Genomic DNA, 173737 nt, shown 5'->3' with positions numbered 1-173737 from the left:
TTCACTAGCTAAGCTAGCTATTAAAAACTTTATTGATTACGTTTTGCTTGTTCAGTTTTCAAAGTTCATTATTATCTCAGTCGTTTTCAGCGACTTCATTATGATAACTCGTTTATAACAAGAAGTCAACAACTTTTTTGTTTTTTATTTCTAAAGTGTTTCGTCTTGTTAAGGACAAGTAATAATATATAATATAGCATTTTAAAAATCAAGTATTTTTTAAAAAAAAGTTAAAAATCTTTTTTTATATCAATAACAAACAATAGAGCACTCTCTTCTAAAACAATAAATAGTAATACTAACAAGTTTCAGCCATAGTCAAAAAAACAAGTAAACAAAGTATGGCCAAATAAATTAAGTACTAACACTATTAATAAAAACCTACCCCATCCCTTATAAGGTCACCTTGATCTTCTTTAAAATTATGGATCAATTAATTGATGGTACTCTCTACATCATCAGCGATTATCCAACGATCATCGCATACGTATATTGAGTCCTATTATATAATAAGATGTAACAAGTGCACAGGTAACAAGTGCATCCCATTTTTCTCAACACTTATTCTGTTGTCGAAACTTCAAATGAACATGTTGATTGAACAAATATTCTATTATTTTCTTCAATCGGGATTTGGGAATATCTATATATAGAAAGCAGGCGTCCAATGTAATCCAAAGTGCTTCTCGCATGCCATGTATCCTATAGACATTTAGAATTGTACTTATTTCCAATTAATTTGAGTAATTTAACAATGCATGTTATAATTTTTCATGAAGATGGATATAAAAAAAGGACCACTTGGTGTGTCACCACCAAATGGTCATGTAACAGACGAATCGCTTCAAAGGCGATTTGCATAATGAAGGAGTAAACCACTCACATGCTTGGAGGGCAGGGGCGGTTTACTTTTTTTTCTGAGAAAAAGTAAATGACAGAACGATTACCGAAACAATCAATCCACTAAAACTGATCATTAAGGACATTGCCTCGTAAGTTGTCATTAGCAACACCTCCTTCCCCTCCAGAAACCTGAACAACGGGTGAAGAATGTATGCTTACCGCCCATGAAACCTCTATCTAGTTACCTCTTTATTATACCATTTTATGTGAATGAAATATAGTTTTTGGAAATTTAATTAGGATATAAATCTGGTCAACCTCTCGTCAATTTTTGTTACAAGCTCGCCGTTTGCTTCATCTCCCCTTAACATTTTTAGTATGATCTAGGCCTGGTGCCGCCACTAGGTTCCCGAATCCGATCAGCATTCTTTATTGAAAATGTGATTAAAAGCTTTCCTTATCATTAATCTTTTATTTCTCCCTATTAGTAGAGATGAGCTCTAGTCTCATTCCCTAATATCAATAACCCTTTGTCCATTCCCCTAAAAACAGAGTCGCCATCATTAAATTAGAAAAGAGCACACTGGAAAATACTATGCTATTCGCTTACGTAGATGCTTGTTTTACATAAATAACCTACCTAGAACCAAAGTGATATTAATTACGAAATGGATGTATAGATGAATTTTAGATCCCTATAAAATAAAACACATATATTTCCTTACTTCCATGTTGTACAATACAAAAAAGTAATACACATATAATAATGACTGGTTGCATATCTCTTAGCAATGCGAAATATCTATGGAGGGTCGTGTATGGGAACATTATTGGAAAATATGATTACATATGAAGTTGGCATAAAATTAGTTTTAGCAGCCACATTAAGTTTAGTAATCGGAATTGAAAGGGAATTAAAGAAGAAACCAGTTGGATTAAAGACAAGTTTGGTCATAGCAACATTCAGCTGTTTGCTAACCATTATTTCCATTGAAACAGCTTACTCCACCCCTTCTAGAGAAGATATAAATATTACAATGGATCCCCTTCGCTTAGCAGCCCAAATTGTCAGTGGGATTGGATTTCTAGGAGCAGGCGTAATTTTAAGACGCGGCAATGATAGCATCTCTGGTTTAACGACTGCAGCCATGATATGGGGAGCTGCCGGCATCGGAATCGCTGTAGGCGCTGGTTTTTATATGGATGCAACATTAGCTGTCATTATCATCGTTTTCGGAATTGAAATCCTCTCTCCTTTCCTAATGAAAATTGGACCAAAACGTATTCGCATGAGAGAGATTTTACTAAAGGTTCAAATAGATGATGACAAACATACGGAATCCTTTCTATTATTCCTTAAGAACAACAATATCATCATCGAAAATATCCGTATTAAAGATGTACCTTTAAAAAATGATAATGTTTTACATGAGTTGGATTTACGTTTGTCCTTAATTGTTTCTGATAATTTACTATCGTTTTACCGTTCATTAAGAACATTATCATATATTGAAAAAATCGAAATGGAAATTTTAAACTAGTTGGAGGATTTTTATGGCAGAATTATTTAAACTACTAAAGGATGGTAACAAACCTTCCCTGATGGCGGCTTGTGTCAATGCCTTTTTAGGTATTATTAAAGGCATTGCCTTTTTCTTAACAGGTAATGTGGCTATGTTCGCAGAAATGATGCATTCACTTGGAGATGCAGCTAACCAATTGTTCGTGTATATAGGCTCCGCTCTATCGAAAAAAGCACCTACAAAGAAATTCCCTAGCGGCTTCGGTCGTATTGTCAATTTAGTATGCTTATTTGCAGTTATTATCGTAGCAATTCTTTCTTATGAAACAATTAAAGAAGGATGGCATCATTTTATCCACCCTACTGGTGAATCAAGTGGGGTACTCATCGCACTCGGAGTTTTATTTATAGGTATTGTTTTAGAGGGTACAGTACTTGCTAAAGCAGCAGTAGAAGTATTACATGAAGCTGGGCAGGAAAAAGCAGGTATGACATCCATCCCAAAAGCTTTCAATTATTTAAACCGTGCCAAGCCTGCAACTAAATTAGTGTTTATGGAAGATTTAGTCGCTACAAGCGGAAATATTTTAGCTTTCATTGCTATTGTTATCGCTCATTTTACAGGGTGGACTAGAATAGAAGGTCTTGTTTCCATGATTATTGGGGCAATGATGTTTTATGTTGTTGGTAAAGTATTCTTAGACAATGCTCGAGGTGTAATCGGTGAGACAGATGAAGAAATGTTAAATCATATCGCCCATCTTGTGATGGATGACCCAAATATTAAAGATATTGTACGTCTTGAAGTCATTAAAGAAGGGGAATTTTTACATGTTGAGTTAGTGGCAGAAGCTGACCCTAAACTATCCTTAGCTTTTTTAGATGATGTTCGGGATCATTTGACAGAAGTTATTTTAAGTCAGAAAGGTGTGTCGAAGGTCGCCATTTTATTTGATGAAGATGACGGAAAGGCTAGCTGGATACATCTTGGCGACAGACCTAATCATGAATTGTAGAAGCTAAAAAGCCAATTGCCTTGTTTGAACGGCCCGTAAAAGTTAGATTGATGTCTAACTTTTTTTGGGTCAGATCAGTTTCAGGCAGTTGGCTTTTTGTTAAACTGATATTAATTGATCCCGATCAAAATTTGTTTCCCTTAGATTATCAGGGATGGACTCGTAGCTTACAAAGACTTGATTGGTTATCATAAATGTTAGGAATTGATTACTAACAACGGTCTTTTTAGTACCATTTTGTTGAATGACTATTTCTGAAAACATTAAAGTGGCTTGTCGATTGGCTAAAGCATATTCTTGGGCATTTAGAATATCCCTACCATCCACATGACAGCCTAAAACAAAATGACCAGCATAAGAATCTTTTAATACGTTAGGATGCATGGATCGGTAATGCACTTCAGAAATTGAATCTTCACGATTCATGAATTGATGGGCTACCAAATAATGCTTTAAAGCACCTTTTAAATCAATTGCGATAATTGTATCTGCTAATATTGTTCGAAAATAAACCGGAACAATTTCAGCATCTCCTAAATAAGGTTTTACCTCTACCACAATTTCCCCAGAAGGACGGACAAATAAATGTCCACTTGCCTTATTTACACCATTCGAAAAAGTAATGTTCGTTTGCCCAAAACGTAAACTCTTAAAGAAAATACTTTGATCAACCATGTAACCCGTAACAATGTTATCATTTTCAATTTGTATCGACTTTGTTTCAATCCCCAAAACTTCTACACAATTTTGTATTTTGTAAACATGCTGCTGAAATGGTATCTCTTTACAACTTAATGTAACCACACGATCCTTAAGCAATTGCTTCAACATTTGATCCCTCTCCTCTTTGTTTAAGTCATTATTTTAATAAAGGTGGATAAACAGTTTCTGAACAACCCTACATTAATGGAGCTAGTGCGACAAATACCATCACTCTCTAGCAATCACAAAGTCTAATATGTATTAAAATATCCAATTTAAGTTAAATATTCTGATTAAAATCATGACTTTTTTCACTTCTCTTAATAAAATTAACCATTACACCCCTTTGAATATCTAACTATTTCATTATATTGTAGGTCTTAAGAAACTTCTACGACAAAATTCAACAAGATTCGTTAATTTTTCTTAACCTTCAATAAAAAAAGTGTGAGGCTAACTGCATAGCCTCACACTTTTTTATTATTTTAAAGAGAATTTTGTAAGATAGTACGTACATCTTTTTCTTGTAACTGATGGAAGTTTCCAAATGGACCATTATGCATTGCATGCTCTACAATCTGCTGGAATTTCGAATCATCAATATTATAATCGGCTAAACGATTTGGTGCCCCTAATGATGACCAAAATGCTGATAAGCGATCGATCCCTTCATAAGCAACCTCTTCTACCGTTTTGTCTGTTGCATCCACCCCGAATACTCGTGTTGCTATACCTGCAAAGCGCTCAGGATTCACCGGCACACTTAAACGCATCCAATGAGGCTGAAGAATAGCTAAACCACCTGCATGCGGAATATCATATACTGCCGATACAGCATGCTCAATATTATGAGATGCCCAATCTCCACGAGATCCGATTGATAAGAAACCATTTAATCCAATCGTTCCTGCTAATAGAATTGTTTCACGTAACTGTGTATTCTCTAGATCCTCTAATAATTGAGGTGCTGTCGTAATAACCGTACGTAATACACCTTCACACATTTCATCAGTGATTGGTGTATTCGTTGTATTATGGAAATACTGTTCGAATACATGTGACATCATATCAACGATTCCATAAACGGTATGATTTTTAGGTACAGACACCGTATACGCAGGATTTAAGATTGAGAATTTCGGGAATGCCGCAGGGCTACCCCAGCCTAATTTTTCTTCTGTAGCGGCATTAGTAATAACTGACCCAGAGTTCATTTCAGAGCCTGTAGCGGCCAAGGTTAAGACAGTTCCTAATGGTAAAGCTTGTTCTACAAATACCTTGCGTTTAACGATATCCCAAGCATCCCCATCATATTTTGCACCAGCAACAATTAGTTTGGAGCAATCAATAACAGAACCGCCACCAACTGCAAGAACTAAGTCAATTCCCTCTGTTTTACAAATTTCAATACCACGTCTAGCTGTTTCCACACGCGGATTTGGTTCTACACCACTTAATTCAAAAATTGTTTTATCTGCTTGCTGTAATTTGTCAATAACAGCGTCGTAGACACCATTCGTCTTGATGCTACCGCCACCATATACAACCAATACTTTTTTTCCATACTGCTCTAATTCCTTCGGTAACTTTTCCAGTGCATCTTCACCAAAATGAAGTTTCACTGGGTTAAAAAATGTAAATGAATCCATTTAATTCGCCCCTTTCTAGTTGGATTTTCTCATATTTCTGTTCAAGAAAGCAAAGATAAACGTTCGGCATAACTGTTTAAATTGATTCCATTTGGACGATTAATTAAAGGGTTTTGTAAGGGAGATTCATTCAAACATTTCTTCAAATTAGTAAAGAGACGAAAAAAACGAGTCCTCCCATAAAAATAGGAGAAACTCGTTGTAAATTGAACTTATTCTTAAACCCATCCGCGGAAGCGTGAAGCTTCTGCAGTGCGGCGAACACCAACCATATAAGCTGCTAAGCGCATGTTAATGTTACGTGTTGTAGCTGTTGTATAAACATTATCAAATGCTTCAACCATTTTTTTGTATAGACGTTCTTCAACTTCTTCTTCTGTCCAATAATAACCTTGGTTATTTTGTACCCATTCAAAGTAAGAAACTGTAACTCCACCAGCAGATGCTAATACGTCTGGTACAAGTAAAATGCCACGTTCTGTCAAAATTTTAGTTGCTTCAGCAGTTGTTGGACCATTTGCTGCTTCTACTACGATATTAGCTTTAATATTGTGTGCATTGTCAGCAGTAATTTGGTTCTCAATCGCAGCAGGTACTAAAATATCACAATCAAGTTCTAATAATTCTTTATTTGAAATCGTGTTTTCAAATAAAGTTGTTACAGTACCAAAGCTATCACGACGATCTAATAAGTAGTCGATATCTAAACCTTCTGGATCATGAAGTGCACCATAAGCATCCGAAATACCGATTACCTTTGCACCTAAATCATGCATAAATTTCGCAAGGAAGCTACCTGCGTTACCAAATCCTTGAATAACAACGCGCGCACCTTTAATATCAATACCGCGTTTTTTCGCTGCTTCTTCGATTACAATTGTAACACCTTGTGCAGTCGCACGGTCGCGACCTTGTGAACCACCAAGAACTAGTGGCTTACCTGTGATAAAGCCTGGAGAGTTGAATTCATCCATACGGCTATATTCATCCATCATCCATGCCATAATTTGTGCATTTGTAAATACGTCTGGCGCAGGAATATCTTTTGTTGGTCCTACGATTTGACTTACAGCACGGACATAACCACGGCTTAAGCGCTCGATTTCGCCCATAGACATTTGACGAGGATCACAGATGACACCGCCTTTACCACCACCATATGGTAGATCGACAATACCACATTTCAATGTCATCCACATTGAAAGCGCTTTAACTTCCTCTTCAGACACTTGTGGGTGGAAACGAACCCCACCTTTAGTTGGTCCTACAGCATCGTTATGTTGTGCACGGTAACCAGTAAATACTTTTGTTGTACCATCATCCATTTTCACTGGGATACGTACTTGTAGCATGCGAAGCGGTTCTTTTAGTAATTCATACATTGCTTCATCATAGCCAAGTTTGTTTAGAGCATCTTGAATGACATCTTGTGTTGATGTGAAAAGATTTAAGTTTTCAGACATTATTAAATCGCCTCTTTGTTTTATTTAATGATAGTATATCGGCATCATTGTAACATACTTCCGAATTAAAATGTGAACATTTTGTTAAAGATTAAATACTTTTTCAATTTGTTCGATTGACCAATCTAAATCCTCTTGTGAAATAACAAGTGGTGGCGCAAAACGAATAACTGTATCATGTGTTTCTTTACATAATAAACCTAATTCTTTTAGTTTTTCACAGTATGGACGAGCTGCCTCTGTTAATTCCATACCAATAAATAAACCACGACCACGTACTTCTTTAATAACTGGGTTATTAATTTCTCTTAACTTACCTTTGAAGTATTCACCAAGTTCATGTGAACGTTCAGCTAATTTTTCATCTAATAATACTTTAATAGATGCAATTGAAACTGCACAAGCTAAAGGATTTCCGCCGAAAGTTGATCCGTGTGAACCAGGGTTGAATACACCTAGAATATTACGGTTTGCAGCTACACAAGAAATTGGGAATACACCGCCACCTAATGCTTTACCTAAGATGTACATATCTGGTTCTACTTCTTCCCAATCACAAGCAAACATTTTACCAGTACGTGCTAAACCTGCTTGGATTTCGTCAGCAATGAATAATACGTTGTTTTCACGGCAAAGTTCGCGAGCTGCTTTTAGGAAGCCCTCTGTTGGGATAACAATACCAGCTTCACCTTGAATTGGTTCAATTAAGAATGCTGCTGTGTTTGGTGTAATAGCTGCTTTTAATGCTTCAAGATTACCGTAGTCTACTAATTTAACGTTTGGTAACATTGGACCGAATCCACGACGGTATTCCTCATCAGAAGAAAGAGATACAGCAAGCATTGTACGACCATGGAAGTTACCATTACATGCAATCACTTCTGCCTTGCCTTCTTCTACGCCTTTTACATCATATGCCCAACGACGAGCTGCTTTAAACGCAGTCTCTACTGCTTCAGCACCTGTATTCATTGGTAATACCATTTCTTTATTTGTTAACTTTCCTACTAGCTCATACCATTCACCAAGGTTTTCGCTGTAGAATGCACGTGAAGTTAATGTTACTTTATCAGCTTGCTCTTTTAAAGCAGCGATAATTTTTGGGTGACGATGTCCTTGGTTTACAGCTGAATAAGCTGATAACATATCTAAATATTTGTTACCTTCTGGATCTTTAACCCAAGCACCCTCAGCCTCTGAAATTACGATTGGCAGTGGATGATAGTTTGCTGCACCATAATTTTGTGTTTGTTCAATAACTTGTTGAGTTTTTGTCATATTCTATTCTCTCCTTACTAAATGATGATAAAAAATCGATGCAAGAAAGGACTATGTATTTCTGTAAGTAGAATAATTAAGAATTTAGCAACAACAATCGATCAATTTGCAAACTCTCCCCAAGTAAACTACATAAGTGGCTACGGTATTAGCCAACGGTTGTATTACTTGGAGAAGTTCCACAAATTCTGTCACAATGCTTCATTTACTACTTATTAAAATAGCCCTAACGTCAATGTAAAATTAAAGCATTTCTGAAGTTGTTTTTGCTTGCATGTGAAGTTGTAGGTAGTCTGGGCCACCAGCTTTTGAGTCTGTACCTGACATGTTGAAACCACCGAATGGTTGGTAGCCAACAATCGCACCTGTACAGCCACGGTTGAAGTAAAGGTTTCCAACATGGAATTCTTCACGTGCTTTTTCTAAGTTTACGCGGTTTGTCGTAATGACAGCACCTGTTAAGCCGTATTCTGTATCGTTAGCAATTTCAATCGCTTGATCGAAATCTTTTGCTTTTGCGATCGCCACTACTGGTCCGAAGATTTCTTCTTTCATAATACGTGCAGAAGGCTCTACGTCAGCGAATACTGTTGGTTGTACGAAATAACCTACTGAATCATCCGCTGTACCACCAGCTACTAAACGACCTTCGCCTTTACCGATTTCGATGTATTCCGTAATTTTATTGAATGCAGCTTGGTCAATAACTGTTGCCATGAAGTTGCTGAAATCTGTTGGATCTCCAACTGTTAAAGCATTTGTTAACTCTTCTACACGGTTCACCACTTGGTCATATACATCTTCTACGATGACAGCACGAGAACATGCTGAACATTTTTGACCAGAGAAACCAAATGCTGATTTCACGATCGATTGTGCAGCTAATTCAAGATCTGCTTCTTTATCGACAACGATTGTATCTTTACCGCCCATTTCAGCGATTACGCGTTTGATCCAAATTTGACCATCATTTAGGACAGAGGCACGTTGGTTAATACGTAAGCCAACATCACGTGAACCTGTGAAGCTGATGAAACGAGTTTTTGGATGATCAACTAAATAATCGCCCACTTCAGCACCAGAACCTGGTACAAAGTTTACAGCTCCTGCTGGAAGACCTGCTTCTTCTAATACTTCGATAAATTTATACGCCACTACTGGTGTTGTAGAAGCTGGTTTTAGTAATACTGTATTACCTGTTACTAAAGCAGCTACTGTTGTACCAGCCATGATCGCAAATGGGAAGTTCCAAGGTGAGATGACGATACCAATTCCTAGTGGAATATAGTCATAACGGTTGTATTCACCTGGACGGCTTTCTACTGGTTGGCCGTTTTTAATACGTAGCATTTGGCGACCATAGTATTCTAAGAAGTCGATTGCTTCTGCTGTATCCGCATCAGCCTCAGCCCATGGTTTCCCTGCTTCTTTTGTTAATAATGCTGAGAATTCGTGTTTACGACGACGAATAATAGCGGCTGCTTTGAAAAGAACGTCAGCACGAATAGCTGGATCAACTTTTTTCCAAGTTTTGAATGTTTCATCTGCTGCTTGCATCGCTTTTTCAGCTAAATCTTTGCTCGCTTTTGACACACGGCCAATAACTTCTGTTTTCTTTGCAGGATTGTACGAAACGATTTTATCTTCAGTTGTAATACGCTCGCCACCGATAATAAGTGGGTAGTCTTGCCCTAAGTAACCTTCAACTTTATTTAAAGCCTCTACATAAGCATTGTAGTTTGCCTCTTGTGAAAAATCTGTGAATGGTTCGTGTTTGTATGGAATCATACTTAATCCTCCCTTGTGAGATATATTTGGGTATGCAAAAAACATTGACGCAAAATATCTTTGCGTATAAAATATTCTTACACTTATTATAATGCAAAATTTCGTTGCATATTTCAAGTAAAAAATTTTTGAGGTGCACATTTTTATGAAAAATTCTGAACCTTTACTACCTTTTTATGAGTTTATTGCAACAAATGTATCCGTTGGTATTCATGCAGTAGACCTATCCGGCAAGACGATTATTTATAATACAAAAATGAAAGAAATTGAAGGATTCCATTTTGATGAGCTAGCGGATCGTTCGATTATTGAAATGTTTTCCTTCCGTCAGCACGAAAGTACCTTAATGCGTGTATTACAAACTGGAAAGAAAGAAATTAATGTCAAACAATCCTATTGGAATAAAAATGGGCATGAAATTACAACCATTAATGATACTTTTCCACTTATTGTAGATGGAAAACTGATTGGGGCAATAGAATTTGCGCGTGATATTACATCATTAGAAAAGCTTGTTTATCAACCCCTTCGTCGATATGATGAGCCTTTGACGTTCGACATGATAAAAGCTGAATCTGAAGCCATGAAGCAGGTCATCGAAAATGCTAAAAAAGCAGCGGCTGTAAAATTACCAGTATTATTAATTGGGGAATCTGGGACAGGCAAGGATTTAGTGGCTGAAGGTATTCACCACGCGGCTTCACCAGATCCTGAAGCCTTTATGACACTTGTTAGTCGTCGTTCTGCTCAATCAGTGCTTGATAAATTAAATCAGCTTTTAGAAGAAGATAAAGACTATACCTTTTTCTTTGAGCGCATTGATTTTTTGAGCTTAGACATTCAAGAGCAATTGTTAGATATACTCCAGTCCCTACCGCAGTCCAAGTACATGTTAATTGGCAGTGTAGGTAGCGACCCGATTACATTAATTGCTGAAAAAAAGCTGTCCAAATCACTTTATTATTTCTTTGCAACGATGGCTATTACTATTCCCCATTTAACTGATCGAAAAGAAGATATTCTCCCATTTGTGGATGATTATTTTAGCCGACATCGAGAACGATTTGCTTCACAGGTTACAGAGCTAGCACCAGATGTACAGGAATTATTCTTACAATATGATTGGCCTGGCAATTTAAAGGAACTCGAGTTACTATTGGATGAAATTGTTTCATTTATGACGATAGAGTCTACGGTAACCTCAGATTTATTGCCGTTGCATTTCCGCTTCAAGGTACAGCAACAAGATACCAACAATCGTGAACCTGAATTCTTTATGTTCCATCAAAATCATGATGTCATGCCATTAGATGCTTATTTGCGCGAAGCCGAATCATATTATGTGCAAAATGTCTTGAATTTATATGAGGGCAATATTACAAAAGCCGCGAATGCACTTGGGATGAGTAGACAAAACCTTCAATACCGAATCCGAAAAATAAAAAAGCAATAACATAAAAACAAGGATACCTTCACGTTGAAAGTATCCTCGTTTTTTATTGTCCAGATTGTTCAATCCAGTCCTGTAATTTGTCTTTTAAGGAATTAAAACCATTCGCATCCGATTCATCTACACGGTCCTGCAATGATTTGCGTGGTGGTGCTTCTTTTTTTCTAACTGTTGCCGGGCGTTCCTGTAGCGCTCTCATCGATAAACTAATTTTTTCGGCCTCTTCATCGATTTCAAGTATCTTGACCTCTACTTCTTGCCCAACAGCTAAAAATTCACTAACATCCTTCACAAAGCCGTATGTTATTTCCGAAATATGCACAAGGCCTTGCGTATTGTCATCTAATGCAACAAATGCACCGTATGGTTGAATACCTGTAACTTTTCCGGTCAACACGTCTCCTAATTCATATTTTTTTACCATAACCTTTGCCCACTTTCTTTTGGTTTGCTACGTATATATCGGTTAAATTATAACATACGTGTAAAATCGGGGCAAAAAATCTCCTTACTCAGAAATGGCTGTAATGATGCAACGTTTTTCACCTTTTCCTATAGTCTCTGTACCTAATTGGAAGGTTAAGCGTTGGCCAATCAATTGAATTGATTCTGATTTCACGTCTACTTTAATCGTTGTTTGGGATGCATCAGTTGCATAAAGAACTGTAAAATGTTCCATACCATCAAATTGAACTACTTTATTCATATCTACATCTTGAGAAACTAACTGTTTAATGGTTTCTTGATCGCCTTTTCCTTGTGCATATAAGAATAGGCTAACGATGTTCATTGGATTTAATGAATCTAGGATGGTATCGTCTTTGCTTGATGTATAAGCATTGTATAAAGCTTCAGTTTGGTAAATCCAACGAAAATCAATTTGTAAACTCGTCGAACCATCTGATGATTCTATATAGACTTCATTACTTAAATATGAAAGCTCCATTCCAATATCATGTCTTGTAAGACTATCAATTGTTTTGGATGTCCCTTTTTCTTTAAATTCTTCATGGATAATTTGTGCAGTTAATCGCATCGATTCTCCATACTTTCCATTTGCAGTGGCATTTAAAAACTCGATATGTTCGGGCGAATATCTACTCATGTCATCCATACCTTTTAGAAGTAAAAGCCACGTATTTTCGAATTCTTTCTTTAAATCCCGTAATAGGAAATCAAGTCCTCCTACTGATAGGTCTGTGACTAATGTTCTTTCATATAATTTTAAAATTCGAGCAGTTTCTTCTGTAGAAAACCGTAAATTTTCACCTTCCAATAAAGAGCCAGTAGCCCAATATTTAAATAGACCTAATATGTCAGAGTGAAGACGATCAGTATATGCTGGTGCATTTTGCTGAAAAATGGGATCTGCTCTAAAGCTAAAGTTTTTCCCATCATTAGACAACTCAAAATACTGTTTTTTAGCCGTAGCAATTAATTGTTCTAGTTCTTTAGGATAATTTCCCTCTTTTTGTGATAGTACATTCTTATAGGGAGAAAGTTGATTAGTATAATATTGTAAAACATCTTTCGTTGAATAAAAATAATTGCTAAAAAAATATCGAGATTCCTCATATGACATAGAGTTTTCAAATGTGTTGATTTGCTCTATTAACTCCCGAGGTGTTTGCAAATTATCTAGTATTTCTTGCTCCAACTCCGCTAAATATTTTGGATTATCCATCATTCTATTAACTACTATATTTTTATTTCTAGCTTTATCATTGTATTTATTATCAGCGATTGCAATAAACGATAGTTTCCTAAAGTCTTGTTCGGGTATATGGAGCTCCTGGCGTGTTTTTTCGCGCTTTTCTTGATACTTTTTTTGTAAGCTTGAAAACCATTCTTCATAGCTACTCTCTATCTTTTCTTCATTTGAATGCACAGATGTTGACGGATGGAACATATATGACGACATTAAGATTCCAACTAATAACACACTGGCGATGCTAGCAATCCAAACAGCAGGCTTTTGCCATTTTGTTGAAGGCTTTGGAACCGTTTTATTAATTTCTTGAAATTGCCTTTTGGCATCCTCATTTTCAATTTGCTGAAGAACATGCAGTGGTTCTAGCTTTGATTCCATTCGCTCATAGGATTTTTTCAGTAGTGCCATACGTTGATTAAATTGTTGATCATCCATTTTCAACACTCCCCTCTTGCATTAATGCTGCCTTCAACTTTTCTTTCGCACGTAATAACCGTACCTTAACCGTTGATAATGAAATATTTAAAACCTCTGCGATTTCTTCATATTTTAGCTCGTGGAAATAATACAGTACGATAGGGTACCGATATTTTTCATCTAAGGCTTGAATAGCATTGTGTAAGATTTTATCTTCTTCAAATAATAGAACATCGTCTTCAGCAGAGAGGAAAATGGTTTGCCTTTGAGCATTAAGCTTGTCCTCTTTTGCCAGCTCTCTCTGTTCCTTACGATAATAATCACGTGTAGCATTCAATGTAATTTTATAAAGCCACGTCGTAAATCGATCCTGTTTAAATTGATGTAAAAAGCGATACAGTTTAACAAATACCTCCTGTGAAACATCTGCTAAATCATTGCTATGTACGCCACACTGAAAGGCAAACTTTTCAACTGTTTGTTGATGAATTTGAATAAGTTCGATATAGGCTTCTTTGTCTCCTTGCTGTGCCCTCGCTATTAATTCAGCTTCCTCCAAGGCGATCCCCTCCTTTTGTTTATGGAACGAAAGAATCTACCTAATTGTTACATATTAAGGATGTTATTTACTCTAAAAGGAGGAACCTTACTAAAACGCCCTCACACGCTCTATAAATTGGCTCTTAATGGAGAAATCCCCTCAATCAATATTCAGATATTTGCTTGTGTTATGAAAATATTGCGGTAAAATAAAACTTTAGTACAAGGAGGCTAACCGAAAAGCGAAAAAAGTTGCCTGGATTGGTGGCATCATTATCTTTATTGTTGGTATTCCTAGTGCGCTGTCATTTGGTATACTATCAGATATGAAGATGTTAGACCGTTCTATTTTTGATTTTGTTGATTTTATGACCAACAATATCGGAATGCCTATTGGCGCTCTGCTAATCTCAATTTTTGCAGGTTATTATTATACAAAAGATATTTCTCGTAAAGAGCTAGCCGCATCTAATTGGATGTTTACAATTTGGTACAAGTTAATTCGCTATGTGTCCCCAATTGCTATATTAATTATTTTCATTCAAGGTATTTTACCAATATTTAAATAAGGATTTAGAGCCTCTATCATGTCAATGCAAAAAGAGGTTGTCGTAGGACAACCCCTTTTTTTATAGGAAATATGCAAAATATTTTAAATAATACATTTTGCTTCAAATTTAATAGCAATCAGTTTGTAAGAGATGGCTACACAATCCTCAAAAGGAATCCATTGCTCAAACGAATGCTCATATGTTTCTTGAATTACTTTTGCAAGCGTAGATGGATCATCGATTCCTTGCAATGCCGCTACAACATCTGCTGTTTCCGTATCATAATGGTCTGGACCTAAGTGGAATGGATCCCACTCCTCTAGCAGATGGACAGCTGCTTGATTCATTTTTACATTTTCCAAAATACTCACCTATTATCCTTTGATCATAATCGTATGATACCATAGTAAATAAAAAAGAAAAGAGTGATTTGCTTGTCTATTTTTGATCAAACTATCAAACGTCGTTGTACAAACTCCGTCAAATGGGACGCAATGAAAATGGTTTATGGACTAAACGATGCGTCCGATATCTTGCCAATGTGGGTAGCTGATATGGATTTTGCTGCTCCACCAGCCGTTTCAAAAGCATTGCAGGAACATGCTGAACGCACTATTTTTGGTTATAGCTTTATTAGTGAGGAAGCGATACAGTCAATCGTGGACTGGCAAAATACTCGTCATGATTGGCAAATTGATAAGGATTCCATCGTATTCTGTAATGGTGTTGTGGCTGCCTTAGCAAATAGCATTGTTGCCTTTACTAATCCGGGAGATAAAGTCCTTATTTCCACACCTGTTTATCCACCATTTTTTAACATCCCAAAAAGCAATGGGCGCGAAGTGGTAAGCTGCCAACTAGTTGAAAAAAATGATGGCAAATTTATCGTTGATTTTGAAGCTTTTGAACAGGCACTAGCTCAAAATGTGAAAGCCTACATATTATGCAATCCTCACAATCCTGGCGGTTATGTATGGGATGAAGCTACTTTAAAGGAAATTGTACGACTCTGTGCTCAATACGACGTCCTTATTATTTCAGATGAAATTCATGCTGATTTAATGATAAATGGAGAAAAACATATTCCTATTGCCAAAGTAGCAGGCGATGAAATCAATCGTATTGTAACGTGTATGGCTCCTACTAAAACATTTAATTTAGCAGGTATTCAGGTTTCCTATATGATTGTGCCAGATAAGAACAAACGTCTACAGCTTGAAGCTGTGAATATGGCAAGTGGACAAGGCTCATTAAATACTTTCGCCTCTGTAGCATTACAGGCTGCGTATACGGAAGGCTCCCCTTGGCTAGATGAATTGTTGCCGTATGTTTCAGCAAATATGGATTATGTCAAAGCAGAGTTAGAGCAGATTCCAGGCATTCGCATCATTAAACCACAATCCACTTATTTAATATGGATTGATTATAGAGAGCTTAACCTTGAAGAAAAAGATATTATGAACCGACTATTAGAAATTGGTAAACTGGCGTTAGAGCCAGGGACAAAATACGGTGAAGAGGGTCAAGGCTTCTTACGTATGAATGTAGCTTGTTCATTTGAAACAGTACGAGACGGCGTAGAGCGCTTTAAAAAAGCGTTTGAACAATAAAAGTAAGAGAAGGAATCCCCGATTATTTAGGATTCCTTCTTTTTAGATGTTTAAAATCCTTCCTATGTGGAAAAGTTTCTTAACAATCGGATGGAAAAAGGGGTGTTTTCAATGGACTTAGTTCCTTTAATAATTCAGCGTGCCTATATGACATTCTTGTTTCCCTTCGCCTACCAAACAAAAGATCGGCAAAAGATTGGTAATATCCTTTTAGAAGAAGGGTTTTCTTTTTTTGAATTGAACAATATGACTCTTGAAAATGCCTTTTATGGAGACATAACAATCATACATGAAGAGCTTGCCCAGTTTTTTTATCCCTTTCTTGAAGACAAATTATTCCCAAACAAAATGGATAGCCCAGACTTTCTTCGTTTCTCAAAAGCATTTTATACACAAGGGGCCTTACACCATCAAGAAAATTGTATAAACTATGAGCTTATGAGCATCGATGTAACGCTATGCCCTTTCGGCAATGGCATCGTCACTGTACGAACAAGCATAGACAATCCTTATGACATTAGCGATATTTTAAATTTCATTAATTACTTTAGGGTGCTGGAGGCAAAATTGCGAGAGGAAAAGGGCGCAAGTCACCATTTCTCGTTCGGTCATTGTGATTCTACGAGTGAGCTATTATTTAACTATTTTATTCCCTTCCTAAAGCCTTTTTTACAGCACCGGCAAGATCATAGCTATGAAGGATTGCCCTTTTTTGAAGATGAACGAATGTTTTCCTCAGCCTATTTAATATGTGATGAACAAGCAGAACTTTTACCTGAGCATCTTTTTCGATTAGGGCAAGTAGATGGAAGAACACCTGATGGCAAACCCTTTATTTCAAGCACAAATTCTCAATATATTTCAAACTATGTAGAGGAACACGCCCATACACGCTGGGCACCCAATAGTTATATTATCTCTTCAGCACAGGCACAAATGACACTTACAAATAAGCCATTTAAACATTGTTCACATAGCATTCAGGAGTTTATGGGTACTCACTATTATAATTTGTTCATTCATTATTTTTATAAAATGATGCTCTTAAAACTATCCTACGAATACAGTGAAATAAAGTGGGGAAAAGATAAACAAATTGTCAATGAATTAATCGAACTAATCACAAAGTTCTCTGCACGTTATTATTTCGAAGAAGTCGTTGTTCGGACTGAAGGTCGGGAAATTTCTCAAATACTACGAAAGCATTTCCGTATTAATGAACATTATGTAGAAACAAAAGCGACATTGAACAGTTTATATCGAACACAAGAAGATCAGTCTGATAATCGAAGTAATAATTTACTATTTATTTTAACTGTATTTACGGTTATATCCGGTATATACGGAATGAATTTAGTCATTGAAGAATGGAAGGACAGTAGTGATTTAGATAGTGTTTGGAGCTATACGCTGTTCGAATGGGTTGCCTTTATTACCGCCATGAGCGGGATTGGCCTATCCATTGTACTCGTTTGCTTCAATGCCTTTAAAACACTACAAAACATCGTTCGTCGTTCTAAAAGAAAAATGTAAATAAAAAAATCTGTCTCCATTGGAGGCAGATTCTTTTTAATTAGACATTTTGTTGGTTGTTTGTACTTTTCTTTTCTGCTAGTATACGTGCTTCAATTTCTTTTGATTTAATTTCCTGTTTCTTAGAAATTTTACGGAAAAGCGTAAACACGACTACACACAAAATAAGCATGATTAAAAATTCAAATGCTGCTGGAATATATCCTGATTTATCTTCAGGGAAATATAAAAATTGATACATTAAGTTTTCCATGCTCTACACGTCCTTATAATTATTATTCAAAGACTGTAATTGACTCAATTTTCACATCTTCTAATGGTTTATCACGGGGATCTTTTTCTACATCCGCAATTTTATCCACAATATCCATTCCTTCTACAACATGACCGAATACAGTATGTTTATGGTCTAACCAAGGTGTACCGCCATTTTTTGCATAAGCTTCAATAATTTCCTCTGGGAAGCCTGCTCCTTGTAATTGACGAAGCATATCGCTTGGAAGATGTTTCATTTGAACGATAAAGAATTGAGAACCATTTGTGTTTGGACCAGCATTAGCCATTGATAGCGCACCGCGTAGGTTAAACAATTTATCTGAGAATTCATCTTCAAAAGAATCTCCCCAAATCGATTCACCGCCCATACCTGTTCCAGTTGGGTCCCCACCTTGAATCATAAAGTCTTGAATAACTCGGTGGAAAATGATGCCGTTATAATAACCTGATTTAGCATGACCCAAAAAGTTTTCAACAGTTTTTGGTGCAAACTCTGGGAACAATTTAATTTTAACTGCCCCTAATGTTGTGTTCATTTCTACAAGCACTTCGCCTGCTTGTACGTCTGTTGTTAATTGTGGAAACATGGAAGTCTCTCCTTTAATGATAATTTTCAGTTTCAATGAAAAAGATGACAATTCATCCTTCTTGACCTCATTTTAGTCTAACATACTTCCGATTGGTTTTCTTCATCAAAGTATTGACGATTTATGCACTTTTAACTTCCTCTCTCAAAACAAAGGAAATAGGTCTGACCGAGTATTTGGAATCAATCCAAAATATGTTATTCTGTTGAAGGATTCATAGAAAGAGTGGAGGCACACATGAAAAAGGCTTTTGGTTTTTTTATTATACTTCTTTCCTTACCTGTTCTATGGTGGATTAGCACAAACATACGAACAGAAATCAATACCGCACAAGCACATGAGGAACAAATTACACAGGCTATTCATTTACCGGAAGTACAACCTCAGCTTCCTGTAACACTTAAGGACCAAAATGGGCAAACATTTAGTGAGGAATATGTCGAATGGCGGCAGCCACTAACATTACAAGAAATTCCACAAATTGCCCAGGAAATATTCATTGCAAGTGAGGATGCCGACTTTTACGAACACATCGGCTTTGATTTAAGTGCTATTATGCGTGCAGTAGTCGCCAATTCAAATACGAGTACTAGCTCACAGGGTGGCAGTACGATTACACAGCAGCTTGTTCGAATGCGTTATTTATCTGATGAAAAAACATATGAACGAAAATTAACCGAACTTTTTTATGCTTATGAATTAGAAAAAGAATTCGATAAAGAAGCAATTTTAACGATGTATCTTAACGAGTCCTATTTTAGCAATCAAGTTTACGGAATTGGTGGAGCAGCCACTTATTATTTTCAAAAGCCACTCCAGCAATTATCAATAGCTGAAATTGCTTTTATTGCAGCAATTCCTAACAACCCGTCACTTTATAACCCTTTAAAAAACTTTGATCAAACTAAAGCACGTCAAGAACGTTTATTAGATACACTTGCCGTGAAAGGTAGCATTACTAAGGAAGATGCGACGACTTATAAGGCAGAACCTATTACATTGCATATTAAGGATAAAATACAAAGCTATCCTATGTATGGCACTTACGTTCTTCAAGAATTAAAATGGTTAGTTGCAGAAAAAGAAGGCTATGCGGATCGGCTTAACAATACAGACAATGAGGAAGAAAAGAAAAAAATTAAGACACAATTAGACAATCGACTTGATACATTATTTCAAAATGGACTCATAATTAACACTGCATTGGATCCCCAAAAACAGCAGCATGATGAGCAACAAATGACCGCTACTTTGGGTGCCGGTTCATTGCAAGCAGCAGGTGCTGTTATTCACAACCAATCCAGAGAGATCGTTAGCTTATACGCAGGGAAAAACTATGAAAAGTTTGATTATCATCGCGCATTTCAAGGAACACGTCAGCCAGGTTCCGCCTTTAAGCCACTGGCCGTTTATGCTCCTTTCTTTGAAACAACCACACATACACCGGATTCAATTGTAAATGGTGGTAGTTATTGTGTCGGATCCTTCTGCCCTCAAAACTATGGGGGATACAAGTATGGGGATGTGTCGCTACGCACTGCGTTTCGACATAGCTATAATACATCGGCACTGCGACTCTTCCAGACAGTTGGCGTTGATACAGCATTTCAATATTTAGATCGCTTCCATTTCCGCTCCATTGTAGAAAAGGACCATAATTATGCCGCTTCCTTGGGCGGGCTTACTTATGGTGTAACAGCATTAGAACTAGCAGATGCCTATACAAGCTTTATTGATGGATCTTATGTTCTAGCCCATAGCATTCGTAAAGTTACAGCTTTAGATGGAACAGAGCTCTATAGTTGGGATACACAGCGTGATCAAATTTGGTCTCCTAAAACAGTAAAATACATGCGTGAGCTACTTGCCGATGTTGTGATGAACGGTACGGGACAGGGAGTCTACAGTAATAGCAGCTATGTTGGTGCCAAAACAGGGACAACAAATGACTATCGAGACTATTGGCTTGCCGGACTTAATGATACCTATACAGCTGCCGTATGGATTGGATATGATAAGCCTCAATCCATGCAAAAATTAGAAGAATACAAAATTCATCATCAATTATTTAATGTTTTACTTGAGTAAGATAAGTGGTTTGGATGTAATGATCACAAAAGGGAGCAGAAAGAGATTTTCTGCTCCCTTCAGACTGTAGACAAACTCGAAAAATTGGAGAGTTTGCCTACAATCCTTTTTTCTTTTTCCTTTTCCATTCGAATAAAAGAAAGCCTTTGATTTCCACTACGGATGGGGTCCCCGCTTCCTACGCTTTCGCACAGAAAACATCTGCTCACTCCAGAATCTCGCCTTTCCCCTATTCCCCTCAGAAGTCACGGCCCTTCATTCCCACCAACTTCTACATAAAAGCACTTCATTGCACCCATTAATGTAAAGCTTGGACGTGACAGGAAAAATAAGAAGTTACCTACGCTCGAACAACATGTAGTCATTCACCAAATAGTCACTTGAACATAAGAAAAACCATCGAGATTGAGCCTCTCGATAGTTTTTGCCTACAGTATGCATTTATTGGGCAAATGGTAGACTTGCTAAAATACCATTATATAGTTTCAATACAACATACACAATGAATGTTAATAGAATTGTCCACATAAAAAGTTCAAAGATTAATAGACCGATTGTGCCGCCCATTGACATAAAATGACTCATTTTGTAAATAAGATAAATGAAATATGTAAAAACAGTGAGGACAAAAATTCCTATTAACACATAAATGAATTGGATTGCAAATGCTGAACACATAGCACCAATAAACAAAATGATATAGCCGCCTCGCGCTTGGCTAACAGTTGCACCATCGTTGTCTTTTGAAAAAAAGAGCATTCCTAACTCATGAATGGTTTCTCCTACTAGTTTGAGTGCTGAAAATAGCATAAAAAAAACAACAGCAAACACTATGAGTAAGAATACACGTAATTCAACATCAGATAAAAACTCTCGCATTCCTGAATATACACCGATCGCTCGAAAAATCTGTAAAGATTCTCCAACTGCATACATACCAAATGTCAAACTAAACAATAAAATTGTAATTAATGGTAAATAACCGTAGATATATGGATTCTTCATAAAAATTTTTTTCCTCTATTTTTCTTGATAACTTCCTATTTATAATATAACGAAAATTCTTCCACTACCGCAAGCTAAATCCCAATAGTACGTATGCATTCCCAATTAAAGTACGTTATAATTGATTTACTTACCTGCATAAAGGAGGGTTTTTTTGTTACAAGTACTTTATATTTTCATTCCAATGCTTGCTGCAATCTTCGTACCATTTTTATATAAAAGCATAAAAAATATTCATACTGGCTGGTTTGTTCTCGCTGTTCCAGCTACGCTCGTAGTTATTTATGCATCCTATATTGCACAAGTGGCTAAAGGTGGAGTATTTACCGCTAAACTTCCTTGGATTCCATCGCTTGATATTTCCTTCGTCTCCTATTTGGATGGCCTTAGCTTATTATTCTCGCTATTAATTACTGGAATCGGATCTTTAGTTGTCCTCTACTCCATTTTTTATTTAGATAAACATAAAGAAAAATTACATAATTTTTATGTTTACTTACTGTTATTTATGTCTGCAATGCTTGGAGTAGTACAGTCAGATCATTTAATTACACTGTATTTCTTTTGGGAATTAACGTCCATTTCCTCATTCCTGCTCATTGGTTATTGGTATAACCGTGATGCATCACGCCTTGGCGCACTGAAATCAATGATGATAACAGTCGGCGGCGGCTTAATGATGCTAGGCGGATTTGTACTTCTCTATTTAATGGGAGGAACTTATTCCATTCGAGAGCTAATTATTATGGCACCGAATTTAGTTGATCAACCTTTATTTACATGGTCGCTTGTTTTATTACTTCTAGGAGCATTTACAAAATCTGCACAATTCCCATTCTACATTTGGCTACCAGATGCAATGGAAGCACCTACACCAGTCAGTGCATACCTACATTCTGCCACGATGGTCAAAGCAGGTATTTATTTAGTAGCACGCTTTACCCCAATATTTGCAGCCTCTGAGCTCTGGGTATGGCTTGTAACAGGTATAGGTATTTTAACTTTATTCTGGGGTTCCTTCTTTGCAGTCAAGCAAACGGACTTAAAAGGAATTCTAGCCTTCTCGACAGTTAGTCAACTTGGACTTATTATGTCACTACTTGGGGCAAGCGCAGTGGCGTTTCATGCGAATGAATCAGTAGATACTATTAAATTCGCGGCATTTGCTGCTATCTTCCATCTCATTAATCACGCAACATTTAAAGGTAGCCTATTCATGATTGCTGGGATTATCGATCATGAAACAGGATCGCGTGATATTCGAAAATTGGGTGGGTTAATGAGTATTATGCCTATCAGTTTTACAGTTGCGGCGATAGGAAGCTTATCAATGGCTGGTCTTCCACCATTTAATGGCTTCTTAAGTAAAGAAATGTTTTTAACAGCCATGCTCTCCCTTCAAAAGTTTGAGCTCTTTGGCTTTGATACATGGGGAGTGCTCTTCCCAATCATCGCTTGGATTGCTAGTATTTTTACATTTATTTATAGCTTTTATTTTGTTTTCCGAACATTTAATGGCAACTACAAACCAGAGCAATTACCTCATAAACCACATGAGGCACCTATTGGAATGCTAGTTTCTCCAATGCTTTTAGCGGGATTAGTTGTGTTCATATTTTTTATCCCGAATTTTATTGGCGATACATTTGTCAAACCGGCTGTTCTATCGATTCAGCCATTTCTATACGAAACACCACAAGATATTGACATACATGTAGCAGCATGGCATGGGGTCAACCCTGAACTTCTGATGACGATAGGAATTATCATTATTGGAGTACTACTATTTGTTTCACTACCAAAATGGCAAGGAATGTATCAGCGATTCCCAAAGGCTTTCACTTTGAATAATGCCTATGACAAAATTATGCAGGGATTAGATGTTGGCTTAAATCGCCTCTCTCGACTCTATATGACGGGCTCAATGCGTCATTATTTACTCTACATGTTTAGTGGTATTGCTGTTATCGTCATTGGTTCGCTTTTTGTGAAAAATGCCTTTAGTCTTTCATTCCAAGGGACCGCTCCGATAAGACCATATGAAATTATTTTAGTCGTGGTTTTATTAATTGGAACAGCTATCACCATACTAGCTAAATCGCGGTTAACGGCCATTATAGGTCTTGGCTCTGTTGGATATACGGTAGCATTATTCTTTGTTATTTTTAATGCGCCAGATTTAGCCTTAACACAGCTTGTTATTGAGACTATATCTGTCGCCCTCTTTTTATTGGCATTCTACCATTTGCCAAAGCTTGGTAAACGAGAAGAGCGTATGAGATTTCAATTAAATCGAGCTGTTATATCCATTGCAGTAGGTGTCATGGTAACACTTGTCGCACTATCTGCTCATTCGCAAAAACTCATTCCTACTATTTCTAAGTACTATGAGGAAACCGTTTACTCTTTAGCGGGCGGAGGAAATATTGTCAACGTAATTTTAGTAGATTATCGTGGCTTTGATACATTGTTTGAAATTACAGTACTCGCTATTGCTGGAATGGCTATCTTTGCAATGATTAAATTGCGTATGAATAGAAAGGAGAAAACACATGAAAACAAATGATGTGATAATACAATTTACGGCTAAAATTGTATTCTTCATTATTTTCTTCTTCTCCATTCATATTTTTTTAGCAGGTCATTACACGCCGGGTGGTGGCTTTGTTGGAGGGCTTTTAACCTCCAGTGCCATCGTGCTATTAGTATTAGCGTTTGATATCCGTACTGTACGCCATATTTTACCTATTAATTACACGTATTTAACGGCTATTGGTTTATTATTAGCCCTTGCTACTGCGGCATTCCCTATGTTTGTGGGCGAACCTTTTTTTACTCATTTCTTTGATTATTTCGATTTACCGCTTCTAGGCAAACAGTCTTTACACACGGCTATGCTTTTTGATAGCGGTGTCTATCTGGTTGTTGTCGGTGTTACGATGACCATTATTCAAACGATTGGAGAGGATGAATAATGGAAATAATTATGGCCTTTGTCATTGGCTTCCTCTTTATGGCAGCTGTCTATTTAATTTTATCAAAAAGTTTATTACGTATTATTATTGGTACAGGACTTTTAAGTCATGGTGCTCATCTACTTATATTAACGATGGGTGGTCTTGGTGGTGAGGCTCCACCCGTGTTAAACGAAGGAGCCAAAACTTTTGCAGATCCATTACCTCAGGCACTTATCTTAACTGCTATTGTCATTAGCTTTGGTGTCACAGCGTTTTTCCTAGTGCTGGCATATCGTTCCTATCAGGAGCTGCAAACTGATGATATTAGCTTAATGAGAGGAAGTGATGAGGATGAATAACTTCCTACTACTGCCTATCATCATTCCATTTTTCTTCGGTATGATTTTAATGTTTGGGCAAAAAAACTTAATGTATCAACGAACATTTTCATTACTTGGAATCGGGATTTCCTTGATCACTGCCATTTCACTTCTAATGAAAGTGAAACATGATGGTATCCAAAAGGTCACTTTCGGAGATTGGCCAGTTCCTTACGGGATTACAATGGTTTCTGATATGGTATCCGCATTGCTCGTGACAACGACATTGTTAATTGCCTTTTTTGTTGTTTGGTATGGCTTTGGTTCTATTACGAAGGAACGTGAACGATTCTTTTATTACCCTGGAATCATGTTTATTTTAACTGGGGTTAATGGGGCCTTTACTACAGGTGATATTTTTAACTTATTCGTTTTCTTCGAAGTATTATTAATGGCTTCTTATTTACTGATCGTCCTCGGTGGCGAGAAAGGGCAACTGAAAGGATCGATTAAATATATTCTAATTAATGTTATTTCGTCTGCCCTATTTGTCATTACTGTAGCCTTTTTATATTCGGTTGTAGGAACATTGAATATGGCTGATATTGCCGTTAAAATAGCTGAAATCAATCAACCAGGTATCATTACCGTTATAGCTGTACTCTTTTTAATGGTATTTGGATTAAAAGCAGCCATTTTCCCATTGTATTTTTGGCTTCCTACTTCGTATGCAGCGGCTCCTATACCTGTACTAACATTATTCGGTGCACTGCTCACAAAGGTAGGTGTCTATGCGATTACACGTACCTATACATTATTCTTTGTACACGATTTATCCTATACTCATGATCTATTGATGGTACTTGCCATTGCTACAATTGTGGCTGGATGCATCGGGGCACTCGCTTACTTTGATGTCAAACTTATTATTATCTACAATATTGTCATCGCCGTAGGGGTTATTTTATTTGGTGTCTCACAAATGAATGAAGCTTCCTTAAAGGGAGCAATGTTTTATTTAGTACACGATATGCTCATAAAGGCAGCACTCTTTATGTTAATCGGTATGATCATCTACATTACAGGTACATCTGATTTGCGTAAAATGGGTGGTCTGATGAAAAAATACCCGGCACTTGGTTGGTGTTATTTAATTGCAGCATTTGGCTTAGCCGGAATTCCACCGCTTAGCGGATTTGTTGGCAAACTATTGATTGTACAAGGTGGCTTTGAAGCGGGTAATATGTGGAGTAGTATTTTCATATTAGCGTCCTCACTGCTCGTACTACTATCCGTAATTCGTATCTTCATCTACGCCTTTTGGGGCGAGGAAAAAGAAACGAAGGGCATCGTTGACAAATCTATCTACAAAATGCTGTTTATGCCTTCAGCCCTTTTAGTACTTATTTCTGTCGCATATGGTGTTGGTTCCGAATGGATGACGCCATTTATGGACGATGCAGCAAAACTTTTAAATGATCCATCTATCTATATAGATGCTGTGATGAAGGGGGATTAACGCTGTGGCATTTCAAATGATTTTAAACTTTGTACTTGCCTTCGTATGGATGTTCCTATCCTCTAATTACACAGCAACCGGCTTTATTATTGGGTTCATAATGGGCATCATTTTACTCATAATAATGCGAAGATTTTTTAAATCTCGTCTTTATGTCTACCGCCTATGGGCCCTTATAAAATTAACTTTGCTGTTCTTTAAAGAGTTAGTATTAGCGAATGTGCAAGTCCTGAAGGTAGTATTAAAGCCTAAATTGGACATGCAGCCTGCCTTTTTTGCTTATCCTACTGTATTAACGGAGGATTGGGAAATTACATTATTATCCAGTCTTATCACTTTAACGCCAGGAACTGTAGTCGTACATGTATCGGATGATGCTAAAACACTATATGTACATGCTATTGATATTAGTGATGTGGATGAGGCTGTTGCTTCCATTCGAGATTCATTTGAGAAAGCGATTTTGGAGGTGAGTAAATCATGACAACATTTATTATAACGGTTATTGTAGTGATTTGCTTATCGATGATTGCGGTCATTTATCGAATGATCAAAGGACCTTCTGCATCTGACCGTGTAGTCGCTTTAGATTCACTGGGTGTCTCTCTTATTTCCTTAATTGGACTATTTTCGATTTTAGTGGAAACAAGCTTCTTCCTTGAGATTATTTTATTGCTAGCGATTTTATCATTTATCGGTACAGTTGCTTTCTCTAAATTCATAGAGAAAGGAGATATCATTAAACGTGACAATTCTCGCTAATAGTTTAGTTATCTTTTTCATTTCTGTTGGAGTACTTTTTATTGTCGTCACAGCTATTGGGCTTATCCGCCTACCTGATTTATATACACGAGCACATGCTGCCTCAAAAAGTGCTACACTTGGTGTCATGTGTGTTCTAATTGGTGTATTCTTTCATTTTTGGCTAATCGAAGATCATTTTAATCCACGTATATTACTAGGAATACTATTCCTCTTCATCACTGGCCCTGTTGGAGGACATATTATGACTCGCTCCTCTTATATTGCTGGTGTCAAGCCTTGGAAAGGGACAGTACGTGATGAATTAGGTCCGGAAATTGACAGAATGAAAAAAGAACAAGACGCACAATAAGACATATAAAAAATCTGCTCAATCGTTCTGAACGAGCAGATTTTTTTATTGGTTTATTATATATATCCTTTGGAAGTTAAAATACTAGTCAACTGTTTCACACATTCTTCTATCGTATGATGTTCAGAATCTAAAATAATTTCAGGGTTTTCTGGTTCCTCATAAGGGGCGCTAACACCAGTGAAATTAGCAATTTCTGCTTTTCTCGCTTTTTTATATAGACCCTTGGGATCCCGTTTTTCACATATTTCTATTGAACACTTTACAAAAACCTCGATAAATTCACCATCTTCAACAAGCGCACGGACCACTTGACGATCTTCCCGATAAGGAGAAATAAATGCCGTTAATACAATTTGACCACTTTCTATAAAAAGCTTCGAAACTTCCCCTATACGACGAATATTTTCTTTTCGTCCTGCCTCATCAAAACCTAAATCCTTGTTTAGACCGTGACGGACATTATCGCCATCCAACACAAAGGCTTGATTGCCCCTTTCATATAAATGGCGGGCAAACGCATTGGCTATAGATGATTTTCCAGAAGCAGACAAGCCCGTAAACCATAAAATAAAGCTTTGATGTTTATTTTGGGATCGACGCTCCTCTTTTGTAACGGAGGCTTGATGCCAAACAATATTCGAACTCATTTGACTACCTCCTTTTGCATGCCTTTTATTAATACATCTACTACCTCTTTACGGCTAAATGTACTTGGTGGTACTTCCCCATTACGTAGCATCTCTCGTACTTTTGTTCCTGATAAAATAATATGGGCAGAGCTATCGTGTGGACAAGTTTTTGTAGTAGCCATTCCTTCACATTGCTGACAATAAAAACTATGCTCGAACTTTAATGGAACAATCCCTAATTCATCTTCCGTAAACTGTTCAAAGATTTTTTGTGCATCGTACGTGCCATAGTAATCCCCTACACCTGCATGATCTCGACCGACGATAAAATGTGTACAGCCATAATTTTTCCTTACAAGTGCATGGAAAATGGCCTCCCTTGGTCCTGCGTAACGCATAGCAGCCGGAAACACTCCTAATTGCACACGATTTTCAGGATAGTATTTTTTTAATAGAATCTCATAGCTCTCCATACGGATAGCCGCAGACACATCATCCGACTTTGTTTCTCCAACAAGAGGGTTTAAAAATAAACCATCAATCGTTTCAAGTGCTGCCTTTTGGATATATTCATGCGCTCGATGCACCGGGTTACGCGTTTGAAAGCCAACAATGGTTTGCCAACCCTTTGAAGCAAATAGTTGACGGGTTTCCACCGGATCAAATGAATACGTAGGAAACTTTTGTGCCAGACGTTTGATTAAAGTAATTTTTCCTCCGACATATATGGCAGGACGTTCATGTAGCTTGTGGACGCCAGGATGTGCGAGATCCTCAGTACCATATACAAGTAATGCCTCTGTTCGCTTATTCGGCTCAAAAATATCAGCCACCTGAATAACGCCATAAGTTTCACCTTGGTAGACTAATTTTACCTCTTCGCCAGGCTGTAATGTTGCTGCCTTCTCTTTCGTCACAGGGAGGGTAATTGGAATACTCCATACTATACCTGATGCTAATCGACTTTTTTCCACTACTGATTCATAATCTACTTGTGTTAAAAAGCCTTCGATAGGGCTGTAGCCACCTATAGCAATTAACTCTAAATCACTCAAAGAAATGGCATCCAGCTCAATCTCCTTATGAATAGATGTGATTTCCTTTTCGGGATGAAAAGCTTGCACAAGAAACCCTCCATGTGGTTGTAAACTCATATAATCTCCTCCTAATTCTAGTTAAATACTAAGTTTAATAGTTGAAATGTATGAAAGATCAACATCAATGATGTGTTGTAACACTAGTGAAATTAAATACCCTCTCCTGCATCATATATGGATTGCTCTTCTTCTCGCATTGTACGCATTAAACTAATAACTCCAAGCGTTCCAACGATAATGCTGCCATTCAAAATAATCGCATAAAGATCTTTTTCTAAAAACAACTGCACTAAAAAATAAGAAATGGCTAATGAAAAAATTGGCGATACAACCCAAATACGAATAATCTTTTTCACAATATGCTTATGGAGAATTTGTTTTCCGTTCTTCGCCATGCCCATTCCGATAATAGAGGAAGACGTTACTTGCGTTAGGGGCACTGGAAGTCCAAAAATGGAGCTTATACCGACAAGGAGTGCACCCGTACTTGAAATTAAAATACCCTCTGCCTTTTGAAATCGCATAATTTTTTTTCCGTTTGTTTCAAGAACTCGTTTTCCAAGTAGGATGGCTCCTATAGCTACAAATGCACCCCCTAGCATAATGCCGATAGTAACATCCATCATGCCAGCACCTACTAGCGGTCCAACTGCATTCGCAACATTATTCATACCTGCCGAAAATGCTTCAAAAAATCCTGCTAATACGAGTAGGACGGTTAAAATTGGATGATCTTTTAGTAGCCCCCTATGCTGTACTTTATATAACAGCTTGCCACATATAAGGGCTATAACAAAAGCTATAAGTGGGACAATAACCCAAAAGGACATGATGACAAGTAAAGATTGAACGAATAGCACTTTATAAGCCATGCCCACACCAACGACTGCACCGACGGTCACCTCACTCGTAGATAAGGGGATGCCTAGAAGGTTGGCAAAAAATAAACTGCTCGTTGCAGAAATTAAAATAATGATGACAATTTTCACCGTAATATATTCCTGAGGCATAATGCCTGAGCTAATCGTTTTGACTACTTCTCCTCCACCTAAAACCGCCCCACTATAAACGCCTATGGCACATAACAATAATGCTTGCCAAGCCTTTTTAATAGCACCGGCCCCATATGCAACTCCCATTGAAGCCGCTGCTCCACTTGCACCTATATTCATTGCAAAAAATAAACTAATAGCTATGGCGAAATATTCTAGCATGGCATTACTCCTTTATTCATGTAACCCACATTCCGTTTTGCCAGAGCCTTGCCATCTACCAGAACGTAAATCATCCATCGTAAACGCCGGCTTCGTACAATGCTCACAGCCAATACTTGGATAGCCTTGATCGTGCAAGGGATTGTATGGCAAATTATGTTTTGAGACATATCGCCAAACATCCTTCCATGTCCAATGGATAAGTGGGCAAACTTTAATCGACTTAAATTTATCATCACGATTAAGAAAATTTGTCTGTTGACGTGATGGCGATTGTTCACGACGTAAGCCAGATATCCAAGCCTTTGTACCTGAAAGGGCTTCATGTAAAGGCTTAATCTTGCGTATAGCACAGCATTGATTTGGATCTGACTTCCATAGTTCATCACCATATTGGGCCGCTTGTTGTTCAAGTGTAAGTGCAGGCTTTTTCATTACAATGTTTAATAGTGGATATTTTTCCTTTACTCGCTGGATCGTTTCATAGGTCTCTTTAAAATGGACATCTGTATCTAAAAAGACAATGGTTGCATCTGGCTTTACCTTTGAAATGAGATCAATTAAAACTATGCCCTCTATCCCAAAGCTACAGGCATAGACAATTTCATTCCCATACTCTTGATAGCTCCACTGTAAAACCTCTAATGCTCCCTTATACGTTTCATCAACCTGAAAATTAATGTTTGGTTCTTGCCAATTTGCATGTGTTAACATTGAATCCCCCTCATAGCGAAAAAAGGCGTTCTAACAAAAGACACCTAAAAACATGTCTTTGCTAAAACGCCTCTAGTTTGACTAGCCAGCTCATTATTCAACGATTTTTCACTAGTAATTGCTACCTCGTTCTATAATCGTTTTTTCTTATTACCAAATATATACTAAAGTACACCAAGCAGTCAACTAGGTTTTTGAAATATCTTATGCAATAAACCCATTTTTGACACTCTTAGTTGCATAAAATAAATGATAGCTAGGTAAATCACCTTTATTTTCAATATTCTATAATTCCTTGTTGACTAATAGGAAATATATGTTTAATGTATTATCTACAAATACTAAAATGCTGATCAGAGGATCTGAAGGCCATCTACCAATGACGAATTATCGTTATGGGGGATGGCTTTTTGCATTCTTTAGCCAGAAAGGGAGCGAAATGGAATGAAGAAAAGGAAGAATGTCTTTCAATCTTTGGCACTGCTTGCTGTATTAACTTTATCTGTAACAGGATGTAGTAGTGCTAACTCAAATGAAGATACAGGTGGCCAAGAATCAGTAGAGCTATTAAATGTATCCTATGATCCAACACGCGAGCTTTACGATGAGTTCAATCAAGATTTTATAAAAAAATGGAAGGATGAAACAGGGCAGGATGTCACGATTAAACAATCTCATGGAGGCTCAGGAAAACAAGGTAGAGCAGTGATTGATGGCCTCGAGGCAGACGTTGTCACGCTTGCTCTCGCCTATGATATTGATGAAATTGCCCAAACTCGTGAACTGCTAAATAAAGATTGGCAAACAGAATTTGACCATAACTCTACTCCCTATACATCCACTATTGTCTTTTTAGTACGCAAGGGTAACCCGAAAAATATACAAGATTGGGATGATCTCATCAAAAAAGACGTATCCGTCATTACCCCTAACCCTAAAACATCTGGTGGTGCACGGTGGAACTACCTAGCTGCTTGGGGATATGCTGGAAAGTTATATAACAACGATGAAACAAAGATAAAAGAATTTATGAAATCACTATACAGCAATGTTGAAGTACTAGATTCTGGTGCCCGAGGTGCTACCACAACTTTTGTGGAACGAAAAATTGGGGATGTTTTAATTGCATGGGAAAATGAAGCTTACTTATCACTTCATGAATTAGGGAAGGATGAATTCGAGATTATTACTCCATCATTAAGTATTTTAGCGGAGCCACCAGTGGCGGTTGTTGACAAAATCGTCGATAAAAAAGGAACACGTGAAGTGGCAGAGGCATACTTACAGCATTTATATAGCGATACAGGTCAAGAAATTGCTGCCAAAAACTATTACCGACCTCGCAATGAAGCCGTTCTAGCTAAATATAAAGACCAATTCCCTCAGCTTGAGCTTGTTTCTATCGATGATTTTGGTGGCTGGACAAAAGCACAAGCAACTCACTTTAAAGACGGTGGTACCTTTGATGAAATCTACTTGCCACAATAAGGAGTGTTCTGATGAGTAGTGTAACCCTGACGAAAAAATCACGTCGTATTATTCCAGGCTTTTACCTATCTCTTGGATATACGATGTTATATGTTAGTTTACTAGTGTTATTACCACTTTCTATGATCTTTTTCCATACGATGTCCTTAAGCTGGACTGCGTTTTTCGATATTATCACTGATCCTCGTGCTGTTGCTTCCTATAAAGTGAGCTTCAGCACAGCCCTCATTGCAGGTCTATTAAATGTACTTTTCGGTACAATTATCGCTTGGGTTCTGGTTCGCTACCAGTTTCCTTTTAAAAGAATAATTGATGGGTTAGTAGATTTACCCTTTGCTTTACCTACTGCTGTAGCGGGGATTGCTTTAACATCACTCTATGCCCCCAATGGTTGGATTGGCCAATTTTTTGATTTTAAAATTGCCTTTACGCCCCTTGGTATTATAATTGCCTTAACTTTTATTGGTCTCCCTTTCGTTGTCCGGACAGTACAGCCAGTATTGCAAAATATTAGTGCTGAAATCGAGGAGGCTTCAGCTAGCCTTGGAGCCAATCGTTTACAAACCTTTCGTAAAGTGATTTTACCAGAGTTGCTACCAGCCATTTTAACAGGCTTTTCATTAGCCTTTGCCCGTGCTCTTGGAGAGTATGGCTCGGTTGTTTTCATCGCTGGAAATATGCCGATGAAAACCGAAATTACCCCTTTAATTATTATGACTAAACTTGAGCAATACGATTATGCTGGTGCCACTGCAATTGCAGTAGTAATGCTTGTTACTTCATTTATTTTATTATTAACCATTAACGTCATACAATGGCTAGCCAATCGTCGGTTTGTACATTAGGAGGAACTATATGGAACAATCAACATTTATTCAACAGGCTAGTACTGAAAAAAATAAGGTGTCTAAGTCTGCCGCCTTACAGGAGCCTCGTGTTATTCGCTATACGCTTACATTTATTGCATTAGCCTTTTTAGCTTTTTTTATCGTCCTACCATTAGCTTCAATTTTTATTACAGCCTTTCAAAAAGGTGTGGATGTTTACTTGGCAGCTATCACACATCCAGATGCATTAGCTGCTATTAAACTCACTTTAACAGTTGTAGCGATTGCTGTACCTCTAAATGCAATCTTTGGCGTAATGGCTGCATGGACCCTTACAAAATTTAATTTTAAGGGGAAAAATCTTTTACTAACCATTGTTGATTTACCTTTTGCGGTCTCCCCTGTTATCGCAGGTTTGGTATTTATTTTACTATTTGGATCGCAGGGATTATTTGGTGATTGGTTATTCACCAATGATATTAAAATTGTCTTTGCCCTACCTGGCATTGTCCTTGCGACTATATTTGTCACACTGCCCTTTGTTGCTCGTGAGCTAATACCTCTAATGCAAGCACAGGGTACGTCTGAGGAAGAGGCGTCGATTTCGCTTGGTGCAAGTGGCTTTAAGACATTTTGGTATGTCACCTTACCCAATATTAAATGGGGTTTATTTTATGGTCTAATCTTGTGTAATGCACGAGCAATAGGAGAATTTGGTGCAGTTTCAGTTGTATCTGGCCATATACGAGGCATGACGAATACAATGCCCCTTCATATTGAAATTCTTTATAATGAATATCAATTTTCAGCCGCCTTTGCTGTTGCATCCTTAATGAGTGTTATAGCTATCTTTACATTAATTTTAAAAGACATCATTGCATGGAAGTCCAAATCTAGTTAATAGGAGATGATCAGCATGAGTATTCAAATTCAAAATGTCTCGAAAATATACGGATCTTTTCAAGCACTAGAGGATATTTCTATTCATATTCAGTCAGGGGAGCTTGTTGCATTGCTTGGCCCCTCTGGATCAGGAAAAACCTCTCTATTACGTGTCATTGCAGGGCTGGAGACCGCCGATACGGGTGATATTTTTTTTGATGGACATTCCATGACGGATCGGCATCCAAAGGAACGTAATGTAGGCTTTGTGTTTCAGCATTATGCCCTATTTCGTCATATGACAGTCTTTGAAAATGTCGCCTATGGCCTAAAGGTTCGCCCTCGGAAAACTAGACCTACTAAGCAAGAAATACGAGACAAAGTGATGGAATTGCTACAATTAGTTAAACTCGAAAATTTCTCTGACCGCTATCCTACACAGCTTTCAGGTGGTCAAAGACAGCGTGTGGCACTTGCAAGAGCACTTGCAGTAGAGCCGAAAGTTCTTCTGCTAGATGAGCCATTTGGGGCACTTGATGCAAAAGTGCGCAAGGAGTTGCGTCGCTGGCTACGAAAGTTACATGATGAATTTCATATTACAAGTATTTTTGTTACGCATGATCAAGAGGAAGCATTGGATGTGGCAGATCGTATTGTTGTCATGAACAATGGCAAAATCGAGCAAATTGGGAGTCCAGATGAAGTGTATACACATCCCAAAAGTCCATTTGTCTATGATTTTTTAGGGAACGTTAATATTTTTAAAGGACGCTTACATAACGGTAAGCTGATGCATGGAGAAGTTGCACTGGATGTGCCTGATGTACAATCACATACAAAAGATAATGTGATTGGTTATGTTCGCCCCCATGATATACAAATAGAAAAGGTAAGTATTCCAGGTACGGTCCCCGTCAAAATCAATCATATCCATCTGTTGGGGCCTATTGTCCAAATTGAGCTACGCCGAGAAGATTTAGATGAATTTTTAGAGGCAGAATTATCAAAAGAACAGTTCCTTCACCTTCAGCTTGAAGTAGGCGATCATGTATTTGTTAGGCCAAAGCAATTAAAGGTTTTTATCCCCGAAGATTACTCCATTTAAAAAACCATGTAGCAAAGCAATTTGCTACATGGTTTTTTATTTATTATATGTGAAATTCTTTACCATCGTATACAGCCGTCACATATCCAGCACGAATGACAAAATCACCAAAATGTTCACCGTCTAAACGTTCCTTCGCATAATGTACAAGAATTGGTCGTAGCTCCGCCAGTATCTCTTCCTCACCTATATTTTCACGATAGATTTTATTCAATCGATTACCAGTAAAACTTGCCCCAAGATATAAATTGTATTTTCCAGGACCTTTACCGATAAAGCCTATTTCAGCCATCGCTGCACGGGAGCAACCATTTGGACAGCCTGACATCCGAATAACAATCTCTGTATCATTTAATCCTGTTTCATCAATGATTGTTTCTATTTTTGTAATAAGAGATGGCAAATAACGTTCCGCCTCCGCCATGGCTAAACCACAGGTTGGTAAGGAGACGCAGGCAATGGAATTACGGCGTAATGCGGAATAATGCGCACCATCCGTCAGCTTATATTGCTCTATAATAGCATCAATCTTTTTCTTTTTCTGTGGTGTTACATTACTAATCATTAAATTTTGGTTAGGAGTTAAACGGAAATCGCCTGTATGCACCTTAGCTATTTCACGTAACCCTGTTAACAGCTCATAATCTTGAAAATCTTTAATGCGGCCGTTTTGAATAAATAGCGTATAATGCCAATTACCCTCTGCCCCTTTAATCCAACCGAACTCATCTCCTGTACGTTCAAATGTATAAGGACGCGCTTCTTGAATACTCCAACCCAAACGTCGCGTTAATTCTTCGTTAAACCATTCTAGTCCTCTTGCATCAATCGTATATTTGAAACGTGCATTTTTACGAACTGAGCGATTCCCATAATCCCGCTGAATTGTTATAATCTTTTCTGCTGTTTCCAGTAGTTTATCCGGAGTAATAAAGCCAATTTCACGCGCAAGCTGTGGATAGGTAGCATGATCACCATGCGTCATCCCCATTCCTCCTCCAACAGCTACATTAAAGCCAATCAGCTTTTGATCTTCTACTATCGCGATTAGTCCGATATCTTGTGAAAACACATCGACGTCATTACTTGGCGGAATCGCAATGCCAATTTTAAATTTACGCGGCAAATATTGTTCTCCATAAATCGGTTCAATTTCTTCATCCTGACTGTCTACTACCTTTTCTCCATCTAACCATAATTCATGGTATGCACGTGTACGAGGTAGTAAATGCTCACTTAGTTTAGCAGACCAATTATAAACTTCTCCATGTAATGCTGATTGATTTGGGTTTACATTACACATAACATTACGGTTTACATCCCCACAGGCGGCAAGAGAGTCCAATAACACGTCATTAATTTCTTGCATATATTTTTTGACATTCCATTTTAAAATACCGTGCACTTGAAACGCTTGACGTGTAGTTAGTTTTAAGGAGCCATTGCCATACTTTCTAGCCATTTCATCCATTACAAGCCATTGTGCTGGCGTAGCCGCTCCTCCAGGAGTTCGTACGCGTACCATGAATTGATAGGCAGGCTCTAGTTTTTGTCGTTGTCTTTCATTGCGAAGGTCTCGGTCATCCTGTAGGTAACTACCATGGAATTTCATTAAACGATTGTCATCCTCAGGAATACCAGAACTTAATGGGTCATTCATAGTCCGTTCGAGTGTCCCACGAAGATAATTACTTTCCGTCTTAATACGCTCTACATCACTTGGTTTCCCTGACTGTGGAGGCAAAACAATTTTCTCTGTCATTCTTTATCGCTCCTTTAATCCATTACACCTCTCCAGAGGCTTTGCTTGCTAGCAAATAGTCATCTTCCTACGAGGAAGAGTTTTTTCTTAATATACATCCCGCTGGTATCGTTTTTGTTGCTTTAGTTCTTGCACAAAGGCTTTTGCTTGCTCAGACGTTTTCTGCCCCTGCTGCTCTATAATACGGTGAATGGTTGCATCCACATCAGCTGCCATTGATTTCTCATCACCACATACATAAATGACAGCACCTTGCTCAAGCCATTCATAAAAATTAGCTGCATTCTCTTCCAATTTGTGTTGAACATAGACTTTTTTATCGGTATCACGTGAAAAGGCTATGTGCATTTGGCTTAATGTGCCAGAAGCTAGCCACCGTTGCCAATCTGTTTGATAGAGGAAGTCAGTAACAAAATGCTGATCGCCAAAAATGAGCCAAGCTTTCCCCTCTACCCCTAACTCTTCTCTTTCCTCTAGGAAAGCTCGATAAGGTGCTATACCTGTGCCCGCGCCAATCATAATTATGGGTGTTTCCTTCTGCTCAGGTAATCTGAAATTTGGATTTTTATGAACATAGATGGGTAATGTAGCGCCAATTTGAAGTTCTGCCACACTACCTGAACATACTCCCAGACGTTGTCGACCGTTCGTCTCATAGCTTACCTTGCTAATCGTTAAATGCACCTCATCATGATTCGCCAATTGGCTACTTGCAATGGAGTACAGTCGTGATGGAATTTTTCGCAAAATGTCCACGAATTGTTGCGCACTCCAAGTGAAAGGAGCAAAATCCTCTACTACATCAAGTAAATCCCTTCCCTTGGCATACTCCTTCCATGCATTAGGTTCTTCTAATAACGATGAAAACTCATGATGTTCTGTGTAAGCTTTAATTTTTTCAAGAACTGGCTTAGATAACACTGTAATTTCCAATTTTTTTTGTAAGGCATTCTTTAAGGATACTGTTTCATCCAACACAGTCACCTCAGTAGCTGGATCAAATTGTAGTACTCCCAGTAATGCATCGACTAATGGCTCACTGTTTTCCGGTTGAATCCCAATACTGTCTCCTGGCTCAAATTGAAAATTAGCACCTTCAATGGATAACTCTAGATGACGTGTCTCTTTCTTGGAGCCGCGACCATTTAGATTAATATTTTCTAACACTTCAGCGTAGAATGGATTTTTTCTTGAATATGTAGTAGCTCCTTGTATTTCATCGCTTTGTGTTGAAGTAACCGATATTGTAGTAGCTTGTTTGAGAAATTCTTGTTGAACAGCTGAGAACCATTGAGCAGCAGCGTCATCATAATCCACATCACAATCAGTACGAGGAACAATTCTTGTTGCACCTAGTTTGGCAAATTGCTCATCCAAGTCTTTACCTGTTTTACAGAAAAATTCATAGGAGCTATCCCCTAATGCAAGTACCGAATATTGAAGATGCTCCAGTTTTGGTGCTCGTTTACTATGCAAAAATTCATAGAACTGGATCGCCTGATCAGGTGGATCACCCTCACCATGTGTACTCACAATAAGTAATAGATTGGAGATTTTCTTTAAGTTACTTGCTTTAAATTTCCCTAATGATGAGACAGTAACATCTACGTTTTGAGCCTTTAATAGAGAGGCATATTTTTCAGCTAGCCCTTGACTATTACCTGTTTGGGAACCATATAAAATCGTTATGGTTTTCGTAATAGGGTCTGCTACTGGGAGCGTCTCAACTACGGCCTCCTGAGTAGCTTGTGGTGCACTTAAATAACCGTTTAACCAAATTTTTTGCTCCAATGTTAATTGAGGTAAAAGTTCGTTTAATAATTTTACCTGCTCTTCCTTAAATGGACTGTTTATAACTTGCAGTTTCAATCTTTGCCACCTCGCGAATCGTCATCATTTCATCCTCTAAAAAGAATTATCGAAGTCTTATTTTTTCTTTCTTTTCGATTTGAACCACATAAGAGTTTTGAACAATCAATGTAATCGAACCATGGTTCACAGTATTTAGCATTTGGCGGACATTATCTAATGCTAGATTTACATTTTCAAGCCTTTTATCTGCCATTATGAAACACCTTCCTCTTTGAAATGTAGTAATTCATCAATACGTTCCACTAACACTTTTTTTACATTGACGTCATAACCTAAGCTTTCACATAACATCATGTTGTTGTTGGATAGTCCTTGTAATCGCTTTGTAATGCTTTGCCGTAAAATACCTGTAAATAAGAGATACGGCACAATAAAAACTTGATGCTGCCTCTCTTTTTCTTGCTGGAGCCAGTCATCAAAACTCGGACCCATCCCATATAAGAAGCAAGTATCTACTGTTTGATAGTTGTATTTCATTCGCAATCTTGTTGCAATTTCAGCTAAATCTCTCTTTACGGTTGGATCACTACTGCCACGTCCTATTAGTAAAACACTTGCTTCGCAGTTAGGCTGCTGCTTTTCTACAATCCTAGCCTGCAACGTGTCAATGATTCGTTCATGAATGCCTAATGGTTCACCATAGGAAAATTGGATATGCGGATAGAGCTTTTGAGCTTCGGCAATTTCTCTTGGAATATCTTGCTTCGCATGCTGTGCAGCTAGCAATAGAATGGGCATAACAGCAATCATAGTTGCCCCTTGTCTAACACAGTTGGCAATCCCCTCTGCAATGGTGGGTGTTGCAAGCTCCAAAAAGCATATTTCCTGAATAGATACATGAACCTCTTGTTGAACGCCTTTTAGAAAAGCTATAGCTTGATCTGTTCCTGCCTTAACACGACTACCATGAGCAATATATAAAATAGCCTGCATAACGTCACTTCCTTACCCCGTAACTTGGATTGGTTGTGGACTGTTATGCTCGAACCATTGTATCGTTTCTCTTAATGCCACAACCTCTCCAACTAAAATGATACTCGGGTTCTGAATATTTTCTGTTTGAACGATTTCTTCAATTGTTGCTAAAGTGCCAGTAACCGTTTTTTGCTTAGCAGCAAAAGTTCCCCAATGAATAACGGCTACAGGTGTTTCTTCCTCACGTCCATATTTAAGAAGTTGCTGTCGGATGTACGGCAGATTACCTACTCCCATATAAATAGCAATCGTATCGATTCCTTTCGCAAGACTTTCCCAACGTATTGCATCATCTTTTCCTTCCTGCATATGTCCCGTAACCATGGCAAAACTTGAGCTTAGATTCCGATGTGTCACAGGAATTCCTGCATAAGCTGGGGCTGCTATACCTGAAGTAATCCCCGGTACAATTTCAAATGGAATATGATGTTTGGCTAGCACTTCAGCCTCCTCTGCCCCTCTTCCGAAGACAAATGGGTCACCTCCCTTTAATCTTGTAACGATTAACCCTCGCTGTGCATAACTGACAAGCGTTTGGTTAATATGCTCCTGAATCATGGCATGTTGTTGTGGCAGTTTTCCGCAAAATATTAATTGAGCGTCTTGTCGAGCATAGTTTAATAGCTCTTTATTTATGAGTCTGTCATATAAAATGACATCTGCACATTCAATACAACGTAAACCTTTGACCGTAATAAGATCCACATCCCCAGGACCAGCACCAACGATATATACTTTCCCCATTCCATTTCACTCCTTCTATCCGTTGCGCCTTCGCGTCATGGTGTCCAGTTTTTAGTTGACGGAGTCGCAACCGTCACGCCCTTTGACATCCGTAAGCGATTGTGTCTCCAATGGTGGCGTTTGAACAAATTTTTGATTCTCCCTATAGAGGAAAAAGATTGCTGTCATCAAGGTAAAGAAAAAAGGCTAATATTATCCCTAGGCACAAAAATGCCTATGAACAATAAAAGCCTCTAGTTTGCTAGTCAGCTACTTATTTAATTCTTAGTAATATAATAAGAATAATAAATAATTTAGTATATTCTGTCAACACAAAATTTGATACTTCCTCAACACAACAAAAAACCAGTTGCCGTTTTAGGCAACTGGATTATTTATTTTATGTTCTTACCAGCGTCTACGATACCGTGGTCCTGGTCGGAAAAATGGACCAGGCGGATATGGCCGATAGTTTGGATAATATGGATTGTAAGGATATTGATTAAATTGAGACCCTAGGAAACTTCCTAAAAAGCCACCGAAAAACGGTGCACCGAATGGCCAAATACCTCCTCCAAATCCTCCTCCTGGGTAACCTCCGAAATTACGCATATGCTACCTCCCTTTTTATTCTATCGTATGAAGGAAGATGCATCTATCATATGTACATTGCCTAATCTATCGGGATAAGTGCTGAAAATGCAAAAAAATCAGCGGAAAGACAATCCCGCTGATCAAAATGCTCTATTATTTTTCTTCTCCTAAACGTTGGACAAAATTAGCAAGTGTACGTACCATCACACCTGTACCACCTTTAGGACCTAGATCATGGACAGCTACTGCATCGGATGTTCCGGCAATATCAAGGTGAATCCAAGGTGTTTCACCGACAAATTCTCCGACAAAGCCCCCACCAAAAATCATATGTCCATCACGACCAGGTGAGTTGTTTAAATCTGCTACATCAGATTTACGAATTCTCTTTTTATCATTCTCTGTCAAAGGCATACGCCAAACAAATTCATCCGTTTCCTCTGCTGCTTCCATAAATGCTGCAAAAAATTCATCATCATTAGTAAGAGCACCTGTTTTATCCATACCTAGCGCAGTAATGACGCCTCCTGTTAAAGTAGCGACATCAATTAGCGATGCAGCCCCCTGCTGCTTCGCATATGTAGTTGCATCTGCCAGAACTAAACGTCCTTCTGCATCCGTATTTAATACTTCGACTGTTTTGCCACTATACGTTGTAATGACATCATCTGGTTTAAATGCTGTGTCAGATACCATATTATCAGTAGATCCGATAACCGCCACTACATTTTTATTTGGACGTAATTCACCGATAATTTTCATGGCACCAAGCACTGCTGCTGCACCGCCCATATCGCCTTTCATCCCAACCATCGAGTCTTTTGGTTTTAAGGAATAGCCACCTGTATCATATGTTACACCTTTACCAACGAGACCAATTGGATTTTCAAAATCATCAGACGCTTTATATTTTAATGTGATTAATCGAGGTTCTTCGTAAGAGCCTTGGTTGACACTTAAAATGCCGCCCATCCCCAATTCTTCTAATTGCGCTTTACCTAGAATCTCTACTTCAAAGTCATATTCACTTGCCAAAGATTCCGCATAGTTTGCTAAATCAGTAGCCGTTAGTAAATTCGGTGGTAAATTAATTAGGCTACGTGCCTCATTCACTGCATCCGCATAAATGACGCCGACCTCAAAGCCTGCTACAACTTCGTCTAAATCCTCTGCTGTCGTTACTAGATGAACAGCATCAATACGTTTATCCACTTCGTTTGAAGTTGTTTTGTAATGAGGAATAGAATAATAGCCTAGACCAGTTCCTTCACCTGCTAAGAAGGCTACATCAGTCACTGAGATTGTTTCTGTTGTAAATGATTCAAGCCAGATGGAATACTCTTTTACTTTTAAGGCTCTTAGCTCTTTCCCAACTAAACCAAAGGCTGCTCGAATATCCCCTTCTGTTAGGTTTTTACGCTCATCTAGCCCTACAAATAAAATACGTTTTAAATTGGCATGATCCTTCACAAATGGCAGCTTCGTTAGCTTCTTAAGCTCAGTTGAAACGTCTCCCGCGCTAACCCACATATCAAGTGATTCACCATAAAAAGATGAAAAGCTTGCCCAATCCTGCATTTGCTCACGGTGTTTAGTGACACCCACCACTAATAATTCAGTAGAAATTGTTTCAAATGTCTTTGCTTCTTTTACAATATTCATGTAAATTCCTCCATTCCATCTACTATTATAACGAAGTTTCTGAAAAGCGCGTAATATTTGCCTATATCTTCTTTTAGAAAATAATGAATGTTATAATAAAAGCAATTATTTGCGAAGGTTGTGATGAATTTGAGTTTACTTCAAAATACCCCCTTACTGATTGCCCTCTTTTCGGTTATCTTTGCTCAGTTTGTCAAGATTCCCATCCATTTTCTAATGACCAGACAGGTGAAATGGAGCCTCTTTACTTCTACAGGCGGAATGCCTAGCTCTCACTCCGCTTCTGTTACTGGACTGGCAACCTCTATTGCTTATGAGACGGGTTTAGCATCCCCTATTTTTGCCGTAGCCGCAATGTTTTCCATTATTGTTATGTACGACGCAAGCGGTGTACGTTACCAAGCAGGGCAACATGCTGCGATTTTAAATCAATTGCGTAAGGATTTCCAAACACTGCTTCATGATTTAAAAAAATGGCCTCAGATGGATGGGCAAGAGAAAATGGAGGAATTAAAAACGTTATTAGGACACAAACGAAGTGAAGTATTTTTTGGGGCGCTCACAGGTATTTTTATCGCCATCATAACCTACGAATTTTTCATATGATAGCTAAGACACATCCTTTTATGATGGAGGATGTGTTTTTTATCGAATAAAAAAAGTACTCTTCTTTCATTCAATAGAAAGAAGAGTACTAAGTAAATTAGAACATGCGATATCCACTTTTTCGTAAATAAATCATCACAATGCCTGCCACGATGGAGCCTGCAAAGCCGCCTGATAAAATAGCAATATCTACAAACTGAAGGGCTTGTAATTTATCGATTAACGCTGGAAATGCAGAACCTGGCTTGAAAATATAATCTAAGAAGCTTACTTCATCCACGATAAAGATCACAACAATTGGATATACAATCGCCATTAACCACGTCATACGTAACAGCATGTTTAATAAGAATCCGATACCAAAGAACATGACGAAAAATAACAAAATAGAAATGATTAACTGTACTAATGAAACTGGACCATCCATGTATGTATAACCTCCGTTTTCCTCTCATTAGTTTACATGATTACGACAACGCTTTCAATGAACATATCCTTGTTTTCGCTTGTTCGACATATTTAGGAAATCATTTACGTTGATTGTGATGGACCATGGATATTTTATCCTAGAAAATACAAAAAAACTATTGAAGGTCATTTCTTATCTCCAATAGTTTCTTCTATTAATTATGAAGTTGATTGAGTTAATACAAACTTTGGAGATTTCCATAGCTGTGCCCATTTCTTAAACGCTGAAATAACGATGAGTAGCCCTAGCATCAGCATGATAACGGATAAGATGCCGTTTAACATATTAAAGCCGGAAGCTGCTGGATTCCAATAAACATTTTTAATCATCCAATAGCCAGCCACATTCACGGTGATGTATAAATAAGTTAATGGGATAAAACAAGTTAGTGCATAGATTCGTTTATCTGCCACCTTCAGTACCATCGTCACTCCACATACTAAACCAATTGCCGCCATTAGCTGATTAGATACACCGAATAATACCCAAATGGAGCTAATATCCCCTGAATACAATAAATACCCCCACATAAAGCAAGCAAGTGCACTAGCGAAAATGGTTCCTGGTATCCAATTAGTACGCTTTAATGGCTTATAAACATTGCCCCCAAAGTCTTGAATTAAATAGCGTGCCACTCGTGTTCCAGCGTCTATCGCAGTTAGAATAAAGACAGCCTCAAACATAATGACAAATTGATAGAAATAGGAAGATAACTCCGCAAACCAAGGAATACCTGTAAAAATATCCGTCATTCCGACAGCTAATGTCACGGCTCCTCCTGTTCGTCCCTCTAAGTCCATTCCAATACTTTGAGATAATGCTTGTAAATGAACAGGCTCCATTCCTAATGTAGCAAAAACTGCTGGCGCTGAGTTAATGGCAAAATAGTCTGCTGGATGCAGGGCTGTAGCTGCAATTAACGCCATCACACCTACTAACGACTCCACTAACATTGCTCCAAAGCCAACGATTCGAATATCTTCCCAACGATCAATCATTTTAGGTGTAGTACCTGAGCCTACAAAGGCATGGAAGCCGGAAATAGCTCCACAGGCAATCGTAATGGATACAAATGGCCACACAGGACCTGCAATTACCGGACCTCCACCATGAATAAACTCTGTAAATGGCGGGAACTGAATAGCTGGGTTAACGAAAAAGACACCGATAATTAAAGCGATGAATACTCCTATTTTCATGAAACTACTTAAATAATCACGTGGAGCTAATAATAGCCATACAGGTAATGCCGCTGCAAAAAATGCATAGATCGGTAAAATAATTGCTAATGTATCACGGTCAAATGTTAAAAAATCACCAAATGCAGTTCCTTGAATAAGCGGCCCAATAAATACGCCTATCATTAATAAAACAAACCCAACCGCAGACGTAACAAGTAAATTGCCTGTTTTACGATAAGCAATACCCACAAGCATAGCAATTGGAATGGTGATCCCTACTGCAAACGTCCCCCATGGATTGCGTTCTAAAGCTCCTAAAACTACCATAGAAAGACCTGCCATTGTAATTGTAATAATAAACAGCATAGCAAGGCCTGTACAGAAGCCAGCAATCGGACCGAGCTCTTCCTTCATCACTTCGGATAAAGACTTACCACCATGGCGCATAGAAGCAAATAACACGACTGCATCATGGACAGCTCCCCCAATGACAGCCCCTATTAATAACCATAGAAGGCCAGGTAAATAACCAAACTGTGCAGCTAAAATCGGTCCTACTAATGGCCCCGCAGCAGCGATGGCTGCAAAGTGATGCCCAAAGGTTACCCATTTATTCGTCGGAACATAGTCTTTACCATCTTCCAAAGCGTGGGCGGGCGTGGGCGTATCATCCTTTATTTTCAGTACCTTTTTTGTGAAAAATATGCCATACAAACGATAGCTAATCACTAAAATACAAATAGAGCCTATCACAATTGTAATCGCATTCATGCAAACACCCCTTTTACTTTTTCCACATCATAGCAAAGGAATGTCAACGATATTCATAAAATTAACTGAAATGTCAGAATCAAAAGTTGAAACGTAGGTTTCTACCGCTGAAATGCAACTACCTCGAAAGGTCAAAAATTTTCCGCACATCCTTCATATAGAGCCTACTGACAGGAATGGAATGTCTGTTATGCAAAATTAAATTATATTTAGAACTACTCCAAGGCTCTAGCTCCACAATATGCTCTAAATTTACGATAAACGCACGATGGACACGCACAAATCCCTTTAATGTCAGCTTTTTTTCTAATGCTGCCAATGACTCCGAAGCAAAAAACCTCCCTTGCTCTGTGACAACCACTGTTTTACTGTCCTCCGATGTACAATATAAAATATCCTGTATTTTCATTAATAAAATTCGATCGTTGACATAAACCGTTAATTTATCAAGCTTGTCCAGCTGTGAAATCTTTATTTCTTCCATCGTTTTCGCCTGTGTGGCTCTTTTTTTAGCTACTAACTTTTCTACAGCAGCTTGTACTCGTTGTGCTTCAAAAGGTTTCAGAATATAATCAAAGGCATTCACCTCGAATGCCTGTAATGCGTATTCATCAAAGGCAGTAGCAAAGATAATTTCGGGTCTTTGTGTATGCAACAGTAATTGTTTAGCTAAATCAAGTCCATTATTCATGCCTAACTCAATATCTAAAAATACACAATCAACCTGTTCATACTGTGTCGTGTTGTAAAAATCCTCAAGACTTTCAGACTCACCACAAACATTTACTAACGCTGTTTGCTCTAATAAATAGCGCAATTCAGCGCGTGCCAACGGTTCATCATCCACAATATATACATTCAATCTCTTCTACTCCCATCTAGTCGCCTTTAACGGCAGTTGAATCATTATTTTTGTTCCTACATCCAATGTACTCACTATATGAAAATCAGCGTCTGAGCCATAAATTTCATGAATACGCTGATAAATATTCCACAACGCCGTTCCAGTCCCTTGCTCCGATTGCATAATCCGTTTACCGAGCTGCTTTACCTGCTCTTTTCTCATGCCACAGCCGTTATCTTCGGTTAGCAAAACTAGCTTATCGTTCACTCGTTGTACTTTGACAAAAATCTTGCCTTCCTTACGATGTTTAAATGCATGATAAATAGCATTTTCAACAAGAGGCTGCAATGTAAATGGTGGAATCTGCACATCGAAAAGTGATTCATCCATAATAAACTCTACTTCGTAACGATTGGGAAATCTTGTCTGCTCAATGGATAAATAAGCCTCAACATGGTCAATTTCATTTTTCAATGGAATAAGCATTTGCCTTGCACCTTGTAAATTGCTTCTAAAAAATGTACTAAGCTTGATCAATAATGCTCTTGCCTCATCTGCATCTGTACGGATTAAGCTTGATATCGTATTAAGGCTATTGAAGAAGAAATGAGGATGAACCTGTGCCTGTAATGCTTTTATTTCAGCATCCTTTAATAACTTTCTCTGTTGTTCAATTTCAGCATATTCCAGCTGTGAAGAGAAAAGTCTACTTAAGCCCTCCGCAAGCTCCTTCTTCACCCCTGTTAATGAATCTGCCTTCGTGAAATACAGCTTTAGGCTCCCAACCGTGCGATGCTGTACCATTAAAGGCAATACAATGGCAGCGCTTAAAGGACAATCATCATGTGGACATTGAATTTCCTTCGCCGAAGTAGCCATTAATATTTTCCCTTCCTCTAGTACTCGTTTCGTCAAAGCCGTCATAATTTCCCGATGAATTAAATGATGGTCTTCCCCAACGCCAACATGGGCTAATACACCGTTTTTATCCGTAATGGCGACCGCCTCTACACTAATTTCTCTTTTAATAATTTCTGCCACCGTCTGACAGGATTCCTCATTCAAGCCTTTTCGGAAATGCTCAATCGTTTGTTGAGCAATTGAAAATGCTTGATGTGTTTGCAATGCCTTTGTTCGTTCTTCTTCATCAATAAAAGTCTTTATAATCATAAAAAATAAAAAGATTCCAAAGGCATTCATCAAAATCATTGGCATAGCAATTAATGTTACTAACTGCAAAGCTTGCTCGAATGGCTTCGCAACTACTAAAATCACCAACATCTGTATCGTCTCTGCACAAATTCCAATGATAACAGCTTTCTTATAGGAAAAAGTTTGACGTATTTTGAAACGATTACTTAATCCACCGGTCATAAAGCCTGCTAAAATCGTCGAAATGCCACAGGCGATCGCTGTAAAGCCCCCTAGTGTCATACGGTGAATCCCTGCTATAATCCCTACACATACACCAACAAGTGGTCCACCGAAAATGCCTGCTATGGCTACACCAATTAATCTTGTATTGGCAATAGCCTCCTCAGCATTAATCGTACTATGTATCATCTGATTTAATGGGTGTATCGTACCGCTTTCAATTTTAATCCCTGTATAGCTACTAATGATACATAAGCTACTAAAGATAATGATGAGCCATATTTTCTCCTTCGTTCCTTGCTCCTGAAACAGCTTCTCTCGAAACAGTCTCCACCTTGACATTAAAAAGGCAAACACAATGATCAGCCCAACGCGCTCTAACATAAATAAAAATAGCTCCATCATAGGTCCCCCTCCCGAAGTCATATCATTTTTTAAAGAACAGTCGATACGAGGTATACCCAAATATATCGCCAGGATTAATCCCCTCTATTGCATCTAGCTGATGTTTTTCGAATTGATTGGATGCCATTTCTTTTAACATAACGGAGGTTGTTTCATCTTGTGCGAGCTCCTGTGGATACAACCATTTGGCCTCCAGTATTTCTTTTTCCTGAATGCATACCTGCTGCTGTTCATCTAGCATACGACAATAAAAAATCGCCATATTATCACTGATATCGTCACGGATAACGCCTGTACGAAATCCTATTAAGCCCGATACACTGCAATCTATTCCTGTTTCTTCTTTTATTTCACGGATGACCGCCTCATCCACGGTTTCACCTGCGTTAACAAATCCCGCCGGCAATGACCAACGTCCTTTCAATCCGCTATACGCTTTTTTCACAACTAGCCATTGTCCAAGCTCATTCACTGTAACACCCGATACGCCCAGCCATATTTTCCCTCGATCTTTTCTCATAACCTTCACCTCTATATTTCTATTATACCTGCTTGCTTTCAGTGGAATGAAGCTTTTATTCAGAATTTTAAGACCAATCTTGTTAATTCAATAAAATGCATAGACAATCCTTATTTGTAAATATGTTACACTTAGTGCACCCCATCATTTTAAAAAGAAAGGAGATTTTATGTTACATGCACTATCAGTACGAGCAAAGTACTTTATAGCAGCCCTTATATTAGCGATACTCACGCCTTTTTTAGCCTTTTTTACGCCACTAACCATATCTCAGACATTCTATACTGATAGACAGGATGTCATCCTGATGACACCACCTAGCAACTTTATTATGCTATTAATAGCCTTAGGCTTGATCTTCGTAGTTTTCATTGTACTCGGATTAAAAAGGAATCCAAGCATCTACATACTTGCATGCGTCATCATCTTAAGTAGTATCGTATTAGGTTATTATTCTTTATTAAGCTATAGCGCCATACAAAAGGATCAAATCGTTTTTCAACAGTATCACCATCAAACTATTTATAATTGGCAAGATTTAAATGAGATTATCTATGAATACGAAATAGGTACGTTTGGAACCTATTATTTTCAAACTAAAAGCAATGAACAATTTATCATTGAGGAAAATGGACAATTTGGTCTTGATGAAAAGAGAGCTATCTATAAGCTAGCAGTTTTAAACGGCGTAAAGTTTATGGAGCGTGAAAAGTCTGATTAACTCCATGCTAAAAGGCTTCTTTCATCACCAGCGAAAGAAGCACTTTTCTTATTTTCACTTTGTTTCAATAATCCAGCAATCGTCAGAGAAGGTATTGGTTTTTCATAAAATAAAAGCCATCCCCCCAACCACATTGTTGAATACAGAAAGGGAGAGTAAAATGATCATTAAAATGACTCCGTCTACTATGAAGGATTTTAATAAATCAAACGACGGTTTTATAGTCTCGGGAAAAATTATACCGACATTCAAAGATAAAGTTTGGACATTTACAGAGGAAATCTGTTCTGAGCCTTACTTCAAAAAATATGAAGAGGATGAAATTGATCTTAGCTACATAGATGATATCGAGAAAGCTGTATTTTTTTATTATATTGACAACAGCTGTGTAGGGCAGATTAAGATGTGCTCTAACTGGAACGGATATGCGCTTATTGAAGACATCGCTGTCGCAAAAGATTATAGAAAAAATGGCGTTGGCACTGCCTTACTAAATAAAGCCATTGAGTGGGCCAAAGAAAGGAACTGCTGTGGTCTCATGCTTGAAACACAAGATATCAATGTTTCAGCTTGTCATTTTTATGCTAAAAATCAATTTGTAATAGGTGCAGTGGATACGATGCTATATTCAAACTTCCCAACAGCAAATGAACTAGCAATTTTTTGGTATTATAAATTTTAATTATTAAAGTGCCTTGTTTAATGATCTAAACAAGGCTTTCCTTTTAGACTTCAAAACACAGTAAAAGCCTCTTTAATTTGTTGTTTTCAAAACATACAAATCAAAAAGGCTTGTATTCACAACCTAATCCAGATTGTGTTTACCTATTATCAGGATTGTCTTCTACATTTATATCACGTTTAATTATTCACAAATCTCAGGTGTACCTTCACGCTTTGCTGTTTTGAAAGATGTACCGCAGCCACATGATGCAATGGCATTTGGATTATCGATTGTGAAGCCACCGCCCATTAGCGATTGTTTATAGTCAATTTTTGTTCCCATCAAAATCGGCGCATCTTCACGGGAAACAAGAATTGTTAAACCATGTTGTACATCTACAAAATCTTCCTCTTTTTTCTCTTGATCAAAATGCATACCATAGGATAGCCCACTACAGCCGCCACCGTTTACTACTACACGTAAAAAAGAACCTTGCTCTTCATTATGCTCCATCATTTCATTAATATGAAAACCGGCAGCCTGTGTAATTTCAATAACTTGCTTTGTACTTGTCATCCCCATCACCTTCCTTCTTACCTAATATCATATCAATTTTGACCATTGTATGACAAACATTCAGCTTCAAGGTAAATTTTAGTGAGAGTTCTCATATTTTTCACATGTTTAGGAATTTTTATTCATGTTTCTACTAGCACCATTGGTATAATAGTTACAACGACTTCTATGTAGGGGGTAATATATATGGATATTTCACCGTATTATGAAAAACAAATTCAATGTTTGAATTGTAAAAAGGATTTTCCAACGTTAAAAGTTCGTTCCAAATTTATTAAAGTAGAGCATACCGAAACTGATTTCCACCCTATTTATACGGATGATGTGAATGCGCTTTATTACAATGTCTTCGTTTGCGAGCATTGTGGGTTTTCATTTACAGAGGACTTTACAAAATATTTTGCACCAGGTATTCAAGATGAGATTCATACACAAATTACAAAAAAATGGGTGCATCATGATTTTAAGGGAGAACGTACTGTTTTTCAGGCGATACAAGCGTATAAATTGGCTTTCCTCTGCGGCACGATAAAAAAAGAAAAACATGTCGCTATTGCTGGTTTAGCCTTGCGTCTTGCTTGGCTCTACCGTTCGCTCAAAAATAGTGGGCAAGAGGAGCGCTTTATGAAACTCGCGCGTGATCATTATATGGAATCCTATTCAACAGAAGATTACAGTTCTACACAAATGTCTGCTGTACGTATTATGTATATGATTGCCGAATTATCAAGAAGAATCGGAGACATCGAAAATGCGACACGCTTCTTCTCTAGAGTAATTGAAAAACAAAGCAGCGGTGGCGAGGCAAAAATTGTGGATATGGCAAAAGAGCAATGGGCTGTCATCCGCGAAGAAAAAGAGCATGCGCGCCACCTATAAATAAAAAAAGTTCTAGTCTGAGATTCAGCTAGAACTTTTTAAATGTCTTAGAATACTTGCTCTACTTCCACAATTCCTGGTACTTCTTCTAATAATGCGCGTTCGATACCAGCTTTCAAGGTAATAGTAGAACTTGGGCAACTGCCACAAGCACCTAATAAACGTAATTTTACAACGCCATCCTCAACATCTACTAATTCACAGTCTCCACCGTCACGTAGTAAGAACGGACGTAATTTATCTAATACCTCTTGAACTTGGTCGTTAATTGTTGCTTCAGCCATTTTATCTCGACTCCTTTCCTTATAATGATTATAATGTTAGCAACAGAAAAAATCCAATATTGAATCACAAGGAGAGAAAATACGATGCAACCAACTAAACCTATGATTGAAATTTATGGAACAGCTGTAATTTGCGCTAGCTGTGTCAATGCTCCATCTTCCAAAGATACATATGAGTGGTTACAAGCAGCTATCGATCGAAAATATCCAGATCAACCATATGATATTCGTTATATCGATATCGAAGGTCCAATTGAGAATGAACGTGATCAAGACTATGCGACACGTATTCAGGAAGATGAATTTTTCTACCCTCTTGTCCTCATTAATAATGAAGTCGTTGGTGAAGGCTATGTACAGTTGAAACCGGTATTCACTGCACTTGAAGGTTTAGGATTTGTTCCAGATACAACAGTTTAATCAAAGCCAAGGGATTGTTTCCAATAGAAACAATCCCTTTTACTAACTAATCATTTTGACGTTTGTAATACCATAATAATCCTGATTTCATTAAACGAGCGATACGACCTGTAACGGTTGTATCTGCCAAATAAACAAAGCCTTGTTTTTTACCAAGGGCACCCATGAAACCTTTTAATTTAATATCTGGCATTTTTTCAGGTAAATGTTCGCCCTTCCAGCGCATACGAAGTACTTTAACAATTAGCTCTGCTTGTTCCTCTGCTAACTGCGCAGTTGGAGGTAAATCTGAGGAAGCACAATCTCCAACAATATATACATGTTCATCGTCAAGTACATTAAAGTACTGTGTTACTAGTGGACGACCCTGTTTATCCTTCTCCACATCCATATCACGTACGATTTTGACAGGCTGTACGCCAGCAGTCCATACGACCTTGTCGAGTAAAATTTCATCTTCATGATTGAAAATTTTACCTGGTTCCACTTTAGTAATATTGGAATTGGCAATAACATCAACGTTATGCTTCACGAACCAATCCTTTACATATTTACTTAGTTTCTCAGGGAAATCCTTTAGAATACGTGGACCTCGGTCAAATAGCTTAATTTTTAAATCAGATCGACTTTCACGAAGCTCACTTGCAAGTTCGATACCACTTAAGCCAGCCCCTACAATTCCGACTGTAGACCCAGCTGGTAAACCACATAACGCTTGAAGTGTAGCACGTGATTGTCCCATCGTTTGAATGCTATAAGTGTACTCCTCTGCACCTGGTACACCATGATATTTATCTTCGCAACCAAGACCAACGACTAAATCATCATATTCAATACGTTGTCCATCTTCTAAGATAACAACTTTTTCCTCTCGATTTATTTCAGTGATTTCTCCATATACAGGCGTTAAACGTTCATGCTCAGGGAAGCTTACACGTATTTCTTTATCTGTAGCAGTTCCAGCAGCTAACGCATAAAACTCAGTTTTTAAACTATGGAAAGGGGCTCTATCTATTATGACTACCTCTCTGTCTAATGGCAGACTATTTAATAGACGAAGCATGACACGCATATTGCCATAGCCGCCACCTAAAAGTACTAATTTACCCATAATATTCTCCTTTAATATCTCTTTTAATAATTGTTCACAAAGTATCCACAAACGAGTATAACCGATTGTGAGAAGTTTCACAATATCAGAATGAAAATTTGTGAAGGATTTCACAAAATAAATGAAAAGATGTTCATTTCGATAGATTTTTAAGCAATTAATAACGGTTTTCCCTTAAAGTTTTATATAAAAACACTTCTTTACCTTCAATTTAAATAATTGACGAAATTCATAAAACCGAGTAGCATTACTTTGGTGAGGTGACATGGATGAATCCAATGGTTGAATTTTGTATTAGTAATTTAGCAAATGGCTCTCAAGCAACTTATGAAGTACTCGAACGCGATCCGAATATCGACGTTTTGGAATATGGCTGCCTCAGTTATTGTACAAAGTGCTCAGAATCTTTTTATGCTATTGTCAATGGTGAATTAGTAGAAGCTGATTCTCCAGAAGCGTTAACGAAAGCCATTTATCAGTTTATTGAAGAAAATCCTTTATGGTAGTTTGCTAAAACGCCTATATGAATAAATTTGAACAAAAAAAATGGATGTTATGCTAAAAAATTTGCATAACATCCTTTTATTTATTGTAACGCATCCACTATATATGTAGGTTGAAGTTCTTTCTCTTGTACAACCTTTGTGGGTGTAACGCCTGTATTTACATGGATTGTGTCACAGCCAAAATTAATTCCGCACATGATGTCCGTATCATAATTATCACCAATCATAACCATGTCTTCTTTAGAAAAATGATGTTCTGTCGCAATTACTTCTAGGATAGCAGGTGATGGTTTCCCTATATAAATAGGATCAACACCCGCAACCTCTCCTACTAAACGAGCAAAAGAACCATTTCCTGGTAAGAAACCATATTCTGTAGGGAACTTAATGTCCTGATTTGTGGCAATAAAGACTGCTCCTTTTTGAACAAATATTGTCGCTCTAGCAAGTGCCATATAATCAAGTGTTCGATCAATTCCCATGACAAATACATCCGCCTCATCTTCAACAGGCACAATATTTTCACTAAGTAATGCCTGACGAATACCATCAGATCCCATCATAGCTACTTTTTTACCTGCATAATGGAGTGCCACATACTTCGCTGTGACGGACGCACTTGAATAAATATGTTCTAATGGCGCACTAATCCCTATAGACATTAAAGCATCTTGTAGTTGTTCACGTGTTTTAGAAGAGTTATTTGTAACATAAAATGGCTCGATTCCTGCTTGCTGTAAGCGATGAATAAAAGCAACAGCAGAAGAAATCCCTTCTTTTCCACGGTAAACAGTGCCGTCTAAATCAAAGCAATAGGCCTTATAATCTCTCATTGATGATCCTCTGGTAAAAAGGCAGAAACTGGACCTAGCTCATTTGTTAAATAACTATGGACTGCAGGCGAAAATTGCTTTAATGCCGATAAATTGGCTGTAAGTACGTGGACAACTTCATCGATATCTACCTCTATAAACTCGCGTACTAGCATTTTACGCAAGCCAACAACAGCTTTATATGGTGCCTCCATTTCAGCAACTACGACTTTTTCATCGACTAATATATCAATAATATCCTCGTAGCTTCCTGGGTCGCGCATTATGAAACCGTCAATCATTAAATTTCCTACATCCATCATTGACTCCATAATGTTGTGACCAATTCGCTCGATAGCTAATTTCTTTATATCATTTTGAGACCAGTTATTCTCTGTCTCCAAAATGGCTAATAGCCCATCTAAGTACTGTAAATTTTTTGTGATTTTATTACGATCTACAAAATACACAAGGAAAGCCCCCATTCAAATCTTTAAAAGTTGATAGTCTTTTCTCTTCTATAGTACCATAACTATAGGACTGGAAGGAGATTAAAAGATGGAACGTTTTTTTTTATATGATGATGTAGAAGATACAAAAACTCGCTTTGTTAGCTTTGCAGGAAAAAAACTGCGCTATGATTTAGCGATATTACAATCTGGCCGCTTCTTTGGGAAAGTGCTTGTCATGGATATACAATTTGGTCGCTTTGCGATTATTGGCCCTGATGATGTAGAGGAGCCTGGCTACTTAGAACATGTATACAATCGTACAGAGGATGAAACCGAGGAACTTCGAGAATATTTACGTGAGCTATTGAACTAACACCCTTTTTACAGGGTGTTTTTTTATAGGTCATCATTATATTACACGGCATTTTTTGTGAATCAATCAAGATAAAAAAATTCCGCTCACCAGTTGGCTTTTGCGAAATCTTTAAAGGTCGATTATTTATTGAGTGTGGATGGATTATCTTTATTATGTGGCTTGTCTTTATTTTCATTATCATTTTGCTTTTTCGCTTCGTTGTTTTGACCAATCACGCCTAAATCATCTACACTAATATCAAAACCATATCCATATTCTTCACGATCTAGGTTTTTTTTATTGCGCTTATCCTTCGTCAACATCATCACCTCCACACATAAATTATCCTTTTTTCAACGTTTTATACTTCTTGTAGCTTCTTTTCTCAAGCTGTTGCATCCTTTATTATCCACCGAGCAGCACTCATCAAATCAGGCAAAATTGCATCTGCTAATGGGTCATCCTCGCCTAAAAACACGCCCTTTGTACCTGCTTGTTTTCCCGCTATAATATCTGTATCCGTATCACCCACCATATAGGATTTCGATAAATCAATATTATATTTCTTTCCTAAATCAATAATTAGTTTACTATTAGGTTTTCTACAGGCACAGCCTGACTTAGGCTTATGTGGACAATAAACTACTTCATGTATAATGGCACCGTTTTTCTTTAGCTCCTTGACCATATGCTCATGTATTTTTTGCAAGCCACTTTCGCTCATAAAGCCTAAACCAACACCCCCTTGATTTGTCACAACAAAAATATAGTCAAAGTGTTTATTTAATTTGCGAATGGCTTCTGGAACTTGTGGTAAAAAGTATAAATCTCTAGGCTTATTAACAAATTTCACGCGATTTGTTAATACTTCATTGATTACACCATCACGGTCTAAAAAGACGGCTCTTTTCATTTGTATCTCACCTTTAATTAGCTGTTTTGAGCTTTATTATTCCCCAATCATACAAAAACTAATAAAAAACAAAGAAAAAAACTTGATGCACATCACATCAAGTTTCTTCTTGTTATTCTGCTAATGGTTCTTGGTCAGTTGGTTGCGCTGTTATTTCATTCACATCCAACACCTCTGGCTGTTTCATTACTTTCCCTGTTTTACGTAAGACAAAATAGGCGCAGCCAAAATTGCAATACTCGTATAAATAATCTTGAAGCGTACTTATTTTCGTATCAAAAGTCGACTTTTGATTTTTATCATCAAAAAAGCCCTTTAATCGTAATTGGTTATAGCCCCAATCACCTACTATATAATCATATCTAGCCAATATATCGGAATACCTTTCTTGAAAAACTTCTTCCTGAAAGGCTTCACGAAAATCTTCTAAAAGTTCATATTCCAATCCTTCAACTATGATCAAAGTGACACCACCCTCTTGTTCATCCTTGACGCTTAGAGCTCTGCTTGTAACTGACGTTCTTTTGTTGCAGCATTTACTTGTTCGTCAGCATGGTAACTACTACGTACAAGTGGGCCAGCTTCACAATGTTTAAAGCCTTTTTCCATAGCAATTTTTCGCAGTTTCCCAAATTCTATTGGTGAATAATATTTTTTAACTGCTAAATGCTTTTTCGTAGGCTGTAAATATTGACCAATCGTCATGATATCCACATTATTTGCTCGTAAATCATCCATTACCTCTAAAATTTCTTCATGAGTTTCTCCTAAACCAATCATTAAAGATGATTTCGTCGGAATATCTGGTTGCATTTCTTTAGCTAGACGAAGGAACTCCAAAGAACGCTCGTATTTTGCACGAGCACGTACTCTCGGTGTTAAACGACGTACTGTTTCAATATTATGATTTAAAATATCTGGCTTCGCATCCATTAACATTTGAAGATTTTCCCTCATACCACCTAAATCAGATGGTAATACTTCAACAGATGTGAAAGGACTTTTACGGCGAATAGCACGGACTGTTTCTGCCAATACTTCCGCTCCGCCATCTTTTAAATCGTCACGCGCTACCATAGTAATGACAACGTGCTTTAGGTTCATAATTGCTACTGAATCTGCAACACGTTCTGGCTCTGCCAAGTCTAATTCATTCGGCAAGCCCGTTTTTACTGCACAAAATCGACAAGCACGTGTACAAACCGAACCAAGAATCATCATTGTAGCTGTACGTCTTTCTCCCCAGCATTCATGAATATTTGGACAGCGAGCTTCTTCACAAACCGTATGAAGATTTTTCTCACGCATTAGCTTCTTAAGACCTTTATATTCATCATTAGTGTTTAGTTTTATTTTTAGCCAGTCTGGTTTTCTTAAATGTTCTTCTTTACTTGTAGGTTTACAAGATGTCATACGGATATCGCCCCTATCAAAAATATGCATTTTTTATATTAACTATCTTCACTGTTGTCAATGTAACATAATAAATGAACTCCAACAACTATCACAGTAAACATTTCTATTTAAATGGCACAGGTATTTCAATGGATGGTTGAGGCGCATCACTACTATTGGTATAGATGTTCGGTACTGGACCTCTAGTTAACCCCATAGCTACAGGAATATCCTGTGCGACGGTTGAGGATTTACTCGCAAACGGAACTATAATTTGGACATTTACCTCTAAATGAATGCCCACTTCTACATACGCACTATTAATACCAAATTCTTGAATAGATGAGGTCACATTACTATGGACATTTCCGATCACGTGGAATCGTATAGGGATTTTTGGTCCTAAGTTGCCGAGCAAAGGTATATTGGCGGCTTGCCCGAGTGGCACAAAAAAGACAATGCCATCGCCATCCTGAATTCTGTTAATATCATATTCAACATTATCTAATTCAGGCAAATGTGAAAGCTCTCCCTGTTCTGCCTGCTCTAAATACATTTTTACAAGCTCTAATGTCTCCGCTCGAACACGATTAATAATTTCCGTATTAAACTTTGTCGTCATCATATCAGAACTACCTGGAGGAATATCTTCAATGATATCATTTACATCTAATACATTGGAGGTTCGTGAGTTAATGGCTTTACTTACGACATATGAAGCAATTTTTGTAGTTTGTACCTCTGCATATTGCAAATAGGTGGGCATGAGCCGTTCATTTAAATAATAAATAAATAATATAAGACAAACAACCATACTAACAATTAAAATAGTTAATCGATTAAGACGTATTCCCCGTTTATTATAAGAGCGCAATTTCATCCTTTTTCGAGGGAAAAACAAAAAAATCTCCTCCTGTTCCATAACGTATGAACAGGAGGAGTATTTTATTCTACCTTTGCAGGAACCATATAATCTGTCTCAACATTTTCAATTAAAACATTTGGATAGTCCACTAAATTAATCTCATATGTAGCTGCGAGCAGTTGATTTTGCTCCTCAAAAATACGAATCCATGGTAATGCTGCATCCAATGGGTTTTGTCTAGATACAATGCCACGTCGACCATCTGATAATTTTAAAATAACGCCATTTGGATAATGAACGACAGCTCTTTTAAGCGCTTTTACGATGCGAGCATCATATAGCGTACCGGAGCCTGCCTCTACAATAGCTAGTCCTTGTGAAGGAAGCATTTTTTCACGATATACTCGATTCGTTGTAACCGCGTCAAAAACATCGGCTACACCAATAATTTTGGCAAATGGGTGAATTTCAAAATCAACTAATCCTCGTGGGTAGCCACTTCCATCAATACGCTCATGATGTTGAAAAGCGCAATGGGCCACTAGCAATGAAATAGAATGTAAATTGCGTAATAAATCAAAGCCATAGCGGGCGTGCATTTTCATCGCTTCAAATTCTTCATTAGTTAGACGACCTGGTTTGGTTAGGATATCTTTTGGTACCATTAGTTTACCTACATCATGTAGTAATGCACCAATCCCTACTAACCGTAAATCCTCAGCAGAGTAGCCGAGCTCTTTGGCGATGGCTATCGAGTAAAGTGTCACTTGGAAGGAGTGTTGATATAAATATTCATCAAATAAATAAGCATCTGTTAATATCGTTAATATTTCATCATTTCCAGTAACAGCAGAAAGTAGTTCATCGACAATCGAGACAATTGTCTTTGATTGTTGATCTAATATATAAGAGGCATTTACTGAATTTAAACCATCGATTGATTGAAATGAATCTTTAATTGTTGTGATGACTTTATTTCGCATCGCAGGTGGCACAGTTTCTTCTACTTCAATGCCCTCCGAAATATCATCGTCAATGTATAGGTAATGTGTATTTAACTGTTGAAGTCGCTGAATAATGCGGTCATTAATAATGACATCCTTCTTTAAAAGCGGATGCCCCGCCTCATTCCAAATGGTTCTGCCTAATACCATTCCTTCTTTTAATACATCGATTGAAATTAATCGCATGATTTCTTCCCCAATCTATTCTTTAAGCTAACACTATTACTTAAAGAAACTTTGACCATAATCTATCATAATGTTTCGTAAAAATTCTGGTAATATATATTGCTTCTTTGCATATTTGAAACTTGGATAAAAATACCCAAAAGTAAACAAATCTAAAGTTACAAGTTTATAGATTTGATTATTATCTGCCAGCTTTCCATTCATTAATAACTGACGATTGTCGTTCATGGAAAAACCATATGTCAACATTTTTCCAAAAATGACACCTCTAAACCCTAATCCTTTTAATTCAATATAGGGCCATTCTTCATTTTTTGATTGCATATAGATTTCCTTTATTTCCGTAACGGATAATTCAATTGTACATAAATTAATAGGATGTGGAAAAATACGATGCACATCTAATGCAGTCACATTTCCTTTTGGTAGACCATCTAAAAAAATCCCTGCATTAAACAAGGCACAGTCAGCACCACTTTTTTCTAAAATAGCATGTGCAAATAAATCAGATAACTGTGAGTAGTGGAACCATTCCTTATTATAAGATTTTTCGGTCGTAAATACGGGTGTATCCAGTATTCTAATTCCTTCATCCTCTAGGGATTGTACAATTTGCTGTTCGTTTTGGATATTTGGCAAGTCCTTATTATGAATTAAAGTATCCTTTTTTTCAACAATTTTCCTCATTTTTTTATCATATTCGATAACAAGATGTCCTGTATATTGTCCAAATTTCCCGCCACCTGTCAATAAAACACCATTGACAAGTTTCCCTTCTGGCAAGACATGATGTGTATGAGAACCGAATATGACATCAATTTCTGGACATTCCTCCGCTAATAGCTCGTCTTCGGTTATCCCTAAATGTGAAAGGCATAAAATAATATCAACTTCTTTACGTAGTTGATGGGCTAAACGAAGAAGTGTGCTACGCGCTTCAACCAACTGCCAATTTAACGCCTCATAATACACGTCAAACATAGCCGTGGCTGCAATTATCCCTAGCTTCGTTCCCTTCTTTGTTGTAAGCACCACATAGGGCTTCAGCCAGGCTGGATTTCTCCCATTAACCGCATCAATATTACCTACGACGACATCAAAATTTGCATCATCATATAAATGAAAAAGCTCATCATGAGACAATGTAATGCCCTCATTGTTCCCAATTGTCACTACATCATATTCTGCCTCGTTCAGTAATTGTACATTCCCCTTACCAATTGTCGCTTCAGTATAAATATTAGAGCGATCTAAATGATCTCCCACATCAAACAAATAACTCGTTTCCCCTATACTCTCTAGATTGTTGCGCTCCTCTTTCACATAGCTTTGCATTCGTGGCCAATACTTAAAATGACTATGCAAATCATTTGTGTGAAAAATATGGATTTTTTCAAGCATTAAAGCCACCTCATTTTCATTAGCTAGTCTAGCCGATTACGCCAATATCCCTTCAACGATGGAACGAATTCCTAATAATAATAAAATAATTCGAAGAACCAGTACAAGCGTATCTGATTTAATTTTTTTATTTAACGCTGCACCAAGCTTCGCCCCAATAAAGGCTCCTGGTATGACGGGGATTGTATAAAGCCATGGAACATGCCCCAAATATACATGGCTGGCCGTATTAACAAGTGACGTTAAAAACACTAAAAACATCGAAGTTGCTACTGCTACATGTGGGGGAAATAAGAACAATATAATCATAGCCGGTACAATCATTGAGCCTCCACCTATACCAAATAGTCCTGAGGCAAAGCCCACTCCGAATGTAAATAAAATCGCAAACCAAATCGGATATCCGTAGACAAAGGTTTTCCCTTCGGCATCCGTAAATTCTTGTTGCAGACCATTTTTCACAAACCATTTTACAGGCTTCAATTTGTCGCGTACAAGTAAAATAATCGATAAAATAATAAGCAAAATACCAAAGTATAAATTGAAGGATGGTAAATCTAATCCTTTATTAACCCAAGCGCCCAAAATAGAGCCTGGAATACTGCCGATAAAAAATATATAGCCAGTTTTATAATCCACCGTTTTTGATTTCATATAACTTAATGTGGAGGCTAGTCCTGTAAAAATCATCATTACAACAGATAAACCAACTACTTTTTGTGGTGTTATATCTGGAATCATTCCAAGGTTTAAACCGATATATAAAGTTGCTGGCACTAACACCACGCCACCGCCTAGCCCAACTAATGAGCCAAGGAGACCTGAAAATAATGCAATAATTATTAATAAAATAAACGCCATTATAATTCCCCTTCAAACATGTTTAATTGTTTAGGCGCTAACCCAACATCTTTAATATTCAAAATACCCTGTAATTCCTTCGCGTTTTTCGCTGCATGATTACCCGAATTGTTATTAAATAATATAAATAGTTCCTGCACCTTTGTCTCAAGCTTCGTGATTTGCTGTCCAAGCTGTTGCAATTCTTCTTTATTATAGTCATATAAAAAGCGAACTTTGCGCCAATTTTCTGCATTCCCCGTGTTGCGCCAACCATGTATATTTCGCCCATGGATACGCACCAGCGCCTTATCGGCAGTCACTACAGGATGGAAGGGTACAGATCCAACACCAGCCTGTGGTTCATCACAAATCGTATGAATCAATTGATGCTCTCGTAAAAAGTCCATTGTTTGTTGTACTACATTATCTGCATACCATGTTTGATTGCGAAATTCGATAGCCACTTCGAAATCCTTTAGTTGTTGACGAATATACAATAAGTATTGAACATTTTTCGACTGACAATCAAACCACGGTGGAAACTGAGCTAAAACCATTCCTAGTTTCCCCAAACGTTTAAATTCATAGGCACATTCAATAAAAGCATTGAACATATCATTTTTGGATTCAAAAGGAATATCTCCCCGCAAATGTCCCGTCATGCCTTGATAGGCCTTCACTATAAAACGAAAATTCTCCGGTGTATTCTCACACCATTTACGAACATTCTCTTTGGATGGTATGGCATAAAAGGAAGTATCTACTTCCACTGCTAAAAAATGACCTGTATAATCAAATAATTTATCCTTTGAAGTAGTCACTCCACTATAAAGTGAAGGGTGATCGCCCCATCCAGTTAATCCAACTACAATCATGTGACATCCTCCTCTATCTACAACATAATCATAGCATACAGTCTTCTCATACAATTAAACATCATGTAAAAAATCTAGCTTTCCACAAAGAAAAAGCATGAGTCCTTATACAAATTGAACTCATGCCAAACAAGTTATTTATCAAGATTTTGTTGGATTGCCTCTAAAAAAGCAATACGACTAAACGCTGGGCCACCTTCCATTAGTGGGTCCACAACATTCACAAATACTTGCTCATTTTTAAAGGCATTAATATTTTGGATAATGGGATTCTTTTTAAAATCTTCTAACGCATTAGGAGCATCCGCATTTTCATCCGTAGAAAACTGCACAAATAAATAATCTGGATTCATATCCGCTAGTTGCTCAACAGAAATCGCTTCTTGTGATTTCGCCTTAGCGATTTCAGCAGGAACTTCTAAACCAAGCTCACCATATAAAACGGGGTTTAAAAACACCTCTTTTGGATAGACATAAGCTTGTCCCCCACGAATTCGAATGGCTGCAACTTTTTTGCCTTCTAGCTTTTCTGTTAGGCTAGATTTTGCCACTTCACTATCAGCCTTATATGTAGATAATATTTTTTCTGCCTCTGCTTGCTTGCCCGTTAATTCAGCTAATAAGTTTAAATTAGATTCCCAATTCGTAGAGATATGCGAAACTAAAATGGTTGGAGCAATTTTCTCTAATTTACTTTGTACTTCCTCTGGAAATTTCGTTGAGCCTAAAATCACATCTGGATCTAATTCTAATATTTTTTCAAAGTTTGGCTTAATCTTCTCCCCAATAGACTCTGCCTTATCTGTAACAGCAGCGTACAACTCAGGGAATTTACCACCGATCGCAATCGCTCCTACCGGATGAACATCAAGTACAACCATATCTTCCATGGCCTCCATCGCACCCGTAACAACAATTCTTTCGACCTTATCTGGCACTTCATAGCTTTCTCCAAGATAATCAATGGTTCTTGTCCCATTTTCATCGCTAGAATCATCTTGTGTTTGTGCCACTTCCTCTTTCTTCGAATCTGTGGACGTATCCTCATCTGTTGTTTTCTGCTCTCCGCATGCAGCGAGGATCAGCATAAATACCGCTATCATACTAATAAATAGAAACTTGTTTTTCATGTACTCAATCTCCCTTTCTTAATTGATATTGATTCTCATTATCATTGTAGTATGTGTCCTTATAAAAATCCACTATTATTTCAATATATTAAGAAAATTATTTTTCATACAAAACAAAAACCCTTGCCACAAACATAGTTGTGACAAGGGTTAATTAATACTTTATGCAATAAATCCAGTTATCTTACAGAGCTTAATAAGTCCCAAACCCGTGATTGATAAAGCTTTGAACGATTGCCCTCTCTAAAGGGATAAGTGAGGGCTTCGCTGCTTCTCTCCATTTTCTCAGCAATTACTCTCAAGTGCCCCTTGAATTTTATCGAAGGCTATAAAAGCATCCTCTGCTTCATCATAGTAAACGTAGAAAAGGAGCAGATATTAGAATCTGCCCCTTGAATTTTAATTTTACCCGATAGAACCTTCCATCTCAAACTTGATAAGACGGTTCATTTCTACTGCGTATTCCATTGGTAATTCTTTTGTGAATGGCTCGATGAAGCCCATTACGATCATTTCTGTCGCTTCTTCTTCAGAGATACCACGAGACATTAAATAGAATAATTGTTCTTCAGATACTTTTGAAACTTTAGCTTCATGCTCTAAAGAAACGTTATCATTTAGAATTTCGTTGTATGGAATTGTATCAGAAGTTGATTGGTTATCCATAATCAGCGTATCACATTCAATGTTGGCACGAGCACCGCTAGCTTTAGGACCGAAACGAACTTGTCCCATATACGTAACCTTACCACCTTGTTTAGCAATCGATTTAGAAACGATTGTAGAAGATGTGTTTGGTGCCATATGAATCATTTTTGCTCCAGCATGTTGATGTTGACCTTTACCTGCTAATGCAATAGATAATGTCATACCACGAGCACCTTCACCTTTTAAAATACATGCTGGGTATTTCATTGTTAATTTAGAACCAATGTTACCATCAATCCATTCCATTGTACCGTTTTCTTCAACAACTGTACGTTTCGTTACCAGATTGTATACGTTGTTTGCCCAGTTTTGAATCGTTGTATAACGGCAGTATGCATCTTTACGAACAACAATTTCTACAACAGCTGAGTGTAAAGAGTTTGTTGTGTAAACAGGGGCTGTACAACCTTCAACATAGTGTACATGCGCGCCTTCATCCACAATAATTAGCGTACGTTCGAATTGACCCATATTCTCAGAGTTAATGCGGAAGTAAGCTTGTAAAGGTGTTTCAACTTTAACACCTGGTGGTACATAAATAAATGATCCACCTGACCATACAGCTGAGTTCAATGCCGCAAATTTATTATCTGTGTATGGGATTACTTTACCCCAATATTGTTTGAAAATATCTTCGTTTTCGCGTAATGCTGAGTCTGTATCTTTAAACACAATACCAAGATCTTCAAGGTCTTGCTTCATGTTGTGATAAACTACCTCTGACTCGTATTGTGCAGAAACACCCGCAAGATATTTTTGTTCTGCTTCCGGAATCCCTAATTTATCAAAAGTAGCTTTGATTTCGTCAGGTACTTCATCCCATGATTTTTGTGTAGCTTCTGATGGTTTTACATAGTACGTAATTTCATCAAAGTCTAAATCACCAAGATCGCCACCCCATTGTGGCATTGGTTTTGCATAAAATGTTTCAAGTGCTTTTAAGCGGTACTCTAGCATCCACTCTGGCTCTTGTTTCATATTTGAAATTTCACGGACGATTTCTTCAGTTAAACCACGTTTTGAACGGAAAATTGATACGTCCTTGTCATGGAAACCGTATTTGTAATCGCCGATATCAGGCATTTTTTTAGCCATCGTTTCTCCTCCGTTCATTGAGATGTATTTTTCGAGGTATTCGACCCTTGCCTTGAGTGAAAGTATGTCACTTTCACCCAGCCGACAAGGCAGTATGATTTATTTCACACCTTTTTCCATTGCTTTCCAAGCTAATGTTGCACATTTAATACGAGCAGGGAATTGTGAGACACCTTGCAGTGCTTCAACATCCTCTAGGTCATATTTATCGCTATACTCTTCACCCATCATCATTTTAGAAAAAATATCAGCAAGCTCTAAAGCTTCATCTACCATTTTCCCTTTAATCAGTTGAGTCATCATGGAAGCAGAGGACATAGAAATTGAACAGCCTTCACCATCAAATTTGGCATCCTCTACAATACCGTCAGTCACTTTTAATGTTAAGTGAATACGGTCTCCACATGTCGGATTGTTCATATCAATCGTTACAGCTTCACCTTCTAAAGCACCCTTATTACGAGGATTTTTATAGTGATCCATAATGACTGAACGATATAGTTGATCTAAATTATTAAAAGACATCGCCAAAATACTCCTTCGCAGAACGTAACCCTGCAACAAGACGGTCAATATCCTCCTCTGTATTGTACAGATAGAAGCTTGCACGCGCTGTCGCTACTTGCTGAAGACATTTCATTAGTGGTTGTGCACAGTGATGACCAGCACGAATAGCAATACCATTCATATCAAGCACTGTTGCCACATCATGTGGATGGACATCATCTAAGTTAAATGTCACAAGTCCACAACGTTTCATTGGGTCACGTGGGCCGAAAATTTTTAAACCGTCAATTGTTTCAAGCTGATCCATTGCATAGCCAACAAGCTTATGCTCATGCTCTGCAATATTATCTAGCCCAATCTCAGTTAAGAAATCAATAGCGGCACCTAATCCTATTGCACCTGCAATAATAGGCGTTCCACCTTCAAATTTCCACGGTAATTCTTTCCACGTTGAATCATATAACCCAACAAAATCGATCATTTCGCCACCAAATTCAATTGGCTCCATTTTTTCAAGGTGTTCCTTTTTACCATATAGTACACCTATTCCTGTAGGACCGCACATTTTATGCCCTGAGAACCCTAAGAAATCTACATCCAAATCTTGGACATCAATTTTCATATGCGGAGCAGCTTGAGCTCCATCAGCCACCATAACAGCACCATTAGCATGTGCAATTTGCGCAATTTCTTTAATTGGATTAATAGTTCCAAGTACGTTAGATGCCATTGACACGGACACGATTTTTGTTTGCGGTGTAATCGTCGCACGTACTTTTTCTAAACTAATCGTTCCATCAGCTTCTAGCTCAATGTATTTCAATGTCGCCTTTTTTTCTTTGGCTAACTGCTGCCAAGGAATAATATTGGAGTGATGTTCCATTTGAGTAATGACAATTTCATCACCCTCAGCAACATTTGCACGTCCATAGCTGGCTGCTACTGTATTTAATGCTGTCGTTGTTCCACGAGTAAAAATAATTTCTTGTGTTGATTGAGCATTAATAAACTTACGAACCTTTTCACGCGCACCTTCATATTTATCTGTAGCACGGTTTCCTAATGTATGCACACCACGGTGAACATTGGAATTATCGAATTCATAATAAGCTTTAATGGCTTCAATTACTTGAACAGGTTTTTGAGACGTCGCTGCACTATCAAGATACGCAAGTCTATGACCATTTACATCCTGATTTAAAATTGGGAAATAGCTTTTAATGTCTTTATTCATCATTAGCGAACTTTCCTTTCAATAACCTCCGTCAGTTGCTTTTGAACGCCCTCAATTGGTAATTGCGTAACAACTGGCGCAAGGAATCCATGGATAACAAGGCGCTCTGCTTCTGCTTTCGAGATCCCACGGCTCATTAAATAGTAAAGCTGTAATGGATCTACTCGACCAACAGATGCTGCGTGTCCTGCTGTTACATCATCTTCATCAATTAATAAAATTGGGTTTGCATCCCCACGAGCTTTTTCAGAAAGCATTAATACACGTGATTCTTGTTGTGCATCTGCTTTCGTTGCACCATGTTCGATATAGCCAATACCATTAAAGATAGATTGAGCTGCATCTTTCATGACACCATGTTTTAAGATATGCCCGTTTGAGTTTTTACCCCAGTGACGAACCTCTGTAGTGAAGTTAAGTTTTTGTTCTCCACGACCAACAACTACTGTTTTTGTATCTGCATGAGAACCGTCACCAATTAGATGAGTAATATTTTCTGAGATTGTATCTGAGTCATTCATTAAACCAAGAGCCCAATCTACTTTTGCGTCACGCGCTAAGCGTGCACGACGGTTTACATATGTCGTAAAGCCTTTTGCAAGCACATCCACTGCTCCATATGTTACTTGCGCATTATCTTGGACAACTACTTCCGCAATAATATTTGCTTGGCCTTTTGCTTCTTCAACCGTTGAAATATATGTTTCCACGTATGTTACAGCAGAATTTGCTTCTGCCACTACTAGTACATGGTTGTATAATGATGCATCAGCATTATCGTTTAAGAAAACCACTTGAAGTGGTTGCTCAATGACTACATTTTTTGGTACGTAAACAAATACGCCACCGTTAACAAGTGCTGTATGAAGCGCTGTTAACTTATGCTCATCCACTTTAACAGCTTCAGTCATAAAGTATTTTTGAACAAGCTCACCATGTTCACGAACTGCTGTGAAAATATCTGTAAAAATAACACCTTTATCAGCAAGCTCTTGTGAAGTTTTAATGTAAGCTGGTGTATTATTGCGTTGAATATAAAGGTTTTCTTGCGCTTCAAGGTCAATTAACCCTTTTGCTTCTTCAGGTAAAGCATCCAATGATGGAAATGCCTCACTATGAACTGTAAATGCTGGGAAGTTCATGAAATCCCATTTCGTAATATTAGTTCTATCTGGTTTTGGCAAATCTAAACCAGTTACTTTGTCTAGTGCTGCCGCGCGAAGCTCAGTAAACCAAGTTGGTTCACCATTTGCTTCTGAGAACGAGCGCACGTCCTGTACTGTTACAGGCAAGTTAAGTTCCACTGTCATGCTAGTTCGTCCTCCCTCTTATGCTTCTTGTTCCTCTGTTTCTTCTTCAATACCTAATTCTTTTTTGATCCAGTCGTAACCTTCTGCTTCTAAGCGTTGTGCAAGCTCTGCACCACCTGATTTCACAACACGTCCTTGCATCATTACGTGTACATGGTCTGGTGTAATGTAGTTAAGAAGACGCTGATAGTGCGTAATCATTAAGCAGCCAAAGCCTTCACCGCGCATTGCGTTGATTCCTTTAGATACTACTTTAAGAGCATCAATATCAAGACCAGAGTCAATTTCGTCTAAAATAGCGATCGTTGGTTTAATCATCATTAATTGAAGAATTTCATTACGTTTTTTCTCACCGCCAGAGAAACCTTCATTTAAATAACGTTGTGCCATATCTTCGTTCATTTCTAGGAATTCCATGTTTTTATCTAATTCACGGATAAATTTCATTAATGAAATTTCATCGCCCTCTTCACGGCGAGCATTGATAGCTGAACGTAAGAAATCAGCATTTGTAACACCAGCAATTTCAGAAGGATATTGCATAGCTAGGAATAAACCAGCTTGAGCACGCTCGTCTACTTCCATCTCAAGTACATCTTCGCCATCAAGCTCAACAGTACCTGAAGTAACTTCATATTTAGGGTGACCCATAATAGCAGAAGCTAGTGTTGATTTACCAGTTCCGTTTGGTCCCATGATTGCGTGAATTTCGTTTGTATTAATTGTAAGATTTACGCCTTTTAAAATCTCTTTCCCGTCGATAGCAACGTGAAGATCTTTAATAACTAAAGTTGACATGAAAATACCTCCATAGTGTTCAGTGAATGGGTCGACCATTCCTTAATTATCATCATTCTAATCTTAACTGAAAATCGTTCTCTATGCAAACCATTTCAATTACTTTCCTTCTCCTCAAATAAAATCTTGAAAAATAAAGGCTTTGTAAGCATTTTCAGATTATTACTATTTGGAATAGATATTGAGAATAGACTTTCCTCATTTTCAATGAATTATCTCTAATTGAGAATTGATTTCATCTAGCTACATAGTGGAAACCTCGTGAAAAGGGTTAATTGTAGAGGTTTTGTGACAAATTTGCATAAACAACCATAACTATACTATAACCTATTTCATTAAAATGGAATCAATTAAAATGAAGATATTTTCAACGTAATCTCTTTTACACTCAATAAAATTCTATCGTACGAGATTACAGAATACTTAAACTTTTTTCTGTATTTACAGTCACTTTTTATCTTCAATACTATATAATTGAGCTATAATCAATCTTATTTTTAGATTAATAGAGGTGAAATGTTAGTGGAGTTACGTCAATTACGCTATTTTGTGGAGGTTGCTGAACGCGAGCATATTTCAGAAGCCGCTGAGCATCTTCACGTAGCCCAATCAGCCATTAGTCGGCAAATCGCAAATCTTGAAGATGAATTAGGTACTCCGTTATTTGAACGAGTAGGTCGTAATGTGAAATTAACCCCTATTGGGAAGACATTTCTTGAACATACCATTACAGCATTGAAGGCCATTGATTTTGCTGCCAAACAAGTAGAAGAATATCTTGATCCTGCTAAGGGCTCTATTAAGATTGGCTTTCCAACAAGCTTGGCTAGCTATGTACTTCCAACCGTTATCTCAGCCTTTAAACGTGAGCATCCGAATTTACAATTTCATCTACGACAAGGTTCTTACCGATTTTTAATTGATGCTGTCAAAAATCGAGAGTTAAACCTTGCCTTTTTAGGTCCGCTTCCTCCTAAAGATGAGTCTATTGAGTCGACTATATTATTTACAGAAAATATTGCAGCTCTTCTCCCTGCCAATCATCCATTAGCGAAAAGAGAGAGTATCCAGCTTGCAGAATTGAGAAATGATCTATTTGTGTTATTCCCAGATGGCTATATATTACATAAAGTGGCTATGGATGCCTGTCGTGCTGCAGGATTTTTGCCTAATATTATTTCAGAAGGTGAAGATTTGGATGCACTTAAAGGCTTGGTAGCAGCTGGAATAGGTGTTAGTCTGTTACCAGAAAGCTCACTTTATGATTCTGCTGCTCGCTTTACTGTAAAGGTGCCCATCGAATCACCCTCCATCCCAAGGACAGTCGGCATTATTTCTCCTGTCAATCGAGAAATCGCACCATCAGAAATCATTTTTCTAAATTTCGTCAAAGATTTCTTTTCACGTCTGTCCCAATTTCAATAAAAAAATCGCCTTGTGGGCGATTCACTGTAGACAAAAGCCATCGAGATGTTTGATATACTCTCGATGGCTTTCGTTGAAATTCTCATTATTGGTGAATTTATTAGGGCGACGAGCGCTCTCCAGTTTCTTGCTCATTAATCCACTGTAATGTTTTGACACCTAATCCACCTGCACGCCACAACACTACATCATGATAGCTTTTCCTTTGGACATATTTGACCCATTTTTCAAGCGTTTCCTGATCAGCATACCAAACCTCATGACTAATATTACTAGAATCTGTATACGTAAAATAAACAGCTCCACTTGCTTTATCGCGTTTTTTGTTAGCGTTTGTTTCAGCTAACACTTTTTCAGCCTCAAGCTCAGTTAATGCAACCGTATTCCCTTGAGCTACCCAATCGAAACCACCCGTGGCAAAGGCGATGGCTAATTTTTGATTGGATTTCTTGATTTTTTTTATCAAATCATTGAGGAAGGTAAAAGTAGCCTTCGCACCTGGTCCACTATGATAACCATGTACATTATAGGCCATTACCGTATAGCTAGGCCCATTTGGTAGCTTCATATCAAATGGAAAGCTAGGCTCTAGCACGACATGCAGTGTAACATTCCTTTTGGCAAGCTCTCGGTAAAGCTCCTTTAAAAATTGAACATATTTTGATAGGTCCTCTTTAGCTATCTTTTCATAATCAATTTCGATGCCATCCGGTTGGTATTGTTCAACTACCTGCAAAATATTATGGATATGCTTTTTCCTTGCTGCAGAATCCTGTAATAGCCTATGCAAAAGTGTACTATCCTTTTGAACAGATGAAGCATTATCTGTCACATAATCATTAATAAGCGTTAGGATTACACGATGTGATTCATTGTATTGCTGCTGTGTCTGCTGCAACATATCGACTGCATTATCCGTTAGCAACAATTCATCTTGATAATTAAAATACGCACCGAAAACGCGTATATCTTGTAATCCTTGTTGAGAATTTTGAACATCTTCTAAGGCTAATTGATTTTGCCATTCAGGTAACCACATAGATAAACGGAGCTTTGCTTTATCTTTTAATTCTTCCTTTGCTATAGCCGGTGGTTCTTTACTATTACTACAAGCAGTGATAAAAATCAGGGCTATACAGATAAATATTATAAAATTTTTCACTTGTTTTAAATTTCACCCCAACTTAGAAGGTTTCAATAAAGAAATCCACAACATGATTAAACAATGTTGTACTTTTATACTTAACCTTCTCGAAATTCGTATATTGGTTTGTAAAAATGGTTTGATCTTTTCTATCTGTAATTATAATATCTTCAATTAATGTATCGTATATATCATCTGCATATTGTTCATGGGACGTATCTTTATGACTAAACAATGCCCCAAATCCTATTTGTGATCCATGAAGGCTAGGATTTATTTGAATAGTTTCAGATAATACATGATCTACATTTATGTTTATTTTATCCTTATTTACTGCAATGTTAAATACTCTATTTTTTGTTAAGTTTCTTGGGTATTCTTCTTCAACAATGCGCGATCCTTTTTGGGTATCCTGAAACGTATAGACGGTCGCCTTATTAAAGGCATACTCCTCTTCATTCCACTTAATCTCATTCAATGGAAAACGAGCCTTTTCCACAATGTCTGAAGCTGGTAATTTTTCACTTACTACAAGCTCATTATCGATTAAGGCAATGCGTAAATAGCTATTTGTTTTATCATCATAATTGACGTAGAACGCTTGTTCACCAACAACATTCCCTTTAAATGTAAAATTCGCATTGTATTGTTGCGGCATTGTTTCCTTTAAAAGAATCCTACCTTCACTAGAGGGAGCTGATGTTAATATGACTTTATTCTGATCAAATTCTGCCGCCCCATTAACGGTATGCCATTTTTGGGCTAATGCAGGATCTCCTATTTTAAACTCTACATTTTGATTGCTAGCCTGTCTGATCTTCATCATTACATGATTGGTTGACCAATAAGGGGAAACTTGTAATCGATTCAAGTTATATAGATCGCTATCTTTATCATTATAGGCACTCAATTCTCGATTAAAGTGCATAAGAAACTTGTCTTTAATTTCCTTGTCATTGGCACTCTGCACCAGTGGGTCCATATTGTTATACAATGAATTAGCATGCATAATGGCATAGGCTTTTGGAACTTTCCCAAACTCTTGCTGATAGATATCTTGCATAAGCTTGTAGTCTTTCTTAATTCGAATTTCCATCTCTTGTCGAGTTTCACTTGGAATCATATATTGATTACGAATAAAATCCATTAAATAGTGGTTATAATACTCGATTGTTGTTTTATTTGGTATATTATTTTCGTCAATCATTCCTAAGGACTGCCCTTTATCATTAAAAATATTAATATAGGTTAGTCGGTACCCATTAGAGCCTAATTCCCAATAACCGCTTTTCTCCATCAACTTCAAATCTTTTGGCTTTAAAAATTTATGATCACGGGTATCCATTTTATTGGCATACGTAAACATCGTAGCCTTGTAATTTAATTTCTCCATGATATTTTGTGCGAAAATACTAGAATCCGTACGTCCATCCTCAAATGATAAAAACAATGCTTTTTCAGGTAATGGTTTGTTCTTTTGATAAAAATCCAATATATCCTGTTGTGTAATCGTTTGATAGCCGTGTTTTTCAAGCAATGTTAATTGTTCTTCTAAATTCTTCTTTGACACATATTTAGGGGAGTCATTTCTACTCACCCCAAAATACGAAAGTGCTATAAATCCTTCTTTATTGTTTAATGGTACCGCCTCAGCAAATCTCTTGTCTGTCAGAAAAACGGCTTTAATTAACACAACTGCTAAAAAGACAACAACGATTAATTGTAGAATCGAGCGTATAATTTTCCTTCGATTTTTTTTAGCTGGCTGTAAAATTACATTTTTCTCTTTCATTCCTTCTCACCCATTTTTCTAATTTTCAACATTGAAAATCGGGATTTTCGTAATTTTTGCTTTTCTATTTTCTTTTCTTTTGCCAAAACGTCTTGTGGTGTTTCCCTTGTTCCCCATGTTGATTTCCAAAATGTTACCCATGCAACTGGCATTTGCCAGAGTAAAATAAATTCATAATAAAGAACGAAGATAAACCCGAATAACCATAATTTACTTTTTCTAAAGAATAGATGAGCCAAACTCATTAGCATGGCCATTAAAAGTAAGCCTAATAAAAAGGTAGTTGGAAAAACGCCATACATAATCGGCACATAGATTAAGTTGTAAACGACGACAATGGGTGCTGCAATTGGCACAATTAAACCTATGATGAAGAAAAGGAACATGAAGGGTTCTTTTTTCCACATAAATAAAAATGCTCGTAAAGATTCTCTTAACCAAGAACGTTTCCATCTCATTTGCTGAGATAAAAAAACCTTTGTGTCAGAGGGGACGATCGTCGAACAAATTGCATTATCCTGATAACCTGTTCGATGAGTTTTCAAAATATAGTTTGTCATACTACGATCATCACCAAAAGTAGCAGGCTGCCCAAGAAATTTTTGATTGAGCCAGGCTGTTTCATTTTTTAAAATTAGTTCTTTTCGATAACAAGCTAAAGGTCCTGATAAGCATGTCACCGTATCAAACCAAGATTCAGCCGCTTTCATAATACGGAAGGCAATATAATAACGCACTGTCTGTAGTTTTGTCAGAGCATTTGTAAATTTATTTTCTACCTCTGTCCGACCAGCTACTCCACCCATTTTAGGATCTTGGAAAGGCTGTACTAAATTGCGGATTGCATGTGGCTCCAAAAAACTATCTGAGTCTACAAAAACCACTAAATCATGTTTTGCTTGATGAACACCGGCTACTAGTGCTTCACGTTTTCCACCATTTTGAGGGAGCTTAGAAAACTTTAAACGATCAGTCGTTTTAAAACGCCCACCCTCAAAATGAATAAGATCAATCATTTCCTTAGCTTTTTCCTCTGTCCCATCCGTAGAGCAATCATCCACGACAATCACTTCTAACTTATCGACAGGATAGTACTGATTAATACAGCTTGAAATCGTTCGATGTATCCATTCTTCCTCGTTAAACACAGGGATAATTATGGATACACCGGGCTCATAATGCGGATTGATTGGTACGTTTTTATAGAAAATACCAAATAAGTATCTACTTAATAGAAACGTTGCCGCAATAATACTATAAAGATATAAAAATTTATTAAACCTAAAATAAATAACACTTTCTGCTCTCATCAGCATGACAATAAGAGTGACGACCAATAAAAATAAACTCGCCATAAAAACTGAAATGCCCCATCGCTTTTTTACCATATATTCATTTAGAGGTTGGAGAAATTCACAAGCAAAGTAATACAGCGTTTGACCATCCACCTCTTTGGTAAAATGTCGGACCACCTTTGCCTTTAACTTTACTTTAGCCTCATAACCCTCGGGCATTGCGCCCCCTGGAATTGTAAAATTCATTTCTAAAATTTCATCTATTAATAATTGGTGAGGCTGTTGAGAATATACAAGGATTCCCGTAACTGAAATATCTTCCGCATAGTATTTGTCTGAACTGGTTTTACGTCTTGCTCTTCTCACCATTACTTCAAAATGAGTTTCATAGCGTAAGCTAAGCTGTTGGAGACGATATATTTCATTGACATCTGTCGCATCTATTTCTTCTTTCTGATAAGATGCACCTCGACGATTGACAAGGTTCCGGACATTTTCGGGATCAGGAATATTTGATAGAATCCGACGATCCGAGCGCGGTACTGTTAAAACCTCTTTTTTCGTTTTTATCATTTATTCACATCCCCATTTGCATCTTCTTCAATCCAAGTTGACATTTTACTAAAGCTATAACCATCCTGCTGCAACTTTTCAATAATTAATGGAAGTGCTTCGACTGTTTTTGTCCCATCTAAGATGTGCATGACAATGACCTTACCTGGTGCTGCTCTAGATATAACCCGATCGTAAATATCCTGAGCACTGTAATCTAAATTCCAGTCAAAGGATGCAATATCATACATGGCAATGGTTTTAATTCCAGCAGCGGTAATCACTTTGGCAGTACGCTCATCCATAATTCCCTGTGCTGGTCTAAAATAAAGTATTGGGGGTTCCTGTAGCGCATAAGTGAGAGCTTTATGGGCCTTCACTAAATCCTCCTGTATTTCCTCTGGCGTCATTTTAGTTACATCTAGATGGTAATAAGAGTGACTTGCTACTTCATGACCTTCCTCTAGTATTAACTTTGCCAATTGAGGATTTTTCTCCACTCCACTACCGATTAAGAAAAATGTACTTTTAATGTTATATTTTTTTAAAACTTCTAAAACATCCTTCACTTGCTGTTCATGTGCCCAGTCATCAAAGGTAATGGCCATTTCTTTTTTAGAGGTCTCTTTTCGATAATATAAATGTGGTTCGATATTTTCATAATTTAAATTAGGTTTGATGGCATCATAACCTGCTATTTCTTCTAATGACTTTGTTAAATAACGGTTATCTAACACATCACTTAACGTAGTAATTGTATAATCATGCTCTTCAGCTAATTGTGCTAGTAAAGGGATGGTATCTATAATGGCAGGATTAATATACGTATTGAGGTGAATAATAGAGCCTCTATCAATATATTTGCCTATATAATCGACCAATTCTTGGGCACTTTGCATTTTTCGATCCAGTGGATTAATAGATAATCCTATCACTGCATTCATGTCCAAAGCAGCAGCCGCTAAGCGCATATTATCTGTAATATCACCGGAACGGCTTCGAACATATTTCGGCTTATATCCTAAATGCTCTTCAAATATTTGATTCGTTAAATAAATCTCCTCATACGTTTGATCATAGTCTAAAGCTGTGACATCTGGAAATGACAATGTACCGTTTTGCACTTCATGACCTCTTTTTAAAATGTCTCGAACAAGCTCTGGCTCCTGTGCCACACGTAGCCCCTCTAAAAAGAAGGTAGCTTTCATATTAGATTCATCTAATTTTTTCAGTAGTAACTCCATTGTTTGATTATCCGCAAAGCCATTAAACGTTAGAGCCACTTTTGGCTTAATAATATCGGCATGGCTGATTGAATCACTCATCGTACCATCCGATTCCTTAATCTCTATAGTAGAATCAATTGGTTGAATCGTTTTTTGAGGAGTGAATTGACATCCTGCTAAGAACATCAGGAGTAGAAGCCCACATATTTTTAGCTGTTTCATGTCCCATGAACTCTCCTTATAACTTGTAATAATTTTTATTCTTAAATAAAAAATGGGTATTACGTGTGTCAAAAATTAATGATGCTTGTTGATCAATTAATGAATAATCAATGTTGGAATGGTTGGTTAAAATCAATACCGCATCTGCATCTTTAATAATTTGCTCTGTTAAAGGAACTGTATGGAATAGGGATTGTTCTACCGGGAATGTTTGAATAAAAGGGTCGATAATTTGTATTGAGCACTGATTATCTAGTAATTGTTGAATGACATGTAGTGCGGGAGATTCGCGTGAATCATTTATTTCCGGCTTATACGTGACACCAATAATAACAATTTTTGCTTGGCGTAGCTCCGTATTTTGAATACGTAAGTACTGCTTCAGTCTCTCTACAACAAAGCTAGGCATCGAATCATTAATTTTATCTGCTGCTTCTATTAATGTTGCTGAGACACCATGCTGTTGACCCGCCCACAATAAATATTTAGGGTCCACAGGGATACAATGTCCACCGACTCCTGGGCCAGGTTTAAATGGCATGAATCCATAAGGCTTTGTTGAGGCGGCATCGATAACTTCCCAAATATCAATATTCATTTTATAGCAAATTTGACTTAGTTCATTGACAAGAGCGATATTGATTTGGCGAAACGTATTTTCCAGCAATTTCTCCATTTCGGCAACTTTCGGACTTGTTACCGTATATACACTAGTATGAATGACTGTTTCATAAAAAACCTTTGAAACTTCCAAGCATGTGGAAGTAACACCGCCAACAACTTTGGGTGTATTAGCAACTGAAAAATTACTATTACCAGGATCCACTCGTTCTGGTGAATAGGCTAAAAATAAATCTTGACCAACCGCAAAGCCATGTTTTTGCAAGATAGGCTGAACAACTTCCTCTGTTGTCCCAGGATAGGTCGTGCTTTCAAGAATGACTAGTGCATTTGCATTAATATGGCACCCTATATCGTGAGCTGCTTCTTCTATATAGGAAATATCAGGAGTACCATCCTCCATTGTAGGGGTTGGCACACAAATGATGACAACATCAACAGAAGCAAGTTTGGAAAAATCATCGGTTGCTTCAAATTGACGTTCCTTCAATAGTAACTGTATATTTTCTTTCGGGATATCAGCTATATAGCTTTCACCGTTTTGCAACAGGGCGATTTTTTCTTGATTTTTATCAAAGCCTAAAACATGAAAACCTTTTTGAACAATTTCAATGGCAAATGGTAGACCTACATAGCCGAGGCCAATTACCCCAATTGTCGCTTTTTTTGTTTGAATTTTATTTAATAAAGCTGAGCTCATTGATTTCGTGTTTATCGTCATAACAATAACTCCTTTGGCTAAACTTTCATGTAATTTTTATCGCCATTTTTTCGTTATCTATTCATCTACTTATATATGCCGAGTATTCTGCAACGTAATAGGCCATTTCTCATTGCCATTTTCACCAAACCCCTTTCATCTCTACATACTTAAGTATGATTTTTTTAGTCAAAATAGATGAATAAAATCTAAATTCACAAAAAAACTTTTCTAACAATTATATAGTACTACTTGCAACTAAACAATTTCTAAATAAATCCTTCATTCACGATAAAACGCCTACTTTATTAGTATTTAGAACAAAAAAGTTCATTATTTATTCAGATATTTAGTAAATATATTCAGAGTCGCTTTATTAGTGTAGATGAAAAAGTTGCTAAGCGACACTGAAGAATGTTAATAAATAAAAAATTAACATTTTTTCCTTTTTTGAACTCTAAAAAATCCCTCTAGAATTGGTTTTCACCGATACTGGAGGGATCATCCTTTGAAACACGGAGAATAGACATTACATGAGCTGTTGTAACTATTTTATATAGCCATTTTTATTTCCTCGGAAATCGACAACTTGTAGATAGTCACTATTCGAAAGCTGTCAAAATTCACTTAAACAGCTTCAAAAGAAAAAGAGTACGTAAGTAATTCACTACTTACGTACTCTTTTATTTAAATTATTGAACAGGTACTACTGCACCTTTCCATTCTTCTAAAATAAAGTCTTGGATTTCTTTAGACGTTAATACTTCTAATAATGTTTTAATTTCTGGTCTTGATTCATCCCCCGCACGTACTGCGATGATGTTTACGTATGGTGACTCTTTATCTTCAAGAGAAATCGCATCTTCGATTGGGTTTAAGCCATTATCAATAGCAAAGTTAGAGTTGATCAGTACTGCGTCCCCTTCGTCGTTTTCGTACATTTGTACAAGCATTTCTGGTGCTGTATTCGCATCGAATTTAAAGTTTTTAGGATTTTCATCTATATCTTTAATTTCTGCTGCTGTTTTATCAATACCCTCTTTTAATTTAATTAAGCCCTTAGCTTCTAATAATGACAGCATACGACCGTGATCTGATACCGAATTAGAAAGTAAGATTGTTGCACCTTCAGGAAGTTCTTCTAAAGATTTATATTTTTTAGAGTAAATACCGATTGGCTCAATATGAACACCACCAGCATTGACGAAGTCATAGCCATTGTCTTTAATTTGTAACTCTAAATACGGAATATGTTGGAAGTAATTTGCATCCAACTCTTTTGATTCTAAATCTTGGTTTGGTAGCACATAGTCTGTATATGTTTCTATTTCAAGGTCAATACCTTTCTCAGCTAAGATCGGTTTTGCTTTATCCAAAATTACGGCATGTGGTGTATTAGAAGCTCCCACTTTTAATGTAACGTTTTCTTTACTATCTGTTTTATCACCAGATGCTGAATTTGCATCCTCTTTTTTATCAGTACCGCAAGCTGCTAAAGCTAGTACAAGTATTGATAAAAATAATCCTGTTAATAACTTTTTCATTTATGACACTCCCTTTATTTTGATGAAAATATGTTAGCGGCAAGAACCGGAATAACCTCAGTTTTATTAACGTTTATCAATTTTTTCTGTAATGAAATCACCAATCCATTGGATAATAAAGACTACTACTAAGATCAAAATAGTTGCCATTAATGTCACATCTTGGCGATTTCGTTGGAACCCGTCTAGGAAGGCTAAGTTTCCAAGACCTCCTGCACCGATTATCCCTGCCATTGCTGTATAACCAACAAGTGCTACAGCCGTAACCGTAATACCAGAAATTAATGCTGGTAATGATTCAGGGATTAGAACTTTCCAGATAATTGTGGAGGTTTTTGCCCCCATTGAACGAGCTGCTTCAATGACACCTTTATCAATCTCACGTAACGCAATTAATACCATACGTGCATAGAATGGAGCCGCACCGATAAATAAAGCAGGTAAAGCAGCATTAGCTCCACGGATTGTACCTAGTAAAAACTTAGTGAATGGAATTAATAAAATAATTAACACGATAAATGGGATAGAGCGGAAAATGTTAACGAGTGACCCTGTTAAAAAGCTAACAATTTTATTAGCCCATAACTGATTGGGACTTGTTAAAAATAGGACGATCCCAATGGCTAACCCTAGAATAAATGTAATAACTGTAGAAATGGCTGTCATATATAATGTTTCATACGTAGCCTGCCACATGCTATCCCAGTCTACATTCGGAAAGAGATTAGTTAGCATCTGCAATCACCTCCGTTTGTACTTCCACTGTATTTAAATAGCTTAGGGCTTCAGTCACATTTGCTTTCGACCCATCAATTTGCACGATGAGCGTACCATATGCTCCATTTTTCGTTTGTGAAATATTCCCGTGTACAATGCTTACTTCCACATCGAATTGCTTTACAAGATGTGAAATAACAGGCTGTTCGGTTTTTTCACCAACAAAAATCAGTTTGACCAGTTGTCCCGTTGGGTAATTTGCTTTGATTTGTTCTACTGTATCTTGTGTTTCCTTTGTATTTGTAATTTGGGCTACAAATTTCTTAGTAATGGCCGCCTGAGGTGCCTGGAAAACCTGCAATACTTCCCCACGCTCTACAATTTCGCCTGCCTCCATCACGGCTACACGATGACAAATCTTGCGAATGACATGCATTTCATGCGTAATGAGGACAATCGTTAACCCTAAACGTTCATTAATATCTACCAGTAAATCAAGAATGGCATCTGTTGTTTCAGGGTCTAGTGCAGATGTTGCCTCATCACATAGTAAAACCTCTGGGTTATTTGCTAATGCACGTGCAATCCCTACACGTTGCTTTTGTCCACCAGACAGTTGCGATGGATATGCTTGATCGCGCCCTTCTAAGCCAACAAGTGCTATCAATTCCTTCACCCGCGCCTCCCGTTGAGCTTTTGATACACCTGCAATTTCTAATGGGAAGGCAATATTTTCTGCAACTGTTCGTGACCAAAGTAGGTTAAAATGTTGAAAAATCATACTAACCTTTTGTCTAGCTGCTCTAAGTTTTTGACCCTTAATCGAAGAAAATTCTTGATTGTTCACCGTTACTGTTCCTGCTGTTGGTTTCTCTAAACCATTAAGTAAACGAATCATCGTACTTTTACCAGCGCCACTATAGCCGATAATGCCAAAAATTTCACCCTTATTAATAGTAAGGTTAACATCTTTGACTGCCGTTAATTCGCCATTTGCTGTTTTGTATTTCTTCGTTATATTTTGAAGCTGTATCATAGCGAATACTCCTTTTCTTATATAAAAAAACCCCTCTACTTATAGACAAGTAGAAGGGGTCACGTATTATACGTTGAACCGTTCTCTCATCTTTCAAAGAAAAATCTTTGGGTGATTTGGCACCTTTTCACTATGTGATGGTTGCCGGGCTTCATAGGGCACTTCCCTCCGCCGCTCTTCATAAGAGTTCGATATATTTAATGTTTTAGTAATATATTTGTTACTTTACCACGCTAATAAAGTTCAGTCAATTGATTTTTTTAACAATTCGTACAAAAATGGTACGGATTGAAAAGCATAAATCTTTTCTGTCACTTTGCCGCCATCACAAACAAGTAAACAAGGAACGCTTTCAATTTGATGTTCAATAGCAATTTGCTCCAAAAAATTAATATTTGCTTTCCCTAATTTTAAGTGAGGTAATAGTTGTTCTACAATTGACATCATTTTCGATGCCACTGCACAAGTACCACACATCGGTGTATATAAATAAAACGCAGCTTTTTCTCCCGACTGTAATGTCGTTTCCCACTGCTCTTTTGACCATTCTTTCATTCATCTCACGCAACCTTACAAAATATATTCATTATGGATTGAAAAATGTGCACGCAGTAAAATTGTCGCTAACACTTTTCGTGGTGTCGTTTCTACTTCCTTATAGGTTGGCATTGTACGTAAATGCTCTGCTTCAGGATAATGTCTGTCCATTAATGCACGTAACTTATCGCCTGAAGTATCGGCATCAAAAAAAGTGAATAGCTCACAGCCCTCATAAGGATCGAGTAGCTCTTCTAATTGATGCACTCCAATTGTTCCATTCGTACATAGTATTGTAACATTCTCGTTCAAAATTGGCTCAATTTGTAGCTTATCTGAGCGTCCTTCTACTATCAAGCATTTCCCATCGAACATTACGCCACCTCCATTTAGACATACCCACTTATACATTATTATATAATAAAAAACGCCGGTGGTTTCCGACGTTTTTTGATTATGGCTTGTCTTATTCTGCAGTCATCTCTTCGTATTGTTCTGCTGTCATAAGTTTATCAACTTCTGATGCATCAGCAGGCTCTACGACGATCATCCATGCTTTTTCATATGGTGATTCATTTACGAATTCTGGGCTATCTTCTAAATCTGCATTTACTTCCACTACAGTACCTGAGATTGGTGCATATAATTCAGAAACAGTTTTTACTGATTCTACGCTACCGAATGGATCATCTGTTTTGATTTCATCGCCAACTTGTGGAAGTTCAACGAAAACGATATCTCCTAATTCAGATTGTGCGAAGTGCGTAATACCAATACGTACTTTTCCATCTTCTACTTTTACCCATTCATGCTCTTCAGAGTAACGTAAGTCTTTCGGTGTGCTCATGCAAAAAACCCCTCCATAATTATGTAATATATTCACTTTCAGTGTGCCATACTTCTCCTATAAAAACAAGGATAAAAACGGTTATAACCAAGCTTGCTCAAAATCGGATTCTTTAAACCCTAAAGTTACTTTTTTTCCATCTGTTACGATGGGACGTTTTATTAACATACCATCCGTAGCAAGTAGCTCAAGCTGTTCTTCCTCAGTCATATCAGCTAGCTTGTCCTTCAAACCAAGGTCACGATACTTCATACCAGAAGTATTAAAAAACTTCTTCAAAGGTAGTTCACTTGCTTGCCATAAAGCTGTTATTTCATCCTTTGTTGGTGGGTGCTCTACGATATGTACCTCTTCATAGGAAACGTCATGATCATTTAACCACTTTTGTGCTTTTTTACATGTTGTACATTTTGGATAATGGAAAAATTGAATCGTCATAAAAATGCTCCTCTGCTGTCTTTTTCTGTAGTATACCATCATAATCATTTAGAATGGTGGAACTTCGCTCATTTTCGTAAGTCTATCCATTGGTTCTGTATTTTTATCCGTTACTTTCCCGAATTTATCTGGAACAAAAAAACTAGCTACCCATTTACGGATAGCTAGCGTTTTTCATACGATTAAACGATATATTTTTCTGCTTCAATTAATTTCACAGATGCTTCACGTTTCTTCGTAATTAGGTTGTATGGATTGTTACGTGTTAATTTACGTAATGCAGATAAAGTCATACGTGCTGCATCACCATCTGCGGATGCAAGAATTGTATCTTTTGCTTCTTTTTCGATTTCAGCAAATGCTTCTTGGCAGAAAATTTGAGTGTATAGCAATTTTTGATGTGCTTTTTCAACGCCATCACGTGCAACCGCTTTTTCTGTACGTAATACAGCTGATTCCATTGCAAATAATTGATTAGCGATATTAGCAATATTTACTAAAACTTCTTGCTCTTGATCTAACTTCGCACCAAAGCGTTGTGCTGCTAAGCCTGCCGCTAATACAGCAATCTTCTTGGCATTTTTCACTAAGTATTTTTCCTGAGCTAGTGGCTCTGTACCGATATCCTCCGGCATTAACATCAAAAGCTCTTGCTGTAGATTTTGCGCAACTTGTAATAATGGCAGCTCACCTTTTAGTGCCTTTTTCATAAATGTACCTGGTACAATCATGCGATTAATTTCATTTGTACCTTCAAAAATTCGATTAATACGAGAATCACGGTAAATACGCTCTACCTCATATTCAGCCATGAAGCCATAACCGCCATGTAACTGTACCGCTTCATCTGCAATATAATCTAATGTTTCTGATCCAAATACTTTAGCAATTGAGCATTCAATCGCATACTCAGCGATAGCACCTGCAATCACTTTTCCTTCCTTTTGCTCCTCTGGACTTAGCTGGCTTAAACGATCTTCAAATAAACCAACAGTACGGTAGTTTAAGGACTCTGATGCATACAATTGAGAAGCCATCGTTGATAATTTTTCTTTTGTAAGGTTGAAGTCAGAAAGCTTAGTTTTAAATTGCTGACGTTGGTTTGTATATTGTACTGCTAACTCAAATGCACGTTTCGATCCACCAATTGTTCCAACCCCAAGTTTATAGCGACCGATATTTAAAATATTGAAGGCAATGACGTGCCCACGACCGATTTCACCTAATAAATTTTCTACTGGCACTTCTGCATCTTCTAACACTAGTGTACGAGTAGATGAAGATTTAATCCCCATTTTCTTCTCTTCAGGACCCACAGAAACACCATTGAATGCACGTTCCACAATAAAGGCAGTGAACTTGTCGCCATCAATTTTAGCGTAAACAACAAAAACATCTGCAAAGCCCGCATTTGTAATCCATTGCTTTTCACCATTTAAAATATAATGTGTGCCTGCATCGTTTAGTTTCGCAGTTGTTTTTGCCCCTAAAGCATCTGAGCCTGATCCTGGCTCTGTTAATGCATAAGCAGCAATTAATTCACCTGAAGCAAGCTTCGGTAAATATTTTTTCTTTTGATCTTCGTCACCGAATAGCACGATTGGTAATGAGCCAATTCCAACGTGTGCACCATGAGTGATGGAGAAGCCACCCGCTACAGACATTTTTTCTGCAATTAATGCTGAAGAAACTTTATCTAAGCCTAGTCCTTCGTATTCTTCTGGAACATCTGCACCAAGCAAGCCTAATTCACCAGCACTTTTAAGGAGACGTACTGAATGCTCAAATTCGTGGTGCTCTAAATTTTCAACTACAGGTAAAACTTCATTTGCTACATATTCTTCTGTTGTTTTAGCAATCATTTTATGCTCATCAGTGAAATCTTCTGGTGTAAACACACGATCTAATTCCACATCTTCAATTAAAAATCCGCCGCCTTTAATGAAATCCGTTGTTTTTTCAGTCATATAAATTCCTCCCAATATATCTATTTTGATAGTCTAATCCCCTATTGAATGACGCCTCTTCAAATCTGTGATATTTGCTAGAGGCTTAATCTGTATTCAGCATCTTCTCCAGTCATATTAGAGAAGGTTTCTGACGCTACAAACCTTTTACTGAGTGAAGACAAACATATATAGAAAAGCTTGACATATACATGCTCGGAGGCAACCGGAAACAGTACACCTCAAGCTGATCTAATGAAGATTATAGAATTTCAAATACTCCAGCAGCCCCCATGCCGCCACCAATGCACATAGTTACTACACCATATTTCTTGCCTTGACGCTTTAATTCATGAATAAGTTTTAGCGTTAAAATAGCACCCGTTGCACCCAGTGGATGTCCTAATGCAATAGCTCCACCATTTACATTGACCTTTTCTTGGTCAATGCCTAAATGACGAACAACCTGTAAGGATTGGGATGCAAATGCCTCATTGATTTCCCATAAATCAATAGCATCTACTGATAAACCTGCAATTTCTAACGCTTTCGGTACCGCCACAATTGGACCAATTCCCATCACTTCAGGTGGTACACCACCTACTGCAAAGCCTAGGAATTTTGCCATTGGTGTTAAACCTTGCTTGACAGCCTCTTCGCGATCCATTACCAATACAGCTGCTGCACCATCGGAAGTTTGAGAAGCGTTCCCTGCCGTCACACTCCCCTTCACATGGAAAGCTGGACGAAGCTTCGCTAAGCCTTCAACCGATGTACCAGGACGTACACCTTCATCCATACTGAAAGTGAATTTTTTCACCTGTGGCTTATTATTTTCGTCAACATAATGTTGTTCCACTTCTATAGGTATAATCTCATCATTAAATTTACCTTCTTTGATCGCCTTTTCAGCAAGTTCATGTGAACGAACTGCAAAAGCATCTTGATCTTCTCGACTTACATTGTACTGTCGAGCTACCTCCTCAGCTGTATGCCCCATTCCCATATAATATTGTGGAGCTGTTTCTGCTAAAGTTGGATTTAAGCGGGGTGTGTTCCCCACCATTGGCACCATACTCATTGACTCGACACCACCGGCAAGAATAGCCTTTGAATGTCCTAGCATAATTCGTTCAGCTGCATAGGCAATCGCCTGCAGACCTGAAGAACAAAATCTATTTATTGTTAGAGCCGGAGTTGTATCTGGTAATCCTGCAAGTGCACCGATACTACGAGCTACATTCATCCCTTGTTCTGCTTCTGGCATAGCACAGCCTAAAATTAAATCATCTATCGGTCCCTCATAGCCTGCTCTTTTTAATGTTTCTTTGACAACGGCAGCACCAAAGTCATCTGGTCTTACTGTTGCTAAAGAACCTTTTTTTGCTTTTCCAATTGGAGTTCGTGCTCCTGCTACAATAACGGCTTCACGCATCGTATAATCCCCCTTTGTTTCATGTGCAAGTTTTGTCTATTTCGTCCATTAGTTACGAAGTGGTTTCCCTTTTAGCAGCATATGTTGCATTCTTTGCTGTGAAAGTGGATCTGCAACAAGGCTAAGGAATGCCTCACGCTCTAAATTTAATAGATACTGTTCATCGACTAATGTGCCATATGGAACCTTACCACCTGCAATAACATATGCTAGCTTTTTAGCAATTTTCAAATCATGCTTACTGATAAAGCCTGACTCATACATACCTTGCGCACCAATGAGTAATGTACCGTAGCCTGATGCACCCACCACAGGAACTTTTGTTGGCACAGGTGGTTGATAGCCTGCTTCGTAAAGCGCTATAGCTGCTTGCTTCGCATCATATAATTGATGATCTTGATTAACTGAAATCCCATCTGCGAAGTTTAAGAAGTTATTTTCACGTGCTTCCTCACCAGATGTTGAAACCTTCGCCATCGCAACTGTTTCAAATACTTTATTTGCAATATGTTGATAGTCTATCTCAACACCATTTGGTAGACCCTTTAGGAATTTTTGATAAAGCGCTTTATTACCTCCGCCGCCCGGAATCAACCCAACGCCTACTTCCACTAAGCCCATATATGTTTCCATCGTTGCCTGGATATGTGCAGCAGGTAAGCAAACCTCTGCGCCGCCACCTAATGTCATCGCAAACGGTGCCGCTACAACTGGCTTCCGTGAATATTTAATTTTTTGCATCGCATCTTGGAATGCCTTAATGACAAAATCTAGTTCAAAGATATTATCATCCTGTGCTTCTACTAAAATCATTCCTAGATTTGCTCCAACACAGAAGTTTTTCCCCTGGTTTCCAATAACTAAGCCCTTATAATTAGCTTCTACCTCGTCGATTGCAAAATTTATCATTTGAATAATATCTAAACCAATAGCATTCGACTGCGAATGAAATTCTAATAATGCAACTCCATCACCCAAGTCTATTAAACTAGCACCTGTATTAGATTTAATTACACCATGTTTTTTCTTATAGCGTTTTAAATCAATTTCCTTTTCATTAACGGGCACTTTGACATACTCCGAACCATTATAGTATGCCAAGTCACCATCTATATCTGAATAGAAAGTTTCAAATCCATTTACTAACATCTCTTTTACAAAGGCAGGTACTTCTCGACCTTCTGCCTCCATTTTTGCTACAGCTTCTTTCACGCCAATAGCATCCCAAATTTCAAATGGTCCTTGTTGCCAGCCGAAGCCCCATTTCATCGCATTATCAATAGCAACAATATCATCTGCAATTTCACCGTATAGCTGAGCAGAATAAATTAATGTAGGAGCAAATATTCCCCATAATAATTCACCCGTACGATCTTTTGCATATGTTAAAGCCTTCACTTTATTAGCCAATCCACGAGTTTGTTTCGCCATTTCAATGGAAGGTGTCTTTAATTTTTTCGCTGGACTATAGGCCAAAGTCGTTGGGTCAATTTCATGAATCTCTTTTCCTTGCTTTATGAAGAAGCCTTGGCCTGATTTGGCACCGAGCCAACCGTTCGTGACCATTTTTTGCAAAAATTCTGGGACAGCAAATACCTGTTGTTCCTCACCTGTTGTTTGATCGTAGACATTTTTAGCTACATGAATAAATGTATCTAATCCAACAACATCGAGCGTACGGAACGTTGCCGATTTAGGACGGCCAATAAGCGGACCTGTCACGGAATCTACTTCCCCAACTGAGTAACCACCTTTTAGCATTTCCTGTAACGTGATGAGTAACCCATAAGTGCCGATGCGGTTAGCAATAAAGTTAGGTGTATCCTTTGCAAGCACAACGCCCTTACCAAGCACATCTTCACCAAATGTTTTCATGAAGCTTACTACTTCAGGTGCAGTTGTATCAGCTGGAATCACCTCTAATAGTTTTAAATAGCGAGGCGGATTGAAAAAGTGTGTGCCAAGAAAATGCTTTTTAAAATCATCTGAACGTCCTTCTGCCATTGCATTAATACTAATGCCAGAGGTGTTTGAGCTAATAATTGTTCCAGGTGTACGAACAGCATCGATTTTTTCATACAGACTTTGTTTTATAGGTAAGTTTTCTACAACAACTTCAATAATCCAATCTACATCTTTTAGTTTCCCTAAATCATCTTCAAAATTGCCGACCGTTAGTAGTGATAAATTTTTCTTAGAAGTAAGTGGTGCTGGCTTTTGCTTTAATAACTTTTGCAAAGCTCCGTTTACAAGACGATTTCTTACAGCTGGGTGCTCTAAGGAAAGACCTTTTGCCTCTTCCTCCTGCGTTAGTTCCTTCGGTGCAATATCTAATAGTAATGTTGGTATACCGATATTAGCTAAATGCGCTGCAATTCCAGAGCCCATCACCCCAGAACCTAGAACAGCAGCTTTTTTAATGTTATAAGTCACAAGCAATTCCCCCTTATTCTTCCATTGAATGAATAGCCATTCATTTTTTAGTCAAAAAAATATCAAGTGTACCTTAGTGGATTTTTGTCCCTCTGCTGAATGAATATTTACTAAATTCAATAAGCACAACTAAGGTTTATCTCCATTTCAAAACATTGCTAATGAATGAAGATAAAACTACTTTTCTATTTTTAGTGTAGATTATTTTGTCTAATTTAGCAATCTTTTTTCAAGAATTAATTTTGCAATATACATCTTTTTTTGTCGTTTACGAGCTAAATGAAGACAATAAGTAGCGATGACTATAGCCAAACAGAAAACTTTCAGGATACGCGAAAAATGTGTAGAATGGTAAGCAAGGAGAGTGAATACTTAATGAAAACAATTACTACTGCAGAACAATTTAATGAATTAATCAATGGCAACCAAAAAGTACTAGTGAAATTTTACGCTGGCTGGTGCCCAGATTGTACACGTATGAACATGTTCATCGATCCAATCATTGAAGAGTATAACCAATTTGATTGGTATGAGCTAAACCGCGACGAGCTTCCAGAAATTGCAGACAAATATGATGTAATGGGCATCCCAAGTTTATTAATTTTCCAAAACGGTGAAAAGCTTGCTCACTTACACAGTGCCAATGCAAAAACACCTCAACAGGTAACTGAATTTTTATCTGCTCAATAATAATAATGAGAGCTGCATTTCTTCATGAAATGCAGCTCTTTTTGAAAGGAGATACCATTATGCGCCAACAATTGGGGCTACTCGGAAAATCACAATATGATGCTTCGATTGCAGCTAACTATCGTAATTCTGCTTGTGGCCCTACTACAATACACGTTATGTTAAATTATTTGAATGGATCTGCTCCTTCGATTAATGAGCTTTATAAACAGCTTGGTAGTACCAAAATTGGTTTGTTCAAATGGCGTTTGATTCGCAATTTACGCCGATTATATCCATCATGGGATGTTCGTACTTGTTCATTAAAAGAAGCTTTACAGGAAATTGATGCAGGGCGTCCTGTTGCTATGCGCTTTGATCGTTATTTTAGTTTTCGTTGGCGAGATCAAACCTCTACTTTCGCCTATCATTGGGTACCGCTAATTGGCTATGACATTAGAGATGATCAGCTATGGTTAATTTTTCATGATAACGGTACAGCTAATCGTGATAGCATCATTCGTCAGGCACTCTATCAACACAACGAAAAAGTATTGTCCTTTGTAAAAGTGGCCCCTCGCTAGAGCAAATATCGAATCGCCTACTATTTGCTCTCTATTCTTCTCCTTACAATAAAAAAAAGCAGAGCATATGACTATACTCTGCGATGATTGATTAAATAAGTGAATACAAAGAACGGGCATGCTTGGCAATAAGCGTGTAGCCACTCTCTTCGATCTCTTTAAATATGTGCGGCTCATAGTTTGGTAATACGAGGCTTGAAAGGTCTGCTTCAATAGGCACATCGGTTTGAATCGTTGCGAGCTCATGCGATAATTTCAGCATATCTATATTGTCTTGGATTTTAGTTCGTTGACCTGGCTTTAATTCACCGAGCGACGCTAGTACACTATCAATCGAGCCATATGTTTGAATTAATGTGAGTGCTTGCTTAGGACCAATACCTTTAACGCCTGGATAACCATCACTTGTATCTCCCATAAAAGCCTTTACTTGTGCAAACTGCGCGGGCTCAATACTATACTCCTCTTTAAAACGTCCATGTGTATAAATATCATATTCTGTGTAGCCCTTTTTCATAAAAGCAATCTCTGTAGAGGGTCTCAAAAGTTGAAGTAAATCTTTATCTCCACTAATCACAGTAATTTCAGCCTCGTCCTGCCATTTGGTAATCATAGAGCCAATTAAATCATCAGCCTCCATGCCCTTCACACCAAAATTCTGCCAGCCCATTTGTAGGGATAAATTTTTTGCCATATCAAATTGAGGCAACATTTCCTCCGGTGGCGCTGGGCGATTTGCTTTATAGCCATCAAATAAATCATTGCGGAATGTATGCGCCCCCATATCCCAGCAAACTGCCATATGTGTTGGCTTCATTAAAGATTGCGCAGTTAGTACATGTCGTACAAAGCCTTGTGCTCCATTCGTTGGTGTCCCATCCGCCAAGCGAATAAAGTGACCCATGGCAGCCGAAGCGAAAAATGAACGGAATAACAATGCCATACCGTCAACAATCAGTAGTTTTGGTTTTGTTGTCATTATAAATTTCCTCTCTATAACCGTACAAGTTTGTATAAATTTTTGATACCTATTGAATAGTATAGCAAACTTTCAACAATGAGCATTGTCAATACACGGCAATATGCTTACTTACAACGTCACTTTTCCTTTTTTTGAGATGCGATTGCGATGATCCAGCTGAATACCTGTTAGCCATTGTAAAAATGCCGTTACACCAATTTTAACGGTTTCTGGACGCAGCGTGCCTTCCTTAGGATCTGCATAGACAAAATCAATATGGCGAACCCCTTCATTTTCACCTATAAGTTTGAGGATATCAAATAATTCATAGGCTGTTAGACCACCTGGCGTGGCAGCGGGGACATCTCGTGCAAACATAATATCAAGTGCATCTAAATCCACTGAAATATAAATTCGATCAACCTCATACATTAGCTGACGTAACATTTCACGTATTGTGAGCTGAATACCATCACGTCGCATTTGCTTTAATGTAATCATATGAATGCCCTGTTCTCTTGCATAATGAATCATTTCCGGGGAATTGAAAAAACCATGCAATCCGACATTATAAATATGTCTCCCTTCCACAATCCCTGAGGCAATCAATTGATGGATTGGAGAATCTTGAGCCAGCCCAATTTCCTCTTGGTTTCTTGCATCTAAGTGTGTGTCAATTTGAATGATGCCAATACGGTCCTGCGGAAAGGCATTTTTTATTCCTTTTAATGAACATGCGGTAATGGCATGGTCTCCCCCAATCAAGCAAGTAAAACTTTTTTGAAAAGCTATACTTAAATTTTCTGCTGCCGCCTCGATGGCAGATTCAGAAAGCATTCTATCTTGTTCATGAATCGCCACATCGCCAATATCAACGACTGATAGTGCACGTAAATTTATTTGCTCATCTAAGTTATATGATTGGAAGCTAGGCCATACTTTACGAAACGCAGTTGGATATTGCGCTTTTGCAGATGCTTCTCCTGCATACGATAGCAGAGCTCCATACACAACTATATCCACATCATTTGGGTTTGGGTTTGTTTGCTGCTTAATCCATTGATGCATGGCCGATCCATTCTCTTGCTTCCATTGGCATTCCGGTTCTATAAACATATACATCTACCACCTTTATATCTTTTCTATTGAAGTTAAATTAACCTATATTTTTTCACATGTCCCTCAAATGTCCTACCCAATCTTCTCTCTATCTAATAGTACCATTCGTACATTCATCTTCGTCATTGTTTTTCACTTTTCCTCTTTTCTTTTAACTTTTCTATGGGAAACACAAAAAAGCAAACTAGAAATCAGTTTGCTTCAAATTTCACTATGAGTTGGCGATGCTACTTTTGTTGTTTGAAGTGATTTTCACAAAGTTCGGCTACCTCATACATGGAATAGCTTTGAAAATTGTATTGACTACGTAATTCTTGAAAATAAAGTAATAGCTCCTCTAGCATGGCTAAATTTTTAGCTGTATTCTCCCCAAAATTATGAGGATGCCACCATAAATGATAAAAAGCTTGGGCCTTTGCAGCCTCGAGCATACTTTCCTTTATGCGTTTTACCTTTGAGCCCTCGAATACGTGAAATGGACGAAAATAGGGTCTTAAAAAGGCACTTGAACGAATATTAATCAGTTGCTCGCCCCGCATTTCCTCCAAGGTTGCCATATGATGGCCAGTAAGATTGATATAGCTATCAAGCCATTTTTTAGCTCCCAAAAGTCTACCTTTTTTCGTAAACTTTTGAGCATCATACAATGGATGATTTTCAGTTCCTCTGTAACAAACATAGCCCGCTTCTACACATGCTTTAAAATAGTCCTTATTCACTTGATTTCTTGGAAAAACCATGGACTTCATTGGCGAAATATACCCCTCGCTTATGGTCTTTGTCGCGTCTAAATCTGCATAAAAGGCAGCTTCTGATTGACCTTTTTCCAAGCAATAATAATGAGAAAAGGTATGGCTACCTATTTCCTGATGTGGTGTACGTTTAATCTCCTCTATTAAAGATTTACCAAAATGTAAGAGGTCCTCTTGTTCGTTTTCGCCTACTTTAGCTAGCTGGCTATGTGCTGCATAGCGCATATTGTCATACTTAACAGGGATACCTCGTAAATAATGAGCCATTTCAGCCTTTGATTCTGCAAACAGGAGTCCAACTGTCGCCCATGTTGCATGAATGTCATATTGCTCAAATAACGCAAGTATGCTTGGCAAGGCTTTCCGTACACCATATAGGTTTTTATTATATTGTCCATATCGAAATACATCATGGACACCCCACTTCAGCTCAAAATCTAATGAAATAACGAGACCCCCACCATTCATGTTGCTACTTCCTCCATTTTTGCACGCCTAGTAGCAGTGCGCGTATTTTTGATTGGGTAATGTAGCCTGAGTAAACATTGACAACCTGTCCACCAAAGCTTAGTTTGAATGCACGTACATTCCGACTATCGGTTAATTCACCCATATCATATAAAACAAAACCTTGCTCCTTAAAATGAAGAAGATTATGCCAGATTAAAAAACGATTGGCATAGCGGTGTGGTCTCTTTAAATGTGGAGATATAGCTGATGCCGCACAAGTTGCTTCATAATAAGACATTGCTTTATTCTCATGTACAATATCCAGTCGATAGCATAATGTTTGTCCACAAATACTTTGAATTTCAGATAATAATAATGCTCCCTGTTTGTTGAGAAGCATGATCGTATCCATTTGAGTTTTACCAATACCCTCAAGCTTTTTTCTTTTAGCAAAATGATTATAAAATTGCTGAAAAGCTCGTAAGTTTTCGACGGACGGCTCTTTATATAAAATAACTTGATAAAATTCTTTATGTGCGCGTCGTAATATTTTACGGTTTCCTTCAGAAAGTGCTAAGTACAAAGACAGCTCATGCCCTTGAAGATCGATATGAATCGTTTCACTTTTAACAAGCTTTCGACTTGGGACAAGAGAATTAGTATAGCCTATTACTTTCATGGATTTTCGAACATTGGCTGGCTTTTCTAGAAAATAAAAATGCTGCATCGCAATATTCCACCGCTTACTTTTAATGGACAGAATGAACATCGCCCCCACTCTCCGTATTTTTTTGTACATGTTGTCGCTCAAAACGAGCTACTTTATAATGTTTCATTCGAATAATAGGTTTATAGCCTAGCTGTGCTAAGCGCTTCCGTTTTCGCCATTGCCAAAAGCTTGCCGTTACCCACAGTGTTTGTCCAGATTTGATTTTTCTGAAATAGGCCGTGATAATATCGATTTGCTTGAACATAACATAGTCTAAAAAATAAGTTTGCTTCGGTAATGCTTCAACTATTTGCAATGAATCGACACGCCAATTCGTAGCGTGTAACGCGAATGCTGGTTTATTTGTTTCCGCAAAGGAATCCTTATAAACGGTGTATCCCTTATAATAGAGAGCAATGACTTCTTCCTGATCAAGCTGCATCGCTTCCTGAATAGTCATTTCCTCAAATAAGTTGCCCACAGGTTGCTGTGGTGACACATCCTCTGCTGGAGATAATTCATAGAGCTCCACTTGCTTCAAACGAATAAACCTATCTACGAATTGTTGTCCATATTCTAGCCAATCTTTAAGCTTTCCATACTTTACTAAATAGCGGAATCGTCCAAGTTTGTTTCGCTTCCAATCTACAAATCGCTGATTACTTTTTACATATTCCTTAAGCCGCTCCTTTAGTAGCAATGAACCTGTCACTAGCCTCGCACGTCTCGTACCGCTACTGGCAAGCATACGTCTAGTAAAATCGATATTCGTACGCCAATCAAATTTATAAGGCTCATAGCCAATACTCATATCAAATAGGCGATAATTAGCAGCGAAAGTTCGCTGAATAGATTCCTGATTGACGATACGTCCCGGACCAAATACATTAAATGTCGGTTCGTGAGCAAGCGCATAGGTTACATAGCGTCCACGACAATAAAGTCCATATGTGAAAGCAATCCACTGATTTTCAAAGACAAGTGCATCGACCTCTACTTGTAGCGCCTCCCCATGAAGCATTGTTAAGCGCTCAAAAAAGTCTCTTTTCTTCCCTTTTGTAAAGTCACTCGTATCCAGTTTTTTTGCCCATCGTCGATCAAATAATCGAAACATTTGCCATAGCTCGTCCTGTGTAGGGACTCTCCTTGTTAAAGTGCCTAGCTTCCGGAGCTTTCTTTCCCGCCGATCAACACCATGCATTTTTCGGCGTTGCTGGAAATGTTGAGGAAAGTCTACCTCGGAAAAAGCGAGATATGGAGTGACCACACGGAACATACTTATTCGTAACTGTCTTTCCACGAAATATTGTTCGATGACTTTAGTAGACTCTTTACTTTCCAATAAGCCATGCAGTGAAAAAATGACGTGCCGATGTTTTTTAAGAAGCTCATCGAACACAAAGGTCGTTGTGTCCATTAACCATTCTTTTTTGGCAACAACGCCTGTATAATTGGCAATACTTTCACCTGCGAAGGTATACACCCTAATCCCCCATCGACTAGTCACCGTAAAGGGGAAAAAGGCCAAAATGATTCCTTCATGTTCCACAGCGAAGAGCTCTACTCGGTCTTTACGCCCTACTATTTGCCACCAATTATAAAACCAAGCAAATTCAATAAACGGATTATCATTGTCCTCTTCCTCTAAAATGCCATCCCAAATTTCCTTGTACCACATGAGCTCATCATCTGTTCTAATACGTATTAATTGCAATTCAATCCCCTTTCTTTACGAGTTCTGAAACAGCTTGCTGATAGACCATTAATGTTTTTTGATACATCGGAGTAAACGTAAAATGCTGTAAGTAACGTCGTTCGCTCGCATTACCCATTTTTTTACTTAAGGCAGCATCCATTAATAAATGATGGAGCCTCAGCTTCAATAATTCTTTATCCTCACGCTCCACTAAAAAACCATTGTCATGATCCACCACTAACTCTTTAACACCACCCACATTTGTAGCAACTATAGGGAGACCTATACGCATCGCTTCAATAATAGAGATGGGCAAACCCTCCCAATCTGACAACAAAACAAACACATCACTTTTCTCCAAATAGCTGTGTACGTCTAATTGATCACCCAAAAATGTTATGCGATCTGTTAAATTATGCTGTGCAACAAATTCTTCTAAAGCTGGTCGTAGAGAACCATCTCCAATCAATTGAAGCTGCCATGGAACATCTGTCAGTTCTGCTAATACCTCCAGCAATAGATCCTGTCTTTTTGGCACTTCAAAACGAGCAACCATCACTATGACTGGCTGCTCCGTAAAGGTCTTTTCTGTTGATGAATGACTGTCTATTGGGGCAATACCATTATGAATAGTTAGCAGTTTATGAGCTGGAGCAACCTTTTTCATGAGGGCTAGCTCCCGATCATAATCAGATACCGTTATAATTTTTGAGGTGAATCGTTGAACTGATTTTTCCATTCGATAATAAAGCACCTGTTTCTTTTGAGGAACACCTTCTGTAAAGCTCCAACTATGTGCGGTAAAAACAGTTGGGATACGCAGTAAACTTCCCACTATACGACCTATCACACCTGCCTTGGAGGAATGTGTGGCAACCACATCAGGTTGTATGCTTTTGAAGACGGCTCTTAATTGTAAAAATGCTTGGAAATCCTTTGTTAGATGAATAGCACGTTGCATAGCTGGAATAGGAATAACTGTAATTTTTTCCTCTTGTAAGCGCCAAAGGGATGGCTGATAGGAGCCTGTCACGACAGTCACTTCATGACCATCTTGCTTGAGCTGGATCGCTAAAGCCTCCACATGCTTTTGTGCTCCACCGATTTTATCCATTCGTGTAATGAGCTGAACAATTTTCAGTACGGCCACTCCCCATCATTTAATAGGCACCCGTTCTTGCTACTACTACATAAAGAGTTTTCAAAACAATTTGGACATCCATCCAAAAGGAGTAATGATCCACATATTCAATGTCATATGAAATTTTTTGACCATGGGAAATATTAGAACGGCCGTTAATCTGGGCAAGACCTGTTAAACCTGGTTTTACCTCTAGTCTCCTGGCCTGTAAATTGTTATAGGCATTTGTTATGGTTGGAACCTCCGGACGAGGCCCCACAATGCTCATTTCTCCTTTTAATACATTTAACAACTGAGGAATTTCATCAATACTTAGCTTTCGAAGGACAGCACCTACTTTGGTAATCCGTGTATCCTGTTCTACTTTAAAAAAATAGTCGTCTGGAATACCATTGGTACATATAGCTGGCATATTGACTGGAACTGCCTGTATACACATTGTGCGTAGCTTCCAAATAACAAAGCGGTGATGATCGAGGCCAGTTCGTATTTGTTTAAAAAAAATGGGGCGACCCGTTGAGATGAGTAAAATGAGGAATACAGCTAGCATTAGAGGAATTGTCATAAAAAGTAATAATAATGCCCCGATAATATCAAATATTCTTTTGCCATACTGACCATAGAATGTGAGATTCTTAGTTGTCGGAACGTGCACTTCACCATCCTTTGCATTTTTTTACTACTTAACACTATATATTCATTTTGAACATTTCTAGAACTATTTTAAGAAAAGTGCTTCTAGATGAAAAAAAGGAGTTATAACAGCTGCACTTGCTGAATAACTCCTTTTTTCTTATTATATGCAAGCTCCTAAAATTTGGGCATCACATTCGATTACTACATTGCCTTTTAATGCCTTGCTAATCATACAAGTTTGTTCCGCTTTTTGTGCGAAGCGAGCAATTTTTGTTTCAAGTTGCTCTGTTAAATTGGCCGCTACTATTGTAGGCTTATGAACAATTTTTTCATACGTAAACACACCATTTACTACACTGACATACCCTTCAGACTGCAGGGATAAATCGTGAACAGCCACTTCTGATCTTTCGAGAAGAGCAGCTAATGTAATTAAATAACAAGTTGCTGAAGCCCCTAATAACATTTCATCCGGATTGGTACCAATGCCTGGTCCATCCATCTCCTGAGGAATAGAAATTTGCGTTTTCAGATTGCTAGCATTGATTGTTCCCGTACCATTTCTTCCATCCGACCAAGTTAAGTCCATTGTAAATTTATGCTGAACCATTTTATATCCTCCTTTACGTACATATGACCATGAAGAAAAATGCCCATTCTTCAAAGAAGACGAGCAGTTATCCATCAATAAAGATAAGCAAGACGCTTGAACGTTAATAGCGCATCCACTTTCGATACGGCTGTCTCTAACTCTACCACATTCTAAAAAGTATGCTCGAATAAGCGTTCCGTTTTAAAATAGGAATATTTTACTTTACCAAACAAAAACTAACTATTATTTTACAAAAAACAATGTGACAAATTTTATGGTAGAATAGAATAAATAATTCTTTAGGAGATTTTAAAATGATTTTAACAAAGCAAGAAGCAATACAGGCACTTAAAAAGAACAAGTTTATCGGTTTTACTATTACAACAGGTAATATTATTATGAAAAAGATGAATAAAACCGATTATAATATTTTTGTTTTTGAAGAAGGAAAAGAGAAGCCCTTACGTTATGTTGGTTCTATTATGAACGTTATGGCAACTATGAGTGATAAGGCATCGAATAAGGATTTTGTCATTGTAGAACAGCTTCCAACTCAAAATAACGTTGCCGAAACGCAAGCATCTGAAAACGAAGTGTCAGTAGAAGAGAAAGCTGTAGCATCAGAGGTAAAAGAAGTAGTCGTTGACGACACAGAAAAAGTAGTAGTGCCCGTTGATGAAACGGAAGAGAGCCGTGCGATTGCAGGCTATGAAGATCTATATAAAATGACAGTAAGTGGTCGCATTATTACGGTACGTGAAAATCGTCCTTTAGCTCGTTGTAATGATGAATACGGCTTCCATATTGCACGACTTACAAAGGACGGAAAAGCTTCCAGTCATAATGTCTTTGAGCTGTGGAAACAAACATTCCCTGAGTTAGAGCAAACTCAATTTAAAGGTGCTTTAAAAGCAAAATACGGGACAGGTTGTAAGCTAATCGATAAACCTGGTATCCATTTTTAATCTCATTCACTAAAATGTCTAAACAACAACCCTCAGTTGAAAACACTGAGGGTTTACTGTTTATAAATGAAATTCTTTTCGCCAATTGAACAACTTCACGATGGAAATTTGAGCCACTTTATGAAATCCTACATGCTTTAACTTTCGTCGTCTACGCCGCTCATACCATGGAACTAACGTACAGACGGATCGCCCTTCACGCTGCACTTCCACAACTATTGCCTCTAATAGCTGAGTGTCATATTCTCGAATGAAAGACATATTGGCAGATAGCTCGTACGTATAGCCACTCTCTTCTTCGCGTGCTATTTGATCGTGCCTTCTATAGACGATTTGATCTCCATCACCAAAAAATTGATTTCCCCTATAAAAATGAGCTATATAAGCAGGCCGCTCATTCATCGTCATAATATCCTTCATTTGTAGCTCTTGAAAGGGCCTATATCCTTGATCGTGTATTTGCTCCGCGATATAGATGTCTACTAGATGAATAGCTATGAATCGCTGAAGGGCTCCTTTTATTACTCGGAACCATTGTCTTATTCGAGCATGCTTTAGAAAATACAATAATTCCCCTAACCTGTCTCTCTTCCATTTCACAAGCTGGTGATTGCCTGTTAATTTCCCTTTTACCCGATCTCGTAATACCATCGATGACCGAATAAAGCGCTCCATTTTGCCTTTCGTACTCATAATAAATTTTCGTGTAAAATCAATATCGGTATACCATTGAAACTTATAGGGCTCATAGCCACTACCAAAATCATAGTAACGGAAGCCTAAATCTCGTGCCTTAAGCATATTTTCCTTTTCTATTAAACTGCCGGGGCCAAACCTATTGAAATCTGGCTCATGGCCCATCGCCTGACAAAAATTACGATCTCTACAGCATAAATCAATTGTAAAGCCAATCCAATGCCCTTCAAATTGCAAGCTATCAACCTCGACTCTGAATGCTTCATTAGAGACATCTGCCAAACGTTCATAAAACAATCGAGTCAGTGCTTCGGTAAATCTGCTTTTGTCCAATTTCTTGCGCCATCTTCGCGTAAATAGCGTAAACATTTCATGAAAATGACTGACACCAACATCCTGAAAGTCGACGTGCCCAAGTAGTTTTAATTTCTTTTCATAACGCTTAATACTTTTAAACGTCTTACGATGCTTTTTCAAAAAATCATCCAGTGTCATCGATTGAAAATCTATAAATGACGTGACGGTTCGAAATATAGAATAAGGCATCTGGTATTCTATCGCATATTTCTCAAGCTCTTGGGAAGTATCTTTACTTTCAATTAGACCATGCAACACGAGCAAATAACGCTTATATTTTTGCGTGAACACCTTAAATATATAATGAATAGCCCGCTCCAGCCATTGCTTCTCTGCTATCACTTCCATATATGTCGCATACCCTTGTCCTAAAAAACCAAAGTGATGAATTTTACCAAACCCCACAGAATGAACTAACGGAAAAAATGCCACTGCTTTACCTTGATGTTCGACTATAACTATTTCTACGTTGTCGTGTATACCAAGCGTTGCCCACCATGTTGTCACCCATTCGTATTCAATAAAAGGATTATTATTTTTTTCTCGTTCGAGTATACCTGACCAAGTCCTTCGATAGGGCTCTAACGTTTCCATTGAAGTGATTATTTTATAATCTAGCAACGCACTGAATCGCTCCCTTTTCCGTTATCATCATCCCTTATTTAGTAGCCACTATATTCCTAGCGAGAAAGTATTAGAACAGTCCATCAACATGAAACCCTCCCCATTTAATTGAATAGGAAGGGTTTTGGCTTCGTCCACACTATACCTTTAAAAGTGGTTCCTCTATTTTGTTTACGGCATGGGCCATATGAGTTGTCGCTACATAGCTAAGTGTCATGCCAGGTCCAATCGTTGCGCCTGGTCCGGGATAGGTTTCTCCCATAATAGACGCCGAGCAATTACCTGATGCATACAAACCTTCTATTGGTTGGCCATCCTTTTTCACAACACGAGCAAATTCATCCACTACTAACCCACCCTTTGTACCAATATCTCCCGGATACAGACGCAAGGCATAAAATGGAGCTTTCTTGAACTCTGCTAAATTAGGGTTCGGTAATGTCGGGTCTCCGTAGTAATTATCGTAAGCACTATCGCCCCGATAAAAGTCATCATCATGACCATTCTGTGCAAAGGTGTTAAAACGATCTACCGTTTCTACTAAGCTTTCTACTGGCACATCCATTTGCCTCGCAAGATCGTCAATCGTTTCGGCACTTTTCACGATCCCATGGTCATACCAGCTTTTTGGGAATGCTTGTCCTGGAAACAGTCCTGTAAAAATATAACGACTTTTAGCAGCAGCATCAATAAGAATCCAGGAAGGTACAGCCTGTTTCGTCTCCTCCTGATGCTTGTACATTGTATCTACAAACTCATGATAGGGTGCTGCTTCATTGACAAAACGTTGCCCTGCACTATCTACAACCATCATATTTGGAACGCCCCGATCAGCCACAAGGAAGAATGGTTGTCCTTGTGGATCAATAACAGAAGGTGCTCCCCATACCTTATCCATTAAATCGAGAGTAGCTCCAATTTTCACACTAGGCTCAATGATATCCCCTGTTTGCCCCATAGGCGAAGAAGTCCACGCAGCATTAGTAGGAGCAGGCAAATATTTTTCACGCAGTGCCTGATTATGTGAAAAGCCACCTGATGACAAGACAACGCCTCGCTTTGCCTCTATCCGCTGCTCTTGTCCATTACGTTCAACTATCACCCCAACAACTCTTCCATTATTCGTGATGAAATCTTTAAAGGCCGTTGATAACCAAAGCTCTCCATTTGCTTCAGCAAGTGATAATCGAAGACGTGCTACTAATGCTTCACCTAGAGCTACAGGCTCGCTCTTTGTCACCTTGGCTTTCACTAAACGCACTCCTAATTTCAACGCAGTCGTTTTCCCTTTGAATGTTCGCGTCATCATATTGACCTTATGAAACTCGTAACTATTCATCGTAAAGCCTTTGGTGGATAAAGTTGCTCGACGCATTTGATCGGCCAGTGAGCCCATTTTTGTTAAATCGAAAATAAGAGGTTCAATGGAGCGTCCCTGCGACAAACCGCCCAATTTTTCAGGATAATAATCGGAATAGCCTTTGGCATATCGAAAGCGCATATGATTCGTTTTATTGTATAAAAATCGCAGCATTTCTGGCCCTCTTGTAATATAAGCTTCCTTTAATGCTTCAGGTACACGATGACCTATTGTGGAATCTAAATATTGGCGTGCAAGTTCATGTGAATCTGGGACACCTTCACCTTTAATAACATGATTATTGGGAATCCATAAAGCGCCACCAGAAATTGCAGAAGCACCACCGTAACGATCTGTTTTTTCAATCACTACTGATTTCATTCCTTGTAATTTTGCTGTTAAACCTGCTGTCAATCCCGCTGCTCCAGAGCCTACTACAACTACATCAAAACTTGCATCCCACTTCATTCAACCATTCCTCCCCTATGAGCTAAATCGATGAATATAATCTTCCTATTAAAAAGTATAGAATTAAACTAATTTTCAGTCAATTCAATATGTTCGCCATTTTCCTACATAAAGCTGGCATTCCATGTCAAGAAAGTTTGCTACAAGCATATTCAACTTTACATAGCATATATTTGGAAAAACGACTTTAAGTTTATGATGAGGCGGGGGATTTTACAGGTGAGTGCAATGATACTTGGTGGATTTCTATTTTTCAGTGTTAGCATAGGTGGCGCAATTGCCTGGATTTTCTCTAAGCTATTTCAACATACAACTCAAGGGCTGTCATTATTATGCGGAGGTTTTTTAGTAGGCTTACTCGTTCTAGATATTATTCCTTCTTCATTTCAAATCTATCAATCATTCGGAATTATACTTGGGATTTTTATTGGCTATTTCATTTTCCAACTATTAGATACTTTATTTCATGCTTCTCATGCGCAAAATCCCTCTGTCTCTCTACTAACCCTTGCCATGATTATTCATACTATACCGATTAGTCTTACTGTCGGTAATTTACTTGGCAATGCAGCACTAAGTATTTCTCTCACAGCCTCCATTATTCTTCACCATGTTCCTGAAGGTTTTGCTCTGTCAACCGCACTCATTGCTCAAGGTGAAAGACTATGGAGACTTTTTATTTATTTCTTTATCTTTTCTATTTTCTTCAGTATTTTTATTTGGTTTGGGCAATATTGGGCCTTACCCGAAAAGGCACAGGGTATCTTAATGGGCATTTCTATAGGTTTGATTGCCACAGCCAGCATTTCTGAATTCATTTTACATCAACTTAAGTATGTCTCGTTCAAAGCTTTTTTTATGTATCTCATTTTAGGCTATATGCTAAGCTATATTTTCCATACACTGGTTGAATAGGCTACGAGTTGTAAGAGAAAAAAGACAAAGAACAAGCAATCCACCAGCATAAAGTGGATTGCTTGTTCTTTTTATTCCTCGTCACTTAATTTCATTAAAGTAAGTGTAAGAATTTTTGAAACCTCTGCACGAGTAAGATTTCCTTTCGGATTAAACTTACCATTCGTACCATTTAAAATGCCTAATTGCTGCAATAAGCCAATAGCCTCTACTGTTTCCTTGCGCATTTGATTTTTATCTGTAAATGTATTGTTGCTGCTTACTTGAGAAAGATCCACTTCCATCGCTTGTAAATATCTTGCTGTCACATATGCCATTTCCTCACGTGTAACAGGTTTTTTTGGCTCGAATTGACTACCATCGTAAATATCAATTAAGCCATACTCTTCTAAAATGGCTACTTCTTTCGCACCCCAAAAACCATTAAGGTCCGTATAAGTAGCTGGTCCTTCATAATCTTCATTTACATTTAAGCCTGATGCTCTGAAAATAATTGCTGCCAATTCTCCACGAGTCACTTGTCCATTTGGATTAAATGTTGTGGCAGATGAGCCATTAATAATATCTGCTTGATAGAGCAATTGAATATAACTCTCCGCCCAATGTCCAATTGCATCCTTGAAGTATCCACCTGGCTTTAACTCCACATCTGCACGAGCAAATACTAGCAACATTTCATTTAAATCTGCCGCACTAATTACTTCCCATTTATTTGCTGAATAGATTTCACTCTTAAAGCCATTTCCAGTTTGCGTAATTTTAATTTGAATTGCATTACCGAATGCCTTCTTAATTTCTTCAAAGTTTTCCTTAAACTCTTTTTCTCCTTCTGGATAAAGGTTTGTACCATCTTTATAGGATTGAAGAATCGCATCTAGTGAAATTTTCACTGTTATATTTGTTTTCGTTGTAACGATTGTGACCTCATTATTTTCAAAGCCTACTTTAGATAGCAATAATATTTTATAGATATCCTGATAGGACATCGCCTGTAATTGATCAGTAGCTGCAACAGCTTGCTTTTGATGAATACTATTTGCAACACCTACTGCTTCCTGTGCATATGCCTGTCCGCCTAGTCCTCCTGTAAAACATACAATACTTAGTGCTCCCGCTAACATAATTTTTTTCATTACTATTTCCTCCTTCGATGTATAAGTTCAGTGTACTAAATCAATAGTTAGCATTTCTATAAAAAAATGTAAATTCTACAATAATTATATAAAAGACCTATTTTTGTCCTATTATATTAGAACTACTCTTTTTTTTACTTACAACTAAGATCAAAGAGGAAACAAGATAAATTTTTATGGATTTAAGCATATGATGGGTCATTTACAAAACATGGCTCTCCTATATATGCTACTAATGTAATAAATATGAATAATTAGGTATAAAGTAACTGGTCCTATATATCATCACCATCCACATACAATAGTAGCAATCAAGCTTTCAGGAGGGTGCTAAATGGTTATTACCCCTGGTATTTCAGATTTGCCTTATAGGGTTCAAGTGGATGGAACAAAGTTTTTCACCTTGATTGCAGAAGAAATAACGTGGGAGCTCGTAGATGGGCTATTTATTCAGGCATGGGGCTACAATGGTTCTACGCCTGGTCCGACCATTCGCGTTTTTCCTGGGGATCGTATTTGTATTCGAGTTATTAATCGGTTACCTGAAAAAACAAGTGTACATTGGCATGGCTTAATCGTGCCGAATGCTATGGATGGTGTACCACCTATTGAACCATCACCTTTTATTGAACCAGGGCATTATTTTGATTATCACTTTACGATAAAAAATCCACCTGGGACGTATATGTATCATTCACATGTCAATGTAGCTGTGCAAGATAATGCTGGGCTATTAGGAGGGCTTATTGTTGAAGATCCGCGCAAACAGAACCTCTCACAGCATAAAGATTATTTATGTTTATTACAGGAATGGGCAGTTGATCAATTGCCTTGGGGAACTCTTACAAAGGGCACGTATCCTTTAAATTTTAAGAAACCTGAATTTAATTTTTTTACAATGAATGGGAAATGCTATCCATCCACCAAATCCTTCCCCGTAAATTTCGGTGATACCGTTAAAATTCGTTTTGGCAATATTCAAATGCATCACCATCCTATCCATTTACACGGACATCAATTTCATGTTGTTGGCGCAGATGGCTTTCCGATTGCTCGTCATACACAAATTGCCAAAAACACTATCCTTGTGGCATCTGGCGAAACGTGGGATATAGAATTTCTCGCCAATAATCCTGGTATTTGGCCTCTCCATTGTCATATGCCCCATCACGTTACCAATAATGGGGCTCCTGGTGTTGGGGGGATGTTTACAACAGTGAATTATGGTTAAGACATGGACAGCTTAGTTGCTGTTCTTTTTTATTTCTACAGTTATGTTTAGTCGATTTTGGGTACATACTTGAAAAGGAGCCATCCCGCAAACTTTATATCATTATAATAATAGAGGCTATCATTTGATTTTTCATTATCTAAAGAAGTAGTATGTAGTTGTAACGAAGGATTTTTTACATATCCACACTATTATATTAATGTAACAATTTCAAAGGAGGAATTTCGATGAATTATCAAAACATTACGGTCGCAGGTAGCGGTGTGTTAGGAAGTCAAATTGCTTATCAATCTGCTTTTAAAGGTTTTCAAGTAACCATTTACGATATTAACGACGAGGCGTTGAAAAATGCACAGGATCGTATTACAAAATTGAAACCACTTTATCAACAAGACTTAGGTGCTACACAAGAAGAAGTAGATGCTGCCTATGCTCGACTAACATTTAAAAGCGACTTAACACAAGCTGTTGCCAATGCTGATCTTGTAATTGAAGCAATCCCTGAAGTTGTCCAAATTAAAACAGAATTTTATACGAACCTTGGCAAAGTAGCACCTGCAAAAACAATTTTTGCTACTAACTCATCTACTTTATTACCTAGCCAATTTGCAGAAGCAACGGGCCGTCCTGAGAAGTTTTTAGCGCTACACTTTGCCAATACTATTTGGAAAAACAACACAGCGGAAATTATGAAACACCCAGGCACAGATATGAAAGTATTCGATGAAGTTGTTGCATTTGCACGTGCAATCGGCATGGTTCCACTACCATTATATAAAGAGCAACCTGGCTATATTTTAAACTCATTGCTCGTACCATTTTTAGATGCGGCTGAATCTTTATTAGTAAAAGAAGTGGCAGATCCAGAAACAATCGATAAAACATGGATGATTGGCACAGGCGCACCACTTGGGCCATTTGCCATCTTAGACATCGTAGGTATCAACACTGCTTATAATATTGTTGAAGCAAAAGCAACGGTTACTGGTGATGAAAACATGAAAAAGCTAGCTAACCTACTGAAAACAGAGTATATCGAAAAAGGTAAGCTCGGTCGTGCAACAGGTGAAGGATTCTACACATATCCAAACCCAAGCTTTGCTAAACCGGATTTCTTAAAAGGTTAATGAAGAAAGAGCAATTGTCCGAGAACAAGGATAATTGCTCTTTTTTGGCTTAAATGAAGAAATCCCAAAAGCTAGGAGTATTGATAAATTCCTTTGTCGCAAGTTTTTCAATAATCTTTAATTTAATCTCCTGTTCCAAGTCTTCTCTTTCCTGATAGCTTGTCTGATGGAGACATTGTTTAATTTTAGGTGAAAAATTTTCGATGAATAGAAGTGACTCCTCATTATAGTGATTTTCCCTGTCCATCCGTTATCCCTCCTCTTTACGAAGCTTTTGTTGTAGTTTTTGTAATGCCTTGCGATGAAGATTCGATATATTTTGGGGTGTTGTTTGTAATGTTTCAGCAATCGCCTTTACCGAATAATCTTTCACATAAATCATTTCTAAAATTTGAAGCTGCTTATCCGTTAAGCCTTTCAAGGATTGAAAAAGCTCTTCATTTTCAACAGCGTCCAATAAGCCTTCTTGAATGATTTCGTCCTTTCTCATCATCCCAGTCTCAAATAGTCCATCGTCTACAATTAATAAAAAACGGTCGTGCAATCTTCTCCTTTTTTTATCAAAATCCAAGCTATAGAAATAAATTAAATTACTGACATATTTTATTTTTTGAACATTTATATAATGTAATTGAAACGTCTCATCAACCCTTTTCATATTACAATCGGTTGGATATAAAATCGCTTTTTCAACTAAATAAAGATTTTTAGCATTAGCCAAAAAACTTTTGATAATCGGATTTTTTATCTGTTCCATATTCCTGTAAAAAAACTCTTCGATCTTGTAGTTATCGTTTTTCATCATCATCACTCCTATCTATCCGCCTTCTTGCTAAATAAAGTGACTATCATCTATCTATTATAAACCAAAATAAGAACAAATGTTCTTAAAAATCAAAATCATATTGATTTTATGTCACTTAAAATCACTTTTACATATGTAAGACACAATATTGGTGAAGGAGGAAGATGTCATGCTAACACCCGAAAATATTCAAATGTGGATAAACCTAATTGGTAATTCAGGATTCCCAATTGCCATCACCATCTATCTCTTTGTGCGATTTGAAAAGAAAATGGAAAATCTAGAAGCTGTCATTATAAGAAGGTTAAATAAAAACGAGGAATAGTAAAAAAAACACGGCAGCATTCTTTTAATGAATGCTGCCGTGTGATTTCGCACTGCTCGTGCATACAATATATGTAAAAATAAATATTTCTGAGATGGGAGGGGATTATGATTACTCACAATACAATGGTATCAGCCGATATAGCCATGACCATTTTTTTCATGCTAGGCATTACTTATAATTACTTTTATGATTCATTCCCCATTCAAATTGAATACTTGGGCAATCTTGTATTTTGGCTGATACTCCCATTATCAATTATTATTGTTGCGCTAAGCATTTGGTTACTGACAAAGAAAGTAACCATGGTTAGCTCTTTATTGGCATTTTCTTTAGCGGTCATTACTATATTTATTTTATTGTTATATTGAAATTCGCTTAAAAGCCTTTGAAGTTTGATTACTTCAAAGGCTTTACATATAGAACCATATAATCTTCATCAAAGCATTGCTGGTCTATTTTTAAAGCTCTTTTCTCTGTCCCAAATATTTGAAAACCTAATGATGTGTACAGTCCTTTTGCCGATTCATTAGAAGATACTACGGTTAAATTAATTTGCTCTACATCTGCTAATTGTTTCCCTTGCTGGATTATTGCTTGCATTAAACGTTTACCTAAGCTAAGCCCTCGCTTTTTTGGAGACACATACACGGCAAAAATACTCGCCTTATGCTTTAGCTTCATTTTGCTTTCCTGCACCAATGTAGCAACCCCAAACAATTCATCCTGATCAAATGCTCCGAAAGTAAAAGAACCTTGTGCTTCCAGTCTACTTGCAAACAACTCAAGCGCCATATCTTTTTCCTCTTCAAAGCTTGAACCAAATGCCTCAGGATTTGTTTGTAATCCCTCTAATCTTAACTGACGATATGCCTCAGCATCTTGTGCTGTTACTAACCTAATTTCCATATATCTTCTCCTCCCCTTTTTACTAATCGACGAACAATGTTTGAAAACGGTAAAAACTTTCTAAACTAACAGCCGTAAAAACTGTTCAAAATGAACGCCTGCCTCACGAGGCACTTGCTCCTTGGATGTCGCCTCAATAGCAGCCGCTAAAAACGACTCTGCTAGCTTCATGGACTCCACTAAATCCTGCCCACGCATCATACCGCCCATAATAACAGATGCAAATAAATCACCCGTGCCCGAGTAGCTTTCACCATTATAGTCACGAATGCTATGGAAAGAACGGTTCGCATCGATAAACATATTCCCGACATAACGCTTGCTCTCCACTACAGGTGGATTTAAGCCAGTAATAATGACATGTACCCCTGTGGCCTGCTGAAGCTGCTGCCCCGCCTCCTCTAGTGTCTGAATATAATCTCTTTCATGCTGATAGCTTTGCAACCTCTCAAACGACAAGCCAGTGAGCAAACAACATTCCGTCACATTAGGCGTAATAATATCTGCACACTTTACTAGCTCCTTCATCCGTTCCAGTAAGTCACCTGTAAACATTTTATATACCTCACCGTGATCACCCATGACAGGATCAACTAGCAAGGTCGTATCCGTTGAGTGAAACACGCCTAAAAATCGGAAAATATTATCGATTTGCTCTTTACCTGTGACAAAGCCCGTGTGAATACCGTCAAAGCTAGCCCCAAGTTTGCTCCATTCATCCACAAAGTAGTCCATTTTTGAGGTTAAATCCTCACAATAAAAGCTCGAATACCCTGTTTGTGCCGTTAAAATGGCAGTTGGCAATGGCACAGCCTGCACGCCCATCACAGATAATACAGGGATGGCAGCCGTTAGCGAGCACTTCCCAAAGGATGACATATCCTGAATTACAGCCACTTTTTTCATCATACATTCCACCTAACTCATCCTGTTTATACTCACCTCATCGTATCACAATTAGAAAGATGCGAAAATATCCTCCAACTGACCTCTAACTATTTTATAAAATTGACACTTTCATAATAGTCAGTCCTTTGCTAAAGTAAAAATCATCAAAATATTCATCATAGTGAGGAAGATAAAGATGCAAAATATACAAAGATCATCCTATATAAGACCACGCACGAAAACATTTGATTTAGTCATTACAGCCATTTTAGCGGCACTTGTTTTCGTTGCTACCATGTTTATTAATCTTAAACTACCATTTGGTCAAGGTGGACTGATTCACTTAGGGACGTCCATGCTATTCATCTCAGCCATTTTATTTGGACCTAAAAAGGGAGCACTTGCGGGAGCCATCGGAATGGGATTATTCGATATCGTAGGCGGCTGGTTAATTTGGGCACCCACTACTATTATTTCACGCGCACTACAAGGCTTTATCGTTGGTAAAATTGCCTGGTCAAAGGGATATAAAGGCGACCATATTGGTTTAAACATTTTAGGGGCTGTAGTATCCATGCCCGTAATGATTGCCGTTTATTATATCGGGCAAGCAATTATGTTCAATAGCTGGATTGCACCATTAGCATCCATTCCTGGTGATATTATTCAAAACGTTGTTGGCCTAATTATCGCTATTCCCGTATGTGTCGTACTGAAAAAAACACCCTATTTCAAAAGGAATTTTTAATAAAAACACGTCATCCTGCTCCATTATTTTGCAGCACGGATGGCGTGTTTTCTTTGCTTCTACATAGAAAAACAGGTGATTTTCAAGATAAAGTGACATTCGCCTCGATCATTTTCATACTATATGGTGGAGGTGGTAAAATGCCAAGAGTAAAATACCGCGATGCAGACGTTGCTTTAATGGCAAGGATGATGCGAGCTGAAGCTGAAGGTGAAGGACAGCAAGGCATGTTATACGTGGGCAATGTAATTGTCAATCGAGCTGTCGCATCTTGCTTGGACTTCAACGACGTGAGAACTATCGAGCAAGTCATTTATCAAGTACAAGGAGGAAACTATTCGTTCGAAGCCGTCCAAAAGGGCAATATGTTTTACCAACGTGCAAGAGAAACAGAAAAAAGATTAGCCAAACAGAACTTAGACTTCTGGCGTCAGCACCCAGCCAAATACGCCCTTTGGTACTTCAACCCATATGCCCCATGTCCCCCAACATGGTACGGTCAACCATTCACAGGTCAATTTAAAAACCATTGCTTCTATGAACCTGCACCAGATACCTGTGAAAGTGTTTATATCGGGTAGCTCGTAAATTCAATTAGTTGGCATAGCGTTTTTTAATTTAATAACCACTCGACTAACTACTAGCAAGATTATGTCACTGTACGATACTGCAGGAAAAGAAAAAAAGGGAACATCTAGGTCCAGATGTTCCCTCATACATTTACAGATAATATGGAGTAGTGACACTAAAAAAATAATTAGTTAATCTTGGAAGCTTGTTAATATTCCATCTTCAAAATAAAGGTATTGTCCATTTCCATACATCCATTGTTCATAAGTTCCATATTCTGTTACAGTTCTATTCACATCATAAGGTTCGCCCCAAAGTGATGCTAATACTTCCTCGTAGGTCATTCCAAGCGAAGGATTACTCCCTCTAGCGCTTTCAATTTTTTCTTTTCTTTCTTTTTCTGCATTAGATATTCTTTCCATATTAAATAAATTATTTCGGTATTCTCTTTCTATCCAATTCCAATCGTCTAGAGATATTGGTCCAAAGGTTAATGGACTGGCATATGAGGTATTTGTAATTCCTGCTACTATTTCCTCTCTCATTCTCCCATGATATTCAGGGTCAACAGCTAGTGCTAAAGCTCCCGATGCCTCATAGGAATTCTGATCAGTTTGTAAATATTGAGCATAATTATACATCGCTGAAAAATCGGCATTATCTTCTAGCCCTTTTGTCCGATCATATAATTCTTGTACTTTTTGAAAGTCATTATTTCTAACTGCTTGTTCCATTTCATCTAATCGTATCTCTTTTTCTTGTTCTACAAACTTTACAACTTTAGTCCAATCATCACGATTTAAGTTGATTCTCATTCTGTTATATTTCGAATCCAAGAATTCGAAATTTTTTTCTTGGATTAATTGGTCTACAAATTTAGTGCCCACTGCTCTTACTTTATCAGTTTCTGATTCTGATAAATCGATTGTTTCCATTTTAATTAAAAGGTCCTCATACTTTTTTTCTTTCAGAAGTGTTTCTAATGTTAAAATTTCTGCCTCAATTTTGCTTTCATTATTTTCTTTTACAGTTTTTTCACCACTACATGCTGATAAAATTAATAGCAATCCAATTCCGATAGTAAAATGTTTAACTTTTATCACTCTTAATAACTCCTTTTAGCTGTACTCAATATGTATAATTCATTTACTAAAAACTCATTTGTTTAAAATGAATAAAAAATATCCCTACTACTATAAGTACAATGTCTAATTATTTCAAAATCCTAAATATTAAATACGTTACAAATTCCCATATATGTCGAATCAACAATACAGTTAAATTATACCATTACTATTAAAATAGCCCAAGCACGATTTACAAAGTATAGAAAAAAAGGGAATGACCTAGATTACAGGTCTTCCCTCAAATTCGTATGCCCTAGTTTAGTAATGTTATTGTTTTAATTTCCTGTTCTCACAAACTTTTCTTTCAATAACAGTACTCCCATCAGGCCAATGGCGGAAAATACAACTGGGGTGATAAATCCATAATAGTACCCATCTCCTAAATAACCTGAAGTCGATTGAAAATAATCCAACACATAGCCAAAAATAATCGGTAGTAATGCAGCGCTTAAAAAGCCTCCTGTATTCGCAAAACCAGAAACGATACCAGATTCAGTGATAGGAAAAGTTTGACGAACAGCCGCGAACGTTAAGGCACTTGCTCCATATCCAAAGCCGATGATGAAGAATAGTATAATAAGAAGAATTAGGGACGGATGCCCCTTCCATAAGAGAAAGGATAACCAGCTCAATAAAACAGCCATTTGAACACCTATATAAGGCTTCTTAATCGTTTCTAACCGGCCAGCTAGCCAACTCGTTAAGGGAGCCCCGATAAGTGCTCCAATGAGACCAATCATAATTAGCTGACTTGCCTCTGAACGTGTCATCTCATACATATTGATTCCATAGGGGACAGCCCACGAACTGATAAAGCCTACATATCCCCCAACGACCCCGAAATGGCAAAAAAATAAAGCCCAAGCTTGTCGATTTGAAAATATTCTCCATAATAAAACAGACGTTTTTTCACGTTGCACTACCTCAGCTTCAACTATCGCTTTTTCCGAAAAGATATGTTTCGTATTTTTAACAAGTACAAAATAAAGAAGAACACCACATACACATAATAAGAGTCCCGTTGAAAAAAATGAAATTCTCCAACCAAATAAAAAAATCAAAGTAGCAAAGGGGACCGTCGCCAACAAGAAACCTAGACTCCCTGTCATCCCTGCAAAGCCAATTAAACGCACAAATTCCTTCTTCTGAAACCATTGTGCCAAAATAAGCACCATATTCACCCAAATGGTTGCATCCCCTACACCAGTAAGTATTCTAGAAAAAAATAGGACGAATTCATGTGTACCTAAACTATAAAGAATCGTACCTAGCCCTGTTAAGGTAGCACCCATAATAAGAAAAAAGTTTGGCCCAAATCGATCAGCTAAAACCCCCATCGGAATTTGTAAACTCGTATACACAAAAAACTGGATACTCGTCAATAGCCCAATCGTCGATGCCGTCACCCCAAAATCCCTCATCAATTGGTCAGTAATTAACCCCGGAGCAGTTCGTTGACTGGCCATTAACAAATACGTAAACAATACAGCAACAAACACAACCCATCTATACCTGTGATGTTGTTTGTCCAATAATCACTACTCCTATTAGTTTTTACTTTATGTATATGAATTGCTGGATGGGAGAAAGACCTGTTTCTTGTCGTAGTGTATACGCTGATGTAAAGGATACAGAAAACGCACCCGTCTACACTTTTGTCTCGACTGGGTGCGTTCATGCTCATCTATACTGCTGGCTGAGGCTGTGTTGTACTTACATGTACAGCAGGTTTACGATCTTTCCAAGGCATGGCTTCTTCTAATTGTCTACCGAGCTGTAATAATGTTAATTCATCTGCAAATTTACCTGTCATTTGTAGACCAATTGGTAAACCTGATTGACTTTCTGCCAAAGGCAATGATAATGAAGGCTGCCCTGTAGCATTAAATAAATTGGTAAATGGCGCATAGGTGAAAATTTGCTCCGTCCATTCAACTGCTGAAATGTTAGGATTATTCGCATTTAATTCGCCAATCTTAGCAGGCAGTGTGCCAATTGTTGGGCTCAATAAAATATCGTAGTCTTCAAAAAAGCCTGCTACTTGACGTGAAACAAGTGCATTGATATTAATGGCATCTAATAATTCGGATGCTTTTAAATTACTACCATATTCATAGCATTTCCAAATAGCCGCTTCAATATTATCCGGAGAAACTGCTTTACCTGTCCCCTCTGCCGCACCCTTAATCATTTTATAAATATTGGCTGTCCAAATATCGACCGTAGCCTTTGTAAATGTCGCTTGTTCATATTTCGGACGTGCTTCCACTACTTCATGCCCTAAGTCCTTTAAAACTTGAATGGTTTTATGAACAGCTTCTATACATTCTGGATCTACAAATGCGCCAGAATTTGTTTCAGTTGTCCATGCAATTTTTAAAGGGCGAACATTTTCATAAATTAATTGTCCGTACGGAGCATGGGTTACTTCTAATTTTGAATAGCTCCCTACATCTGGGCCAGCTACTTGATCCAGTAAAGCCGCCGTATCACGAATTGTACGGGTCACAGCAAATTCAATCGCAATCCCATTTAAAGGCTCACTATTGAAGGGCCCCGTAGGAACTCGTCCACGCGTCGGCTTTAATCCCACTAGCCCACTACAGGATGCGGGAATACGAATGGAACCGCCACCATCATTCGCATGAGCAATTGGTACAATACCACTTGCCACAGCGGCTGCTGACCCTCCACTCGAACCACCAGGACTATGATCTAAATTCCATGGATTTCGTGTAGCACCATAAATAACTGCTTCAGTCGCTGCATTATAACCAAACTCAGGCGTTGTCGTAGTCCCCGCTAAAATTAAACCGGCTTTTCTAAAACGCACCATTAACTCACTATCTACAGGTATTACTGTATTTTCTCCTATACGGCTCCCCATACTATGTGGGACGCCCTCCGCATGTAAGACAAGCTCTTTAATTAAAAACGGAACACCTGCAAATGGGGCATTTTTATCCACCTTTTCAATGGCTTTGTCCGCTTGCTCCTCTAACACACTGACTACTGCATTAATAGATGGATTTACTTTTTTGATTCCCTCTAACGCAAGATTTTTGAGCTCTTGTGGTGTTACCTCTTTTGATTTTACTAGTTCTGCTAAGCCTATTCCGTCATATGAAGCATACTCATGTAAATTCATATCATCACCTCATGTAGAATTATTCTTACAACCACAATGTACTGAATATTCTAAAATATTTATATTACCCAAAAGGATAATTGTTCTCAAAATAGAATATAAGTGCTTAATAGAGAAATGAGGTGTTTTCATGTTTTATGAAGGTGATGTAGAAAAAATTCTTAAGGCGAGTTATCATATTTCCAATATGAATGTGAAACAAAGTAATGAGAGTTTTAAACATGAATTGTTACATACATTAAACCAACATCTCGGTTATCATCATATGTTATTTTGGGAAATGTCAAATAATGAATTAAAGACACCTATACTTTTTAACATCGAGGTTCATACGATAAATGAATATTTACATCTATATAAAAACTTTGATCCACTACACCCTCAAAATATAGATACACAGCATGCCATTCAGTTGCTCAATAACAATAAAGCCATGTGTCTTCAAAAACAATCACATTATAAAGAAGTATTTTTAAGAGAAAATTGTTATGAAGATGAAATGGCATTGTACTTAAAAGTAGACAATAGACATGTTGCTGTTATCGGTTTTTTAAGAAAAATTGGCGAGAAGTTATTTAATGAAAAAGATGTTTTAATGTTAGTGTATTTAAAAAGAAATATAGAAAATATGTACGCCTTACATTTACTTTCACAGCCCTCTATTCTGTTTGAAATGACAGCACGAGAAAGAGAAGTGCTGAATTTTGTTTCCAAAGGTCTGAAAAATGTAGAAATAGCCCAGCAATTAATCTTCAGTGAAAATACAATTAAAAAACATCTTCAAAACCTCTATCGAAAATTTCAAGTAACGAATCGCACCCAGCTACTAGCTAAATGTTTGAACTATATGGACCATGTTTAATGTCGAGAATTTGAACTCGAAAACACCAAAAGACCTAAACCATATGTTGGATTATAATGGATGGCGAAAAATCTACTAAACTGGATGGTCTAAAAAATATGAAACCCTTTAATATAAGTCATGTGGGTAGCTGAACATCCCCACAGAGCTTTTTAGTAGGGAAACATATTTTGATGCCGGAGATGATATATTTATGGACTATGCAAAATTAATAGACCACACCTTACTTTCACCTAATACGACAGAAAAAGAAATCATTCAATTATGCCAAGAAGCAAGACAATACGGCTTCGCATCTGTATGCGTGAATCCTACATGGGTAAGCTTATCTGCAGAACTATTACGTGAATCGGATGTGAATATATGCACAGTAATAGGATTTCCATTAGGTGCAAACACGATGGAAGCAAAAGTTTTTGAGACTTTAAATGCCATTGGTAACGGGGCTACAGAAATCGATGTAGTATTAAATATTGCAGAATTGAAAAATAACAAAAACAATATGCTTGTGGAAAAAGAGATTGCAATGGTGGTAAACGCTGCAAAAGGAAAAGCGCTAGTCAAAGTGATTATAGAAGCCTGTCTATTAACGGATGAAGAAAAAATTCGTGCATGCGAATTATCCGTAAAAGCTGGCGCCGACTACCTTAAAACCTCCACAGGCTTTTCACTGCACGGCGCAACTGCTAAAGACGTTGCAATCATGAGACAAGCAGTCGGACCAAATGTTGGCGTAAAAGCATCAGGCGGTGTAAGTAACTTGGAAGATATTCAATTAATGATAGATGCGGGAGCCTCAAGAATAGGCACTAGCTCGGCTGTAAAAATTTTTAGTTAAAAAGTGAAAAAACCGTCCAAATGGGCGGTTTTTCATCACTTAGCTGACTCGTCTCATTTTCAGATGAACTCACAATTTATCTGACCTCTTTCATAAATTCTCTTAAGGCTTCAACGATTTCGTTTGCCTTAGTACGATATAAATAATGATCCCCATCAAATGTCACCACTTGCCCATAGACAGAATCTTTTATTTGCTTATGATGCTCGGGTACCCACCTGTCAGTGACTGGATGATCCGCTTGGATAAAGAAAACAACAGGTAGATTTTTGGGGAATGACAAACTTTCAGCTGCTTTAAAATTTTCATACATCATTTCAGCCTCATTTAACTGAGTAGAATTATACATGTTCTTATGCTTAAGCATTCTCAACTGTTCCTTTGTTTTTTCATCATACGATAGTTCGGCGTATGGGTCATCACCTAGCTTCACCTGCAATCGAGCTAAACCTGATTGTTTAAGAAACTTTATAGTTCTAATGATAGAAGAACCAATCTTTTTCTCGCTAATTGACGGAACACTGCTATCGAGCCCAACAAATGCACTCACTTCATTTGGATAGGTATTCACATAATCCATTCCATAAAGACCCGAAATCGAGTGGCCCATTAAAATATACTGTTCAATCTGAAGCTGCTGTAATGCTTCATGCACTTCACTAACTATATTTTTGGTACTCCGTTCCTTGTCAGTTGAATCACTTAATCCATAACCAAAGGGCTCCACAACAACAACCTTGTAAAATGGAGATAGTTCATCTACTAATGGCTGAAAATCAAGTCCCGGTGCCGCCGTCCCATAACCAGGTAAAAGCACAACCGTTTCCTCGCCCTCGCCCTGAATGAAAACATTCATATTTTTCCCATCTACTGTTACAGACTGACCATATGATTCTATTTTTCCTTGCTCCATTTTGTTGCAGACAATATTAACTACGAACACAATCAATAAAAAGAGTACTAGCGCTATCACTAAACCCGCTATGATTTTACCTATAATAGTTATCGTTTTTTTCATTCTATTTGCACGAGATTATAAAACTGCCAGTGCAGACCGCCTTAATAGCTCGTGCCACTCCTCCATTTCATCATTAACTTCGTATCTTCATTCCACATCTGGAATTCCGGCCACTTCCGCAAACCGTTTAGGATAGCTTACAAAATGAAGATGTCCTCCCTATGACAACAATATGAACGGAGTATGAACAAATTAAAAATGATGGAGAGTATAAAATCAATTAGCGAGGAATAGATACCTGAAGAATAAACTCTACGATTAATCGAAAAAAACATAGGGAGATTTTAACCTCCCTATGTTTTCATTCATATTATTGATCTGCTTGTTCTTGCTTCTTTTTCAAATACTCTGCACGTATTTTCTCAAGTTGCTGCTTTTTATCAAATTGGGCAGGCTTGTGTTTCTCATGATACTTTGCCACAGCCGCCTTACCTTTAGTATCCAATTGATATTTCCCCACTTTGGTTCACCTACTTTTCCTGTCTTAAAGAAAATCTATTCAACAAATATAATATACCCTATTTTGCTGATGTATACATTTTTACTTTATTGGTGGACCGCCTTACCTTACATATATAACCTTCATTCGCAATAGCAAATGTATTCCCGCTACAGCCTATTTTCCTTAAAGATAAAACTAACCAGTGAGAATCATCTATATAGTATCGAACGCTTAACAATACTCTAGTATGAATTAGAAAACGGCATTTCAACAGTATATTAATATGTAATCACATCATTTTCACACTAAAAATGTCAATCTATAAAAGATTGATGAATGAATAGACATTTGCAGGACAATTAGCCTCATATAAAAAATAATTTCGATACCATTGAATTATGAAGATTACTGTCGAAATATACCTATATATAGTTGTGGGAGGAAGCAAATGATGAAGAAAAATTTAAGGTTACGAAGCATCTCTGGGAAGTTAATGCTACTAATCACAATTATTATACTTGTAACAGTTGTGATTATCGGCTCAACAAGCTATTTTGTTGCCAAAGATCAGCTCTTAGAATCCGGTCAACGAGAACTCCAAAGCATTGTCAAAGGGGCCTATACTTCAATAGAATTGATTAATGAAGAAGTAGAAAGTGGCAAAATAACGCTAGAAGAAGGAAAAGAACAAGCGAGAATTCTTCTAAATGGACCCGTAAATGAAATTGGAGAGTACGATTATCAAGAATCCAATTTTACTTACAAAGAAAATGGCTATATATTAGCTTTTGACGAGGATTTAGTGTTACAACTCCATCCTTCTAAAATCGGTGGAGCTCCTGCCGATGACCTGAACAGAAGTAATCGCGAAATGATCATTGCAGGCGGCAAGTCCAAAAATGAATCAGATCGCTATGTCGTTTACTCTGATAAACAGCCAGATGGTTCGTTTAAAGATAAAACAGCCTATACTGAATATTTTGAGCCTTGGGGTTGGACTATTGGAATTGCTGTCTTTCAAGATGAATTTTATGAAGGGTTAAACATTTTACAATATATTATTTTTGGTGCAACAGTCGTACTTATTATTTTAAGCTCACTGGTGTTTTATTTAGGTATTCGGAAGAAATTAAATACTTTAAAAGAAGTAGCTGAAGCCGCAACAAAAATTTCTAATGGTCATATAATGGTTACCCATCTACCTGAATCAAATGACGAAATTGGACAACTTGCGACCGCTTTTAATAAAATGTCACAGCAATTACGTACGCTCGTCGAAAAGACTAAAAATACAAGTGAACATTTATTGGATTCAGCGACTAACTTATCAGCCGTTTCAGAAGAAACATCTGCTAGTAGTGACGAAGTTGGTAGAGCAATTACTGAAATTGCTACAGGTACACAGGAACAAGCCAATGATTTGGACAACATAAACCGAACTGTAGAGCTATTATCAAGTTCTATAGAAACTACGGAAAAACAAAGTAAAGTTATGTACGACATTACAAAACATGCAGAAAAAATATCATCCGAGGGAATTGAAATAGTACAACAATTACAACAGTCCAATACTATTTCACTAGCAGCATCACAAGAAGTCAGTGATGAAATTAAAAAATTAAATGATCAAATAAATCAAATCACACAGGTAATGGAAACCATTGAAACAATCGCAGAGCAGACCAATCTACTAGCTTTAAATGCGAGTATTGAAGCTGCAAGAGCAGGTGAATATGGTAGAGGATTCTCAGTGGTTGCCGATGAAATAAGAAAACTAGCAGAACAATCGAAAATGGCCACCCACCAAGTACAAGGCGTGGTTTCATCCATTGTTTCAGAAACGACTAAAACAGTTGAAACTGTAGAAGGAACAATGGAGACTGCTAAAAAGTTAAATGATGATGTAGTCCTAACACAAAGTAAATTCAATCAGATGTCTGATTCTGTAAAACAAATTGTAGAATCCATATTAGCCGTTAATAAAGAAATGGACGTGATGACATCTTATAATAAGTTGATGAGTGAAGGAATCGAAAGTGCGTCCAGCGTATCAGAACAGACAGCCGCTTCCGTACAGGAAATTGCTTCTTCCATCGATGAGCACATTAAAGCAATTACGGATGTTGCTCATGCTGCTGAAAAACTGACGGAATTAAATCGTGAATTAAATTCTTTAATGGAGCGATATACTATATAAAGGCTAGCAAGCATTTGCATTATTGCCCTTGATGATTAGCATTGATTTTCTAAAAAAGAGAGAAAGACAACATAACGTCTTTCCCTCTAGGGCATGAGGATATTTAAAGTGAGTTGAAATTCCATATATGAATAACTCTTCAAATAGGTTAGTTAGTACATTCTTTAAGCAAAGAAAAAGATTTAAGTAGGAGCGATCTTGATCAAAAATTAGATATTTCTCAAGCATCTATTTCACGATAGAAAGCGGCATTCTGGAAGTGAATTTTACACTGTTAGCAATTTACACTAACGCATTTTCATACTCTTTTATCATCCCTCTAATATTTCAACATCATCTTGTATCATACTTAATCAGTTCCGCTAATTATGTATTTGCAATTTCCATCAATAGCCTTTCAAAGTACCCTCTATTTTTATTAATTACTTTAAATTTTCCATCTCTCGAATATACAAAAGTAGATTCCATTAAGTTGATTAGGACTTAATCTTTATCCTGTATAACATTCCAAATGGTTGTAGTTTAAATCTATTTACTTATCATCAAAATCTAATTTGCCTTCAAACTATTTACATAATATGATAAGAATGGAGGGTATTTCTCTTACACTATGCTTCTATAAGCAATGCATTATAGAATTGTCAGTTGCACTTATAATGCCAGCGACGATGTGTGCTGGAGGAGAAACAAATCTTGGTTACATTTTAACGCATAATTCGGAGGTTATTGACATTGGAAAAGAATAACGTTTACAAAGTAATAATTGCAATTTTAACATCTATTATAGTGATGGGTATTATAGTTATAAGTTATCTCGTATCAAACGATAGTTATCTTACAAAGACCAAACAAAAAAGTTTGAGCGCTGAAGGTGAAAATGCAGAGGTTGTAGAAACCGAAGAGGTAGAAGCAGTTGAGGTGATCCACAAGCCCGATACTGATAAATCCTGTCTGTCACCTGAAAACGCAATAGCTTTAGACGAAATGTATTCGAATTACCTAGCTTTTAAACGTGTAGCGCTTAATGAAGATGGATTACTAAATTTCGATAACGCAATTGGCGCTTACAACGGCATCACACAGAACTTAGCTACATCGGTCCTTATGGCCCATACAACGGCTTATGACAAAGAAGTATACAAAGTGGTAAACGAATGGGCTGATGATGCTTCTAACGTCTCAGATGACATGCTCGGATTCATTCAGGGTACGGTGGAGGTGAATGACTATAATTTAAATATCTTCAAAGCTTCGTTTGATGATCTCGATAACTTCTACGGAAATAAACAGAAGTGGGAGAATTGTCAATGATTCTGTAGGACATGAAGAGAGTAACTTCATTATATGTTGGGATGGGGTCGGAGAATTATTCCCTGTTTACGGTGAAAAAGTATGGTAACGCAGTAGCTGTATTGTAGGAAAGTAGCATACTAACATCTTAGATCCACACTGGCAAACTCAAGAGATACATATTCTTTCAGCCGTTTCAACCATAACGTGCATCATCATATTTGTTAATGTCCATTACATACTTTTGAAATTTGATTAACTCAGCACAATTAATCATAGTTTCTTCTGATCGATTCCTTTAAGAAAACAATTAACAATAGCTTCATTCACTATCGGAAGGTCATTGTCTAGTGGATGAAGCTTTTTCACATATGCACCTTTAGCTGACCTGTCTTAGACATGGTGATGTTACAGCCACCTTATCCATTTAAAGTCATTAATACCTATAACAGAAAAAGAAGCCGTTCTCGACATGGAAAACGACTTCAAGCCTGCTCAATTTATTAAATTCGATGCTAAAGAAAAGTGAATGGTTACCGCAATTATTATCACTCTTTTCAAAAGCCTTGATACACCTGTATTTTGAGCAACTAGATGGAGACGGCGGGAGTCGAACCAACCGTCTCGGAATGCTGTTATATCAAGGGTTGCGGGGGCAATTGATTTTTTTGACTACGTTTGATTAAATATCTTTAGTATTTACTTAAATATTTAATTTCACAATAATATCATTTATAGTTGCTTCAATTTCACCCAAAGAAACAATATACCATTCTTTCGGATTTACAATTTTCCCATTTGCTGTTGGAACAGAGATTTGTAATTGCTTATCTGCAAAACTATGATGTATGACTGTTTCTAATTTTCGACCACTAAAGTTTTGAACTTTCCAAGTTGCAACAATTTTCACAGGTGCATAAAGATAAGTGGCTTCATTTTCAGCATTACTAATACGTTTCTCAACACTCCCACTAGCAAAACCAATCTTATAAAGATTTTGATACTTTGATATTTCAGGATTAGAGCTAAGTGATTTGACTACATAAATATAGCCAGTAGTCAGATATTCAGCAGCTCTTTCTTCAACAGTAGTTTCTCCCATAACATCACTCATTACTTCAGTGACCATTCTACCATGTCGAGTTTTATCAAATAGATTGGATGCAAATGATCTAAGTAAAATGCCTTTGTTTTCAGTTCCATTTTCATAAATAAGGTGAAGTTTTGCGTTACGATAACCATTTTTATCTATAAAATAATCTCCTACGGATAGAACATAAAGTAGAATTCCATTATCAATATAAAATTTACCTGGTAAAATATTTTTTTCAGTATCTACAGGTATTATTTTTCGAGTGCCATTTGCAATTTCTTTTTGGACAAGTTTAAATAGAGGCTCATATCGTTCAAAATGGCTAGCTCGTTTTCGTACACTGTATTTATCTGCCGCATTAATTGTTCTCTTATATCTTGACAAATCAAGTAGTGAATCAACTTTATCTTTTTTCTCAAAAATTGTATCATCATTAAAAATGTCATCAAGGGATTCAGGTTTTTGGATTGGACTTTCTAATACTTTATTTTTACTATCAAACAAGTTTAGTTCATCAATCTCAGCAAGCTTCTTTATCATTTCTGGCTTATCGCGATATCCCTTAAGTCTGGAATATAACTTTCTTTCAGTCATATCACGGGATTTCTCAGGTTCTTTTCCATTGTGATTTTTTATCCAGTCAATAATCTCTTGAAATTTTTCAAATTCCGGGTCTATTCGCTTAACTTTTTTTTTAGGAGTTTCAGCTACTAATTCATCAAAAATTGGATCCGAAAAAATATCGTCAAGATTAAGCTTATCCATTCTGTCTCTCTCTCCTTAATTGTTCCAAACGTAATAAAGCGTATGCTAATCTTTGCTCATATTGGTCTGAGCTAGTCTTATCTGGAATTCTTCCATTTTCGTTTTTAAATTGAACAATTTGAGGATACAACATAATTAATTCATCTTCAGAAAAAGTAAATTTTATACCATCCATATAATCTTGAATAAATCGTAATGTTGGTGCATCTATTTCTTTTGAAATAACCTCATAAGCACGTTGGAAAGGATTGACTTCATCAATTAAATCAATTGCAATTTCATCAATATTGATAAATTTATTTGCCATTTTGAGGAATTGTTTTCCGCTAGTTCCTTCTTCACGCTCAGCAGATTGAATAACAGATTGAGCAACCAAATGCTGACGTACCTCCTCAGTCTCTTCGTTTGATAAATCAGGGTAGGTATTCATTATCACATGCGGTATAAGTTGCTTGTTAATTACTTTCGCCTCTACGCCAGCAGCAATAGCTTGCTGAATTTGACTATCTTGTAAAACAGTAGCTTTCAAATCATTCAAATCATTTTGAATAATATCTTTTGATCGATTAGTACTTGGCTCCTTTAAACCTTTAATAAAAATATCTGTTCCATTTGATTTCTGATCATCATTATCCTTAGGCTTAAATTTAAAGTTTGGAGCCAATACAGATTCCATCAAGAGACTTGCAGTGATTGCCTTCATGACATTATTAACCGCAAACATTACCTCATCATCTTGAGCATCTGGTTGAGCAATTAAATTGGTAAATTGTGCATGAGTTTTATTTGAACTATCACGAGTCACGCGCCCAATAATTTGCACAACTTCTGTTAATGAATTACGATACCCAATTGTTAGAGCATATTCCGCAAAAGGCCAGTCAAATCCCTCTTTTGCCATACCAAGAGCAATGATAATATCCAAGTCATCAAGTTCAGACATATTTCGAATATATTCTTGAACCTTTTCACGACCATCCTCATTAACTAAATCAGCAATTTTTAATACTCGTCCAGATTCTTCAGTTACTAGCCAAAGCCCTGTATTTTCATCAAATTTAGAATCACCTAATTCTTCTAAAATACGATCAACTTCATCATATTTATCTTTAGTTGATTCACCAGAATTTACATTTGGAATATGAATAATTGTTTTCTTTGAAGTATCCAAAACCTCTGAAAGAGCATCAGTATAACGCCCTCTATAGAAGCTATAGCCCATCGCAAAACTCTTTAGATATTTATAGCCTTCTAGTTGTTCATAATAAGTGTAAGTTACCTTATCAAACTTTTGCTCGTCAGCAGACTCTAGAATTGGGACTGAATCACCGCGGAAGTAAGAGCCAGTCATTGCCATAATATGAGCAGTAGAGTTTCCCATAATATTACGTAACGCATTTCCTAGAACAGAATTATCATCTTGTGAAACATGATGAAACTCATCAATGGCAAGTAAAACATTGTCAAAGTCTGAATCGCTCAATTTCTCAAAAGCAAAACGTAAAGTCGCGTGAGTGCAAATCATGATACTATCTTCAGGGTTCGTTGATCGAATAAAATCAACAAACTGTGACACTTTACTTTTACTTGTTCCACGATCCGTGAGATTGTTTTTGGGATTAACAATCCAATCAGAAAAGAAGCCGAATTTTGCTAACTCTATTGTTTGGAAGGATTTTCCTATAGAACGTTCTGGAACTACAATTATTGCTTTTTTTATACCTTGATTTGTTAATTTATCCAATGCTACAAACATCAAAGCACGTGATTTTCCTGACGCAGGGGGAGCTTTAACTAAAAGATATTGTGAGGCACGTTTCTCATATACACGCGCCTGCATCTCACGCATCCCTAATACATTTGTATTTTGGCTTTGTCCAGTACCATTGTAATTAATTTCAAAAATATTTGAAGTCATTTTTTCTCCTCACTTACCTTTTCTTGATAAAGTTTCAACAATATACTCAATCGTTCCTCATCAGATTTGAAAGGTTCTTGCTTATAAGCTCGCTCCACAATGCCATCAATTTTTTCGTGTGCTTCACGTAATCTTGCATTCATTGATTTATTAGCGCCTCCATAAAGTTCAGCAAGTGTCCCCCCTTCTTCTTCCCGGACATCCAGCATTTCTAAAACAGCTTCTTCGAGGGTATTTTTACGATTAGTTGAGAGCTTAGGAATAGGAAATGTATTGTAAACCATTCCTGCTGAATAACGATAATCTGTTTTCAATCTTCCACCAACTGCACGTAGCCACGTCATATGCATTCTAGATTCTAAGATGCCCAAAAGCCAAATTGGGGCGTCGTAAACAACCATAGCTAGATCTGAAACTATTGTGTCATCTTCTACAAATCCCATTGGCACATAGTCTCTAGTTTCTGAAGAGACCTTTGGAACAATTAAAGTTTGTTTCCCTAGTATTTTTCCAGCATTATTTGCATTATCCCATTCTCCACGTTGAACAAATAGCCATGGTTTTTTAGCATATTCTTTTGTAGAATCTGCTGACTTTTCTCCTGAACGTTCCAAGGATACTTTTTTGAAAATTTCAGCAAACTCAGGAATAGTTTTTAGAGTTATATAATCTTTTTCTTGTAACCAAAGAGTGTAGCGATATTCACCTTTAATAAAACCTTCTGAACCAATATATTTTTTAAAAAATAGTGCAGTTTCAGGGTACTTGTTAACTAAATTGTCTTTTTCTTCTCCACTAAAAATCAGGTTTTTGCTTCTTGGCATATTTCCCATAACCATTTGAGGGAAATTAGCAAAATTTCTATTTGAATTTTCAACTATAACATTATCCCCAAATACTAGATAAGGGTTGATATTTGTACCATAACTTGCAACCTCATCAATATAAAGTACTTTTTGATTTTCACTTTTGTTTGAGAATCCGATAATTGCAACAATTACACCTGCATTATTTGCAGCACTATTTCCCCATTTGAATGATTGATAAGCAAAAGAAATTTCACCATATTTTAACAACTCATTCCAAAGTTGACTCACTTGTTCGCCTTGGTTTATCGAGTTTGTCGTTACAAAAGCATATTGAGCATTTTTCTCAAAAATATATTTGGTTGCTTTATAAAACCAGCCCGAAATATAATCAAGTTTCTTATGATTTAGAACTGTGCTAATCGCAAATTCTAAATCCTTTTTCTGAAGTTTATTTTGAAGCTTTGCACCTATATAAGGGGGATTCCCCATAATATAAACTTCATCATTAGTCTCATATGGAACAACTTGACTCCAATCAATACGTAGGGCATTACCGTGTATGATATTCCCTGACTCTTGAAGCGGAAGGATTCTAGGTTGATAATCTGCTAATGATTCAATCATTTCAACATTCATTTGATGTTCAGCAATATAAAGGGAAAGTTTAGCAACCTCATGTGCAAAATCATCAATTTCAATACCTGAGAATTGATTTAATTTAATCTTAGATTTCTTTAGAAATTCTCCTTGATAAACATTATTTTCCTTCAAGGCGTCCTGGATTTCACGAATTTTAACAAGGATTTGAATTTCAAGTTTTCGTAATTCTTTGTAGGTAATTATCAAAAAGTTACCAGATCCACAGGCAGGATCTAAAAATTTAATTTTACTCATTCGTTCAAGCAAACTATTCAAGTCTTTAATAATGTTTCTTTGTTGTTCTCGTCTTTGTTTTTCAGTAATTTCACGTCCTAAGTAATCATCTGCACGGTCGGAAAGTCTTTGATACTCCGCTTGAAGATTGTCCAAAAATAGAGGTTTAATTACTTTCAAGATATTTGGCACGCTAGTGTAGTGCATACCTGAGACTTGGCGTTCTTCTTTGTTTGCAACAGTTTGAATCATTGCACCCAAAATATCAGGATTGATTTCATTCCAGTTAAGCAACTCTCCTGCTTCAATAAGTAATTTTCGGGTTAAAGGGCTGAAATTTAAGTCATGATGTGGTTCTTTGAATAGTTTACCATTAACGTAGGGAAATTTTTTTAACCATCCAGGTGTATCATGTCTTTGGTTTTCAGGCACATCTAAAATTAGAAATAAATCTTTAATGACTGAATTTAGATTACTTCCATCGGTCTCAGTTCTTGTTTTAAGGACATTAGTAAAAGATCCCTTAGTGATAATTTGCGTATCTTCACAGAAGTATAAGAAAAGTGTACGAATTAGGAAAAGGTTAAATGATTCTCCATCAACTTCCTTTTCCGCAAGCTCTGGATTGATTTTAACCAATTCATCATAAAGTTTTGTGAAACGCTCAGCAGCTTTTATATCTGCTGGGTTTTCTTTTTGGTAATCTACTTTCTCAATCCCATTCCATGCAAGGAAAAACTCTGCATATGTTGGTAAATCTTCGAAGTTAATGGCAAGTGAATTGTTTGTTTTTGTATCTTTTGCATAAAGCATTTCAAAATCAGTTGTGATAATATAACGAGGCTTTTGACTTTGAGATACAATTTTCTGCTCGATTTCATCAATAGCTTGTAGTGGATTGTTTTCAACTTTACGATACCGAATTTTATTTCGTATCAAAAAATCTCCTTCACTTGATCTTGCACGTGTAATACTAGTTTTAGGAATATCAAAAAGCTCTAAAAACTCTTCAATAAAAGTCTCTTCATTTAATTTTTCAATTATTGTTTTAACTCTATCCTCAATTTCTGTGATAGATAATAAATATTTCTTTGACATATGAGTTTCAGTCCCTTTATTAATTAATATTGATATTATTATAACAAAGTTTATTAAAGCTTTTAGTGTTTACAGATAAGGAAACAATATAATTTGTAATTGCTTAACGAGAAGGAAGTAGTAATTAATCTTCGCCCTCTCACACCACAGCGCGTGCATTGGATTGTTTGCGTCTGTTAGCATTTCAAATGAACTGCGTACAGGCTGCCAATGTAAGGAAGAATTTAAAGTTGCCTGTTAGTCATTACACATTACTTCATCTCATTTATAAGACACCTACAAGGCAATCGTTTTCTCCTTTTCATTGCGATTACGTTTGTCTCATTTGATAAAGTTCATCCTTCAGATCGACACCAAATATCAAGTAATTAAACCAGTTCTTTCAACGTCCTACCATACCTATCCTTCCACGCAGTTAATCCATTCGCACTTCGCCCCATAACAATATCAGCTGCTGCGGATGGACTTGAAAACAATAAGTCCTCCATCACAACAAACTCATTATTTATAACCGCCACTTTTTCTAACAGGATTAGTTCATTTCGCTTCGCAATTGAACGCTCTCCGTAGGAATTTACATAATCAGTAGCAATTTTTGATCCCTTTAATAGAACAAAACCTTCCTGAGTTTGAATTCCCTTTGCTTTTGCACCACGAGCAGCCTCGATATAGAAAATATCATTCTCATTGATTTCTGAACTATCCTTGATTTCTTCAAATAACTTATGTCCAAGCGTATTCACCATCATCCTAAGATTACTAATGTATTCATCCATTTCCGCGCGATCTGGTTCTGATATAGAAGGCATTGGTGGGATATTTCCATTCATTAGAATATAACGATTTGTTGCTTTGGCTTTTTCATATAACTTATTTTCAATGTATTTAATATGAGCCTTATTTAAGTTTTCATCTTTATTAATGAATACGATCACTTCGTTCCAGAAATCTTTTTCTCGGAGATGGTCCTGTAAACGCTTATATACTTCCTCTGCTTCACCTATGTATACCGCTTTTTTATCATCATTATTGCGACCAAATAGCATGTAAACACCTGTAGAATTTAAATTAGGCCGATCCGCGCATTTTTTTACCTCTGTACGAGGAATTCTATACGCTAAGCCTGTCCAATTTGAAAGTTCACAAGTTAAACGGCCACTTGGTTCTCCATCTATTAAAAACGTTTTGATTGTTTTACCGAAAGTCAATCTTTTCTCTCCTTTTTGTACTAATCGCTTAACCTTTTATGTATCTTTCGCCAATGCCTTTTTAGTTGCTTTTTGATATGCGATTTAAAAGGTAATTCTTTCATCAATATATGAGCTTTTTTTGCATAAGCATTAAAATTACCGTATCCCAAATATTTATTACCCAGATGCGTATATAAATCATATAGTTTTCTTTTAGGACCTGGTCGACTCGTAGCATAAGCTATTCGTTTACTCGTTTTAGCTTTCTTATATGCGCGGGAATAATACTTGAATAAACTTTTCTCGCGAATTCTAATAATATTTTTATCTATAACGAAGCCCAAATAATCTAATGGACTAATTTCCATCTTCTCATTATAAATTATCTTCTCTCTAAATAAGCGTAGCTCTGTCTTCTTCTCTTGAATGATCAGGCCATCATCTTTATAGCGGCCAATTTGAATCATCAATTCATTCTTCCACTCTTCAAGTAGTCCCACAGTAGCGTTAGTTGTCGGAATAACCAGTATAAGATCATCACAATACCTTCTATATAAAGCGTCCGGATGCTTTTGCTTGGCCCATTCAAGCACTTCTTTATCAAAATCGATCAAATGCACATTAGAGCAAACAGCACTCATACCAGAACCTTGAGGTATGCCAAACGACTTCTTATTTACTTGAACTTTCCCTTGTTTAAACTGCCTAAATTCAGCTGGTTCCATAATTTGAAGCAATCGAGATCGAATCTTTTTCAGTTTCTTTTTACCGTACTTATCAAGTAAAAATTCTTCAAGGTCATCCCTCTCTACATATGAATAACACGTGATATTTCTATAAATTTTGTACCAATCTTTCGGCAACTCTTCCACATCTAAGACACGCTTTATTTTTTGCTTTAGAGATTTGTGATCTATATTGTCGAAAAAGCTTGTAAAATCTAAAGCTATAACTATTGCCTGGTTTTGTTTTAAAAGGAAATCAAACACTTCATAAGCAAAATCAATATTATTTTTACCGCTCTTATTATTACGGTAAGCAACGGCTATATTATCAATGCCCTTTTCAGACACATAATCGTTATATGCATAATTCAATAAGTCTCCATAATACTTATAAATAAAACCGTCCTTGTGAGCAGCATAGTATATTTCCCGTATTTTCTTGTCCTTCTTCTTGATCTTTTCACCATTTTCATTTTTTAATGTTATGTATTTTTTAAACTGAATTTTAAAATGGATGGACGGCAAAAAAGCATATGAAGCTACCCAATTTGGATCTTGGATGTTAGCTTTCATATGCTCATTATGTTTTAAATCTATTCGTTTATCAAAATGAAGATACTTCTTCGGCCTATATTTTGACCATTTAATTTTAGAAGAGCTAGAGAGGCCATGTAATCCTCGTGGTCCATTACTTCTGTTCATTACAGATCAACCTCCTAGCATAATTTGGCGGGGTTCGTCCAGATGGATAAATAGCCCTTTGACCACTAATCCCTTTTCAGAGACTTCTTAAAACGAATGTTACACTTACCATAAGGAGGTAATTATAACTGTGATTAGTTTATTCAATGTCGAAGATCCGAGTTTAATAGCGTTGGTTCTCAACATCTGGTGGTTTAGCGAGTTTATTAACGTTAAGAAACTTGCTAAACTTCGAAACTAATTGCTCTCACAACCAATTTTGGAGACAGTTATATTATAAATAAAATATTAAATTTTGTAAATCATATATAACTATAGATCTATTTTATACTAAATAAAGTTTCCAAGCATCTAGACTATCATTGAGACAAAAATACCGTAGCCCATTAAAATGAACTACAGTTAATAACATATATTCTGTATAAAGATATTTAATACATAGGATCAATTTGTTCTTCAATTAGTTCTCTTGCGGAAATAAATCATTCATTATTTGCTCAAATTCATCTTCACCCATTTCATCCCAATGATTAAATGCTCTCATAAACTTTTGATAATATTCTGGTTGTTCATAGCACATTAATTCTAAATATTCTTTTTGAGTGATTTTACCTTGTTCATCGGCTATGTTGCAACTGAATTTCAAACACAAGGTCTTGAGTTAGATACAGCAATCGTACATTGGGATGAAGATTTATACTGGCATAACGGACAATGGCAGTGCAACTACACTAAAACTGGTGCTAAAAATCCACAACAAATAAAAACTTAATGCCTATCGAATGCTTCTAACACGTGGCTGTGATGCGACGATTATTTATGTTCCTGATAAGCCAATATTAAAAGGTACCTGGGATTTGTTCATTTCATGAATTAAAAATGCCGGTACTATAATTTTTCGGAGGGACATTATTAAAATCTCTTAACTAAGCTTCAAATGCAGCTGTACAGAATTCTAACCAAATGCATACTGAAAAAAATCCAAATATAAATAAGTTGCATTCATAACAAAAAGCTGCTCGAACAAATCAAGCAGCTTTTTCATCTATAATTGTGCTAGCGCTAACTTACTCAGCATTATTTTTCTTATTACAAAATCAACATCCTTTAATACCATATTACTTGCACCTAACCACTACTTCTGTCTCTACTCGGTGGATATTAAAAGCAAGAATGCTTTTTATTAGCATTCTTGCTTTCCAAAGTTATAAATGTAACCATTCTGAATAGTAAATAAAAGCCATGGCCCAATTGATAACAATCACAATGTAACATGTTATCAAACATTGACTAGGAATATAGGATTAATCCGCAACAATTACCCATTTTTATCAGGAGTAATTTTTCGATAAATTCCTATTCCTGTAAGCCGATGGAAAAAGGAAACCTCAACCTTCCAATCATTCTCAATCATCTGGCGCATATCAATAATCCTTTTTTTTGATACAAGGTCAATTATTGATTTTACCTTCATTGGTTTTTTGAAGTGGTAATAATTCATCTAAAGGCTCGCTTTGCAAATAACCTTTTCTATGGAGAGCTGCATAAAAATTCCTATGACTTTTAGATTCAATAATACCTAAATTAGCTGCCCTATATCCTAGTACTTGAAGTGAGGTAGTCCATTTCTTTTTCAAATCAATGTAAGCATCTGGGTTAGTGACATGAAAAATATTTCGTATATAAAAATGCCTTAGCTAGAGCTGCCGAATACACATTAAATCGTATACATGGATTAAAAGCTTTTCTGTTCGATTGCCGAATTGAGATGGATAATAATCCAGCTGAAAATGCGATTCGCCCAAATGTGATTGGTCGCAAGAACTGGCTTTTTTCTGTGAGTGAAGCTGGTGTTAAAGCAAATGCCATCTGTTTGAGTTTAGCAGAAACAGCCAAAACAAACGGCATTGATTTCTATCAGTACCTTGTGAAGCTATTAACGGAGCTACCAAATTTACCGATTCAACAACAGCCAGAAATTTTACAAGATTACATGCCTTGGTCGAAGAATATCCAAGCCACATGTTCAAAATAGCCAGCTATCTGAAAAAAACTCAGATAGCTGGCCATTCATCGTGCGTACCAGAAGGTGCGCTTATTTTTGTATTTCGGCTTACTGTATACACATGTTACAGCGGTAACAATGGAGAATAATACGGACTTATATTTGGATTACTTAAAAGCTAATAGTTTATCTTTACTTTTATTAATTGTTTGCTATCATTCACGCAATTTACTACATTCTTTTATTTATTGTGTACTGTCAAAATTGATTTTAGATTCCACATTAAAATTCAACTTCAATTTTTGAAACAATTTCGCTCAATTTAAATTTTGATGGTTGTTCCCAAAAACGAGATGGTAATTCCATGTAGGTTGGAATTTCACTATCTAAACCTGTCACTAAATAAAGCTTAAAACTATTTGGATGTTGTTTGGCAAATTTTAATTCTCCAGGTGTCAAAATAAAAAAATTATTTGTGCTCGTTTTCACCTCAACAAAATGCTGGTTTCCATCTTTATCTTTGTAACTTAAATCATATTGTCCAGAGGTTGCTTGACCTGGCTTTAAAATTCCTAAATCTACAAATGCCTCAGACTTTGGCACCACATTTTCTTTACCATATTGTTCGCATAGTAAGTTATATATTAGCTGCTCACCTTTATTACCTGCAATTTTTTTAGCGTTATTAATTTTTTCCTCTCCACTTTTTGTGAAAACATTAAATTTACCCTTTTTTGCAGTTGTTGAAGTTGAATGATTGTTACGATAAGTAATATCTACCTTTTGAGGTATGACATTTTTATATTTTTTATAAATGTCATTTCCATTATTCATTTCAGATTGTTTCAATTTTTGATCCATATCTTTTAGCCAACATTTAAATTTATTTGTTCGCTTAAAATAAATCATTATTTGAACTTTAGAGTTTACTGCAATTTCATCTGCAAAAAGATTTTCGGGGTTCATCATTTCATAGTTCGACTTATAAACTACTTTTACATCTTGTTCAACTACATCTTCAATTAGAATAGGGAATCTATATTCAATTTCTTTTATAAAATTAAAAGAAACTTTATTTGGGATGTCATTTAATGCAATGTAAAACTCTTTATATGTATATAACTCATCTAAATAATTATTTTGTTTTATTTCATCACCTTCTCCATCAAGTTTACTAAATAGTTTATTACAATATTGTTCGAACGTTTTCTCAATATAGTCCTTTACTTTTCTAAACCAATATTCTCTAATATCGATTCGAATTAACTCGGATAGTTCATTTACATCTTCAATATCCTTTCCAATTACCATTAGCGCTTTAATAATACAATCCATTTCTTCGTCTTTTTTAATATACGTAAAATCAATATTGTTTAATTTACTAATGATATTTTCACTAGCACCTAAATCCGAAAAATACTTTACCACTATTTTTGTTATCGCATTTTCCATGAAAAGCAATTCGTATGCTTCATTCCATCTATCTATACCGTATATTTCAGCTACTCTTTCTCGTTTACGTGGTGTATCTTTTGAAATAAGCAATTCTACTAAGTTGATGTCAATCTCGAGTGTTAATAACTGCTTAAACATTTCAACAATAGCACTTGCAAATCCGTCAGCTAGCCGTAATTGTTCGATAGTTTGAATATCATTTGGTGATTTTAAGTAAAAATCCCTGTTTTCCTCTACAAAATAATAATCTTCTAATGATATTAATTGATTATTTCGTTCGATATCTTTTACGATTACTTCATCACATACAATAATATGCATTCTTTTTATTTTATCGACATTCGTTTTGTTTAAATCTATTGTTGATAGAATCGCCACTTTTATATCATTTATTTCTTGAATGAAATTTCCGATACTATTTTCCTTTTTTTCACAATTATTAAGCTTAAACTGAACATTAAAACGCTCGACACTTAACCAATTTTTTATTGTTGTAATACTTTGTTTTACAGGTATATAAATAAAATGATTTTCTTTTTCTAAAATTTTCGGCAATTTTCTATCTGCATATTTAACATATTTGTTCAAATAAAATTTCCCATCATTCGCAAGCACCTGTATATCATCTAAGCTGTATGTTGGCAATAGATCCCTTTTGTATTTAATTATTTCCGTATATAGTTTACGACTAATCTCACCTTTATCGAGTTTCGGTAATTGCAATAAAATTTGCTTAATTTCCACATCTTTTAACTGCCCCATTGATTCCTTAAAATCCAGCAGTTTAATCAATGTGTCACCGACGATTTCAGTTAATTCCTGTGTGCTAATACCGTATAAAGAAGGTATATGTCCCTTTAACTTATCGTACATTACGATTTGCTGTGGCGTGAATTTATGGCCATCCAACTGAATCCAAGGTGTTGTATTAAGAAGGTAAATTAAATACTCATTAGAATTAAAATTAAATCCCGTCCAGTTTGATTGCTGACTGACATTTGATTCTCTTCTGACAGAATGAAGCAACTCGAGTAAGTTTTCATCAAGATTAACCCATTCAACAATTTCAGAAGTTGTTAATTCGTTTAAAACATTTTCAAAGTGATCAATTTTTTTCACTTTTATATAGTTAATATTGAAATCAATTTCCTTTGTATATTTTTGCTTTAAAAAATCATTGAATTGTTTGCATTTAGATGGTTCCCCCATAACAATTAAGGGATACTTTAAAACACCACATTTTTCAATAAAGTTTTTAAATTTTTCAACATCATAACCATTGTAAAGCTTTGCCGGCTCCATTAAGGCCGTATATGTATTGTTATTAAATATTTTTTCACCAAGCTGATGTCCATAATGTTCCCCCAAAAACAGTTTATTGGCAGGTTTAATTACGCCATGAACATCTGGTAAATTATACGAAAGTTTTGAAAGCTCACTACCGCTTTGCAGTTTATTTTCATATTTTTCAAAAAACCAATTAATAAATGATCTCGCTTTTTCTACGGTATCAATTTGGCGGTTAATTGTTCCTATAATTAAATCCGAGCTACTTTGTTCGGTAAATTCGATAGCTAAGTATAATGCACTATAGGCAGCTAGTAATCGTTTATCACCTGCTTTGCCCGCCGTAAATTTTTCATTGATGTTACGCCATTCCTCTAGAAAGTTCGCTTTTATTTGATGAATAAGCTCTTCCACGTACGATTGTTGTAGTATACAAAGCTTTACCCAATGTAATTCATTTGGTAAGTAAGATACCCCCCCATCAGTTGGTAAAAATACTTTGTAGTTTTTTTGAATGTAGTTATTTCTTGTATCTAGTAAAAGCTCAGGCATAAAATCTGCATTTGCATAATGCCTACTCCACCATAAAAAAATCTTTATAATTGTAGCAAGATCCCAATCGACTTTTATCGCATTTATTTTATCGACTAGTTGCTCAGGCGTGTATTCGATTTCCGTATAGTCAATGAACGCTGCTAATTCGTTTATTAACTCAAAATGGTCGGCTGCCGTAATGTTTAGTAGTGCTTTAAAATGCCTACCTTTAAATTCTTTAGGCAAGTTACTTACTATTTTCGGATTTTCTTTTATTGATAAAAATTCTCCATTAATTGTTGGCAAAATTTTCGCTTCACTTAAAAGTTGTAAATAGTCGTCATATAAATCAAACAGCTCACCCATCCATAAACGATGCTCACTTTTTGGTATAACAAAATCAAGTGCTAAATCCCCGTATTCAGGTTGCGCTAATTGTTCTGCAATTTCTTTAATAAAGTGGAGAACGTGCTTAAATATTCGTTTATTTACACCTTCACTATCATTCGATATATTATCCCGCGAACTGTTCGTCATAAAAGGAGCATGAATTAAAGCATTAATTGGTGTTGGAAACTCTCGAATTGGAAAATAGCAATATAGCTTCTCTTTTTTAAAATCATAATCTTTATTTTTTGGCACAGCAATCGCAAGCATTGCGTCTTTGTTTCCGATTTGGACTACTTTATTTGCCACAAAATAATGCATTTTATGTTCAATTATACGATTAACAGTTTGTTGAATAATGACATCATTAGAAGTACCTATTTTTTCAGCTATTCGCTGCACTCCATCGACAGTTATTAAAATTTTGCTTATGTTTGGTAAAAATAGAAGTGATTTATAAAACGGCTGCTCTAGCTGGTGACTTATACTATTTTCATTTTGGGTGCTATGGTCTTTAAGTTTTATTCGAATTAGTGTATCAAAATTTGTTTCAATAGGCTCAATTTGCTCGGGGCAATTCATAATTGGAAAGCATAAATGGTATTCCTTTTTCCATGATAAAAGCTGTTTGGCCAAAAGTTCATTATGACGAAACTGATTAAAACAGCTTTTTGAAAATGCTTCACTAAATCGAATGGCAAATTCCCCTGAATATAACTCAACCCATTCTGCATTATTTAATAAAGATCGAAAACCCGTTCCTTTATTTCCGATATTTTGACTAGATTTATTGCTTGCTCTACCAAGACATAATCGCTCGATCGTTTCTTTTGTAAAAGTTGTACCTGTATTTCCAACTTCTAAAATTTGATTTTTAAATGTTACTTGAACTTCTACACCCTCATTATGATGAATATTTCCAAGCTTTTTTAGTTCCCCATATGCATCATCAACGTTTTGCAAAAGCTCCAAAATTTGTCTACCGTTATAATCTCGCATTAGCTCAAACTCTTCGCTACAAGCTTTTTCTAATTCATTGTTCAATTTTGAATCTGTATATTTCTCAATAAAAATAGCTCTTAAATCATCAATCGTCTTCCAATTACTCACTTTAAAGTACCTCCTTAATCCGTTCTACAGCCTATTCTCTATATCTTACATCATATACAATATCTGTTTCTCATAAAACTTTCATAGATACAAAAAAACACATTCTTCGAGGTTGAAAAACGCGTTTTTTTGCATGATATTGTTATTTTTCAATTGTTTGAACTTGGTACGCATCAATAATTTTAATTGTTTCATACGCTACCCTACTACCTAGGGATGCGTACAGTTGTTTGTCGCCAATGATATAAAATTCTTCTTTGGCACGTGTTGTAGCTACGTTCATGATGTTTGGGTCTGACACTGCCCAAGTAGCTGCACCTTTACTATTTGTATCTGCACCGAGCACTAAGTAAACAATTTTTGCTTCTTTACCTTGGAATGTGTGCACAGTGCCTACGTTTATAACGCGACCTTCTTCACGCTTAGTAAAATGGATTTGATCTAAATCTTTAATTAAACGGTTAGCTACATTGCGGAACGGTGTAATGACATAAATTTCATTTTTTGCTAATTCAGGCGTCTTCGTTAATTGAAGATTAATTAAACTTTTAATGATATCGCTCTGCTCTTTTACGTATTTATCGCGTGCATTTCCTTTCACATCAATCCAAACCGCTTTTCCTTTTGCTTCGTTTTTTTCCTTCCCTTGTACCATAAGACCGTTATAGGAAATTGTGTTTGATATCGAAAACATTGGCTCATTACATCTTCTATGAACCCATAGTGGAACACCTACCCAATCGTCCTCAGTTTTGTAGTAGCCAAATTGACTTGCAGCATCGGTTAATGTTTGGGTTGATGCGTCAGATGATACGAATTTATCGTTCACCTTGAAATGACAACCAATTAAATTTAATACGTTGGAGTCTAAAGTTAATACAGGTTTGATTTGTGATGGATCACCGACAACTACTACTTTTTTACTTCTAAAAATGGCACCGACACTTACTTGCGGAAGTGCTTGCCCTGCCTCATCGATAAATAAATAACCAAGACTACTTTCGTCAATTGCATGAAACATCCGATTAAAGCTTGCAAAGGTTGTGCTAATTACGGGAATCGCAAAATTAATCCAGTGCCAAGCTTCTCTAACTATTAGTTGACCTGTTACTCTACCTTCATATTCACTACGACTATTCCATATAATTTTTGAGGCGAATAAATGATCGACGTTGTCATATAAAAATTGCTTACGTACTTTCAAAGCTTGAATAAAAAGCTTCGTTTGTAGTTCACGGAATTTTTCAGTAAACCATGGATTTGATTTTTGTAATTCCTCATACGGCAAATCGAATTGTAAACCTTTTATATCTTGATTAGCTAATTCGATTTCTAACTCACGAATTTGTTTTTTTAATTTGTTTAATTTTTCTGTTTCAGCAGTAATCCAATTATTGAATTGTACAACTTTAGACTGCTTTTCGTTCTTGAACTTTTGTAATACATTTTTGATTGAGTGAATAGTTTGTTCGTTTCGTTGATTCAGTTTAAGAAAGCTGTTTCGGTTTATTAGTAACTGTTTAAGCTCTTCATTTGCGTTCGTTAATTGTAGAAAATAGCGCTCGACTTTAGCTCTAAATAATAGTTTTTGTAGCCACAGGAAGCTCAGTTTTTTAGACTGGATTAGCGCATAATTTCGTTCTGCTTGCGCACGATTTAAATCTAATTCAGCAATTTGGTTAGCTGTGACAAGATGCTCGTTATTAAGGTTATTTAGCTCCACTTGTAGCTCATCCATTTTGCGGTCTGTGTCGTTTAAAAACTCATCAAGCACTTGTTTTTTCGCTTGTTCTCTTTGTTTTAGGTGTTGTTCCTTTTGTGTTAATTCAGGCTTTAGTTTACGAAGCTTATAATATTTTTCACTTAGATGCTGCATATTTTGACGTTCAAGACTTGCAGTTTTATACAAATTTTTGAATTCCTCATATACTTGTGGCTCAGGAATGTAGTTTTCCTTTAAGTCCTTGGTGATTAGCTCAATTGTTAAATTTAACTGCTCCATATTTGAAGCTTTGCCACCTTCTATAGAGAACGTACCCCAGTTATCATGTCCTTTAAATGTCGGGTTCACTTCATACCTATTGTCGACATACTTTTTCTCAAGATGACAATTTGAAATATACGTAAAATAATTTACATTTTGTATATCTTCAATAAACTTTTCATCGATTTCTTTTATTTTTGGCAGCTCATTTACGATATTTTGCACGGCACCATTATTGGAGCTAGCTACAATAATATTTTTACAGGCAATTGATGCTGGTAATCGACCAAATTTATATTTATCTTTGTAAACAATCGTTCGATCTACCCTTTTCATAGCACTTGAAACGATTTCAATTGCCTGTTGAACAATTAAATCCGCAATAATATCTTTTAACAGCGTTGTTTTACCAGTACCAGGTGGGCCATTTACACTTAAAATTGAATTTTTTTGGTTAAGTGCTAAATTAACCGCCGCCTGCTGCATAAAAGATAGAGCAAACGCTGTATTACTTGGAAATCTCCCTAATGGATAATACTTCGGCTGCATAACCTCTTCTTCAAAAACTGTTGGGTTAAACAAATCCGAATTCTTGTTACTATCTAAGTTAATTTTTGTGCCAGTAAAGCCATTAATATATTGATTTAAATTACGATTATTAAGCTGTTTTGCACGGTTTAAATCTGAAATAAAAAATGAATGAAGGTTAGTATCCCCATTTTCGATATCCGTCAAATATTTATAACGAAAATTATCTTGCGTCACATTGTATCGAGTATAAAGCTCATTAAACGTCCCGTTAAAGTTTTCTTCAAAACGACGGCTCAAAATTTCTTTAAATTCATTCTCAACTTTACGTAAGTCTTCAGGGAAATCTCTTTTATTGCGAATATACCCACTACTTGTTAGAAATAAAAAATCATCCAAAAATTGCAATTCATGATTAAAATAAAGCGCAATTGTAAATTTTTCAGATTTAGCTATATCCTCATTTGTTTTTTTGATTTTATATTTTTTACGTAAAATTTCAACGACTTCCTCAAAGTCAAATATTCCAAAATACATAACTATGCCTGGTTTAAACTTTTTCGATCTAGCAAATGGATCTTTTCTTATTTGCTGTTCTATATACGTAGTAAAAAATTGTTTCCAATCTTGCTCTGGTCTATATAGTAAGTTGTACGATTTATCTTTTCTACTTATGGAGCCTTCTGAAAGCTGTTCTACAGTAATCCATGCATCCAATACATTATGATTTTTATTTACCATTAAATTCACCTATATAATTTATTATATTGCTCTTTTTTATATTTCAATTTTGATGCTGAATAATCCTCTACTTTATTGATTGTTGCCGTATATTTTTCTACCCCCAAAGCAAACACGCTTTATTCATATGGAAGAAAGCGTATAATTGTATCTTCTTAAATTTATCTTTAGACCATTATTTTTTGTGCCTATAACGAAAATCAAACGTACTTCTTTTCCCTAGCTCCATTAAACTTCTACTCATAGCCCTTGAAGAAGAATCATAATACAAACCTCGTTAATGAAGAATGGTTGAACTTAAAAACAACTGCTAAATATTTAGGGGTAAGTAAGAACTCCTTCTACAATTTTCAGATTTACGAATTAAATGTTTAAGAAGTAGCATACAAATTACTACCCATAGTTTTCGACACACTCACTGCACATTAGTGCTTGAAAGCCAAAAGTATACGATTCAGCAAGTGATACATCGTTTAGGGCATAAAGATATTAAAGTAACGTTGGAAGTTTATACCCGTGTCACAGCGGAATCGATGGAGAAGAATGCAGATATGTATGTGGAGTATTTAAACCAGCACAGTTTCTATGTAGCGAAACAATAAAAAAAATAAAATGCAGCCTAAATTCAGCTGCATTTAATAATACATTTCCAACTGGATTATTGAACTTGATTTACTATTCTATAGAATTATTCTTTACTTCTTATTCAAATACCTTGGAAATCTTCTGCAAGGATAATTGATAATTCATCTTTAGTAGGGTTTTCAATTTGCGCAGCTCTTTTAGCATGATTCATCAATAATTCATCAAATATATTACGAACAAGTCGGGCATTTGAAAAACTTTCATCTTTCTTCTCTACTAACTCTGTTAAAGTAATTTTAATTTTATTTTTAGCCTCTGAGTGTAAAATATATTCATTTTCATTACACATTGAAATTAAAATTGCTTCTAGTTCTTCAATACAATAATCCTCAAATTCAATAAATGTATTAAAGCGTGATTTTAATCCTGGATTTGATTCAAAAAATTTGTTCATCGGCTCTATATAACCAGCTACTATTACTACTAAATCTTCACGATAATCTTCTAACGCTTTTGTCAGTTCAGTTAAACATTCACGACCATATGAGTCACTCTGGTCATTTTCCGTAATACTGTATGCCTCGTCGATAAAGAGTACGCCACCTTTTGCTTTTTCGATAACTTTTTTAACTTTAATTGCTGTTTGACCTTGATAACCTGCTATTAAATCTGTCCTTGATACTTCTAAAAAGTGGCCTTTTGAAAGTAATCCAATTTTTTTATAAATATGACCGACAATACGAGCAACTGTAGTTTTCCCAGTACCAGGATTACCTAAAAATGCTAAATGCAGTGTATTTTTGGTTTGTACTAGATTGTGAGCTTTACGCATTTGCTGCACTTTCTGATAAGCAATTAATTTATTTACCTGTGATTTTACTTTTCCAAGTCCAATTAATGCTTCTAAGTCAGATAATAGTTCTTGCAGTGAACGCTTATCTTCAGTTTGAATTTCGTTATTACAAATATCTAAAACAGTTAAGTATCCGTAATATTTTATCAAATGTTCTTTTAGTACTTTCGACATCATTTTTCCTTCAGAGCTATAATTTTTCGAATCGACTACAGCATTTATTTTTTTCAATAGAGCAATCGTTGCAACTTCATCCTGAATTTCAGTTACAATTAAAGCTAACTTTGTAATTTCACCACTGTCACCTACAATTGCATCTAACTTAGAAGCAAAATCTAATAATTCTTTTACATATTTATTACTCATTTATACAATCCCTAAAATATTTAAGACGTACAAAATAATTACTATTCCCAATGAAGATCCACCTAATAACATAGTATTTTTATTTTTTTTCGTTAATAGTTGTATTTCATTTTCGTATTGTTTCTTTTGCTCACTCATTTGCGTATTAATTACAACAAGCTTTTCTTCCAAAGATTTTACTTCGCCTTGTAGTACGCTCGACTTTTCTTTTATTTCTTCGATATCCTCCCATATTTGGTCGATATCATAAAGATGTTGAAGTTTTTTTAATGAATCAACATAATTAATTAATAAATCAATACGATGACCATTTGTTAAATCATTTTTATTTATTTCAATAATTTGTTCGCCTAGTTGTTCTACATCACTTTTAAAAGTTTGAGTATTTTCCCATACCTCATCAATTTGTAAAACATGCTCAAGCTTTTTTAAATTATCCGTAAAACTTTTAATTTTACTAATCGTTTTATTCTGAGATTCAATAGAAATAGTACAGCTACTCAACGTCTGCTCGATAGATTTAATACCTCGCTTAGCTTCCTGTGCGTTGTCCCATAATACATCGATGGAATTTATATGCCTTTGTTTACTCAAGTCGGCTTTAAATTTCATTAAACCTTTAACAGATTCACTTTGTTGCAAAGCGTCATTATCCAATTTTTGGATTTTACTAATAATAGTCCTTAATTCTTTACTAAATCTCTGTGTATCCTCCCAAACTTCGTCAATATTCTCTAGGTATTTAAATTTATCGAGCTTGTCTTTAAAATCCCCTAATATCTTAAGAGTCTTTTTCTGAACTTCAATCGTTTTTTTTATATCTTTCTGAGCTTCTTTCGCTTCCATACTTGCCTTCTCAGCTGCTTTTACAGATACTAAAATACCTTGAATATATTCATTGTCTAAAGCTTCTAATGCATTATAAACTTCACCAAACTCTTTAATAAATTTAGAATTTAAGTTATTAAATTTAATTAAGTAATCTTGTACTTGGCTTGTTAAACTATTTAACTCGACACCAGTTACTTTATGGTCAAACCAATTAAATAATCCCCCACTCACATCTACTTGTTTTAATGCTAGTTGGTCTGGTTTCGTTAAAGAAAATTGCTTAATATTATTTTTTGCTTTGTCAAAATTATGTTTTTTAATAACTATATTCGTCATGTTTTACCTCTATCTCATTAATGATTCAATGTCTTTTGTTAAATCCTCGAATGCACGGTCATTGCTTTGGTTTTCCATACTATTAATATTTAATAGAGCCTCTTTAACAACTTCAGAGGCTTTTTCATGTCGCTCTACAATTACGATTCCCACTGTTTCTTTAACAGTGTAGTCTTTTTTTTGCTCTTCGTTATATCTTTCTTCACTTATTAATCGGTTAACAACATTTACGTTGGTGTTTTTTACAACGTGTTGGTTATTTAACTCACTCTTTTTTTGTAATGTATTCATCAATGTTATAGCTGCTGCGCCAATTACAACTGTTCCAGTTATAAACTTTACAAATGATTTAAATTTCATCGTCAATAGCTCCTTCAATAAGACTTAATCTAAAAGGCCTTTAATAATTTGGTCCATTTCATCAAATGAATCATCATTATTTTTGGAATTTGCTTCACCTTCACTAAAAATATTTTTTAATGAATTCTCCAGTTCATCTTGAGCCATAGCATGTCGTTTAGCTATTGAATCTCTTACTGAATTTTTTTTGTTGGAAAACTTTTCTTCACTAACCATAATCAATTGTGCTTGCGTATCTAATATTTCGTTACTCTTTTCGATTTGCTCACTTAAATTGATCTCTTTTTGTTTTTTCTCAACAGCTTTATTAATTATATTTATCGCAATAGCACCTATTATTCCAGCAGTCAAACCACCTGCAAATAAACCAATTAGATTTGCTAAGCTTCCTAAAAGAGGAATTTCTACAGCTAAGAACGGTATAGTCATTAAGCTTTTCTCGATTATTTCACCAAGCACTATAGCACTTACAGCACTTAATCCAGCCATGACAATTTTCCCCGTTTCTAATAGACGAATACTAAGAGGTTGATCTTTATTATCCGGATTTTTTAAATAGTTCACAGCTTCTTTAAGAGACTTCCAACCTTGCTTTAATAAAATCCATACTTTTTTTATAGTTTCGAAAATTGGTCCAACAATCGCCGTCATTATTGTCGTTAATACATTGTTACTCGCATTTTTTAAATGTAACTTTAAATTGCTAATGAACGATTTTACAGCTTCTTTAATATACTCCATTAAAGTTTTTAAACTTTTTTGTGCCGACTTTAACCATTTTACTAGCTTACTAATAACCTCTTTAGTGAATTCAGCAAACAGCAACATAATGGCAGATCTTAAAGCTTTTCCTCCAATGCGGAAAGCTTCTTCCTTTCTAGACTGTTTTCCTGCCTCAATAGATCTCTGCTCTCCTTCTTTCTTTCTTTTTTCATATTCTTCATGAGAAACTTTATCTTGTTCTCTTAATTCATCCCCATTTACGTTAAATCGTTCCTCTGGTTTTTTCCCATCCCTCTCACTATTTAACCAGTCTTTCATAGAACTATCACCTTTTGACTGGTTAGCAGCTGAGTCTAAATCATTTAAGTTTTTGTCACTATTTGCAAATGCAACCTGTTCTTCTCGACTTAAATGTGCATTAGCTGCGGCATCACGGTTAATTTCCGCAGTAGGAATAGTATGGTCTTTATGAACGCTAGCTGAGCCTTTATCTCGCCCTTTATCAAAATCATCACGAGCATCTTTATTTAAAACTTTTATTTCTTTCCCTGTTCTTGAGTCGATTCTTGTTTTTACATTTCCATTTTCATCTTTTTGAAAGCGAGCTTGATAATTGTCGTACCGTTTTTGATAATCAAGTGTCTCTTCCTGTATCTTTCCATTTATCTCAACTTTTATCGTTTGTTTGTTATGTGTTGCAATTTTACCCTTTTCAAAATTTTCAGTCGTTTGGATATGCGCATCTTTACGAAGATCTAGCGTTAAACCATGATTTTCACCAATAAAATCTGTTCCAGCTTTTGCTGCAATTTGATTCATAAATTGTTCCCAAACTACGCCTTTAATAATTTCCCCTAAATTATCCTCATTACCTATTTTCTTTTGTTCTTCTTTTAATAAATGTAAATCAGACATATGCAGTTCAATTTCGTGTTCTAATTTACTTTCTAACTCATCAAAATCCAATGTACCTTCGACGTCTATATCTTCCAAAAATAAATTCATATTTTCTTTAGACATTGTCACAACTCCTAACATTATTTAATTACATTTAGATACACATATTATGTCACATTATACTTCCTTATACTGTAAAAATAAAATGGTTTTTTATACAGATAACACATTGAATATATATAAGCGCTAATAAATAATTTCGTTCAAATTTTTTTATTATAAATTAAAACAACTATAACTTATAATTAAATCAATTTCATAAATCATATTTTTCAAGAGCTTAGACTGCTCCTATTAAAAAAACTTACGTTTTAAAAATTATGCTGCGTGAGTTTGTGTTTGTAATAAAACATTCACGATCCACTGCTAATTTGCAGGCATTATAAATAAAGGTCACCAGGTTGAAATGAAGTTTGACTTTTCTTCCCGTTCTATGACGGATGTTGTTTAACTGAAAATATTCCTTTAAATAGGCATCACACGTTCTACGGCGGTACGTTCCTTATAAAGTTGTTTCCAAAGTTCAGAGCCACGTGCTGGATACGTAAATTTCCGTAAATCATTGTCACACTTGATTTTAAAAACCTTCTGACAGAGCGAATCATCATGTAATGGACAGGTTGCGCATTCCTTTGGCCTTGTAAACTTTAGTGTTCGATACTTCTCATCAAAGCTATCGTAACAGTAGCTGTGTTCACGTACACAGGTTGGTCTAAAATGCTCATCAAATCCAAGATATTCACCTTCATTACGGATATTATAGGGAATAACCGCACGCATTTGATACTCATGTAATTGACGGTAAATGGGTTCATAATCATACCCTGCATCCAATATAGCGGTCGTAAAATGTCTTGGAAATTGGTCTTCTACTTTCTTTAGAAGAGGAATTGCTGCCTTAAAGTTTGGCTGAAACGGCAAAAGCAAATGGCATCGATTTCTATCAATACCTAGTGACGTTAATTACAGAATTGCCAAATTTACCGATTCACCAACAACCAGAGATTTTAAATAATTACATGCCTTGGTCGAAAGAAATCCAAGTCACATGTGCAAAATAGCCATCTATCCGAAAAAAATAGGATAGATGGCTATTCAACGTGCGTACCGAGAAGGTGCGCTTTTTTTATATTTCGGGCTTACATTGTATCGTTTTTGACTCATAAAAAAGACACGTCCTCTATTGGTTATAATATTACTTAACTAGGATGTGTCCATGATTCCACTCTACATTCATTTATTTGTATTTTTTAAAACTTACATTTTGTTGTTTTAATATATTAAACTCTATACTTACATTCCATGGTTTATAGGTTTTAAATCCCTTCTTAAATCGTTGTCTTTCATATTTTATATAGGGGCTTTCTTCTATAAACATATTAAAGTTTTTATCTGTTAATCCATTTTTCTCAAATACTTTAAAACACTCGATAGTTGTATATGATTTTATATACCCCAGAGATAATTCTGCTACCTTAGGATATGTTTGATTAAAGAAATTTCTCGTTAGAATACCTTCAATAACAGTAATTTCATTCTTATTAATATTTTCTCCTAAAAAGGGAGCTACTATAATAATTCCTCTAATATTTTTTATGTTACCTTTATCTAGATTTAAACGTTTACTCAATTTATTTAAATTTTCTTCTGATGTATAAAAATCGAAATTTCTTTTCATCTGTATGAATGCTTTTTCAACTTTATACCTAAGCTTATAGTATTCGAATGAATTTATAACATGAGAAAAATTTTTTATTTCACAAAGATACAAGGTTTCTCCCATATAGAAAGCTCCATCAAGTTCATATGTCTCGCAACCAGTGTTATCTTTGATGTTTGTAAGAAATGTTAAATTATTACCTTTCTCAACGAGATTTCTCATTGCTTTCTCATAACCATAACCCTTTTCACTCAAGATAGATTCATTCGACATTAATCTCATTATTGAGCTTGTTATATTTGTTGTAAGGACTATTTGAGGAATTATAGTATAATTACCTTTATCCATCTGTATAAGTGGGTTTTCAAAAATACTGTTGGATTTCTTAGAAAAAGTAATTAATTTAATTAATTTTTCAATTTTTTCTCGTTCTATTCCTTTTGAACATAAAAGATTACGAATCTCTTCGAAACTATAAATTGGTAAGTTACATTCAAAAGAAGCATTACCTAATTCCATAGGTTCTTTAAACTTATTTATATAGTCAAACGCCAACTCTTTTAAACAAAAATAAGTCTGACATAACTCTTCTAAACTTATACCAATTGTTTTATCAACAATATGAGAAGGATCATTTATATTTAAAAACTGTTTAATAAATTCAATATCATTATCATAATTTAAGTATAAATCTCTATAAACTTCTATTAGTGTAGAAAATTTTTTATTTAGACTTTCGAAGGCCTGCCTAGACATTTTAGCATCTAATGTTGTCAAATATCGATTCTTAGCAATATCTACCTTCAACTTTTCTTCTGAAATTCTAATTTTTATTTTTTTCTTTTTCTTATCTTTAAAAATTTTTGTGCTAGCAAATTGCCAATCATCAATCCAATTTCCTAATTGGAAGTCAATAGTGGAATTGGAAATAATCATCTCCATATGGTTATCTATACTTTCATAATATTCAAATTCACTAGTCATCCTTGCTTTCTTTACAAATAATACATACCACAATACTTTTGAAAAAGCCTCTATGCTAATTTCATATTTACCTGAATTTAATTCTAATTTCTGCGATAATAGAATATCTGCCATTCTTTGACCCATGATTAATAAATTTGAAAGTAAATTTTCATTTTGAAAAAAAGAAAGATTCATAACTTCATTCATTGATTGAAGGTTTTTATCAATCAATTCTTCAAATAAGCTAATTTCATTTTCTAAATCTACTACTTTTTCTAATTCAGAATCCCTTAAAAGTCCTTTTAATTCAAAAAAAATTTGATCCAAGTATTCTTTATTTTTATTTTTTCCATTCTTATTCAAACAAATTCCAGATACTTTTAAATAATCAATCATCTCATCTACTCCATTACTTTGAAACACTGATAAGACTTTATTTTCAAAAGTTCCATTTCCTATATAATTATGTATTTCCTCCAAATTATAGTATTTTCTCATAAAATTCACCCTATACCATTTTTAAGTTTTAACACATTTCCTTTTACAACTAAATTCCTTTTATAAAACAATATCTGATACTATTTAAAGAGTCTCTAACTATTGTGGGGATTTCTGGATTTCCTTATCACTACTTAACTCATTGTAACTTTTAATTAAGTCTGATTTTTCATTCCACTATAAAAGCAACGTTTCTTTGTAATTTTGAAGGTAGGTAACCTAAATATTTAGTATAACAAAAATAGTATAATTTACATAAAAAAGATATGGTGAATAATGGGTGATTTCAAAACTGGTATGATGGTAAGAGTATGAAAAAATGGAGTTAGTTGGTATAGCTAATTTCTATAATCAAAATAATTTAGAATTAGGAACAACGAACCTTATCATAAGTGCGGTTTTTAAAAAGACCATCTAGAACGCTGATTTGTCAGCGTTTTAGGTGATTAAATTTTTATTTATCATTGTCTTTCCAACTTATGTCCTTTTCCTTGGGTTGGAGGATGTCGATCTTCTCTATCGATATTTACAATACGAGGGTTTGAAACTGCTCCACCTCTAGGCCCTACTTCTTTGTATGTTCCGGGTTGTTGATTATCCAATAAAGCTATCGGACGTGGTAAACAAACACAGCTTTATTTAAAGACTACTAAGACTGGTAAGCCTCGTACAATCAAATTAGATGAAACAACTTTATCGATCTTAAAAGATTGGAATAAGCTCCAAAAGCAGCAATATATTCAATTAGGCATCAATACTCTGAAGAAAAATCAATTGATGTTTAGTAATACAAAAAACGATTTTATCCAGCCTGGTCAAGTTCAGAAATGGATGTATAGCGTACAAAACAAATATACTTTAAAACGCGTATCGCCACATGGATTACGCCATACACACTGTTCTCTACTATTCGAAGCTGGTGCAAGTATTAAAGAAGTACAAGATCGACTTGGCCATTCTGATGTAAAAACTACGTTAGACATTTATACACATGTCACAAAAAAGGCCAAAGAAGGCGCTATACAGAAGTTTGTTGATTATTTAGAGGGCTAATTTTGTGACTGAGTTCTGACTAGAAATTGACTAGATTTGTATGAAATTCAGTGAAATCAGATGAAACTAAAAAGTGTCAAAACCCTTAGTATTAAAGGATTTTGACACTCAGTGAAATCGTATGATTTCTTAAAATGGAGACGGCGGGAGTCGAACCCGCGTCCAGAAACTCCAATACTTCAGCTTCTACGCGTGTAGTTTGCCTATTTACGATTCACGTAACATTATGCCGACAAACAGGCGTCCTGTACGCTAACCTGGAAATCTCTTGCCGGTGACTCAGATGGCACTCCATACAATTTTTATATAGTTAAGGTGTATTACATTTAATTTAAACTTCGTTTATAAAACCTACTTTAAACATTATATCTCATTTCCGCAAAATAAAAAGAGAATCTTTTAACAGATTCCCATAATTATTCCCACTCACTCATTGCTAGTAGCTTAGAAGTAATATTAGGCGTACAGAGATTTTATCTAGTACAGCCCAAGTGATACGTGCCCAGTCAGAAGTCTTACCATCGATAGATGTTACCGCACGGATACCGATTACGTGCAAATTTATATGTCTATTAAATCCAATTTGATTTGATTTAATATCAATAAAAAATTCTATACCAATAATAAATCTAACTATCTGAACACAAAACAAAACTAAATACATATAAATTACTAGTGTTGTTTATCATCCTTAACTTAAAGTTCAAATTTTATTTATCAATTTCAAAATCTAAATTAGATAAATCATCTTCAAAAATTTTTTTGGAAAATATCTAACTTGTTCTGTATTGTTTTACTAATACTTTCAGAATCAAATCCCAGCGATTGCTGATACACAGGCGACAAAATCAAGTTTTGAATTCTTCTTTTATTTGCCTTTCTACCAAAAGAAAATCTCCATTTATGTTGTAAATTAAATACCGCTGTATAATACATCAATTCTTCAATTCCCATTTCCTTTTTGGGGATTAAAATTGTTGCAGAATCACCGCCATTACCTTTAGGTAAAAAATCTTTTAATTGTAAAGTTGCGTACCCTAAACCAGATATACATATTGCGGGTGCACTAAAAATTTTATCTTCGTCAAAGGGTTCGACATACTTAACTATACCGTTATTGATTTCAGTGTTTGTTATGAAAGGATATGCCCCATCATCATAGTCATCTACACCTTTAGACTTTGCCACACTTATTGTAAATAGATCACTTATTTTCATCTATTAACTTTCCTCTCTAATATTTTGGAAAATAATTTCTTGATAAACGTTTTTCATTTCTTTAATTATCGCGGCATTTTCTAGTGGTTCGTTTTCTAAATATGCTTGAGGAATCAATTCAAACTGTGTATCTTTTTCGTTAATAGGTTTAGTTTGGGCACGTCCAAGAATCTGTACGTCATTTCCATCATCTATAATAAAATTATTTAACAATGTTTTAAATTCTTGTAACTCGCCATTAGTTGCGGAATTCGGCAATCGTTTCCGTTTCAACTTTTTATATCCATCATCTGTGATTTTCATCCAAAAAACATTTTTATCCATGTCATGCGGAATACCCTTTTTCAATATAATTGCAACAGTTTCGGTTGATGCTGACGGATAGAACAAATCCGAAGGTAAGTTAATTACAGATACTAAAGTGTTATCCTCTAATAATTTTTTTCTCCAAATTAACTCATTTGATCCAGAGTACATTACCGAAATAGGAACTATCGCAAATAATAATCCACCTTCAACCGTTTGTTCTAAGGCATGATTAACAAAAACATATTCTTGTTCAGCATCTTGTTTTAAAGCAAATGGTGGATTCATCAACACCTTATTTACCGGTGGTCTTTCATTTGCTTCTCTTACATATTCTGCACTTAATTCACCGTTTCTAACTTTCCTATTAAGTTTAATAGCAAAACAGTCCTCATTGATAATATGATTTTTGCCATCTCCTCTAAAAATCATATTGACAATTGCTAAAGTTGCAACGTTTGTCTGCTGTTCAACACCAAAAATCCGGTGTTTCTTAAACATTTCTAACTGTTGTGATGTAGAATTTTTTCTTACATAATCATAGGCAGCAACTAAAAAGCCCCCTGTCCCACATGTGGGATCATATACAACGTCAGTAGACTGTATATCTAAAACTTCACACGCAAATTGAGTAATATGTCTTGGTGTTAAAACAATGCCGATATCTTTCGCACCATTACCATACTTAAGAAATACTTCATAAAATTTCCCTAAAATATCGTCATTACTATCCATTGCAGCCTTAATGTTAATTTTTCTTAGTTTAAAAAACACTTTGACTATAGCACTTTTATATTTAGCTTTTGCTGATTCTTCATGAGGAAGTTGTAGTTCAATTTGCTGTGCAAATTCACGTTTTGAATGTGCGATAAGAACATCTTCTGCACGATTGTTTATATCTCTAATAAAAACCTCTGGAGACGCGTTTAAATTTGGTAGCGTATCAGAAACCATTGATAATAGTATAGCAGAAATCACTGTCGCCCTTGCATCTTTGTTAATAGATGCCCCATGAAAAACTTCATTTATTTCTTCTGCTATTTTTAATAATTGTACCTCATTAACCTTTAAATCATTTAATTTACCTGTGGAATTATCTACTAAATCCCTTGCTTGTGAAGGTGAAAGAAGCCCAGTGATATTTTTACCATTATATGTAACTCTCTCTGTTCTACCTGTTGAATGAATAACCGCAGTCTTAATTAAATATTCATCTTCCTCATTACCTGCAACTCCAGAAATAATAAATGCATTAACACCAGGATTTGTATTTATTGATATCGCATAATCCTTTGCTTCTTCAAATGCTGTATCTAGATCACTATGCTTAGGCTTAGCTTCTATTACCCAGAATACATCTTCCCTCACTTTAATAACGTATTCTGGCTTCGTTCTCCCAAGACCTATTTGTATTTCTGGATTATCTAAACACTCTTGTTGAGTATAAACTTCTCCCAATGGATCTCTATTAGGATTTTTAATATTCCAACCTAAGTTTTTCAATTCATTTCTTATAAATGTATATGAAGTAAATTCTGATATTCTAGCCACAATAGTCCCCCTCTTTTATTATAGTATATCAAAAATAACTTACTAAAATTAACCATTATTATTTCTTTTAAAAAAACCTAATTAAGCTAATTATATATAAATAATTTTCACCTGTTAAGAGTATCAGTTTCAAAACAGTTATAACATAATATTTCAGCTTGCTATAATAGTAATATTTGTCATTACTTAGTTTCATGATTAAAGCTAACTAACTCTCTATCTATTTTGTATGCCTCAACCGCCTTCTTACTGTAAGTGCTACTCTGTATATGATTTAGTTGGACTACACTATGCCAATTAAACTCAATTCATATGTTGTTAAATTAACAGATCAGCAAGTATATCTAATTCTTTATTTATATTATGAGAAAAATGTTTTGCCACACATTACACCAACTTTTAATGTGACTAAGGCTATAATCAGAAATATCGTAACGGAAAGTCTCGACCAGTTTGTCATGAGGAATAACCCTATTCCTTAGAGTGTCCCCTTAGCACTTTGTCCATTCCATCTTTTCCGCCTTTAAAGTAACCATTCCCGTAGGCTATCTTCATAACCAACAATTCATCTTCTGTTAAATCACGGTCTAAACATCTTCAATTTCATTTGTTACTAATTCATAATCGTCTGTAATCCTTGAATCAAATTGGGCATGGAATAGGTATTCTAAAAATTTATTATGTTCTCCATTTTTCATAACTTTAATCAGTGAAACCATTTGTTCAGCAGTCATTTTTGTCATGGTAGCATCATTCTTTTAAATTTATTTTATCCAATATTTTTTCTAGTTCCTCATGTATTTCCGCAGATTCAGTCATGTTGTACCCCAAAATGTTATAAAGAAAATTTCGCAAAAATTTTTTAAAGCTATATTTCGATCCGTATCAGGTCAGTCTAACCTTTGGTATTACTGGATTTCTAGCTAATTGTGCATGGAAGGTTCTAAAATTACCGAATAAATACAATACAGACCAGATCGCGTACATATACAGACCCCCTTCACCCATGCTACCCTTCTTAGCTACAGCTGAGTAGACATGCTGAAATACACTTTCTTATACAGGATAGGAGGGCGTTATAAGGGCACCTCAGCTTATTCTTACCGTTCTTCCTATTGTAGTGTAAGGTGATGGTTCACGGCTTCACTTGTTTTCTCAGTTCACTGATGACGTTTACGGTGTTTAGCTGTGGTATCGCTATGTCTATCCTTCCTCTATCCTGTCTGTTGGGTGCTGTGTTGTTCCCTAGCTGTCGTGCGTTTGTTTGTTTGATTGGTTGCATTCCTTATATAGCATGACCGTGACTTCCTGTTTGGATGGCAGATAGTTGTTTATCCTTACTATCAATCAGCTATAGTTCTCCATTCCCTTCAAGGTCAGATGTAATTATTCTTACTATCAATTATACCTTCCACAAATCAGCAGCTTCACATTTCATTCTGAAACAAAAACCTTAAATAAATGCATCATTTTCTCAGAATTTTTACTTAGACTTTTGACAGTGACTTTTGGGAGTGTATGAACCCGCATTATTACGTTGCTGTCTTGTCACTTTCATATGTCTTGACTTTCAGTAGTTGTATAAAGAAATTGCCCCTAAAGAAAAGCCCTTTTATTAAGAATTGGGTTTATAATGTAATTAAGTAAAAAAAGCGAGGTGTACATATGACATTTGATAGACAGCAAGTAGCAAAAGAAAAACTTGAAAAAGCCCAAAAAGCTAACTCAGAAGGTGTTTTAATGTCTTTTTCGGTAAATACAATGCTAGATGAAAGAGTGCGTCCTGAATGTGCAAAGTTTGAAGGATCTAAAGCAAGTGTTGAAGATGCGATTATAGGAGTTAATCACCCACCTTTCTACAAGGATTGTCGTTGTTTTGCTACTTACTCCATAGAAGGCATAAAAAAGAAATAAAATAACATTACTTTTAAGCGGTGTGCCATTTTTTAGGGCATGCCATTTTTTATAATAAGGTCGTATCAAAAAGTCGTATCAAATAGAAATCACAAAAAGGGGCAATACATAATGATTTATGGCTACGCAAGGGTATCAACTAATAAACAGGAATTAGACATTCAAATAAAGGCACTTAAAGAGGCTGGGGCTACTAAGATTTATAAAGAAAAGATCAGTGGGGCTAAAACGGACAGAAAAGAATTAAACACGCTGTTAGCCGAAATTAAGGCTGGAGACACTCTTTTAGTAACTAAGGCGGATCGTATAGCACGTTCTCTTTCACAACTAGAAAAGGTCGTTACTGAATTAACCAGTAGAGGCGTAGCTGTACATATAATCAATATGGGAATGTTTACAGCCGAAACAATGGATAATCCAATGACTAAGCTATTATTCAACGTATTAGGTGCTTTTGCTGAGTTTGAACGTTCTATGATTATCGAAAGAAAGCAAGAAGGTATTAAGGACGCTAAAGAAAAGGGTGTTAAGTTTGGTAGGAAGTCTAAGACATATGTAATTGAAGGGGCTTTATTACACGCTATTGAACAAGTTGAAGCTGGCACAATATCACAGCCAGAAGGTGCGGAATTTGCTAAATGTAGTATCGCAACATTTAAGCGTCGAATAAAGGAATATAGACAACAAAAAGAAGAGGTATAATGCCCCCTCTTTTATTGTGCATAAAAATATTTGAACTCCATGTAAACCCAGCGTAAGTAAGCATTACAAAAGTTTCGAAAAAATAGTTGCATAAATTTGCACAAGATTTCTAATTAGATTGTAATTCTTTCTTTAAATTCGGATAAACTTTCATCTTCAGAAACTTCCTTATTTCTTCAATTGAATTAAATCTGTTTTCTCTTTGAGAATGCAATCCTTTATCTAAAAATTCTCTCAGACCTCTATTATTCTCCAGTTCATAATTAGATTTTCTTCCTGTTAAAATAAAATAAATAACTTTCGTTAAAGCATATGTTTCATGATTTATAATATAGTTTTTAAATCCAATTCTTTCTAAATCTGTTAGATCATTTATTGAACCTTTTACTATTGTATTTTCTTTAGTTAAATTACTTTCTTTAATTTTTACTAATCCTAAATCTGAGATTTTTATCATATCCGTACCATCATCATAAGTTTTAACTAAAATATTTCTATAACTGATATCTCTATGTAACATACTTTTCGAATGTAAATACTCAAAACCATTTAACAATTGAACAATAAGTATATTTCTTTTTTCAAAAATTAACTTATTATTCCTTTTCCCAATATAATCTTCTAAAACTTCATCTATATATTCCATTGAATACGAAATTTCTTGTTCATCGTACTTATACGACTTAACAATAAATGGTGAATCTAATTTTTTTATGCTATCAAATTCTAATTTAAATCTGATTAACTCATCAGCAGTAAGGTCTTTATTCGCTTTTTTTAAAGCTATCCATTGGTTTGTACTAGGATCTTTATATTTATAGACTTTTGCATACGCCCCCTCACCTACTGGTTTTAAAGTTAAAGATTTTAATTTATTATTTTGTTCAACTGTTATCTGATTAGCTAATTTGAATATAGCTTCACTTTCAATTAAAAGGACTTTCTCAAATTCTTTAGGTATTTTACTGCCACCACTTGAACTTAAAAAGCTTGTACATTCTTCTAATCTCTTTTGATAGTAATCAGATAGCGATATTTCTATTTTAAACTTATACAGATTTGCTTTTAGCATTCTTAAAAAATCTAGAATGTATATTAACTGTCTACTTTCTGCTGCATTATAGTGTCCACCATCAAAATTGTTATGTTTTTCATTTAGAAACTTTAATAGCCTATTTAATGCCGAGTGTATTCTAGGAAAAAGTTCTTCTAATTCATCAGGATCTATTGAATCATACAAATATTCATATAAAACATATTCATCGTTGTTCATAAAATTCTGGTTAAATTCATCTAATTTATTTTTCAAATAGCGGTTAATATCTGACATACCAACACCACCCTCGATTATATTGTAAATAAACTTTAACATGAAGACACTTATTAGGACAAAAAAACTACTTTAACCGTATCTATTGATTCTCTTTTCTTGTTTCGCCATCAAATCATGCAACGCTATTGTTATTTCATCATCTTTAGTTACTCGTTTCCCTTCGATAACAGATTGATTTCTCATCGCTAATCTAATCATACTATCAATAATACCACTATTGTATTTCATTCAATTACTCCTTTCTCTGTACTTCGCTTCGCTACGTATGTGGACGTTTCACGCCCACACAGTTTTAAAGCTAATAATATTAGTTATTTTTTATCTAATATGCGAAGGACACGCTAGTGTTCTTCCTGAATAACTGGGGTAGATTTTTCTACCGCAAGTTATTTAGCAAATTACTTATATACTTTTCTAATACTTTCTTTTTAAAGAAACACGCTAGAAACCCTTATACATCAAGGGTTACCGCGTTTGTTTACCACCCTTCGAGAGTAAAGATAGTTTTAAATTTCATTATTAAGATACTGTTCCAATAGAGTTCTCATTCGGATAGATGGTATATAAATGTTTATCGGTTCACCTTTACGAATACGGCTACGAAAGATCCATTGTAATAGTTCTGATAAAGCAAATAAATTCATATTAACTTCAACACCTTGTTTATTAAAAAAATGTTTTGTCAAAGGATTCATATAAATGTTAGCTAAATAAATACATGTACTTTTGTGTTGAAATTCATTTGTAGCCCTAGCATTTACACTTACAAATTGTTCTTTTAATCCCCTTGGGGTTAATTTATCCTTATAATCTTTAAAGGTAGTCCACATTACTTCATCTGTAGGTACAGTACATTTGTTACGATAGAAGTTATATGCATTATCTTTAATTACTTTCCTTACATCCTTGCTTGCAGTTTTTTGTTTTAAATCAGATACACTAAAATAATTGTGCCTATTCCCCATCTTGTTCATATCTTTTCTGTCATTAGGTGAAAGGTAATAAATGTTTATCATTCTTTTTAAATGCGTTCTATCTTCATTTTCGAAGGAAACGTATGATGCTAATTTATAATGTTTTCCTTCCTTTACGACAGTTTTATACACATATTTTTGACCATACAAGTCAAAATAAGCACGTTGAATCTGACCATCAAACATATAAGTCAGTATAAATACTCTTTCAAAACAATTAAATGTTTCAACAGGAAATAACCGATACAACGCTACTGGTTCCTTATTTTTATCTTCATACATCATTAGTTTTCCCGAATTAGCCAAATTTCTTACTTTTTCAAAAAAACCTTTTTTATAATCGGTTTGCTGCCAATCAACCAAACCATTTTCACCTAATCCAATCACCTTGTTTTCTACTAGCATTTTTAAATCATCTGTTGCAATATCTACTTGTTCAATTACATCCATAACTTCATCAAGAATTAACGTGTAATTTTCCATCTCCAACAGATCAATAAATTCACGGTCTATATTTTTAAATAGTGAATGAGTAGATACAATATTTTCACCAGCAGCAATAAGACGTTTAACATCCTCTAGTTTCGTGTCACCTTCTCTATCTTCATCAGGTTGTTTAAAACCACGGTTAACAGATGCTATTACTCTTTCTACCTCAGTTTTAAATGGTGTAATATACATAAACTTCTGATAAACCAGGGCATTCTTCATATATTGAATAGCCCAGCTTGTTTTACCACTTCCCATAATCGAATCGACAACCGTTATTGATACTTCTTTCCTTTTAATAAATAAATTCGTCACCATATATCCTCCATTTGTTTTAATAAATACCCTTGCATAAATACACTTGCAAATTGGAATCAATATAGGACATAAAAAATAAAAAAAGCCGTCAGACTATCCGAACGACTTTAAAATAAATTATTTTCTTTTTTCTTTAGAAAGAATGGTTTCATTACCCTGTGTATTGCTTCCAATTTCCCCAACAACATTCTTTGTAGTAGTGATTTCATTCACTGTAAATTCAACGTCACCAAGTTTAATTGTTTCACCAATGCCAACAACTTTTGCTTCTTCTTTAGCTGGTTTCTTACTACTCTCTTACTACTTTTTTCGCATAACGTGAAGTTCCATATCCACTTCCTGTAATTTATGTGTAAGATACCTTACAGATTCATGCAGTTCTTTGTGTGATACTTGTTCCATCTTTAATGAAAGCATTTCTTGCTTCATGTCCATTAAAGTGATCTTAAAGAAATCTTGTGTTCTTTGAACTGCATTTTCAAATTCTCGTTGTGTTCTTGCTTGTGACTGTATAGCTTTTTCAGTTTCTTCAAATTGTTGACCAATGCCATTATGTTTGTTTTCGACTGATTCAAGGCGTTCTTCTACTTTATCAAGACGCTGTTCCATTTTGTCAAAGCGTTGGTTCATTTCAGTTTTCATTTCTTGTAGCATTTCCAAAATTATTTTCAATTCGTTTTCCAATTTAATTCACCTCTATAGTTGAAGACCCTAATTAGCATCTTTAGTAATAGTTTCCCCTTTTACTTCAATCTGAGGACAAACAAAGCTTAACTATCTTTATCAGGAATAGTATAAATCTGTTCGATTTGACACCATGCTGCATTTAAATACTCTTCAACCGATTCATTGATTTCTGGTAATCTAAATTCTCCACCACCATCTAGTACATACTTTAAAATCCTTTTTGGATTATCGGACAGTTTAGGTTCTACACCAAATACACTTAATGCAATTTCAAGTTTTAACTTACCTTGATATTCTCGCACTACCTCCCCCAATAAATAACGAATAATTCTAGTTTCATCAGACATCATTTTTATCTCCCTTACGATTATATTGACAAACCTTGATTCACCTCTCACCATGAAGCCTGAGTTGAGGACAACAGGTGTTGCTGAATTGACTGCCTATATCACTGAAACAATAATAGAATCAATGACATAGACAGACACTCGCACACACTTCATGAATCCGTCATTTGAGGTATCCAGTTTATGCCCTTGTTTAAATGTAATTCTCTCGAATCAATACACGTAGTTTCTACTTCTGCCCCCGAAACGTCTTGTAATCCGTCTACACACCTCTTGTATGTATCGTAAATAGCCTATCCTACTGTTATGAGGAACTCGGCAACAATTACAATGTATCGTGTATTCTGCATGACCGTAATCATTCAGACCTTCCACTCCTAGCTGTTAATGGTCACTAACACCATTCAGACACTACGAGAAACAAGGAACTCGTTTAATAGCGTCCTAGACTTATTTAATGCGGCGGCTAAGTCATAACCTTTCCAGTTTTGTTTTGATTCGAGTTAGTGGGCAACCTCGAAAGAGTTTTTCCTAAAAAAGGCAATAGGAAACCAGACCTTTGCACTTTAGCTTTTTTTGAAGTAAAATGAAGGCAATGTAACTCATATTCAGTTATCGATGGTGAGTCGATTTTTATGGGTCGCACTACTATGTCGCCAAACATATAGTGCATTTCTTCAAGAGGGTGTTTCCAGCACTCTCTTTTTTATTTGTCTATAAATAATCCTTTAAGCTACGTGCTACTTCTTCCACGTTAAGATCTAAATACTGCGTTGTTACCGCTAAATCAGAATGACCTAATGCCTTACTGATTAAAGGCACACTAGCCCCCTTATCCAATAGATTTTTCGCAAAGCCCCTTCTAATCGCATGTGGGTTAATATTTTCTAAGCCAAAACGTTTTGAATACTTATTAAGCTGTTTAGAAATTGCACAGTTTGATGATTTTGATGTACTCATAGACAATCCATTCTGTGTGATAAACACACTTTGATTGTTAATCTTGTAATGCTGACGTATCTTTTTATTTTGCTTAATCAGCAGTTGCAGCATTTCAGTTAATTCATCATCTAATGGCAGCTTTAAAAACTTGTGATTTTTTAATGTTGAACCATCTAAATTTAGGCACTGGTGTTCAAAGTCAATATGCCTTTCCTTCAATTCGCAAAGTGTATGGATACGGATTCCAGTTCTGTACATCAGCAAAATAGCAGTAACGTCTCTAAATCCGATAAAGGTCGATTTATCTATGAAGTGAACCAGTTTGAGAATATCGCCTTCTTTAGCTGCTGCTTTTACCTCTGTATCAACCTTAATTTGAATCTTCAGCCAGAACTTATCTTTCAACCAATCATTAAAATAGAACTTCCCTAAAACTGCTTTAATGGTCTTTAAACGTATTTTCTTTGTTTGCTGTGATACATCTAGACCATCTAAGTAGCTATAAATCGTATCAATCGTAATTTCTTCTACATAGTGAATTTTGTTTGCTTCACAAAACCCCCGAAAAATATAATCATAGCTACCAATGGTACGTGGTCTATTGCCAGCAATATTCATTTGCTTAAACACAATTTCTAATGCGTAATCCATCGGTATCCAATGATTATTACTAGCTTTAGGATTAACGTGTCGTGCATTTCCCATCGAAAACACACCATGCTTTCTGCTTTTATCCAAAGAAAAAAACCCCCTATTCATCTTGTGAATTAGAAGGTTTATAAACGCAAGTATTCAATTAAATGTACCCTTAAAAACGAAAAAAGTTAGGGAGTCTTTTTGAAAGTTTAACACCTTCATCAAGTTACCCTAACTCTTATAAACGTTGATATAACAGCATTTCTACTGCTAAATATCTTGTATGGAGACGGCGGGAGTCGAACCCGCGTCCAAAGACTCCAATACTTCAGCTTCTACGCGTGTAGTTTGCCTATTTGCGATTCGCGTAACATTATGCCGACAAACAGGCGTCCTGCACGCTAACCTGGAAATCTCTTGCCGATGACTCAGGTGGCACCATCGACCGTATCCCACTAAAGTTGGGCCCCACGTTCTCTACATGGGCGATAGAGAGGCAGAGCGCTTACGAGCTTACGCTGCGAAAGCTAAGTTTTGTTGTTTGCCAGTTATTATATAACTGTCGTTGATGACGGAGCCGAGCCCTCCGACGCGCGACTAAAGCTTGAACCATCCCTGTCGAATCCGTAACGTCCCCTTGATAGATGAATCAAAGCGGTTAGGCCTCGTTCAAACAAAGAGCTAGAATTGCTTCTAGTACGGTGGGAGCTTAAAAGTACGCTTCCATGAAATCTGGCAATCAGTAATACATATTATAAAACAAAATCTGCGATAGTTCAAGTGTCCCGCTATAATAGGAAAAATTGGCTTGGGTAGAAATGCTATCCGTCACTTCCGAGATTCTATCCGCCACGCGCCGCACACTCCAACCAAAAGCAAAAAGCCCACCAACCATGTAGTGAGCTTTCTCCCAATCTATTAATATTGATTTTTGGATTTGAAGGTGCGTTCCATTTCGCGTTTGGCTTCTTTTTTACGCATGTCGTTGCGTTTATCGTAGTCTTTTTTCCCTTTGCCGACGCCGATTAAGAGCTTGGCATAGCCGTCCTTGATGTACATTTTCAATGGGACGATTGTGTAGCCGTCACGTTTGACGGCACCGACTAGCTCGCCGATTTGCTTTTTATGGAGAAGCAATTTGCGGGCGCGTAGTGGGTCGTGATTGAAACGGTTCCCTTGATCGAAGGGGCTGACATGCATATTGCTAATCCATGCTTCGCCATTGGTAATGCGGACGTAGGAGTCTTTTAGTTGGGCCTTTCCTGCACGAATGGATTTGATTTCTGTACCGGTTAGGACCATGCCTGCTTCGATTGTCTCTTCAATAAAGTAATCATGTCCAGCTTTTTTGTTTTGTGCTAATACTTTTCCTGAACCTTTTGCCATATGATTCACCCTCTACTTAAAGGTTGAGCTTGAGCGAAAGTATCCTTTCTGAGGACACTTTCGCGCATGCTTATTTACGTTTTGATTTTTTCTTTTTGTTTTTCTTTGCAATGCCTTCATAGAATTTTTGCTTTTGTTTCACACGTTTTTTAGGACCTGGGCTGCTTGAGTCATCTTTGCGACGTCCACGTGGATCACGGTCACCTTCACGGCGTTCACCGCGTTTAGTACCACGACTTCCGCTTTCATCTTCTTGGCGACTGCTTCTACGGCTGCCACCACGCCCGCCTTTTTCGTCATCGCTACGTGTGCTTCTGCGACTACGTTCACCTTTATTGTCGTTATAATTTTTACGTGCGTGAATAACAGTTGGCGCGGCTTTGCGTGTTCGTCCATATGAAGTTACCATTCCAACGATTTCAAAGTCAATGGATGACTCCTCAATAATGACATTGGCAACACGGACTGTTACTTCATCACCAATACGGAATTGACGATTTGTACGTTCACCGATCATGATCATTTGACGATCATCGAAACGGTAGTAATCATCTGTCATATTGCTAATATGGACAAGTCCTTCAATCGTGTTTGGCAACTCCACGAAAATACCAAAGTTGGTAATGGATGACACGATTCCTTCGAATTCTTCGCCAATTTTATCAGACATATATTGTGCCTTTTTCAAAGCATCTGTATCACGTTCTGCATCAACCGCACGGCGTTCACGTTCGGATGTGTGGTCAGCAATTTCATCCATTGCCATTCCCCACTGTGCAACCGTTTCTCGAGAAGTATCCTTATTAATTAAATACGTACGGATTAAACGGTGTACGATTAAGTCCGGATAACGGCGAATTGGTGATGTGAAGTGTGTATAGAAATCAGTTGATAGGCCAAAGTGACCTAGGCTTTCTGGGTAATATTTTGCCTGTTGCATCGAGCGTAGCAGCATCGTTGAAATCACAGGCTCCTCTGGCATACCTTCAATGGCTTTCAGAACATCCTGTAATGCTTTAGGATGCACGGTATTGCCTGTACCTTTAATTAAAATCCCGAAGTTCGTAACAAATTCAAAGAAGCGTTGAAGCTTTTCTGGCTTTGGATCTTCGTGAATTCGGTATATGAACGGTACATTCATCCAATGGAAGTGCTCCGCTACCGTTTCATTGGCAGCTAGCATGAAATCTTCAATTAGCTTCTCCGCTACTGTACGTTCACGTAGCTCAATATCAACTGGCCAACCTTCCTCATTCACGATGACTTTAGATTCTTTAAAGTCAAAGTCAATGGCACCTCGAGATTCACGTTTACGACGTAAAATGCCAGATAGCTCTGCCATATTTTTAAACATCGGGACAAGTGGCTCATAGCGTTTGATTAACGCTTCATCTTGCTCCTCTAAAATTTTGTAGACATCCTTGTACGTCATACGTTCTGTTGTTTTAATCACACTTTGGAATATTTCATGTGCAATAACATTCCCACTTGCATCAATAATCATTTCACAGGATAGTGTTAAACGGTCAACCTGTGGATTTAATGAACAAATGCCGTTTGAAAGTCGATGCGGAATCATTGGGATAACACGGTCTGTTAAATAAACACTTGTTGCACGGTCATAGGCTTCAAGATCGATGACAGAGCCTTGCGTTACATAATAACTAACGTCTGCAATATGTACGCCAAGCTTGTAAGTACCATCTACATTTTTTATGACAGTTACTGCGTCATCCAAGTCCTTTGCGTCAGCACCATCGATGGTTACAATCGTTTCATGACGTAAATCACGACGACCTACTAAATCAGCCTCTGTAATATCATCTGGCACACGTTGTGCAGCAGCGATGACTTCGTCTGGGAATTCAGGTGGAATATCGTGCTTATATAAAATCGATAAAATATCCACGCCTGGATCATTTTTATGCCCTAAAATTTTTGTAATATAGCCTGTAGCAGATTTTAAATCCTCAGGCCATGTAGCTACTTCGACTACAACCTTATGTCCATCAACAGCGCCTAATGTATCCCCTTTTGCAATAAAGATATCCATTGGCAGCTTTTTATCGTCTAGGACCACAAAGCCAAAGCCACGATTAGCTTGGAATGTACCGACAAAGCTTGTTTGACCACGTTCAACGACCTTAGTTACAGTCCCTTCACGGCGGTCACCAAATGATTCTTTTAACACACGAATAAGAACGATATCTCCATTTATAGCGCCATTAATTTCATGCGGTGGAATGAACACATCATCCATGCCCTCAACATCAGGTGCTACAAAGCCGAAGCCCTTCGCGTGACCGATAAATTTACCTCTTAATAAATTCATACGTTCTGGTAGGCCATAACGATTGGAGCGAGAACGAACAACTAAGCCCTGTCCTTCCATACGGACTAATGTTTTGACAAGCTCCTTAAATTCTTCTGCATCCTCAAAGCCGAATTCATCCTCGATTTCACCGACAGTTAATGGTTTGTAATCTTCTTGGCCGAAAAAAACGAGTAACCGACTTTGTAGTGTATCTTTTTGGTCTTTCATACATATTCCCTCCTTCATGAGAAAATCCTATTTATAATTTTATTGTGCCCAATTTAGGCTTTCTAAAAAGCGATAAATATCTTCATGTAATTGATCTTTTTCTTGATCTAACGTAATAACATGTTTCGAGTTTTCATACCACTTCATATGCTTATCTAGTGACTCAGTTTGATTATATATAATGTTGGCAGATTCTGTCTCTATTACCTCATCATTTGTAGCCTGAACGACAAAAATAGGGGCATAAATCATGTCAATTTCTTGACGGGTACGCGTAATAAATTCACGTAGCTCTTGGAGAGACGGCATGCCTTTTTCAGCAATGAGTGCTACTTCTGTTTCGATTTGTTCCTCCTGTTTACCTTGGAACTTTTTATAGTCTTTAGCATATTTCAAAACACCCTCAAACATGACGTCTGTCGTACGCATAGTCATAGGTGCACACATCGTAACAATTCCTTTAACAGGGTTGTTTAAGGCAACGTTTAATGCCATGACACCGCCTAATGAAAGGCCGGCAACAGCTATTTCTTCATAGCCCGCATCCTGTAACTGTTTATAGGCGGCCACAACATCTTGCCACCAGTCTGCTGGACCTGTTGTGATAAGTTCCTCAGGTTCCACACCGTGACCTTTATAGTGAGGTGCTAAAGTAGTATACCCTTTTTTCTCTAAAAATCTACCAAGCATGCGGACGTCTGCCGAGCTACCTGTAAAGCCATGTAGTAATAAAACGGCACGTGGTCCTGCTTGAAAGAAAAATGGCTGTGATAATGATTTATTCATGGTCAGCACTCCTTCATCCTAAAACGCTCATATATACTATACCCATTATAGCGCTCTCGATGATGCCTCGAGCATAACATTTGGCTATAACATTACATTTCAATTTTTACTCCATCGAGAAAATTTTCCATTTGGTTATGATAAAAGAAAACGCCCAACCAATGTGGTTAGGCGATAGATCTTCAACTATTAGATTTTTGTAATAGCGATTGCTAAAATAAAGAATAGTATAGCTAACACAATTGTTGCACGGTGAAGGATTAAATCCATACCACGCGCTTTTTGCTTTCCAAATAGTTGCTCAGCTCCACCCGAGATGGCACCTGATAAGCCTGCACTTTTACTAGATTGAAGTAATACCACCACGATCAACGCTAATGATACGATAACTAATGAAACTAATACTACTGTATGCATTCACTGCACCTCCCGAACTTTGAAACATCACAACAGACTACATTATAACAAAAAAAGGTTGCCATGACAAACTTAGCTTTCTGTTTAGTAGGAATTTTTCCTCTTCACGTACATCTATTTGTCGGATTATACGACTATTTGTGGATAACACCTCCTCTAATTTTAGATTATAATGGAAAAAATGATATTTTATTGGAGGATTTATGTATTGAACAAAAAAATAGCACTGCTTTTATTATGCTGCACCATTCCCTTTTTTACAGCATGCTCAAAGGCAATCGATATCCTACTACAAGATGAAGAGGATGTCACAATGACAACAACTTTAACAGAAGAAGCAAATGAAACAAATACTGATATAAAAAAACCAGAAAGCAAAGCATTATCCGCCTCATTTTCACCTACCGATTTATTTTCAACCACTTTATTTAAGGATGATCCGGCTTTACTACAATTTGCGAAAAAAGTGGAGAAGCAGGTTGCTCAATTTGAAGAGCATTTTGAGGTTTCTTATACAGGGAAGCTGGATTTTGAGGATTTTGAAGTACAGCTTAATGATTTAAATAACCTGATTACCTTTGTTGACCCTTATACAGCTGGTTATTTTTTATATTATGAATGGAGCGCTTGGGAAAACGATAATGGTTATTCAGTAGAATTGTCCATACAATATTTAACTGATGCGAAAAAGGAAAAAAAGGTAGACCAATATGTGGAGGCGTTCGCGAATCAATATATTACCAAAGAAATGACAGACTTTGATCGTGCGAAAGTCATTAATGATTATGTTGTACAGCTAGCCACTTATACGGAACAGGGCTCTACTGAAGGTCAATCCGTTTTCGAATTAATTAATGAAGAAACTGCTGTATGTCAGGCTTATGCTTTACTTACTTACCGTCTATTAGTAGCATCTGATCTCGATGCGAAGTACGTCTATGGCTATAGTGAAGATCAGTTACATGCCTGGAATCTAGTTCAGGTTAATGATAATTGGTATCATCTTGATACAACTTGGAATGACGTTGCACCTACCGAGCCTTTTACAATTTCCTACGAATACTTTTTGGTCAATGATGAAAAACTAAGTCAAGATCATTTATGGGCCAATGAAAACTATTTTGCCGCAACTAGTAATGCTTATGATTTTATGCATGATATGTGGTATGCCAATACAGTAGATAATGTGATTTATTATAACAGCATGAGCGATAGTACCGTTTATTCCTATGACTTAACGACAAATGAAAATAAACAAATTTCTGCAACTGCCTGCTATTATTTAGTGACTGACCAACAATCTATTTATTGTAGTGACTATGATAATGCTGGCTATTTAACAAAAATAAATGTCCAGGACGGTTCCGAGGAGGTATTATTCGAAGACGAGGTACTGAACTTGAACATCCAAGATGGTATCTTGTATTACGAAACGCTTGACGGCACCAAGCATCAACAAAATTTGTAACCCTACATAGAATCTGTGTGCAGATTTCACACAGATTCTATCCCCCTCTGCTTCAGTTGGCCAACCACACCGCTTTCACTTCACATTTACAGTATTACCATATTTTATTAACAAGTTTTTAACGGTAGCTTTACACCCTTCCTTTACACTTACAGTTGATCATTCATCTAAAGGAGGAAAATCATGAAAAACGCAAAAAAATGGGCTTCATTATTTTTAGCAAGTGCAGTGACTTTATCCGCAGTTAGTATTCCACAGCAAGATGTACAAGCAGCTAAAGTAAAAAAACCGACAAATGTCATCATGCTGGTGATGGATGGAAGCAGTAATAATGCTGTAACACTTTCCCGTTGGTATAAAGGTGAAAGCTTAGCAATGGATGAAATTTTATCGGGTGCGATGCGCACTTACTCTGCTGAATCAGCCATTACTGACTCTGCCCCTGCCGCTACTGCATTAGCGACGGGACATAAATCGAATGATAAATATATAGGGGTGCTCCCATCGGAGATTAATTCACCTGGATTAGCGCAAATAGATAAGAAGGATGCCTTTAGACCCGTAGCCAATGTATTAGAAGGTGCTAAACAGCAGGGGAAAGCGACTGGCTTGATTTCTACCTCAGAAATTCAACATGCGACGCCTGCCGGTTTCTCAGCACATGCGAACAATAGGAGTCAATATGGGGATATTGCTGAACAACAGGTTTATCAAAATATTGACGTTGTCTTAGGTGGAGGTTTAGAATCGCTTACACCAGGTACGTCTAAAAATGCCCGCAAGGACGGCGAGGATTTAATTAAGGTATTAAAGGATAATCAATATGATTTAGTGCATACTCGTGATGAGTTATTCAATAGTCCATCTTCAAAAATTTGGGGAAGCTTTGCACCAAGTGCCTTGGCGTATGATTTAGATCGTGCCAAAACTAGGAAATCTGAGCCTACACTTGCTGAAATGACGAATAAAGCAATTAACACGCTTAAAAAGGATAAGGATGGCTTCTTCCTTTTTGTTGAAGGTAGTAAGGTAGACTGGGCTGCACATGCCAATGACACCATCGGTATAATAAGCGATATTTTGTCGTTTGATGATGCCGTAAAAGAAGCCGTCGATTTCGCGAAGGAAGATGGGAATACATTAGTCATCGCAGTTACAGACCATGGAAATAGCGGAATTACGATGGGGAACGCCAATACTACTAGTACCTATTCGAGCATCCCTGTTTCAGCTTATATTAATCCATTAAAAAAAGCTTCCATGACCGTTGAAGGGGCTTTAAGCCAACTAAAAGAGGACCGTTCCAATATTGTGGAGGTAGCTGCTCTGTATGGATTAGATCCATTAACGAAGGACGAGCTTTCTACATTAAAATCAGCGAAAGATGTCGGTAGCGAAATGGTAAAAATGCTTGCAAGCCGCGCGAACATTGGTTATACGACGGGTGGTCATACAGGTGAAGATGTCTTTCTTTATTCATTTGGTCCTTCTAAATTAACTGGACTCGTTGAAAACACGGATTTAGCTCATTCAATGGCGCAATTTATGGGCTCCGACCTAAAGTCTTTAACAGATGATTTGTATGTACCAGCGACAAAGGCTTTTACAGAGAAGGGCTTTACAACAAAAATAGATCTATCCGATAAAGAAAACCCAACTTTCGTTGCTCAAAAGGCGGATGTGACGGTGAAAATTCCTGTTAATAAAAACACAATGATTTATGAACAAGCTGCAAAAAATACAACAAAAACCCACACATTCAATACCATTAATGTTTACAATGGCTCTGAATTTTATGTTTCTAAAAAAGTTATAGAGGCCGTGAAATAAAAATAAGGGCACGAACATAAGTTGAGATTATTCCCTTATGTTCGTGCCCTTTTTACATAAAAATAGCCATCCAACAATTTGTAACTCTTGTACATTCCCCCAGAACCTTAAATTTACCTTAAATTAATCTTATGATTTAATGAATTCACCTTAATCCAGCAACATTTTTCTCCACATTCCGTCAAATCAGTGTTAAAAACATAAGGTAAGGATTTTTAACTAGTAAATTAGTATTTTTTGAAAGTTTAATCCTATACTTTTTTTCATTGGAGGTGGACAAATGGAATCCATCAAAAATAATGAGTATCTACGCTTTATCGGATTCACGTTATTTTATTTGATCGTTTTGGTGCTGTTGTTTCTTATACATGGCTTTCATGATATGAACGCTGGACCATTTATATATACGGAATTTTAAATAAAGGAGTTTTACTGATGTTAAGTATTTTAGCAGCTATTGAACGTGTGGCCATCCAACAGCCACAAAAAACTGCTTATCAAATCCACAATGCCTCCTTAACATATGGTGAGCTTTGGCATTATTCGGATTGTATAGCCGATTATATCATGGCACATCATTTGCAGAGACAGCAGCCCATTGTCGTTTATGGACATATGTCCCCTTTACAAATTGCTGCCTTTTTGGGTGCAGTAAAGGCGGGACACCCATATGTACCCGTTGACTCGTCAACACCGTCTGAAAGATTACAGTTAATTTTAGAGGCATCGAAAGCTTGTCTAGTATTCACGACAGAACCATTACAGATGCTAACAAACATACCTGTAGTAGCAGTGAGTGAAGTGTTAGACTCATCCTCCCTCCAAGACAGTCCAGCATCAACAAGCTGGGTGCAGCAGGAGGACATTCATTATATCATTTACACTTCTGGCTCAACTGGGCAGCCAAAGGGCGTCCAAATAACTGCCAATAATTTAGCTCATTTCGTTACTTGGATGCAGGAGAATTTTCCCATACAGGAATCAGGAGTATTTTTAAATCAAGCTCCCTATTCTTTTGACTTATCCGTCATGGATCTCTATCCAGCTCTTGTAGGAGGGCATACGCTTTACGCAATTACACAACAAGAAATCGCCAACCCGCGAGCATTATTTGACTCATTAGCGTTGTCCAACACTCGTGTTTGGACGTCTACCCCTTCCTTTGCCAAGATGTGCTTAATGAACAAGGAATGGGAGCAAAGGCTCATGCCAGCATTAGATACTTTTTTATTCTGCGGTGAGGTTTTACCAATACCTGTCATTAAAGAGCTCATGCAACGTTTTCCACAGGCCACTATTTATAATTTATACGGACCTACGGAAACAACTGTCGCTGTATCCTATGTAAAGGTAACTGAAGCATTAATAGAACAATTTGAGCAATTACCGATTGCTCCTATTTCTGAGCCAAACGTTTCTTTATTAGATGATGGAGAAATTGTTATTTCGGGGCCAACTGTCAGTGCAGGTTATTTAGGAGCACCCGAGTTAACAGCTAAAGCCTTTCCAACTGTAACTGGTCATCGCATCTATCAAA

General features: G+C 36.5%; 162 protein-coding genes, 1 other RNA gene, 3 pseudogenes and 1 riboswitch (1 of these 167 running past the window's edge). Of the genes and pseudogenes, 52 read left to right on the top strand and 114 right to left on the bottom strand.

Features of this window, described 5'->3' with window-relative positions:
* Positions 1 to 905: 905 nt before the first annotated feature.
* Positions 906 to 1004 carry a putative holin-like toxin gene (locus PI85_RS24895; protein ID WP_220273102.1) on the bottom strand — a complete coding sequence of 33 codons (99 nt, stop codon included), beginning with the start codon at positions 1002 to 1004 and terminating at the stop codon, positions 906 to 908.
* A gap of 657 nt (positions 1005 to 1661) precedes the next feature.
* Between PI85_RS24895 and PI85_RS14565 the strand changes: the two genes are divergently transcribed.
* Both PI85_RS14565 and PI85_RS14560 read left to right on the top strand, forming a co-directional pair.
* Positions 1662 to 2384 (top strand): MgtC/SapB family protein, encoded by a 723-nt coding sequence (locus PI85_RS14565; RefSeq protein ID WP_008178169.1) that lies wholly within the window; start codon positions 1662 to 1664, stop codon positions 2382 to 2384.
* A 13-nt stretch (positions 2385 to 2397) separates the two neighbouring features.
* The gene (locus PI85_RS14560) at positions 2398 to 3381 is read left to right on the top strand and encodes a cation diffusion facilitator family transporter (protein ID WP_036119842.1); all 984 of its coding nucleotides are present in this window, start codon (positions 2398 to 2400) and stop codon (positions 3379 to 3381) included.
* A 99-nt stretch (positions 3382 to 3480) separates the two neighbouring features.
* Here PI85_RS14560 and PI85_RS14555 read toward each other — a convergent pair whose 3' ends face one another.
* The 5 genes from PI85_RS14555 to pruA form a co-directional block, all read right to left on the bottom strand.
* The gene (locus PI85_RS14555) at positions 3481 to 4212 is read right to left on the bottom strand and encodes a hypothetical protein (RefSeq protein WP_036119844.1); all 732 of its coding nucleotides are present in this window, start codon (positions 4210 to 4212) and stop codon (positions 3481 to 3483) included.
* Between the two features lie 356 nt (positions 4213 to 4568).
* Entirely contained in the window at positions 4569 to 5732 is a 1164-nt protein-coding gene (locus tag PI85_RS14550) for an iron-containing alcohol dehydrogenase (RefSeq protein WP_036119845.1), read from the bottom strand.
* Between the two features lie 218 nt (positions 5733 to 5950).
* A complete protein-coding gene (locus PI85_RS14545; RefSeq protein WP_036119847.1) occupies positions 5951 to 7195 on the bottom strand; it encodes a Glu/Leu/Phe/Val dehydrogenase in 1245 nt (414 codons plus the stop codon).
* A gap of 84 nt (positions 7196 to 7279) precedes the next feature.
* Positions 7280 to 8473, bottom strand: coding sequence for an ornithine--oxo-acid transaminase (locus PI85_RS14540; RefSeq protein ID WP_008178160.1), 1194 nt, complete (start codon positions 8471 to 8473; stop codon positions 7280 to 7282).
* Between the two features lie 243 nt (positions 8474 to 8716).
* Positions 8717 to 10261 carry an L-glutamate gamma-semialdehyde dehydrogenase gene (gene pruA / locus PI85_RS14535; protein WP_036119850.1) on the bottom strand — a complete coding sequence of 515 codons (1545 nt, stop codon included), beginning with the start codon at positions 10259 to 10261 and terminating at the stop codon, positions 8717 to 8719.
* A 145-nt stretch (positions 10262 to 10406) separates the two neighbouring features.
* Between pruA and PI85_RS14530 the strand changes: the two genes are divergently transcribed.
* Positions 10407 to 11714 (top strand): sigma-54-dependent Fis family transcriptional regulator, encoded by a 1308-nt coding sequence (locus PI85_RS14530; RefSeq protein ID WP_008178156.1) that lies wholly within the window; start codon positions 10407 to 10409, stop codon positions 11712 to 11714.
* 43 nt (positions 11715 to 11757) lie between these two features.
* On the opposite strand, the gene yugI is transcribed toward PI85_RS14530, so the two are convergent.
* The 3 genes from yugI to PI85_RS14515 all read right to left on the bottom strand — a co-directional run bounded on the left by yugI (position 11758) and on the right by PI85_RS14515 (position 14398).
* Positions 11758 to 12135, bottom strand: coding sequence for a S1 domain-containing post-transcriptional regulator GSP13 (gene yugI, locus PI85_RS14525; RefSeq protein ID WP_008178152.1), 378 nt, complete (start codon positions 12133 to 12135; stop codon positions 11758 to 11760).
* Between the two features lie 84 nt (positions 12136 to 12219).
* A complete protein-coding gene (locus PI85_RS14520; protein ID WP_036119855.1) occupies positions 12220 to 13857 on the bottom strand; it encodes a hypothetical protein in 1638 nt (545 codons plus the stop codon).
* Positions 13850 to 14398 carry an RNA polymerase sigma factor gene (locus tag PI85_RS14515; RefSeq protein WP_036119859.1) on the bottom strand — a complete coding sequence of 183 codons (549 nt, stop codon included), beginning with the start codon at positions 14396 to 14398 and terminating at the stop codon, positions 13850 to 13852. The genes PI85_RS14520 and PI85_RS14515 overlap by 8 nt, the downstream gene beginning before the upstream one ends.
* Before the next feature lie 307 nt (positions 14399 to 14705).
* Here PI85_RS14515 and PI85_RS14510 point away from each other — a divergent pair, with 307 nt between their 5' ends.
* A complete protein-coding gene (locus tag PI85_RS14510; protein WP_039392013.1) occupies positions 14706 to 14948 on the top strand; it encodes a hypothetical protein in 243 nt (80 codons plus the stop codon).
* Positions 14949 to 15031: 83 nt separating this feature from the next.
* Here PI85_RS14510 and PI85_RS14505 read toward each other — a convergent pair whose 3' ends face one another.
* A complete protein-coding gene (locus PI85_RS14505; protein ID WP_008178143.1) occupies positions 15032 to 15292 on the bottom strand; it encodes a DUF1871 family protein in 261 nt (86 codons plus the stop codon).
* A gap of 72 nt (positions 15293 to 15364) precedes the next feature.
* Between PI85_RS14505 and PI85_RS14500 the strand changes: the two genes are divergently transcribed.
* Complete coding sequence (locus tag PI85_RS14500) at positions 15365 to 16540, top strand: MalY/PatB family protein (protein WP_036119867.1); 1176 nt, start codon at positions 15365 to 15367, stop codon at positions 16538 to 16540.
* A 111-nt stretch (positions 16541 to 16651) separates the two neighbouring features.
* Positions 16652 to 18073 carry a hypothetical protein gene (locus PI85_RS14495; RefSeq protein ID WP_036119869.1) on the top strand — a complete coding sequence of 474 codons (1422 nt, stop codon included), beginning with the start codon at positions 16652 to 16654 and terminating at the stop codon, positions 18071 to 18073.
* 40 nt (positions 18074 to 18113) lie between these two features.
* Here the strand turns inward: PI85_RS14495 and PI85_RS14490 are convergent, their stop codons facing one another.
* Together PI85_RS14490 and PI85_RS14485 are read right to left on the bottom strand one after the other, a co-directional pair.
* Positions 18114 to 18326: a hypothetical protein gene (locus PI85_RS14490; RefSeq protein ID WP_008178137.1), complete on the bottom strand. Its 213-nt coding sequence runs from the start codon at positions 18324 to 18326 to the stop codon at positions 18114 to 18116.
* A gap of 22 nt (positions 18327 to 18348) precedes the next feature.
* Positions 18349 to 18936, bottom strand: a complete 588-nt coding sequence (locus PI85_RS14485) for a peptidylprolyl isomerase (RefSeq protein WP_036119874.1) — start codon at positions 18934 to 18936, stop codon at positions 18349 to 18351.
* Positions 18937 to 19173: 237 nt separating this feature from the next.
* On the opposite strand from PI85_RS14485, the gene PI85_RS14480 reads away from it, so the two are divergent.
* Positions 19174 to 21024 (top strand): transglycosylase domain-containing protein, encoded by a 1851-nt coding sequence (locus tag PI85_RS14480; RefSeq protein ID WP_036119877.1) that lies wholly within the window; start codon positions 19174 to 19176, stop codon positions 21022 to 21024.
* A gap of 441 nt (positions 21025 to 21465) precedes the next feature.
* Here the strand turns inward: PI85_RS14480 and PI85_RS14475 are convergent, their stop codons facing one another.
* Entirely contained in the window at positions 21466 to 22029 is a 564-nt protein-coding gene (locus tag PI85_RS14475) for a DUF5366 family protein (protein ID WP_008178131.1), read from the bottom strand.
* Between the two features lie 154 nt (positions 22030 to 22183).
* Between PI85_RS14475 and PI85_RS14470 the strand changes: the two genes are divergently transcribed.
* The 7 genes from PI85_RS14470 to mnhG are packed head-to-tail and all read left to right on the top strand — an operon-like array spanning position 22184 to position 27939.
* On the top strand, positions 22184 to 24595 hold the full coding sequence (locus PI85_RS14470; RefSeq protein WP_082011580.1) for a Na+/H+ antiporter subunit A: 2412 nt from the start codon (positions 22184 to 22186) through the stop codon (positions 24593 to 24595).
* The gene (locus PI85_RS14465) at positions 24582 to 25004 is read left to right on the top strand and encodes a Na(+)/H(+) antiporter subunit B (RefSeq protein WP_008178127.1); all 423 of its coding nucleotides are present in this window, start codon (positions 24582 to 24584) and stop codon (positions 25002 to 25004) included. Before PI85_RS14470 ends, PI85_RS14465 begins: the two co-directional genes overlap by 14 nt.
* A complete protein-coding gene (locus PI85_RS14460; RefSeq protein WP_008178124.1) occupies positions 25004 to 25345 on the top strand; it encodes a Na(+)/H(+) antiporter subunit C in 342 nt (113 codons plus the stop codon). Before PI85_RS14465 ends, PI85_RS14460 begins: the two co-directional genes overlap by 1 nt.
* Positions 25338 to 26825: a Na+/H+ antiporter subunit D gene (locus PI85_RS14455; RefSeq protein WP_036119880.1), complete on the top strand. Its 1488-nt coding sequence runs from the start codon at positions 25338 to 25340 to the stop codon at positions 26823 to 26825. The genes PI85_RS14460 and PI85_RS14455 overlap by 8 nt, the downstream gene beginning before the upstream one ends.
* 4 nt (positions 26826 to 26829) lie before the next feature.
* Positions 26830 to 27309 carry a Na+/H+ antiporter subunit E gene (locus PI85_RS14450; protein WP_036119884.1) on the top strand — a complete coding sequence of 160 codons (480 nt, stop codon included), beginning with the start codon at positions 26830 to 26832 and terminating at the stop codon, positions 27307 to 27309.
* On the top strand, positions 27306 to 27587 hold the full coding sequence (locus PI85_RS14445) for a Na(+)/H(+) antiporter subunit F1 (protein WP_008178119.1): 282 nt from the start codon (positions 27306 to 27308) through the stop codon (positions 27585 to 27587). Before PI85_RS14450 ends, PI85_RS14445 begins: the two co-directional genes overlap by 4 nt.
* A complete protein-coding gene (mnhG, locus tag PI85_RS14440; protein WP_036119889.1) occupies positions 27571 to 27939 on the top strand; it encodes a monovalent cation/H(+) antiporter subunit G in 369 nt (122 codons plus the stop codon). Before PI85_RS14445 ends, mnhG begins: the two co-directional genes overlap by 17 nt.
* 56 nt (positions 27940 to 27995) lie before the next feature.
* Here mnhG and cysC read toward each other — a convergent pair whose 3' ends face one another.
* The 4 genes from cysC to PI85_RS14420 all read right to left on the bottom strand — a co-directional run bounded on the left by cysC (position 27996) and on the right by PI85_RS14420 (position 31596).
* Entirely contained in the window at positions 27996 to 28589 is a 594-nt protein-coding gene (gene cysC / locus PI85_RS14435) for an adenylyl-sulfate kinase (RefSeq protein WP_036119892.1), read from the bottom strand.
* Positions 28586 to 29725, bottom strand: a complete 1140-nt coding sequence (sat, locus tag PI85_RS14430; protein WP_036119894.1) for a sulfate adenylyltransferase — start codon at positions 29723 to 29725, stop codon at positions 28586 to 28588. Before sat ends, cysC begins: the two co-directional genes overlap by 4 nt.
* Before the next feature lie 92 nt (positions 29726 to 29817).
* Positions 29818 to 30882 carry an inorganic phosphate transporter gene (locus PI85_RS14425; protein WP_036119896.1) on the bottom strand — a complete coding sequence of 355 codons (1065 nt, stop codon included), beginning with the start codon at positions 30880 to 30882 and terminating at the stop codon, positions 29818 to 29820.
* Positions 30883 to 30894: 12 nt separating this feature from the next.
* Positions 30895 to 31596 (bottom strand): phosphoadenylyl-sulfate reductase, encoded by a 702-nt coding sequence (locus tag PI85_RS14420; RefSeq protein ID WP_036119898.1) that lies wholly within the window; start codon positions 31594 to 31596, stop codon positions 30895 to 30897.
* A gap of 444 nt (positions 31597 to 32040) precedes the next feature.
* Between PI85_RS14420 and PI85_RS14415 the strand changes: the two genes are divergently transcribed.
* From PI85_RS14415 to PI85_RS14400, 4 genes are read left to right on the top strand one after another with little or no spacing between them, the layout of a single operon-like run.
* A complete protein-coding gene (locus tag PI85_RS14415) occupies positions 32041 to 33084 on the top strand; it encodes a sulfate ABC transporter substrate-binding protein (RefSeq protein ID WP_036119900.1) in 1044 nt (347 codons plus the stop codon).
* 11 nt (positions 33085 to 33095) lie between these two features.
* Positions 33096 to 33929, top strand: coding sequence for a sulfate ABC transporter permease subunit CysT (gene cysT, locus PI85_RS14410; RefSeq protein WP_036119904.1), 834 nt, complete (start codon positions 33096 to 33098; stop codon positions 33927 to 33929).
* A 10-nt stretch (positions 33930 to 33939) separates the two neighbouring features.
* Complete coding sequence (gene cysW, locus PI85_RS14405; RefSeq protein WP_036119907.1) at positions 33940 to 34812, top strand: sulfate ABC transporter permease subunit CysW; 873 nt, start codon at positions 33940 to 33942, stop codon at positions 34810 to 34812.
* Between the two features lie 15 nt (positions 34813 to 34827).
* Complete coding sequence (locus PI85_RS14400) at positions 34828 to 35898, top strand: sulfate/molybdate ABC transporter ATP-binding protein (protein ID WP_036119910.1); 1071 nt, start codon at positions 34828 to 34830, stop codon at positions 35896 to 35898.
* Between the two features lie 43 nt (positions 35899 to 35941).
* Here the strand turns inward: PI85_RS14400 and cysI are convergent, their stop codons facing one another.
* The 7 genes from cysI to PI85_RS14370 form a co-directional block, all read right to left on the bottom strand.
* Complete coding sequence (gene cysI, locus PI85_RS14395) at positions 35942 to 37660, bottom strand: assimilatory sulfite reductase (NADPH) hemoprotein subunit (protein ID WP_036119913.1); 1719 nt, start codon at positions 37658 to 37660, stop codon at positions 35942 to 35944.
* Positions 37661 to 37747: 87 nt separating this feature from the next.
* Positions 37748 to 39529 (bottom strand): assimilatory sulfite reductase (NADPH) flavoprotein subunit, encoded by a 1782-nt coding sequence (locus tag PI85_RS14390; protein WP_036119915.1) that lies wholly within the window; start codon positions 39527 to 39529, stop codon positions 37748 to 37750.
* 46 nt (positions 39530 to 39575) lie between these two features.
* Positions 39576 to 39725 (bottom strand): YezD family protein, encoded by a 150-nt coding sequence (locus PI85_RS23955; RefSeq protein ID WP_008178096.1) that lies wholly within the window; start codon positions 39723 to 39725, stop codon positions 39576 to 39578.
* Positions 39725 to 40465 (bottom strand): sirohydrochlorin chelatase, encoded by a 741-nt coding sequence (locus tag PI85_RS14385; protein WP_036119918.1) that lies wholly within the window; start codon positions 40463 to 40465, stop codon positions 39725 to 39727. The genes PI85_RS23955 and PI85_RS14385 overlap by 1 nt, the downstream gene beginning before the upstream one ends.
* 12 nt (positions 40466 to 40477) lie before the next feature.
* Positions 40478 to 41251 (bottom strand): uroporphyrinogen-III C-methyltransferase, encoded by a 774-nt coding sequence (gene cobA, locus PI85_RS14380; RefSeq protein WP_036119921.1) that lies wholly within the window; start codon positions 41249 to 41251, stop codon positions 40478 to 40480.
* Positions 41252 to 41638: 387 nt separating this feature from the next.
* On the bottom strand, positions 41639 to 41842 hold the full coding sequence (locus tag PI85_RS14375; RefSeq protein ID WP_036119924.1) for a hypothetical protein: 204 nt from the start codon (positions 41840 to 41842) through the stop codon (positions 41639 to 41641).
* A gap of 135 nt (positions 41843 to 41977) precedes the next feature.
* The gene (locus tag PI85_RS14370) at positions 41978 to 43486 is read right to left on the bottom strand and encodes a leucyl aminopeptidase (protein ID WP_036119927.1); all 1509 of its coding nucleotides are present in this window, start codon (positions 43484 to 43486) and stop codon (positions 41978 to 41980) included.
* A gap of 123 nt (positions 43487 to 43609) precedes the next feature.
* Here PI85_RS14370 and PI85_RS14365 point away from each other — a divergent pair, with 123 nt between their 5' ends.
* Positions 43610 to 44092 (top strand): divergent PAP2 family protein, encoded by a 483-nt coding sequence (locus tag PI85_RS14365; RefSeq protein WP_029987084.1) that lies wholly within the window; start codon positions 43610 to 43612, stop codon positions 44090 to 44092.
* Between the two features lie 97 nt (positions 44093 to 44189).
* On the opposite strand, the gene PI85_RS14360 is transcribed toward PI85_RS14365, so the two are convergent.
* The 5 genes from PI85_RS14360 to PI85_RS14340 form a co-directional block, all read right to left on the bottom strand.
* Positions 44190 to 44519: a YuiB family protein gene (locus PI85_RS14360; protein WP_004228336.1), complete on the bottom strand. Its 330-nt coding sequence runs from the start codon at positions 44517 to 44519 to the stop codon at positions 44190 to 44192.
* A gap of 200 nt (positions 44520 to 44719) precedes the next feature.
* The gene (locus tag PI85_RS14355) at positions 44720 to 46513 is read right to left on the bottom strand and encodes a carbon starvation protein A (RefSeq protein ID WP_036119935.1); all 1794 of its coding nucleotides are present in this window, start codon (positions 46511 to 46513) and stop codon (positions 44720 to 44722) included.
* A gap of 118 nt (positions 46514 to 46631) precedes the next feature.
* Positions 46632 to 47375: a LytTR family DNA-binding domain-containing protein gene (locus PI85_RS14350; protein ID WP_036119938.1), complete on the bottom strand. Its 744-nt coding sequence runs from the start codon at positions 47373 to 47375 to the stop codon at positions 46632 to 46634.
* A gap of 6 nt (positions 47376 to 47381) precedes the next feature.
* Positions 47382 to 49133: a sensor histidine kinase gene (locus PI85_RS14345; RefSeq protein ID WP_036119941.1), complete on the bottom strand. Its 1752-nt coding sequence runs from the start codon at positions 49131 to 49133 to the stop codon at positions 47382 to 47384.
* Between the two features lie 25 nt (positions 49134 to 49158).
* On the bottom strand, positions 49159 to 49656 hold the full coding sequence (locus tag PI85_RS14340) for an NUDIX domain-containing protein (RefSeq protein ID WP_036119944.1): 498 nt from the start codon (positions 49654 to 49656) through the stop codon (positions 49159 to 49161).
* 169 nt (positions 49657 to 49825) lie between these two features.
* On the opposite strand from PI85_RS14340, the gene PI85_RS14335 reads away from it, so the two are divergent.
* The gene (locus PI85_RS14335; RefSeq protein WP_036119946.1) at positions 49826 to 50377 is read left to right on the top strand and encodes a hypothetical protein; all 552 of its coding nucleotides are present in this window, start codon (positions 49826 to 49828) and stop codon (positions 50375 to 50377) included.
* 160 nt (positions 50378 to 50537) lie between these two features.
* A complete protein-coding gene (locus PI85_RS14330; protein ID WP_036119949.1) occupies positions 50538 to 51059 on the top strand; it encodes a GNAT family N-acetyltransferase in 522 nt (173 codons plus the stop codon).
* Positions 51060 to 51242: 183 nt separating this feature from the next.
* Here the strand turns inward: PI85_RS14330 and PI85_RS14325 are convergent, their stop codons facing one another.
* On the bottom strand, positions 51243 to 51617 hold the full coding sequence (locus tag PI85_RS14325; protein ID WP_036127329.1) for an iron-sulfur cluster assembly accessory protein: 375 nt from the start codon (positions 51615 to 51617) through the stop codon (positions 51243 to 51245).
* 186 nt (positions 51618 to 51803) lie between these two features.
* On the opposite strand from PI85_RS14325, the gene PI85_RS14320 reads away from it, so the two are divergent.
* Positions 51804 to 52496 (top strand): DUF2225 domain-containing protein, encoded by a 693-nt coding sequence (locus PI85_RS14320; protein ID WP_036119951.1) that lies wholly within the window; start codon positions 51804 to 51806, stop codon positions 52494 to 52496.
* A 47-nt stretch (positions 52497 to 52543) separates the two neighbouring features.
* Here the strand turns inward: PI85_RS14320 and PI85_RS14315 are convergent, their stop codons facing one another.
* Complete coding sequence (locus PI85_RS14315; protein WP_004228295.1) at positions 52544 to 52780, bottom strand: NifU family protein; 237 nt, start codon at positions 52778 to 52780, stop codon at positions 52544 to 52546.
* 84 nt (positions 52781 to 52864) lie between these two features.
* Between PI85_RS14315 and PI85_RS14310 the strand changes: the two genes are divergently transcribed.
* Entirely contained in the window at positions 52865 to 53200 is a 336-nt protein-coding gene (locus PI85_RS14310; RefSeq protein ID WP_036119953.1) for a YuzD family protein, read from the top strand.
* 46 nt (positions 53201 to 53246) lie between these two features.
* Here the strand turns inward: PI85_RS14310 and PI85_RS14305 are convergent, their stop codons facing one another.
* Positions 53247 to 54311: an NAD(P)/FAD-dependent oxidoreductase gene (locus PI85_RS14305; protein WP_036119955.1), complete on the bottom strand. Its 1065-nt coding sequence runs from the start codon at positions 54309 to 54311 to the stop codon at positions 53247 to 53249.
* 269 nt (positions 54312 to 54580) lie between these two features.
* Between PI85_RS14305 and PI85_RS14300 the strand changes: the two genes are divergently transcribed.
* Complete coding sequence (locus PI85_RS14300; protein ID WP_008178065.1) at positions 54581 to 54817, top strand: YuzB family protein; 237 nt, start codon at positions 54581 to 54583, stop codon at positions 54815 to 54817.
* Between the two features lie 80 nt (positions 54818 to 54897).
* Here the strand turns inward: PI85_RS14300 and PI85_RS14295 are convergent, their stop codons facing one another.
* Both PI85_RS14295 and PI85_RS14290 read right to left on the bottom strand, forming a co-directional pair.
* Positions 54898 to 55650, bottom strand: a complete 753-nt coding sequence (locus tag PI85_RS14295; RefSeq protein ID WP_036119958.1) for a TIGR01457 family HAD-type hydrolase — start codon at positions 55648 to 55650, stop codon at positions 54898 to 54900.
* Positions 55647 to 56099 carry a DUF86 domain-containing protein gene (locus tag PI85_RS14290; protein WP_036119960.1) on the bottom strand — a complete coding sequence of 151 codons (453 nt, stop codon included), beginning with the start codon at positions 56097 to 56099 and terminating at the stop codon, positions 55647 to 55649. Before PI85_RS14290 ends, PI85_RS14295 begins: the two co-directional genes overlap by 4 nt.
* 88 nt (positions 56100 to 56187) lie before the next feature.
* Here PI85_RS14290 and PI85_RS14285 point away from each other — a divergent pair, with 88 nt between their 5' ends.
* Entirely contained in the window at positions 56188 to 56454 is a 267-nt protein-coding gene (locus PI85_RS14285) for a DUF3055 domain-containing protein (protein WP_008178058.1), read from the top strand.
* Positions 56455 to 56576: 122 nt separating this feature from the next.
* Here the strand turns inward: PI85_RS14285 and PI85_RS14280 are convergent, their stop codons facing one another.
* From PI85_RS14280 to sufC, 15 genes are all read right to left on the bottom strand, one after another.
* Positions 56577 to 56771, bottom strand: a complete 195-nt coding sequence (locus tag PI85_RS14280) for a hypothetical protein (RefSeq protein ID WP_318533189.1) — start codon at positions 56769 to 56771, stop codon at positions 56577 to 56579.
* Positions 56772 to 56821: 50 nt separating this feature from the next.
* Positions 56822 to 57349 (bottom strand): HAD-IIIA family hydrolase, encoded by a 528-nt coding sequence (locus tag PI85_RS14275; RefSeq protein ID WP_036119964.1) that lies wholly within the window; start codon positions 57347 to 57349, stop codon positions 56822 to 56824.
* A 112-nt stretch (positions 57350 to 57461) separates the two neighbouring features.
* Positions 57462 to 57812 (bottom strand): YutD family protein, encoded by a 351-nt coding sequence (locus PI85_RS14270; protein WP_036119967.1) that lies wholly within the window; start codon positions 57810 to 57812, stop codon positions 57462 to 57464.
* Positions 57813 to 57844: 32 nt separating this feature from the next.
* Positions 57845 to 58762, bottom strand: coding sequence for a lipoyl synthase (lipA, locus tag PI85_RS14265; RefSeq protein ID WP_036119969.1), 918 nt, complete (start codon positions 58760 to 58762; stop codon positions 57845 to 57847).
* A 106-nt stretch (positions 58763 to 58868) separates the two neighbouring features.
* Positions 58869 to 59666, bottom strand: coding sequence for a sporulation protein YunB (gene yunB / locus PI85_RS14260; protein ID WP_008178049.1), 798 nt, complete (start codon positions 59664 to 59666; stop codon positions 58869 to 58871).
* Positions 59667 to 59689: 23 nt separating this feature from the next.
* Positions 59690 to 60799, bottom strand: a complete 1110-nt coding sequence (locus PI85_RS14255) for an HD-GYP domain-containing protein (RefSeq protein ID WP_008178047.1) — start codon at positions 60797 to 60799, stop codon at positions 59690 to 59692.
* 36 nt (positions 60800 to 60835) lie between these two features.
* The gene (locus PI85_RS14250; RefSeq protein WP_036119971.1) at positions 60836 to 62200 is read right to left on the bottom strand and encodes a bifunctional UDP-sugar hydrolase/5'-nucleotidase; all 1365 of its coding nucleotides are present in this window, start codon (positions 62198 to 62200) and stop codon (positions 60836 to 60838) included.
* Positions 62201 to 62236: 36 nt separating this feature from the next.
* Positions 62237 to 63061: a sulfite exporter TauE/SafE family protein gene (locus PI85_RS14245; protein ID WP_025116650.1), complete on the bottom strand. Its 825-nt coding sequence runs from the start codon at positions 63059 to 63061 to the stop codon at positions 62237 to 62239.
* Complete coding sequence (locus PI85_RS14240; protein ID WP_036119972.1) at positions 63061 to 63918, bottom strand: DUF72 domain-containing protein; 858 nt, start codon at positions 63916 to 63918, stop codon at positions 63061 to 63063. The genes PI85_RS14245 and PI85_RS14240 overlap by 1 nt, the downstream gene beginning before the upstream one ends.
* A 134-nt stretch (positions 63919 to 64052) precedes the next feature.
* Positions 64053 to 65048, bottom strand: a complete 996-nt coding sequence (locus PI85_RS14235; protein WP_036119974.1) for an ABC transporter substrate-binding protein — start codon at positions 65046 to 65048, stop codon at positions 64053 to 64055.
* 405 nt (positions 65049 to 65453) lie between these two features.
* A complete protein-coding gene (sufB, locus tag PI85_RS14230) occupies positions 65454 to 66851 on the bottom strand; it encodes a Fe-S cluster assembly protein SufB (protein ID WP_008178036.1) in 1398 nt (465 codons plus the stop codon).
* Positions 66852 to 66950: 99 nt separating this feature from the next.
* The gene (sufU, locus tag PI85_RS14225) at positions 66951 to 67376 is read right to left on the bottom strand and encodes a Fe-S cluster assembly sulfur transfer protein SufU (protein WP_036119977.1); all 426 of its coding nucleotides are present in this window, start codon (positions 67374 to 67376) and stop codon (positions 66951 to 66953) included.
* Positions 67366 to 68595: a cysteine desulfurase gene (locus tag PI85_RS14220; protein WP_036119980.1), complete on the bottom strand. Its 1230-nt coding sequence runs from the start codon at positions 68593 to 68595 to the stop codon at positions 67366 to 67368. The genes sufU and PI85_RS14220 overlap by 11 nt, the downstream gene beginning before the upstream one ends.
* Complete coding sequence (gene sufD, locus PI85_RS14215; RefSeq protein WP_036119983.1) at positions 68595 to 69902, bottom strand: Fe-S cluster assembly protein SufD; 1308 nt, start codon at positions 69900 to 69902, stop codon at positions 68595 to 68597. The genes PI85_RS14220 and sufD overlap by 1 nt, the downstream gene beginning before the upstream one ends.
* A gap of 18 nt (positions 69903 to 69920) precedes the next feature.
* Positions 69921 to 70700: a Fe-S cluster assembly ATPase SufC gene (gene sufC / locus PI85_RS14210; RefSeq protein ID WP_004228249.1), complete on the bottom strand. Its 780-nt coding sequence runs from the start codon at positions 70698 to 70700 to the stop codon at positions 69921 to 69923.
* A 522-nt stretch (positions 70701 to 71222) separates the two neighbouring features.
* On the opposite strand from sufC, the gene PI85_RS14205 reads away from it, so the two are divergent.
* Positions 71223 to 72125 carry a LysR family transcriptional regulator gene (locus tag PI85_RS14205; protein ID WP_036119986.1) on the top strand — a complete coding sequence of 301 codons (903 nt, stop codon included), beginning with the start codon at positions 71223 to 71225 and terminating at the stop codon, positions 72123 to 72125.
* A gap of 100 nt (positions 72126 to 72225) precedes the next feature.
* Here the strand turns inward: PI85_RS14205 and PI85_RS14200 are convergent, their stop codons facing one another.
* From PI85_RS14200 to PI85_RS14130, 15 genes are all read right to left on the bottom strand, one after another.
* Positions 72226 to 73287, bottom strand: a complete 1062-nt coding sequence (locus PI85_RS14200; protein ID WP_036119989.1) for a glycosyl hydrolase family 18 protein — start codon at positions 73285 to 73287, stop codon at positions 72226 to 72228.
* Between the two features lie 22 nt (positions 73288 to 73309).
* Positions 73310 to 75061 (bottom strand): polysaccharide deacetylase family protein, encoded by a 1752-nt coding sequence (locus tag PI85_RS14195; protein ID WP_036119991.1) that lies wholly within the window; start codon positions 75059 to 75061, stop codon positions 73310 to 73312.
* On the bottom strand, positions 75058 to 76929 hold the full coding sequence (locus PI85_RS14190) for a glycosyltransferase (RefSeq protein ID WP_036119993.1): 1872 nt from the start codon (positions 76927 to 76929) through the stop codon (positions 75058 to 75060). The genes PI85_RS14195 and PI85_RS14190 overlap by 4 nt, the downstream gene beginning before the upstream one ends.
* On the bottom strand, positions 76926 to 78356 hold the full coding sequence (locus tag PI85_RS14185) for a polysaccharide deacetylase family protein (RefSeq protein WP_235318489.1): 1431 nt from the start codon (positions 78354 to 78356) through the stop codon (positions 76926 to 76928). The genes PI85_RS14190 and PI85_RS14185 overlap by 4 nt, the downstream gene beginning before the upstream one ends.
* Positions 78357 to 78372: 16 nt before the next feature.
* Entirely contained in the window at positions 78373 to 79698 is a 1326-nt protein-coding gene (locus PI85_RS14180) for a nucleotide sugar dehydrogenase (RefSeq protein WP_042737433.1), read from the bottom strand.
* Between the two features lie 671 nt (positions 79699 to 80369).
* Positions 80370 to 81221: a MetQ/NlpA family ABC transporter substrate-binding protein gene (locus PI85_RS14175; protein ID WP_036119996.1), complete on the bottom strand. Its 852-nt coding sequence runs from the start codon at positions 81219 to 81221 to the stop codon at positions 80370 to 80372.
* Positions 81222 to 81287: 66 nt separating this feature from the next.
* Complete coding sequence (locus tag PI85_RS14170; RefSeq protein ID WP_036119999.1) at positions 81288 to 81956, bottom strand: methionine ABC transporter permease; 669 nt, start codon at positions 81954 to 81956, stop codon at positions 81288 to 81290.
* Positions 81946 to 82974: a methionine ABC transporter ATP-binding protein gene (locus tag PI85_RS14165; RefSeq protein ID WP_036120001.1), complete on the bottom strand. Its 1029-nt coding sequence runs from the start codon at positions 82972 to 82974 to the stop codon at positions 81946 to 81948. Before PI85_RS14165 ends, PI85_RS14170 begins: the two co-directional genes overlap by 11 nt.
* Before the next feature lie 83 nt (positions 82975 to 83057).
* A riboswitch (SAM riboswitch) is annotated at positions 83058 to 83161 on the bottom strand.
* Positions 83162 to 83217: 56 nt separating this feature from the next.
* Positions 83218 to 83529: a thioredoxin family protein gene (locus PI85_RS14160; RefSeq protein ID WP_036120004.1), complete on the bottom strand. Its 312-nt coding sequence runs from the start codon at positions 83527 to 83529 to the stop codon at positions 83218 to 83220.
* A 15-nt stretch (positions 83530 to 83544) separates the two neighbouring features.
* Positions 83545 to 83886 (bottom strand): TOPRIM domain-containing protein, encoded by a 342-nt coding sequence (locus PI85_RS14155; protein WP_036120007.1) that lies wholly within the window; start codon positions 83884 to 83886, stop codon positions 83545 to 83547.
* A gap of 91 nt (positions 83887 to 83977) precedes the next feature.
* Positions 83978 to 84358, bottom strand: coding sequence for a glycine cleavage system protein GcvH (gene gcvH, locus PI85_RS14150; protein ID WP_025116632.1), 381 nt, complete (start codon positions 84356 to 84358; stop codon positions 83978 to 83980).
* Positions 84359 to 84439: 81 nt separating this feature from the next.
* Positions 84440 to 84796, bottom strand: a complete 357-nt coding sequence (locus PI85_RS14145; RefSeq protein ID WP_036120009.1) for an arsenate reductase family protein — start codon at positions 84794 to 84796, stop codon at positions 84440 to 84442.
* Positions 84797 to 84978: 182 nt separating this feature from the next.
* Positions 84979 to 86763, bottom strand: coding sequence for an acyl-CoA dehydrogenase family protein (locus tag PI85_RS14140; RefSeq protein WP_036120012.1), 1785 nt, complete (start codon positions 86761 to 86763; stop codon positions 84979 to 84981).
* Positions 86764 to 87004: 241 nt separating this feature from the next.
* Complete coding sequence (locus tag PI85_RS14135; RefSeq protein WP_036120015.1) at positions 87005 to 88177, bottom strand: acetyl-CoA C-acetyltransferase; 1173 nt, start codon at positions 88175 to 88177, stop codon at positions 87005 to 87007.
* Positions 88178 to 88225: 48 nt separating this feature from the next.
* Positions 88226 to 90610 (bottom strand): 3-hydroxyacyl-CoA dehydrogenase/enoyl-CoA hydratase family protein, encoded by a 2385-nt coding sequence (locus tag PI85_RS14130; RefSeq protein ID WP_036120018.1) that lies wholly within the window; start codon positions 90608 to 90610, stop codon positions 88226 to 88228.
* Between the two features lie 375 nt (positions 90611 to 90985).
* Here PI85_RS14130 and PI85_RS14125 point away from each other — a divergent pair, with 375 nt between their 5' ends.
* Complete coding sequence (locus PI85_RS14125; RefSeq protein WP_036120021.1) at positions 90986 to 91300, top strand: thioredoxin family protein; 315 nt, start codon at positions 90986 to 90988, stop codon at positions 91298 to 91300.
* A 59-nt stretch (positions 91301 to 91359) separates the two neighbouring features.
* Positions 91360 to 91863: a C39 family peptidase gene (locus PI85_RS14120; RefSeq protein ID WP_036120023.1), complete on the top strand. Its 504-nt coding sequence runs from the start codon at positions 91360 to 91362 to the stop codon at positions 91861 to 91863.
* Between the two features lie 91 nt (positions 91864 to 91954).
* Here the strand turns inward: PI85_RS14120 and PI85_RS14115 are convergent, their stop codons facing one another.
* From PI85_RS14115 to PI85_RS14080, 8 genes are all read right to left on the bottom strand, one after another.
* Complete coding sequence (locus PI85_RS14115) at positions 91955 to 92842, bottom strand: 5'-3' exonuclease (RefSeq protein WP_036120025.1); 888 nt, start codon at positions 92840 to 92842, stop codon at positions 91955 to 91957.
* A 111-nt stretch (positions 92843 to 92953) separates the two neighbouring features.
* Positions 92954 to 93946: an agmatinase family protein gene (locus tag PI85_RS14110; protein ID WP_036120029.1), complete on the bottom strand. Its 993-nt coding sequence runs from the start codon at positions 93944 to 93946 to the stop codon at positions 92954 to 92956.
* 224 nt (positions 93947 to 94170) lie between these two features.
* Positions 94171 to 95163, bottom strand: a complete 993-nt coding sequence (locus tag PI85_RS14105; protein WP_036120032.1) for a polysaccharide deacetylase family protein — start codon at positions 95161 to 95163, stop codon at positions 94171 to 94173.
* 4 nt (positions 95164 to 95167) lie between these two features.
* Entirely contained in the window at positions 95168 to 95914 is a 747-nt protein-coding gene (locus PI85_RS14100; RefSeq protein ID WP_233301506.1) for a hypothetical protein, read from the bottom strand.
* Positions 95895 to 97568 carry a GNAT family N-acetyltransferase gene (locus PI85_RS14095; RefSeq protein ID WP_036120035.1) on the bottom strand — a complete coding sequence of 558 codons (1674 nt, stop codon included), beginning with the start codon at positions 97566 to 97568 and terminating at the stop codon, positions 95895 to 95897. The genes PI85_RS14100 and PI85_RS14095 overlap by 20 nt, the downstream gene beginning before the upstream one ends.
* A gap of 1 nt (position 97569) precedes the next feature.
* Positions 97570 to 98700, bottom strand: a complete 1131-nt coding sequence (locus PI85_RS14090; RefSeq protein ID WP_036120038.1) for a glycosyltransferase family 4 protein — start codon at positions 98698 to 98700, stop codon at positions 97570 to 97572.
* 10 nt (positions 98701 to 98710) lie between these two features.
* Entirely contained in the window at positions 98711 to 99346 is a 636-nt protein-coding gene (locus PI85_RS14085; protein ID WP_008179979.1) for a sugar transferase, read from the bottom strand.
* Positions 99347 to 99487: 141 nt separating this feature from the next.
* The gene (locus tag PI85_RS14080; RefSeq protein WP_036120041.1) at positions 99488 to 99937 is read right to left on the bottom strand and encodes an SACOL1771 family peroxiredoxin; all 450 of its coding nucleotides are present in this window, start codon (positions 99935 to 99937) and stop codon (positions 99488 to 99490) included.
* Positions 99938 to 100233: 296 nt separating this feature from the next.
* Between PI85_RS14080 and PI85_RS14075 the strand changes: the two genes are divergently transcribed.
* Positions 100234 to 100884, top strand: coding sequence for a hypothetical protein (locus tag PI85_RS14075; RefSeq protein WP_036120042.1), 651 nt, complete (start codon positions 100234 to 100236; stop codon positions 100882 to 100884).
* 60 nt (positions 100885 to 100944) lie between these two features.
* On the opposite strand, the gene PI85_RS14070 is transcribed toward PI85_RS14075, so the two are convergent.
* Together PI85_RS14070 and PI85_RS14065 are read right to left on the bottom strand one after the other, a co-directional pair.
* A complete protein-coding gene (locus tag PI85_RS14070; protein WP_036120045.1) occupies positions 100945 to 102558 on the bottom strand; it encodes a GNAT family N-acetyltransferase in 1614 nt (537 codons plus the stop codon).
* Between the two features lie 142 nt (positions 102559 to 102700).
* Complete coding sequence (locus tag PI85_RS14065) at positions 102701 to 104389, bottom strand: FAD-dependent oxidoreductase (RefSeq protein ID WP_036120048.1); 1689 nt, start codon at positions 104387 to 104389, stop codon at positions 102701 to 102703.
* A 228-nt stretch (positions 104390 to 104617) separates the two neighbouring features.
* Between PI85_RS14065 and PI85_RS14060 the strand changes: the two genes are divergently transcribed.
* On the top strand, positions 104618 to 105304 hold the full coding sequence (locus tag PI85_RS14060) for a ZIP family metal transporter (protein WP_233301568.1): 687 nt from the start codon (positions 104618 to 104620) through the stop codon (positions 105302 to 105304).
* A 71-nt stretch (positions 105305 to 105375) separates the two neighbouring features.
* Here the strand turns inward: PI85_RS14060 and PI85_RS14055 are convergent, their stop codons facing one another.
* Complete coding sequence (locus tag PI85_RS14055; RefSeq protein ID WP_036120053.1) at positions 105376 to 106437, bottom strand: S-layer homology domain-containing protein; 1062 nt, start codon at positions 106435 to 106437, stop codon at positions 105376 to 105378.
* A 334-nt stretch (positions 106438 to 106771) separates the two neighbouring features.
* Here PI85_RS14055 and PI85_RS14050 point away from each other — a divergent pair, with 334 nt between their 5' ends.
* Together PI85_RS14050 and PI85_RS14045 are read left to right on the top strand one after the other, a co-directional pair.
* On the top strand, positions 106772 to 107668 hold the full coding sequence (locus PI85_RS14050; RefSeq protein ID WP_036120056.1) for a copper oxidase: 897 nt from the start codon (positions 106772 to 106774) through the stop codon (positions 107666 to 107668).
* Between the two features lie 227 nt (positions 107669 to 107895).
* On the top strand, positions 107896 to 108795 hold the full coding sequence (locus PI85_RS14045) for a 3-hydroxyacyl-CoA dehydrogenase (RefSeq protein ID WP_036120062.1): 900 nt from the start codon (positions 107896 to 107898) through the stop codon (positions 108793 to 108795).
* 49 nt (positions 108796 to 108844) lie between these two features.
* Here PI85_RS14045 and PI85_RS14040 read toward each other — a convergent pair whose 3' ends face one another.
* The gene (locus tag PI85_RS14040) at positions 108845 to 109042 is read right to left on the bottom strand and encodes a hypothetical protein (RefSeq protein WP_036120063.1); all 198 of its coding nucleotides are present in this window, start codon (positions 109040 to 109042) and stop codon (positions 108845 to 108847) included.
* Positions 109043 to 109045: 3 nt separating this feature from the next.
* On the bottom strand, positions 109046 to 109603 hold the full coding sequence (locus tag PI85_RS14035) for a sigma-70 family RNA polymerase sigma factor (protein WP_080709099.1): 558 nt from the start codon (positions 109601 to 109603) through the stop codon (positions 109046 to 109048).
* Positions 109604 to 109769: 166 nt separating this feature from the next.
* Between PI85_RS14035 and PI85_RS23950 the strand changes: the two genes are divergently transcribed.
* Complete coding sequence (locus tag PI85_RS23950; protein WP_081936992.1) at positions 109770 to 109925, top strand: YvrJ family protein; 156 nt, start codon at positions 109770 to 109772, stop codon at positions 109923 to 109925.
* A 107-nt stretch (positions 109926 to 110032) separates the two neighbouring features.
* A complete protein-coding gene (locus tag PI85_RS14030; RefSeq protein WP_235213695.1) occupies positions 110033 to 110296 on the top strand; it encodes a hypothetical protein in 264 nt (87 codons plus the stop codon).
* Positions 110297 to 110324: 28 nt separating this feature from the next.
* Here the strand turns inward: PI85_RS14030 and PI85_RS14025 are convergent, their stop codons facing one another.
* Both PI85_RS14025 and PI85_RS14020 read right to left on the bottom strand, forming a co-directional pair.
* A complete protein-coding gene (locus PI85_RS14025) occupies positions 110325 to 110834 on the bottom strand; it encodes a GNAT family N-acetyltransferase (protein ID WP_036120067.1) in 510 nt (169 codons plus the stop codon).
* A gap of 60 nt (positions 110835 to 110894) precedes the next feature.
* Entirely contained in the window at positions 110895 to 111743 is an 849-nt protein-coding gene (locus tag PI85_RS14020; protein WP_200886571.1) for a pyridoxamine kinase, read from the bottom strand.
* 175 nt (positions 111744 to 111918) lie between these two features.
* On the opposite strand from PI85_RS14020, the gene PI85_RS14015 reads away from it, so the two are divergent.
* Both PI85_RS14015 and PI85_RS14010 read left to right on the top strand, forming a co-directional pair.
* Positions 111919 to 112470 carry an ECF transporter S component gene (locus PI85_RS14015; protein WP_036120073.1) on the top strand — a complete coding sequence of 184 codons (552 nt, stop codon included), beginning with the start codon at positions 111919 to 111921 and terminating at the stop codon, positions 112468 to 112470.
* 140 nt (positions 112471 to 112610) lie between these two features.
* Positions 112611 to 113051, top strand: a complete 441-nt coding sequence (locus tag PI85_RS14010) for a cell wall hydrolase (RefSeq protein ID WP_036120076.1) — start codon at positions 112611 to 112613, stop codon at positions 113049 to 113051.
* Positions 113052 to 113231: 180 nt separating this feature from the next.
* On the opposite strand, the gene PI85_RS14005 is transcribed toward PI85_RS14010, so the two are convergent.
* The 3 genes from PI85_RS14005 to PI85_RS13995 form a co-directional block, all read right to left on the bottom strand.
* Positions 113232 to 114143, bottom strand: coding sequence for a hypothetical protein (locus PI85_RS14005; protein WP_036120079.1), 912 nt, complete (start codon positions 114141 to 114143; stop codon positions 113232 to 113234).
* A gap of 299 nt (positions 114144 to 114442) precedes the next feature.
* The gene (locus PI85_RS14000) at positions 114443 to 115699 is read right to left on the bottom strand and encodes an MFS transporter (protein WP_036120082.1); all 1257 of its coding nucleotides are present in this window, start codon (positions 115697 to 115699) and stop codon (positions 114443 to 114445) included.
* Between the two features lie 152 nt (positions 115700 to 115851).
* Positions 115852 to 117315 (bottom strand): amidase, encoded by a 1464-nt coding sequence (locus PI85_RS13995; RefSeq protein ID WP_036120086.1) that lies wholly within the window; start codon positions 117313 to 117315, stop codon positions 115852 to 115854.
* A gap of 130 nt (positions 117316 to 117445) precedes the next feature.
* On the opposite strand from PI85_RS13995, the gene PI85_RS13990 reads away from it, so the two are divergent.
* Both PI85_RS13990 and deoC read left to right on the top strand, forming a co-directional pair.
* Positions 117446 to 118177 carry a response regulator transcription factor gene (locus tag PI85_RS13990; RefSeq protein ID WP_036120089.1) on the top strand — a complete coding sequence of 244 codons (732 nt, stop codon included), beginning with the start codon at positions 117446 to 117448 and terminating at the stop codon, positions 118175 to 118177.
* Positions 118178 to 118370: 193 nt separating this feature from the next.
* A complete protein-coding gene (gene deoC, locus PI85_RS13985; protein WP_036120092.1) occupies positions 118371 to 119015 on the top strand; it encodes a deoxyribose-phosphate aldolase in 645 nt (214 codons plus the stop codon).
* A gap of 76 nt (positions 119016 to 119091) precedes the next feature.
* Here the strand turns inward: deoC and PI85_RS13980 are convergent, their stop codons facing one another.
* Positions 119092 to 120033 (bottom strand): alpha/beta fold hydrolase, encoded by a 942-nt coding sequence (locus PI85_RS13980; RefSeq protein ID WP_042737432.1) that lies wholly within the window; start codon positions 120031 to 120033, stop codon positions 119092 to 119094.
* A gap of 310 nt (positions 120034 to 120343) precedes the next feature.
* Positions 120344 to 120493, bottom strand: coding sequence for a hypothetical protein (locus PI85_RS24680; protein WP_025116598.1), 150 nt, complete (start codon positions 120491 to 120493; stop codon positions 120344 to 120346).
* A gap of 430 nt (positions 120494 to 120923) precedes the next feature.
* On the opposite strand from PI85_RS24680, the gene PI85_RS13970 reads away from it, so the two are divergent.
* Both PI85_RS13970 and PI85_RS13965 read left to right on the top strand, forming a co-directional pair.
* The gene (locus tag PI85_RS13970; protein ID WP_036120097.1) at positions 120924 to 122672 is read left to right on the top strand and encodes a methyl-accepting chemotaxis protein; all 1749 of its coding nucleotides are present in this window, start codon (positions 120924 to 120926) and stop codon (positions 122670 to 122672) included.
* 732 nt (positions 122673 to 123404) lie between these two features.
* Positions 123405 to 123983 carry a hypothetical protein gene (locus PI85_RS13965; protein ID WP_036120100.1) on the top strand — a complete coding sequence of 193 codons (579 nt, stop codon included), beginning with the start codon at positions 123405 to 123407 and terminating at the stop codon, positions 123981 to 123983.
* A gap of 682 nt (positions 123984 to 124665) precedes the next feature.
* Here the strand turns inward: PI85_RS13965 and PI85_RS13960 are convergent.
* The 5 genes from PI85_RS13960 to PI85_RS13940 all read right to left on the bottom strand — a co-directional run bounded on the left by PI85_RS13960 (position 124666) and on the right by PI85_RS13940 (position 133135).
* Positions 124666 to 125820 (bottom strand): GIY-YIG nuclease family protein, encoded by a 1155-nt coding sequence (locus tag PI85_RS13960; protein WP_036120102.1) that lies wholly within the window; start codon positions 125818 to 125820, stop codon positions 124666 to 124668.
* A complete protein-coding gene (locus PI85_RS13955) occupies positions 125813 to 127738 on the bottom strand; it encodes a DEAD/DEAH box helicase (RefSeq protein WP_036120104.1) in 1926 nt (641 codons plus the stop codon). Before PI85_RS13955 ends, PI85_RS13960 begins: the two co-directional genes overlap by 8 nt.
* Entirely contained in the window at positions 127735 to 130518 is a 2784-nt protein-coding gene (locus tag PI85_RS13950) for a DNA methyltransferase (RefSeq protein ID WP_036120107.1), read from the bottom strand. The genes PI85_RS13955 and PI85_RS13950 overlap by 4 nt, the downstream gene beginning before the upstream one ends.
* 368 nt (positions 130519 to 130886) lie before the next feature.
* A complete protein-coding gene (locus PI85_RS13945; protein ID WP_036120110.1) occupies positions 130887 to 131726 on the bottom strand; it encodes a GIY-YIG nuclease family protein in 840 nt (279 codons plus the stop codon).
* A gap of 20 nt (positions 131727 to 131746) precedes the next feature.
* Positions 131747 to 133135 (bottom strand): reverse transcriptase domain-containing protein, encoded by a 1389-nt coding sequence (locus tag PI85_RS13940; RefSeq protein ID WP_082011579.1) that lies wholly within the window; start codon positions 133133 to 133135, stop codon positions 131747 to 131749.
* Positions 133136 to 133748: 613 nt separating this feature from the next.
* On the opposite strand from PI85_RS13940, the gene PI85_RS24885 reads away from it, so the two are divergent.
* A complete protein-coding gene (locus PI85_RS24885; RefSeq protein ID WP_235318487.1) occupies positions 133749 to 133907 on the top strand; it encodes a DNA/RNA helicase domain-containing protein in 159 nt (52 codons plus the stop codon).
* A gap of 585 nt (positions 133908 to 134492) precedes the next feature.
* On the opposite strand, the pseudogene PI85_RS24880 reads toward PI85_RS24885, so the two are convergent.
* Positions 134493 to 134805 (bottom strand): annotated as a pseudogene (locus tag PI85_RS24880) (transcriptional regulator); the annotation flags it as partial.
* Positions 134806 to 134828: 23 nt separating this feature from the next.
* Between PI85_RS24880 and PI85_RS25235 the strand changes: the two are divergent.
* Together PI85_RS25235 and PI85_RS25230 are read left to right on the top strand one after the other, a co-directional pair.
* A pseudogene (locus tag PI85_RS25235) lies at positions 134829 to 134981 on the top strand (transposase); the annotation flags it as partial.
* A complete protein-coding gene (locus PI85_RS25230; RefSeq protein WP_369794262.1) occupies positions 134973 to 135170 on the top strand; it encodes a transposase domain-containing protein in 198 nt (65 codons plus the stop codon). The pseudogene PI85_RS25235 and the gene PI85_RS25230, both read left to right, overlap by 9 nt.
* Before the next feature lie 252 nt (positions 135171 to 135422).
* Here the strand turns inward: PI85_RS25230 and PI85_RS13920 are convergent, their stop codons facing one another.
* Positions 135423 to 139913 (bottom strand): protein NO VEIN domain-containing protein, encoded by a 4491-nt coding sequence (locus tag PI85_RS13920; RefSeq protein ID WP_052323527.1) that lies wholly within the window; start codon positions 139911 to 139913, stop codon positions 135423 to 135425.
* A 142-nt stretch (positions 139914 to 140055) separates the two neighbouring features.
* Positions 140056 to 143166: an ATP-binding protein gene (locus tag PI85_RS13915; protein ID WP_036120123.1), complete on the bottom strand. Its 3111-nt coding sequence runs from the start codon at positions 143164 to 143166 to the stop codon at positions 140056 to 140058.
* 362 nt (positions 143167 to 143528) lie between these two features.
* Between PI85_RS13915 and PI85_RS23940 the strand changes: the two genes are divergently transcribed.
* On the top strand, positions 143529 to 143768 hold the full coding sequence (locus PI85_RS23940; protein WP_144422568.1) for a tyrosine-type recombinase/integrase: 240 nt from the start codon (positions 143529 to 143531) through the stop codon (positions 143766 to 143768).
* A 104-nt stretch (positions 143769 to 143872) separates the two neighbouring features.
* On the opposite strand, the gene PI85_RS13910 is transcribed toward PI85_RS23940, so the two are convergent.
* The 5 genes and pseudogenes from PI85_RS13910 to PI85_RS23615 form a co-directional block, all read right to left on the bottom strand.
* Positions 143873 to 144970, bottom strand: a complete 1098-nt coding sequence (locus PI85_RS13910) for an AAA family ATPase (protein ID WP_036120126.1) — start codon at positions 144968 to 144970, stop codon at positions 143873 to 143875.
* A complete protein-coding gene (locus tag PI85_RS23620) occupies positions 144971 to 146137 on the bottom strand; it encodes a hypothetical protein (RefSeq protein ID WP_052323526.1) in 1167 nt (388 codons plus the stop codon). It abuts the gene before it with no gap.
* Between the two features lie 9 nt (positions 146138 to 146146).
* Positions 146147 to 146497, bottom strand: a complete 351-nt coding sequence (locus tag PI85_RS13900; RefSeq protein ID WP_036120129.1) for a hypothetical protein — start codon at positions 146495 to 146497, stop codon at positions 146147 to 146149.
* Positions 146498 to 146521: 24 nt separating this feature from the next.
* Complete coding sequence (locus PI85_RS13895; protein ID WP_036120132.1) at positions 146522 to 148240, bottom strand: hypothetical protein; 1719 nt, start codon at positions 148238 to 148240, stop codon at positions 146522 to 146524.
* Between the two features lie 241 nt (positions 148241 to 148481).
* Positions 148482 to 149077, bottom strand: a pseudogene (locus PI85_RS23615) (transposase); the annotation flags it as partial.
* A 5-nt stretch (positions 149078 to 149082) separates the two neighbouring features.
* Between PI85_RS23615 and PI85_RS24265 the strand changes: the two are divergent.
* Positions 149083 to 149238, top strand: a complete 156-nt coding sequence (locus tag PI85_RS24265) for a transposase domain-containing protein (protein ID WP_235318485.1) — start codon at positions 149083 to 149085, stop codon at positions 149236 to 149238.
* 176 nt (positions 149239 to 149414) lie between these two features.
* Here the strand turns inward: PI85_RS24265 and PI85_RS13885 are convergent, their stop codons facing one another.
* Together PI85_RS13885 and PI85_RS23935 are read right to left on the bottom strand one after the other, a co-directional pair.
* A complete protein-coding gene (locus PI85_RS13885) occupies positions 149415 to 151301 on the bottom strand; it encodes a hypothetical protein (protein WP_036120135.1) in 1887 nt (628 codons plus the stop codon).
* Between the two features lie 461 nt (positions 151302 to 151762).
* A complete protein-coding gene (locus tag PI85_RS23935; protein WP_235318484.1) occupies positions 151763 to 151903 on the bottom strand; it encodes a YjzC family protein in 141 nt (46 codons plus the stop codon).
* 7 nt (positions 151904 to 151910) lie between these two features.
* Here PI85_RS23935 and PI85_RS13880 point away from each other — a divergent pair, with 7 nt between their 5' ends.
* A complete protein-coding gene (locus PI85_RS13880; protein WP_255350103.1) occupies positions 151911 to 152354 on the top strand; it encodes a site-specific integrase in 444 nt (147 codons plus the stop codon).
* Positions 152355 to 152790: 436 nt separating this feature from the next.
* Here PI85_RS13880 and PI85_RS25225 read toward each other — a convergent pair whose 3' ends face one another.
* The 4 genes from PI85_RS25225 to PI85_RS24450 form a co-directional block, all read right to left on the bottom strand.
* The gene (locus tag PI85_RS25225) at positions 152791 to 153018 is read right to left on the bottom strand and encodes a hypothetical protein (protein WP_082011576.1); all 228 of its coding nucleotides are present in this window, start codon (positions 153016 to 153018) and stop codon (positions 152791 to 152793) included.
* An 86-nt stretch (positions 153019 to 153104) separates the two neighbouring features.
* Complete coding sequence (locus tag PI85_RS13875; protein ID WP_036120138.1) at positions 153105 to 153572, bottom strand: restriction endonuclease subunit S; 468 nt, start codon at positions 153570 to 153572, stop codon at positions 153105 to 153107.
* A gap of 3 nt (positions 153573 to 153575) precedes the next feature.
* Positions 153576 to 155429, bottom strand: a complete 1854-nt coding sequence (locus tag PI85_RS13870; protein ID WP_052323524.1) for a class I SAM-dependent DNA methyltransferase — start codon at positions 155427 to 155429, stop codon at positions 153576 to 153578.
* A 587-nt stretch (positions 155430 to 156016) separates the two neighbouring features.
* Positions 156017 to 156172 (bottom strand): hypothetical protein, encoded by a 156-nt coding sequence (locus PI85_RS24450; RefSeq protein WP_158499482.1) that lies wholly within the window; start codon positions 156170 to 156172, stop codon positions 156017 to 156019.
* Between the two features lie 922 nt (positions 156173 to 157094).
* On the opposite strand from PI85_RS24450, the gene PI85_RS13865 reads away from it, so the two are divergent.
* Both PI85_RS13865 and PI85_RS13860 read left to right on the top strand, forming a co-directional pair.
* Positions 157095 to 157343 carry a phage minor head protein gene (locus PI85_RS13865; protein ID WP_036120140.1) on the top strand — a complete coding sequence of 83 codons (249 nt, stop codon included), beginning with the start codon at positions 157095 to 157097 and terminating at the stop codon, positions 157341 to 157343.
* Between the two features lie 111 nt (positions 157344 to 157454).
* Positions 157455 to 158045 (top strand): recombinase family protein, encoded by a 591-nt coding sequence (locus tag PI85_RS13860; RefSeq protein WP_036120143.1) that lies wholly within the window; start codon positions 157455 to 157457, stop codon positions 158043 to 158045.
* A gap of 109 nt (positions 158046 to 158154) precedes the next feature.
* Here the strand turns inward: PI85_RS13860 and PI85_RS13855 are convergent, their stop codons facing one another.
* From PI85_RS13855 to secG, 11 genes are all read right to left on the bottom strand, one after another.
* Positions 158155 to 159375, bottom strand: coding sequence for a protein kinase (locus tag PI85_RS13855; protein ID WP_036120146.1), 1221 nt, complete (start codon positions 159373 to 159375; stop codon positions 158155 to 158157).
* 72 nt (positions 159376 to 159447) lie between these two features.
* Positions 159448 to 159606 (bottom strand): hypothetical protein, encoded by a 159-nt coding sequence (locus PI85_RS24445; protein WP_158499481.1) that lies wholly within the window; start codon positions 159604 to 159606, stop codon positions 159448 to 159450.
* Positions 159607 to 159884: 278 nt separating this feature from the next.
* Positions 159885 to 161159: a hypothetical protein gene (locus tag PI85_RS13850; protein WP_036120148.1), complete on the bottom strand. Its 1275-nt coding sequence runs from the start codon at positions 161157 to 161159 to the stop codon at positions 159885 to 159887.
* Positions 161160 to 161459: 300 nt separating this feature from the next.
* Positions 161460 to 161843 carry a hypothetical protein gene (locus PI85_RS13845; RefSeq protein WP_036120151.1) on the bottom strand — a complete coding sequence of 128 codons (384 nt, stop codon included), beginning with the start codon at positions 161841 to 161843 and terminating at the stop codon, positions 161460 to 161462.
* An 86-nt stretch (positions 161844 to 161929) separates the two neighbouring features.
* Positions 161930 to 162196 (bottom strand): hypothetical protein, encoded by a 267-nt coding sequence (locus PI85_RS13840; RefSeq protein WP_152607453.1) that lies wholly within the window; start codon positions 162194 to 162196, stop codon positions 161930 to 161932.
* A 711-nt stretch (positions 162197 to 162907) separates the two neighbouring features.
* Positions 162908 to 163873: a site-specific integrase gene (locus PI85_RS13835; RefSeq protein ID WP_235318483.1), complete on the bottom strand. Its 966-nt coding sequence runs from the start codon at positions 163871 to 163873 to the stop codon at positions 162908 to 162910.
* Between the two features lie 179 nt (positions 163874 to 164052).
* Positions 164053 to 164408, bottom strand: a transfer-messenger RNA (tmRNA) gene (gene ssrA / locus PI85_RS23925).
* A gap of 281 nt (positions 164409 to 164689) precedes the next feature.
* Positions 164690 to 165157, bottom strand: a complete 468-nt coding sequence (smpB, locus tag PI85_RS13830) for an SsrA-binding protein SmpB (RefSeq protein WP_025116583.1) — start codon at positions 165155 to 165157, stop codon at positions 164690 to 164692.
* 70 nt (positions 165158 to 165227) lie between these two features.
* Complete coding sequence (gene rnr / locus PI85_RS13825; protein ID WP_036120157.1) at positions 165228 to 167699, bottom strand: ribonuclease R; 2472 nt, start codon at positions 167697 to 167699, stop codon at positions 165228 to 165230.
* A gap of 39 nt (positions 167700 to 167738) precedes the next feature.
* Entirely contained in the window at positions 167739 to 168485 is a 747-nt protein-coding gene (locus tag PI85_RS13820) for a carboxylesterase (protein WP_036120159.1), read from the bottom strand.
* Between the two features lie 189 nt (positions 168486 to 168674).
* Positions 168675 to 168902 carry a preprotein translocase subunit SecG gene (gene secG / locus PI85_RS13815; protein ID WP_008173196.1) on the bottom strand — a complete coding sequence of 76 codons (228 nt, stop codon included), beginning with the start codon at positions 168900 to 168902 and terminating at the stop codon, positions 168675 to 168677.
* Positions 168903 to 169110: 208 nt separating this feature from the next.
* Between secG and PI85_RS13810 the strand changes: the two genes are divergently transcribed.
* From PI85_RS13810 to dltA, 4 genes are all read left to right on the top strand, one after another.
* Complete coding sequence (locus PI85_RS13810; protein ID WP_036120164.1) at positions 169111 to 170370, top strand: DUF5050 domain-containing protein; 1260 nt, start codon at positions 169111 to 169113, stop codon at positions 170368 to 170370.
* Positions 170371 to 170553: 183 nt separating this feature from the next.
* On the top strand, positions 170554 to 172200 hold the full coding sequence (locus PI85_RS13805; RefSeq protein WP_036120167.1) for an alkaline phosphatase: 1647 nt from the start codon (positions 170554 to 170556) through the stop codon (positions 172198 to 172200).
* Positions 172201 to 172480: 280 nt separating this feature from the next.
* On the top strand, positions 172481 to 172618 hold the full coding sequence (locus tag PI85_RS13800; RefSeq protein ID WP_025116578.1) for a teichoic acid D-Ala incorporation-associated protein DltX: 138 nt from the start codon (positions 172481 to 172483) through the stop codon (positions 172616 to 172618).
* A gap of 17 nt (positions 172619 to 172635) precedes the next feature.
* On the top strand, positions 172636 to 173737 hold the 5' portion of the coding sequence (dltA, locus tag PI85_RS13795; RefSeq protein ID WP_036120170.1) for a D-alanine--poly(phosphoribitol) ligase subunit DltA. Its footprint extends 374 nt past the window's final position; 1102 of the gene's 1476 nt are visible here — the first part of the coding sequence; it begins with the start codon at positions 172636 to 172638; the stop codon falls past the right edge of the window.

The sequence above is a fragment of the Lysinibacillus sp. A1 genome (genome assembly GCF_000801965.1).
Lineage (GTDB): Bacteria > Bacillota > Bacilli > Bacillales_A > Planococcaceae > Lysinibacillus > Lysinibacillus fusiformis.
The sequence above is the reverse complement of the archived record's forward strand: the minus strand, read 5'-3'. Positions and strand labels throughout refer to the sequence as shown.

Bases quoted from the DNA above. Each gene is read 5' to 3' on its own strand.
- PI85_RS24895 (WP_220273102.1), bottom strand. From the start codon at position 1,004: ATGACAACTTACGAGGCAATGTCCTTAATGATCAGTTTTAGTGGATTG.
- PI85_RS14565 (WP_008178169.1), top strand. From the start codon at position 1,662: ATGGGAACATTATTGGAAAATATGATTACATATGAAGTTGGCATAAAA.
- PI85_RS14560 (WP_036119842.1), top strand. From the start codon at position 2,398: ATGGCAGAATTATTTAAACTACTAAAGGATGGTAACAAACCTTCCCTG.
- PI85_RS14555 (WP_036119844.1), bottom strand. From the start codon at position 4,212: ATGTTGAAGCAATTGCTTAAGGATCGTGTGGTTACATTAAGTTGTAAA.
- PI85_RS14550 (WP_036119845.1), bottom strand. From the start codon at position 5,732: ATGGATTCATTTACATTTTTTAACCCAGTGAAACTTCATTTTGGTGAA.
- PI85_RS14545 (WP_036119847.1), bottom strand. From the start codon at position 7,195: ATGTCTGAAAACTTAAATCTTTTCACATCAACACAAGATGTCATTCAA.
- PI85_RS14540 (WP_008178160.1), bottom strand. From the start codon at position 8,473: ATGACAAAAACTCAACAAGTTATTGAACAAACACAAAATTATGGTGCA.
- pruA (WP_036119850.1), bottom strand. From the start codon at position 10,261: ATGATTCCATACAAACACGAACCATTCACAGATTTTTCACAAGAGGCA.
- PI85_RS14530 (WP_008178156.1), top strand. From the start codon at position 10,407: ATGAAAAATTCTGAACCTTTACTACCTTTTTATGAGTTTATTGCAACA.
- yugI (WP_008178152.1), bottom strand. From the start codon at position 12,135: ATGGTAAAAAAATATGAATTAGGAGACGTGTTGACCGGAAAAGTTACA.
- PI85_RS14520 (WP_036119855.1), bottom strand. From the start codon at position 13,857: ATGGATGATCAACAATTTAATCAACGTATGGCACTACTGAAAAAATCC.
- PI85_RS14510 (WP_039392013.1), top strand. From the start codon at position 14,706: ATGAAGATGTTAGACCGTTCTATTTTTGATTTTGTTGATTTTATGACC.
- PI85_RS14495 (WP_036119869.1), top strand. From the start codon at position 16,652: ATGGACTTAGTTCCTTTAATAATTCAGCGTGCCTATATGACATTCTTG.
- PI85_RS14490 (WP_008178137.1), bottom strand. From the start codon at position 18,326: ATGGAAAACTTAATGTATCAATTTTTATATTTCCCTGAAGATAAATCA.
- PI85_RS14485 (WP_036119874.1), bottom strand. From the start codon at position 18,936: ATGTTTCCACAATTAACAACAGACGTACAAGCAGGCGAAGTGCTTGTA.
- PI85_RS14480 (WP_036119877.1), top strand. From the start codon at position 19,174: ATGAAAAAGGCTTTTGGTTTTTTTATTATACTTCTTTCCTTACCTGTT.
- PI85_RS14475 (WP_008178131.1), bottom strand. From the start codon at position 22,029: ATGAAGAATCCATATATCTACGGTTATTTACCATTAATTACAATTTTA.
- PI85_RS14465 (WP_008178127.1), top strand. From the start codon at position 24,582: ATGAAAACAAATGATGTGATAATACAATTTACGGCTAAAATTGTATTC.
- PI85_RS14460 (WP_008178124.1), top strand. From the start codon at position 25,004: ATGGAAATAATTATGGCCTTTGTCATTGGCTTCCTCTTTATGGCAGCT.
- PI85_RS14455 (WP_036119880.1), top strand. From the start codon at position 25,338: ATGAATAACTTCCTACTACTGCCTATCATCATTCCATTTTTCTTCGGT.
- PI85_RS14445 (WP_008178119.1), top strand. From the start codon at position 27,306: ATGACAACATTTATTATAACGGTTATTGTAGTGATTTGCTTATCGATG.
- cysC (WP_036119892.1), bottom strand. From the start codon at position 28,589: ATGAGTTCGAATATTGTTTGGCATCAAGCCTCCGTTACAAAAGAGGAG.
- sat (WP_036119894.1), bottom strand. From the start codon at position 29,725: ATGAGTTTACAACCACATGGAGGGTTTCTTGTGCAAGCTTTTCATCCC.
- PI85_RS14425 (WP_036119896.1), bottom strand. From the start codon at position 30,882: ATGCTAGAATATTTCGCCATAGCTATTAGTTTATTTTTTGCAATGAAT.
- PI85_RS14420 (WP_036119898.1), bottom strand. From the start codon at position 31,596: ATGTTAACACATGCAAATTGGCAAGAACCAAACATTAATTTTCAGGTT.
- PI85_RS14415 (WP_036119900.1), top strand. From the start codon at position 32,041: ATGAAGAAAAGGAAGAATGTCTTTCAATCTTTGGCACTGCTTGCTGTA.
- cysT (WP_036119904.1), top strand. From the start codon at position 33,096: ATGAGTAGTGTAACCCTGACGAAAAAATCACGTCGTATTATTCCAGGC.
- cysW (WP_036119907.1), top strand. From the start codon at position 33,940: ATGGAACAATCAACATTTATTCAACAGGCTAGTACTGAAAAAAATAAG.
- PI85_RS14400 (WP_036119910.1), top strand. From the start codon at position 34,828: ATGAGTATTCAAATTCAAAATGTCTCGAAAATATACGGATCTTTTCAA.
- cysI (WP_036119913.1), bottom strand. From the start codon at position 37,660: ATGACAGAGAAAATTGTTTTGCCTCCACAGTCAGGGAAACCAAGTGAT.
- PI85_RS23955 (WP_008178096.1), bottom strand. From the start codon at position 39,725: ATGGCAGATAAAAGGCTTGAAAATGTAAATCTAGCATTAGATAATGTC.
- PI85_RS14385 (WP_036119918.1), bottom strand. From the start codon at position 40,465: ATGCAGGCTATTTTATATATTGCTCATGGTAGTCGTGTTAAGGCAGGA.
- cobA (WP_036119921.1), bottom strand. From the start codon at position 41,251: ATGGGGAAAGTATATATCGTTGGTGCTGGTCCTGGGGATGTGGATCTT.
- PI85_RS14375 (WP_036119924.1), bottom strand. From the start codon at position 41,842: ATGCGTAATTTCGGAGGTTACCCAGGAGGAGGATTTGGAGGAGGTATT.
- PI85_RS14370 (WP_036119927.1), bottom strand. From the start codon at position 43,486: ATGAATATTGTAAAAGAAGCAAAGACATTTGAAACAATTTCTACTGAA.
- PI85_RS14365 (WP_029987084.1), top strand. From the start codon at position 43,610: ATGAATTTGAGTTTACTTCAAAATACCCCCTTACTGATTGCCCTCTTT.
- PI85_RS14360 (WP_004228336.1), bottom strand. From the start codon at position 44,519: ATGGATGGTCCAGTTTCATTAGTACAGTTAATCATTTCTATTTTGTTA.
- PI85_RS14355 (WP_036119935.1), bottom strand. From the start codon at position 46,513: ATGAATGCGATTACAATTGTGATAGGCTCTATTTGTATTTTAGTGATT.
- PI85_RS14345 (WP_036119941.1), bottom strand. From the start codon at position 49,133: ATGGAGCTATTTTTATTTATGTTAGAGCGCGTTGGGCTGATCATTGTG.
- PI85_RS14340 (WP_036119944.1), bottom strand. From the start codon at position 49,656: ATGAGAAAAGATCGAGGGAAAATATGGCTGGGCGTATCGGGTGTTACA.
- PI85_RS14335 (WP_036119946.1), top strand. From the start codon at position 49,826: ATGTTACATGCACTATCAGTACGAGCAAAGTACTTTATAGCAGCCCTT.
- PI85_RS14330 (WP_036119949.1), top strand. From the start codon at position 50,538: ATGATCATTAAAATGACTCCGTCTACTATGAAGGATTTTAATAAATCA.
- PI85_RS14325 (WP_036127329.1), bottom strand. From the start codon at position 51,617: ATGACAAGTACAAAGCAAGTTATTGAAATTACACAGGCTGCCGGTTTT.
- PI85_RS14320 (WP_036119951.1), top strand. From the start codon at position 51,804: ATGGATATTTCACCGTATTATGAAAAACAAATTCAATGTTTGAATTGT.
- PI85_RS14315 (WP_004228295.1), bottom strand. From the start codon at position 52,780: ATGGCTGAAGCAACAATTAACGACCAAGTTCAAGAGGTATTAGATAAA.
- PI85_RS14310 (WP_036119953.1), top strand. From the start codon at position 52,865: ATGCAACCAACTAAACCTATGATTGAAATTTATGGAACAGCTGTAATT.
- PI85_RS14305 (WP_036119955.1), bottom strand. From the start codon at position 54,311: ATGGGTAAATTAGTACTTTTAGGTGGCGGCTATGGCAATATGCGTGTC.
- PI85_RS14300 (WP_008178065.1), top strand. From the start codon at position 54,581: ATGAATCCAATGGTTGAATTTTGTATTAGTAATTTAGCAAATGGCTCT.
- PI85_RS14295 (WP_036119958.1), bottom strand. From the start codon at position 55,650: ATGAGAGATTATAAGGCCTATTGCTTTGATTTAGACGGCACTGTTTAC.
- PI85_RS14285 (WP_008178058.1), top strand. From the start codon at position 56,188: ATGGAACGTTTTTTTTTATATGATGATGTAGAAGATACAAAAACTCGC.
- PI85_RS14275 (WP_036119964.1), bottom strand. From the start codon at position 57,349: ATGAAAAGAGCCGTCTTTTTAGACCGTGATGGTGTAATCAATGAAGTA.
- lipA (WP_036119969.1), bottom strand. From the start codon at position 58,762: ATGACATCTTGTAAACCTACAAGTAAAGAAGAACATTTAAGAAAACCA.
- yunB (WP_008178049.1), bottom strand. From the start codon at position 59,666: ATGGAACAGGAGGAGATTTTTTTGTTTTTCCCTCGAAAAAGGATGAAA.
- PI85_RS14255 (WP_008178047.1), bottom strand. From the start codon at position 60,799: ATGCGATTAATTTCAATCGATGTATTAAAAGAAGGAATGGTATTAGGC.
- PI85_RS14250 (WP_036119971.1), bottom strand. From the start codon at position 62,200: ATGCTTGAAAAAATCCATATTTTTCACACAAATGATTTGCATAGTCAT.
- PI85_RS14245 (WP_025116650.1), bottom strand. From the start codon at position 63,061: ATGGCGTTTATTTTATTAATAATTATTGCATTATTTTCAGGTCTCCTT.
- PI85_RS14240 (WP_036119972.1), bottom strand. From the start codon at position 63,918: ATGATTGTAGTTGGATTAACTGGATGGGGCGATCACCCTTCACTTTAT.
- PI85_RS14235 (WP_036119974.1), bottom strand. From the start codon at position 65,048: ATGAAAAACAAGTTTCTATTTATTAGTATGATAGCGGTATTTATGCTG.
- sufB (WP_008178036.1), bottom strand. From the start codon at position 66,851: ATGGCTAAAAAAATGCCTGATATCGGCGATTACAAATACGGTTTCCAT.
- sufU (WP_036119977.1), bottom strand. From the start codon at position 67,376: ATGTCTTTTAATAATTTAGATCAACTATATCGTTCAGTCATTATGGAT.
- PI85_RS14220 (WP_036119980.1), bottom strand. From the start codon at position 68,595: ATGATGAATAAAGACATTAAAAGCTATTTCCCAATTTTAAATCAGGAT.
- sufD (WP_036119983.1), bottom strand. From the start codon at position 69,902: ATGACAGTGGAACTTAACTTGCCTGTAACAGTACAGGACGTGCGCTCG.
- sufC (WP_004228249.1), bottom strand. From the start codon at position 70,700: ATGTCAACTTTAGTTATTAAAGATCTTCACGTTGCTATCGACGGGAAA.
- PI85_RS14195 (WP_036119991.1), bottom strand. From the start codon at position 75,061: ATGAAAGAGAAAAATGTAATTTTACAGCCAGCTAAAAAAAATCGAAGG.
- PI85_RS14190 (WP_036119993.1), bottom strand. From the start codon at position 76,929: ATGATAAAAACGAAAAAAGAGGTTTTAACAGTACCGCGCTCGGATCGT.
- PI85_RS14185 (WP_235318489.1), bottom strand. From the start codon at position 78,356: ATGAAACAGCTAAAAATATGTGGGCTTCTACTCCTGATGTTCTTAGCA.
- PI85_RS14180 (WP_042737433.1), bottom strand. From the start codon at position 79,698: ATGACGATAAACACGAAATCAATGAGCTCAGCTTTATTAAATAAAATT.
- PI85_RS14175 (WP_036119996.1), bottom strand. From the start codon at position 81,221: ATGAAAAAGTTATTAACAGGATTATTTTTATCAATACTTGTACTAGCT.
- PI85_RS14170 (WP_036119999.1), bottom strand. From the start codon at position 81,956: ATGCTAACTAATCTCTTTCCGAATGTAGACTGGGATAGCATGTGGCAG.
- PI85_RS14165 (WP_036120001.1), bottom strand. From the start codon at position 82,974: ATGATACAGCTTCAAAATATAACGAAGAAATACAAAACAGCAAATGGC.
- PI85_RS14160 (WP_036120004.1), bottom strand. From the start codon at position 83,529: ATGAAAGAATGGTCAAAAGAGCAGTGGGAAACGACATTACAGTCGGGA.
- PI85_RS14155 (WP_036120007.1), bottom strand. From the start codon at position 83,886: ATGTTCGATGGGAAATGCTTGATAGTAGAAGGACGCTCAGATAAGCTA.
- gcvH (WP_025116632.1), bottom strand. From the start codon at position 84,358: ATGAGCACACCGAAAGACTTACGTTACTCTGAAGAGCATGAATGGGTA.
- PI85_RS14145 (WP_036120009.1), bottom strand. From the start codon at position 84,796: ATGACGATTCAATTTTTCCATTATCCAAAATGTACAACATGTAAAAAA.
- PI85_RS14140 (WP_036120012.1), bottom strand. From the start codon at position 86,763: ATGACTGAAAAAACAACGGATTTCATTAAAGGCGGCGGATTTTTAATT.
- PI85_RS14135 (WP_036120015.1), bottom strand. From the start codon at position 88,177: ATGCGTGAAGCCGTTATTGTAGCAGGAGCACGAACTCCAATTGGAAAA.
- PI85_RS14125 (WP_036120021.1), top strand. From the start codon at position 90,986: ATGAAAACAATTACTACTGCAGAACAATTTAATGAATTAATCAATGGC.
- PI85_RS14120 (WP_036120023.1), top strand. From the start codon at position 91,360: ATGCGCCAACAATTGGGGCTACTCGGAAAATCACAATATGATGCTTCG.
- PI85_RS14115 (WP_036120025.1), bottom strand. From the start codon at position 92,842: ATGACAACAAAACCAAAACTACTGATTGTTGACGGTATGGCATTGTTA.
- PI85_RS14110 (WP_036120029.1), bottom strand. From the start codon at position 93,946: ATGTATATGTTTATAGAACCGGAATGCCAATGGAAGCAAGAGAATGGA.
- PI85_RS14105 (WP_036120032.1), bottom strand. From the start codon at position 95,163: ATGAATGGTGGGGGTCTCGTTATTTCATTAGATTTTGAGCTGAAGTGG.
- PI85_RS14100 (WP_233301506.1), bottom strand. From the start codon at position 95,914: ATGTTCATTCTGTCCATTAAAAGTAAGCGGTGGAATATTGCGATGCAG.
- PI85_RS14080 (WP_036120041.1), bottom strand. From the start codon at position 99,937: ATGGTTCAGCATAAATTTACAATGGACTTAACTTGGTCGGATGGAAGA.
- PI85_RS14075 (WP_036120042.1), top strand. From the start codon at position 100,234: ATGATTTTAACAAAGCAAGAAGCAATACAGGCACTTAAAAAGAACAAG.
- PI85_RS14065 (WP_036120048.1), bottom strand. From the start codon at position 104,389: ATGAAGTGGGATGCAAGTTTTGATGTAGTTGTAGTAGGCTCTGGAGCA.
- PI85_RS14060 (WP_233301568.1), top strand. From the start codon at position 104,618: ATGATACTTGGTGGATTTCTATTTTTCAGTGTTAGCATAGGTGGCGCA.
- PI85_RS14055 (WP_036120053.1), bottom strand. From the start codon at position 106,437: ATGAAAAAAATTATGTTAGCGGGAGCACTAAGTATTGTATGTTTTACA.
- PI85_RS14050 (WP_036120056.1), top strand. From the start codon at position 106,772: ATGGTTATTACCCCTGGTATTTCAGATTTGCCTTATAGGGTTCAAGTG.
- PI85_RS14045 (WP_036120062.1), top strand. From the start codon at position 107,896: ATGAATTATCAAAACATTACGGTCGCAGGTAGCGGTGTGTTAGGAAGT.
- PI85_RS14040 (WP_036120063.1), bottom strand. From the start codon at position 109,042: ATGGACAGGGAAAATCACTATAATGAGGAGTCACTTCTATTCATCGAA.
- PI85_RS14035 (WP_080709099.1), bottom strand. From the start codon at position 109,603: ATGATGATGAAAAACGATAACTACAAGATCGAAGAGTTTTTTTACAGG.
- PI85_RS23950 (WP_081936992.1), top strand. From the start codon at position 109,770: ATGCTAACACCCGAAAATATTCAAATGTGGATAAACCTAATTGGTAAT.
- PI85_RS14030 (WP_235213695.1), top strand. From the start codon at position 110,033: ATGATTACTCACAATACAATGGTATCAGCCGATATAGCCATGACCATT.
- PI85_RS14025 (WP_036120067.1), bottom strand. From the start codon at position 110,834: ATGGAAATTAGGTTAGTAACAGCACAAGATGCTGAGGCATATCGTCAG.
- PI85_RS14020 (WP_200886571.1), bottom strand. From the start codon at position 111,743: ATGATGAAAAAAGTGGCTGTAATTCAGGATATGTCATCCTTTGGGAAG.
- PI85_RS14015 (WP_036120073.1), top strand. From the start codon at position 111,919: ATGCAAAATATACAAAGATCATCCTATATAAGACCACGCACGAAAACA.
- PI85_RS14010 (WP_036120076.1), top strand. From the start codon at position 112,611: ATGCCAAGAGTAAAATACCGCGATGCAGACGTTGCTTTAATGGCAAGG.
- PI85_RS13995 (WP_036120086.1), bottom strand. From the start codon at position 117,315: ATGAATTTACATGAGTATGCTTCATATGACGGAATAGGCTTAGCAGAA.
- PI85_RS13990 (WP_036120089.1), top strand. From the start codon at position 117,446: ATGTTTTATGAAGGTGATGTAGAAAAAATTCTTAAGGCGAGTTATCAT.
- deoC (WP_036120092.1), top strand. From the start codon at position 118,371: ATGGACTATGCAAAATTAATAGACCACACCTTACTTTCACCTAATACG.
- PI85_RS13980 (WP_042737432.1), bottom strand. From the start codon at position 120,033: ATGAAAAAAACGATAACTATTATAGGTAAAATCATAGCGGGTTTAGTG.
- PI85_RS13970 (WP_036120097.1), top strand. From the start codon at position 120,924: ATGATGAAGAAAAATTTAAGGTTACGAAGCATCTCTGGGAAGTTAATG.
- PI85_RS13960 (WP_036120102.1), bottom strand. From the start codon at position 125,820: ATGGATAAGCTTAATCTTGACGATATTTTTTCGGATCCAATTTTTGAT.
- PI85_RS13955 (WP_036120104.1), bottom strand. From the start codon at position 127,738: ATGACTTCAAATATTTTTGAAATTAATTACAATGGTACTGGACAAAGC.
- PI85_RS13950 (WP_036120107.1), bottom strand. From the start codon at position 130,518: ATGTCAAAGAAATATTTATTATCTATCACAGAAATTGAGGATAGAGTT.
- PI85_RS13940 (WP_082011579.1), bottom strand. From the start codon at position 133,135: ATGAACAGAAGTAATGGACCACGAGGATTACATGGCCTCTCTAGCTCT.
- PI85_RS13915 (WP_036120123.1), bottom strand. From the start codon at position 143,166: ATGGTAAATAAAAATCATAATGTATTGGATGCATGGATTACTGTAGAA.
- PI85_RS13910 (WP_036120126.1), bottom strand. From the start codon at position 144,970: ATGAGTAATAAATATGTAAAAGAATTATTAGATTTTGCTTCTAAGTTA.
- PI85_RS23620 (WP_052323526.1), bottom strand. From the start codon at position 146,137: ATGACGAATATAGTTATTAAAAAACATAATTTTGACAAAGCAAAAAAT.
- PI85_RS13900 (WP_036120129.1), bottom strand. From the start codon at position 146,497: ATGAAATTTAAATCATTTGTAAAGTTTATAACTGGAACAGTTGTAATT.
- PI85_RS13895 (WP_036120132.1), bottom strand. From the start codon at position 148,240: ATGTCTAAAGAAAATATGAATTTATTTTTGGAAGATATAGACGTCGAA.
- PI85_RS13885 (WP_036120135.1), bottom strand. From the start codon at position 151,301: ATGAGAAAATACTATAATTTGGAGGAAATACATAATTATATAGGAAAT.
- PI85_RS25225 (WP_082011576.1), bottom strand. From the start codon at position 153,018: ATGTATTTAGTTTTGTTTTGTGTTCAGATAGTTAGATTTATTATTGGT.
- PI85_RS13875 (WP_036120138.1), bottom strand. From the start codon at position 153,572: ATGAAAATAAGTGATCTATTTACAATAAGTGTGGCAAAGTCTAAAGGT.
- PI85_RS24450 (WP_158499482.1), bottom strand. From the start codon at position 156,172: ATGACAAAAATGACTGCTGAACAAATGGTTTCACTGATTAAAGTTATG.
- PI85_RS13865 (WP_036120140.1), top strand. From the start codon at position 157,095: ATGACATTTGATAGACAGCAAGTAGCAAAAGAAAAACTTGAAAAAGCC.
- PI85_RS13860 (WP_036120143.1), top strand. From the start codon at position 157,455: ATGATTTATGGCTACGCAAGGGTATCAACTAATAAACAGGAATTAGAC.
- PI85_RS13855 (WP_036120146.1), bottom strand. From the start codon at position 159,375: ATGTCAGATATTAACCGCTATTTGAAAAATAAATTAGATGAATTTAAC.
- PI85_RS24445 (WP_158499481.1), bottom strand. From the start codon at position 159,606: ATGAAATACAATAGTGGTATTATTGATAGTATGATTAGATTAGCGATG.
- PI85_RS13850 (WP_036120148.1), bottom strand. From the start codon at position 161,159: ATGGTGACGAATTTATTTATTAAAAGGAAAGAAGTATCAATAACGGTT.
- PI85_RS13840 (WP_152607453.1), bottom strand. From the start codon at position 162,196: ATGATGTCTGATGAAACTAGAATTATTCGTTATTTATTGGGGGAGGTA.
- smpB (WP_025116583.1), bottom strand. From the start codon at position 165,157: ATGGCAAAAGGTTCAGGAAAAGTATTAGCACAAAACAAAAAAGCTGGA.
- rnr (WP_036120157.1), bottom strand. From the start codon at position 167,699: ATGAAAGACCAAAAAGATACACTACAAAGTCGGTTACTCGTTTTTTTC.
- PI85_RS13820 (WP_036120159.1), bottom strand. From the start codon at position 168,485: ATGAATAAATCATTATCACAGCCATTTTTCTTTCAAGCAGGACCACGT.
- secG (WP_008173196.1), bottom strand. From the start codon at position 168,902: ATGCATACAGTAGTATTAGTTTCATTAGTTATCGTATCATTAGCGTTG.
- PI85_RS13805 (WP_036120167.1), top strand. From the start codon at position 170,554: ATGAAAAACGCAAAAAAATGGGCTTCATTATTTTTAGCAAGTGCAGTG.
- PI85_RS13800 (WP_025116578.1), top strand. From the start codon at position 172,481: ATGGAATCCATCAAAAATAATGAGTATCTACGCTTTATCGGATTCACG.